Source organism: Pseudomonas sp. TE12508 (assembly GCF_056279485.1).
The window spans coordinates 169,393-356,337 of record NZ_JBWCCN010000005.1 but is presented as its reverse complement, the minus strand read 5'-3'; the positions used below and the strand labels follow the sequence as shown (position 1 = coordinate 356,337).

140 protein-coding genes, 3 tRNA genes, 1 other RNA gene and 4 pseudogenes (1 of these 148 only partly in view) are annotated in these 186,945 nt (G+C 58.0%); 87 read left to right on the top strand and 61 right to left on the bottom strand.

From position 1 onward, the window contains the following. Nucleotides 1–203 precede the first annotated feature (203 nt). The 6 genes from recC (at nt 204) to yfiB (ending at nt 11,915) form a co-directional block, all read left to right on the top strand. Nucleotides 204–3,656 carry an exodeoxyribonuclease V subunit gamma gene (recC, locus tag ACZ9IM_RS09465; RefSeq protein WP_476223766.1) on the top strand — a complete coding sequence of 1,151 codons (3,453 nt, stop codon included), beginning with the start codon at nt 204–206 and terminating at the stop codon, nt 3,654–3,656. Then, on the top strand, nt 3,653–7,342 hold the full coding sequence (gene recB, locus ACZ9IM_RS09460; RefSeq protein WP_476223765.1) for an exodeoxyribonuclease V subunit beta: 3,690 nt from the start codon (nt 3,653–3,655) through the stop codon (nt 7,340–7,342). Before recC ends, recB begins: the two co-directional genes overlap by 4 nt. Further along, nucleotides 7,339–9,447, top strand: a complete 2,109-nt coding sequence (recD, locus tag ACZ9IM_RS09455) for an exodeoxyribonuclease V subunit alpha (RefSeq protein WP_476223764.1) — start codon at nt 7,339–7,341, stop codon at nt 9,445–9,447. Before recB ends, recD begins: the two co-directional genes overlap by 4 nt. Before the next feature lie 118 nt (nt 9,448–9,565). Next, a complete protein-coding gene (gene yfiR, locus ACZ9IM_RS09450) occupies nt 9,566–10,141 on the top strand; it encodes a regulatory sequestration protein YfiR (protein WP_476223763.1) in 576 nt (191 codons plus the stop codon). Then, complete coding sequence (gene dgcN / locus ACZ9IM_RS09445; protein WP_476223762.1) at nt 10,138–11,406, top strand: diguanylate cyclase DgcN/YfiN; 1,269 nt, start codon at nt 10,138–10,140, stop codon at nt 11,404–11,406. Before yfiR ends, dgcN begins: the two co-directional genes overlap by 4 nt. 5 nt (nt 11,407–11,411) lie before the next feature. After that, nucleotides 11,412–11,915 (top strand): outer membrane lipoprotein YfiB, encoded by a 504-nt coding sequence (yfiB, locus tag ACZ9IM_RS09440; RefSeq protein WP_476223761.1) that lies wholly within the window; start codon nt 11,412–11,414, stop codon nt 11,913–11,915. Here yfiB and ACZ9IM_RS09435 read toward each other — a convergent pair. After that, nucleotides 11,912–12,859 carry a LysR family transcriptional regulator gene (locus ACZ9IM_RS09435; protein ID WP_007900639.1) on the bottom strand — a complete coding sequence of 316 codons (948 nt, stop codon included), beginning with the start codon at nt 12,857–12,859 and terminating at the stop codon, nt 11,912–11,914. The genes yfiB and ACZ9IM_RS09435 overlap by 4 nt on opposite strands. A gap of 161 nt (nt 12,860–13,020) precedes the next feature. On the opposite strand from ACZ9IM_RS09435, the gene ACZ9IM_RS09430 reads away from it, so the two are divergent. After that, nucleotides 13,021–14,538: a CoA-acylating methylmalonate-semialdehyde dehydrogenase gene (locus tag ACZ9IM_RS09430; protein ID WP_192346847.1), complete on the top strand. Its 1,518-nt coding sequence runs from the start codon at nt 13,021–13,023 to the stop codon at nt 14,536–14,538. 10 nt (nt 14,539–14,548) lie between these two features. After that, the gene (gene mmsB / locus ACZ9IM_RS09425; RefSeq protein WP_192346849.1) at nt 14,549–15,436 is read left to right on the top strand and encodes a 3-hydroxyisobutyrate dehydrogenase; all 888 of its coding nucleotides are present in this window, start codon (nt 14,549–14,551) and stop codon (nt 15,434–15,436) included. Nucleotides 15,437–15,666: 230 nt separating this feature from the next. On the opposite strand, the gene ACZ9IM_RS09420 is transcribed toward mmsB, so the two are convergent. Continuing rightward, nucleotides 15,667–16,011 carry a cupin domain-containing protein gene (locus ACZ9IM_RS09420; RefSeq protein WP_095055543.1) on the bottom strand — a complete coding sequence of 115 codons (345 nt, stop codon included), beginning with the start codon at nt 16,009–16,011 and terminating at the stop codon, nt 15,667–15,669. 561 nt (nt 16,012–16,572) lie between these two features. Between ACZ9IM_RS09420 and ACZ9IM_RS09415 the strand changes: the two genes are divergently transcribed. The 5 genes from ACZ9IM_RS09415 (at nt 16,573) to rfbA (ending at nt 23,127) form a co-directional block, all read left to right on the top strand. Beyond that, nucleotides 16,573–17,544, top strand: a complete 972-nt coding sequence (locus ACZ9IM_RS09415; RefSeq protein ID WP_476223760.1) for an acyltransferase — start codon at nt 16,573–16,575, stop codon at nt 17,542–17,544. Nucleotides 17,545–17,582: 38 nt separating this feature from the next. Further along, on the top strand, nt 17,583–18,791 hold the full coding sequence (locus tag ACZ9IM_RS09410; protein ID WP_427625840.1) for a glycosyltransferase family 28 protein: 1,209 nt from the start codon (nt 17,583–17,585) through the stop codon (nt 18,789–18,791). 22 nt (nt 18,792–18,813) lie between these two features. Then, the gene (locus ACZ9IM_RS09405; RefSeq protein WP_427625839.1) at nt 18,814–20,991 is read left to right on the top strand and encodes a prenyltransferase/squalene oxidase repeat-containing protein; all 2,178 of its coding nucleotides are present in this window, start codon (nt 18,814–18,816) and stop codon (nt 20,989–20,991) included. A 65-nt stretch (nt 20,992–21,056) separates the two neighbouring features. After that, complete coding sequence (gene rfbB, locus ACZ9IM_RS09400) at nt 21,057–22,139, top strand: dTDP-glucose 4,6-dehydratase (protein WP_476223759.1); 1,083 nt, start codon at nt 21,057–21,059, stop codon at nt 22,137–22,139. Between the two features lie 64 nt (nt 22,140–22,203). Beyond that, nucleotides 22,204–23,127 (top strand): glucose-1-phosphate thymidylyltransferase RfbA, encoded by a 924-nt coding sequence (gene rfbA / locus ACZ9IM_RS09395; RefSeq protein ID WP_427625837.1) that lies wholly within the window; start codon nt 22,204–22,206, stop codon nt 23,125–23,127. A gap of 48 nt (nt 23,128–23,175) precedes the next feature. Here rfbA and ACZ9IM_RS09390 read toward each other — a convergent pair whose 3' ends face one another. Further along, on the bottom strand, nt 23,176–24,321 hold the full coding sequence (locus tag ACZ9IM_RS09390; RefSeq protein ID WP_427625836.1) for a CE1758 family FMN-dependent luciferase-like monooxygenase: 1,146 nt from the start codon (nt 24,319–24,321) through the stop codon (nt 23,176–23,178). A 153-nt stretch (nt 24,322–24,474) separates the two neighbouring features. On the opposite strand from ACZ9IM_RS09390, the gene ACZ9IM_RS09385 reads away from it, so the two are divergent. From ACZ9IM_RS09385 to ACZ9IM_RS09355, 7 genes are all read left to right on the top strand, one after another. Further along, nucleotides 24,475–25,350, top strand: coding sequence for an NAD(P)-dependent oxidoreductase (locus tag ACZ9IM_RS09385; protein WP_476223758.1), 876 nt, complete (start codon nt 24,475–24,477; stop codon nt 25,348–25,350). Nucleotides 25,351–25,571: 221 nt separating this feature from the next. Beyond that, nucleotides 25,572–26,729: an acyl-CoA dehydrogenase family protein gene (locus ACZ9IM_RS09380; protein ID WP_476223757.1), complete on the top strand. Its 1,158-nt coding sequence runs from the start codon at nt 25,572–25,574 to the stop codon at nt 26,727–26,729. A 130-nt stretch (nt 26,730–26,859) separates the two neighbouring features. After that, nucleotides 26,860–27,963 (top strand): efflux RND transporter periplasmic adaptor subunit, encoded by a 1,104-nt coding sequence (locus ACZ9IM_RS09375; protein WP_427625833.1) that lies wholly within the window; start codon nt 26,860–26,862, stop codon nt 27,961–27,963. Further along, on the top strand, nt 27,960–31,037 hold the full coding sequence (locus ACZ9IM_RS09370) for a MexW/MexI family multidrug efflux RND transporter permease subunit (RefSeq protein WP_476223756.1): 3,078 nt from the start codon (nt 27,960–27,962) through the stop codon (nt 31,035–31,037). The genes ACZ9IM_RS09375 and ACZ9IM_RS09370 overlap by 4 nt, the downstream gene beginning before the upstream one ends. A 9-nt stretch (nt 31,038–31,046) precedes the next feature. Continuing rightward, the gene (locus tag ACZ9IM_RS09365) at nt 31,047–32,477 is read left to right on the top strand and encodes an efflux transporter outer membrane subunit (RefSeq protein WP_476223755.1); all 1,431 of its coding nucleotides are present in this window, start codon (nt 31,047–31,049) and stop codon (nt 32,475–32,477) included. 149 nt (nt 32,478–32,626) lie between these two features. Continuing rightward, nucleotides 32,627–32,989, top strand: coding sequence for an ArsR/SmtB family transcription factor (locus tag ACZ9IM_RS09360; protein WP_427625830.1), 363 nt, complete (start codon nt 32,627–32,629; stop codon nt 32,987–32,989). 80 nt (nt 32,990–33,069) lie between these two features. Beyond that, the gene (locus ACZ9IM_RS09355) at nt 33,070–33,600 is read left to right on the top strand and encodes a chorismate--pyruvate lyase family protein (protein ID WP_427625829.1); all 531 of its coding nucleotides are present in this window, start codon (nt 33,070–33,072) and stop codon (nt 33,598–33,600) included. Nucleotides 33,601–33,740: 140 nt separating this feature from the next. Here the strand turns inward: ACZ9IM_RS09355 and ACZ9IM_RS09350 are convergent, their stop codons facing one another. The 3 genes from ACZ9IM_RS09350 to ACZ9IM_RS09340 form a co-directional block, all read right to left on the bottom strand. Continuing rightward, a complete protein-coding gene (locus tag ACZ9IM_RS09350) occupies nt 33,741–34,016 on the bottom strand; it encodes a LysR family transcriptional regulator (RefSeq protein WP_476223754.1) in 276 nt (91 codons plus the stop codon). A gap of 85 nt (nt 34,017–34,101) precedes the next feature. Continuing rightward, nucleotides 34,102–34,608, bottom strand: coding sequence for a flavin reductase (locus ACZ9IM_RS09345; protein WP_008067482.1), 507 nt, complete (start codon nt 34,606–34,608; stop codon nt 34,102–34,104). A gap of 263 nt (nt 34,609–34,871) precedes the next feature. Continuing rightward, the gene (locus ACZ9IM_RS09340) at nt 34,872–35,756 is read right to left on the bottom strand and encodes a LysR substrate-binding domain-containing protein (protein WP_476223753.1); all 885 of its coding nucleotides are present in this window, start codon (nt 35,754–35,756) and stop codon (nt 34,872–34,874) included. Nucleotides 35,757–35,919: 163 nt separating this feature from the next. Here ACZ9IM_RS09340 and ACZ9IM_RS09335 point away from each other — a divergent pair, with 163 nt between their 5' ends. After that, a complete protein-coding gene (locus ACZ9IM_RS09335; RefSeq protein ID WP_476223752.1) occupies nt 35,920–36,684 on the top strand; it encodes a sulfite exporter TauE/SafE family protein in 765 nt (254 codons plus the stop codon). Here the strand turns inward: ACZ9IM_RS09335 and ACZ9IM_RS09330 are convergent. Continuing rightward, entirely contained in the window at nt 36,674–36,988 is a 315-nt protein-coding gene (locus ACZ9IM_RS09330) for a putative quinol monooxygenase (protein WP_123498827.1), read from the bottom strand. The two genes, ACZ9IM_RS09335 and ACZ9IM_RS09330, sit on opposite strands and share 11 nt — an antisense overlap. Before the next feature lie 162 nt (nt 36,989–37,150). Here ACZ9IM_RS09330 and mdaB point away from each other — a divergent pair, with 162 nt between their 5' ends. The 4 genes from mdaB to ACZ9IM_RS09310 all read left to right on the top strand — a co-directional run bounded on the left by mdaB (nt 37,151) and on the right by ACZ9IM_RS09310 (nt 41,167). Continuing rightward, nucleotides 37,151–37,741: an NADPH:quinone oxidoreductase MdaB gene (gene mdaB, locus ACZ9IM_RS09325; RefSeq protein WP_008067470.1), complete on the top strand. Its 591-nt coding sequence runs from the start codon at nt 37,151–37,153 to the stop codon at nt 37,739–37,741. A 244-nt stretch (nt 37,742–37,985) separates the two neighbouring features. Then, entirely contained in the window at nt 37,986–38,897 is a 912-nt protein-coding gene (locus tag ACZ9IM_RS09320) for a LysR substrate-binding domain-containing protein (protein ID WP_427625824.1), read from the top strand. Nucleotides 38,898–39,101: 204 nt separating this feature from the next. Further along, nucleotides 39,102–40,547 carry a SulP family inorganic anion transporter gene (locus ACZ9IM_RS09315; RefSeq protein ID WP_476223751.1) on the top strand — a complete coding sequence of 482 codons (1,446 nt, stop codon included), beginning with the start codon at nt 39,102–39,104 and terminating at the stop codon, nt 40,545–40,547. A gap of 251 nt (nt 40,548–40,798) precedes the next feature. After that, nucleotides 40,799–41,167, top strand: coding sequence for a glyoxalase superfamily protein (locus ACZ9IM_RS09310; protein WP_429580261.1), 369 nt, complete (start codon nt 40,799–40,801; stop codon nt 41,165–41,167). Nucleotides 41,168–41,208: 41 nt separating this feature from the next. Here ACZ9IM_RS09310 and ACZ9IM_RS09305 read toward each other — a convergent pair whose 3' ends face one another. The 7 genes and pseudogenes from ACZ9IM_RS09305 to ACZ9IM_RS09275 form a co-directional block, all read right to left on the bottom strand. Next, nucleotides 41,209–43,977, bottom strand: coding sequence for an RHS repeat-associated core domain-containing protein (locus tag ACZ9IM_RS09305; RefSeq protein WP_476223750.1), 2,769 nt, complete (start codon nt 43,975–43,977; stop codon nt 41,209–41,211). Further along, nucleotides 43,974–48,476, bottom strand: a complete 4,503-nt coding sequence (locus ACZ9IM_RS09300) for a SpvB/TcaC N-terminal domain-containing protein (RefSeq protein WP_476223749.1) — start codon at nt 48,474–48,476, stop codon at nt 43,974–43,976. The genes ACZ9IM_RS09305 and ACZ9IM_RS09300 overlap by 4 nt, the downstream gene beginning before the upstream one ends. Continuing rightward, nucleotides 48,473–52,342 (bottom strand): Tc toxin subunit A-related protein, encoded by a 3,870-nt coding sequence (locus tag ACZ9IM_RS09295; RefSeq protein WP_476223748.1) that lies wholly within the window; start codon nt 52,340–52,342, stop codon nt 48,473–48,475. Before ACZ9IM_RS09295 ends, ACZ9IM_RS09300 begins: the two co-directional genes overlap by 4 nt. A gap of 26 nt (nt 52,343–52,368) precedes the next feature. Next, entirely contained in the window at nt 52,369–55,686 is a 3,318-nt protein-coding gene (locus ACZ9IM_RS09290) for a Tc toxin subunit A (protein WP_476223747.1), read from the bottom strand. Between the two features lie 205 nt (nt 55,687–55,891). Next, on the bottom strand, nt 55,892–56,596 hold the full coding sequence (locus ACZ9IM_RS09285) for a methyl-accepting chemotaxis protein (protein WP_429388987.1): 705 nt from the start codon (nt 56,594–56,596) through the stop codon (nt 55,892–55,894). Nucleotides 56,597–56,797: 201 nt separating this feature from the next. Continuing rightward, nucleotides 56,798–57,676: pseudogene (locus ACZ9IM_RS09280) on the bottom strand (methyl-accepting chemotaxis protein); the annotation flags it as partial. A 127-nt stretch (nt 57,677–57,803) separates the two neighbouring features. After that, the gene (locus ACZ9IM_RS09275) at nt 57,804–57,965 is read right to left on the bottom strand and encodes a hypothetical protein (protein WP_427625818.1); all 162 of its coding nucleotides are present in this window, start codon (nt 57,963–57,965) and stop codon (nt 57,804–57,806) included. Between the two features lie 84 nt (nt 57,966–58,049). Between ACZ9IM_RS09275 and pmrG the strand changes: the two genes are divergently transcribed. From pmrG to ACZ9IM_RS09255, 4 genes are all read left to right on the top strand, one after another. After that, on the top strand, nt 58,050–58,721 hold the full coding sequence (pmrG, locus tag ACZ9IM_RS09270; RefSeq protein ID WP_427625817.1) for a lipopolysaccharide core heptose(II)-phosphate phosphatase PmrG: 672 nt from the start codon (nt 58,050–58,052) through the stop codon (nt 58,719–58,721). Nucleotides 58,722–58,755: 34 nt separating this feature from the next. After that, a complete protein-coding gene (locus tag ACZ9IM_RS09265) occupies nt 58,756–59,601 on the top strand; it encodes a phosphatase PAP2 family protein (RefSeq protein ID WP_427625816.1) in 846 nt (281 codons plus the stop codon). An 89-nt stretch (nt 59,602–59,690) separates the two neighbouring features. Beyond that, nucleotides 59,691–60,257: a GNAT family N-acetyltransferase gene (locus ACZ9IM_RS09260; protein WP_476223746.1), complete on the top strand. Its 567-nt coding sequence runs from the start codon at nt 59,691–59,693 to the stop codon at nt 60,255–60,257. 125 nt (nt 60,258–60,382) lie between these two features. Continuing rightward, nucleotides 60,383–60,586 carry a helix-turn-helix domain-containing protein gene (locus ACZ9IM_RS09255; RefSeq protein ID WP_427625814.1) on the top strand — a complete coding sequence of 68 codons (204 nt, stop codon included), beginning with the start codon at nt 60,383–60,385 and terminating at the stop codon, nt 60,584–60,586. A 95-nt stretch (nt 60,587–60,681) separates the two neighbouring features. Here ACZ9IM_RS09255 and ACZ9IM_RS09250 read toward each other — a convergent pair whose 3' ends face one another. The 6 genes from ACZ9IM_RS09250 to ACZ9IM_RS09225 all read right to left on the bottom strand — a co-directional run bounded on the left by ACZ9IM_RS09250 (nt 60,682) and on the right by ACZ9IM_RS09225 (nt 66,788). Next, a complete protein-coding gene (locus ACZ9IM_RS09250) occupies nt 60,682–61,047 on the bottom strand; it encodes a DUF6124 family protein (RefSeq protein ID WP_427625813.1) in 366 nt (121 codons plus the stop codon). Between the two features lie 348 nt (nt 61,048–61,395). Then, nucleotides 61,396–61,653, bottom strand: coding sequence for a hypothetical protein (locus ACZ9IM_RS09245; protein WP_476223745.1), 258 nt, complete (start codon nt 61,651–61,653; stop codon nt 61,396–61,398). Between the two features lie 35 nt (nt 61,654–61,688). Then, on the bottom strand, nt 61,689–62,063 hold the full coding sequence (locus ACZ9IM_RS09240) for a DUF6124 family protein (protein WP_476223744.1): 375 nt from the start codon (nt 62,061–62,063) through the stop codon (nt 61,689–61,691). Nucleotides 62,064–62,791: 728 nt separating this feature from the next. Continuing rightward, a complete protein-coding gene (locus ACZ9IM_RS09235) occupies nt 62,792–65,218 on the bottom strand; it encodes a TonB-dependent siderophore receptor (protein ID WP_476223743.1) in 2,427 nt (808 codons plus the stop codon). A 98-nt stretch (nt 65,219–65,316) separates the two neighbouring features. Then, nucleotides 65,317–66,285 (bottom strand): FecR domain-containing protein, encoded by a 969-nt coding sequence (locus ACZ9IM_RS09230; protein WP_476223742.1) that lies wholly within the window; start codon nt 66,283–66,285, stop codon nt 65,317–65,319. Continuing rightward, nucleotides 66,282–66,788, bottom strand: coding sequence for a sigma-70 family RNA polymerase sigma factor (locus tag ACZ9IM_RS09225; RefSeq protein WP_476223741.1), 507 nt, complete (start codon nt 66,786–66,788; stop codon nt 66,282–66,284). The genes ACZ9IM_RS09230 and ACZ9IM_RS09225 overlap by 4 nt, the downstream gene beginning before the upstream one ends. Before the next feature lie 124 nt (nt 66,789–66,912). On the opposite strand from ACZ9IM_RS09225, the gene ACZ9IM_RS09220 reads away from it, so the two are divergent. Next, nucleotides 66,913–67,083 (top strand): hypothetical protein, encoded by a 171-nt coding sequence (locus tag ACZ9IM_RS09220; RefSeq protein ID WP_427625807.1) that lies wholly within the window; start codon nt 66,913–66,915, stop codon nt 67,081–67,083. Nucleotides 67,084–67,343: 260 nt separating this feature from the next. Here the strand turns inward: ACZ9IM_RS09220 and ACZ9IM_RS09215 are convergent, their stop codons facing one another. Further along, complete coding sequence (locus ACZ9IM_RS09215) at nt 67,344–67,538, bottom strand: hypothetical protein (RefSeq protein ID WP_476223740.1); 195 nt, start codon at nt 67,536–67,538, stop codon at nt 67,344–67,346. Here ACZ9IM_RS09215 and ACZ9IM_RS09210 point away from each other — a divergent pair. Then, nucleotides 67,530–67,715 (top strand): annotated as a pseudogene (locus tag ACZ9IM_RS09210) (hypothetical protein); the annotation flags it as partial. The gene ACZ9IM_RS09215 and the pseudogene ACZ9IM_RS09210 sit on opposite strands and share 9 nt — an antisense overlap. Before the next feature lie 87 nt (nt 67,716–67,802). Here ACZ9IM_RS09210 and ACZ9IM_RS09205 read toward each other — a convergent pair. Further along, a complete protein-coding gene (locus ACZ9IM_RS09205; RefSeq protein ID WP_476223739.1) occupies nt 67,803–69,578 on the bottom strand; it encodes a DEAD/DEAH box helicase in 1,776 nt (591 codons plus the stop codon). Then, nucleotides 69,559–74,340, bottom strand: coding sequence for a protein NO VEIN domain-containing protein (locus ACZ9IM_RS09200; protein WP_476223738.1), 4,782 nt, complete (start codon nt 74,338–74,340; stop codon nt 69,559–69,561). Before ACZ9IM_RS09200 ends, ACZ9IM_RS09205 begins: the two co-directional genes overlap by 20 nt. A gap of 175 nt (nt 74,341–74,515) precedes the next feature. Between ACZ9IM_RS09200 and mads1 the strand changes: the two genes are divergently transcribed. The 5 genes from mads1 to ACZ9IM_RS09175 are packed head-to-tail and all read left to right on the top strand — an operon-like array spanning nt 74,516 to nt 82,554. Further along, nucleotides 74,516–74,746: a methylation-associated defense system helix-turn-helix domain-containing protein MAD1 gene (gene mads1, locus ACZ9IM_RS09195; RefSeq protein WP_476223737.1), complete on the top strand. Its 231-nt coding sequence runs from the start codon at nt 74,516–74,518 to the stop codon at nt 74,744–74,746. A 7-nt stretch (nt 74,747–74,753) separates the two neighbouring features. Next, nucleotides 74,754–77,456 (top strand): type I restriction-modification system subunit M, encoded by a 2,703-nt coding sequence (locus ACZ9IM_RS09190; protein WP_476223736.1) that lies wholly within the window; start codon nt 74,754–74,756, stop codon nt 77,454–77,456. After that, nucleotides 77,453–78,712, top strand: coding sequence for a restriction endonuclease subunit S (locus ACZ9IM_RS09185; RefSeq protein ID WP_476223735.1), 1,260 nt, complete (start codon nt 77,453–77,455; stop codon nt 78,710–78,712). Before ACZ9IM_RS09190 ends, ACZ9IM_RS09185 begins: the two co-directional genes overlap by 4 nt. A 13-nt stretch (nt 78,713–78,725) precedes the next feature. Then, on the top strand, nt 78,726–81,878 hold the full coding sequence (locus tag ACZ9IM_RS09180; protein WP_476223734.1) for a type I restriction endonuclease subunit R: 3,153 nt from the start codon (nt 78,726–78,728) through the stop codon (nt 81,876–81,878). A gap of 1 nt (nt 81,879) precedes the next feature. Further along, on the top strand, nt 81,880–82,554 hold the full coding sequence (locus ACZ9IM_RS09175) for a M48 family metallopeptidase (protein WP_237260881.1): 675 nt from the start codon (nt 81,880–81,882) through the stop codon (nt 82,552–82,554). A 106-nt stretch (nt 82,555–82,660) separates the two neighbouring features. Here the strand turns inward: ACZ9IM_RS09175 and ACZ9IM_RS09170 are convergent, their stop codons facing one another. The 4 genes from ACZ9IM_RS09170 to ACZ9IM_RS09155 are packed head-to-tail and all read right to left on the bottom strand — an operon-like array spanning nt 82,661 to nt 85,634. Continuing rightward, a complete protein-coding gene (locus ACZ9IM_RS09170; protein ID WP_476223733.1) occupies nt 82,661–82,936 on the bottom strand; it encodes a hypothetical protein in 276 nt (91 codons plus the stop codon). Continuing rightward, nucleotides 82,933–83,913, bottom strand: coding sequence for an integrase domain-containing protein (locus ACZ9IM_RS09165; protein WP_476223732.1), 981 nt, complete (start codon nt 83,911–83,913; stop codon nt 82,933–82,935). Before ACZ9IM_RS09165 ends, ACZ9IM_RS09170 begins: the two co-directional genes overlap by 4 nt. Then, the gene (locus ACZ9IM_RS09160) at nt 83,891–84,250 is read right to left on the bottom strand and encodes a hypothetical protein (protein WP_476223731.1); all 360 of its coding nucleotides are present in this window, start codon (nt 84,248–84,250) and stop codon (nt 83,891–83,893) included. The genes ACZ9IM_RS09165 and ACZ9IM_RS09160 overlap by 23 nt, the downstream gene beginning before the upstream one ends. After that, nucleotides 84,234–85,634, bottom strand: a complete 1,401-nt coding sequence (locus tag ACZ9IM_RS09155; protein ID WP_476223730.1) for a YfjI family protein — start codon at nt 85,632–85,634, stop codon at nt 84,234–84,236. The genes ACZ9IM_RS09160 and ACZ9IM_RS09155 overlap by 17 nt, the downstream gene beginning before the upstream one ends. 999 nt (nt 85,635–86,633) lie before the next feature. Between ACZ9IM_RS09155 and ACZ9IM_RS09150 the strand changes: the two genes are divergently transcribed. Further along, entirely contained in the window at nt 86,634–87,647 is a 1,014-nt protein-coding gene (locus ACZ9IM_RS09150; protein ID WP_476223729.1) for an EcsC family protein, read from the top strand. A 172-nt stretch (nt 87,648–87,819) separates the two neighbouring features. Here ACZ9IM_RS09150 and ACZ9IM_RS09145 read toward each other — a convergent pair. Next, nucleotides 87,820–87,999 (bottom strand): annotated as a pseudogene (locus ACZ9IM_RS09145) (transposase); the annotation flags it as partial. Between the two features lie 12 nt (nt 88,000–88,011). On the opposite strand from ACZ9IM_RS09145, the gene ACZ9IM_RS09140 reads away from it, so the two are divergent. Continuing rightward, nucleotides 88,012–88,746 (top strand): HNH endonuclease, encoded by a 735-nt coding sequence (locus ACZ9IM_RS09140; protein ID WP_192346364.1) that lies wholly within the window; start codon nt 88,012–88,014, stop codon nt 88,744–88,746. 247 nt (nt 88,747–88,993) lie between these two features. Continuing rightward, nucleotides 88,994–89,797, top strand: a complete 804-nt coding sequence (locus ACZ9IM_RS09135; RefSeq protein ID WP_476223728.1) for an endonuclease NucS domain-containing protein — start codon at nt 88,994–88,996, stop codon at nt 89,795–89,797. A gap of 649 nt (nt 89,798–90,446) precedes the next feature. Here the strand turns inward: ACZ9IM_RS09135 and ACZ9IM_RS09130 are convergent. From ACZ9IM_RS09130 to ACZ9IM_RS09095, 8 genes are all read right to left on the bottom strand, one after another. After that, nucleotides 90,447–91,703, bottom strand: a complete 1,257-nt coding sequence (locus ACZ9IM_RS09130) for an integrase domain-containing protein (RefSeq protein ID WP_476223727.1) — start codon at nt 91,701–91,703, stop codon at nt 90,447–90,449. Nucleotides 91,704–91,890: 187 nt separating this feature from the next. Then, nucleotides 91,891–92,284, bottom strand: a transfer-messenger RNA (tmRNA) gene (gene ssrA / locus ACZ9IM_RS09125). 116 nt (nt 92,285–92,400) lie between these two features. Next, nucleotides 92,401–92,676, bottom strand: a complete 276-nt coding sequence (locus tag ACZ9IM_RS09120; protein WP_427625793.1) for a hypothetical protein — start codon at nt 92,674–92,676, stop codon at nt 92,401–92,403. A gap of 314 nt (nt 92,677–92,990) precedes the next feature. Then, nucleotides 92,991–95,801 (bottom strand): FAD-binding and (Fe-S)-binding domain-containing protein, encoded by a 2,811-nt coding sequence (locus ACZ9IM_RS09115; protein WP_476223726.1) that lies wholly within the window; start codon nt 95,799–95,801, stop codon nt 92,991–92,993. Next, nucleotides 95,798–96,469, bottom strand: coding sequence for a LutC/YkgG family protein (locus ACZ9IM_RS09110; protein WP_476223725.1), 672 nt, complete (start codon nt 96,467–96,469; stop codon nt 95,798–95,800). The genes ACZ9IM_RS09115 and ACZ9IM_RS09110 overlap by 4 nt, the downstream gene beginning before the upstream one ends. Further along, nucleotides 96,469–97,923, bottom strand: a complete 1,455-nt coding sequence (locus tag ACZ9IM_RS09105) for a LutB/LldF family L-lactate oxidation iron-sulfur protein (protein ID WP_476223724.1) — start codon at nt 97,921–97,923, stop codon at nt 96,469–96,471. Before ACZ9IM_RS09105 ends, ACZ9IM_RS09110 begins: the two co-directional genes overlap by 1 nt. After that, nucleotides 97,920–98,744: a (Fe-S)-binding protein gene (locus tag ACZ9IM_RS09100; RefSeq protein ID WP_476223723.1), complete on the bottom strand. Its 825-nt coding sequence runs from the start codon at nt 98,742–98,744 to the stop codon at nt 97,920–97,922. The genes ACZ9IM_RS09105 and ACZ9IM_RS09100 overlap by 4 nt, the downstream gene beginning before the upstream one ends. Before the next feature lie 151 nt (nt 98,745–98,895). Next, complete coding sequence (locus ACZ9IM_RS09095) at nt 98,896–100,587, bottom strand: lactate permease LctP family transporter (protein ID WP_427625788.1); 1,692 nt, start codon at nt 100,585–100,587, stop codon at nt 98,896–98,898. 262 nt (nt 100,588–100,849) lie between these two features. Here ACZ9IM_RS09095 and ACZ9IM_RS09090 point away from each other — a divergent pair, with 262 nt between their 5' ends. Then, nucleotides 100,850–101,617 carry an FCD domain-containing protein gene (locus ACZ9IM_RS09090; protein ID WP_427625787.1) on the top strand — a complete coding sequence of 256 codons (768 nt, stop codon included), beginning with the start codon at nt 100,850–100,852 and terminating at the stop codon, nt 101,615–101,617. A gap of 147 nt (nt 101,618–101,764) precedes the next feature. On the opposite strand, the gene smpB is transcribed toward ACZ9IM_RS09090, so the two are convergent. Continuing rightward, complete coding sequence (smpB, locus tag ACZ9IM_RS09085; RefSeq protein WP_109627898.1) at nt 101,765–102,247, bottom strand: SsrA-binding protein SmpB; 483 nt, start codon at nt 102,245–102,247, stop codon at nt 101,765–101,767. A 118-nt stretch (nt 102,248–102,365) separates the two neighbouring features. On the opposite strand from smpB, the gene ACZ9IM_RS09080 reads away from it, so the two are divergent. From ACZ9IM_RS09080 to ACZ9IM_RS09070, 3 genes are read left to right on the top strand one after another with little or no spacing between them, the layout of a single operon-like run. After that, nucleotides 102,366–103,769, top strand: coding sequence for a sodium-dependent transporter (locus tag ACZ9IM_RS09080; RefSeq protein ID WP_008067189.1), 1,404 nt, complete (start codon nt 102,366–102,368; stop codon nt 103,767–103,769). A 7-nt stretch (nt 103,770–103,776) separates the two neighbouring features. Next, entirely contained in the window at nt 103,777–104,211 is a 435-nt protein-coding gene (locus tag ACZ9IM_RS09075) for a type II toxin-antitoxin system RatA family toxin (RefSeq protein ID WP_030128093.1), read from the top strand. Further along, on the top strand, nt 104,204–104,518 hold the full coding sequence (locus tag ACZ9IM_RS09070; protein WP_427625786.1) for an RnfH family protein: 315 nt from the start codon (nt 104,204–104,206) through the stop codon (nt 104,516–104,518). Before ACZ9IM_RS09075 ends, ACZ9IM_RS09070 begins: the two co-directional genes overlap by 8 nt. A gap of 62 nt (nt 104,519–104,580) precedes the next feature. On the opposite strand, the gene ACZ9IM_RS09065 is transcribed toward ACZ9IM_RS09070, so the two are convergent. After that, a complete protein-coding gene (locus ACZ9IM_RS09065; protein WP_007900538.1) occupies nt 104,581–105,108 on the bottom strand; it encodes an outer membrane protein assembly factor BamE in 528 nt (175 codons plus the stop codon). Nucleotides 105,109–105,205: 97 nt separating this feature from the next. Here ACZ9IM_RS09065 and fur point away from each other — a divergent pair, with 97 nt between their 5' ends. Beyond that, a complete protein-coding gene (fur, locus tag ACZ9IM_RS09060) occupies nt 105,206–105,610 on the top strand; it encodes a ferric iron uptake transcriptional regulator (protein ID WP_003197684.1) in 405 nt (134 codons plus the stop codon). Nucleotides 105,611–105,685: 75 nt separating this feature from the next. Here fur and recN read toward each other — a convergent pair whose 3' ends face one another. Then, a complete protein-coding gene (gene recN / locus ACZ9IM_RS09055) occupies nt 105,686–107,359 on the bottom strand; it encodes a DNA repair protein RecN (RefSeq protein ID WP_427625785.1) in 1,674 nt (557 codons plus the stop codon). A 241-nt stretch (nt 107,360–107,600) separates the two neighbouring features. Here recN and grpE point away from each other — a divergent pair, with 241 nt between their 5' ends. The 8 genes from grpE to ACZ9IM_RS09015 all read left to right on the top strand — a co-directional run bounded on the left by grpE (nt 107,601) and on the right by ACZ9IM_RS09015 (nt 118,066). After that, nucleotides 107,601–108,167, top strand: a complete 567-nt coding sequence (gene grpE / locus ACZ9IM_RS09050) for a nucleotide exchange factor GrpE (protein WP_007900531.1) — start codon at nt 107,601–107,603, stop codon at nt 108,165–108,167. A gap of 102 nt (nt 108,168–108,269) precedes the next feature. Next, complete coding sequence (gene dnaK / locus ACZ9IM_RS09045; protein ID WP_007900530.1) at nt 108,270–110,186, top strand: molecular chaperone DnaK; 1,917 nt, start codon at nt 108,270–108,272, stop codon at nt 110,184–110,186. A 298-nt stretch (nt 110,187–110,484) separates the two neighbouring features. Further along, nucleotides 110,485–111,609 carry a molecular chaperone DnaJ gene (gene dnaJ / locus ACZ9IM_RS09040; RefSeq protein ID WP_007900528.1) on the top strand — a complete coding sequence of 375 codons (1,125 nt, stop codon included), beginning with the start codon at nt 110,485–110,487 and terminating at the stop codon, nt 111,607–111,609. Between the two features lie 9 nt (nt 111,610–111,618). Beyond that, nucleotides 111,619–112,425 (top strand): 4-hydroxy-tetrahydrodipicolinate reductase, encoded by an 807-nt coding sequence (gene dapB, locus ACZ9IM_RS09035; protein WP_008067200.1) that lies wholly within the window; start codon nt 111,619–111,621, stop codon nt 112,423–112,425. A gap of 259 nt (nt 112,426–112,684) precedes the next feature. Then, on the top strand, nt 112,685–113,821 hold the full coding sequence (gene carA / locus ACZ9IM_RS09030; protein WP_192346341.1) for a glutamine-hydrolyzing carbamoyl-phosphate synthase small subunit: 1,137 nt from the start codon (nt 112,685–112,687) through the stop codon (nt 113,819–113,821). 117 nt (nt 113,822–113,938) lie between these two features. After that, nucleotides 113,939–117,160, top strand: a complete 3,222-nt coding sequence (gene carB / locus ACZ9IM_RS09025) for a carbamoyl-phosphate synthase large subunit (RefSeq protein WP_427628131.1) — start codon at nt 113,939–113,941, stop codon at nt 117,158–117,160. Further along, entirely contained in the window at nt 117,157–117,633 is a 477-nt protein-coding gene (greA, locus tag ACZ9IM_RS09020) for a transcription elongation factor GreA (protein WP_007942892.1), read from the top strand. Before carB ends, greA begins: the two co-directional genes overlap by 4 nt. 28 nt (nt 117,634–117,661) lie before the next feature. Further along, nucleotides 117,662–118,066, top strand: coding sequence for a hypothetical protein (locus ACZ9IM_RS09015; RefSeq protein ID WP_008067206.1), 405 nt, complete (start codon nt 117,662–117,664; stop codon nt 118,064–118,066). A 9-nt stretch (nt 118,067–118,075) separates the two neighbouring features. Here the strand turns inward: ACZ9IM_RS09015 and ACZ9IM_RS09010 are convergent, their stop codons facing one another. After that, nucleotides 118,076–118,384, bottom strand: coding sequence for a YhbY family RNA-binding protein (locus tag ACZ9IM_RS09010; RefSeq protein ID WP_007900503.1), 309 nt, complete (start codon nt 118,382–118,384; stop codon nt 118,076–118,078). A 101-nt stretch (nt 118,385–118,485) separates the two neighbouring features. On the opposite strand from ACZ9IM_RS09010, the gene rlmE reads away from it, so the two are divergent. From rlmE to ACZ9IM_RS08930, 16 genes are all read left to right on the top strand, one after another. Beyond that, nucleotides 118,486–119,115 carry a 23S rRNA (uridine(2552)-2'-O)-methyltransferase RlmE gene (rlmE, locus tag ACZ9IM_RS09005; protein WP_007900501.1) on the top strand — a complete coding sequence of 210 codons (630 nt, stop codon included), beginning with the start codon at nt 118,486–118,488 and terminating at the stop codon, nt 119,113–119,115. A gap of 202 nt (nt 119,116–119,317) precedes the next feature. Next, nucleotides 119,318–121,228, top strand: coding sequence for an ATP-dependent zinc metalloprotease FtsH (gene ftsH, locus ACZ9IM_RS09000; RefSeq protein ID WP_030128083.1), 1,911 nt, complete (start codon nt 119,318–119,320; stop codon nt 121,226–121,228). Between the two features lie 8 nt (nt 121,229–121,236). Then, nucleotides 121,237–122,088 (top strand): dihydropteroate synthase, encoded by an 852-nt coding sequence (gene folP / locus ACZ9IM_RS08995; protein ID WP_476223722.1) that lies wholly within the window; start codon nt 121,237–121,239, stop codon nt 122,086–122,088. Nucleotides 122,089–122,104: 16 nt separating this feature from the next. Continuing rightward, nucleotides 122,105–123,442, top strand: a complete 1,338-nt coding sequence (gene glmM / locus ACZ9IM_RS08990) for a phosphoglucosamine mutase (protein WP_427628127.1) — start codon at nt 122,105–122,107, stop codon at nt 123,440–123,442. Nucleotides 123,443–123,508: 66 nt separating this feature from the next. Next, nucleotides 123,509–124,264: a triose-phosphate isomerase gene (tpiA, locus tag ACZ9IM_RS08985; RefSeq protein WP_427628125.1), complete on the top strand. Its 756-nt coding sequence runs from the start codon at nt 123,509–123,511 to the stop codon at nt 124,262–124,264. Nucleotides 124,265–124,268: 4 nt separating this feature from the next. Continuing rightward, a complete protein-coding gene (gene secG, locus ACZ9IM_RS08980; RefSeq protein WP_030128079.1) occupies nt 124,269–124,652 on the top strand; it encodes a preprotein translocase subunit SecG in 384 nt (127 codons plus the stop codon). 22 nt (nt 124,653–124,674) lie between these two features. Beyond that, nucleotides 124,675–124,760, top strand: a tRNA-Leu gene (locus ACZ9IM_RS08975). A 96-nt stretch (nt 124,761–124,856) separates the two neighbouring features. Further along, nucleotides 124,857–124,933: transfer RNA gene (locus ACZ9IM_RS08970), tRNA-Met, on the top strand. A gap of 138 nt (nt 124,934–125,071) precedes the next feature. Beyond that, nucleotides 125,072–125,530: a ribosome maturation factor RimP gene (gene rimP / locus ACZ9IM_RS08965; protein ID WP_010463487.1), complete on the top strand. Its 459-nt coding sequence runs from the start codon at nt 125,072–125,074 to the stop codon at nt 125,528–125,530. Nucleotides 125,531–125,577: 47 nt separating this feature from the next. Beyond that, nucleotides 125,578–127,059, top strand: a complete 1,482-nt coding sequence (nusA, locus tag ACZ9IM_RS08960) for a transcription termination factor NusA (RefSeq protein ID WP_007900474.1) — start codon at nt 125,578–125,580, stop codon at nt 127,057–127,059. Between the two features lie 27 nt (nt 127,060–127,086). Next, entirely contained in the window at nt 127,087–129,612 is a 2,526-nt protein-coding gene (infB, locus tag ACZ9IM_RS08955) for a translation initiation factor IF-2 (RefSeq protein WP_008067212.1), read from the top strand. A gap of 159 nt (nt 129,613–129,771) precedes the next feature. Continuing rightward, on the top strand, nt 129,772–130,173 hold the full coding sequence (gene rbfA / locus ACZ9IM_RS08950) for a 30S ribosome-binding factor RbfA (protein ID WP_007900467.1): 402 nt from the start codon (nt 129,772–129,774) through the stop codon (nt 130,171–130,173). Nucleotides 130,174–130,176: 3 nt separating this feature from the next. Continuing rightward, a complete protein-coding gene (truB, locus tag ACZ9IM_RS08945) occupies nt 130,177–131,094 on the top strand; it encodes a tRNA pseudouridine(55) synthase TruB (protein ID WP_008067213.1) in 918 nt (305 codons plus the stop codon). 142 nt (nt 131,095–131,236) lie between these two features. Beyond that, nucleotides 131,237–131,506 (top strand): 30S ribosomal protein S15, encoded by a 270-nt coding sequence (gene rpsO, locus ACZ9IM_RS08940; RefSeq protein ID WP_003176135.1) that lies wholly within the window; start codon nt 131,237–131,239, stop codon nt 131,504–131,506. A gap of 195 nt (nt 131,507–131,701) precedes the next feature. Then, nucleotides 131,702–133,807, top strand: coding sequence for a polyribonucleotide nucleotidyltransferase (pnp, locus tag ACZ9IM_RS08935; RefSeq protein WP_052965657.1), 2,106 nt, complete (start codon nt 131,702–131,704; stop codon nt 133,805–133,807). Nucleotides 133,808–134,046: 239 nt separating this feature from the next. Further along, nucleotides 134,047–134,122 (top strand) — tRNA-Thr (locus tag ACZ9IM_RS08930). An 8-nt stretch (nt 134,123–134,130) separates the two neighbouring features. On the opposite strand, the gene ACZ9IM_RS08925 is transcribed toward ACZ9IM_RS08930, so the two are convergent. Beyond that, the gene (locus ACZ9IM_RS08925) at nt 134,131–134,676 is read right to left on the bottom strand and encodes a hypothetical protein (RefSeq protein ID WP_427623416.1); all 546 of its coding nucleotides are present in this window, start codon (nt 134,674–134,676) and stop codon (nt 134,131–134,133) included. A gap of 302 nt (nt 134,677–134,978) precedes the next feature. Between ACZ9IM_RS08925 and ACZ9IM_RS08920 the strand changes: the two genes are divergently transcribed. Further along, complete coding sequence (locus ACZ9IM_RS08920) at nt 134,979–135,284, top strand: DUF6388 family protein (protein WP_008009657.1); 306 nt, start codon at nt 134,979–134,981, stop codon at nt 135,282–135,284. A 50-nt stretch (nt 135,285–135,334) separates the two neighbouring features. On the opposite strand, the gene nadC is transcribed toward ACZ9IM_RS08920, so the two are convergent. After that, nucleotides 135,335–136,183, bottom strand: a complete 849-nt coding sequence (nadC, locus tag ACZ9IM_RS08915) for a carboxylating nicotinate-nucleotide diphosphorylase (RefSeq protein WP_476223721.1) — start codon at nt 136,181–136,183, stop codon at nt 135,335–135,337. 363 nt (nt 136,184–136,546) lie between these two features. Here nadC and ACZ9IM_RS08910 point away from each other — a divergent pair, with 363 nt between their 5' ends. From ACZ9IM_RS08910 to ACZ9IM_RS08890, 5 genes and pseudogenes are all read left to right on the top strand, one after another. After that, the gene (locus ACZ9IM_RS08910) at nt 136,547–138,754 is read left to right on the top strand and encodes a DUF1631 domain-containing protein (protein ID WP_476223720.1); all 2,208 of its coding nucleotides are present in this window, start codon (nt 136,547–136,549) and stop codon (nt 138,752–138,754) included. A gap of 64 nt (nt 138,755–138,818) precedes the next feature. Beyond that, complete coding sequence (gene ampD / locus ACZ9IM_RS08905; protein WP_427623410.1) at nt 138,819–139,388, top strand: 1,6-anhydro-N-acetylmuramyl-L-alanine amidase AmpD; 570 nt, start codon at nt 138,819–138,821, stop codon at nt 139,386–139,388. 2 nt (nt 139,389–139,390) lie between these two features. Then, a complete protein-coding gene (gene ampE, locus ACZ9IM_RS08900) occupies nt 139,391–140,227 on the top strand; it encodes a regulatory signaling modulator protein AmpE (RefSeq protein ID WP_476223719.1) in 837 nt (278 codons plus the stop codon). Between the two features lie 375 nt (nt 140,228–140,602). Then, a pseudogene (locus tag ACZ9IM_RS08895) lies at nt 140,603–141,742 on the top strand (HAMP domain-containing protein); the annotation flags it as partial. A gap of 144 nt (nt 141,743–141,886) precedes the next feature. After that, nucleotides 141,887–142,600, top strand: coding sequence for a methyl-accepting chemotaxis protein (locus ACZ9IM_RS08890; RefSeq protein ID WP_370694719.1), 714 nt, complete (start codon nt 141,887–141,889; stop codon nt 142,598–142,600). Between the two features lie 188 nt (nt 142,601–142,788). Here ACZ9IM_RS08890 and ACZ9IM_RS08885 read toward each other — a convergent pair whose 3' ends face one another. Next, nucleotides 142,789–143,565, bottom strand: a complete 777-nt coding sequence (locus tag ACZ9IM_RS08885; protein WP_476223718.1) for a TatD family hydrolase — start codon at nt 143,563–143,565, stop codon at nt 142,789–142,791. A gap of 3 nt (nt 143,566–143,568) precedes the next feature. Beyond that, nucleotides 143,569–144,564: a catabolite repressor/activator gene (gene cra / locus ACZ9IM_RS08880; protein WP_007900424.1), complete on the bottom strand. Its 996-nt coding sequence runs from the start codon at nt 144,562–144,564 to the stop codon at nt 143,569–143,571. Between the two features lie 301 nt (nt 144,565–144,865). Between cra and ptsP the strand changes: the two genes are divergently transcribed. The 4 genes from ptsP (at nt 144,866) to ACZ9IM_RS08860 (ending at nt 152,153) form a co-directional block, all read left to right on the top strand. Then, nucleotides 144,866–147,727 (top strand): phosphoenolpyruvate--protein phosphotransferase, encoded by a 2,862-nt coding sequence (gene ptsP, locus ACZ9IM_RS08875; RefSeq protein ID WP_192346309.1) that lies wholly within the window; start codon nt 144,866–144,868, stop codon nt 147,725–147,727. Then, the gene (gene pfkB, locus ACZ9IM_RS08870) at nt 147,727–148,668 is read left to right on the top strand and encodes a 1-phosphofructokinase (RefSeq protein WP_427623405.1); all 942 of its coding nucleotides are present in this window, start codon (nt 147,727–147,729) and stop codon (nt 148,666–148,668) included. Before ptsP ends, pfkB begins: the two co-directional genes overlap by 1 nt. An 11-nt stretch (nt 148,669–148,679) precedes the next feature. Continuing rightward, on the top strand, nt 148,680–150,419 hold the full coding sequence (locus ACZ9IM_RS08865; protein ID WP_476223717.1) for a PTS fructose-like transporter subunit IIB: 1,740 nt from the start codon (nt 148,680–148,682) through the stop codon (nt 150,417–150,419). 192 nt (nt 150,420–150,611) lie between these two features. Continuing rightward, nucleotides 150,612–152,153, top strand: a complete 1,542-nt coding sequence (locus ACZ9IM_RS08860) for an alkaline phosphatase D family protein (protein WP_476223716.1) — start codon at nt 150,612–150,614, stop codon at nt 152,151–152,153. A gap of 179 nt (nt 152,154–152,332) precedes the next feature. Here the strand turns inward: ACZ9IM_RS08860 and ACZ9IM_RS08855 are convergent, their stop codons facing one another. Both ACZ9IM_RS08855 and ACZ9IM_RS08850 read right to left on the bottom strand, forming a co-directional pair. Further along, nucleotides 152,333–154,861, bottom strand: a complete 2,529-nt coding sequence (locus ACZ9IM_RS08855; protein WP_427623400.1) for a PepSY domain-containing protein — start codon at nt 154,859–154,861, stop codon at nt 152,333–152,335. A gap of 307 nt (nt 154,862–155,168) precedes the next feature. After that, nucleotides 155,169–157,427 (bottom strand): TonB-dependent receptor, encoded by a 2,259-nt coding sequence (locus tag ACZ9IM_RS08850; RefSeq protein WP_476223715.1) that lies wholly within the window; start codon nt 157,425–157,427, stop codon nt 155,169–155,171. Nucleotides 157,428–157,633: 206 nt separating this feature from the next. Here ACZ9IM_RS08850 and ACZ9IM_RS08845 point away from each other — a divergent pair, with 206 nt between their 5' ends. The 4 genes from ACZ9IM_RS08845 to ACZ9IM_RS08830 all read left to right on the top strand — a co-directional run bounded on the left by ACZ9IM_RS08845 (nt 157,634) and on the right by ACZ9IM_RS08830 (nt 162,504). Further along, nucleotides 157,634–158,314: a Fe2+-dependent dioxygenase gene (locus ACZ9IM_RS08845; RefSeq protein ID WP_476223714.1), complete on the top strand. Its 681-nt coding sequence runs from the start codon at nt 157,634–157,636 to the stop codon at nt 158,312–158,314. Between the two features lie 57 nt (nt 158,315–158,371). Further along, entirely contained in the window at nt 158,372–159,073 is a 702-nt protein-coding gene (locus ACZ9IM_RS08840) for a tetratricopeptide repeat protein (protein ID WP_476223768.1), read from the top strand. A gap of 286 nt (nt 159,074–159,359) precedes the next feature. Beyond that, nucleotides 159,360–161,576 carry an alpha-xenorhabdolysin family binary toxin subunit A gene (locus tag ACZ9IM_RS08835; protein ID WP_476223713.1) on the top strand — a complete coding sequence of 739 codons (2,217 nt, stop codon included), beginning with the start codon at nt 159,360–159,362 and terminating at the stop codon, nt 161,574–161,576. Nucleotides 161,577–161,625: 49 nt separating this feature from the next. After that, entirely contained in the window at nt 161,626–162,504 is an 879-nt protein-coding gene (locus tag ACZ9IM_RS08830; RefSeq protein ID WP_427623395.1) for a hypothetical protein, read from the top strand. Nucleotides 162,505–162,548: 44 nt separating this feature from the next. On the opposite strand, the gene ACZ9IM_RS08825 is transcribed toward ACZ9IM_RS08830, so the two are convergent. From ACZ9IM_RS08825 to ACZ9IM_RS08805, 5 genes are all read right to left on the bottom strand, one after another. Continuing rightward, nucleotides 162,549–163,712, bottom strand: coding sequence for a type III PLP-dependent enzyme (locus ACZ9IM_RS08825; RefSeq protein WP_008067252.1), 1,164 nt, complete (start codon nt 163,710–163,712; stop codon nt 162,549–162,551). Nucleotides 163,713–164,186: 474 nt separating this feature from the next. Further along, nucleotides 164,187–165,344 carry an osmoprotectant ABC transporter ATP-binding protein OsmV gene (locus ACZ9IM_RS08820; RefSeq protein ID WP_427623394.1) on the bottom strand — a complete coding sequence of 386 codons (1,158 nt, stop codon included), beginning with the start codon at nt 165,342–165,344 and terminating at the stop codon, nt 164,187–164,189. Further along, the gene (locus tag ACZ9IM_RS08815) at nt 165,341–165,994 is read right to left on the bottom strand and encodes an ABC transporter permease (protein ID WP_063341568.1); all 654 of its coding nucleotides are present in this window, start codon (nt 165,992–165,994) and stop codon (nt 165,341–165,343) included. The genes ACZ9IM_RS08820 and ACZ9IM_RS08815 overlap by 4 nt, the downstream gene beginning before the upstream one ends. A gap of 12 nt (nt 165,995–166,006) precedes the next feature. After that, nucleotides 166,007–166,900, bottom strand: a complete 894-nt coding sequence (locus ACZ9IM_RS08810) for a glycine betaine ABC transporter substrate-binding protein (protein ID WP_427623392.1) — start codon at nt 166,898–166,900, stop codon at nt 166,007–166,009. 20 nt (nt 166,901–166,920) lie between these two features. After that, on the bottom strand, nt 166,921–167,637 hold the full coding sequence (locus ACZ9IM_RS08805; RefSeq protein WP_007900385.1) for an ABC transporter permease: 717 nt from the start codon (nt 167,635–167,637) through the stop codon (nt 166,921–166,923). Nucleotides 167,638–168,080: 443 nt separating this feature from the next. On the opposite strand from ACZ9IM_RS08805, the gene ACZ9IM_RS08800 reads away from it, so the two are divergent. Both ACZ9IM_RS08800 and ACZ9IM_RS08795 read left to right on the top strand, forming a co-directional pair. Next, nucleotides 168,081–169,664: a peptide chain release factor 3 gene (locus ACZ9IM_RS08800; RefSeq protein ID WP_007900384.1), complete on the top strand. Its 1,584-nt coding sequence runs from the start codon at nt 168,081–168,083 to the stop codon at nt 169,662–169,664. 351 nt (nt 169,665–170,015) lie between these two features. After that, complete coding sequence (locus tag ACZ9IM_RS08795; protein ID WP_123498924.1) at nt 170,016–170,231, top strand: hypothetical protein; 216 nt, start codon at nt 170,016–170,018, stop codon at nt 170,229–170,231. A gap of 178 nt (nt 170,232–170,409) precedes the next feature. On the opposite strand, the gene ACZ9IM_RS08790 is transcribed toward ACZ9IM_RS08795, so the two are convergent. From ACZ9IM_RS08790 to ACZ9IM_RS08750, 9 genes are all read right to left on the bottom strand, one after another. Next, nucleotides 170,410–171,390: a peptide ABC transporter ATP-binding protein gene (locus tag ACZ9IM_RS08790; RefSeq protein ID WP_192346289.1), complete on the bottom strand. Its 981-nt coding sequence runs from the start codon at nt 171,388–171,390 to the stop codon at nt 170,410–170,412. Continuing rightward, nucleotides 171,390–172,358 (bottom strand): ABC transporter ATP-binding protein, encoded by a 969-nt coding sequence (locus tag ACZ9IM_RS08785; RefSeq protein ID WP_218398663.1) that lies wholly within the window; start codon nt 172,356–172,358, stop codon nt 171,390–171,392. Before ACZ9IM_RS08785 ends, ACZ9IM_RS08790 begins: the two co-directional genes overlap by 1 nt. A 10-nt stretch (nt 172,359–172,368) precedes the next feature. Then, nucleotides 172,369–173,280: an ABC transporter permease subunit gene (locus ACZ9IM_RS08780; RefSeq protein ID WP_427623388.1), complete on the bottom strand. Its 912-nt coding sequence runs from the start codon at nt 173,278–173,280 to the stop codon at nt 172,369–172,371. Nucleotides 173,281–173,290: 10 nt separating this feature from the next. Next, complete coding sequence (locus ACZ9IM_RS08775) at nt 173,291–174,301, bottom strand: ABC transporter permease subunit (protein ID WP_007900379.1); 1,011 nt, start codon at nt 174,299–174,301, stop codon at nt 173,291–173,293. A gap of 73 nt (nt 174,302–174,374) precedes the next feature. After that, the gene (locus ACZ9IM_RS08770) at nt 174,375–175,970 is read right to left on the bottom strand and encodes an ABC transporter substrate-binding protein (protein WP_476223712.1); all 1,596 of its coding nucleotides are present in this window, start codon (nt 175,968–175,970) and stop codon (nt 174,375–174,377) included. A gap of 75 nt (nt 175,971–176,045) precedes the next feature. After that, nucleotides 176,046–177,479, bottom strand: coding sequence for an OprD family porin (locus ACZ9IM_RS08765; protein WP_218398665.1), 1,434 nt, complete (start codon nt 177,477–177,479; stop codon nt 176,046–176,048). 170 nt (nt 177,480–177,649) lie between these two features. Then, nucleotides 177,650–179,251, bottom strand: coding sequence for an ABC transporter substrate-binding protein (locus ACZ9IM_RS08760; protein WP_476223711.1), 1,602 nt, complete (start codon nt 179,249–179,251; stop codon nt 177,650–177,652). 295 nt (nt 179,252–179,546) lie between these two features. Then, entirely contained in the window at nt 179,547–181,172 is a 1,626-nt protein-coding gene (locus tag ACZ9IM_RS08755; RefSeq protein WP_008067278.1) for an ABC transporter substrate-binding protein, read from the bottom strand. 258 nt (nt 181,173–181,430) lie between these two features. Continuing rightward, nucleotides 181,431–183,041 (bottom strand): ABC transporter substrate-binding protein, encoded by a 1,611-nt coding sequence (locus ACZ9IM_RS08750; RefSeq protein WP_476223710.1) that lies wholly within the window; start codon nt 183,039–183,041, stop codon nt 181,431–181,433. Between the two features lie 479 nt (nt 183,042–183,520). Between ACZ9IM_RS08750 and ACZ9IM_RS08745 the strand changes: the two genes are divergently transcribed. Next, the gene (locus ACZ9IM_RS08745; protein ID WP_476223709.1) at nt 183,521–183,886 is read left to right on the top strand and encodes a DUF6124 family protein; all 366 of its coding nucleotides are present in this window, start codon (nt 183,521–183,523) and stop codon (nt 183,884–183,886) included. A gap of 207 nt (nt 183,887–184,093) precedes the next feature. Here ACZ9IM_RS08745 and ACZ9IM_RS08740 read toward each other — a convergent pair whose 3' ends face one another. Further along, the gene (locus ACZ9IM_RS08740) at nt 184,094–184,813 is read right to left on the bottom strand and encodes an SIMPL domain-containing protein (protein WP_427623379.1); all 720 of its coding nucleotides are present in this window, start codon (nt 184,811–184,813) and stop codon (nt 184,094–184,096) included. 387 nt (nt 184,814–185,200) lie between these two features. On the opposite strand from ACZ9IM_RS08740, the gene ACZ9IM_RS08735 reads away from it, so the two are divergent. Next, nucleotides 185,201–186,463 carry an ATP-binding protein gene (locus ACZ9IM_RS08735; protein WP_007901384.1) on the top strand — a complete coding sequence of 421 codons (1,263 nt, stop codon included), beginning with the start codon at nt 185,201–185,203 and terminating at the stop codon, nt 186,461–186,463. Continuing rightward, nucleotides 186,456–186,945, top strand: the 5' portion of a protein-coding gene (locus ACZ9IM_RS08730; RefSeq protein WP_007901386.1) for a response regulator transcription factor. Its footprint extends 71 nt past the window's final position; the window shows 490 of its 561 coding nt (coding positions 1–490); the start codon lies at nt 186,456–186,458; the stop codon falls past the right edge of the window. The genes ACZ9IM_RS08735 and ACZ9IM_RS08730 overlap by 8 nt, the downstream gene beginning before the upstream one ends.

Below are 186,945 nucleotides of genomic sequence, written 5' to 3'. Positions count from 1 at the left end.
GATGGTAGTGTGGGGTTTCCCCATGTGAGAGTAGGTCATCGTCAAGATTAAATTCCGAAACCCCTATCTGCGTATGCAGGTAGGGGTTTTGTTTTGCCCGCAGGAAAGTTCGTACAGCATTATCGGACCGCTCCCGGCTGTCACAGTCTGATGACAGTGCTAAGGTTCGGCCCTAGCTTTTGTATTTTCCCAAGGAAGCCTTTATGCCGGACGCTACGTCTCTCAGTGCTGGTTTTATGGTGGTTCACGGCAACCGTCTGGACGAGTTGCGCAGCCTGGTGGTCAGCTGGATGCGGCGCTACCCGCTGGCTCCCTTGGAAAATGAAGTCGCCCTGGTACAGAGCAACGGCATCGCCCAATGGCTGAAGCTGGCACTGGCCGAAGACCCCGAAGATGACGACATGGGCGGCTGCGGAATCGCCGCTGCCATCGATGTGCAGTTACCGGGCAGCTTCATGTGGCAGCTTTATCGCATGGTACTGGGACGTGACGAGATCCCGGTCAAATCCCTTCTCGATAAAGCCCCGCTGACCTGGCGTCTGATGCGTCTGTTGCCACAGTTAATCAACCAGCCGCACTTCGAACCTCTGCAGCGCTTTCTTACCCATGACACCGACTTACGTAAACGCTATCAACTGGCGGAGCGACTGGCGGATCTGTTCGACCAATATCAGGTCTACCGTGCCGATTGGCTAGAAGACTGGGCAGAAGGTCGTCATCAGTTACGAAATGGTAGGGGCGAGGCCAAAGCCCTGACCCCGGCCAACTGTTGGCAGGCGGAGCTGTGGCGTGCGCTGTTGCTGGATGTCGGTGAACAAGGCATGGCGCAAAGCCGCGCAGGCGTCCACCAACGCTTTATCGAGCGCATCAATAGCCTCGACGTAGCGCCGAGTGGATTGCCTTCGCGGGTGATCGTTTTCGGGATTTCTTCACTGCCTGCTCAGGCCCTGGAAGCGCTTGCCGGGCTTGCTCGATTCAGCCAGGTCTTACTGTGCGTACACAACCCATGTCGTCACCATTGGGCGGACATCGTCGCTGATAAAGATCTGTTGCGACATCAGTACAAGCGCCAGGCTCGCAAGAGCGGCATGCCGGTCGTGCTCGACGCGCAAACGCTCCATCAGCATGCCCATCCGCTACTGGCCGCGTGGGGCAAGCAGGGGCGGGACTACATTAATCTGCTCGACAGCTACGACGATCCCAATAGCTATCGCTCGGCATTTCGCGACGGGCGCATCGATCTTTTCAGCGAAAGCCAGCCACGGAACATGCTCAATCAATTGCAGGACGATATCCTGGAATTGCGTCCCTTGAACGAGACTTGCGAGCGTTGGGCTGCTGTCGATCTGAAAAAAGACGAATCGATCCGTTTTCACATCGCCCATAGCGCTCAACGCGAAGTGGAAATACTCCACGATCAGTTGCTCGCACGATTCAGTGCTGACACAGACCTCAGGCCTCGCGACGTAATCGTGATGGTCCCGGACATCGACAGTTATGCCCCGCATATCCGTGCTGTTTTTGGTCAGATCGATCGCTTTGATCCGCGCTTCATTCCTTTCACACTTGCGGATCAAGGCCAGCGCGGCCGGGATCCGCTACTGATTGCTGTCGAACACCTGCTCAAACTTCCCGACAGTCGTTTCCCTGTCAGCGAGATCCTAGATCTGCTCGACGTTCCCGCATTACGCGCCCGGTTTGGCGTAGAGGAACGAGATCTGCCGACCTTGCATCGCTGGATCGAAGGCGCAGGCATTCGCTGGGGGATGAACGCCGAGCAGCGTGCGGGCCTGGGGCTGCCTGAAGAACTGGAGCAAAACAGCTGGCGTTTCGGTCTGCGACGGATGTTGCTGGGTTATGCCGTGGGCAGCGCCAGTGCCTGCGAGGGGATTGAACCCTACGACGAAATTGGTGGTCTGGATGCCGCGCTCATAGGCCCTTTGGTGGCGTTGTTGGATACATTGGAAGTTGCTCACCAGGAACTCACTCAACCTGCAGCGCCCAAACAATGGGGCTCGCGGTTGCAAGCTTTGGTGCAGTTATTCTTCCTGGCCAGCAACGAGCATGACGACTATTTGTTGGCCCAACTCGAAGAGCTGCGTGAGACCTGGCTTGAGACCTGCGAGTCCGTAGGTTTGCACGACGAATTACCGTTGACCGTAGTCCGTGAAGCCTGGCTGGCGGGTCTCGACCAAGGTCGCCTGTCTCAGCGCTTCCTTGCCGGGGCCGTTAACTTCTGTACCTTGATGCCCATGCGAGCAATTCCCTTCAAACTGGTCTGTCTGCTTGGCATGAATGACGGCGATTACCCTCGCGCGCAACCGCCGCTGGATTTCGACCTGATGGGCAGTGACTACCGCCCCGGTGATCGCTCCCGACGTGAAGATGATCGCTATCTGTTGCTGGAAGCATTGTTGTCGGCACGCGACCAACTCTATATCAGTTGGGTCGGCCGCAGTATTCGGGACAACAGCGAGCGCCCTGCTTCGGTGTTGATAGGGCAGTTGCGTGATCATCTCGGCAGCGGCTGGCGACTGCACGATGATAATGATGACCTGCTTGAGTCCATGACTCAGGAACACCCTCTGCAACCTTTCAGCGCTCGCTACTTTCATGAAGGCGATGATCTATTCAGCTACGCCAGCGAGTGGCAGGTTCTACATCAAGCCAGTGATCTGGCGACTGATATCGAAGTGCTTGAACCCTACGTCCAGGACGAGCCGCTGAGCCTGGGTCAGCTGCAGGATTTTCTGCGCAACCCTGTACGACATTTCTTCAGTCACCGGCTCAAAGTGTTCTTCGAGGCTGCAGAAGTGCCTTTGGCTGATGAAGAGCCATTTGTACTCGACGCGCTGCAACGCTATAGCCTCAGCGACAGCTTGCTTGAAGCGGCACTGGGGCAACCGGACCAAACCGATCAGGTACTGGAGGCGCAGGCAAAACGCCTGCAAAACAGCGGGCTCTTGCCCATGGCCGGTTTTGGCGAATGTCTTCAGCGAGAGTTGATCGAGCCACTGCCGGATCTGCTGCTGCGTTATCAGCAGCTTCTGGCGTTATGGCCGACCCCGCTCACCAGCGCGTTGCCGGTGAGTGTGGAACTACAAGGATTGCGTCTGGAAGGCTGGCTCAGTGGCCTGCATCAACGCGCAGATGGCGGGTTGTTGTCGGTGACTACGATTCCCAACAGCATCGGTTCGGTCAAGGCCCGCAAATGGCATCGCCTGACGCGACCTTGGGTCAATCACCTGGTTGCCTGTGCCAGCGGCATGCCGATGACCACTGCGTTGGTGGCCAGCGACGACAGTTTGTTGCTCGGTCCGCTGGAGGAGGCCGCAGCATCCCGGGTTCTGGGTGACCTGTTGTTGGCTTGGCAAACGGGCATGCGCCAGCCGCTGCCGATTGCAGTAAAAACAGCGTTCGCCTGGCTCGCTCAAACCGACCCGGCCAAAGCTGACGCCGCTGCCCGCAAGACCTATGAAGGCGACGGCCAGACCACTGACGGCGAGCGCCGCGAAAGCCCGGCACTCGCTCGGCAATTCGCCGACTACGATGCTCTGATTGCCGATGAAACCTTCCCCGATTGGTGCGACGCTTTGTATCGGCCTCTGCTTGAAGCCCCTTGGCGTTCATTGACCAGCGAGGAGGCGCGCGCATGACCACGAAAACACCGCTGGCCCTGGCATTCCCCCTGCGTGGTAGCCAACTGATCGAAGCCAGCGCCGGGACCGGCAAGACCTTCACTATTTCTGCGCTGTACTTGCGTCTGGTCCTTGGCCACGGCGGCGAATCGAGTGGTTTTGGCCGTGAATTGCTGCCGCCGCAAATCCTGGTGGTGACCTTCACCGATGCCGCGACCAAAGAGCTGCGCGAACGTATTCGTACCCGGCTGGCTGAAGCCGCACGGTTTTTCCGCGATGAGACACCGGCACCGGATGGCCTCATTGCTGAATTGCGCGAGCAGTACTTCCCCGAGCAGTGGTCCGGCTGTGCAAACCGCCTGGACATCGCCGCCCAGTGGATGGATGAAGCGGCGGTATCGACCATCCACAGTTGGTGCCAGCGCATGTTGCGCGAACATGCGTTCGACAGTGGAAGTCTGTTCACCCAGACCCTGGAAACCGATCATAGTGATTTGCTCGGCGAAGTCCTGCGCGACTACTGGCGACTGTTCTGTTATCCAATGCAAGGTGATGCACTGAACTGGGTTCGCGGCAATTGGGGCGGCCCTGCGGCGTTGCTACCACGAGTGCGTGGGTTGTTCGCCAGCGAGCGTGACAGTGTTGAAGGTAAAGAGCCTGCCGAGTTGATTGCCGAGTGCCTGCAGGAACGACGGGCCGCTTTGCTCGATCTCAAGATGCCCTGGCGCCAATGGGCGGATGAGTTGCTTGCCATCTGTCACCAGGGTGTCGCAAGCAAGAGCGTCGATGGCCGCAAGATGCAGCCGCGCTACTTCGAACCCTGGTTCGAAAAGCTCCGGGCCTGGGCCGAGGATGAGTCTCTCGAGCAACTGGACATTGGCACCGGCTTCACTCGTCTGACTCCCGATGGCATGACTGAAGCCTGGAAGGGGGAAGCCCCCCGTCATCCCGGTCTCGATGCGATGGCCGGTCTCAAGACCAGTCTCGATGGTTTGCCGACTCCCGATGCCGCTGTGTTGCAACACGCCGCTCACTGGGTCGGTGCGCGGTTCGAGGAAGAAAAGCGTCGCCGCGCGGAAATGGGCTTCGATGACATGTTGCTGCGTCTCGATGCGGCTTTGCAGTCCGAAGGCGGTGAGCGCCTGGCAACGCTGATCCGCGAGCAGTTCCCGGTCGCGTTGATCGACGAGTTCCAGGACACCGACCCGGTGCAGTACCGAATCTTCGAGAGCATTTATCGCATCGAAGATAACAATCCTGAAACCGGTCTGTTTCTGATCGGCGACCCGAAGCAGGCGATCTATGCCTTCCGCGGAGCCGACATCTATACCTACCTGCGCGCTCGCCAGGCCACCACTGGCCGCCTGCATACCCTGGGCACCAACTTCCGTTCCAGTCATGGCATGGTCAGTGCGGTAAACCATGTGTTCGAGCGCGCCGAATCTCGTGAGCAGGGGCGCGGAGCATTCCTGTTTCGTGAGAAAAATGGAGAGAACCCGGTACCGTTCCTGCCCGTCGAATCCCAGGGACGCAAAGAAGTCCTGCAGATTGATGGTCAGGCTGTACCGGCCCTGAACATCTGGCACCTGTCCGCCGATCAGCCACTGTCTGGCGCGGTGTATCGGCAACAATTGGCCGCCGCCTGCGCCAGTGAAATCACCGCGCTGCTCAATGGCGGTCAGCAAGGCTGTGCTGGCTTCATCCAGGACGGTAAGGACTTCAAAGGTCTACTGCCATCGGATATTGCAATTCTGGTGCGCGACGGCAAAGAGGCCCAGGCCGTGCGTGGCGAACTTTCGGCCCGCGGCGTGCGCAGTGTTTACCTGTCAGACAAGGACTCCGTGTTTGCCGCGCAGGAAGCCCATGACCTGCTGACCTGGCTCAAGGCCTGTGCCGAACCGGATGTCGAGCGTCCCCTCCGCGCCGCGCTGGCCTGCATCACGCTGAACCTTTCGCTGGCTGAGCTGGAGCGGCTGAATCAGGACGAACTGGCGTGGGAAGCGCGGGTCATGCAGTTCCGCGGTTATCGCGAGCTCTGGCGCAAACAGGGCGTGCTGCCAATGCTGCGACGTTTGCTGCACGACTTCCAACTGCCCCAGGCGTTGATCGCGCGCAACGATGGCGAGCGGGTGCTGACCAACCTGCTGCACCTGTCCGAGTTGCTACAGCAGGCCGCCGCCGAGCTTGATGGCGAGCAAGCCTTGATCCGTCACTTGTCCGAGCATCTGGCATTGTCCGGTCAGGCTGGCGAAGAACAGATCCTGCGCCTGGAAAGCGACGAGCAACTGGTCAAGGTTGTGACCATCCATAAATCCAAAGGGCTTGAATATCCGTTGGTGTTTCTGCCATTCATCTGCTCGGCAAAACCGGTGGATGGCAGCCGTTTGCCGTTGTATTACCACGACGCGACGGGCAAGGCTCAGGTGAGCTTGAAGCCGACGCCGAAGTTGATCGCCCAAGCCGATGATGAGCGCTTGGCCGAGGATCTTCGGCTGCTCTATGTCGCCCTGACCCGGGCACAACATGCTTGCTGGCTCGGAGTGACGGACCTCAAGCGCGGCAGTAACAACGGCTCGACGCTGCACCTTTCAGCGTTGGGTTATCTGCTGGGCGGTGGTGCACCATTGGCCGAGTCGGCCGGGTTGCGGCGATGGCTGGAGGATTTGCAGCAGAACTGCCCGGCGCTGAACTACGGTGAAATGCCTGAAGCGAGCGCCGAGCATTACCATCCGCCGCGCAATGAAGCGACCTTGCTTGCGCCGCTGATACCCAAGCGCAAGGCCAGCGAAAACTGGTGGATCGCTTCCTACAGCGCCTTGCGTATTGGCGACAGTCTGAGCGTGGGCAGTGACGAAGCCCCGGAGAGCCCGCAAGCCCAAAAGCTTTTTGACGACGAACGTCTCGATCCGCAAGCGCCGCGAGAAGTGATTGCTGGCGGCGCGGATATCCATCGATTCCCTCGCGGGCCGAACCCCGGCACATTTCTCCATGGATTACTCGAGTGGGCCGGTGACGAAGGTTTTGCCACTGCACCACAAACTGTGGAAGACGCCATCGCCCGCCGCTGCAATCGCCGTGGCTGGGAAGGCTGGATCACGACATTGAGTGACTGGCTACAGCACTTGCTCAAATCCCCGCTGCACGTCGGCGGCGGGCAGGCACCGGTGGTGTTCGAGCAACTGACCCAGTACCGGGTCGAGATGGAGTTCTGGTTCGCCAGTCACAAAGTCGATGTGCTCAAGCTCGATGAACTGGTGCGCCAATACACCCACAACGGCGTGGCCAGGGTGGCCGCCGAACCGGTGCTGCTCAATGGCATGTTCAAAGGCTTCATCGACCTGACGTTCGAGCACGACGGTCGTTATTACGTCGCCGACTACAAATCCAATTGGCTGGGCGTCGATGACGCGGCCTATACCGAGCAGGCCATGGAGCAGTCGATTCTGGACAACCGTTACGACCTGCAATATGTGTTGTACCTGCTCGCCTTGCATCGCCAGCTCAAGGCGCGGCTGGTCGATTACGATTACGATCGGCATATCGGTGGGGCGTTGTACCTGTTCCTTCGCGGTACTCGCGCGACCAGCCAGGGCGTGTACTTCGCCCGTCCGCCACGGGAGCTGATCGAGCGTCTGGACCGGTTGTTCCAGGGCAAGCCAGAGCCCAAGGCCGAACCCGCCTGGGAACAGGGAGTACTGCTATGAGTCGCACCTTCGCCGATTTGCTGCCCACGCCATTGGCGGCCGAAAGTCTGGCGGATCTGGCCCCCCTGAGTCGCGCAGATGACTTGTTGCTGCTGCTCACGCGCTGGGTCGAACGCGGTTGGCTGCGTGCGCTGGACAAGGCCTTCGTGGCCTTTCTCCACGAAATCGCCCCCGACGATGATCCGCTGGTGCTGCTGGCCGCCGCGTTGACCAGTCACCAGTTGGGCCACGGCCATGTTTGCCTGGATCTGTTCGAAACGCTGAAAGAGCCGGACTTCGCTTTGTCGCTGCCGCCGGAAGGTGATCTGCAAAGTGGCGCGATGTTGCTGCCGTCGCAATTGCTTGAGGCGCTGGAGGGTGCTCATTGGTGCAAGGTCCTGGCGTCGAGCCGTCTGGTGGCTCTGGCCGTCGATGGGCGTGAGGCCGCGCAGCATCGGCCGTTGGTGCTGTCGGGAAAACGCCTGTACCTGCGCCGCTACTGGGCTTACGAACGGCGCATCGATAACGCCCTGCGTCAGCGCCTGGCTGCACACGAAACGACACCGAGTGATTTGCCCCAACGCCTGACCGGCCTGTTCGGCCCTGCCAGGCCTGATGAAGTGATCGACTGGCAGAAGCTCGCTTGCGCCCTGGCTACCCGTAGCGCATTCAGCATCGTCACCGGCGGCCCGGGGACCGGCAAGACCACTACGGTCGTACGCTTGCTCGCATTGCTACAAGCGCCCGCGGTGGAAGCCGGCAAACCGCTGCGCATTCGTCTCGCGGCACCCACTGGCAAAGCTGCCGCACGATTGACCGAGTCCATCAGCCAACAGGTTCAAACCCTGGAAGTTGCTGAAACGGTGCGGGAGAAGATCCCGTCGGATGTGACCACCGTGCACCGTTTGCTCGGCAGTCGTCCCGGTACCCGGCATTTCCGGCACCACGCCGGCAATCGTTTGCCGCTGGATGTATTAGTGGTGGACGAAGCCTCGATGATCGACCTGGAAATGATGGCCAATCTGCTCGACGCATTGCCGGCCCATGCCCGTCTGGTACTGCTCGGTGACAAGGATCAACTGGCGTCGGTAGAGGCCGGTGCCGTCCTGGGCGATCTGTGCCGCGATGCCGAAGCCGGTTGGTACAGCCCGCAGACATGCCAGTGGCTGGAGTCAGTCAGCGGGGAAAACCTTGGTGGCAGCGATTTGCACGAAGACATCAACGGAGCGCATCCCTTGGCTCAGCAAGTGGTGATGCTGCGTCACTCACGGCGCTTCGGCGAGGGCAGCGGCATTGGCCAGTTGGCCCGTTGGGTCAACCGGCAGCAACCCGAGGAAGCCCGCAAGTTACTGGCGGCTGGAAGCCATGGCGACGTATTTTCCCTGCCCCTCAAGGGTGAGCAGGACCGGGCGCTGGAGCGTTTACTGCTCGAAGGCCATGGCGAGGGGCCGCAAGGTTATCGGCATTACCTGAGTCTTTTGCGCAGTCAGCGGCCACCGCTCGACAGCCCGCTCGACGATCCAGGCTGGACCCATTGGGCTCGTGTGGTCCTGCAAGCTTTCGACGCCTTCCAGCTATTGTGCGCGGTACGCAAAGGGCCTTGGGGTGTGGAAGGCTTGAATCAGCGAGTGACCGACGCGCTGCTCAAGGCTCGGCTGATCGACAGCGACCACCAATGGTACGAAGGTCGGCCCGTGCTGATGACCCGCAACGACTATGGCCTGGGTTTGATGAACGGCGATATCGGCATTGCCCTCGAGCTGCCGGAGCGTGAGGGGGCCGAGGCGGGACGGCAAGTGCTGCGTGTGGCCTTCCCGCGCAACGATGGCCAGGGTGGTGTGCGCTTCGTTCTGCCAAGTCGGCTGAACGATGTCGACACCGTGTACGCCATGACCGTACACAAATCCCAGGGCTCGGAATTTGCCCATACGGCGCTGATTCTGCCGGATGCCCTGAACCCTGTGCTCACCAAGGAACTGATCTATACCGGCATAACCCGGGCCAAACACTGGTTCACCCTGATTGAGCCTCGTGCCGGCGTATTCGAAGAGGCCGTGCGGCGCAAGGTCAAGCGCTTGAGCGGGCTGATGCTGGAGCTGGAAGAGGGTATCGAGCCGAGTCACTGAGCGGGCGGCGCCAGACGACGGAATCTGTACGAAGTGCCGTGGTACGTGGCCTCGCTGGTGTTTCGGTGCTGTGCTATCGTTGCGGCATCATTTCGTTGCGATCGAAGAGAATCCCTGCATGAAGGTGGCTGTCTGGACGACAGAGCGCGTTATTGGTTGCAAGAGAGCGCTGCTTGCCGGCTTTCTCTGTTTGTTGACGGGCGTTGCCTTCGCTCAGCCGGAAACCGCCGTAAGCAAGGCCGACCAGCGCGCCAGATCAGTCACTCAGGTGGTGCTCGGGATCCTCAGTTATGCCCGGTGGCCTGTTGAGCCTCAACAGTTGCGTCTGTGCGTGGTCGGCCCTACCGAGTACACCGACGATCTGGTCAAGGGCACTACCCAGGCCACTGGTCGGCCTGTCACCGTGCGACGGCTTTTGGCCGACAACCCGGCCATTGCCGGCGAATGCGACGCGGTGTACATCGGCAAGCTGACCAGCGACGAACGCAGTCGATTATTCGCCTCGCTGACAGGGCGCCCGGTGGTGAGCATCAGCGAAGGCGGCGATCAATGCACCGTCGGCAGTCTGTTCTGCCTGCGGGTCGGCGATGAACAAGTATCCTTCGAGGTCAACCTCGACTCGGTCGCCCGCAGCGGTGTGCGCATCCATCCCAGTGTGCTGCAACTGTCGCGTCGCAAGCCGGCGGCACCATGAGTCTATTCAAATCCCGTATACGTCCGACCCTGGGGGCGGTTATAGGTCGTGGACATTTGATCGTCGCCCTGGTGGGCGTGGCCATGGCCAGTGTTTCGTTGACCCTGCTGGGGGTTCTGGCCTTGCGGGTTTATGCCGATCACAACCTGCATCTGATCGCCCGTTCGATCAACTACACCGTGGAAGCCGCGGTGGTGTTCAACGATAAGGTCGCCGCCACCGAAGCGCTGGCATTGATCGCGTCTACCGAAGAAGTGGCCGATGCACAGGTGATGGACGAGAAAGGTGAGTTACTCGCACGTTGGCAACGGCCGGAAACGGGATTGTTGTCCGATCTTGAAGTGCAGATCGCCCGGGTGATTCTGGAAAAACCCATCAGCATGCCGATCGTCCATCAAGGTCAGGAAATCGGCAGCATTCTGCTCATCGGCCACGGCGGCAGTCTCATGCGCTTTTTGCTCAGCGGCCTGATGGGGATCGTCTTGTGTACCGCTGTCAGTGCCTGGGTTGCGCTCTATCTGGCGCGGCGGCAATTGCGGGGGATCACCGGCCCGTTGCGCAGCTTGGCTGCCGTGGCTCACGCCGCTCGCAGCGAGCGAGCCTTCGACCAGCGCGTACCGCCCGCCGACATTGCCGAACTCGACAACCTGGGCAACGACTTCAATGCCTTGCTCGATGAGCTCGAGTCCTGGCAGACCCACCTGCAAAGCGAAAACGAAACCCTGGCCCACCAAGCCAGCCATGACAGCCTGACCGGACTGCCGAATCGAGCATTTTTCGAAGGCCGCCTGATGCGTGCCTTGCGCAATGCCGGCAAGCTCGATGAACGAGTGGCCGTGCTGTTCCTGGACAGCGACCGGTTCAAGGAGATCAACGATAACTTTGGCCATGCTGCCGGCGATGCGGTGCTGGTCGCCGTGGCAACCCGGGTTCGTTCGCAACTGCGTGAAGAGGACTTGGTCGCGCGTCTGGGCGGCGACGAGTTTGCAATCCTGCTCACACCGCTGCACAAGGCCGAAGACGCCGAACGGATTGCTGACAAAATCATCGCCAGCATGGAAATACCCATCCAGTTGCCGGGCAGTACCCAGGTGTTGACTTCACTCAGTATTGGCATCGCCGTGTACCCCGATCATGGGGTCACACCGGGCGAGTTGCTCGATGCTGCCGACGCCGCGATGTACCAGGCCAAACGCCTTTCCCGAGGCGCGCAGCAAACGGCAGGGGCGGAGCTCCCTGTCGCCCATGTTCAAACCAGGAGCTAATGTCTGTGTTCACCTTCAATCAGCGTTCTCTGCGATTTTTCACGATCACCCTGTTCCTGGCCTTGCTGGCATTGACCGGTTGCCAGACGGTACCGCAAAAGGGCCTGACCCCGGCGCAGATCGCTGTGCTCAAGCAGCAAGGTTTCGAAATGACGGATGATGGCTGGGCCTATGGCCTGTCAGGTAAAGTTTTGTTCGGCAGCGATGTCGAGAGCCTCAATCCTGCCAGTACCGAGATCGTGGAGCGCATTGGCAAGGCGTTGTTGAGTGTGGAAATCGAACGGGTGAGGATCGACGGCCACACCGATGCGTCAGGCAAGGAATCCTATAACGAACAACTTTCTCTGCGTCGCGCAAAAAGCGTCGGCAAGGTGTTGACCACCGTCGGCATAAAAGAAGAAAACATCCAACTGCGCGGCCTGGGCAGCAGTAAGCCCGTCGCTTCCAACGACACCGCGGTCGGACGCACCGAGAACCGTCGGGTGTCGATCGTGGTGAGCGCGGATTAATCGGCGAACAACATCTCCCGACTTTCCCCCATCAACAGCGCTTGATTCTGCTCGGTGACCCCACGGATGTAGTCCCACAACAAGGTAATCCGCTTGAGTTTGCGCAGGTCTTCCCGGCAGTACATCCAGAACTGCCGGGTAATGGTGATCTCTTGCGGCAACACCGGCAGCAATCGCGGGTCCTGAGCTGCCAGGAAGCACGGCAGAATCGCCAGTGATCGTCCTTGCTGCGCCGCCACGAACTGCGCGATCACGCTGGTGCTGCGCAGATTGGCACTGGCACCGGGCAACACATTCGCCAGGTACAGCAGCTCCGAGCTGAACGCCAGATCGTCCACATAACTGATGAATTGATGCTTGCCCAAGTCTGCCGGGCGGCGGATCGGTGGGTGCTTGTCCAGATAATCCTGGGTCGCATACAGCTGCAGTCGGTAGTCGCAGAGTTTGCAGCAGACATACGGGCCATGTTCCGGTCGCTCCAATGCGATGACGATGTCTGCCTCGCGCTTGGACAGGCTGATGAAGTGCGGCAGCGGCAGGATGTCCACCGAGATCGCCGGGTAGGCGTCGACGAAGTGGCTAAGCTGCGGAGTGATGAAAAAACTGCCGAACCCTTCGGTGCAGCCCATGCGTACATGCCCGGACAACGCCACGCCGGAGCCCGAAACCTGTTCGCAGGCCATGTGCAGAGTGCTTTCGATCGACTCGGCGTAACCCAGCAGCCGCTGGCCTTCGGCAGTCAGGACGAAACCGCTGGTGCGGGACTTTTCGAACAGCAACGTGCCCAGCGAGGTTTCCAGCGAACTGATGCGTCGCGACACGGTGGTGTAGTCCACCGCCAGGCGCTTGGCTGCGGTACTGGCCTTGCGAGTGCGGGCAACCTCGAGGAAGAACTTGAGGTCATCCCAGTTCAACGAGCCTAAAGACGTGATGTTTTTTTGCATGATGGACCGGCTTTTATGTGCGTTCTTATTAGAAGTTTGCACATCTATACTCCAAAAACAGTCCGATAACCAATTCGTGACACACGCCTCATCTCAAGGCGACTTTCTCGCCTTGGCTCCAAAGATCGCTCTCTAAATAAGAACAACGTCCGGAGACCAATATGAACGCATCGCTAGAAACCACCGTGCAAAAGGTCAAGCTGTTGATCGATGGCGAGTGGGTCGAATCCCAGACCACCGAATGGCACGACATCGTCAACCCGGCGACCCAACAAGTGTTGGCCAAAGTCCCATTCGCGACGGCTGCCGAAGTCGATGCTGCCATCAGCGCCGCCCATCGCGCCTTCCAGACCTGGAGGCTGACGCCGATCGGCGCGCGGATGCGCATCATGCTCAAGCTTCAGGCGTTGATTCGTGAACACTCCAAGCGTATTGCCGTGGTACTCAGCAATGAGCAGGGCAAAACCATCGCCGATGCTGAAGGCGATATCTTCCGCGGCCTGGAAGTGGTCGAGCACGCCTGCTCCATTGGCAGCCTGCAAATGGGCGAGTTCGCCGAGAACGTCGCTGGCGGTGTCGATACCTACACCCTGCGCCAACCGATCGGCGTCTGCGCCGGCATTACCCCATTCAACTTCCCGGCGATGATTCCGCTGTGGATGTTCCCGATGGCCATCGCCTGCGGCAACACCTTCGTGCTCAAGCCGTCCGAACAGGACCCGATGTCGACCATGCTGTTGGTGGAGCTGGCCATCGAGGCCGGCATTCCGCCGGGTGTGCTGAACGTCGTTCATGGCGGCAAGGATGTGGTGGATGCTCTTTGCACTCACAAGGACATCAAGGCTGTTTCGTTCGTCGGTTCGACTGCGGTCGGCACGCACGTCTATGACCTGGCCGGCAAACACGGCAAGCGCGTGCAATCGATGATGGGCGCCAAGAACCATGCGGTCGTGCTGCCCGATGCCAATCGTGAGCAAGCCCTCAATGCTCTGGTCGGCGCCGGTTTCGGTGCGGCCGGGCAACGCTGCATGGCCACATCCGTCGTGGTGCTGGTGGGCGCGGCCAAGCAATGGCTGCCAGACCTGAAAGCACTGGCGCAGAAACTCAAGGTCAATGCCGGCAGCGAGCCGGGCACTGATGTTGGCCCGGTGATTTCCAAGCGAGCCAAGGCGCGGATTCTCGATCTGATCGAAAGCGGCATCAAGGAGGGCGCCAAGCTCGAACTGGACGGTCGCGACATCAGCGTTCCGGGCTACGAGAAAGGTAACTTTGTCGGTCCGACCCTGTTCTCTGGTGTCACTCCCGAGATGCAGATCTATACCCAGGAAATCTTCGGTCCGGTGCTGGTGGTATTGGAAGTCGATACCCTCGATCAGGCCATCGCTCTGGTCAACGCCAACCCATTCGGCAACGGCACGGGGTTGTTCACCCAGAGCGGTGCGGCGGCGCGTAAATTCCAGACGGAAATCGACGTCGGCCAGGTCGGCATCAACATCCCGATTCCTGTGCCGGTGCCGTTCTTCAGCTTCACCGGTTCCCGTGGTTCGAAGCTCGGCGACCTCGGTCCGTATGGCAAGCAAGTGGTGCAGTTCTACACTCAAACCAAGACCGTCACCGCGCGCTGGTTCGACGACGACAGCGTCAACGACGGTGTGAATACCACCATCCACTTGCGTTAAGGAGCCGGACATGAAAATCGCTTTTATCGGTCTCGGCAACATGGGCGCGCCGATGGCGCGCAACCTGATCAAGGCCGGCCATTCACTGCGCCTGGTCGACCTGAACAAAGCTGTGCTGGCAGAGCTCGAGCAACTGGGCGGCAGCATCAGCGCTTCGGCGCGTGAAGCCGCTCAAGATGCAGAACTGGTGATCACCATGCTGCCAGCCGCTGTGCATGTACGCAGCGTCTGGCTGGGTGAAGACGGCGTGTTGGCGGGAATCGCCAAGGGCGTGCCCGCAGTGGATTGCAGCACCATCGATCCGCAGACGGCGCGCGACGTCGCCGCAGCGGCTGCCAAACAAGGCGTGGTCATGGCCGATGCCCCGGTCTCTGGCGGTACCGGCGGTGCTGCGGCCGGGACACTGACTTTCATGGTCGGCGCTACGCCTGAACTGTTCGCCACCCTGCAACCGGTGCTGGCGCAGATGGGCCGCAACATCGTCCACTGTGGCGAAGTCGGCACCGGGCAAATCGCCAAGATCTGCAACAACCTGCTGCTGGGGATTTCCATGGTCGGCGTCAGCGAAGCCATGGCCTTGGGCGATGCGCTGGGGATCGACACGACGGTGCTGGCGGGGATCATCAACAGTTCCACCGGGCGCTGCTGGAGTTCGGAGATGTACAACCCGTGGCCGGGTATCGTCGAAACGGCGCCGGCCTCGCGCGGGTATACCGGCGGTTTCGGTGCTGAACTGATGCTCAAGGATCTGGGCCTGGCCACTGAGGCGGCACGTCAGGCGCACCAACCGGTGGTGCTTGGCGCGGTGGCGCAGCAGTTGTATCAGGCGATGAGTCAGCGTGGGGAAGGCGGCAAGGACTTCTCGGCGATCATCAACAGCTATCGCAAACCCCAATAAGGATTTTTCGGGATGGTGATGGGAGGCTTGCCTGTGGCGAGGGAGCTTGCTCCCGTCCGGCTGCGGAGCAGTCGTAAGTCCTGAGCATGCGGTGTATCTGAAACACCGCATCAGCTTGTTGGGTTCGCTTCGCGAACCAGCGGGAGCAAGCTCCCTCGCCACAAGGGATGCGGATTCCTATCAGTTTTTTTGCCGAGAGACCACGTCGGGTGGTCTCTCGGTTTTTTGCATCAGGCAAACACGAAATACTTGCGCACGGTCTCAACCACTTCCCATGTGCCCTTCATCCCTGGCTCGATGACGAAAATGTCACCGGCACGCAGGTGGATCGGCGCCATGCCTTCCGGAGTGATGACGCAGTAGCCTTCCTGGAAATGGCAGTATTCCCACTTCACGTATTCCACGTACCACTTGCCTGGCGTGCAAATCCAGGTGCCCATGATCTTGCTACCGTCTTCGCTGGTGTAGGCGTTTAGGTTGACGGTGTGCGGGTCGCCTTCGAGTTTTTCCCATTTGCAGGCGTCGAGCACGGGCAATGGGTGGGTATCGCGTAGGACGGTGATAGGTGCGGGCATGTCAGCTCCAGGCTAGCGGCAGGATTGAATGACCAGCCTATCGCCGAGAGGGGGGCACCCGGATGTCTGGGGTCGACATCCAGTTACCTGTAAACGCTGATAGCCTATGCGAAGCTGTTTCGCACCATTGCCGTGCATGTGTGAAGGTTTCGCTACAGCAACGAACCATAAAAGTTCAATAATTTTTTAGACGCAAACGAAATAACCCACCGGACACCTATTGCAAAACAAAATCGTCTGTACTATAACATTCGTACTAGCGGACTTTTCCGCCAATGGAGCTACATTCTAGTCACGGACAGACTTTATTCAGCTTTCTCTATCATTAATTGCTGACTTGGCCATCGGGCCAAGTGTTGCTGTCTACCTGTTGTTATCCAAATAACAACGTGGCGGCGGAGTAACAGTTATTAAAGTTGCGCGGACGCAATGTTATGCGTGCTTTGAGATGGCAGAAAAAATAAACAGTTAGTTATTGCTTATGCACAAGCGGATAGGTCCGCAGGTTTCTGTGTGCATTAAATCATCATGCATCCCGTATCAATGGAATGAGGCTTTACTGTGGATGACACTAATGTAGTCGAAGTTTTAACGACGATCGATTCTGGCAGTGAACTCGGTCGGCATGTATGGATTCGCGCCGCCAGTCGTCTGCAAAATGTTCAATTGGGTGATGACTGTTTCGTCGGGTTCAAGTCCGACTTGAGGTTTGTCGCCATCGGCAAGGCAAGCATGCTGGCCACCGGTGTGCAGTGCCTGGGGACGGCTCAATCCCCGATCCAGATCGGCGCAAACGCCTGGCTGGGTGCGAAGGTTACGGTGAAAGCAGGTGTCTCCATCGGGGCTGGTGCAGTGGTTGCTGCGGGGGCTCTGGTGGTCTCGGATGTTCCGCCCGATGCTGTCGCAGTAGGGCGCCCTGCCCGAATCTTCGCCTATCGCAGTGTTGTAGAGGACGGCGCACCGAGCCCCGAAGGCGTACTGGCGAAGGTGCGGGAGCGGGCTCGTCAGGGCATGCCTTCATTGCTCGACCGGACTTCGTTATCCGTGGCCCGACTCAAGGAACTGAACCCGGATACTCAAACCTGGGACATCAGTGAAGACACGCTTATCGATGCCGAATTGCGCGGTGGTGCCTCGGTGGAAATCGCTCGGGACTGCATTCTGATCGGGCGCAGTGTGCGTCAGGGCGGGATGTCGCAACTGGGTGGTATCGATATTGGAACCGGGACTTCGTTGGATGAAGGCATCGTTATCGAGGCCGCGGGCGGCGTCACGATTGGTGCCTTCAGTGAGTTGGGCGCGCGGGTCACTGTCGTTACTTCATCACATGATCATTCGTTTCGTTCACTGCCTTGGGAGGAGGCCCCTGTACGCATTGGAAGTCGCTGCGTTATTGGTGAGGGAGCAATCATAGTTGGTCCACTGAGTATCGGTGATGGTGCCGTTATAAAACCCTACTCAGTGGTTATAAGGGATGTATTGGAAAACACTGTGGTCAATGGCGTTGTTCAACTAATGGAGATACAGGAATGATTTTATTTGCCCCCAACCCTACTGGTTCCGGACATAACATGCGGGCTCTTTCCATCGCTCAGGCGATAAAGAAACAACGTCCGGATATGGCGCTGACCGTGGCGCTGGCTTCCTTGCAACCGACCTTTACGCCATTGTTCGAAAAGGCCGGGGTCGAGGTAGTGGACATCGCCGGGCGACTGGTCGATTACTCGAAAAAGAGCAACTTGTCGAAAGAGCTGGACTGGGCCAATTACATTGGTGGTTATATCGCCAATACCTTTTTGTCCGGCGAGCGAATCCTGTCTTACCTGGCGTTGATCGCGGAATACAAGCCGGCGGTGCTGGTGTCGGACTACAACATGGCGGCCTGCCTGGCGGCGATTTTCAGCGGTACGCCGCTGGTGTTCGTGACCGAGCGTTATGACTTCACCCTCTGCCAACTGGAAGACAGCGACCTGGCCGACGGCGGATTCGAAGTCAACGCCCTTGAGATGGCCAGAGCCCGCACGGCCCTGCACAGCCAGTTCTCCTGGATGATCAATCAGAGCCAACTGGTCCTGACCGACAAACCCTATGTCGCTTCCCTCGATCAAGGCACTCCGGTCGCCGAGGCCTTGAGTACCGGCAAAGCACACTTCGTCGGGCCGATGATCCGTGACATCACGGTGCAAAGCGGCTTGAACGTGCGCGCCGAACTGAACCTTGGCGACTCGCCGTTCATTGTCGCCTCCATCAGTGGCACTACGATGTTCTCGCAAAACAAGGAAGCACTGCTGGCGGCTTACCTGGAGAGTTTCAAAACCCTGCGCGAACAAAATCCCGAGCTGAAGATGGTGCTGCTGGGACGTCAGGATATCCAGGCCCAGGAAGGTGTTATCTGCGTGCCGTACTACCCCGACTGGATGGGCTTGTTGCGTGAAGCCAGTCTGCTGATTTCGGCACCAGGCTGGATCACCGTGACGGAAATTTCGGCGCTGAACATCCCTACATTGTTCGTCCTGCCTTCGAAGTCGGAATACCACGAACTCGAGGCCTTGCGTCGCCTGGAGCTTCTGGGTTTCCCGACCCATTTGGGTCACGACCAGCACCGGATCGTTGAATTGGTGGCGGGCGAGCTCGAAAAAAATACCAACGCGACCGGTTACTTCGCCCCTCATCAACAAGTGGCCGCCCCGGACGGCGAAGGCGCTGCCCGCGCTGCCATGCGGATTATCGAGTTGTGCCAGGGCGCCGTTGTCCCGTTGACCGAAAGCAAAGCCGCCTAACCTCAAGGAAGAGGGATACACCATGTCGCTTCATCCACAGTTCCTTTTTGATCAAGGCCTCAAAGACGCCGAGTACGGTGGTTATTTTGCAATCACTGATGCCAGCGGGCAGGTCGCGATTTCCAGTGACAAGCAGTTGCAGGATCAGGTTGAGGTGACGCTCTACCAGGCTGCTCATGGCAGCGAAGCGCAATTGCGTTTCGCCCATGAGGGCCTCATGCGTTTGTATGATGGCCAGCACGCGGGGTTTCACGAACTCGCCGATCGGTTCTGGACGCCCCACGGTTCGGGCCGTTGCCGGACGCTGGCGCTGCAACTGGACGCCTTGGCGGCATTGATTGCCTACCAGCGCAAAGTGCCGCAAGACATTGCAAACCTGGCCAACATCAAGGCAATGCTGGAGAAAATCGAAACTGTTTATAGCCGCTCGGTGGTGGCGGGGATGTACAGCAGTGACTGGTCCGAACCGCTGGAACTGGCCACCTCGATCGAGCTGGACATCAGCGCCGTCAACTTGCTCGCGCTGATCGGCACCGATCCGCTGGGAGCCGGCCTTGTCGGGCATCTTGAAGCGCATGCCGAAAACCTGATCGCTCGCGTCGCCGGCAGTGACAGCGAGCAGGGCGTCGATGTGGCGTTGAGCCGCTGTGCCGTGCGGGCGCAAACCAGCCTCGCACTGGTCGGCTTGGCGAGCGTTCGCGATGACAATGCGCTGTCGAATCTGGCGTGTTCGTTTCTCAAGCAGACGTTGGCATTGTTCCGCGATCCCGCCTATGGCGGGTACTGGGATCGGGTGTGTATCAGCGGCAAAGTGCGGGTCGATTGGCACACGTCTTATAAGAAACACGAGTCGCCATTTCCGATCAAAACGGCCTATGACGCAGCGCTGCTGTTGCAGGCGATCCAGGCGTTCCCGGCGGATGCGCATGACCTGGATCGGGCCGGCGTAACGGCTGCCTTGCTGGATTTTCACGACAGCCGCAACGGTGGGCTGTTCATGGGCAAAGGTTATTTCTGGTCGACCCCCGATGACCCGACCGTGCCCTTCATTCGACAGTTCTGGGCGACGCCGCGCCAGCCAGGCGTGTTCACCATCGGCAACCTGACATACCTGCCGTTGCATTTGAAAAGCCTGAAAACCCAGCTCGCCGCCGCGCAGGCACTGCAGGCGGTCCAGCCAGCCACGGCGGTGCATCATCACGATGACGCAGCGTTGGTGGCGCAGGGGCTGGAGAGCATCGATGGCAGTGGCGATGTGCAAGACATTCATCCAGCGGCCGTGCCGGCGATCAATGTGGACTTGAAACGTTATCTGGCGTGGCTGTCCCAAGCTCGGGCCTCCAGCGACACACCTTACGGGCTGACCGCTGAAACCGCTCCGCTGGGGTTTCGGGCAGACAAGACGTGGCAGGTGTTTTCCGGCTTGCATGTGATCTCGGATTTGCATGCCTTGGGCATCGAGATTGAAAACAAGGAGAGCCTGATCGACTGCATCAAGTCATCGCAAAACGCGGACGGCGGCTTCGCCGAACAGCCGGGTCATCTCAGCGATGTGTTCGCCAGTTATTGCGCGGTGCTGTCACTGCGGGTGCTGGGGGCGCTACCGAATGATGTCGAAGGTTGCGTGCGTTACTTGCAGGCGTGCCAGAACCCGGATGGTGGTTTCGGCGACGTCGCGGGTTATGTCTCCGATATCTGGCACACCAACCTGGCGGTTTTGTCGCTGCATGCGCTCGGCGCTCGGGCGCCAGACGAACAGGCCGTGCAGGCTTTTGCGCTGCGATGCCGAACCGCCGATGGCGGGTTTGCCAACAAACCGGGTTATCCGCCGGATGCGTTCTCGGTGTACCGCGTGGTTTCCACGCTGTTCATTCTCAATAAACGCATCGTCGACGCGCAGCAGACCGTGGCGTGGCTGCAAAAACTGCAACAACCCAATGGCTCGTTCCATTACCGGCCTGGCAAGGCTGTCAGTCTGGTGGGTACGTACATGGCCATCGCCGCGATGTATTTGCTCGATGCCCAGCCGCACTACTTGCAAGCGTCGAAGGACTGGATCGCTGCCCATCAAAAACAGGATGGCGGTTTCGGGCCGCTCAATTCGACGTCGGCCACCACCGATGAAAGCTTTGTCTGCATTCAGACCTTGCTGATTCTGGAGAAAGGCTTGAGCCAGTACTGGGTGGCCTTGCTCAACTGACCGATGGCTCGATGGCAGACGCCATCGATGGACTGTGAATCATCAATTGGCCAAGGGAGGCGCTGATGAAAATTTTAGTGACAGGGGGCGCGGGCTTTATCGGCTCGGCAGTCGTGCGGTATCTGATCAACGAAACCGAGTGCGAAGTCATCAACGTAGACAAGTTGACCTACGCCGGTAACCTCGAGTCATTGGCCGATGTGGCCGACTCGCCGCGGTATCGTTTCTATCAAGTGGACATCTGCGACAGGAACGCGCTGGACGAGATCTTTGCGCGTCTTCAACCCGATGCCGTCATGCATCTGGCGGCCGAGTCCCACGTGGATCGCTCGATTGACGGGCCCCAGGCCTTCATCGAGACCAATATCGTCGGCACCTATACTTTGCTCGAAACGGCGCGTGGCTACTGGAACCGATTGGATGCGCCACGTCAGGCGGCGTTTCGTTTCCATCATGTGTCCACGGATGAAGTGTACGGCGACCTGGAGCCCGCGGATCCGGCGTTCACCGAAACCACCGCTTATGCACCCAGTTCGCCGTACTCGGCGACCAAGGCCAGCTCCGATCACCTGGTTCGCGCCTGGCACCGGACGTTCGGTTTGCCGGTGGTGCTGAGCAACTGTTCGAACAATTACGGGCCGTTCCATTTCCCGGAAAAGCTGATCCCTCACATCATTCTCAATGCGCTGTACGGCAAACCGTTACCGGTGTACGGCGACGGAGGGCAGATCCGTGACTGGTTGTTCGTCGAAGATCATGCCCGGGCGTTGTATGCGGTGGTCAGTCGCGGTGAGGTAGGTCAGACCTACAACATCGGCGGCCACAACGAGAAAACCAACCTGCAAGTGGTGCACACCTTGTGCGACTTGCTGGAGACGCGCGGCGCACTCAAACCGGCGGGCGTGGAGCGCTTTCGGGACCTGATCACATTCGTCAAGGATCGCCCCGGCCATGACAAGCGCTACGCCGTCGATGCCGGAAAAATCCAGCAGGACCTGGGCTGGACGCCGCAGGAAACCTTCGAGAGCGGCCTGCGCAAAACGGTCGACTGGTACCTCGACAATCGTTCCTGGTGGACGCGGGTACTGTCGGGCGACTACGCCCTGGAACGCATCGGCGAACACCAAAACGAAGCCGTCGAGGCCTGAACCCAACCCACTTCACAGACGCCATTGCGGGCGTCTGTCACACAACTGCTTCAAGGAGAAAAGCATGGCCAGGTACAAAGGAATCTTATTGGCGGGTGGCGCGGGTTCACGGTTGCATCCTGTGACCCTGGGCGTTTCCAAACAGTCGCTGCCGGTGTACGACAAACCGATGATTTATTACCCGCTGTCGGTATTGATGCTGGCAGAGATTCGCGAAATCCTGATCATCTCCACCCCAGAGGATTTACCGGGTTTCCAGCGTATGCTCGGCGACGGCAGTCAGTTGGGCTTGAGCTTGAGTTACGCGGTACAACCGAGCCCGGACGGTTTGGCCCAAGCCTTCATCATCGGTCGCGAGTTTGTCGGCGAAGACAACGTATGCCTGGTGCTGGGCGATAACATTTTCTATGGCGCCGGTTTCGGTGACACCCTGCTGGAAGCGGCCAGCCGCGAGGAGGGTGCCACTGTGTTTGGCTATTACGTGGCCGACCCGGAGCGCTTCGGCGTCGTCGAGTTCGATGATACCGGCAAGGCTCTGAGCATCTGCGAAAAACCGACTCATCCGAAATCCAATTACGCGGTCACCGGGTTGTACTTCTACGACAACGACGTGCTGCAGATCGCCGCGGATATCAAGCCATCGCCACGGGGTGAGCTTGAAATCACCGACGTCAACAATGTCTACCTGGAACGCGGCAAGTTGAACGTTTCGGTGATGGGGCGCGGGTTGGCCTGGCTGGATACCGGGACTCACGACTCCTTGCTGGAAGCAGGAAATTTCGTGCATGCCATCGAGAAACGCCAGGGCCTGAAGATCGCTTGCCTGGAAGAGATTGCCTACAACAAAGGCTGGATCGACGATGCGCAACTGTTGGAGCAGGCAGGGAGCATGAGCAAGACCGGCTACGGTCAATACCTCGCCCGCCTGATCAACGATGGCGTGCTGTCGGTCATGGATGCGCGGCAACCGCTCAAAGGCGCGGCCTGACACCGTTCAGTGGCCCACGGGATGATAGTGGGCCATTGAAAGGGCGATTTATCGTCCGGTGACCCTGTCGTGTTGCGGGGTTTTGAAGCCAGGTCGCGGTTCAATTGGCGGCGTTTGCGTCGAACGCAAACGTGCCAGGCGACTGGCGTGGGTCGGAGGCTCGGCCGCTAACGGTGAACGACGCTTGCGGGTCTCTTCGCGCAATACCGGCAGTACTTCCTTGCCGAACATGTCGAGTTGTTCCAGCACGGTTTTTAAAGGAATACCGCCATGGTCGAAGAGAAACAGCTGTCGCTGGTAGTCGCCGAAGTGCTCGCGGAACGTCAGGGTCTTGTCGATGATTTCCTGGGGGCTGCCCACGGACAACGGGGTCATCTCCATGAACTCTTCAAGGGAAGGGCCATGACCGTAGACCGGGGCGTTGTCGAAGTAAGGGCGGAATTCCCGTCGTGCGTCCTGGGAGTTGCGGCGCATGAAAATATGCCCGCCCAGGCCGACGATGGCTTGTTCTGGCGTGCCATGCCCGTAGTGCGCAAATCGCTCACGGTAAAACTCCACCAGGGCAATGAAATGCTCGCGGGGCCAGAGGATATGGCTGGCAAAAAAACCATCGCCGTAATACGCCGCTTGCTCGGCGATTTCCGGGGTACGAATCGAGCCATGCCAGACAAAGGGCGGCACGTCGTCCAGCGGTCTGGGAATGGAAGTGAAGTTCTTCAAAGGGGTACGAAAGCGACCGCTCCAGTTGATGTCTTCTTCGCGCCAGAGCCTGTGCAGCAATCGATAATTTTCCATCGCCAGCGGCAGGCCGTCGACGATGCTTTTGCCGAACCAGGGATAGACCGGTGCGGTATTTCCCCGGCCAAGCATCAAGTCCATGCGGCCGCCTGCCAGGTGTTGCAGCAACGAGTATTCCTCGGCCAGCCGCACCGGGTCATTGGTGGTAATGAGGGTGGTAGACGTCGACAAAATGATGCGCTGGGTTTTCGCTGCGATGTACGCCAGCAACGTGGTGGGGGAGGACGTGATGAACGGCGGATTGTGGTGCTCGCCCGTGGCGAACACATCCAGGCCGATGTCTTCGGCTTTTTGCGCGATTTGCAGGGTGGCCTGAATGCGCTGAGATTCACTTGGGGTACTGGCGTTGGTCGGGTCTTGTGTGACGTCGCCAACGGTGTAGATCCCGAATTGCATAAAGCCTCCTTGCCTTGCGTGTAGGTGTGTTTGAAGCCGCTGCCTCGAGGTTAAATAAACGAGGCACTTGAAATGTACGCCTGTACACGTACAATCGCAATTGTGGTGCGACGTCCAACGGACATTTCGAACTGACAAGGACGGGAGCAGAGCATGGAGCTGGGATTTATTGGTTTGGGCACGATGGGCGTGCCGATGGTGCTGAACCTGTTAAAGGCCGGTCATCGGGTCAAGGTGTGGAATCGATCGTCGGCACCGCTGGATGAATTGGCGCGTGCCGGTGCTCAGCCCGTCGGTAGTCCGGCACTCGCCGCACAGGCCGAGGTGTTGATCTCGATGTTGGGCGATGACGTCGCCATGCGCTCGGTGTTCATTGACGGCAAAGGGCTGGAGGGCCTCACGGCGGGGAGTGTTCACGTGAATATGTCCACGGTGTCGGTCGCGCTGGCCAAGGAGTTTGCGGCGCTGCATGCCGAGCGCGGTGTGGCGTATGTCTCTGCTCCGGTGCTGGGACGGGTGGACGTGGCCGCGGCAGGCAATCTGAATATTCTCGCGTCTGGTCCCGCGCAGGCACTGGCCCGTGTTCAGCCGCTATTCGATGTGTTGGGACGCAAGACCTGGCCATTCGGGGAATGCGCGGAGCTGGCGTGCGTGGCCAAACTGTCGGCCAATATGATGATTGCGGCGGCGATCGAGTCCATGGCGCAAGCGTCCACTCTGGCCAGCAGCTATGGCATCAGCCGCGCGACGTTCATTGAAATGATCACCTCGACGCTGTTTCCCGTACCGGTTTATCAAGGCTACGGGCAACTGATGATCGATAAACATTTTGAGCCGGCGGGCTTCAAGCTGTCCCTGGGGCTGAAGGATATTCGCTTGGCCCTTGAGGCAGGCGAAGCGGCGCAGGTGCCATTGCCGTTTGCCAGTGTTTTGAAAGACAACTTGCTGGACGCAATGGCCCATGGTCAGGGCGATCAGGACTGGGCATCGTTGTCAGAGGTGAGTGCACGACGCGCCGGCTCACGCTAATACCCGAAAGTTAAAGAAAGCGTAACTTCTATGGGAGTTCGGTAGTGTCTTTTCGTCTGGAGTTTTTCATTAAGCTGGACGGAGTTTTTTCTAAAAGAAAACCTAACTAACGCTTGCCAATGTACGACTGTAGACGTACATTTTTGTCGGCTTCAAAAATAATAAAGATTCATCTGTTCTTCGTCTGCTGATCATTAAATAAATAATAGCTAGGAGCCGTTATGAAAAATCTTATGCAATGGAACAATCTTCCCACTGAGTCCAACGAATGGCTTGAGAAGGTGCGTGCGCTGAACCCGTTGATCATCAGGCACAGGGATTACAGCGAACAGACGAATGCGACTCACAAGGATGTGATGTCTGAGCTCTTCAAGGAAGGTTTCGGCAGAACGTCGGTGTCCAAGGCGTTTGGTGGTTCGCAAGTGGATATCCAGACGACCTCCGCCATGCTGCTCGAATTTGCCCGTCATGATGCCTCGGTGTCCTGGCAATTGGCGGTGCAAGTGGCAATGGGTCGGCTCTCCGACTACTTGCCGGAGCAGACCTCCGAAGCGATCTACAGCACTTGCACGGGTTTTGTGATTGGTGCGATTCACTCTGGCGGTGAGGCCGTGCCGGACGGCGACGATTACCTGCTGAGCGGCAAGTGGGCCTTCGCCAGCGGTTCGGCCTATGCCGACTGGCTGGTGTGTACCGCCACGGTGAAAGGCCCGGCCGACGGTTCGGCCCCTGAAGTGCGGATGTTTTTTGTTCCGGCGTCTCAATGCAAGATCAACCACACCTGGGACACGCTGGGCATGCGCGGCACGGGCAGCCACCATTTCGAGTGTGAGCAAGTGCTGGTCAACAAGGCGTTCTCCCTGGATGTCGAGACGTTGAAGAAGTCTCCGGAAATTCGTAGTTCGCGGGCATACGCCACAGGCTATTACGAATTCGGTACCCTGGCGGCGATGTCCACCGTGCTGGGCGTTGCTCGTGCGGCGGTCGATCATTTCCGTAACGACCGGGCGGTGAACACCGATCCTGGCCTGGAAGGGGTGATTTTCGAGAAAACCGGTCGAGCCATTTCGTCGGTGCACACGGCTCAGTTGCTGCTTGAAGATGCGATCTGCCAGGTCATCAACCGTGGCGAAACGATCGGCGATCCGGTCAGTGCCCGGGTCGGGCTGGCGGCCTCGGTGCTCACTGAAAACTCGGTGAGCGCCGTGAATCAGATTTATGCGTTGGCCGGTTCCAAAGCGGTTTATAAGTCCCACTTCCTGGAACGCTGTTTCCGCGATATTCATACCGGTTCAAAGCACTTCACTTTGTCGCCTTTGAACTTGCACGGTATTGGCAAGTTTTACCTGGATAAGACCAATGCGCTCGCGGCAGCGTAAACGGTTATAAATAAATCCGGCGTGTCATGAGTGATTAATCACAGGGATTAATGACACGCCGGGTTTGTGCCGCCTCTTTTATTAATTCTTGAACTTTTGCGCTCGCAGTTGAGAGTCAAGGGAGTGCCACATGCTTGCTCGAAATAAAGTTAAATCACTGGTGTTTGTTCTGCTGGTTATTGTTATTGGCAGTGCTTTCGGTTGGCGTTTCTGGTGGCCCGACCCAGTCTCGGCCGAACAACGGCTACCCAGTACCAAGGTCGGTTTGGCGCAGGTCAAGAAACAGCCCTACACCTATTACCTGGAAGCTATCGGCAAGCTTGAGGCTCAGCGCCAGGTGCTGGTGTCGGCTGAAGTCAGCGGCAAGGTCGTGGACATCGACTTCGAGTCCGGTGATCAAGTGGCGGCGGGGCAAGTTCTGCTCACGCTTAACGATGCACCGGAGCAAGGTGAACTGGTTCGCCTGAAGGGCGAGTTCGAATCGGCCAAGGCGCAATTCGCCCGGGTGCAGGAACTGGCAAAAACCGGTGCCGAAAGCCGTCGAGCCTTTGACAGTGCCCGCGCTCAATATGACGCGGCCAAAGGCGACATGGAGCGCATGCAGGCGCAAATCGCCCAGCGTCATATTCGTGCGCCGTTCGCTGGCACCCTCGGGATTCGTCAGGCGCATTTGGGTCAGTACCTGGAGGCCGGTGGCGCTGTCGCGACCCTGACCGACCCCGGTGTGCTGCGGGTCAACTTTACCCTGGCCGAGCGCGATGGCTCCCGCGTCCAGCTTGGCCAAACCGTGCAGGCGAAAGTCGATGCCTGGGCGGATGTGAAGTTTCAGGGAAAGATTGTGGCGGTCGATCCACAGATCAATCAGTCCCATACCATCAACGTCCAGGCGGTGATCACTGACACGAAAAAACTGCTGCGCCCAGGCATGTATGCCCGAGTGTCGGTCACGTTGCCGCAGACTTCCGAGCTGGTGATTCCGGAGACGGCCATCACCTACAACGCCTACGGCGAAAGCGTCTTCTCCGTATACACGGATGACCTGGGGGTGCAGAAGGTCAAGCGCGAGAGCATCAAGGTCGGTGAGCGCCGCGATGGCTGGGCGGTTGTCGACAAAGGTTTGAACGAAGGCGTGCAGGTGGTGACTTCCGGTCAGTTGAAACTCCATGACGGAGTGGCCGTGGAAGGTGTGCCGGACACGGTTGGCCTTAACCTCACCACTGGATTGGAAAAATGAAATTCACCGACATCTTTCTCCGCCGCCCCGTGCTCGCAGTGGTGGTCAGTACGCTGATCCTGCTGTTCGGCGTGCGTGCGTTGCTGAACCTGCCGATCCGCCAGTATCCGATGCTGGAAACCTCGACCATCACGGTCACCACCCAATACCCGGGCGCCTCGTCGGAGTTGATGCAGGGCTTTGTGACACAACCGATCAGCCAGGCCGTGGCCTCGGTGGAGGGCATCGATTACCTGTCTTCGGCGTCGACCCAGGGCCGTAGCCAAGTGACGATCCGGATGGCACTCAACAGTGATTCCATCTCCGCGCTGACCGAGGTCATGGCCAAGGTCAATCAGATCAAATACCGCTTGCCCAAGGATGCCTATGACCCGGTGGTGGAACGCACCTCGGGTGGTTTTACCAGTGTGGCGTACGTGGCGTTCGCCAGTTCCAACCTGACCATTCCTCAGATGTCCGATTACATTTCCCGTGTTGTCGAACCGATGTTCGCCGGCATCGAAGGCGTGGCCAAAATCAACATCATGGGCGAGCAGAAACTCTCCATGCGCCTGTGGCTGGATCCGCAACGCCTGGCGGGCTACGGAATGACCGGCCAGGACGTGTCGCAGGCGATCGAAGGCAACAACTTCCAGGCCGCCCCGGGGCAGGTCAAGGGCTTGTATGTGGTCAGCAATTTGCGGATCAACACCGACCTGAACAGTGTTGAAGATTTCCGCGACATGGTGCTGCGCAACGACAATGGCCGCATCATCCGCGTGCGGGATGTCGGGACTGTCGAGCTCAATGCCGCTTCAACCGATACCAGTGGTTCGATGAGTGATGTGCCGGCGCTGTTCCTCGGCCTGGACGCCGCACCGACCGGCAACCCGCTGGTGATCGTCAAACGCGTACGAGAGTTGTTGCCACAGATCCAGGAAACCCTGCCGCCGGGTGTGACGGTACAAATTCCGTTCGAAGTGGCGCACTTCATTCAATCCTCGATTGATGAAGTGTCTTACACGCTACTGGAAGCTTTGGTGATCGTGGTCCTGGTGATTTACCTGTGCCTGGGGACGTTCCGCACCGTGCTGATTCCCCTGGTGACCATTCCGCTGTCGATGCTCGGCGCCGCGATGTTGATGCAGATGTTCGGCTTCAGCCTGAACCTGCTGACGTTGCTGGCGATGGTTCTGGCCATCGGCCTGGTGGTGGACGATGCGATCGTGGTGGTGGAGAACGTGCACCGCCACATCGAGGAAGGCAAATCCCCATTCGATGCGGCGTTGATCGGGGCCCGGGAAGTGGCTGGGCCGGTGGTCGCGATGACGTTCACCCTGGCGGCGGTGTACGCGCCTATCGGTTTGATGGGCGGACTGACCGGCACGCTGTTCAAGGAGTTCGCGCTGACCCTGGCAGGGGCCGTGGTTATCTCCGGCATCGTTGCATTGACGTTGTCGCCGATCATGAGCACCCGTCTGCTGGACGCCAAAAGCAGCGAGGGCTTCATGGCCGTCAAGGCCGACCGTTTCTTCCAGTCTTTGGCCCGCCGCTATGGCGCGTTGCTGGGCGGCTCGCTTGCACGGCGCTGGATCAGCCTCAGCGTGGCCCTGGTGATCTTTTTCAGCCTGCCGTTTCTGTACCGCTCGGCGCAAACCGAACTGGCGCCGCTGGAAGATCAGAACATTTTGCTGACGGCCATCAAGGCACCGCAGCATGCCAACCTCAATTACCTTGAGGCGTACGCCCACAAGCTCTACGAGACGTTCAACCAGATCCCCGAGGGCTATAGCAACTGGGTGGCCAACGGTTCCGATGGGCTGTCCAACAGCGTCGGCGGGATCAACCTGGTGGACTGGGACAAGCGCGGTCGCGACGCCAACACGATCCAGCCCGACTTGCAGGCGCGGGTCAACGAGATCGAAGGCACCAGCATCTTCGTGTTCCAGATGCCGCCCTTGCCGGGTTCCACCGGTGGGTTGCCAGTGCAAATGGTGATCCGCAGCGATCAGGATTACCTGGCGTTGTTCAACGTGATGGATCAGCTCAAGCAGGCAGCCCAGGCCAGCGGTTTGTTTGCCGTGGTCGACAGCGACCTGGACTTCAATAACCCGGTGGTGGAAATCCAGATCGATCGCGCCAAGGCCAACGCCCTGGGCATTCGTATGCAGGATATTGGTGAGACCCTCAACAGTTTGATCGGCGAGAAATACGTCAATCGGTTTTCCTTTCACGGGCGCTCCTACGACGTGATTCCGCAGTCGATTTCCTCGGACCGGCTCACCCCCGAAACCCTCAAGTTGTATTACGTGAAGGATCAGAAGGGCAATCCGGTACCGTTATCGACACTGGCCACGCTCAACATGAAAGTCGAGCCCAATCGCTTGACCCAATTCAACCAGCAGAACTCCGCCACGCTCCAGGCCATTCCGGCACCGGGCGTGACCCTGGGCGATGCCGTGGGGTTCCTGCAAAAGCAATCGGAAGGGTTCCCGGCCGGCTTCAGTTTCGACTGGCAGTCCGATGCCCGGCAGTACGTGCAGGAAGGCAACAGCCTGGCGTTCACCTTCGGTCTGGCGCTGGTGATCATTTACCTGGTGCTGAGCGTGCAATACGAGAGCTTCCGCGATCCGTTCATCATTCTGATCAGCGTACCGTTGTCGATTTGCGGGGCGCTGGTACCGCTGGCGCTGGGGATGACCTCGCTGAACATTTACACGCAAATCGGCCTCATCACCTTGATCGGATTAATCAGTAAGCACGGCATTTTGATGGTTGCGTTCGCCAATGAATTGCAGCGCAAGCAGGGCATGGACCGGGTCCAGGCGATTCAACATGCCGCGCAGGTTCGCCTGCGGCCGATTCTCATGACCACCGCAGCGATGGTGGTGGGGCTTGCTCCCCTGTTGTTCGCCAGCGGTGCCGGCGCCAACAGCCGCTTCGGGCTGGGCCTGGTGATTGTGGTGGGCATGCTGATCGGCACGCTGTTCACGCTGTTTATCCTGCCCTCGGTTTACACCTTGCTGAGCTCGATCAAACAGCCAGCCAGCGCGCCTGAGGCCACTCTGGTCAGTGCGCCGCAACCCATCATGTGAGGATGTTGTATGTATCGGATTACGCGCTTGATGCTGGCGCCGCTGGCTATTTCCATCCTGATGGCGGCAGGCTGTGTGAACTATGCCGGGATCGATCATCAGGGCAGCTTGTTGTCGGTTGACGATCTGCACTCCAAAACGCTGCAAGACACACTGCCGCCCGCCAACTGGCCTCGTGCCGACTGGTGGACGTCGTTGGGTGACCCGCGACTGGGCGCCTTGATCGAAGAGGCCTATGCCAGCAACCCGGACTTGCAGGAAGTGTCGGCACGGGTCGCCAAGGCCAACGCGTTCCTGGATTTGCGCGAGGCCGAGCGCTACCCCGAAGTCAATGCTTCGGCGGGCGTCACCCGTGCCCGGTTGTCCCGGTACGAGGACTACAGCGGAGAGGGCCGGAACTACGTCACTGCCCGATCGCTGGCGGTCAATTTCAACTACACCTTTGATCTGTGGGGTGGACAGCGGGCAGCCTGGGAATCGGCACTCAACGGTGCCATGGCGGCCGAAGTCGACCTGCAATCATCGAGGCTGATTCTGACGGTCAACGTGGTCAAGGCCTACAACCAGCTTGCCTACGCCTGGCAGGTGTCGGAACTCAATCGCCGGGATCTCGCGCGGTTGAGCAAGTTGGTGGAACTCTCGGGTTCACGCTATGACTCGGGGCTGGATAATCTGTCGCAGTTGAAGCAGGTGCAAAGTCTCAAGGCGCGCTCGGAATCGACCTTGATCGGCGCGCTGGATGACATCGAAATCGCCCGGTTGCAGTTGTCGGCATTGGTCGGCAAGGGCGTGGATCGCGCGCAAAGCATCGACCGTCCTTCAAGCCTGCAAGCCAGTGTGGTGGCGCTGCCCGCTCAGTTGCCGGCGCAACTGGTCGGGCGTCGGCCAGATATCGTGGCGGCACGCTGGCGGGTCGAAGCCGAGAACAAGAATGTCGATGCGCTCAAGACTACGTTTTATCCCAACGTTAACCTGGTGGCTTCGGCGGGGACTCACGCGTTGTCCGGGGATGCATTGCTCGCCAGCGTCAGCAAGTTCTGGAACATCGCACCGGCCGTTTCCCTGCCGATTTTCGATGCCGGGCGCTTGCGCTCCGACCTCAAGGCCGGCAATGCCGAACTGGATATTTCGATTGCTCACTACAATCAGGTGCTGACCTCGGCCCTGCATGAAGTGGCGATTTCGGTCACGCAACTGCGCTCTTTCGAACAGCAGATTGCAGTGCAGCAAGATGCCTGTGCCATTGCCCAGTCGTCCTACGATCTTTCTCAGTCCCGGTACAAGGCCGGTGAAGATACGTTCCTGGATGCGTTAAACATTGAGCAACAATTGATTCAGGACGAGATGCGCCTGGCCTTCCTCAACAGCAAGCACATCGACAGTTCGATTTCGTTGATGGCGGCCTTGGGCGGCGGCTTTCAGGAGCGTGAAGTGCAGTAAAAAACCAACGGGGGATTGCAGGGTTCAAGGTGCTGTAGTGCCCGGGGTGGTTATCGCGGGGGGGTACTTTTTGTGTATAGTTTTACTGTTCTCGTATAGACGAATCCTAGTAAGACACCTCCCGCCTATATCATCAAAGGTACCTACCTATGAACGTTGCAAATCACCCTAATCAGGACCAGATCTTATTAGAGAATGTTCTGTCCGCACTGGGTAGCCCGTTGCGCCTGACCGTATTGAAGGTGTTGGCCGATGGCCAGGAACACCCGTGCGGGCGCATTCTCAAGGGTGCGTCGAAATCGACAATGACGCATCACTGGCGGGTCCTGCGTGACAGCGGTCTGATTTGGCAACGGCCATATGGTCGTGAAAACCTGTTGTCTTTGCGCCGCGAGGACATGGACCAGCGTTTTCCAGGGCTGCTCGATTCATTACTCACCGCGGTCAAGTTCGACGAGCAAACCGTCGAAGTGATCAGCAAGCATGAAGTGAACGAAGAGACCGAGGCTTGAGTTTCAGGAGTACACGGCAAGTGAAGGGCAGAGCCCTTCACTGCAACCATTGAGTTCACGATCACCAGGGAGGTGAGAGTATGGGGACAAGTCATTATTGGTCGTCGCGACCGTTGTCGGAATTAACTGATCCCGAACATCACTGGCTGTTTTTGCCGGGCGCGCTGACCCCTCGTTTGAAGGCGATGGGCAGTTACTCCATCGAAGTGGTCGAGCAGTCCCACGGACCCCTCAACCCTGACGAGGCAGAAGCCTTGAACGTATCGGCGGCGTCGACCGGTTGGGTGCGTGAGGTGGTCATGAAGCTCGATGGTGAGCCCTGTGTCACGGCGCGCAGCCTGACCAGCGTACCGGCCCTGAGCGCCGATTGGTCGGAGCTCAACGAATACGGCGGCCGACCATTGGCCGAGATCCTCTACACGTCGGCCCAAACCCTGCGAGAACCTTTCCAGTGCGCTTTGCTGTCCCCCGGTGCGCCATTGGCGGCGCTGTCCTATCGTTTCGCCCCTCATGCCAAACGATTGCTGGCCAGGCGCTCGCGCTTCACGCGCAACGGCTCTGCCTTGCTGGTCAGTGAGTGCTTTCTACCGGCCTTTTGGGCGCGGGTTTAGTCAGGATCAGGCTCGGCAATCGAGCTTGAAGTCACGCATCTTCCGATCCCTCATCTTTTCATATCCTCTCAGCGTTCTACGTTTGAGTCCGGGACAACCCCCTGATCGTTCACCCGAGCAAGGGGTTTTGGCGTTCTTTGTCAGCGGCAAATCACCGCTTCTATCTGACTGATCGCCGGGGTGAGGGCCAGCGCCAGTTTTTCAGCTTTCGAGGTGGGGCGCATGGTATTGGAGGAGCGCAGGAACAACGGGTCATCGAACTTTTTGCGCAAGCGCGATAACGATCCGCTGATCGCTGGTTGTTTGACATGCAGGCGTTCAGCCGTGCGGGTAACACTTCGCTCCCGGAACAACACCAGAAAAATAATGATCAGGTTAAGGTCTATATCCGCGAAGTTTTCTTCATTGAATAACATGTTCTCATCCCTGTGATGACCCGGTATTGGACAGGCCGACGTCCAGGCAACACGGCGGCTGTCATCAATGCCGGGCAGGCAGCGGTTACTGATCGGGCGCCAATCGCAGTTCGTCGTTGAGACGGTAGTAATTGCGATTGAAGTAGACCAGGCCTTCCTTGGCCTCGCTGTGTTTGAGCTTGAGAATTTCACAGTAAAAAATGCTGTGAGTACCCACCTCGTCGATCTTGCTGATGCGACAGTCGAGATTGACCAGCGCTTCATCGATGGCTGGCGAACCGGTCACCAGGGTTTCGCAGTTCACACTGGAAAAGCGTTCCTGCATGGACAGCTGACGATTGGCGAACGCCCCGGATGTTGATTGATGATTTCCCGTCAGCACATTCACACAGAGCACCCCATTGGTTTTGAAATGCTCGTGATTGGACGAGGAGCGGTTCACGCAGACCAGCAGTGTGGGCGGTGAATCCGTCACGCTGCACACCGCCGACGCGGTAAAGCCAAAACGACCCGCGGGGCCATCCGTTGTCACAATGGTGACCGCACTTCCCAGCATCGCCATTGCATTACGAAATTCAGTTGAATCAACCATAGCGTCCCCTCATTCCTTGTAGGTTATTGGAGCTGATCCGTTCTTCCTTGCCCGCCGTCGCCGCAGGGTGGCGGGTACTGAACGACACGTTCGGCTTCGAAGCTATAGTACGTATGTAGTCGTACCATGCAAGCTATTCCTTGTGCTTATTTTTGCTGAAAAGGGGCAAGCATGAGAGAGCGTTCAAGGCCTCGCTAACGGGCGGTTTGCTTGCTCATCGTAACTGTCCCTGAAGCTGAAACCTCAAGGGTAAAGTCTGCCCCTCAGGGGAGAGTCAAGGCATTCAGCAAGGCCTGGGCATAACCGGGCAGTGCGGCGAAGTCCCGGGCACACAGCAACAGTTTGCGGCGGGCCCATGGCTCTTTCAGTTCGATGCTTTTGAACGGTGTTTCAGTCGGCCAGCGTTCGACCGTCGCCAAGGGCACGATCGCCAACCCGGCACCTCGGGCGACCATGCGCATCACGCCATCGAAGCCATCGGCACGGATGCGGATCTGCATCCGTAAACCGCTGTGCAGGGCTTGTTCTTCCAGGTACACGGCCAAGGCGCTGTTGGCGTTCAGGCCGACGTAATCGTGGTGCAGGGTGGCGCTGAAACTTAACGGTCCGGTGTCGGCCAAGGGGTGATCCCATGGCAGTATCAACACCAGTGGGTCGTCACGGAAATAGCGGGTCTGAAGGCCGTCGGCATCCACGGCGTCGGACACAATGCCCAAGTCCGCCGCACCTTGGCGCAAGGCGTGGGTGATGCGCGCGCTGGGCAACTCTTGGAGGTCGATGTCGAGGTTCGGATGGTCACGCAGAAAGTCTGCCAGCAACTCCGGCAGGTACTCGGTGATTGCAGTGGTGTTGCACAACAACCGCACCTGGCCTTTGACCCCTTTGGCGTATTCGGCCAAGTCCTGCTGCATGCGCTCGGCCTGTTGCAACAGGACTCGGGCATGCTGCGCCAGGGCCTTGCCGGCCGGGGTTGGACTGACACCGCGACGACCTCGCTCAAGAAACTCGATGCCGAGTGAAGCCTCCATGGCGCGGATTCGAGCGCTCGCCGCCGCCAGCGACAAATGGCTGCGAGCTGCGCCGGCGGTGATGTTGCCGGTGTCGAGGATGCTCAGGTAGAGGCGCAGGTCGGTGAGGTCGAAGTGCATCGTTACAGCCTCGGGAGGTTTGTTGTCTGGACGGGGCCCCTTCGCGGGCTTGCCCGCGAAGACGTCATCAGCCGCAACGAAAACTTTAGCCTCTACCAAATCAAGAGGCTGCCTCAGTATATGGCAGATTTTCAAGGCAACCATCAGGGCTCACCATAGCCCCATGAATACACTCGCCGCGTTCTACCAACATCTGGGTTTGGCCCTTTACTTATTGGTCGTCGCAACCTTCCTGCTGGCCGGGATGATCAAAGGCGTGATCGGCCTCGGCTTGCCGACCATTGCCATGGGCTTGCTCGGTCTGGCTATGGCACCGTCGCAGGCTGCGGCGTTGCTGATTATTCCCGCTACCCTTACCAACGTCTGGCAACTGGCATTCGGCGGTCATTTGCGCGGGCTGTTGAACCGGTTGTGGCCGATGCTGCTGGCGATTTTCATCGGCACGGGCGTCGGCACGCTCTGGATCGGCATGGCCGGTGGACACTGGGTTGTGCGAGGGCTGGGGGCGGCGTTGCTGATTTACGCCTTGAGCGGGTTGTTCCTACCGACCTTGCGCGTCGGCGGTCGCACCGAGCGTTGGCTCGGTCCGCTGTGCGGTGTGCTGACGGGCGTCATCACTTCGGCCACCGGGGTTTTCGTGATTCCGGCGGTGCCTTATCTGCAAGCACTGGGCTTGAGCAAGGATGAACTGGTGCAGGCGCTGGGCCTGTCGTTCACCGTCTCGACCCTGGCATTGGCCGCCGGGCTGTTATGGCGCGGCGCCCTCGGCGGAGGCGAGTTGAGCGCATCGCTGCTGGCGCTGATTCCGGCGGTGCTCGGCATGCTGTTGGGGCAATGGCTGCGCCAGCGGATCAGCGCCGTGTTGTTCAAGCGCGTGTTCTTCATCGGCCTCGGTATGCTCGGCGGCCACTTGCTGATCAGCGGCTAGCGGACGAAGTGCTGAGCATCTCGATCGGCCGGATATCGAAATCCCGTTCCAGAAACTCCATGCGCTGGTCGAGGAATTGCTTCATGTGTGGCAGGTTCGAGTGCGTATCCAGATGAGCCTGGGATTGCCAGATCTCGTAGAAGATAAACAGTGTCGGGTCCTGTTTGTCGCGCAGCATGTGGTACTCGATGCAACCGGGTTCGGCGCGACTCGGTTCGACATAAGCACGGAACAACGCTTCGAATGCCTCGGCTTTTTCCGGGCGGGTCTTGGCGTGCAGGATGAAGCCTTGCAGTTCGCTCATCAGGTTCTCTTTGAAAGTCAGAATTGGCGCAAGTTTACGGCAACAATCCCCTGTCGATTCGTGCGTATTGGTCAAATGAATTTTGCTGATCCTGGGCTTATTCCGCGCGAGGTCGATCGCTACTCTGCCGCCATCGAATTTCAACCTTGCGAGATTTCTCCCATGAAAAAAGTCCTGTTGCTCAATGGCGGCAAAAAATTTGCCCACTCCGATGGTCGCTACAACACGACGCTGCACGAAGCGGCGCTGAGCGTGCTGGATCGCGGCGGTGTGGATGTAAAAGCCACGTTTATCGACGAGGGGTACGACGTCGCGGAGGAAGTCGCCAAATTCCTCTGGGCCGACGTGATCATTTATCAGATGCCCGGTTGGTGGATGGGCGCACCCTGGACCGTCAAGAAGTACGTCGATGAAGTCTTCACCGAAGGCCACGGCAGCCTTTACGCCAGTGATGGCCGCACGCGTTCCGACGCGTCGCAGAAGTACGGCAGCGGCGGTTTGTTGCACGGTAAAAAATACATGCTGTCGCTGACCTGGAACGCGCCGCAACAAGCCTTCGACGACCCGACCGACTTCTTCGAAGCCAAAGGCGTGGACGCGGTGTACTTCCCGTTCCACAAGGCCAACACCTTCCTTGGCATGACCGGTTTGCCAACCTTCCTGTGCGTCGATGTGATGAAGCGCCCGAATGTCGAAGCCGATGTGGCGCGTTATGAGCAGCATTTGGCCGAGGTGTTTGGCCTTAAGGCATAACGCTCAGCTACTATCGAAAGTCTGAACCTGTGGCGAGTTGGCTTGCCCCAATGCCAGTTAGTCATGCGCAATCCATGTGGGAGCGGGCTTGCTCGCGAAGGCGATTTATCATTCAACATTAATGTCGACTGATACACCGCTTTCGCGAGCAAGCCCGCTCCCACAGGTTCCGCACGTTGGCTGGCATTAGGGTAAGCCCCCTCGCCACAGTAGAACGGCGCAGGACAATCGATAAGGGACACACGTGAAAGCCAGATCCGATGAGTTGCAGATTTTCGTCTGCGTGATTGAGTGCGGGTCGATTTCAGCTGCGGCCGAACAGGTCGGGCAAACGCCGTCGGCGGTCAGCCGCACGCTGTCGCGACTGGAGGCCAAGCTCGACACCACGCTGATCAACCGCACCACGCGACGCATGGACCTGACCGAGGAGGGCAAGTACTTCTTCAAGCACGCCAAGCTGATTCTCGATCAAATGGACGAACTCGAAGAGCGCCTGTCCTCACGCCAGCAAACCCCCTCCGGACGTCTGCGAATCAACGCCGCCTCGCCATTCATGCTGCACGCCATCGTGCCGTACATCGATGAGTTCCGCCGTCTCTACCCGGACATCCAGCTCGAACTCAACAGCAATGACCTGATCATCGACCTGCTCGAACAAAGCACCGACATCGCCATCCGCATCGGTACGCTGGCCGACTCGACCTTGCATGCCCGCTCACTGGGTTGCAGCCCGCTGCACATCGTCGCCAGCCCGGCGTACCTGGAACAACACGGCGTACCAGCCGCCGTTGCAGATCTGGCCGAACATACGCTGCTTGGGTTTACCCAGAACGAAGGCCTCAACCAATGGCCGTTGCGCTATGTCCACGGTGATCGCTGGCCGATCCAGGCGTCGATCAATGCGTCCAGCGGCGAGACGATCCGGCACCTGGCGCTGGCAGGGCAGGGCATCGCCTGCTTGTCGCACTTCATGACCATCGACGACATCCGCGCCGGTCGTTTGCAGGTGCTGCTGGCGGAATTCAACAGCGGATATCGCCAACCGATCAACGCGGTGTACTACCGCAACTCGCAACTTGCCCTACGGATTCAGTGCTTCCTGGACTTCATCCAAGGCAAATTGGCGGCTTATGCGATTGCGGATTTCAAGGGCTGATTCGTAGACCGCGTCATCGTTCATCGCGAGCAGGCTCACTCCCACATTAGTTTTGCGTCGATCCCATTGTTGGGGGCGATACAAGTCCAGTGTGGGAGCGAGCCTGCTCGCGATTGCGTTTCTGACGGCCCATTCACTGGTCGGCCCGCCCTCAATTCCGTAACATCCGCCCTCTCTTCTCCCGCCTGTCTTTTTAGGTAAGCCATGAAACCCAAACGTCTGCGCGCCGATGTCCTGGCCGGACTCACGACCTCTTTCGCACTGATGCCCGAATGCATCGCCTTCGCGCTGGTGGCCCACCTCAATCCATTGATGGGGCTTTACGGCGCATTCATCATCTGCACCCTGACTGCGCTGTTTGGCGGGCGGCCGGGGATGGTGTCCGGTGCCGCCGGATCGATGGCCGTGGTAATCGTCGCGCTGGTGGTGCAGCACGGCGTGCAGTACTTGCTGGCGACTGTGCTGCTGGGTGGATTGATCATGCTGGCGTTCGGTTTGTTGAGGCTGGGAAAACTGGTGCGCATGGTGCCGCACCCGGTGATGCTCGGATTCGTCAACGGCCTGGCGATTGTCATTGCCCTGGCCCAGTTGGAGCACTTCAAGAGCGGTGACGGCTGGTTGAGTGGTGCGCCGCTGTACATGATGGTCGGGCTGGTGGCGCTGACGATGGCCATCGTCTACCTGATGCCGCGCCTGACGCGTGCCGTGCCGCCAGCACTGGTGGCGATTCTGGGTGTCGGGCTGGCGGTTTACCTGCTCGGCCTGCCGACCCGCACACTGGGCGACATGGCGCACATTGCCGGCAGTTTGCCGAGCTTCGCACTGCCAGACATCCCCTGGAGCCTGGAAACCCTGCGCATCATCGCCCCTTACGCGATATTGATGGCGTTGGTCGGTCTGCTGGAAACCCTGCTGACCCTGAACCTGACCGACGAGATCACCGAGAGCCGTGGCTACCCGGACCGCGAGTGCGTGGCATTGGGCGCTGCCAACGTGGTCTCTGGCATGTTCGGCGGCATGGGCGGCTGCGCCATGATCGGGCAAACCGTGATCAACCTCAGCTCCGGCGGTCGTGGTCGGCTGTCTGGTGCGGTAGCCGGGGGGATGATCTTGCTGTTTGTGCTGTTCCTTTCGCCGCTGATCGAGCGCATTCCGCTGGCCGCCCTGGTCGGGGTGATGTTCGTGGTGTCGCAGCAGACGTTCGCCTGGGCTTCGTTACGGGTGCTGAACAAGGTGCCGCTGAACGATGTCTTGGTGATCATCGCGGTCACGGTGATTACGGTGTTCACCGATCTGGCCATCGCCGTGTTGTGCGGGATCATCATTGCGGCGCTCAACTTCGCCTGGCAACAGGCTCGCGAACTGTATGCCGACAGCTATCAGGAAAGCGACGGCAGCAAACTCTACCGCCTGCACGGCACATTGTTTTTCGCCTCTACCACGCCATTCCTCAACCAGTTCGATCCCGCCAACGACCCGCCCCAGGTGACCCTTGATTGTCGCCACCTGAGCTTCGTCGACTACTCGGCCATCGCTGCGCTTAAGACATTGCGCGAGCGCTACGCCAAGGCTGGCAAGCAGCTGCGCGTTCTGCATTTATCCGAACGCTGCAAGAAACTGCTCAAACGCGCCAGCGAGCATCACGACTGAAATCGATCAGTGATCGTTCCTACGCCGAGTGTGGGACGGTCAGCGTCGGGGGATGAAAGTCCCCTGGCCAATTTCCATAACTCGCGACCTGCCATACCTCTGCACGACATCCCATAGCCCTCCACGAAAATTACTTTCATTGATCCATGTCTCGTGGTGGCACATTGCGATTAAAGAAAGCCGTTCCCAAGCCGAAGCGCTGACATCCAGCCCAGCTACACTCTGGGCCTTCTCAATCTGGGAGCAACTCCATGAGCTTGGGCAAAACCACCCCGATCCTGCGGATTTTCGATGAAACCAAGACATTGGAGTTTTACGTCGACTTCCTGGGGTTCAAGATCGACTGGCAGCATCGCTTCGAAAAAAATTTCCCGCTGTACCTGCAAATCTCCCGTGGCGAATGTGTGCTGCACCTGTCCGAGCACCACGGCGACAGCACACCGGGCTCAGCGTTGCGTATTGAGACCGATGAACTGGAGGCGTTCCAGCAGCAATTGTTGGCCAAGGAGTATGCTTTCGCTCGCCCACAGATTCAGGCCATGCCCTGGGGGAGCCAGGACATGACCATCAGTGATCCGTTTGGGAATCGGTTGGTGTTTACCAATGCGATTAGTGTTTGAGAGAAACCGGCATTGATATCGTTTTGTGCAAATGCGGGGGGTCAGTAGGACTTAGTTTTTCGTCCCGTGACGATGTTGATGAAAGGAGGCAGAATTTCACTGCAATTGAAGCAGGCAGGGAAGTCCGAGCCTCGACCACGTTTTTGCATACGTGCCGTGTAAATAAAGGCTTGTGACAGTCGTTGATGGTGATGACTGGTACGCGGACCTCCCTGTAGCCAGACATTGGCCGCGACAACTTCGGCATGTAGACCCGCTATTCCTGCACTTACGGGGATTTTCTGGTGACGTGTCACGTGACGAATGATCCGATTGGTCAGGAACACGTGGAGCCGCATATCGGCGGCAAAATAAGCTTTTTGAATGCCATGCATAAACGCCGGAATACTTGATACTCGGTAAGTGTCTTCCTTGTTCCCTATTGATTCATTCAGGGTGACGCCGGGAAACAGGCTCTTAGGGCTTAAGCTTCCAGGAAGGTTGTGAAATCCGGTGAGTGGATGGTCATGGTGTTCATTCGTGATACCAGAGAGCGCGGTATGTTTATCCAGCGAGGTTGATGTATAGACGGGATTTGAAAATCTCACAGGTTCGGGATACATCCATTCTTTCGATTTCTCCAATGCTCTCAACTGATTGGATGTTTTCTTTTTGTTGGCCTCGACCTCGCTGATTATTCTGGCCGTTTCCATGGTGAAGCTTTTGTATTGCCTCTTGACGGTAGGGGTTCGCCGGAGGGCTACATCAACGAAGTTTTCACGAGACATCCCTTCTGTATATCCCGCTACCTGGTCGAGTTTCAGTTCTGCCAGATCGAGATAGTCCAGACGTTCTGATCTGGTCAGGCCTTGCGCATCAGTAAATCTGACGGGGTTGTTCCCTACCATGCAATACAGGTTCAACCCGTCGACCGTCCCCGCCGGATCAGGGCTGATCCAACGTTGCAACCAGGGTGCGTAATACCGGTGCCCGTAGTAATAAAGCCCACTGGCATCGCGTTCTTTTCCGGAATATCGAATGGTCCGGTAATCGGCTTCCACCTTTGAACGCGACTCTGTCCATGCCGTTCCGCCAAATGGGAAGTAGCTCTCCTGACTGATCAAGTCAGCATTGCCATCAAGTTCCAGTGAGCTGGAACCCAAATGGTCGTCAAGGCTATAGCGCAGTTGATCTGAGGGAATACCTGTGGGCTGGCCTTCGGTCCAGTGCAGGCAACGAACGCTGCCACGTCCGGCTTGCCCCGTTATGACTTCCAGCCGCTCTTTCCCCCGGGTACGGATTTCGATGCCCGGTAAATAACGGACCTCTCGGGTGTGAGTGATCGATGCACCCTGGGTGGTGGTAGTTTTGCGAAGACGCTGACCACTGCCGTCATAGTCGTAACGTTCATGGTCATCAGGACCATCCTCACGCTTGACCAACACCACGCCGGTAAGTTGATTGCGTGCATTCCATTGCAGCAACTGGCCCGATTGCAAGTCCTGCAGATTGCCGTTGTCATCGAAGGTTGTAGCAGTGCCTGGCAATTCAGAGCCCTGGCGCCAGGACACCAGACGATTACTGAGATTTGCCACGTTAAAAGTTCGGGTGTAATTGTTGCGATCCCGCACATGGCGCAGTTCGGTCAGGTTACCGCCAGCGTCGTATGTGTAGTGTTGGGTGAAATTGAACAGTTGCCGGGTATCGATGGGTGTAATGCCGAGCGCAGGAATATAGGGGGCAGTGGTTGTCCCTGCCGCTTCTCGTCCGGTTGCACTGGTCAATTGGTAGAGACTGTCATAGATGAATGTGCTGACGGCTTCGACTCTCTGGTTGCTGCCAAACTGCACGGGCTGAGCTTTGTCCTCGATTTGCGTCACATTACCCACCGCATCATAGCTGTAGTGCAGCGACTGCAAGGTGCGGTCCGATATGGAGGCAGTCATCGAGGTCAATCGACCGCTGGCGGGATCGAACACCGCGCGGCTCATGACGTTGTTGCCTGCGGTCTGTGATTCAACCTGGCCGAAGGCGTTGTAAACGAGATCCTTCACCAGGGTATTTTCGATTTCGGTATCTTTGAGTTTCAGGCTCACGGTTTTGAGTCGGCCTGCAACATCAAAGGAAAAACGCTGCTGGTGTTGACCGGCATCCACCAGCCGGATGAGCTCGCCCGTTGCGTCGTAGTGCCATTGCGTTTTGTAGCCATCACCCGTTTCTCGTAAGAGGTTTCGGCTGTGTTCCTCTGCCGGCCAGTCTAAGGCTTCGGCATTCAACAGAAAGTGGCGTGTCTGACGCGAGGGTTTACCACCAAGGGCGTACTCGTCGATGAGCAGGCTGCCTGCTTCGTCGTCGTGGCGAATCAACAAGCCACATCGATTGAGTGCGGCCGAATCTATCGAGTTGTCGCCATAACTGAAGCGTTCGATGATGCGTGCCGACTGCCCCGGCGATTCTTCCTGGATCGTGATTGGCCGTAGTTGATCATCGAAGGTCGTTCGCCAATGATTGCCTCGCTGGTCCCAGTTGCGAAGTGTCTGCCCAGCGTCCCCCGGCAGGTTCAGTCGCCACCCGGCGTCAACGCTGTCTACCCGCAGTGGTCTGCCGGACAGGCTGTAGAGGGTCGTCAGATTGGCCTTCTGCGTTTCGGCAAACAGTCGCGGATCCCACTGTGCAATTAGGCGTCCGGCAGTATCGTACTGCTGACGGGTAATGCGCGCCTGCGCAGCCTTGGCTGCGTCGCTACGCCAATAAGCGACATGCCGGACCGTCAGGTCTCGGCTGTCGACTACGTTGATCGTCGGTGTCTTGCAGTGAAGGCGTGCGCTCATGCCTCACCCCCGGTTGTCGGGAGTCGTTCGGACATGACCTCTTCCAGCGTATCGTTCTCATCCTCGTCCAGGGTGTACCAGGGGTGGCGGGTTTGCCGCCGCATATAGGAAAGGCCATTTTGTTTTGCCAGACGTGTACGCGTAGGGCGCCCCAACGCATCGTAAAACTGCAGATCGCAATGGCCGAACTGTCGCAAGGACACATCGTTGATGTAGTCATGCTGATCGGCGAAGTAAGGGCGGTAGGTCCGGATCGCCAATCCCTTGTTGTTGTATTCCACCCGTTCGCTGATACGCCAGCGCTTTGCTGCGGTGAGCTCCTTCGGTGTTCCGTCCTCGAGGGTCAGTTCTCCCTTGGCGTTGACGACGTAGGCCGTACCCGATTCGACTTGCTGCTTACTTTGCAGTGTTCGTCCGAAGCCATCGCAGCAGGTGACGGTAATGCGGATTTGTCTCTGGTTGTCATTGGGGTAGCGATCAGCGACCAGGGTGGCGATGTGTATCGGCTCACGGGCCGAGGTTGCGAGTTCGGTTGTCAGTTTCGCTTCATCGGCCAAGAGTGTTTTAAGGCCTGCCAGGCGCCTGCGGACCGAAGCGCAGATGTATCCGGTTGGCAGCACATCACCGTTGGCCACGCAGCGCATCAGCCAGTCGCGGTCCTTCAGAGCTGCGTCCGAGACGCGCCCCATCCAGCTAAATGGCGCGTAGTAGATGGCATTGGCGGCGTCCAGCAAAGCACCCCTTGCATTGTTGATCGCTTCGGTCGGGCTGGTGAACTCCGGACGTTTGTATTGAGCGATAGGTTTGAAACCTATGAGCGTATTGCTCTTGTTGCTGTAAATGCTGGTGGCCAGCACTTGGCCGAAACCATCATAGAGCCCTTCTTGAATGTTCCCGTTCGGGTCAGTGATGCACCGGGGCTGGAGTGAGCGGTAATCGTAGGTAGCCTTGGTGACACAACCATCGGGCAGTTTGAGCGCGGTGATGAGACAGTGATAGTTGTCGTAGCTGACCTCGGTCACACCATGGCTTTTGCTCAACCGCAGGGTCTGTGTCTTGTAAAAACCCTTCAGTGCGGCGTAGGTCGAGAAACCGCTTTTGACAGACCAGAGTTTTCTGGGAGACGTGGCTACGGGAAGGAAATCGTTCATTCGGTGATAGCCACTTCGTTCGAGCAGTCTTCCCTTGGGGCGAGCCGCTTGCGACAACACGTCGAAGGCTTTCAGGGCTGTTTCGTCCAGCTCGGCGGTTTCCAGATGGTCGGCCAGGGCTTCGAAGTGGGCGACGCCGTCCGGCAGGGCTTCTGCGGTTGAGGTGTTTTTGTAGCGTTGCACGGACAGTCCGGTGAGGACGTGTTGGGTCGTCCAGGCGGTTTGTTTGACGAGTTCGATGAGCCTTTCGTAAGTCATATCCTTTGTGGTCAGCCCTCCGGCCTCGGGCGCCTTGGGTCGCTTCAACGCATTGGTACGCTGGCGATAAGGCAGACCCAGCCGCCATCCTTGGGCGCTATCCAGATGAATGAATTCGGCAAGGCTTTCGTTCAGGTAGTAGAACTGTTGTGCCGGATCATGAGCATCGCGCCACCATTTTTGCTGGTCGGCATCGCTGAACGGCGGGATATCGCTGCCGGTTTTACGTCGGGCGTAATGGACGTTCACACTGTGGGTCAGTGTGCCGAACAGGTCGTGCTGCAGATTGAGGGTGTGCCGGCATTGCGGGTCATCGGCGATGCCTTCGTACTGATAACGGATGGACTCTAGCAGCAGTGGCAACATCCGGGCATAGCGTCGATTACCCTCAGGTGTTTGTAGCAAACGTACCCGATAGCGGTTTTCCTGAACCGAATATAGCGTTCTGGTCTTCAGGCGTTTATCGACTCCGAAGATCTCGCTGCGCAGTAAGTGACCGCTCAGGGCGCGGGCCATTTCGAGGGTTGTTGCCGTGTCTGGGGACGTGATGCGTGTGTCGTTCTTCAGCTCTGGCTGGTATTGGCAAAGCAGTGCCTTGCCCAGCGCCCCGGCTTCTTTGTCAGCATGGTGATAATCGGTACGAGGCAGATCCACTGCTTGTCCGGTGTGGAACCAGCTCTTTGTCTGGCATGGCGTGGTGAAACCTTGCGAATCGGCATCATCGGGGTTGGTTTCACTGTCGGTTTGCAGCAACAGGCCGAAGCCGCGAAATTCCCGCTCGATGCCGTCGTAGTAGCCTTGGCGGTAAGAGAAGCTCTTAGTCAGACGATTGCCGGTAATCTCGTCGAGTTGGGTCTGTTTCGATACCAGATGCTGGGCCATTGGCACATGACAGGTGCGGGGCTTGTCGGCTTTGATTTTCTCCGCTTTTTCATCCAGCCATTCCTGCGCCGAGCTGCGGTAGCTGATGCTGCCGGCGGCGCCCATATTGTTGTTGGTCCCCGTGAGTAAATACGGTTTTGCACTGACGAAGTCGTAGCGCCAATGACGGGGTGTCATGTGCGGCACGCTCAGAATCAGGCTGGAACAGCCGAGTCCTTGCAAGTCGGCGATGCTCACCTGGCAGAAACGGTCGTAGCGCACACCTTCCGGCCATGGCAGGGCCACTGAAGGGGCGAAACCATTGCCGCTGCGGTTCATGAAGATCCGCGCCTGATCCGCTTCAAGATAAATCAGGTCGGCGGCGCCAGAGCCGTCCAGGTCCGCCAGACGGATTCGCGAGGCGTCGAATGTTTCGTATGCAAGGCCAGGAGAGCCCAGCACGATGCCTTTACCGAAGCGTCCACGACCCAAGTTTGGCCAGCACTTCACCTCGTTGTGACGAATACGTATCAGGTGCTGTTGACCACTGCCCAGGATATCGCTGAAGGCCACCAGTTCGGAGGACGAAGAGGTGAGTACAGGAAGGGCGTCTTCATCCTCTTTACGAGTCACTTCGCGGGCGGTTGCAAAACCGTTCTGCCGTTGATTGGCGTACAGGCGAACACTACGTGGGCCTATCAGCGTCAGATCGCTGAGCCCTTCGCCCATCAGATCGGCCAACTGCCCTTGCGGATTGAAAAACTCCACGGGGAAGGCATTGAACGTGGCGAAATCCGACCACTCCCGGTCGGGGCCGAGGGAGAAAAAACCACTCAGCCCCGGCTGAGCAATGATCCAGTCCAGCCGACCATCGCCCGTGAGGTCGCTCAGCGACTGGCGCACAGGTTTTGCAGTGTCGGCAACGGGAATGTTGGGTAACGCTCGCCACTGATCGTAAGCCACTTCATTGCTTTTGGCTCTGGCTCGCATGGGTTCGCGGTAATACCAGCCTGCGTTACCTCGATAGAGCACGCCCGGCAGGCCTTCGCCGTACAAGTCCACCAGTTGATAACCTTGGCCGTCGTTGAGCCCCGGCATGTTCTGAAAGCGCTGCCAGGCGTGGGTATCAGGCAGGAGCTTGAACTCGATGTAGCTGAATTCAACGGGGGGACGGTTATCGGCGGTTGTCGAGTTGCCAAACGCCTGGTCATGGGCCGCGCTCAGATGGTGGTAACCCAGAGGCGTCTGTCGGTAATCGAGCAGCAGGCGTCGGACCAGAGCGGGGGCGGTGCCCAACTCATCGGGAAAGCGGTGAAACATCAGAATCTGGCGGCACAGGCGTTCGGTACGTAACTCAAAACCGTAGGCGAAACTGGAAAACGCGTCGCTACGGGTTTGCCACTGTTGGCCTTCATATAGAGGTTTGTGTTCGTATTCGGTACTCCGTTCGCCGTAGTCGAATACCAACTCGAAATGCCATTGCACAGGCTTCAGCCGGTCTGCTTGCCATAAGTAAAGGTTTGCATCGGCCTTGAAGTTGCCGTAGCTCACATGGCTCAAGTAACGCTGGGCCTTGGCGCCATCGCGGTCATCTTCTGCCTTGTACTGGTAAAGGATGTGCTCGCCGTGCGGGTTCAGACTCTCCTCTAGCAACCATTCGCCTACACGGCTCGTGTCCTGGGGGTTGGCACGACGCGATGCCGGATTTTTTCCGTACAGATGAAGGCTGCCATCGGCACCGTGCACCAACCAAAAACCCGGTTTGTCGCTCTCCGAGGACCAATGTTCAATCCGGTCGAAGCTGCTTTCGATTCTCGGGAAGTGGCGCACAACAGTATAGGTTGTACCCAGTTCCTGCCCGTTGTAACGATCGACGCGGGTTGAGGTGATGACGCCCTTTTGATCGCGCTCGGGCAGCCACACAACACCGCTGGGGCCGACAATCTCGTCATCCTCGGCATAGGCTGGTACACCCTTGCTGGTGCGTCGCGCAACAGTGGGCAATGACACCCCCCAGCCGATGCCAAACATACTGTTGCCGACCGAACTGCCGTAGCTGAGTGACAAGGAGGGTGCAAAGCCGCGACCCGGTGAAATCGGCAAGGCAATCTCATAAGAGGCTGCACCGTGGGCGCCGATGGCACCCCATCCTTTGCCAATGCTCTGGATGGCACCGCCACCCTTGGGTAGTGACGGCGCGATAACAGGCAATGCTATTTGTTCGCTCATTGCGAACCTCCGCCTGCTCTGGCCGTGTAGCTCACGTGCACGATGATGTCGGTGAGCGATTCGAGCATGGACTTTTGAGCGGCATGATTGGGAAACGACAGCTTCCACTTCGAAATCGCGCCCGTGTATTCGAAAGGCAGATAACGTTCGTCCTGGAAACTCAGGGTGAACAGGCCGTTATCGTCGATGCCCGTCGAGAGCGCTATTTGCTGATTGGCCCGCAGACTTTTAATGGTGGGCTTGTCGGTACCCGGCATGACGACTTCGCTGCCAGTCTGGGTCAGCGTGGCACGGATGTCTTCATAAGGGCCCAGGACGGCCGGCAGGGAAATGCTGATGCTCTTGATCCGGCGCAGACAGTGGCCGGGGTAGTCGTTGTCGAACAGGGACTGCGTCAGTTCAAACTCGCATGAGCCGGTCTTTACAAGCTCCGACTTGGTCCCGTCGGTTGTCGCCGTGCCGTCTGCTCCGGGCGTGTCTTCCCAGGGTTTATTGATCGATGTCGGGAGCGTGTCCTTACTCTCCTCCTTCGCCTTGAGCTGACGTAACGACACGGTCTTGCGGATTTCCAGCTCGCGTTCGTTGCCCAGAAGATAAGCGTTCTTCATCTTGAGCAAATTCAACTTCATACGCTCGCCAGGGCCGAGCCCACGATAGGTGCTGTTCCAGGTCTGGTGCTGGAAGAACGGTTGTGTGGTGTAGTCGAACATCTCGTAACGCCAACTCAGTTCGGTGAACTGGCACAGTGAAAAGGTCGAGTCATACACCTGGTAGTAGAAGCTTGAGAGTTGATAGGTGAACCACTGGTAAAGCTGCACGTTGGTAAAACGCTTGCTAAGAAAGTCGTAGGAGGCCTGGGCTTGGGTCAGGGACGTTTGAGTCTGTCGTAACAGCAGTCGCGAGGCGGTCTCTCTTTCGGCCTCCAGCGCCAGTTGTGCATCAATCTGTTCGATCTCCAGCTTTGCCTGGTCGCGGGCGAGCGTCCACTCCTGATGGCGACGACGGTATTGCGCGGCCCGTTCGAGGGCCTCACCAGCGCCATGAGCGGCGGCCGCCACGCCTTGAGCCCCGGCCATCATGGCGAAGGGCACCCCCTCCAGACGATGACCGCCGTCTGCCAGGCCAAAAATGTTGGGCGCGACTTTCAGGCCTTGACCGAGTGCCTGGGCCGCGTGGGCGCTTGCTTCTGCGATGCGCCCCGTCAGATGTGAAACGGCAGCTGCCACTTCTTCCGGATTGATAACCTCGTTGACCCGCTGACTGTAGTAATCCTGCCGGCATTCGACGATCGCTTTACTGGCCAGCAAGGCTGCCCGGTTTTTCTCGTCGATCTTCAGGGCCTGGGTCTGCAGGTCTACTGCCATGTTGGCGATGTCCCAGACATGGTGCTGCTGAAGCTCTTGATAACTGGCCTGCTCGCTGCGTTCGATGTACGACAGTAGGGTTGTGCCGAATTGAATCACCGTGTCGACCGCGCTCATGGCATGGGCATACAGGGCACTGAAACGGTACGCCGGAATCTCTGAGCCCAGGTGCTGGGTGATGCCGGGCTCCGCGGCGCGTGGGGGATTGGAGCCGAGCAGGTCGCCGGGTGCCATGGGGGGAGCGAAGAGTGGGAGCGTCAATGGACGGCCGACGATGTCGAGATTGTGCCTGAGGTTATGCAGACGGCTTTCCAGTTTCTCCCAGCGCGCGATCAGTACCGGGTTGAAGGGTAAACGCAAATGGGGTGTATCAATGGCATGGACCGAGGGAGGGGACGCATAAGGACGCACACATATTTGCGGTACTACTGCGGAGGAAGCGGATTGGTTTTTTCTGTCTTTGCCAAGTTGTTGTTCAAACGTTCGCAGTCCTTCGTTGGTCTCGCTACTGAATTTTTCCAGCGTGACAGTAGTCCAGGGATCGGTTTGTTTGAGGTCCGGACGGGGGCCCATCAGGTCCAGGGCGCGGATGTACCATGATTTCGCTTCCGTCAGGCCCTCTGGGGTTAGCGTTCGGAACGCCGTGTCACCGCGGTTGAGCAGGATATCGACATGGAGCAGGTATAACGCTTTGCGAAAGTGCACCGGATGACTGAGGGCAATTTGATGCGGATATTGTGGGCCCTGGATGGCGTAGGTGGTTTGACCGGGGGCTGGAATGGTGGAGCTGATCAACGGCACCGCATTCCAGTAGTCGGGGTTCATGCCAGTGACATTTTTGCGGCCGGGATTGAACAGGTAATGCAGCCAGCGTTCCGCTTCGCTGTATTGGCGCTCAGCCTTGAAGCGGTGCGCTACCAGCCATGGAAGGTACAGGAACAACTCGACAAAGTAGCGACCATAGGCGCCGTAGAAATCCATTGGTTCTGCCGCGTCTCCTTCTTTTAAAGATGGCTCCGGCAAGTGCTGGGAATCCCAGCTCAACAACGTGTCCATGCTCGACTCGGCGCGCTCGATCAAGTGTTTGGCGAACGTGATGTTCATTCGGATGGGCGCACGCTTCCCATCCGAACTGTTTCTGTCGTCACTGAATTCGATTGTTGAGCCTGCAAAGTCGATGAACTCTGCTGTGCCTGAGGCCGTGTCCTTACGTGAGCTGATTTTGGGTGGGGAAAGTGTCTTGTCTGTGGTCGAGTGCTTGAATTGAAGATTCTTTTCCGTGCCGAAAGACCGCCTTCGTACCAATACAACCTGTGATGCCTCCGACTCTCCTGAATTTTTCAAGTCATTGGGTGTGAGGTTAAGCTCCTGCGTGGTTTTCGAGTCTTTATCTATATTGGCTGACATCGAAACCAGGTGAGACAAGCCGGACGTCTCTTGGTTGTGCTTGCCATCAACATAGAGTGCAATGAAAAGTGAGTCCGTAGTCCCCGACTTTTCATGAATGGCAATGGTTCGTGTTTTTTCCCTGAGCTCGCTCGAGGTCAGGTCGTGAAGCAAATTGTGCGAACCGTAACCCTGCAGGCAGGTCTGCGGTGTGCTCCAGCTTTCGTCGTATTTTTTGTAGCAGAGGTTCAAACGGAACAGCGGGTTGATTCTGTCGTTTTGGCTGTGCGCTGGCCTGGTTACAGCTGCCTTGTCCTGGAAGATGCATTCGGCCCAAATCACGTATAGGCGATTGTTGAACACAACCGGGCGAATAGTGTGTTCGATGGCACTTTCGGAGATCGGCAGGTTGGCGCGGTTCCAGTCCGACCAGGCCTGTGGTTCGGGGGCATCGTATTTAGCACTGGAAACACCTGTGACCGAAGGGCGGCACGCCATGTCCAGCGAACGCCAGTAGTAGGTGTTGGCGATGGTGGATTTGGCGATGAAGTAATAGGTGCTGTTGGCAAAATCATCCCCGTCGATATAGCCATTGATCGTGGTCAGATTGGCCACTTCTTCAAGCCTTGCCAGATAGGCCAGTACCGCAGTTTGAACCGACTCGGTTGTCAGTTGGTTCTGGTTGATGTCGTTTTCCAGTTGCTGAAAACTGTCGGTTTTTGTCTTGCGAAGGGTCGGGTCAAGATAGACCGCAGGGAAATAATGCAACCGCTGATTGGTTACCCAGTTCGGATAGCGATGCATGACGGTGCGCCAGGTTTCGACCTGATCGGACGGAATCTGTGCCGTGTGATATCCCGGTTCCATGTTGCTCAGAATGCTGTTGATGTATTGCTGCAGGCTGGCAGTGGCGCAGGCCACCGGGGTGGTGGGCACCTCCTGGGAGACCCGCACGTCAAGCAGCCAGTAGTGATACAGGTCATTGGCCGTTTTGAGGTGCTCTGCGATTTTCAGGGCTTTCAGTGTCTCGTCTTGAGGAACGATGGCTGAAAGATAGAGCCCGAGCTGCGCATCACGCAGGCTTTCGTTCAATTGTTTTTCAATGGTTGCAGACATGTTCATTCCTTGAGCATGCAGTGGCATTAGTGACTGGCCGCCATGACCGCTTCACCGACTGTTTTCCAGGCCGTGGCCGGGCTCTCGTTTTTGAGCGCCGTGGCATTGAGCAGGGCAGTTGCGCTAAGCCCTGTGGCTTTGCAGGTTTTGTGGCAGCGCATGACCCAATCGATGTCCTTCATTGTTCGGGCCTTCGCAAGATCCAGCTGCGCGGTCAGTACGGTGACCTCAGTCGTCGTCCAGTTCAGCAGTTGGGCCAGGCGGTCATTGATGGCGGGTGTTGTGGAAGTGGAGTCGTTGGCGAATTCCAGGTAGCTCAGAAGACTTTCTTCTGTCTGCTGGTAGGTCACCCTGCAATGGTTGAAACGATCGAGCAGGTACAGGTTGCTGAGCGTCAGTGTCAGTGCTGTGTTCGGCTTATCCAGCAAGTGCGGGCGGTGCAGGAACATGCGAAAAGCCCTGTTGCTTAATTGCAGCCGGACAGCAGCCTCGGCGTGGCGCAAAACCGGACGCAGTATTTTGTGAAGGTTGAGTGAATCCTCTGTTTGCAGAGCCGCGACGAGGATTTGGTGTACAGAGGTTTTCGCCCATACCAACACCCCCTTTGCACAATTCATGGGCAGCAGGGTGGTTTCCTGCAAAAACTTCTCGATCAGATGTTGCTGTCGATCATGGGCCAGTAGTAGAAGGCGTTTGAGTTTCTGCTTGCAGTCGGCCTGGAGCTTCAGGTTTTTGCCGGAATTTGCATCCAGCTTTAACGTATCGACTACGTTGTCCAGCTCAGCGGCCAGCTTCTGTGGAACATCGTCATTGATTGCTGATGCGAAATCTTTCACCTGGCCAGTTGCATCGAGCAGGGTTGGAGCCAGCTTTGTGCGCCAGCTAATTTTTTCCGGCAATGACAATGCTGCCAACTCTTGTGGTGTTACTGCGCACTCGAGTGTTTCGGCGCGCAGTTTGGTGAGGTGCTGCTGCAAATCTCCCGAGGCAAGATCGTTGCCGGTCGTCGGTTCAAGAAGTTGTTGCAGTTTGGGGATGTCGTAGACCGATTCCTTGATCCAGCGGGTAATCCAGTCCATTTGCATCAGCATATCGAGCAGGTTGAATGCATCAAGCCCCTGGTGTTCCTCTTCTGTCAGGGTGACAGTCGGGTAGGTAGTCGTTATGTCGTTGTTATTGCGCCGTGTTGTGATCAGCTGAACAAACAGAGATTTTCGGCACAGGAGTTCATCAAGGGTGCCACCGTTGAACTGGATGACAGCCTCTTCCAGAGACGTTTCTTCATTTGCGCTAACGGTCGGGATCTGGCTGATGCTGATAAAGGGAAGATCCCCGGCTTGAGTCGGGGTAATCAGGACGCGGAACTCATTGATTGTGTCTTTGTTGGCGAACCGTGAAGTGTTCAACCGCAAGGTTGACCCGAAAAGCAGGTCAGGATTTTGCGCATCTCCTTGTGTCGACAGATGAAAGCGTACGGTCAGCTCGGCATTTTCAACGTCCTTGCTGGCTTTTATTCGAAGGAGGCGCATACCTGAGTCGCCACTCGCCAGGCATCTGAAAATGGATTCCCCGCCCAGCAAACTTGCCAGCGTCGAACTTTCGGCAATCGAAAGGCCGAACATTCGGGCAATGCGTGCCTGTCGATAAATCGATGAGAGTGTGGGCAAGTCACACCTGAGCGAGCCAAGGAATTTCTCCGTGTTTTTGACGACCCGCAAGAGCGAGTCCTCGGTCAAAGGCAGGCCAAGGCAGGCGCTCAAGTGCTGGAGAATGGTGTGCGAGACAGGATCCGAGTCATCCGCCTTGAAGGCGCGACCATCGAGTATCAATGGTGTATCGAACAGCCGGGCCTGGTTGAACAGTTGATCAAACAGGGCGGTGTGATCGCCGCAGGCATAGGGTGATATCTGGTGCAGCAGCGCCCCGAACTCCTCGGCCCTGAGGGAGTACCGGCGGTTCAGATAGCGATAGACCCCGAGGGCACGCATGACATGGCGATCGAGCTGCATTGATGTATTGAGTGGCCGTTGCGATTCAAAAACGCTGCAGATCAGCGTGTCCAGTTCGGTGAACGGGATATCGAGCCAGCGTTGAAGGCGGATCATTCGATGCAAGCGTTCGAGTCGTTCCTCGGTCGCGTTAGCGATTTTCTCAGGCCTTTCGTCTCTATCCAGAAACATGATGCTGGCGTTGCAAGCGACCGGACCGTTTACGTAACGGGCTCCATAGGGCTGGGAGTAACTCGCCGACAATGAGTAGTGAGGCGATGTGCGTGGTGCATATTTGCCTTGCACCAGCAATGCCTCCATTTGTTCGGCTTTAAGTTCGGTTCGCTCCAGAAAAATGTTTATTTTATTCAGGTCGGAAGTTGACGTGGTGCCGTAGATTTCTTTCCAGTAGTTCTGTTCCTCGGGGGGGAGATTCGCGTTCGCCGTATGTGTCAGCAGTGCCTGCCGTTTTGGGCCAAGCCCGGACATCAGCATTTGAGCTTCAGCAGAGGAGGCGCTCAGCACACTGCCATAGAGCGTATTGGTATTGATGCTCTGGGTGACGGGAAGATTGTCGCTGACGAGGTAGTTCAGCTCTCCCAGGGCCGTTTTTTTTGCGCCAAGGCCCAACAGGCACTGATGGTGGAAAAACTCATATGGAAGGGCGAAGGGGTAGCGCGTTTGCGCCAGCACTTCATAGGTCGATTTGCCTTTGTCGTCGGTGGACTCCAGACCTGCCTGAATGCTTTTGTCCAGGATGTCATTGACAATCTTGAGCATCGGTTGCGCAGTGAAAGTGCTTTGCTGATCAATCGAGAGCTTTGCCAGATCGGGGCGCCGTTTGTTCAACAGGATTCGGTTGTCTTTTTCAGGCGCCGATTCCGAGGCGCTGGATTCCAGTTGCAGGGCAAACAGGTATAGCGCCCTGAGATAGGCGACAGGCGAATCGATGGCGGCGATCGAATCGACCTTGCAGGCGTCGTCCCAGTTCTCCTGGAACAGATTGGTGTAGGTCGGCCCCTGTTTCTCAACAGCACGAATGCCGTGTGGGTGCCACTGGTGCTGAGCTTTTCCGTCTGAAGTCTGCTGCTCCCGATACAGGTGGCTGATCTGGGCTGCGAGGCATTTGACGTTGTCGTAGAGCGTTTTTGTGTCAATGCTGGACGCGTGATCTTTGAGCGCGCTGTTTTGGATTGCAGTACTGAAGCGATCCTTGAATTCGGCTTCGGTGAGGCGAGTGATATCGAACACTGAGGTGAGTTTCAGCGTGTCTTTAAAAAACTGTTCAAGTGCTGCTTTTGTTTGCTCGGTGCCGTGGGCCCCGATCAGTGACTTGAGTAAGGGGTTGTCGTCCATGCCGATGAGCTCCTTTGATAGAGCTGACGACACTACGATGTGGCATGGGGATGCGCTGTCAGCCGCTCCATGGAGCAGGGACCGGAACTTTCGCCGCTTGGCAGGGGAAGAGGGAGGGGACGCTGTAGGATTTTGAAACACGGTATGACCGGACGTCCCCGAGATCCCCGCCAGTACCGGCACTGACGGGGCAGGGGCGCAGGCATTACACCCGGAAGTGACTCACCATCATCTGCAACTGATTACCCAACCGTGCCAGCTCAACACTGGATGCAGCGGTTTCGTCGCTGGCGGCGGCGGTCTGTTCGGACACGTCGCGTACGTTGATGATGCTGCGGCTGATCTCTTCGGCCACGGCGCTTTGTTGCTCCGCAGCGGCAGCGATCTGTTGGTTCATCGACTGGATGTTGGACACCGTTCGGGTGATGTTTTCCAGTGACACGCCGGCCTTGCGGGTCAGCGCCACACTGCTGTCGGTCAGGGCGCGGCTGTTGTTCATCACCACCGACACTTGTTGGGTGCCGTTCTGCAGGCCGGCCACCAGGCCTTCGATTTCCTCGGTGGATTTCTGTGTGCGCTGGGCCAGGCCGCGAACTTCGTCGGCCACCACGGCAAAACCACGACCGGCTTCACCGGCACGAGCTGCTTCGATGGCGGCGTTGAGGGCCAGCAGATTGGTCTGTTCGGCCACGGCCTTGATCACGTCCATGACGCTGCCGATCTTGTCGCTTTCCTGCTGCAGCACGCTCATGGCTTCGGTGGAGCGCGCCACTTCGCTGGCCAGGCGTTCGATCTGGGCGATGGCTTCGTTGACCACTTTATCGCCTTCGCGCGCTTCGCCATCAGCGGCGGCTGCAGCTTGGGACGCTTCTTCAGCGTTGCGCGCGACTTCCTGCACCGTGGCAGTCATCTCGTGCATGGCGGTGGCCACTTGATCGGTCTCGATTTTCTGGCTGTTGACCCCGGCGCTGGTTTGCTCGGTCACGGCTGACAGTTCTTCGGCGGCGCTGGCGATCTGAGTGACGCCATCGCGGATACCGCTGATCAAATCGCGCAGGGTCACGCCCATGCGTGCGATGCCTTGCTGCAGTACGCCGAGTTCGTCGCGGCGGGTCACTTTGACGTCCTGGGACAGATCGCCGCTGGCGATGCGCTCGACCACGGCCAGGGTATCGCGCAACGGGCCGGTGATCTGACGGGTGATGATCACGGCGGCAATGACGCCCACCAGCAAGGCCAGCAAGGTGCTGATCAGTTGCAGCGTGCGGGCCTGGGCGCTTTCGGCGTCGCGGCGGTCGAGCTGGATCTGATACAGGTGGTCACTCAGGGTCACGATGGTGGCGCCCTGGTCAGTCATTTCCTTGCGCGCCTGCACCGCATCGGTGTTGGCGGCTTTATACGCTTGCAAGGCACTGCGGTAGTTGCTTAGCGCGGTTTCCAGCTGGCGCAGCGCGTCTTGCTGGGTCTCGCTGAAATACACGTCGAGCTGTTTCAGGCTGGCGATGGCTGTGTCCAGTTGGGCGACGGCTTTTTGCTCAGTCTCGGCGTTGGTGCTGGCCGTGTAGCCACGCACTTCGTAGCGAGCCAGGATGAACGCTTCCTTGGCCGCGGTGATGGCCTGGAACTGTTCGAAGCGTTGGTCGCTCAGGGGCATTTGCTGCACGCGGGTGCTGATCGCTTCGATCAACGTGTTGGCGGTTTCAGCATTGGTGCCCATGGCGTCGCGGGCGCTGTTACCGGTGCGGTAGGCGCTGCGCATTTTGTTCAGGGATATCTGGTAAGCGCTGATGGTCGCGCTCTGCTCTTTGAGCAACTTGACGTTTTCCGGGCTCTTGAAACTCGACAGCAACGCTTGTTGCTGAGCGATGAAGCCGTCGAGGGTGGTCTGCACATTCTGTGCGGCGGTTTCGTCACCGTTGGTCAGCATGTATTGCAGTCGAACCACACGCAGCTTGGTCAGGCCGGCGTTGAGCTGAGTGATGTCGCTCATCCAGTTGCTGCGGTCAATCAACCCGCCCAGGCTCGTCCAGCCAGTCAGGGCGAGTACGCAGGTCAGTGCCAGGACCAGGCCGAATCCCAGGCCCAGTTTCAGGTTCACGCTGATATTACCGAACCAGCTATTCATCAATATTCCTCCAGGAACGTTGTGCTTCTTGATCGTCGGTTGGCTGGAAGATTGTTGTTTTAAGAGCCAGCAAGGGGGGTAGCAGGTCTGTATCGGCAGCAATCCCGGGAGCTGAAAGGTTTTTGTCAGGCAAAGTTTGTAACAAGGTTTTCACACGGGTTTCACCGGCTGCCGACGCGCGCCTCTTTACCCTCGCGGCAACGAATGACAGTGGTGCATGCCGGCGAGGTGGCTTGATGTGGAATTGAGACTGAGTCTGTTCGGGATAAAACGCTCGATCGATCTGAGCCGTTTGGCCCGTTATCGAAACGCCGCAGTCGTGCTGGCATCTGCCTTGTTGGTTATTCCGCTGACCGTGTGGCTGTTGCGACCCGCCGCCGTCCCTGACCTGGCCCATGGCAATGTGGCGGGTGCCCGGGCGTTGGCGACCGGGTGGGCCAAAGGCGACATGATCGTGCTGGTGCGCCACGTCGAGCGTTGTGATCACTCCACGGCTGCCTGCCTGAGCGGCAATGACGGCATCACCGATCGCTCCCGTAGCGTGGCGGTGAGTGTCGGCGCGCAGTTCGAGCATCTGGGGCTGGATCGGGCCGACATCTACAACAGCCCAGTGATGCGCACGGCGCAAACCGCCGGTTACATGTTCAACAAGGTCGGCGTCGGCGAAGACTGGTTGGTCCACTGCAGAGACAACATGCTGCGCGATGCCTTGGCGCACAAGGTGGCCGGACGCAACCTGATTCTGGTGACCCACAGCGAATGCATGGCGCAACTCGAAAAAGATCTCAAGTTATCGACCGAGACCTTGGGTTATGGCGCTTCTCTGTTTATCTCCGCCAAAAAGTCTCAGCCGCCGCGCATGCTCGGTTTCATTGAAGCCTCCGACTGGCATTCGGTGACCACTGAATGAGCCTCACCATCATCCCTCTGGATCAGGACGTACGATGCTGACTGCTTCCCGTTACCGCTTTTACTGGGTGAACTTCGGTATTCCGCTGGCCTGCGCGGTCGTGGTGTTCCTGTTGTTTGACATGACCAAGATAGACATCGCCTTCAGCGATCTTTTCTATGATCCGGCCACACGGTTGTTTCCGTTACAGCATGTCCATCTGTTCGAAAAAATCACTCATAAATGGGCGCGGATCATCCCGAACTGGACTGGTGAGGTCGCGATGATTGGCGCTTTGCTGTCGTTTCTCTGGCCGCGACTGAAGGCTGAAAAACATTCGAAGATCATCACGCTCCTGGAAAAAATCAAAGTCGCGCCGATACTTCGGTTCGCCAGTAAACACCGTCGGGACTTCCTCTATGTGGTGTTCGCGTTTTCCATCAGCACTGGCGTTATCCACTACCTCAAAGGCCACACCAGTGTGTATTGCCCGGTCGAAACGACCCAGTACGCCGGGAAAATCGAACACAAGGAGTGGTACCAGAATTTCGACCTGCTGAAAGTCGCAGGCGATGGTCGCTGCTGGCCGGGTGGACATGCGTCGGGCGGCTTCACCATGCTCGCGCTGTACTTCGTGGCGCGTCGCTACCGCTGGCGGTATTCCAAAGCGCTGATGTACGGCTCGCTGCTGCTCGGTTTCGTCTACGGCACGACGCGGGTTCTACAGGGTTGGCACTACATGTCCCACACCTTCTGGGCCGGAATCTTTGTATGGCTGGCATGTTTGCTGACGGCGTTGGCGTTTTATGGGCGGGCGCGGCTGGAGCTGCCGGTGCGACAGCAGGCTGAGCGACCTGTCGTTGAGCCGTTTACAAGTTCACCCGCCAACGCGGAGATTTAGGCCGGGGGCCGTTGAATTCCTGAGTAGCAGTGTCCTTCCTGGCACTGCTACTGTTTGACGCTACGGAGTTTGAATTCAAGGAAGATGCAATGGAGCTTTCGCTGACGGTGGGCACTCATACATTGAGATTGAGTGCCCCCGACCCCGAATGGTGTAAAGCGTTGCAACATGCGCTTAACGCCAGTTTTACCACCCATTCCGAATTTCTGTCCTGGGCCAAACCCTACACCACGGAGGACGAGGCCCGATCGTTCCTCGCACGGGCAGTCGATGAATTCAAAAGCGAAACAGGTGAGCGGCGGCTGTTTATCGTCGACGATGCGGCGCACACGATCATCGGCTGCATTGGTTTGAAGCCCCGGCGCCGCAACCGCTACGTCGTCGGCTACTGGGCCAATACCGAGTATTCGGGCAAAGGTTACATGCGCACGGCGCTCGAAGAATTGATCAAAAGCCTGCCCGGTTTCACGTTTTACCTGACCATAGACGTGGCCAATGTGGCGAGCCAACGGCTGGCTGAAGCGACCGGTTTTGGCTTGATCAGGAAGTGTTATCAGGCGCGGTGTTCGCAGCAGCATGGGGAGCAGGATACGTATTTGTATCGATTGAAATGCCGGCAGGAACTGCCGAAGGTTTCCCCTGCGCGGGCTACTTAAACTAACCGCCAACAAAACCGCAGACAAAAAAAAAGCCCGCGGGAGCGCGGGCAAACCTTAGTTTCTTGAATGAGCGAGGGCAATGTACAGGTTGGGGAGAGGCGGTGGGGTGAAGAAAAATTCATGTGGATGGAAGGCCTTCAAATCTGGCCGAACTCGCAGGGCTGACTCGGCAGAAAGTCATCGCTGTAGAGAAGGGCACTCTTTCCGTGAGCCTGAGTGCTTATGCGCGCGTGTTAGGTGCTCTGGATTGCGAATTTGCTGTCATTCCGGCAGCCATGCCGACTCTTGAAGAACTTGGTGCGCTGTTCGAAATGAAAATGATGTAGCAACGACGGCATCAGCCAAAATGGGCGACCTCAATGAGGCCGCCCATTTTGCTTTTCTACGCCGAAATCTGCGTTTGTAGTCGTCGCTCGATCACTCAGTGAAAAACGGGAGGCTTGCCCGCCGGCACCGAAGCGTTCGGATCGAGGTTATCCCGCGCTCGGTTGACCAAAAGCTCGGTCAGCATCGTCAACTGCTGAAGCGCCAGCGCCACATTGCGCTGTGGCCCATCAAGTCGGTTGGCAAAGTCCAGAGTCATGACGTTGAGGGACGCCAGGGTTTCGCTGGCATGAGTGAGCAGGGTGAGCGTGTCGACGTCGGGGCGGACGCTGAAGATGTTCCTGTTCGGGTTGCGCCGGCGGGCGTTGGCGCGCTCGGTGGCTTGGGGGCGTTGGGTTGGGTCGAGGGTTTCAGGCTTTGAAGTGGCCGTATTTTCAACTAAATGCAGGGTGATTTTTTTCATAAGGGCGTTCCATGAGGTTAGGGATCCTTACGCTATTTCGGGCTTGTCAAACCGTCCGCAGGGTTTACAGCGAAGCGTGAAGACTATCTGCCGGAAACGTTGTTCGCCAGTTCATGGAAGTCGCTACAGGTTGCGGGAAATTTCCCAGGATGACGTGGTTCTAATCTGTCAGAGAAATCCTTTTTTTGCACAAGGCCGAAAGCGTGGCGACTCTGCGTCCATTGAGTCGACAGTAAGTTACAGATCATGAAACCTACTGTTGAATCATCTAATACCGCACAATCCAAAAAAGGCACCTGCGAATGTTCGTCAGGTGCCTTTTTGTGTTGGGGTAACATGCTGGGTTCGTTACAACGCCGAAACCTGCATCTGTAACCTTCGCCCAACCACATCCAGCAAATCACAGCCATCGCGCAGCGAAGTCACCAACACCCGCGCCAGCTCGCTGTGAACGCCTTCGTTCACAGCGAAACTCTCCAGCAATTGAGTTGCCGTGCGGATGCGGTAGGTCGCCGTTTCATGCAGCACATCCAGCGGTGCTTCGGTGTCGATCAGCAGCGACGCGATGGTGCAGTCGATGCCGGTGACCGGCATGTATCGATCCATGACAAAACCTCCATTCGATCAACGAGCGCGATCATTCAGTGGCAGACGGGCGTGACCGCCGGCAGGGGCGAATCGAGGTTATCCAGCGCTCGGTTGATCAACATCTCAGCCAGCACGGCCAGTTGCTGAATCGCCAATGCCACGTTGCGATGCGAGCCGTCGAGCTGGTCGGCCAGATCGGTGGTCATGACATTCATGGAGGCCAGGGTTTCGCTGGCGTGACCGAGCAGGGTGGGTGTGTCGACGTCGGGGAGGATGGTGAAAATATGGCTCACGGGATCGGGCTGTTTCGGGTTGCGCAAGCGGGCGCTGACGGCGCGTTGGGTGGCTTTGGAGAGTTGGGTCAGGTCGAGGGTTTCAGATTCCGAAAGGTCTGGGTTTTCAAGGGGATTTGGGTTGTTCTTTTTCATGGAGGAACTCCGAAAGTTAGGGATCCCTACGCTTTTCGGCCTGTCAAAACCGTCCGCCGGGTTGCAGCGAAGACAGAAGGTTATCTTCTCGGATCGTTACTCGCCAGTTCATGGAGTTCGCCACAACTTGAGGGAAATTTCCTAGGACGTGGTTAGTTTGCCTCCAGCAAAAGCTGCAATTAAGACCTAGGTTGGAAAGGAGAGTCGGGAGAGGCGGACGCAGGCGCTATTGAGCTACATCGAAGTGAGTAACGTGCTTTATCGTCCAGCCGTCCAGCCGCAATGAAGATCGCCCTGAAAGGAGATACCGAGCGTATACGGGAAATAAGAAGCCCGGCATCTGGCCAGGCTTCTCTTTGATTCTATGCATGTCTATCAGGCTTGCTTTGCCTCGGCCTGCATCATCACGAGGTTTTGTTGCTTGGTCGCCTCGGTCAAAACTTCACTGTAAACGCGTTTTTTTGCTCTGACTTCGCGTTACGAATAAAGTCGGCAAATGGGGTACACCTGCCGTGGCAACGGACAGCAATCGAAATGGCTTCGTTATGACTAGATGGCGGTTTGAGAAATGCAGGTTGCCGACGAGGAACAGTCCCGACCGCTGCGCACCCCTCGTCAACGTGGTTGCAAAGTGTGCCTGACCAAACGTCAGCTAATGCCCTCTTGCCGGAAACGGATTCCGGCTGGCTTGGAACCGTGAGATCGGGATCGAATTACGTTACTCAGTGTTAGAACGTCGGGGTGTACTTCACGCTGAACATCACGTTGCGCGGATCACCGTAGTTGTTGTTGCCATTGATCTGGTTGTAGGCCGCAGTGAAGTACGTCTTGTCAAACAGGTTGTTGGCGTTCATCGCCAGCTCGATTTCCGACGTGAGCTGGTAGCCGACACGGGCATTCCACACGGTGTAACCCGGTACGTTGACGGAGTGATCGTAACCCAGCGTGTGGGTTTGGGCGGTGAAGCCCAGGCCAGTACTGACACGGTTCCAGTCCCCGCTGAACTGGTAGTTGCCCCAGACGCGCAGCATGTGTTTCGGCGTCCACCAACTGAAGACCTTGCCCTCGTTGTCCGGGTCTTTCAGGTATTTGGTGGTGTTGTACGTATAGCCGGCAAACAGTTGCAAATTGTCGATCACTTCACCGCTGATTTCGGCGTCGAGGCCTTGGCTGCGCACTTTCCCCGATGCCGTCGAGCAATACCAACCGTTGCAGATTTGCTCACCCTGCCTATCGAGAACAGCACGGTTCTCCTGATCGTAACGGAACAGGGCCAGGGATGTATTGATCCGACCATCCATCAACTCGCCCTTGAGACCAATCTCGTAGTTACTACCGATAATCGGTTTAATGACTGAACCCGCTGTATCGCGTTCGGTCTGCGGTGTAAATACGTCGGTGTAACTGGCATAGACCGCCCATTCGCGGCTCAGGTCATAGACGATACCGGCGTAGGGTGTGACTTCCCCGGTTTCGTTGGCGGTGCTCTCAGGATTGACGGTACTGCCAGACAAGGTTTCGGTAGACGATTTGTAGCTGTAGTCGTACCAGCTGACCCGGGAGCCGAGCACCAGGGTCAGCCGCTCGTTCGGCTTGACCCGCCAACTGCCGTACAGGCCTTTCTGGCGGATGTCGTATTGGCTGGGAACTCCACGGCCACCGGAATCGATCAAACCCTCGTAGCTGATGTCGGGACGGTCGTGATCAATGTCGAAGATATTGTCGGTGCTGTTGTTGAAGGTTCGGGCGTATTTGTCGTCCGAGGTATATTTGGAATAGTTGCCGCCAACCATGATTTCCTGCGGCATGGACAAGGCTTCGAACTTGCCGGTGAGGTTCATGTCCAGAGCGACTTTGGTGGAGTCCAGGTCCGTCACGAAGTCCGCGTATTGCACACCGCTGCCATCGGGATTGATGCCACTGCCGCTGGTTTGCACCCGCTGGCTCTTCGCCTTGTTGGTTTCAGTCATGCGCACGGCGCCGACCTTGAAGGCCCAGTCGTCGTTGAAACGGTGTTCCAGATCGGTGTAGAGCGTGGTGACATCAATCTCCGAATGGTTCCACTTCGCCCCGGTGTAGGTGCTGCGCGACAGGTCGATGGGTTTACCGTCGGAGTAACGCGGGAAGCCGCGGACATTCGAGCGCGATTCTCCGTCGGACTGGCTGACCGCCACGCCCAAGGTAGTGGCTTCGCTCAGATCAAAGTCCAGCGCGCCGTACAGTGAGGTGGTTTTGTACCATTCGGAATCGACAAACGAGTGGGTGTCGTCCTGGTCGGCAACGAAACGTCCACGGATGGTGCCACTCTGGTTCAACGGCCCGCCGGCGTCCAGTTGCAGAGCGTAGTGATCCCAGGAGCCAGCCTTGCCGGTAAGGGTAACTTTCGGTACGGCCTGACCGCGCTTGCGCACCAGATTGACCGCGCCACCCGGGCTGCCGGTACCTTGCAGTAAGCCCGATGCACCGCGCAGCACTTCCATGCGATCGAAGAAAATCAAGTCCTGCGTGGCCCAGTTGCCCAGCGCGTAAGTGTTGCGCGGGATCGGCACACCGTCGTACTGCCAGTCATCGATCTGGAAACCGCGCGAAGAGAGGATCAAACCTCTGCCGACGCCTTGGGCGCCGACCAGTCCGGTGGTCTTGTTGGCCGCATCCTTGAGATCGACGATATCCTGATCGTCCATTTGCTTGCGGGTCATCACAGTGACCGACTGCGGAATTTCCTTGAGGGTGTGGGTGCCTTTGCCGATGGTCACTGCCCGCGCGGCATAGGAACCCGAGCCTTCGGTAGTGGGGTCGGTGCTGCGTTCAACGATGTTGGTGACACCCAATTGCAGTGCCGCGCTGTTCTCCGGGGCTGGTTCAATGCTGAAGTTGCCTTGATCCGTCACGCGTAACTGCAAGTCGCTGCCCGACAGTGCCCTCTGCATCGCTTGCTCGGCCGGCATCTGGCCGATCACCGATGGCGCCTGTTTGCCCTGCACCAGCGATGGCTCCAGCGAGATGATTTGCCCGCTCTGGCCGGCGATCGCATTAAGCGTGTTGGCGAGTGGACCGGCCGGCAGATTGAAGGTCAAGTTTTGCGCCAGGGCAGGGCTCGCCAGGGTTGCCAGGGCAACGGCGACGGAAAGGGCGTGGGGCCATGTGTTAAACACAACATTCTCCTGTTTGTATGGAAGTGTCAGGAGATAGGTGGGATGAGAAAGGAGAACCGGACACAAATAAGATCTGTTTTCAAAAAAAATTCACCGCTTTACTTCGAGCCAATCAGCGTCAGCCAAGGGCTGTAGCGATGCACCCGTATAGGCAGGGTTTCTGCCAGAGCACTGAACGCCCGGTTGGGATCGTCAAGCGGGAACACACCCTGGACGCGCAAGCCTCGAACCTCGGGAGCCACGCGCACAAAACCGCGACTGTAAGGGCGTAGGGCGTCGACCACTTGCTCAAGGGATTCGTCCAGCACATTCAGCCTCCCGCTCAACCAGTCGGCCCGCTGGCGCTGATCGCCGCTAACGAGGGCAATTTGCCGGGCGTGCAGCAGAGCCGACTGACCTTCTTGCACAACTTGCACTGTGCCGTCGAACAACCGTGCTTCGACCGAATGCTGTAACACCACCAGTCGGCTGGCATCTTGCTCCTGGGCAACGAGAAACCGGGTACCCAGCGCGCGCACTTCACCTTCAGCGGTGCGCACGCGCAACGGACGGCGGGGATCGGGCGCCACCTCAATAACCAGTTCACCGTGACGCAGGATCACCAGCCGTTGCTTGTCATCGAAGCACAGATCCACCGCGCTGTTGGCGTTTAAGCTCAGGCTACTGCCGTCGACCAGATTAAAGTTTTGACGCTCGCCGCGCCCGGTGTGCAGATCAGCCAGCAGCGCGTCACCCAGCTGGCTCCTGGCGCCTAGCCACACACCGCCTCCGAGCAGGCCCAGGCCGGCGATCACGCGCAGGGCGTCGCGGCGCGAACCATGAGGCTGCAAGAGCACTTGGCGGGCTTCGCTGGCCTGACCGGGCAAGCGTCGATCCAGCGCGCGAACCGTGTTGAACGAACCGCCGAGACGGTCCTGCAATTTTGTCCAGGCCTGGCTGTGCGCACGATCCATCGCCAGCCACGCGTTGAAACGTTCCTGCAGTGCAGCATCGGGCGTACCGGCGCGAAGCTTTACCATCCAGTCGATGGCCTGCTCACTGATGGGGTCCCGGCGCGGCTTACTCATGGCGATATTTCGCATAGATAGCACTGACGCAATGCCTGTTTCATGTAACGACTGACAGTGCGCTCCGACAGCCCCAGCTTCTGCGCAATCGCGACATAGCTCAGACCATCCAGTTGGCTATAGAGGAAAGTAGCCTTGACGACCATCGGCAAGCCGTCGATAGCCCGGTCGATGGCCACCAGGGCTTCGATCAACTGCTGCTGCTCTTCGGGGGAGGGGGCCAGCGCTTCGGGCAGAACGGACAAGCGCTCAAGGTAGGCCAGCTCCAACTTGCGCCGGCGATGACGGTCAAAGATCAGCCGGCGAGCAATGGTCGAAAGGTAAGCACGAGGTTGTTCGATGCTGTCGGGATCGACACGAGCCACCAGCATCTGGCAAAAAGTATCGGCGGCGGTGTCCTCTGCGTCCGCGTGATTGCGCAGGTGCCGATGAATATGCTGCAGCAGCCAACGATGATGATCGCTGAAAAAGAATCCCAGCTTACTGGACGGAGGAGATTGCACTGGTCGGCTTTCCAGATGTTAGTGTGAATCGTTCTCAATACTACCTGTGTGATGAGCGACAGTGCAATCCTGTCTGAAACGGATCAGCGTTTGGCTGAAGGCAAGAGCCAAAGGCGCTGCATATTTGGAAACGAGCGACGGCTATTGGCTGTGGGGGGATCAGACCCGCAGTACGCCGCAGGTCCAGATTGACGCTGACGCTGGCAAGCTCACCCTGTTCAACTTGCTGGCGCAGATGTATCGGGTGGTCCAGCGAGGTCTGTCGATCAATCTGCCGCGCATCATTGAACCGTAGTGCTGAATCCCCCCGTATTACTGGATTTCAGGCACAAAAAAAGACGTCCGTGGACGTCTTTAGATGATGAAGTGGTGGGCCGGGGTAATCTGAAATGATTCCGTAACCTATTGAAATAAAAAACAAAATATTGGTTATGTTTTTCCGTGGAATACCATTTGGAATACCGCTTGACCGGATTTGAACTCGGGATGCTTCAAGGTCATTTTTTGAGGCTGCCCTAGCAGTGTCTTGCTGACGCAGTAACCCTGTCTGCTGTCTCAACTGTCGGCTAGGTACACGCCGGTTTCGGCTTCCATTCTCAAACGGGTTTCAATTACTGTGCCCGTTTGAGATCGTACCGCATTGGCCAATGCATCGAGCTTGACGATCACGTCGTTTGACAGCATCACATTGACCTGCTTCTTCTTCTCAGTATTTCGCTCATCGAACTGCTGGCGGCTCCGTTGGTGCATATTCCAGACAATGCGGAGTACCGAATAGACCGGAATGTCTGCCCTGGTGATCGGGATCAGCTACCTGAACTGTTCTGTCGTGCCAGCTACTTGTGCAAGACAGCTACGAAGTCTTACGGAGGCCGGGTTCGATTCCAGCAGGGGATAACGTCGGCGCTGGCTCGTGCTCTACAGTAATTCTCTCTTTTCGCTGTGTGCCCCTTGCTTGGATATGTTGTGTAATTTAGGCGGGGCACCTCATCAAGCTCCGACCGCTTGCATCCATCAAAGGTCCGGGGGCGCACCTCTGGAGGCTGCACATCGCAGAGAATGGACGCGAGCCGGGAGCTCGCCTTGGAAAGTCGCGCAGGTTGCGGCTGTTCCGACAACGACGAGAAGAGACTTTGCCCTGCTCATGCCGACATAGAGCAACTCCTCGCTGCGTACTAAATCGATGGTATCTAGGCCCCACAGAATCACAATCGGAGACTCGAGTCCCTTGAAGCGCTGAATTGTATCGATCAGGACCGTATTGCTACTGCGAACGCTTTCCTCGAGCCAACTTGCTGGCTTCGGCAGGGGAAGTCGCCTCAACGCCGCGTAGTAATCGGCTTTACGCCGCGCGTCCGCAATCAAGACAGTGATGTCGCCAGCAGAAACGCCCTGGCGAGCGACAAGGTCAACGATACGGGCGTTAATCTTTGCAGCCTGGGCATCGCGCCCCGGCGAGGCTTCGAACTGCACATCGTCGCCTTCGATATCGGGAGGGCTGACAGGCACTCCCTTGTAGTGCTTGTACGCAGCCACATGAATCGGAGCGGTGTTCCTGCAATTTGTTGTTAGCGTGAACGGTTCTTCGCGTATCGGAAAGGTGCCAGCGCGCGCGTAAATGTTCTGGTTGTCATCGTAGAAGACGTATAGCGGTGCGCGTTCGTAGTCCGACAGCAAAAGTTCGAGCGGGACCCAGAACTCCTCACGGAAGTCTTGGCCCTCGTCGCACACGATCGCGTCATAGCGATCGGGAAGAATCTCTAGAGAGTACGCAAAAGCATTGGGCAGTTGTACGTCGTAGAGATCCTTTCCTGGGTACGTCACTTTGGCCTCTGCAACGAGATCCCGGCCCGACACGTGATTGGCCCTTTCGACCTGTCGATAGCAAAGCTGGTGGAAGCTCATTACCTCCAGGTTGCTCGTGCCGGCGCACGTGCTCGACAAGTGATCCGCCAACTGCCTGTTGTAACAAGTCAGGAGAGTCTTGAAGCCTTCCGATGCGAGTCGGCGTGCCTTCTCAAGTGCCAGAACAGTCTTGCCCGTACCGGCACCGCCGCTTACGGCGACCCTCCGATGCGAGCGCAGGAAATCAAGGACGCGTATTTGGTCCTTTGTGAGTACCAGTCTGCGTGCCTCTTGATCGGCAAGCCGCGATGCGACAAGCGGAGCGACGACAAAGGATCTCGCAAATACTTCGCGGACCACGTCAATGCCACGACGACCTATAGGCGTGAAGTCTCCAGCGTCGTTGCCCCAGTAGGCAAAGGCCCCATCGATCCACGACTTGGGATCTTGAAGAGACCTGGCTGCGCCAATCAGTACAGCTGGCATATCCGGACGGCTTAATGCATTTGCGTTACCAACGTCTGGGAAGGAGACCGTGTGACCACGGAGCACATTTCCAAGGCCAAGGTCACGCCACTGTGGGTGTTCGTTCAGTTTCGAGCGAATTGAGTACTTGGCTCTTAGCGCCTGACTGATTGGGTTGTTGATGGGGTGCTTGTGTTGGTGGCGGTCTACCGAAAACCATTCACCAGTATTCGCATCAAATCCGATGCCGCCGCCTTTCACCTCAATGCAGAGATAGCCGTGGTTGGGATGGCATACCAGAAAATCTGTTTCACCATCCTTCGCTTGCCCTTCTTCCCGGCGCAAGATCCATCCGACCTGAAAGAAGACGACGTAATCCTGCGGGAGCTTGTCTCTCAAAGCCCGGTAGACCTTCGCTTCGGCTTGCGATGGAAGGTCATTGAGTTGCGCTTCAGAAAGCTCAGGAATCATTGTCGTCATCGGAGTCTTCCATAATACGCATGCGGTGCAAGTTCAAGATCACGTTGGGGGTCGCCTGCGACTTTCCGTCAAACAGCACCGTCAGTAGCTTAGTGTTTCCACGGGTAACGACATCCCGAATTTCTCCACATCCCACGTCCTGGTGCTGTATCCGGGCTCCAGGAATGAAAAGTGCGGAAGGCTCGGCTCGCTCCTCCTTTACCGCGTCCCGCCAGTTGCCGTCAAACATGAAAGCGGTAACTTGGGCTGCCGGACTTCGGATGGGGTGTACTCGTATGTGCTCTGGATCAGAAACGAACTCAACGACATACAGCCAGTAGCGGTCCCCGTAGTCTTGAGCATTGCTAAATTGGAGGCGTGATAGACCGACGCCGGTTTGGTTCCACTCTCCGTTTACACCCTTTACTTCGACGAACCGGTCTTCGCCGGTCATTGGGTTGCGGCTGATGATGTCGTATCCAGGATGCGTTTGAGCCATCTGCTCCGGCACACGGCCGCGCTCCCTTTCGTAGGCGCATACCGCCTCACGCGCAACGATCTCGACAGCCAAATTGTGCTCTGACGGCCCCTCCTGATCGCCAGCTTTTGAGGAATCCTCTTGTTTTTTTCGAACGTAGGAAAGCAGGCGTCGATCCCACTGTTCCTTGTGCTTCGGGCGTGATTTCTTCGCGAGCTGCTCGCCTTGCACAGACCGGGTGCTGCCACCTTCGCGGGTTGTAGAACCATTTCGTTCGCTAGCGTCCTGGCCTGAGCTCTCAGAGCCTTCTCCTCGGCCGGATCGCTCTGACGTCTCTGCTCTGCCCTGGTATCCGGAATCCCCGGCCCATGGTTTCCGCTCTTTGCCGGGGGGGTGGGTTTCGTGCTTGTCAGAACTCTCATCTGGCGCAGGCGGCGTATCGCTTTCCTTGCGGCTGGACGGCTCCGTGGCGCCGCTCATCTCATCAAGGTCGGGTGAAGTCAAATCCCCAACACTGCTGGCTTCCGCATCCAAATACGGAATGCCGGCATCACTTAACTCACGATGGGCTTCCTCAACCGTCATCCCCATCAAAGGGCGAATGCTGAGCGTCAGCTTAGAGATTTCGCTCCCTGACTCTTCAGGCATTAGTTGATGGAATAACGCGTTGAGAATATGAGCCCAACTGCGATCGCTAACAGGGCGAGCGAGTATCAGGCGCCCGTTCTCAGGGTCGTAAAACGCCTGTGCCGAGGTAGGAGGAGCGATTGCCTGATCTCCCCCAACATGAACGGAGGCCTGGATGCGGACCACGTTGTGGCTGACTGCCTTCAGGCCCGAGAGAGCAACTCGGATCTTTTTTTGAACAGTTGTCGGCTTGTCGTGAAGCAATCGGGCGAGGATGTCCATCCGGTCCATCAGTTTTTCAGCGAGCGCGGATTCGTTGGTTTCCGGTCCATCCACGAACTCAAGTGCAACCTGAGCGCTTTCACTCAACCGCCTGACGCCGACCATTTCGATGAATGGCCAAAGCTCCGGTGCCGGCTTGCACAGGGCTTGGTCGAGTTCACCGACGAAGAATCCCGCGTGCCACTCGCTATCTTGAAGCAGCACCTCGTCCGGATGAGTAAGTCGACCTTGCAAGTTCAAGATGGTTGGCGCTTCCTGCAAACGCCGCAGGTCGGATGGCATCAACTCCTCGTGCTCATGGGCGGCAGACACACTGGTCAGGCAGATGTCATAGACTGCCCGATCTGGACCTATCACAGACTTGGATTGTTCGAAATACTCACCAACGATGTCGAGCAGGATGTCGATGAAATCCCGGCCTGCCGGAGCATTCTTTACCCCGATTGCATCAAAGAGCGGCTTGAATGACTCGTAATTGCCCGGAATGGTGTAGGCGTAGCGCCCGAGTTGTTGCGCTACCCAGTACAGCTGGTTGGGGCGAACGAACGTCTTTTGGCTTTCGACGTAAATACACCGCGAGCCAGCGAGAGTAGCAAGGAGCGGATCTGATCGTTGCGCGCGCTCGTTTAACACCTGATACGTCGAGACGTGGGGTTGCACCCCCATTGTGATGCAGTGCTGTAGGTGGTTGATGACCCGCTGGGTTTCGGGGTTAATGGCAACATTCAGTTTTTCCAGCAAGTCTGTTTTCAGACGTACCGTATTCCTGAAATCGAGGATATTGGCTTGAGAACGGAAAGCGTCAGCCCGGTAAGGGGCGTACAGGGAGTTGGCTATGTGCCACTCTTCCGTGTCCCCATCTGCAGGGAAACACGCCGCCTGTTGAAGATCATCAAGGGCATCCTGAAAGGCCTTTTTTTCTTTCCAATTTTCGTAGTTGTCGCACAGGACGTAAAAGGCCTCACTGCTGGCACGCTTGGCATTTTCGGTTGGTAAGTATTTCTCAGCAATGGACAGCATTCGATCGACCAGGTGTCTGGCGATCGGTGATCGCCGGATTCCCAGGCTGTCGATAAAGGTGTGCACCGATCGCGTATTGGGCACACGGCTGGCGTCGAGCCACAGATGGATCGCGTCACCAAGTACTTTCACAAGATCGTCAGTGCGGCGATAGGTATTGACCGGCCGCGACCAACCCCCATCTTGCGTAGGAACGATCGGAAGCGACCCCAGCAAGCGACGGATGTCATCGTCGTTCACCAGGGTTGGGTGATTGGCGAGCTCGCTGATGAGCTGGCTGAACTTGGTTGAGTCCAGCGGACCGTCGTCGCCGAAAAATGTCGGTAGCACGGTCTGCACAAACGCCTCGATCGTCTGCGTCTGTACTCCCAGTTTTGTCGATAGGAAGTCCCTGGCTGATTCGGTCAGGACAGATACGTCTAGCAAATCCGCCTGGCCGGTCGGGTCTGTGAAGTTTCCCGGCAGAAGCGCTTGGTTGGCTTTCACCAGCCCGCGACTTGATTGCCATATGGGCAGACCGCGTAGTTTTTGATAAACAGTCTTCTCAACGGTGGCTTGATGGTCCAGGTCAGCAAATAGCGAATAGATATCGCGTAGGTCCTTCGGGTGGACGCCGATGACTTTTTCGACCGGTTCGGTTTCGCACATCAGTTCGATGTGCGAAACCACCGCGTTGAGATCGAGCAGCTTTATCAGCCGAGTAATCTTCGGGAGCTCTGTGAGAACTCGGGAGGCAATGGCGAGCCTGGGTAGCAACGCCGCAATACGCTCCGCATCCAGTGCGGCGGAAGCGACGTACGACTGGTTGATGGTCACCGCGAAAAGATCCTCGGTGACAACAAGCGGCAATGCCTGCAAGCGTTGCACTGATGGATTCGCACTCGGGTTGGCCGTTCCCGACTCAGGAAGAAGGTCGTTGATGATGCTCCAGAGAGGGCGATAGAAATGCTCCAGCCTCTCTTGGTTCACTTGCGTCGCTCCCGCCACTTGTTGCGCCGTCGCGGATTCCAGCAGCACAACCAGACGTTCGAGCGTCAGAATCGGTGCGCCCAGCTGGTTCATCGCTGTTAGGAACGGCCGCAGCTCTTCAGCGACGAGTCTGCCTCCCGCCTCCAGCAGTGCCTTTGCTTGGTACTCGTTCAAAGGGCTGCGTGGCAGGAACACTCCGTTGGGCCGCTGGAGGCTGCCGTCCTGTGCCTCAGCAATATGTGCTTGTGTCGCGGTGGCCTTTAGGCGCTCCCAAAACCGCTTGAAGCAAGGTGGATGCCCTGACGGTTTGGAGGAAAGGTCGTATGCCCGCCCAAGGATCTGCCACAACTGCACGGGGCCAAGCATTTGCAGCAGGCCTTCGGGATCTCGAGCCAGTTCAACCGCTGCGGCGTCGATGAGCATCTCGTTCCACGCCTGCTCGTGTTGGTGTCCGGCGAAGATCAAAGCTTTGCGATCAGATTCAGGGAAGAAATCGGCGTTGATGTGCAGGGGGAGCCCTGTGGACTGTTCGGTGGGTAAGAACGCGTAGAGCAGGCCCTCAGCCAGTGGCTCAGGATCAATTCGCAGACCGATGCTTATCTTGGTGCTTCGATGAAGTGTCTCGAGCCGAGGGTGCGTCACGTACAAGCGCTGGGCCATATCCGCTGCATCGGCACGGAGGATTTGCCAATGCTCAACGGTATCGCTGGGGCTGAAACTGACAATGAGGTCCGAACCATCACTCCTATCTAGATCGCAGGCCAGCAGGAGCTGCCCATTTCGCCGCACCTCAGCTTTCTGGACATGGCGAAGAAACAACAGGCTTTTGCGTAGAACGGTTTGGAAGTCATCAGCAATCTGATCGATATGCGCGGGGCTGACATGGGAAACCCCAAGGGCGAGCCGCGCCTCAGTATTGGGATCGTCTGCCCAGGGCAGAAAGAATGAGGTGCCGTTTGGTTCTTCGAAAGCCTCAATGAACCATTGCCCGCGCTCAGGGTAAAGCGCCAGCTTGATGCCTGACGATCGGATTTCGGGATGGTCCGTCACCTGATAGGTCGATACGAATCCAATGCCAAAGCGGCCGATATTTTCTCCACGTGACAGCTTTCCGCCGCTACCTACATCCGTTATGCGGTGGTAGTCGCACTTGTAGTTTTCCTCGGGAAGAAACGCGCATGGCTTATTCAGGTCGCCACAGTAGGTGAACTGGCCGCTGTTTCGCACCAGCAAGCCGCTGTCCGTGATATCGAATAGGATTTCCTCAGCTTTCGCGTCATCCGCATTCTGGATGAGCTCCAACGCCATCACGTCGTAGCCTTGCAGCCCGGCCAAATGGCTCCGGATGTTGCCGAGGAGGTTGGCGGTGTACGAGCCGCTTGCCTTGGGTTGGGTTGCCTGATCCATTTGTGCTCCCTGAGTTCTTAAGGGCGGGCTTTCGGGTGTCAGTCGACACCTCGCTCAGTACGACGCTGGATCCCACGCTCTACCAACTATTTGTACATAGACGCTCAAGTTAGCCGTATCCTTGCCAAAATTACCATCACAACGGGTGCGGGCCGCCACAGCGGCTTAGGACACGATGAAAGACGAGACTGGCGAAATACTCACCCTCGACGACGTGGCTGCTTACCTGAAGGTAGGTAAGCGAACGGTCTATCGCTTGGCAGCAGCCAAGAAGATCCCGGCCTTTAAGGTCGGAGGGACATGGCGCTTCTCGCGCACTGACATCGATATGTGGATCAAACAGCAGTCGATGGAAGGTTTGAACGCCAGCCGGGCAGACAACACGGCAAAGAATCCAGGAAAGTGAATTGTTCATGAAACAAGAAAAAATAACCCTCTCCCAGCTCGAAGGTTTCCTCTTCAAAGCCGCCGACATCCTGCGCGGCAAGATGGACGCCAGTGAGTTCAAGGAGTTCATCTTTGGCATGCTGTTCATCAAACGCCTGTCCGACGAGTTCGACCGCAAGCGCGCGGTGCTGCGTAATACCACCTACGCCCACCTAAAGGACCGGCCTGAGCTGCTGGAGGAACTGCTCAATGACAAGACCTCCTACGGCGACACCTTCTTTGTGCCGCCCCGCGCCCGCTGGCACGAGAGCTGGATGGATGAGAAGGGCAACGAGGTGCCGGCGCTAAAGCACCTCAAGCACGATATAGGCAGCATGCTTAACAAAGCGATTGCTGCCATCGAGGATGAGAACGACGCCCTGGCCGGGGTACTGAAGAACAACATCGAATTCAACACCGTCAAGGGTAAGACCAAGATCCCTGATCAGAAGTGGAAAGACCTGCTCGATCACTTCAACCAGCCCCAGTTCGTGCTGGTCAATGACAACTTCGAGTTCCCCGACCTGCTTGGTGCCGCCTACGAATACCTGATTAAGTATTTCGCCGACAGCGCCGGTAAGAAAGGCGGTGAGTTCTATACCCCCGCCGAAGTGGTGCGCCTGCTGGTGCAGCTTACCAAGCCCCAGGCCGGCAATACCGTCTACGACCCCACCGCCGGCTCCGGTGGCTTTCTCATTCAGGCGCACCAGTATGTGGAAGAGCAGGGCCAGGACCCGAATGACCTCGCTCTCTACGGCCAGGACTCCAACGGTACGGTCTGGTCCATCTGCAACATGAACATGATTCTCCACAACATCACCCGCTTCACCATCGAACACGGGGATACTCTGGAAGATCCGCAGATTCTTGAAAATAGCCAGCCGCGCAAGTTCGACTGTGTGCTCGCTAACCCACCGTTCTCGCAGAACTACAGCCGCGCCACTATGAGCTTCACCAACCGCTTCCGCGAGTTCTGTCCGGAAACAGGCAAGAAGGCCGACCTCATGTTCGTGCAGCACATGATCGCCAGCCTCAAGCCGGACGGCCACATGGCTACCGTCATGCCCCACGGTGTGCTGTTCCGCGGAGGCAAAGAAAAACTCATCCGCGAGCTGCTCATCGAGGACGATTATCTAGAGGCCATCATCAGCTTGCCGCCCGGCCTGTTCTACGGCACCGGCATCCCCGCCTGTGTGCTGGTGGTCAACAAAAGCAAGCCCGACGAGCTGCGCAATCAAGTGTTGTTCATCAACGCCGATCGCGAATACGCCGAGGGCAAAAACCAGAACAATCTACGCCCCGAAGACATCGAGAAGATCGACCACGTCTTCACCCACAAGCTGACCATCGATAAATACAGCCGCCTGGTGGATAAGGAGGTGATCGTCAAACAGCACGACTACAACCTCAACATCCGCCGCTACGTGGACAACACCCCCGCCCCTGAACCGGAAGACGTGCAGGCTCACCTTATAGGCGGCATTCCCGAGAGCGAGGTCGCCGCCAAACAGTCCGAGTTCGACAAGTTTGGCGTGCAACCCGACACCCTGTTTGAGCCTCTGCGCCCGGGCTACCTGGCCTTCGGTCCCGCATTGGACACCAAGCCTGCTATCAAGGCGATACTGGAGTCGGACCAGAACCTTCATACCAGGGTCGCTGGGCATCACGCCGCACTCGAGCAATGGTGGCAGGTGGCTCGAGACGACTTCGCCCAACTGAGGGAAGGACGTAAGCTGCCCGACGTGCGCAGCGAACTGCTCTCCACGCTCAAGCACAAGCTCCAGCCTCTAGGTGTGCTGGATGAATTCAAGAGCGCGGGCGTGTTCGTCAACTGGTGGCAGGCCATCCGCTATGACCTGAAAACCGTCGTCTCCACCGGTTGGCACCACACGCTGATCCCGGACAGCTACCTCATCGCCGAATACTTTCAGAAGGAGGCTGAAGAGATCGAGGCGCTGGAGTGCAAGATCAACGAAGCCCAGGGCGATCTGGCTGAGGCTGTCGAGGCCGCCACCGAAGCTGCCAACTACGAGCCGGAAGATGCTGAAGGCGACGAAGGCGAGGTCAAACTCACTGCCGCCGTCATCAAGAAATACCTGAAGACCCTGATCGACGACCTGGCTGATGCCAGAACCGACTCCGCCAGAAAGGAGCGCAAGCAGTACGTCAACCTGCGCGACGGTATTAGCGCTATCGAAAAGCGCATCAAGGACTTCAAGGACCGACTCAAGATCAAGCAGGGCGAGCTGGAGCAGAAGCTGCAACTAAAACGTATTGGTGGAGAAGAAGTAAAGGCTGAGGCCAGGACGATTATCGCCCATGCCAAGGGCGTTATTCAGACTCTGGATGCTACAGTAAAGGACCAGAAGAAAAAGCTCACCGGCCTGCAAAAGGACGTGGTTGTGCTGGAGAATCGAGTCGCCCGTATCGACGATCTGCTCATCGCCATTGGTGGCCAGTTGGGGGTACAGGATGCGAAGCGCCTGATCCTGAAAAAACTGCACGACAACGCTAACAAGGCGCTACTGAGCTATCTAGATGCTGAGAAACGCGCGCTGTTCGCCATTGTCGAGAACTTGTGGGACAAGTATGCGGTGTCGAGTCAGACGCTGGAAAAAGAGCGAGAAAACACGTTGTTGGCGCTCAAAAAATGCCTCTCTGGTCTGGGCTATTTGGGGCTTGTGCAATGACGGTACCGATGCTGAAGCTTGGTGATCGCATCACATTGACCAAAGGCAAGCCTCCTTCGGAGATGCCGTACTTTGGAAAAGGCGCAGAACTGTACCTCAGCCCAGAATTTTTGCGCGGTAAAGGAGTTGCTGAGTCGGCTAAGTCGGCAGCAAATGGAGTACGGGTAAACGACGACGAAACCATTCTATTGTGGGACGGCTCAAACGCTGGCGAGGTTTTCCGAGCGCGTGGTGGTCTGCTTTCTTCGACCATGACGCTAATCAAACACAGCGATGAGTTCGAGCCAGAATACTTTTTTTATGCAGTTAAGCGGTGGGAGTCGTATCTCAAAGGTCAGACTTCCGGTTCCGGCATCCCGCACGTGGACAAAGAGGTGCTGGGTAAGCTTGAAATACTGAAACTACCGCCGGATGAGCAGAAACTTGTCGCAAATATTCTTAATAATCTTGACCGTGCCATCAAGCAAACCGAGGCGTTGATCGCCAAGCAGCAGCTTATCAGGACTGGGTTGATGCAGGACTTGCTCACCAAGGGGATCGACAAGCACGGCAACCTCCGCTCTGAAGCCACCCACGTCTTCAAGGATTCCCCGCTGGGGAGGATTCCGGTGGAATGGGATGTTAAGGAGTTAAAGTCGCTGCTCGCCGATGTAGACCCAGCGATGCGTAGTGGCCCATTTGGAAGCGCGCTATTGAAGGAGGAACTGGCAGAGGCCGGGATTCCGTTGCTCGGTATCGATAATGTCCTTCCTGAAGAGTTTGTTTCCGATTACAAGAGATTCGTTCCACCCAAGAAGGCAGAGCAATTAAGAAGATACCTTGTTCGGCCTCGTGATTTAATGATAACGATTATGGGAACGGTTGGACGCTGTTGCGTGGTTCCCGACGATATCGGGGAGGCTCTGTCATCGAAACATGTATGGACTATATCAATAGATCAAGCTAAGTATTCCCCCTACGTTGCTTGCTTCCAGATAAATTATTCTCCTTGGGTTCTTGAGCATTTCGCGAAAGATGAGCAGGGGGGAATAATGGCATCGATACGTGCAGAGACTTTGCGTACCACAAAATTACCCGTGCCACCGCGGAATGAGCTTGAGCAGATCGAATGTGTACTTCGATCAATTTCGGCTGATCTTGTCGAAAAGGAACTGCTCTCCGAAAAGCTTTGCTCTCTCAAAGTTGGGCTAATGCACGACCTACTCACCGGCGAACGACGCGTTACCTCGCTTCTCACACAAGCCGCTACACAATAACAAGGACAGTCGCATGGCCTATCAGGACAATACGCCCGCCCACATCCGCATCGACGAACGCAACCACGTCGAGAAGCCGCTGCTCGATCAGTTGCAGGAACTGGGCTGGCAGGTCATGGATCTGGAGATGAAGCAGGAGCCAGGCCAGAGCTTTCGCGAGAGCTTCAACGAGGTGGTGTTGGGGCCGGTGCTGCGCGAGCAGTTGAAGGTGATCAATCCCTGGCTGGAGGACGACCAGGTGGAGGAAGTTGCCAGGCGCCTCACTGCTGGCTTCCCCGGCAACAACCTGCTGGAAAACAATCGCCATGTGCTCAGCCTGCTGCTGGAAAACACAAGCGTGGCGGAGAACCGCCAGACTGGCGAAAAAAGACCGACTGTGCGCTACATCGACTTTGCGACCCTGTCCAACAACCGCTTTATTGCCATCTGCCAGTTTAAGGTGCGCATCCTCGGTACCGAGCACCATATTGTGCCGGACATAGTGCTGTTCCTGAACGGTTTGCCGGTGGTGGTGATCGAGTGCAAGTCCCCAAAGGTGAAGGAGCCGATTCCTGAAGCCATCGACCAGATGCTGCGTTATAGCGAACAGCGCGGAGCAAAGGGTGAGGGCAGCGCGCCACTGTTCTACTTCAATCAGTTTGTGGTGGCTACCTGCCGCAACCAGGCTAAGTTCGGCACCATCACCACCCACATCGAAAAGCACTTCTACCGCTGGTCCGACCCCTGGCCGCGCACGGTGGAAGACCTCGCCCACGGCGGTAGCAGCCCCAACGACCAGCAGCGCCTAGTGGTGGGGATGCTAGACCGGCAGAACTTACTGGACATCATCCGCACCTTCACCATTTTCTCGGAGTCGGACAAGGGCGAGCTAATCAAGGTTGTCGGGCGTTACCAGCAGTTCCGCGCCGTGAAGCTGGCGGTGCAGCGTCTGTTGAGTGGCAAGACCCCGAGGGCTCGCAGCGGCATCGTCTGGCACACCCAGGGCTCCGGTAAGTCGCTGACCATGATGTTTATGGTGCGCGAGATGTACCGCCACGCCCAGCTCTCAAAGTGGAAGGTAGTGTTCGTTACCGATCGCACGCAACTGGAGCAGCAGCTCGGAGATACAGGCGGCAGTATCGGCTTTACCGTAAAGGTGGCGGACAGCATCGCCAAACTGAAGGACCTGTTGCGCAGTGACTCCTCCGACCTGGTGATGGCGATGATCCACAAGTTCCGCGAGGCGGACTTGTCGGAAACCTTCCCGGAGTTGAACAGCAGCGCGAACATCCTAGTGATGACCGATGAGGCGCACCGCTCGCAATACTCTTTACTCGGCGCGAATCTGGACAGGGCTATCCCCAACTCAGCGCGCATTGGCTACACCGGCACACCCATCGACAAGACCGAAACGGTGTTCGGTGACTATATCGACAAGTACACCATGCGCCAGGCCATTGAGGACGGCGTAACGCTGGAGATCGTCTACGAAGGCCGCACCCACAACGCTGAGTTGGCGGACCAGGCTAGCATGGACAGCGTATTCGCCGACGTGTTCAGTGAATACAACCTGGAGCAGCGGCTGGAGATCCTTGGTTACGGCTCCCGCGACGCCTATCTGGAAGCCAAATCCACCATCGTGGCCAAGGCCACGGATATGGTGGAGCACTATCTGGAACACGTGTTTCCCAACGGATTCAAGGCCCAGGTGGTGGCCACCTCGCGTGAGGCTGCGGTGCGCTACAAGGACGCGCTGGATGCGGCTTTGGCGGCGGCCATCGAGAAGTTGGAGCAGGCCAATCCGCTTAACCTCGACCTAGAGCGGTTGAAAAAGCTCAAGACTGACGTGGTGATCTCCGGTAGCCACAACGACCTGCCCCACATCAAGGCCTACACCGACAGTTCCCGACACCAGCGCACCATCAAGAGCTTCAAGTTGCCCTTCGACGGCAGCGATGAGGGTGTGACTGGTGATATCGGTATCGTGATCGTCAATAACATGTTGCTGACTGGCTTCGATGCGCCCATCGAGCAGGTGATGTATCTGGACAAGGTGATTGTTGCCCATAACCTGCTGCAGGCTATCGCCCGAGTGAATCGGGTAGGCGGAGCAGCCAAGGAGAAGGGCTTTATCGTCGATTATGTGGGCATCGGCCATCACCTCAAGAAGGCCATCGACAACTATGACGAACGCGAGCAGAAGGAAGTGCTCGACTGTCTGAGCTTCCCCGAGGACGAACTACGCGCCTTGCAGGCCGACTACAAAGCCATCATGGATCTGCTGGAAAAGTACGGTCTGACCGACTTCAACGACCACGATGCCTTCTTTGACCTGTTCTACGACGAGGATGTGCGCTTTGAATTCATGCTGGCCTACAAGAAACTGACCCGCAGTCTCGACTTGGTTTTCCCTGCCAAGGAGGCGCTGGGGTACCTGAGAGCTTACAACGCGCTTACCGAGATCAATGTGCTGGCCGGCCGCCACCTGAACGACCAGCGTCTGAGTATGAAGGGCATTCCGCCCAAGTTGCGGGCTATCACAGATGAATATCTGGCCTCGAAAGGCATTGATCAGAAGGTAAAGCCGATTTCGATCCTCGACGAGGACTTCGAGAGCCAGGTTGGCAAACGTAAGCGCACCAAAACCAAGGCCGCCGAGGTGGAGCACGCCATCCGCCACCATCTGGATATAGAGCTGGACGACGACCCGGAGCTGCAGGCTTCTTTTTCCGCCGCGCTCGCGGAGATCCTGCAAGAATTCGCCAACAATTGGCAGAAGATTTACGAAGAGCTTGAGAAACTGCGCAAACGAATAATCGAAGCTGCCAACGAGCCGACCTACGGCCTGCACAAGAAAAAGCAGATGCCGTTCTTTCGCATGCTTCAGGCCGAGCTGGGTAATGCCATGGACCAACACCCAGGCTACGCAGGAAAACCGGATGAGAGTATCGCCGTGCTAATTGATCTGACCCAACAGATCTACTTAGTGATTGAACGTGAGTTGAAACTGGCAAGCTTCTGGGAAAGTGTGCCGGCGCGTAGCAAGCTGAAGGCGGAGATTCAGCAGATTCTGCTGTCGGAGTCTTTTGCTTCCTTGCCAGGGGTAGTCACCCTTCGTCACCAGATCATCTCGCGTGTGATGGAAATTGCCGAGAAGAACAACGACCGGATTCTCTACGCGAGTTGATATGGAACTGGCCTATAAAGTTGTCTACTCGAAGCGCAAGAGCCTAACCATCTCGGTCGAGCGTGACCGCTCTATCGTGGTAAAGGCGCCGGAAGGTACAACGCTAGAAAAGATTCATCGGGTCGTGGAATCGCGCAAGTTGTGGCTTTACGAAAAGACCCGCCATGCGCAGAAATACAGCCCGCCGCCAGATCCGCCGGGTAAGGAGCTGGTGTCCGGAGAATCCCTGCCCTATCTGGGGCGGCAATACCGAATTGAGCTGGTGGCAGGCGCTGGTGGCATTCGCTTCGAGCAGAGATTTTTGGTGCCGGAAGCGCTGGTGGGAAAATCTGCGGCATTCCGAAACTGGTTCGTGGCGCGCGCCGAGGAAAAAATACTGCCGCGCGTGAAGATATATGCCAACAATCTAGGTGTCACCTACAAGGAAGCCAAAATCGGGGACGGCAAGTACCGTTGGGGCTCATGTACACCGAACGACAACGTGATCTTCAACTGGCGCTTGATCAAAGCTCCTATGTTCGTGATCGACTATATAGTTGTACACGAGCTGGCCCACCTTATCGAAACTAACCACACGCCCCGTTTTTGGAACATCGTAAACGCTCAGGCGCCAACAATGGAGAAGGCCAAGGCATGGCTACTGAAACATGGCGCACTGCTGGAGCAGGATATTTGACTGTGCAGCGGCGGTCGGGAGAGTGGGTGCTGCTGAACGATCCGGGTCTTAAAGGTTTTTAGATAAGTACTTTGCTGACATATTTTGGCGTTCCCAAAAGGGTTCTTCAGACCAGTCGCTTGCAATTTTTTCTTACTCGCTTCCAGATCAATGCGGCGGTGAGCTGATAGTAATACCGGGTGGCGTCGGAATGGTCCTTGAGGTGGTGGGCTAGAAACCAGCGCACATGTTTGAGCTGCCAGGTCCAGGGATTATCGCGTTGCCATCGCTGTTGAATGGCCGCTTGCATGATTCGGGCTTGGCGTAGGTGGCGTTGCTGAGTGGCCTTCGAGCCGGTCAGTACGCCGCTCAGGAACAGCTCCATATCAAAGATCTTGGTCACGTTCGACCTCCAATGTAGGCCGAAACCACATCGATCCGGTTATGCCCGAGTTCAGCGCTGATCTGTAGCCGCGCCTGTCGATCAAGGTTGCAGTCAACGCGATAGCAGTGACCACCATTGACCGGTGTGGCGTGACCAGTGAGCTGCTCGTAACGCTCGCAGGCGTAGGCCGCGCGCAGTTCATGAAAACCCTTCAGCCCGTGTTCATGCAGCGTTTCGCGAGCAGGGAGCACGGTCTGTTGCAGGAACTCGGCATAGCTTTCGTCTCGGGCCAGCAAGTTGCGGCTATGGGGCGGCGACGCATGACGAGCCACCTGCAGCGCCGCCTTCACCTCGTCATTAGCCACAACCCATCGCGGCGCGGAAGCGCCTGAGCGGCCGCCTTTGGTGCCGTCCTGGATGTTGATGTGGCCTAAGTGTTCGGCTTCGCGGTGCAAGCGTGGCAGATCAGCCAGGATCGCCTCGCGCAGGCGCATGCCGGTTGCTCGGGCCAGACGGACAATCGCGGCCACCCTCTCGTGGTGCTGTTCGCCAAGTACCTCAAGCACTCGCTGCACCTGTTGGCGGTCTTGGCCATCTGGCGCGCGGGTGCGTACGCTCGAGCGCTTCTGTCCTAACGCCTGACTCGGGCTGGTGATCCTCACGTCCTGATCACCGCGCAGCGCGGCGAGGGTACGGTTGACGCTGCTCAGGCGGTTCTGCGCGGTGGCGATGCAGAGTTCACCTTGCTGGATCTGCTGGCGCAGATATGCGACGTAGTCTTGCAGCGTCTGTCGATCGATCTGGCGCGCATCGTTGTAACCGGGGCCGTCCTCGGACCGACACCAACGCACGAACGCTTGCCAGCGATCACTATGCGCTTTGACCGTGGCGAAGTGGCCACCGGCAAACAGATCCTTGAGCGCTTGCGGGCCGGCGTAGCTCAGCTGGCGGCCATAGCCAAAGTTGCGACCCTCACGTCGACCGACCAGAGCCATTGTCTTCACCGTTTTCGTTTGTTTGCAGAAAGAGCAGCAAGGCTTTCCAGTGAGGGCTGAGCGTGTCCACCTGCTGCCAGTGTGTCGGGCGGATCAGGAGGGCGTTCTCGTGGTGTTGCAGCAGTGCCCCTTCTTCACGCAGTTGTTCGATCAGCAGGGCGATGTTGGCAGGGGTAAGGGGTGGTGTGGCGACAGCGGCGACAGTGGGGACAACCCGCGTCGTGTCTGGCCTAGCGCGTGGCGACAGGCTGGCGACAGAAGCGGCGACACGCCGCGATTCTGACTGCGTTTGATGTTGCGCCTGGTAGCGGCGCACCGCGTCATTGAGGCGGAACATGGCGGACCTCGAAGGTTCTTCCATCGCGGCTGTTCAGCCAGCGATGCGTGATCAGCTCGACCAATAAAGAAGCAGTATGGTCAGCGCTCTTGCGGGCAAAACGAGGGCCGTTGCGATTGACGTCGCGAATGGTGAAGTGAGTCCAGCCTTTCTGCACCAGCCAGCGCAGCAGCCGGTCCGCTTCCTCGCATCGGCTATTGACCGGCTCCTGTTCGGTCAGGCGCTGGATCTCGGCCAGGTAGTAATCCATCAACGTGGAGGCGCGCTGGATGTGTCCTTCGTCCAACACACTGGCCTCTTCAACCATGGCCAGCACGCCCGCGATGCGCAGTACATTCGCCGCGGCCTTGCCCGCGACAGGCTGGACGCCGGCCAGCTCGCCGAACTCGCCAGACTGGCACTCGATGGTGTCGTGGATATCAATCCAAGCCCGGCGAGCACGGGCAGTCAGCTCCAGCGTGGCGGGATTGAGTGAATTATCCTTGTGAAGCGACCAGGGCTTTTGCAGCAGGGCCGTGATCCGCTGTTGGTAGCGCTGGACTTTGGCATCCTGGCTCAGGTCGATCGCCTTGTAGAGCCGCTGGCCGGCCAGGCGCTCGGGCCAACTGATCAGGCAACGGCCGAGGATGCCTTGGCCATTGATCACCGGGTCTTTGAACAGTTGGTTGGCCAGGTAGGGCTGCAGCATCAGATGCAGGCTGAGACGGCGGTCATAGGCGCGCAGGCTTTCTCCGGCCATGGAGCGCGCCCGATCGATGGGGCTGCCATCCCACAGTGTCGACAAGGTGGTGATCGCCTTGAGCAGATTCTCTTTGCTCATGGTGCTGCTGCCCAAGAACTGGCCACCTTCATCATTGAACAAGCCCATGCTGGGCAAGCCATTGCACAGACTTTTGACCAGGGCCTCAATGGTGGGCTCGGCAATGATCAGTCTCGGCGGTACGGGCTCGGACAGCTCACCGCCTTTCGCCTCTGCACGCTCCGTTGAGGTTTTGGGTTTGGCCATGATGCTGGTAGCGGCGCGATAGGCTTTGAGCTTTTCCGCATACAGAGTCCACTGCTGTCGTTCCCAGTCGCGCGACGCCTTCAGTGCCAGATGATCCACCGCGCTTTTGCGATCACCCGAGGACGCCACCGTCAGTAGGTACAGGGACAATGGATAGGTTCGGCCATCGAGTTCGACATTGGCATGGCCCTGGCTCACCAGGGCAGCGCTGGCCAGCACCGATTGTGCAGCCATGGCGCAGGGCACGCCGATCACCTCGGCCAGTCGTTCGACCGCAGGGCCCAACAGATCCCCGAGTGCTTCGACCGGGTAGGGCAGTGGCGCCTGCTGGTATTCCAGCAATGGTTGTGGTGGCTCGAACGTTTCGCACAGTTGCATCGCACTTCTCCTGAGATTATCGACTTCGTCCTCACTCATCCCGCCACGGTTGTTGAGTGTTATCAGGGATCAAGGCCCCTGCGACCTGTGAGGGTTGTCCACTAACGCGGGACTGGCGGCTCCTTACGACCGGGAGCTTGGGCATCTCATGATCTGGCCTCCTGAACACCGATAGCGGTGGGCGGGTGGAGGCTGCACTGGCTGACGAGACCGGTGCCGCGAGATCCTGAGTCAGGTGAAGGCAGCGAGGTGATGATCGGGGCATGCCTGACTGTCAGTCAGGGGCAGTCCATTTCATGGGCTGCGGCACCGTCATCGGCATCGCTGTGGCGAGTGAGCATTCGGTGTTTGTCACGCCGATTGTCACGAGGAGGAAAGCCGTAATGGCCCGTGCGAGCAGGGCTGCAGCAGTGTGATATGCGCCCGTCTCTTTAGGGGGCAAAGAGACGGGCAAAAGGTTGGCGCAAGAAATAGCCAAGCGGATAAGTTGTTGGAGAGCAGCCAGGAGGAGGCATGAGTTGCCGCAGTGGGCATTCTGGAAGAAGTGGCATCCATCACATCGCTGTGACCGTGCGAGCCGCCGGACGCTAATCGCACTTGGGGAAAACCACCACGATGTGGCGTAGCCTCAAAGGTTCTGGCTACCTGGGTGCTGTCGAGGACAGCGCTGGTACAGTTCTGGTTTAGCGCTCGTTCTGCTCGAGGTCAACCGTATTTTGGGGGCGGCTGTTGCGCCAATCGATAGCACTGGAAGACCTTGGAGGCCGGTGGCTTTCCATGGCCGGGTGGTCGTTTGTCGGTTTTTAATGTGAGCCTGCGTAATTGCATGGACTTGACCACCCATTTGCATCGTCACTGACCAGTCAATTGCATTCGTGCTGATCAACCGTTTGCATTCGACGTGACCAGCAAACGCCGTAGTGACGACCGGCGGAGAACGGCCGATTGTGTTGAAAAAGTCGGCTTCCGTTTTCGGGTCAGAAAAGAACGCGTCTGAGATTGAAATCCGCACTACTCGTAGAAGGATCAGGACTCGGATTTTGCATAGCAGCGTACAAAAATGACGTTTTCACCGCTCAATGCATTGCCCATTTGGCCGGGTCGACTTTTTCAACAGAATCGGCCAATAGCGGTCAGTCTACTGATCAGGTGGAGACGGCTAACTGGGGTCAGAACCTCAAGAATCCCCGCACGTTGGCGAACCACAATCCGCAGGTATGCAGTCGCGGATGTGGGCAATTATTTAGTAAATGGGGTGCTGCCGTCGGCGCAGGCGGATGGATGTGGCGAAGGAAAATTGTTCAAAGCAAGGTAATGCGGATAAAGGAACATGTATGGCATCATAAAGCCATCAATCATGCACCGAGACTGAAGATGGAACTGATAAGTCAAGAAAAGATAATGCAAGTCCTCGACTGGGCCTACGAGAGATCTGTGAATGGATTCTCCGGTCTTGATTCCGCCGAGGAGCTCGCAGCCAGCTACGCCAAGGAAGAAAGCCCTGCCTACGATCAAGCTAATTCCCTGATTCGCTGGCAGAACACCAAATCGGCCACCTCAGGCTTCATTACCGGCCTCGGTGGATTGATCACACTGCCCGTCGCGTTGCCCGCCAACATCACGAGTGTGCTTTTCGTACAAATTCGCATGATCGCCGCCATCGCCCACTTGGGTGGCTACGACGTCAAGGATGACAAGGTAAAGACCCTGGTTTTCGCCTGCCTCACAGCCAACTCCGCCAAGGAAGTGCTGAAAGACATCGGCATTGCCGTCGGCAACAAGCTGGCGATGAACGCAGTGAAGTCGATTTCCGGTAAGACGCTGATAGAGATAAACAAAAAGGTAGGCTTCAAGTTGTTCACCAAATTTGGTGAAAAAGGCGTGATCAATCTCGGTAAAGCCGTGCCCCTGCTGGGTGGCTTGATTGGTGGAAGTTTCGATGCCTACACGACCAACACCATCGGTAACGTAGCGCGCGATACATTTACACCAAAAGAAGTCGCGACGGCATAACGACCCGCCTTAGTGATAGCCGGATTTCCCTGTGGCCAGGGCGTCAGCTCCCCTGCCACAGGTTAAGTTTGCTGGGGGTAATTGGGGTAAATAAATCTGTCCCTTAACCTAGCACCACACACCGTGAATCGGCCCATTTGTGGATGCTGACTGGCTGCTTTTGGCTGTGGATTCAACCGGTCGATGCAACAGATTGGCTAAATCGTTCAGCGGGCGTTTCGTAGTTTAGTGTTTTCCGAGGGCGGCTATTTAGCTGCCTTGCCACCTCATTGAGCGTGGCTTGCGAGTGATCAGCAAGGTCAGTCCCTTTCGGGAAGTACTGTCTTAACAGCCCATTGGTGTTCTCATTCGAAAAGGGATTGGCATGGCCAAGCTCATCAAACTATCGGATACATCCTGGCAACAGCCATTCCGCGACCGTAAAAAGGAACACATTCTTTGGGGCTCCCACACCGAGGTTCGTGAAAACTGCAATTTCGTAGACGGCACACGCCGCCTCCTACAAATCTCATTCGAGCCACGATTCGAACTGGATATCGTCGATTACTTTCAGATCACTAGCGGACGCGAGATCAAGTTCCCGAAAGCGCTCGTTGATATGATCAGCCCCATCGTGCTGGAAAATTCCGAATCCAGCTTCATCGTTACCGTGCTCGATGCCGTTGAACATGAAGATGGCCAGGTCGGGAGTACAAAAGATTTGGCTAACCTGATTACCGCTCGGGCAACGACAATCATGGCCCGCGTCGGCCAGCAGAAGTTCAGGAAGCAATTGATGGGGTTTTGGGGTGATGCTTGCGCACTCTCCGGAGTAAAGGAGCCCAAGCTGCTGGTCGCATCGCACATTGTTCCCTGGAGCCAGTCAGAAGCAGATTCCAAGCTCGATCCATTTAACGGCTTGCTACTGGCGCCACACTACGATCGCCTGTTTGACCAAGGTCTGATCTCATTCAAAGATGATGGCTCTATTCTGCTGTCCAGCATTGCCGAAAAGCTGCCTCCAGAGTTTGGTCTGTCGAAATCCATGAAGCTACGCAAGCTCAATCCAAAGCATTTGCCCTACCTTGCTGCCCATAGGGATACGTTCGGCTTCGCGTAGTACACACCCACCAATATCAAAGCTGCCGGGAAGTAGGTCGCACACAACGGCATGGGCTGAACCGTACCAGATTTAATCGACGCTCATGAAAGGCCGAAACTGACCGATTACGCCCTCTCTTGAAAGGCGGCTTACTATCCAAAGCTCGCCGTAAGGGCTAACGAATTGCTACCACGATTAAGTGAACCCTATACGCTCACGGCGTGGTTCATTACTCGAAAACAGAACACAAACGAGGAGTACAACAGTGAGCAATGGCAACCGCCCGCCGGTATGGCAGATGGTTCGGGAAGCGGCGCAGCAGATGAACGGGGAATGCACATACCCTGCGATTAAAGCAAAGGTAAGGTCGATGTATGGTCATGACGTCAACGACAGTTCGATGACATGCAGCATCATCTCGGGGGCGGTGAATCACCCATCACGTATTCACTACAACGAGAACAAGAAACCACGGCTCACCGACACGGCCTACGATTACCTGTATAGCACTGGGCGCGGCCAGGTCGTTTGGTACCAACCAGAGAAGCACGGCGTGTGGGAGATCGCACAATCTGGCGATGGCGCACTGATCGTCCGCCTCGCTGACGGGGTGGGTGAGAATCCGCTGCCGATCGTCGAAGCTGTTGAGGCATCCGATGAGGCGTACAGCATGTTCGCTCTGGAGGCACACCTGCGCGATTACCTCGCTAAAAAACTTCCAAGGTTACCTGGCCACGATGCGCCACTCACGCTATACCGCACGGACGATCGCGACGGCGTGGAGTTCCAAACTGACGTCGGCCCGATCGACATCCTGGCGACGGGAAACGGCGACTTCTACGTCCTCGAACTGAAAGTAGGCCGTGGGCCGGACGCGGCAATGGGACAAATCCTTCGTTACATGGGCTGGGTGAAAGAGCACCTCGCGGGCGAGAGGAGCGTGTATGGCGTCATCGTCGCTTCTGACATCGGCCAAAAACTACGGTACGCGGCATCACAGGTACCAAACGTACGCCTGATGGAATATGACCTTGCTGTGTCGCTTCGATCGGTGGCCCTGCATAGTTGACCGGACGCCACCCCTCCTAGCAAGGCCGTGACCAGCCGACATCTTCCCGTGAATAGAGCGTTGACCCGGCAGAGTCACGGTCTCTTTTTGGCCGATTGTGTTGAAAAAGTCGGCTTCGGTTTCCACGGCAGAAAAGTGCGCGTCTGAGATTGAAATCTGTGTTTAGCGCAGAAGGTTCAGGACTCAGATTTGACGTAGCGGCGTGCAAAAAAGGCGCTTTCACCGCTCAATGCATGGGTCACCAGGCCGGGTCGACTTTTTCAACACAATCGGCCGGTTGCAGTCCTTCAGTGCTTGGCTGACGCTCTCGCGGCTGAGTGGCATCCGCTGACATCCATCAACTGCAAACGGCTGGTCAGCGCGAATGCGAATGACTGGTCAGTGGCAATGCAATTAGGTGGTCAAGTGAGATGCCATAACGCAGAGCCCATGCGAGTGGGAATGCGGAGCCTTCCCGCTCGCATGGACTTAGTCAAAAGGCTCCAAGAACAAGGCTTGCAGTGGTGACAGTCGCCACTTTAGTCGCCATGCTGCAGGCCAGGTATTACGCGGGTTGTCGCCGCTGTCGCCGCTGTCGCCGCTGTCGCCAAATCAACCAACACTCCATCTGGGGAGTCATTCTCGGTTCCTGGCGGCGTCCGGTGAGCGCTCACCGTATTGGCACGACGTTGTGGTCCCTGGTTTGATTGATCGCAGATGCCGACAGGTTGCCGGTGGCCGCTTTCTGAATGTGCTCACTCCACCAAGCCATCATCGGTCTCCGGCGTTCGATGTAGTCCGCTCGGTTGTAAGCGCTTCGGACTTCGTCCTTGTCGACATGCGCCAGCGCGACTTCGATCAGCTCCGGATCCCACCCATGCTCGTTCAGGATGGTGCTGGCCATGGAGCGCATGCCGTGGCTGACCAAGCGGTCCTGGAAGCCCATGCGTTTCAACGCCATGTTGGCGGTCTGGCTGTTGGCGTGGGTGCGCGGATTTCTATCTGCCGGGAACACGTATTCCCTGTGGCCGCTGTGGGGCTTGAGCGTCTCCAGTAACGCGAGTACTTGTTCGGTCAGCGGGATGGTGTGCGGACGACGCTTCTTCATGCGCTCTGGTGGGATGGTCCAGATGCGTTTGTCAAAGTCGATGTCTACCCATCGGGCGGTAGCCGCTTCGGCAGGACGGGTCATGGTGTGCAGTTGCCATTCGATCAGGCAGCGGGTGATCCGCTTGATGCTGGCGTTCGCGATTTCGATCATGAGCTCAGAAAGCTCATCGGGTCGTAGCGCGGCCATGTTCTGTTTCTTGGGTTTCTTGAATACCGCCCGAATGCCACTGAGGGGATTAGCGAAAATCAACCCGGAGTTCACCCCGTAGGTCATGATCTCGTTGAGCCGTTGGCTCAGTCGCTTCACTGTCTCGAGGCTGCCCTTGGCTTCGATTGGGCGAAGCAGTTCGATGACCATCGGTGCGGTAATTTTCGAGAGCGGCGTTGTTTTCAGGTCTGGAAACACATGCAGCGTGAGCGATCGCCAAATGTCTTCGGCGTACGCCGGCGTGACGGAGTCCTTCTTCAGCTCGAACCAGGCGGTGGCCACGTTCTCGAACGTGTGTTCCGTCTCCGCTCGTTTGGCTTCGTCCTGTGCATTGCGGTGCACCTTGGGATCAATGCCTTGTGCAAGCAGCTCGCGCGCTTCCACCACTTTTTTCCTGGCGCTGGCTAGTGAGAGCTCTGGGTACGTGCCCAGCCCCATATTGATACGGTTTTTAGTTACCGGCTCGCGGTAGTTGAAGTTCCACAGCATCGAGCCGTTGCTCCTGACTCGGAGCTGAAGGCCGTCACCATCGCTGAGGACGTAATCCTTGTCTTTTGCCTTGACTGCCTTGAGCTGGCGGTCGGAAAGGCGGAGGGCTAGAGCAGGCATGAGAGCTTCCTCTGACACCGTTTTGGTATTCCAAAAAATAGCACTGGATGGCCTGGAATACCATTTGGAATACCCAAACGGCTGGAACTCTGAAAACCTCAGCGGAGCCCAGTAGCGCCTAAATCCTTGATCTTGCTGGATTTCAGGCACAAAAAAAGACGTCCGTGGACGTCTTTAGATGATCAAGTGGTGGAGCCGGGGGGATTTGAACCCCCGTCCGCCAGTACTCCGCTGTCGGTACTACATGCGTAGCCGTGTCTATTAAGTTAACCCTCAGCGACCCGACGGGCAGGGTGCTTTGGGCGAGTTGTGTAAGTTTTAGCCGCTTCGTCCACAACGTACTGCACGGCGATTCTGTTCTATATGACAATCACTTTGGGTTTACAGACATCCCCTGATGATTGCTGGACCCGAAGGTACCAGGAGGGAAGGGCTAAGGCTGCTTACGCAGCGAGAGCGTATTCCCCGTAGGTTTCGTCATTGGCAACTATAGAAAGTTGCAACAGTGGATTTACGAGTTCTGTTACCAACTCGGCATGCACCTAAAGTTTCGCAACCGGCGTCGAATCCTAAACGGCCCCGAACCTGCTGTGTGTAACCAGCAGGCAAGCGCAGTGTACGCCAATGCGCGCGGCGAGTCGACCTTCTGTCCGTGCTTGCGTGTCAGGGCCAACGCTGGATTGGCTCTGGTCAGGCCCTACTGACCGTGCGCGTGGCTTTGAATGTCCTGAAGCGCCTGCTGCGTCAGGGAAACACACTCTTTGTCATTGTTGGCGGCGTGGGCGGCCTTGGCTTGTTCGGCTTTGGTGATCACGACACCTTTGGTGGCAGCGTCCAGCGTGGTAGTGCTGGACAGCTTGCTGTTGACTTCCTGGAGCTTCATTACGCATTGATCGCTATCGTTTGAGGCGTATGCGGAGGAGGCCAGCATTGTTGCAGTGATGAGCAGTCCAGCCAGGGCGGAACGCTTCATGGGTATCTCCTGGAACGGGGGTGGGGATGGGCCACGCTGATTGGGGCTTAACAAATGGACTGTGATGGCGTGCAAGGGTTCTATTTTCGCTTGCGATGGGTGAAAGATTTTTCCGGGGGACGGGTACGAAAAAGGGACAAAAAACGCCTGATACCAGTCAGTTAAGACGCGGAACCTGTGGGAGCGGGCTTGCCCGCGAAAGCGGTGTGCCAGGCGACATCAATGTTGAATGTGTCGCCGTCTTCGCGAGCAAGCCCGCTCCCACAGGGATTGTGCATTAGGCGTTATTGCCCCCTTCTTTTGGTGCCTCGGTGTCAGACCACTCTGGCCTGGGTGACCCGATCCACCAGATAAACCAGCCCGTGATAATCAATTCCGCCGTGTTGCGTCAGACCAATCTCACAGGTGCGGCTGGTGGAAATCCCTTCGCTGCATTGCTGTACCGCGTCCTTGAGCGTGCGTAACGAATGGGCATTCAGTTCCGGGGTGGTGAAGCCCTTGTCGCCGGCAAAACCGCAGCAGTGAATGCCTTCCGGGATGACCACGTTTTTACTGCACTTGCGCGCAAGATCGATCAACGCCTGGCTCTCGCCGAGATGCTGAGTGCTGCACGTGACATGCACCGCGATCGGCGCTTCCTGGGGGGTGAAATCGAGACGATCCATCAAGTGAGTGCGGATGAAGCGCACGGGGTCGTACAAGTCCAGTCGCACGTCGCCCAGGTCCTGAACCAGCCGCAAGGTGCAGGGGCTGGTGTCGCAGTAGATTGGATCGAGCCCGCCACGACTGGCGTGCAGCAGTGCGCCGATCAGTTCCTGGCGTTTGTGTTCGGCCTGTTCGGCGTAGCCCTTGGAGGCGAATGGCTGGCCGCAGCAGAGGTTGTCCTGATTGTCCGGAAAAACTACCTGGTAACCGGCCTTTTCCAACAAGCCACGGGTCTTTTCGTACAACGACATTTGCTCTTTATCACCCGCCGCAGGGCCCATGACCCGCGACACGCAGGCTGCCAGGTACACCACTCGAGGCCGCTCGTCCGACACCGTCGGGCTGAAGCGAATGGCCTTTTCCGGCTGCGGCATGGCGTTGGTCCATTGCGGAACCTGACCCTTTGACAACCGCGTCAGCGATGCCGAAAGCTTCGCCAGGCGTGGCGCCCCCAGCAGCATCCGCGCACCGTTGGCGACGTGCAGGGTGAAGCGCGCGCCTTGCAACGCGGTGGCGAAATTTCCTTCAATCCAGTTAGCGGTTTTCGTATGGGTTGCCTTACGGCCACGGAGCTTTTTCACCAGCTCACCGGTGTTGATTCCTACAGGGCAACGTTGCGCACACAGGCCAGTGGCGGCGCAGGTGTCGATGCCTTGGTATTCGTAAGCGGCTTCGAGTTCGGTGGTGTCGACGCCTGCGCGCTTCTTGGCCTGGATATCTCGCCAGATCACGATGCGCTGGCGTGGGCTCAACGTCAGGCCTTTCGACGGGCAGACCGGTTCGCAGAAGCCGCACTCGATGCACTTATCCACAATCTCATCGGCGGCCGGCAACGGTTTCAGGTGCTTGAGGTGGATCTGTGGATCGTCGCTGAGCACCACGTCCGGGTTGAGAATGCCGTTAGGGTCGAGCAGGCGTTTGAGCTGCCACATCAACTGATAAGCATCGCTGCCCCATTCCAGTTCGACGAAGGGCGCCATGTTACGACCGGTGCCGTGTTCAGCCTTCAGCGAACCACCGAATTCAACGGCCACCAATTGCGCCACGTCGTCCATGAACGCCTGGTAGCGTGCGACTTCTTCCGCACTGTTGAAGCCTTGGGTGAAGACGAAGTGCAGATTGCCTTCCAGGGCGTGTCCGAAAAGGATCGCTTCGTCGTAGTGATGTTTGTCGAACAGCTCGATCAGGCGGTTGACGCCGATGGCCAGTTGTTCCACCGGGAAGGTGACGTCTTCGATGATCACCGTGGTGCCGGTTTTGCGCACCGCGCCGACGGCAGGGAAGGTGTCCTTGCGGATCGCCCAGAGCCGGGCGTTTTCCACCGGGTCTTCGGTGAAGTCGACTTGCTTCTCCACCGGGAAGCCGGTCAGCGACGCCATGATTTGCGTCAGCTGTTCCTGAAGCAAAGAGGACGAAGCGGCACGGGATTCGATCAGCAGGGCGCAGGCATTGGTCGACAGTTGCTGTACGAAAGCCGGCATGCCGGGTTTGTCTTGCACCGAACGCAGGCTGCGGCGATCCAGCAATTCCACCGCCGACACCGGTTGGCTTTTCAGCACGGTTACCGCGTTGCAGCAGGTTTCTACATCCGGGAACACGATCAGCGCCGACGCCTTGTTCGGGTGGTCGATCACCGTGTCGTAGGTCACTGCGCTGATGAATCCGAGCGTGCCTTCGGAGCCCACCAGCAAGTGGCTCAAGATATCCACAGGCTCGTCGAAATCCACCAGCGCATTGAGTGACAGCCCGGTAGTATTTTTCAGACGGTATTTGTGGCGGATTTTCGCAGCCAGTTCAGCATTTGCGCGGGTCTCGCGACCCAAAGTCGCCAGTTGTTCGAGCAACTCGGCGTGGCTCTCTCGGAAGGCCGCCACACTGGCGGCATCTTCGGTATCGAGACGGCTGCCGTCAGCCAGCACCAGGCGAATCCCGGCCAATGTGTGATAGGTGTTCTGCGCCGTGCCGCAGCACATGCCACTGGCGTTGTTGGCGACGATGCCGCCGATTTTGCAGGCGTTGATCGATGCCGGATCCGGGCCGATCTTACGTCCGAACGGTGCCAGCCATGCGTTGGCCTGGGCGCCAATCACGCCCGGTTGCAGGCGGATCTGTGTTCCTTGCCCACGAATCTCGCGACCGTTCCAGTTATCTCCCAGCACGATCAGCACCGAATCGCTGATGGCCTGGCCAGACAGGCTGGTGCCGGCGGCGCGGAAAGTTACCGGGACTTTATCCCGTTGCGCCAGTTTGAGCAGCGCCACCACTTCATCTTCGGACTCGACGCGGATCACCAGTTTCGGAATCAGCCGGTAGAAACTGGCGTCGGTGCCGAAGGCCAAGGTCGAAAGCGGATCGTCGAAACGTCGTGCCTGAGGAATCAGTTGCTGCGCATCTCGCAGGAAAGCTGCCGGTAGACTCATTGGTCCTCCAGGATCAGAACGACCAGGTCTTTCGGGCCGTGGGCACCGTAAGCCAATACTTGCTCGATGTCGGCAGTCTTCGATGGGCCGGACACCAGCAAGGCGTTGGTCGGCATGCCTTGGGCCCATTCGAACTCCTGCTGCACCTGATAGAAGTTGTCGCGGATTTCACTGGCCTTGAGCAGGGCGAAATGCACCGGTGGCACCAGGCTCATCAGACGCGGTTCTTCCCGTGTCGGCCAGAGAATCAGACTACCTGTCGCGGCGATTGCGCCGAGGGTGGTGGTCAGGCTGGCCGGGGTGTCGTTGAACAACTCGGCTTTCCACTCCTCGACCGGACGGTCGTAGGCTTTGAGCGCGGGCAGGCCAGGATTTTTCGCCCAATGCTGAGTGATGCGTTGACCGTGAGGTGTCGTCGGCGCAATCAACAGGCTGGGCAACTGGCGGTCCTGCAGCAGTTGCGCCAGCAATTCGGGCCAGCCATCTCTGGACGTCAGATGAATTTCGGTGTGCACCGCTTCCATCAGTTTGCGCAGTTGCGGGATGCGTTGTTCTGGCGTGTAGGTGTAGGGCTCGGTCACCAGTTCGACATCGAAGTTGTCAGGCACCGGCGTGGTGCCTGTCAGACTGTTGCGCAATTTGGCGAGGATATTTTGCTTGGCGCTCATCAGCGGTCTCCCTGTTTGGCCAGATGCTCGCGGGCCATGTCATGCAGTGAGCGGGCCGCGGGTTTCGGTGCGCTGTGGTTCTGGGTCCACGGGCCGACGTTGCTCGGCGTCAGCGCGCGCAGGCGAGTGGCGAAGAAACCGAACAAGCGATAGAGCGTTGGTGAGCTGTTGAGCTTCGCCCAGGCGTTCCAGATCAACCGTTCCTTGCGCGAGTACTTGCTGCCCTGGCCACGCATGACTTGATTGGGGCTGTCCGGAGCCTTGACGTTCTCTTCCCGTAGGCGACGCAGCAATGCGGGGATCGGAATTTTTACCGGGCAGACTTCACCGCAAGCGCCGCATAACGACGAGGCACTCGGGTGGTCGGGGACTTTCGCCAGGCCGACCATGTGCGGGGTGATGATTTTTCCGATAGGTCCAGGGTAAACCTCCCCATAGGCATGGCCGCCGATTCGGGTATAGACCGGGCAATGATTCATACAGGCGCCGCAGCGGATGCAGTTCAGGGTCTGGCGCAATTCGCTGTCGGCAAACGCCTGGCTGCGACCGTTGTCGAGCAATACCAGGTGCACTTCCTGCGGGCCGTCGAGTTCATGTTCCTTGCGCGGCCCGGAGATCATGTTGACGTAGGTGGTGATCGGCTGGCCGAGAGCGGAGCGGGTTAACAGTGACAACAGAGGTACAACGTCCCGCAGGTTTTCGACGACTTTCTCGATGCCGGTGACGGCAATGTGTACGGGCGGCACGGTGGTGGTCATGCGCCCGTTGCCTTCGTTTTCCACCAGCAACAGGGTGCCGGTTTCGGCCACGGCGAAGTTGACGCCGGAGACGCCGATGTCTGCTTCGAAGAATTTCTGCCGCAAGACCTTGCGACCGATCTGAATGAGTTGGTCAACGTCCTTGGTGTATTCCACGCCAAGTTTGTCGTGGAACAAGGACGCGACCTGACCGGCATTCTTGTGGATCGCCGGCATAATAATGTGTGAAGGCTTCTCGTGGTCGAGCTGGACGATGTACTCGCCCATGTCCGATTCCAGGCATTCAATGCCCTGTTCAGCGAGGAAGTGATTCATTTCCATCTCTTCGCTGACCATCGATTTGCCCTTGATCACTTGCCGCGCCTCGTGAGCGCGGATGATCGATAAGACGATGCCATTGGCCTCGTCCACCGTTTCCGCCCAGTGCACTGTCACACCGTTGCGGGTCAGGTTCTGTTCAAGCTGCTCGAGCAAATCGGGCAACTTGGATAAAGCACGGGCGCGGACAGCATTGCCCAGCGCTCGCAAATGTTCTCGCTCAAAGGCATCGCTGAAGGACGCTGCCCGTTTGCTCATCAGTGAATCCATCGCGCTGCGAAAGTTGTTTCGCAGTTGCGTGTCAGCCAAAGCCTTGTGAGCCCGGGCACGAAAATCTTCTTCTACGGCAACCGTAGGAATAATCGTGGAAGTGCTCATTGGGAACCTCCGGTACGCTGCCACAGGAAACTGGCCAGATGCTGACCGCGCAACGCTTCCTGCTGTTTCTCCAGCGAGCCATTGATGTTCATCAGGCAACCGCAGTCGGCACTGAGTACCTTTTGCGCACCGGATTCCTTCAACGACCGGGTCTTGTCAGCCACCATCGCGCCGGAAATATCTGGCATACGGACGCTGAAAGTCCCACCAAAGCCACAGCATTCACTTTCGTGACTGTGGTCGACTCGCTCCACGTTGCTTAGCTGCGCCAACAACTCACGGCCGTGTAGGTGGGTGTTCATTTCACGGCGTGCCGAGCACGACGTGTGCAACGCCACTTTGACCGGTTCGCCGCTGTCCTTGAGCTGCACCTTGCAGACAAAGAGCAGAAATTCGGTCAGTTCATAAGTCCGGGCGGCCAGGGCCTGGACCTGCTTCAGCGTTTGCGGCTCGTCCTTGAACAAGTCGGCGTAGTGTTCGCGCAACATGCCCGCGCAAGACCCCGATGGCACCACCACCGGATAATCCCCGGCAAACAGCGCCAGTTGCGAGCGCGCCACGGTCCGGGCCTGTTCGGTGTAACCCGAGGTGTAGGCCGGTTGCCCGCAGCAGCTTTGCCCTTGCGGGTAGTCGACACGAATGCCTTCGCGTTCCAGCAGGTGGATCGCGTCCATCCCGGCTTCCGGGTAGAACAGATCCACCACGCAAGTCCCGAACAGGTAGACCCGTGACGGTTTTTCGCTGGGGTATTGCCGAGGCTCGGGCAGTGGCGGGGCGACGCGGGTCGCATTCGGCACAGCGTTGTAAAAAAGCTCGCTCATCAGGCGTGTCTCCGGGTGGTCCCGGTTATCCGTCCGCTGAGGCTGCTGAATATAGTGAGGGAAGCTTTCAGCAGCCTTGCAGACCCGGTTGTGAATAGCTGACGCCGGGGGCGTAACCTGGCGTCGGTTTTTTCCGTGTCGCGTGTAGTTCTTAGTGCACCAGCATGCCGGTGAACCAGTAGGCCTGAGCCAACGTGATCAGGCCGACGATCGTTGCAAAGAATAGGCTGTGCTTGAGGGTGAAGCGGAACAGATCCGATTCCTTGCCCACCAACCCGGTCGCGGCACAGGCCACGGCGATCGATTGCGGCGAAATCATCTTGCCGGTCACGCCGCCGCTGGTATTCGCCGCCACCAGCAAGGTGTCGTTGACGCCGATCTGGTGCGCGGTGGTTGCTTGCAGTGAACTGAACAGTGCATTGGACGAAGTATCGGAACCGGTCAGGAACACGCCGAGCCAGCCGAGGAATGGCGAGAAGAACGGGAATGCCGCACCTGTGCCTGCCAGTACCAGAGCCATGGTCGATGACATGCCCGAATAGTTGGTGACGAAGGCGAAGGCCAGCACCATACCGATGGACAAAATCGGCCAGCGCAGTTCGTAGACGGTCTCTTTGAAAGTGGTAAGACCAATTTTGAGATTGATCTTCAGCACCAGCATCGAGATCAGCGCAGAGAAGAAAATCGCCGTGCCAGTTGCGGAAATCGGATCGAGTTTGAACACCGCCGGAATCGCCGTCGGGGCGGTTACGATCGGTGCGACTTTGATCACCATTTGATCCAGATGCGGAATCGCGAAGTTGAACACCCAGCTATACATCGAGCCACCCGCAGCGAACATCGCCTTGAACGGTTTCAGCGTCCAGATGGTGACCAGTACGGTGAGGATCAGGAACGGCGACCAGGCTTTGAAAATTTCCCCCAGGCTGTAAGGCGAAGCCACGGTGGTGCGCGGTTGGCCGAAACCACCGGCGCTGGCCACCACGGAAGCCGAGACGGCGCCGACGATGTGTTGGCCGGCGGCGCGTTTCGGCTGCCAGATTTTCAGGAATAACGTCAGGGAAATCAGACTGGCCAGCGCCGAGGTGATGTCCGGCAGCTCCGGGCCGATGAAGTTCGAGGTGAAGTATTGGGTGATGGCAAAGCTTAAACCAGCTACCAGCGCCGCCGGCCAGGTTTCCCGAACGCCGCGCAGGCCATCCATCATGAACACCAGCCAGAACGGCACGAACAGTGACAGCAATGGCAGCTGGCGACCGGTCATGGCGCCAATCTTGAACGCGTCGATGCCGGTGACTTGCCCGGCGACGATGATCGGAATCCCCAAGGCACCGAAGGCTACCGGCGCGGTGTTGGCGATCAGGCACAGCCCCGCGGCGTACAGCGGGTTGAAGCCCAGTCCCACCAGCAGCGCGGCGGTAATCGCTACCGGTGCGCCGAAACCGGCGGCACCTTCCAGGAAGGCGCCGAAGCAGAAGCCGATCAGCAGCACTTGCAGGCGCTGGTCGTCAGTGATCGACAGCACCGAGCTACGGATTACTTCGAACTGACCACTCTTGACCGTCAGTTTGTACAGGAACACCGCTGCCACGATGATCCACGCAATCGGCCACAAGCCGTAGGCGAAGCCATATCCGGCAGCCGCGAAGGCCATATCGACCGGCATCTGGAACGCGAAGATTGCCACCGCAATCGACAGCGCCAGGGTAATGCTGCCGGCCACGTGGCCTTTGAGGCGGAATACGGCCAAAGCCAGGAAGAAAAATACGATGGGGATGACGGCCGCGAGTGCGGACACGCCGAGACTGCCGAGCGGGCTGTAGAGCTGTTGCCAGGTTTGCATATGGGGTGGCCCCTAATTGTTGTTGGTCAGGCACTGGTCAGCGTTCTTGGTTAATTGGTAATACCAATTTACAATCGCTGTTGGCTAGGGTAAAAGCCTTGTATGCGGTGTGTCAATTTGCCGCCCTAAAACTTTTGTCGAATGAGCGGTGCAGAACGCATCTGATCTGTTCGATCAAACGTCGTCTGGTAGGTGCTGGCGCAGCGCCAATAGGCCAGAATAGAGAGCCCGGCGAGCCGCCGGGATCGTGGAGAATTGAGTGATGGGGTTTGATCAGATTCGGCAGCGCCGTTTGTCTGACGATATTGTCGAGCAACTCGAGGGGATGATCCTCGAGGGCACATTGAAGGCTGGCGAACGCTTGCCGGCAGAGCGCACGCTGGCCGAGCAGTTCGGCGTATCACGTCCTTCGTTGCGCGAAGCGATTCAGAAACTGACAGCCAAAGGGCTGCTGGTCAGTCGTCAGGGCGGCGGCAACTATGTGGTGGAATCCCTGGGCTCGACGTTCAGTGACCCGCTGTTGCACCTGCTGGAAAGCAACCCCGAGGCCCAGCGCGATTTGCTGGAGTTTCGTCATACGCTGGAGGCCTCCTGTGCTTACTACGCGGCATTGCGCGCGACTGATGTGGATCGCGAGCGGCTGACGGCGGCATTCGACGAGTTGCAGGACTGCTATTCGCGTCATGACGAAGTGAGTCGGCTAGAAGAGGGCGCGGCGGACGCAAAATTTCACTTGGCAATCGCCGAAGCCAGCCATAACGCGGTGTTGCTGCACACCATTCGTGGGCTGTTCGACCTTCTCAAGCGCAACGTGGTGACCAACATTGGCGGCATGTACAAACAGCGTTCAGAAACCCGCGACATGCTGATCGCGCAGCACAGAGAATTGTATCTGGCGATTATCGAAGGACGGGCAGAGCAGGCGCGGGAGGTTTCCAGTCGGCACATTTTGTATGTGCAGGAAGTGCTGGAAGAGGTGCGTCAGGAAGTGCAACGCGTGGCTCGGGCGGAGCGGCGCAAGGGGATGTAGTCAGCTTCTCTGTGGCGAGGGAGCTTGCTCCCGCTGGGGCGCGAAGCGGCCCCCAGGCCAGCACCGTTAAGCAGATCGTTTACGACTGCTTCGCAGCCGAACGGGAGCAAGCTCCCTCGCCACAAAAGCCGCGATCAGGCAGGGAAATTACTCTTCCTTGCCCTTGTTTCGCACCGCACGCTGCAATTCACGACCGGCGTCGCGTTCGCGTTCGGTATCACGCTTGTCGTATTCCTTCTTGCCCTTGCCTAAAGCGATCTCGCACTTGACCATGTGCTTGCTCCAGTACCAGGACAGGCATACGCAGGCGTAACCTTTTTGCTGCACGGCAGCGGCCAGCTTTTCCAGCTCCCGCCGGTTGAGCAGCAATTTTCGGGTGCGGGTCGGATCTGCGATGACGTGGGTGCTGGCAGTCATCAGCGGCGTAATGTGGCTGCCGAGCAACCAGGCTTCGCCATCTTTGAGCAGCACGTAACTGTCAACCAGTTGTAGCTTGCTTGCCCGCAAACTTTTTACTTCCCAGCCGGCCAGGACCAGACCAGCCTCGAACTTATGCTCGATGAAGTAATCGTGTCGCGCCTTTTTGTTCTGCGCGATGGTCCCTGTTGGGTGTTTCTTCTGTTTAGCCATAGGGGCGGCATTATAGGGAGTTGCAAGCGAGTCGGCTACGGTGACGCTACGTGCTTGAGCAGGTTGATTGAATCCCGGACAATGCGGCCTCTTTTTTGAACGCTTGGGCGTGATAACGATGTCGACAGACAAGGTTTCTGTCCACGGCAGTTGGGCTAGCCGCTGGGTCTTCATACTCGCCGCGACCGGTTCGGCCGTGGGTTTGGGTAGTATCTGGAAATTCCCTTACATGGTCGGCGTCTACGGTGGCGGAGCCTTCGTGCTGATGTTCCTGGCCTGTATCGCGCTGATCGGTGTGCCCGTGATGCTGGCCGAAACCCTGATCGGCCGGCGCGCACGGCAGAGCCCGGCCAATGCCTTGAAGGTCCTGGCGCTGGAAGCGGGGCATTCGGCGAAGTGGTCCTGGGGGGCGTTCGCCGGGATGATCACGGCACTGCTGATTCTGTCTTTCTATAGTGTGGTCGGCGGCTGGTCGCTGGATTACATCATCGACATGGGGCGTGGCGACTTCCAGGGCGCGACACCTGATCAGGTCGGCGCCTACTTCGGCAATGTGATCGCCGACCCATGGCGCCTGACACTTTGGCACACGATTTTCATGCTCCTCTCCGCCGTGGTGATCGCCAAAGGCGTGGTCGCCGGGCTGGAGCGCAGCCTGCGGATCATGATGCCGCTGCTGTTCGTGATGGTGATTGTCCTGCTGGGCTACAGCATGACCACCGGCCACTTCATGGAGGGCGTGCATTTCATGTTCGACTTCCACCCGGAAAAAGTGCTCGACGGCTTGCTGCCGGCCATGGGGCACGCGTTCTTCTCCCTGAGCGTGGGCGTCGGTTCGATCATGATCTACGGTGCTTATATGCCGAAGAGCTCGTCGATTTCCGGCACCATTGTCGGTGTGGCGCTGCTCGATACTTTCGTTTCCCTGGTGGCCGGTCTGGCATTGTTTCCGATTGTGTTCGCTGCCGGCCTGAACCCGAGCGAAGGCCCTGGCCTGATGTTCGTCAGCCTGCCATTTGCCTTTGGCAACGTAGCGTTCGGCCAATTGATGGGCGTAGTGTTCTTCGTGCTGGTAGCGATTGCGGCCTGGAGTTCGGCGATTTCCCTGCTCGAGCCAATGGTGGCTTACCTGGTTGAGCGCACGAAGATCAGTCGTGCCTGGGTTACCTTCTGGTTGGCATTCATCTGCTGGTTCGTCGGTCTGGGCACGGTGTTTTCCTTCAATATCTGGAAGCAAGCCAAGTTTTTCGTGAACGAAGGCGGGATGTTCCACCTCTATCAATGGGGAGCAGCCGGTGGTCTGGATTTCTTCGGTGTGATCGATTTCTTCACCTCGCGGATCATGTTGCCACTCGGTGGTTTGTGTTTCGTGGTGTTTGCGGGCTGGGTGATGGGGCGTGAAGCGGTGCGCGACGAATTGTCGATCCGCCGTCCGGTGCTGTTCGCCCTGTCCCTGTTCTTGATGCGCTATGTGGCGCCCATCGGCATTCTTGTAGTGTTTGCCGCCCAGCTGTGGAAGTAACGCTGACATGACGACACACATTCAACGTTCGGCCCTGCTGCCGTATCCGGCACAAGCGCTGTATGACCTGGTCAACGATGTGGCCCGCTATCCGGAATTCCTGCCGTGGTGCTCGTCGGCCGAAGTTCTGGAAAGTACTCCTGAGCTCATGCGCGCCAGCGTCGGCGTGGCCAAGGGGGGGCTGAGTCAGCATTTCGTGACGCGTAATACCCTGGTGCCCGGGCGTTCGATCGAGATGAACCTCGAGGAAGGCCCGTTCAGCCAGTTGCACGGCGTATGGGTGTTCAAGCCGTTGGGCGAGAAGGCCTGCAAGATCAGTCTGGACTTGTCGTTCGACTACTCGGGACCGCTGGTACGTGCGACGTTGGGGCCTTTGTTCAATCAGGCGGCGAATACGCTGATGGACGCGTTTTGCCAGCGTGCGAAACAGATGCATGGTTGAGGCCGTGATCAAGGTTGAAGTGGTGTATGCCGCTGTTGATCGTCAGGTATTGCTGATCGTAACGGTGCCGGTGGGCGCAACGGTGCGAGATGCGTTGCTCAAATCCGGCCTGAACAGCGAATTCCCTGAGCTGGATCTGGCCAGTTGTCCGGTTGGGATCTTTGGCAAAGTGATCGCTGAGCCGGCCAATCGTCCGGTTCAGGCAGGGGATCGCCTCGAGATTTACCGGCCGTTGCTTGCTGATCCGAAAGAAGTTCGCCGGTTGCGCGCCGCCAAGGCGGCGGAGGCCAAAGCCCGGAATCAGTGATTCCGGTCAAACGCCAGACGATAAAAAACCCGGACATGCCGGGTTTTTTATTGCGTCGCAAATTATTGCGGCGAGGTTTCCAGCGGTTCTGGCGTCGGGACTGGAACGGTTTCCACGTTGTCCACGTCCTTCTGGATCTGATCCAGCAACGACCCAGGCTTGACCGGTTTTTCTGGCTTCGGCTTCTCGGCGTTTTCGGCAGGCGCGGTCACGGTAGTGTCGCTGTCCTTGCCGAGAATGGCTTCGTCGCGGCTCACGCCCGGCATGAAATCGCCAGAGAGGCTGACAAGTTGATCATTTGGGTTGAAGATAACGCTAATGCGTTCCTGTTGGCGTTCACCGCCACCCGGTTGCAGGCTGTAGAGATAATCCCAGCGATCGGCATGGAACGTGTCGGTCAGCAGAGGGTTACCCATGATAAACCGTACTTGCCGGCGGGTCATTCCCGGGCGTAACTGGTCTATCATGTCCTGCGTGACGACATTGCCCTGCTGGATGTCGATTTTGTAAACCCCGGGGAATGAACAACCGGCGAGTGCGAGCAGTCCCACAAAGGTGAAACTGGTTAGCAAGAGCTTGGTGTTTTGCATCGGTGGGCGACTTCCACTATCTTGGCTGGGACAACGTAAACGCCGATCATACCCGCATTAAGAGAAGCTGCGAAGCAGCATCGCGAGAAAGCTGACCATGGTTGAAAATAGCGAACTACGCAAAGCCGGCCTCAAAGTGACCCTTCCACGGGTCAAAATTCTGCAAATGCTCGATTCCGCCGAGCAACGCCACATGAGTGCCGAGGATGTCTACAAGGCGCTGATGGAGGCTGGTGAGGACGTCGGTCTGGCCACGGTTTACCGTGTTCTGACCCAGTTCGAGGCAGCTGGCCTTGTGGTGCGGCACAACTTCGACGGAGGCCATGCGGTCTTCGAGCTGGACGACGGCAAGCATCACGACCATATGGTCAACGTCGAGACCAGTGAAGTGATCGAATTCTTCGACGAAGAAATCGAGCGGCTGCAGAAAGCAATCGTCGACAAGTATGGCTTCGAGATGGTTGATCACAATCTTGTGCTGTACGTACGCAAGAAAAAGTAAGCATGTCGCGCGAACTTCAGGTTCGCGAAACGAACGAAGGCGACCCCAGGGTCGCCTTCGTGCTTTCTGCTGTTCTCAAATTCTCGCTGTAACGACCATTTTTTTCGCGTGAGCCAGTGATTCCTTGGTGAGGTCGATGCCGCCCAGCATCCGTGCCACTTCTTCAACGCGATCGGTCTTGCTCAGTTTTGAGACGGCCGTATGTGTGGCGTCTTCACCGCGGACCTTGTGTACAAATAGATGTTGATGCCCCTGCGCCGCCACTTGCGGCAAGTGAGTCACGGTCAGAACCTGCCCACGCTCCCCGAGGCGTCGCAGCAACTGGCCGACAATCTCGGCGGTCGGGCCGCCGATACCCACGTCCACTTCATCGAACACCAGGGTCGGTACGCGGGAGGTCTGTGCAGTGATCACCTGAATCGCCAGGCTGATACGCGACAGTTCGCCGCCCGACGCCACTTTTGCCAGGGCTTTCAATGGTTGCCCCGGGTTGGCGCTTACCAGCAGTTCTACTTGTTCGAGTCCATTGGGCATCAGTTCGTCGCTGCTGTTGGGGCGCAGCTCGATGGTGAAGCGGCCGCCGGGCATGCCCAGGCGCTGGATTTCCTGTTCTACGGCACTGGCCAGGCTGCTTGAGGCTTGATGCCGCAGATCGCTCAGCTCCCGCGCCTTCTCCTGATAATGGCGGGCGTAGGAGGCCAGCTCATCGCTCAGTCGTTCGATGGATTCGTCGTTGGCATTCAGGGTTTCGATTTCATCGAGTAGCTTCTGCTGCATCTCAGCGACCTCGGTCGGCTGGATGCGGTGTTTGCGCGCCAGGGTGTAGATGGCATCGAGGCGCTCTTCCAGGTATTGAAGGCGGGCCGGGTCGGCGTCGAAGTTGTCGAGGAAACGGTTCAGCTCGCCTACAGCTTCTTCAACCTGAATCTGCGCGCTGGTCAGCAGGCTGCTGGCTTCGCCCAAGGCGCCGATCGAATTGTTCACGCTCGATAGGCGATTAAGGCTGGCGGTGAGCGCGTTCAGTACGTTGCCGGAATCACTTTCGCTGCATTGTTCGACCACTTGCCGGCAAATGCCCAGCAGGGTTTCGGCGTTGGTCAGGTTCTTGTGCTCCTGTTCCAGCTGCTCCAGCTCGGTTTCGCCGAGGCCTAGGTTTTCCAGTTCTTCGAGTTGATAGCTGAGCAATTGATGGCGTGCGCGCTGTTCGTCGCCGGAGTTGGAAAGGCGTTCCAGTTCCTGGCGGGTCTGGCGCCAGCGTTGGGCGGCCAGTTGCACCTGGCGGGCCAGGTCTGTGGCGCCGGCGTATTCGTCGAGCAGACGGCGATGGGTATCGGTTTTGAGCAGGGATTGGTGTTCGTGCTGGCTGTGGATATCGATCAGCAACTCGCCCAGGGCCTTCAGGTCACCGAGGGGGCAGGGAGTGCCGTTGATGTAGCCGCGGGATCGCCCTTCAGCGGTGATCACTCGACGCAGAATGCACGGGCCGTCGTTCTCGAGGTCGCGCTCGGCCAGCCAGGCGCTGGCTTCCGGGATGTCGATCAGGTCGAAGGTGGCCAGGATATCGGCCTTGTCGGCGCCCGGGCGGACCACGCCGCTGTCGGCGCGATCGCCCAGGGTCAGGCCCAGGGCGTCGAGCATGATCGACTTGCCGGCGCCGGTTTCCCCTGTGATCACGCTCATCCCGCGATCGAGTTCGAGATCGAGATGTTCAACGATGGCGTAGTTATGTACGGACAGGTGCACCAGCATAAAGGCCGCTCCCAGGCTTTAGGTCTGGTTATTTATACAGTGTTTTGTTTCAGGCTGACAATGCCCTCTCTTAGGTCGATTTGCTTGATTTGCGAAAATCCTTAGCGCAATGAGGAATGACAATGCAGCTGTTTTTTGTAGGGGTAATCATCAAACAGCCCTTGAAGCTGAATTTTGCGGCCCCATATACCGGGGCAGAAGCGCGAGTTGAGCTCGCGGACGATATTGGAAGGAGAAATCTATGGCTGACGAACAGACAGTGGATACGCAAAATCTAGACGCCAACCAGGGCCCCGAGGCTTCGGGTGAAGACCTGGCGGCTCGTGTACAAGTGCTCGAAGAGCAATTGGCTGGTGCGCAGGATCAGGCTTTGCGTGTAGCCGCCGATCTGCAGAACGTCCGCCGCCGTGCCGAGCAGGACGTTGAAAAGGCTCACAAATTCGCCCTGGAAAAGTTCGCTGGCGACCTGCTGCCGATCATCGACAGCCTGGAGCGCGGCCTGGAGCTGTCCAACCCTGACGACGAAAACATTCGTCCGATGCGCGAAGGGATCGAGCTGACCCTGAAAATGTTCCAGGACACCCTGAAGCGCTATCACCTGGAAGCGATCGATCCTGAAGGCGAACCCTTCAATGCTTCGCATCATCAGGCGATGGCCATGCAGGAAAGCGCCGACGTCGAGCCAAACAGCGTGCTCAAGGTGTTTCAGAAGGGCTACCAGCTTCACGGTCGCTTGCTGCGCCCGGCCATGGTCGTGGTCAGCAAGGCACCTGCACCGGTTTCGCCTTCGATTGACGAGCAGGCTTGAAATTAGCCGCAAGGCCCCCATTTAGAAGTCAAGCGTTTAAGTGCTACCGCAGTCAGCCACCACTACTGCGGCATCCAAATCCAAAGTTTCGGGAGAGTGAACATGGGCAAAATTATCGGTATCGACCTGGGGACTACCAACTCCTGCGTCTCCGTGCTGGAAAACGGCAAAGCCAAAGTTATTGAAAACGCTGAAGGCGCGCGTACCACGCCGTCGATCATCGCTTATGCCAACGACGGTGAAATCCTGGTTGGCCAGTCGGCCAAGCGTCAGGCAGTGACCAATCCGCATAACACCCTGTACGCGGTGAAGCGTCTGATCGGTCGTCGTTTCGACGAAGAAGTCGTACAGAAAGACATCCAGATGGTCCCTTACAAGATCGTCAAGGCTGACAACAATGACGCCTGGGTTGAAGTGAATGGCCAGAAAATGGCGCCGCCACAAATCTCGGCTGAAATTCTGAAGAAGATGAAGAAGACCGCCGAAGACTACCTCGGCGAGCCAGTGACCGAAGCGGTGATCACCGTTCCGGCCTACTTCAACGACAGCCAGCGTCAAGCCACCAAAGACGCTGGCCGCATCGCAGGTCTGGACGTTAAACGTATCATCAACGAACCAACCGCAGCCGCACTGGCCTACGGTATGGACAAGGCCAAAGGCGATCACACCGTGATCGTTTACGACTTGGGCGGCGGTACTTTCGACGTTTCCGTGATCGAAATCGCTGAAGTCGATGGCGAGCACCAGTTCGAAGTGTTGGCCACCAACGGTGACACTTTCCTGGGCGGTGAAGACTTTGACATTCGTCTGATCGACTACCTCGTTGACGAGTTCAAGAAAGAAAGCGGCATGAACCTCAAGGGTGACCCGCTGGCCATGCAGCGCCTGAAAGAAGCCGCTGAGAAAGCCAAGATCGAACTGTCCTCGAGCCAGTCGACCGACGTGAACCTGCCATACATCACTGCAGACGCTACCGGTCCTAAGCACTTGAACGTGAAAATCTCCCGCGCCAAGCTCGAAGCGCTGGTTGAAGACCTGGTTCAGCGCACCATCGAACCTTGCCGCATCGCGATGAAAGACGCCGGTATCGATGTTGGTTCGATCAACGACGTGATCCTGGTCGGCGGTCAGACCCGTATGCCACTGGTTCAGAAACTGGTAACCGATTTCTTCGGTAAAGAAGCACGTAAAGACGTCAACCCTGACGAAGCTGTTGCCATGGGTGCTGCTATCCAGGGCGCAGTATTGGCCGGTGACGTGAAAGACGTTCTGCTGCTCGACGTCAGCCCGCTGACCCTGGGTATCGAAACCATGGGCGGCGTGATGACCGCGCTGATCGAGAAAAACACCACGATTCCTACCAAGAAATCGCAAGTGTTCTCGACTGCCGACGACAATCAGGGCGCAGTGACCATTCACGTACTGCAAGGTGAGCGTAAGCAAGCCGCACAGAACAAGTCCCTGGGCAAGTTCGACCTGGCCGAGATTCCACCAGCACCACGTGGCGTGCCACAAATCGAAGTGACCTTCGACATCGACGCCAACGGCATTCTGCACGTCGGCGCGAAAGACAAGGCTACCGGCAAGACTCAGTCGATCGTGATCAAGGCCAACTCCGGTCTGTCCGAGGAAGAAATTCAGCAGATGGTTCGCGATGCTGAAGTTAACGCTGAAGAAGACCGCAAGTTCGAAGAGCTGGCCAGCGCCCGTAACCAAGGCGATGCCCTGGTTCACTCGACGCGCAAAATGGTCGCTGATGCTGGCGATAAAGTGAGCGCTGAAGAGAAGACTGCAATCGAAGCCGCTGTAGTTGCCCTGGAAACCGCCATCAAAGGCGACGACAAGGCCGCTATCGAAGCCAAGGTTGAAGAGCTGTCCAAGGTCTCCGCGCCAGTGGCTCAGAAAATGTACGCCGACCAGGCTCAGCCAGCTGAAGGCGCGGCACCGCACGACGAAAAAGCTGAAAAAGCTGACGACGTTGTCGATGCCGAGTTCGAAGAAGTCAAAGACCACAAGTAAGTTGTTGGTCGCCCGGTTGACTGCCTTCAGGCGGTGACTGGTAGGATGTCGCCGCGCGGGAGCTTGCTCCCGCGTTGGCGTGTCTGGAGTTAGCGAATTTTTACAGCATGCGACAACCGTTCGGGTGCTGATGGTATGGCCGGAAATGCTCCTGCTTTTCGAGTCGAAAGTACCGCATCGAATCAAAGACCAGGATCGTTGAATTGACGTGAGTTGGGTCCGGGCCTGTATTGGGGCTCAACGAGTTTGGCGAGGCTCAGGAGAGGTTTGCCGAACGTCCTTAAGAGTGCAAAGACTTATGGCAAAGCGTGACTATTACGAAGTATTGGGTGTTGAGCGTGGTTCAAGCGAAGCGGACCTGAAAAAGGCCTACCGTCGCCTGGCGATGAAGCACCACCCAGACCGTAATCCCGATGACAAAGCGTCGGAAGATATGTTCAAGGAGGCCAACGAGGCCTACGAAGTGCTGTCCGATTCCAGCAAGCGCGCGGCCTATGACCAGTACGGTCATGCCGGTGTCGACCCGAGCATGGGTGGCGGCGGTGCCGGTTTTGGCGGTCAGAATTTCTCCGACATCTTTGGCGATGTCTTCAGTGACTTCTTCGGTGGCGGTCGCGGCGGTGCTCGTGGCGGCGCTCAGCGCGGCAGCGATCTGCGTTACACCCTGGAGCTGAACCTGGAAGAAGCGGTGCGCGGCACGACCGTGAATATCCGCGTTCCGACATTGGTCAACTGCAAGCCGTGCGATGGCTCGGGCGCCAAGAAAGGCTCCTCGCCGATCACGTGCCCGACGTGCGGCGGTATCGGTCAGGTACGCATGCAGCAGGGCTTCTTCTCGGTGCAGCAGACCTGCCCGCGCTGCCATGGCCAAGGCAAGATCATTTCCGATCCGTGCGATTCCTGCCACGGCGAAGGTCGTGTCGAAGAGTACAAGACCCTGTCGGTGAAAGTGCCGGCCGGTGTCGATACCGGCGACCGTATTCGCTTGTCTGGCGAAGGCGAGGCGGGTGCACAGGGTGGCCCGACCGGCGACTTGTACGTGGTAATCAACGTGCGCGAGCACGCGATCTTCCAGCGTGACGGCAAGCACCTGTTCTGCGAAGTGCCAATCAGCTTCGTCGATGCAGCGCTGGGTGGCGAACTGGAGATTCCGACCCTTGATGGTCGGGTCAAGCTGAAGATTCCGGAAGGGACTCAGACCGGTAAGCAGTTCCGTGTTCGCGGCAAAGGCGTCGCGCCGGTTCGTGGTGGCGGTGCGGGTGACCTGATGTGCCGCGTGGCGGTCGAAACCCCGGTCAACCTGGGTCGTCGCCAGCGCGAATTGCTGGAGGAGTTGCGCAGCTCCCTGGCGGGTGACAACAGTCATTCGCCGAAAACCACCGGTTGGTTCGAAGGCGTGAAGCGCTTCTTCGGCGATTTGTAAGGAGTCGGCATGCGACGTATAGCTGTGATGGGCGCTGCCGGGCGTATGGGCAAGATTCTGGTCGAGGCGGTGCAGCAGCGTGCGCCGCTTACCGGCCTGACGGCAGCCATAGTGCGCCCTGGCAGCACACTGATTGGCGTGGATGCTGGTGAGCTGGCATCACTGGGGCGAATCGGTGTGCCGCTGTCCGGTAAGCTGGATGCGGTGGCTGATGAGTTCGATGTGTTGATCGACTTCACGCTCCCGGAAGTGATGCTGAAAAACCTGGAGTTCTGCCGTAAGGCGGGCAAGTCCATGGTGATCGGCACCACGGGGCTGGACGCGGCGCAGAAGCAGTTGCTGGCCGAGGCGAGCAAGGATATTGCGATTGTGTTCGCGGCCAATTTCAGTGTTGGTGTAAACCTGTCGCTGAAGCTGCTCGATATGGCGGCTCGTGTGCTGGGTGATGAGGCTGACATCGAAATCATCGAGGCTCATCATCGGCACAAGATCGATGCGCCTTCAGGTACGGCTCTGCGCATGGGCGAGGTGATCGCCAGCGCGCTGGATCGTGACCTGCAGAAGGTTGCGGTCTATGGTCGTGAAGGTCACACCGGTGTGCGTGAGCGTGAAACGATCGGCTTCGCGACTGTTCGCGGTGGGGATGTGGTCGGTGATCATACGGTGCTGTTCGCCTGTGAAGGCGAGCGACTGGAAATCACTCACAAAGCATCCAGTCGCATGACCTTCGCCAAGGGTGCGGTACGTGCAGCTTTGTGGCTGGATGGTCGTGAGCCAGGCCTTTACGACATGCAAGACGTGCTCGACCTGCGGTAAGATGTGCCCGAAATCGGGTTCAAACTCAGCGTTTGGGCCCGGTTTTGTTCCGCCAAGCGACGTCCTGTCGCATTCTCCGGCCTTTAGGGCTCATTGGCGGTAGACCAAAAATGCCTTTTTCTGTAAGCTACAGCTTTAGTGTGTCCACTAAAAGCGCGCAGAATAATTCGGTGAAGAAGCGGGGTGACGTGTCCATACGTCACTCCGCTTTTTTACAACCTGCGATCGCCCTTTCAGGCTTTATTTACGGGAGGTCTTCTTGACTAAGCCAGCCATACTCGCCCTTGCTGATGGCAGCATTTTTCGCGGCGAAGCCATTGGAGCCGACGGTCAAACCGTTGGTGAGGTGGTGTTCAACACCGCAATGACCGGCTATCAGGAAATCCTTACCGATCCTTCCTACGCCCAACAAATCGTTACCCTGACTTACCCGCACATCGGCAATACCGGCACCACGCCGGAAGACGCCGAGTCCGACCGCGTCTGGTCCGCTGGTCTGGTCATCCGTGACCTGCCACTGGTTGCGAGCAACTGGCGCAACACGATGTCACTGTCCGACTACCTGAAAGCCAACAATGTGGTGGCTATCGCCGGTATCGACACTCGACGCCTCACACGCATCCTGCGTGAGAAAGGCGCGCAGAACGGCTGCATCATGGCCGGTGACAACATTTCCGAAGAAGCCGCCATCGCCGCCGCTCAGGGTTTCCCTGGCCTTAAAGGCATGGACCTGGCAAAAGTCGTCAGCACCAAAGAGAAGTACGAGTGGCGCTCGACTGTCTGGGATCTGAAAACCGACAGCCACGCGACTATCGACGCTTCCGATCTGCCGTACCACGTGGTGGCCTACGACTACGGCGTCAAGGTCAACATCCTGCGCATGCTGGTCGAGCGCGGTTGCCGCGTGACCGTGGTGCCTGCACAGACTCCGGCCGCCGAAGCGCTGGCACTGAAGCCTGACGGTGTGTTCCTGTCCAACGGCCCGGGCGACCCTGAGCCATGCGACTACGCGATCCAGGCAATCAAGGACGTGCTGGAAACCGAGATTCCGGTGTTCGGCATCTGCCTCGGTCACCAACTGCTGGCTCTGGCCTCCGGCGCCAAGACCCTGAAAATGGGCCATGGCCACCACGGTGCCAACCACCCGGTCCAGGATCTGGACAGCGGTGTGGTGATGATCACCAGCCAGAACCACGGTTTTGCGGTAGACGAAGCGACCCTGCCAGGCAACGTTCGGGCGATCCACAAATCGCTGTTCGACGGCACCCTGCAAGGCATCGAGCGTACCGACAAGAGCGCCTTCAGCTTCCAGGGTCACCCTGAAGCCAGCCCTGGCCCGAACGACGTAGCGCCACTGTTTGATCGCTTCATCAACGAAATGGCCAAGCGACGCTAATCGCTCGCCCTGATGTAGCGAAGCCTGAGGGCGGTCCCGAAACCGGTGGCCCCCTCAAGGCTTCAGAGATTGAACAAGACGGCTTGCCGACTGACCTGCGGATTTGAGTGACAACCCATGCCAAAACGTACAGACATTAAAAGCATCCTGATTCTCGGCGCTGGCCCGATCGTGATCGGCCAGGCCTGCGAATTCGACTACTCCGGCGCCCAGGCCTGTAAAGCCCTGCGCGAGGAGGGTTACCGCGTCATCCTGGTGAACTCCAACCCGGCCACCATCATGACCGACCCGGCCATGGCCGACGCCACCTACATCGAGCCGATCAAGTGGCAGACCGTTGCCAAGATCATCGAGAAAGAGCGTCCGGACGCGCTGCTGCCAACCATGGGTGGCCAAACCGCTCTGAACTGCGCACTGGACTTGGAGCGCGAAGGCGTTCTGGAGAAGTTCGGCGTAGAAATGATCGGCGCCAACGCTGACACCATCGACAAGGCCGAAGACCGTTCGCGCTTCGACAAGGCGATGAAATCCATCGGTCTGGACTGCCCGCGTTCGGGTATCGCCCACAGCATGGAAGAGGCCAACGCGGTTCTCGAGCGTCTCGGCTTCCCGTGCATCATTCGTCCGTCCTTCACCATGGGCGGCACTGGTGGCGGTATCGCTTACAACCGTGAAGAGTTTGAAGAAATCTGCGCTCGCGGTCTGGACCTGTCGCCGACCAAAGAGCTGCTGATCGACGAATCGCTGATCGGCTGGAAAGAGTACGAAATGGAGGTTGTCCGCGATAAGAAGGACAACTGCATCATCGTCTGCTCCATCGAAAACTTCGACCCGATGGGCGTGCACACCGGTGACTCGATCACTGTTGCGCCAGCACAGACCCTGACCGACAAGGAATACCAGATCCTGCGTAACGCCTCCCTGGCGGTACTGCGCGAGATCGGCGTCGAGACTGGCGGTTCCAACGTCCAGTTCGGCATCTGCCCGGACACCGGCCGCATGGTCGTCATCGAGATGAACCCGCGGGTATCCCGTTCCTCGGCCCTGGCCTCGAAAGCCACCGGTTTCCCGATCGCCAAGGTCGCGGCAAAACTGGCCGTCGGTTATACCCTCGACGAGCTGTCGAACGACATCACCGGTGGCAAGACCCCGGCGTCCTTCGAGCCGTCCATCGACTACGTCGTCACCAAGCTGCCACGCTTCGCCTTCGAGAAATTCCCGAAAGCCGACGCACGCCTGACCACTCAAATGAAGTCGGTCGGTGAAGTCATGGCCATCGGCCGGACCTTCCAGGAATCCCTGCAGAAAGCCCTGCGCGGCCTGGAAGTGGGCGTTTGCGGCCTGGACGAGAAGCTCGACCTGAGCAACCCGGAAAGCATGAGCATCCTCAAGCGCGAACTGACCGTGCCGGGCGCCGAGCGTATCTGGTACGTCGCTGACGCGTTCCGCGCCGGCCTGTCGGTCGAAGATATTTTCGGCATGAACATGATCGACCCGTGGTTCCTGGTACAGATCGAAGACCTGATCAAGGAAGAAGAGACGGTCAAGACCCTGGGTCTGGCCAGCATCGACCACGACTTGATGTTCCGCCTCAAGCGCAAAGGTTTCTCCGACATGCGTCTGGCCAAGCTGCTGGGCGTGACCGAGAAGGCTCTGCGTCGCCACCGTCACAAGCTGGAAATCTTCCCGGTCTACAAGCGCGTTGACACCTGCGCGGCCGAGTTCGCTACCGACACTGCTTACCTCTACTCGACGTACGAGGAAGAGTGCGAAGCCGCGCCGTCGGGTCGCGACAAGATCATGATCCTCGGCGGCGGTCCAAACCGTATCGGCCAGGGCATCGAGTTCGACTATTGCTGCGTACACGCGGCACTGGCCCTGCGCGAAGACGGTTACGAGACCATCATGGTCAACTGCAACCCGGAAACCGTTTCCACCGACTACGACACATCCGATCGTCTGTACTTCGAGCCAGTGACCCTGGAAGACGTACTGGAAATCGTCCGCGTCGAGAAGCCGAAAGGCGTGATTGTCCAGTACGGCGGCCAAACCCCGCTGAAACTGGCGCGTGCACTGGAAGAAGCCGGCGTGCCAATCATCGGCACCAGCCCTGACGCCATCGACCGTGCCGAAGACCGTGAGCGCTTCCAGCAAATGGTTGAGCGTCTGAACCTGCGTCAGCCGCCAAACGCCACCGTGCGCAGCGAAGACGAAGCGATTCGTGCCGCGGCCAAGATCGGTTACCCGCTGGTGGTTCGTCCGTCCTACGTACTGGGCGGTCGCGCGATGGAAATCGTCTACGAAGAAGAAGAGCTCAAGCGCTACCTGCGTGATGCGGTGAAAGTGTCCAACGACAGCCCGGTGCTGCTCGATCACTTCCTCAACTGCGCCATCGAAATGGACGTGGATGCGGTCTGCGACGGCACCGACGTGGTGATCGGCGCGATCATGCAGCACATCGAGCAGGCCGGCGTTCACTCCGGTGACTCCGCGTGCTCCCTGCCGCCGTACTCGCTGCCTGCTCACATCCAGGACGAGATGCGCGAACAGGTCAAGAAAATGGCCCTGGAACTGGGCGTTGTCGGCCTGATGAACGTTCAGTTGGCGCTGCAAGGCGAAGACATCTACGTCATCGAAGTCAACCCGCGCGCTTCCCGTACCGTACCGTTTGTGTCCAAGTGCATCGGTGTTTCTCTGGCAATGATCGCGGCTCGCGTCATGGCTGGCAAAACCCTGAAAGAAATCGGCTTCACCAAAGAAATCATTCCTAACTTCTACAGCGTGAAAGAGGCGGTGTTCCCATTCGCCAAATTCCCTGGTGTGGACCCGATCCTGGGCCCAGAGATGAAGTCCACCGGTGAAGTGATGGGCGTGGGTGACACCTTCGGCGAAGCCTTTGCCAAAGCCCAGATGGGTGCCAGCGAAGTGCTGCCGACTGGCGGTACCGCGTTCATCAGCGTGCGTGACGATGACAAGCCGCTGGTTGCGGGCGTGGCCCGTGATCTGATCAACTTGGGCTTTGAAGTGGTCGCCACTGCCGGTACTGCCAAGCTGATCGAAGCCGCAGGCCTGAAAGTGCGTCGTGTGAACAAGGTGACCGAGGGCCGTCCGCATGTGGTCGACATGATCAAGAATGACGAAGTCACCCTGATCATCAACACCACCGAAGGTCGCCAGTCGATCGCCGATTCCTACTCCATTCGTCGCAATGCCTTGCAGCACAAGATCTACTGCACCACTACCATTGCTGCTGGCGAAGCTATCTGCGAAGCGCTGAAGTTCGGTCCCGAGAAGACCGTGCGCCGCTTGCAGGATTTACACGCAGGATTGAAGGCATGATCAAATACCCAATGACCGTCCAGGGCGCGAAAGCCCTGGAAGAAGAACACGCTCACCTGACCAAGGTCGTCCGTCCGAAGCTCAGCCAGGACATCGGTACGGCCCGCGAGTTGGGTGATTTGAAGGAAAACGCCGAGTACCACGCTGCTCGCGAGCAGCAGGGTATGGTCGAGGCGCGGATTCGTGACATTGAAGGTCGGATTCAGAATCAGGTCATCATCGATGTCACGACCATTCCTCATACCGGCAAAGTGATTTTCGGCACCACCGTTGAAATCGCCAACGTCGAGACGGATGAGCGCGTCACTTACCACATCGTGGGTGAGGATGAGGCTGACTTCAAACTCGGCAAGATTTCGGTGGGTTCGCCACTGGCTCGCGCCTTGATCGCCAAGGAAGAGGGTGATGTGGTCGCCGTGAAAACGCCAGGTGGCGTTATCGAGTATGAGATTGTCGAAGTTCGCCACCTCTGAAAGAAGGCGCCCGTTACGTGCGGGCGCCATGCTTTGGCAGCTGACCCAAATGTTGTGGGTTGGCGGCCTGTGGCTGTTGCACATCGGTCTGCTGCCGGTGCTGGGACGAATAGGCCTGGCACCGCTGCTGATCGACGAAATTGCAGGCATGCTGAATACGCTGATGGTGGGATTTGCCGCAGCGTGTGTGATTTTTCAGGTTTTGGTGCTGGTTCAGGCCGAGGGCCTTGCCAGTCTATGGCGCGATATTCGTGGGCAACTGCTGCTGATGGCGCTGTATGGGGGCGCGATGTATTTCGCGGTCCACGTCGGCTGGCCGCAGGCGGCGCATTGGCAGCTGTTCAGCTATCTTGTTCTGGGATTTTCCGGGCTGGTGCTGGTGATGCAACCGGTGCCGGGATGGAGTGTGAGGGTGCGCGAAGCACACCCTTGACCCTTGTCATCACTTGAAGCGATGGACGTTCGACAGCTGCTTGTTGACGCTGAAGTTCTTGCGGTAAATCAGTGCCATCTTGCCGATGACTTGAACCAGATCGGCTTTGCCAGCCTTGCAGAGTTCTGCAATGGCTGCCAGGCGCGATTCGCGATCGAGGATGTTGAGCTTGATTTTGATCAGCTCGTGATCCGCCAAAGCGCGTTCAAGTTCGGCTAACACACCTTCAGTCAAACCGTTGTCAGCCACGATCAAAACTGGTTTCAGATGGTGGCCAATGGATTTGTACTGTTTCTTCTGCTCTTGAGTGAGCGGCATAATCTGACCCTTTAGTCTGGATTCTGTAAAATGGCGGCCATTTTACCCGAGGGTTCGTGGATCCGCCCAATTAATCACGACCCTTATCATCGAGGTGCCCAATGGCGCGTTCCAAGACAAGCCTTGGTTGGCTGAAAAGACATGTCAATGATCCCTATGTGAAGCAGGCGCAGAAGGATGGTTACCGCTCGCGTGCGAGTTACAAGCTTCTGGAGGTCCAGGAGAAATACAAGCTGATCCGTCCGGGTATGAGCGTTGTCGACCTGGGTGCGGCGCCCGGCGGCTGGTCGCAGGTCACTAGTCGGCTGATCGGTGGTCAGGGGCGTCTGATCGCCTCGGACATCCTGGAAATGGACAGCATTCCGGACGTGACTTTCATCCAGGGTGACTTCACCCAGGACGAAGTGCTCGCTCAGATCCTTGAAGCCGTGGGTAATTCGCAGGTGGACCTTGTGATTTCCGATATGGCCCCCAATATGAGTGGTACGCCTGAGGTGGACATGCCAAAAGCCATGTTTCTATGTGAGCTGGCTCTTGATCTGGCGGCTCGGATACTCAAGCCGGGTGGTAATTTCGTGATCAAGGTGTTTCAGGGCGAAGGGTTTGATGCTTACGTGAAGGACGCTCGTCAGAAATTCGACAAGGTCCAGATGATCAAGCCGGACTCTTCCCGTGGCAGTTCCCGCGAGCAATACATGCTGGCTTGGGGCTACCGCGGCCGTAGTGAGTAAATCGAGGTTTTTTTGCGGGTCGATAGGATTTTCGTATTTCGCCCCGTGAGCATTAGCGAATATTGTGTAGAAAGTGTTTCACAAAGGGTTACAGACGGCGCCTGCCAGAGCCGTAGGTAATGTAGTAAGTTAGGCCGGTGAATATCATGCGAAGCACGCGCCATTAGCGGAGCTTGCTTCAGAGGGTAGTTAATTGAACGATATGGCAAAGAATCTGATCCTGTGGTTGATCATCGCGGCTGTCCTGGTGACAGTGATGAACAACTTCTCCAGCCCTAACGAGCCGCAGACCCTCAACTATTCCGACTTCATCCAGCAGGTCAAGGATGGCAAGGTCGAGCGCGTAGCAGTTGATGGCTACGTGATTACCGGCAAGCGCAACGATGGCGACAGCTTCAAGACCATTCGTCCGGCAATCCAGGACAATGGCCTGATCGGCGACCTCGTGGATAACCACGTGGTAGTCGAGGGCAAGCAACCTGAACAGCAAAGCATCTGGACTCAGCTCCTGGTCGCAAGCTTCCCGATCCTGGTGATCATCGCCGTATTCATGTTCTTCATGCGGCAGATGCAGGGCGGCGCCGGTGGAAAGGGCGGGCCAATGAGCTTCGGCAAGAGCAAGGCGCGCCTGCTCTCCGAAGATCAGGTGAAAACCACTTTGGCTGACGTTGCCGGTTGCGACGAAGCCAAGGAAGAAGTTGGCGAGCTGGTCGAGTTCCTGCGTGATCCGGGCAAATTCCAGCGTTTGGGCGGTCGCATTCCTCGTGGCGTGCTGATGGTCGGTCCTCCTGGTACTGGTAAAACCTTGATCGCCAAGGCGATTGCCGGCGAAGCCAAAGTGCCGTTCTTCACTATTTCCGGTTCCGATTTCGTCGAAATGTTCGTCGGTGTCGGTGCCAGTCGTGTTCGTGACATGTTCGAGCAGGCGAAGAAGCACGCGCCATGCATCATCTTCATCGATGAAATCGACGCCGTCGGTCGCCACCGTGGTGCCGGCATGGGCGGCGGTCACGACGAGCGCGAACAGACACTCAACCAGTTGCTGGTGGAGATGGACGGCTTCGAAATGAATGACGGCATCATCGTCATTGCAGCAACCAACCGTCCCGACGTACTGGACCCTGCATTGCTGCGTCCGGGTCGTTTCGACCGTCAGGTCGTGGTCGGTCTGCCGGATATCCGTGGTCGCGAGCAGATTCTCAAAGTCCACATGCGCAAAGTGCCAATGGGTGACGACGTCGCTCCGGCCGTGATCGCGCGTGGTACTCCTGGTTTCTCCGGTGCCGACCTGGCCAACCTGGTGAACGAGGCGTCGTTGTTCGCAGCCCGTGCCGGCAAGCGTATCGTCGAGATGAAAGAGTTCGAACTGGCCAAAGACAAGATCATGATGGGTGCCGAGCGCAAATCCATGGTCATGTCCGAGAAAGAGAAGCAGAACACTGCTTATCACGAAGCTGGTCACGCTATCGTCGGTCGCGTCGTACCTGAGCATGATCCGGTCTACAAAGTGTCTATCATCCCGCGCGGTCGTGCGCTCGGTGTGACCATGTTCCTGCCGGAAGAAGATCGCTACAGCCTGTCCAAGCGTGCGCTGATCAGCCAGATCTGCTCGCTGTACGGCGGTCGTATTGCTGAAGAGATGACCCTTGGCTTCGACGGTGTCACCACCGGTGCATCCAACGACATCATGCGTGCCAGCCAGATCGCACGGAACATGGTGACCAAGTGGGGATTGTCGGAGAAACTCGGTCCGTTGATGTACGCCGAAGAAGAGGGCGAAGTGTTCCTCGGTCGTGGCGGCGGTGGTCAACATGCCAGCTTCTCCGGCGAGACAGCCAAACTGATCGACTCCGAAGTACGCAGCATCATTGACCAGTGCTACGGCACGGCCAAACAGATCCTTACGGATAACCGTGACAAGCTTGACGCCATGGCGGATGCCTTGATGAAGTACGAGACGATCGATGCTGATCAGATCGATGACATCATGGCAGGTCGTGCTCCTCGCGAGCCTCGCGACTGGTCTGGCGGTAGTGATACTTCCGGCACGCCTCCGGCGGTGCAGGATGGGCGTCCGGAAACACCCATCGGTGGCCCGGCTGCTGACGTATAAGGTTTGAAATGACTTCTGTTCAGTCCTCGACCCGGTTGCCTTGCGGTAACCGGGTTCTTGATTTGGCCCAGACGCATGTCATGGGCATTCTCAATGTCACTCCCGACTCCTTTTCCGATGGTGGCCAATACAGTCAGCTCGATGCGGCCCTGCGCCACGCCGAGGCGATGGTGGCGGCTGGTGCGACGCTGATCGACGTTGGTGGCGAATCGACCCGGCCCGGTGCCAGGGCGGTTTCCCCCCTTGAAGAGATGGAGCGTGTAGCGCCTGTCGTCGAGCGTATTCATCGTGAACTCGATGTGATTATCTCGGTCGATACCTCCACGCCGGCAGTCATGCGTGAAACCGCAAGGCTGGGGGCGGGTTTGATCAATGATGTGCGTTCGTTGCGTCGAGATGGCGCTCTGGATGCGGCAGCGGCCACCGGCTTGCCGGTATGTCTGATGCATATGCTCGGTGAGCCGGGCGACATGCAGGACAATCCGCACTACCAGGATGTGACGAAAGAGGTCGGCGAGTTTCTCGCTGAGCGCATGGTTCAGTGCGCGTCGGTGGGCATCCCCGCCGAGCGGATCATTCTCGATCCGGGCTTCGGCTTCGCGAAAACCTTGCAGCACAACCTGAGCCTGTTTAAGCGTATGGAGGCCTTGCATGCCTTGGGGCGGCCTCTGTTGGTCGGGGTTTCGCGAAAGAGCATGATCGGGCAAGCCTTGAATCGGCCGGTGGGGGAGCGCCTGTATGGCGGTTTGGCGCTCGCGGCACTGGCTTCAATCAAGGGGGCGCGTATATTGCGCGTCCATGATGTGGCCGAAACCGTCGATGTGGTGCGGATGATCGCCGCCGTAGAATCAGCCGAATAAGAATGATGGAGTACTTATGAGCAAAAAATACTTTGGCACCGACGGCATTCGTGGTCGAGTCGGTCAATACCCGATTACTCCTGATTTCATGCTCAAGCTTGGCTGGGCGGCAGGCATGGCATTTCGTAGCATGGGTGCCTGCAAGGTGCTCGTGGGCAAGGACACTCGGATCTCCGGTTACATGTTCGAATCTGCGCTTGAGGCCGGACTGACCTCGGCAGGTGCTGATGTGATGCTTCTGGGGCCGATGCCGACGCCGGCCATCGCCTATCTGACGCGGACTTTTCATGCCGAAGCCGGCATCGTGATCAGCGCCTCGCACAACCCTCATGACGACAACGGCATCAAGTTTTTCTCCGGGAAGGGCACCAAGCTTCCGGATGAAGTCGAGTTGATGATTGAAGAGTTGCTCGACACCCCGATGACCGTGGTTGAGTCGAGCAAGATCGGCAAGGTGTCGCGAATCAACGATGCCTCGGGCCGTTATATCGAATTCTGCAAGAGCAGCGTTCCTGCCGGCACCAGTTTTACCGGGCTGAAGATCGTGATCGACTGTGCCCACGGTGCGACCTATAAAGTGGCGCCTAGTGTGTTCCGTGAGCTGGGGGCTGAAGTTGTTGTGCTTTCTGCTCATCCTGACGGCCTGAACATCAATGAAAACTGCGGTTCGACCCATATGGAGCCGCTGCAAGCTGCCGTATTGGCCGAGCACGCCGATTTGGGTATTGCCTTTGATGGTGATGGTGACCGGGTTCAGATGGTTGATCACACTGGCGCTGTCGTCGACGGCGACGAGTTGCTGTTCATCATTGCTCGCGATCTGCAAGAGCGCGGCAAGTTGCAGGGCGGAGTGGTCGGTACGTTGATGAGTAACCTGGGGCTGGAATTGGCCTTGGCGGATCTGGCTATTCCTTTTGTGCGCGCCAACGTTGGCGACCGTTACGTGATCTCCGAGTTGCTGGAGCGCGATTGGCAGGTGGGCGGGGAAAACTCGGGGCACATTGTCTGCTTCAGTCATACCACCACCGGTGATGCCATCATTGCTGCGCTGCAGGTGTTGATGGCGCTGAAGAGGCGCGCTGAAGGCCTGGCTCAGTCCCGTCAGGCGTTGCGCAAGTGTCCTCAGGTGCTGATCAATGTCCGGTTTGGCGGTGGTGCGAATCCACTCGAACATCCGACCGTCAAGGAGGCCAGTGATCGTGTCACTCAGGCGATGGCCGGTCGTGGGCGCGTACTTTTACGCAAGTCCGGGACAGAGCCGCTGGTGCGGGTCATGGTCGAGGGTGAGGACGAAACGCAGGTTCGCGGTTACGCCGAAGAGCTGGCAAAACTGGTAACTGAAGTTTCTGTCTGATTTCGGCTTGCCAGCCATGATTGTGTTGGGTAACATCTGCGCCCACTTTGACCGACGAGGTACAGCATGCGTCGCCCTATGGTAGCTGGTAACTGGAAGATGCACGGTACCCGCGCCAGCGTCGCTGAGCTGATCAATGGCCTTAGTCATCTGGCCTTGCCGAGCGGTGTTGATGTCGCGGTATTCCCGTCTTGCTTGCATATCAATCAAGTGATTGATGGCTTGAAAGGTAAGTCGATTTCGGTCGGCGCGCAGAATTCTGCAGTGGAATCCATGCAAGGTGCATTGACCGGTGAAATTGCGCCAAGTCAATTGGTGGATGCAGGTTGTTCCCTGGTGCTTGTCGGGCACTCCGAACGCCGCCAGATAATGGGCGAGCAGGATGGAATGCTGATTCGCAAGTTCGCAGCGGCGCAGGCATGTGGCTTGATTCCGGTGTTGTGCGTAGGGGAAACCCTCGAAGAGCGTGAAGCTGGAAAAACTCTTGAGGTTGTCGGGCGTCAGCTTGGCAGTATCATTGAGGAGCTGGGTGTAGGTGTCTTTGCAAAGGCAGTAATCGCTTACGAGCCGGTCTGGGCCATTGGCACCGGGCTGACTGCTTCGCCGCAACAGGCGCAGGATGTGCACGCAGCCATTCGCGCTCAGTTGGCGGCAGAGAATTCTGAAGTCGCGCAAGGTGTGCGGCTTCTATACGGCGGCAGCGTGAAGGCGGCCAATGCGGTCGAACTGTTCGGCATGCCGGATATCGATGGGGGGCTCATTGGTGGGGCTTCCCTGAATGCAGATGAGTTCGGTGCGATTTGTCGCGCCGCGGGAAACTGAAAAAATGCTGGAAACAGTCGTAGTCGTTTTTCATCTGCTGGGTGCATTGGGCGTAGTTGCTCTGGTTTTGCTGCAGCAGGGTAAAGGTGCGGATGCTGGCGCGTCTTTCGGAGCAGGTGCTTCAAATACTGTGTTCGGAAGCCAAGGTTCCTCTACCTTTCTTAGTAAGTTTACTGCTATACTTGCCGCCGGTTTCTTCATAACCAGCTTGGGGTTAGGTTACTTTGCTAAAGAGAAGGCTCATGAGCTGACTCAAGTAGGTTTGCCAAATCCAGCAGTGTTGGAAGTTCCAAAGCAACAACCGGCTTCTGATGATGTCCCGGTGCTTCAAGAGCAAAAGTCGGCTACTCCAGCGACTGACGTGCCTCCAGCTCAAGAGCAGAAGTAAGAAGGGTTTCAAACGTAGTATTGCCGAGGTGGTGGAATTGGTAGACACGCAACCTTGAGGTGGTTGTGCCCATAGGGTGTAGGGGTTCGAGTCCCCTTCTCGGTACCAATTATCAGGAGAGCCCGCTGTTGCGGGCTTTCTTGTAGGTGGAAGGTTACATTGACCCTGTCAGGGATCGGTCGTATACTTCCGCCCCAGCTTTGTCGCGGGGTGGAGCAGTCTGGTAGCTCGTCGGGCTCATAACCCGAAGGTCGTCGGTTCAAATCCGGCCCCCGCAACCAGTTTAAGGAGCCCCTTTTCAGGGGCTTTTTGTTAGCTGGACACTTTCAACGCCGCTGTTCAACGGCGTTTCAAGGATGGGCGTTTCGCCCATTTTTTTATTTTGCACAGCATGCACATACATGCACGAGGGGGTTCAGGTGTCGAGCAAGCTAGAAGAGTTGCAGGCCTTGCTGGCCCCGGTGGTCGTGGCCCTAGGCTATGAATGCTGGGGTATTGAGTTTTCGGCTCAAGGTCGCCACTCAATGTTGCGCGTTTATATTGATAAAGAGGGCGGCGTGCTGGTGGACGATTGTGCCATCGTCAGCCGTCAGATCAGCGGTGTACTGGATGTTGAAGATCCGATCGCCGTTGAATACACCCTTGAAGTTTCCTCGCCTGGCATGGAACGCCCACTGTTCACTATTGAGCAGTTTGCAAAATTTGCCGGTGAACAAGTGAAGATCAAGCTGCGCTCGCCTTTTGAAGGTCGGCGCAACTTTCAGGGCCTTCTGCGCGGTGTAGAAGAGCAGGACGTTGTGGTGCAGGTTGAAGACCATGAGTTCCTGTTGCCGATCGATATGATCGACAAGGCCAACATTATTCCCAGTTTTGACTGAGACGCGGATCCCGCGGATCCAATGGCTTGCGAAAGGCGAGGCGTACGATGAGCAAAGAAGTACTGCTGGTTGTTGAGTCGGTATCCAATGAAAAGGGCGTACCGGCAAACGTAATTTTTGAAGCGCTGGAGCTGGCTCTGGCCACTGCTACCAAAAAGCGTTTTGAGGACGAAGTCGATCTGCGTGTGGAAATCAATCGCCACACCGGTGCTTACGAGACATTCCGTCGCTGGACGGTTGTCGAAGAAGCAGATCTGGACGATCCGGCCATCGAAACCTGGCCAAGCAAGGTTGCCGAAACGCATCCTGGCGCCAAGGTCGGCGATGTTGTCGAAGAAAAGATCGAATCCATCGAGTTCGGCCGCATTGCTGCACAGACTGCCAAGCAAGTCATCGTGCAGAAAGTTCGCGAAGCCGAGCGTGCTCAAGTCGTCGACGCCTACCGCGAGCGCCTGGGGGAAATCATCTCCGGCACCGTGAAGAAAGTCACCCGCGACAACGTGATCGTCGACCTGGGCAATAACGCTGAAGCGTTGCTGGCCCGTGAAGACATCATTTCTCGCGAAACCTTCCGGGTTGGCGTGCGTCTGCGTGCGCTGCTCAAGGAAATCCGCACCGAGAACCGCGGCCCTCAGTTGATCCTGTCGCGTACCGCGCCGGAAATGCTGATCGAGTTGTTCCGCATCGAAGTGCCGGAAATCGCTGAAGGCCTGATCGAAGTAATGGCTGCGTCCCGTGACCCGGGTTCGCGCGCCAAGATCGCGGTCCGCTCCAAGGACAAACGCATTGACCCGCAAGGCGCTTGCATCGGTATGCGCGGTTCGCGCGTCCAGGCAGTGTCCGGCGAGTTGGGCGGTGAGCGTGTGGATATCGTCCTGTGGGACGATAACCCGGCGCAGTTCGTGATCAATGCAATGTCGCCGGCTGAAGTGGCGGCAATTATCGTTGACGAAGATGCCCATGCAATGGACATCGCCGTTGGCGCAGACAATCTTGCTCAGGCCATCGGTCGCGGTGGTCAGAACGTGCGTCTGGCTAGCCAGTTGACTGGCTGGACCCTGAACGTGATGACCGAATCGGACATCCAGGCTAAGCAGCAAGCAGAAACCGGCGACATCCTGCGCAACTTCATCGACGAGCTGGAAGTCGACGAAGACCTGGCACAGGTGCTGGTAGATGAAGGCTTTACCAGCCTGGAAGAGATTGCCTACGTACCGTTGGAAGAAATGCTCAACATCGACGGCTTTGACGAAGAAACCGTCAACGAGCTTCGCGCTCGCGCCAAGGATCGTTTGTTGACTAAAGCCATCGCTACTGAGGAAAAGCTGGCAGACGCCCATCCGGCCGAAGACCTGCTCTCGCTTGAGGGTATGGACAAGGATTTGGCGATGGAACTGGCGGTGCGCGGCGTAATTACCCGCGAAGACCTGGCCGAGCAGTCTATTGACGACCTGCTCGACATCGACGGCATTGACGATGATCGTGCCGGCAAGTTGATCATGGCCGCCCGAGCCCATTGGTTCGAGTAATTAGGCGCGGCCTGAGGAGAGAAGTGCATGACGCAAGTCACGGTGAAACAACTGGCCGATGAGGTCAAAACACCGGTAGAGCGCCTGTTGCAGCAGATGCGTGAGGCAGGTCTGCCGCACACCGCCGCCGATGAAGGTGTGAGCGATAGTGAGAAGCAGTCTTTGCTGACTCACTTGAAGAGCAGCCACAAGGCGAAAGTGGAAGAACCGCGCAAGATTACATTGCAGCGCAAAACCACCAGCACCCTGCGTGTTGCTGGTAGCAAGAGCATCAGCGTTGAAGTACGCAAGAAGAAAGTCTTCGTACAACGCAGCCCGGAAGAAATCGAAGCCGAGCGCAAACGCGAACTGGAAGAACGCCGCGCAGTAGAAAATGCTGCACGTCAGAAGGCTGAAGAAGAAGCCAAGCGTCGCGCCGAAGAAGAAGCGCGTCGCCAGCCTGCTGCTGCGCAAACCGCTACTAACGACGCCGTTGCAGCGCCAGCTGCAGTTGCCGAACCAGTACGTGAAAGCGCGCCGGTTGTTGCAGCTGCACCAGCACCTGCGGCCGACACTCGCAAACGCGACGAACAGCGTCGTCCGGACAAACCACGTGCCGACGATACCAATCGTCGTGGCAGTGGCGATGGCGAGCGCAAAAACGCTCCGCATCGTGCTTCGGTCAAGGAAAAAGCGCCTGCTCCACGTGTTGCGCCACGTACTACCGACGAAGAAAGCGATGGCTTCCGTCGTGGTGGTCGCGGCAAGGCCAAGCTGAAGAAACGCAACGCCCACGGTTTCCAGAGCCCAACCGGCCCTGTTGTGCGCGAAGTGAAGATCGGCGAGACCATCACTGTTGGCGATCTCGCCCAGCAGATGTCGGTCAAGGCTGCTGAAATCATCAAGTTCATGTTCAAACTGGGTACTCCAGCGACCATCAACCAGGTACTGGATCAGGAAACTGCCCAACTGGTTGCCGAAGAGCTGGGCCACAAAGTGACCCTGGTCAGCGACACCGCCCTGGAAGATTCCCTGGCCGAGTCCCTGAAGTTTGAAGGTGAAGCGTTCTCCCGTGCACCGGTTGTGACCGTAATGGGCCACGTTGACCATGGTAAGACCTCGCTGCTCGACTACATCCGTCGTGCCAAGGTAGCTGCTGGCGAAGCCGGTGGTATCACCCAGCACATCGGTGCGTACCACGTTGAAACCGAACGCGGCATGGTCACCTTCCTCGACACCCCTGGTCACGCCGCGTTTACCGCCATGCGTGCCCGTGGTGCCAAGGCGACCGACATCGTGATCCTGGTGGTTGCAGCGGACGACGGCGTAATGCCGCAGACCGTTGAAGCCGTTCAGCACGCCAAGGCTGCTGGTGTTCCGCTGGTTGTTGCAGTGAACAAAATCGACAAGCCGGGCGCCGATCTCGATCGCATCCGTAGTGAATTGTCGGTTCACGGCGTGACCTCGGAAGAGTGGGGCGGCGACACCCCGTTCGTATCTGTTTCGGCGAAAGTCGGTACTGGCGTGGACGAGTTGCTCGAAGCTGTTCTGCTGCAAGCTGAAGTTCTCGAACTGAAAGCGACCCCTTCGGCTCCTGGCCGTGGCGTTGTGGTTGAATCGCGTCTCGACAAAGGTCGTGGCCCGGTTGCAACCGTTCTGGTTCAAGACGGTACCCTGCGCCAAGGCGACATGGTGCTGGTCGGTTCGAACTATGGCCGCGTTCGCGCCATGCTCGACGAGAACGGCAAGCCAATCAAGGAAGCCGGTCCTTCCATCCCTGTCGAGATTCTCGGCCTGGACGGTACCCCGGACGCTGGCGACGAGATGAGCGTTGTTGCCGACGAGAAGAAAGCCCGTGAAGTGGCTCTGTTCCGTCAAGGCAAGTTCCGCGAAGTCAAACTGGCCCGTGCTCACGCTGGCAAGCTTGAAAACATCTTCGAGAACATGGGTCAGGAAGAGAAGAAGACGCTCAACATCGTCCTCAAATCCGACGTCCGTGGTTCGCTGGAAGCGTTGAACGGTGCCTTGAATGGCCTGGGTAACGACGAAGTGCAAGTGCGTGTGGTCGGTGGCGGTGTCGGTGGTATCACCGAATCCGACGCCAACCTGGCACTGGCCTCCAACGCTGTACTGTTCGGCTTCAACGTGCGTGCCGATGCTGGCGCTCGCAAGATCGTCGAGCAGGAAGGTCTGGATATGCGTTACTACAACGTGATCTACGACATCATCGAAGACGTCAAGAAAGCCCTCACCGGTATGCTGGGCAGCGATGTTCGCGAGAACATCCTGGGTACCGCTGAAGTGCGTGACGTGTTCCGTTCGCCGAAGTTTGGCGCGATCGCCGGTTGCATGGTTATCGAAGGTGTTGTTCACCGTAACCGTCCAATCCGTGTACTGCGTGAAGACATCGTTATCTTCGAAGGCGAGCTGGAATCCCTGCGCCGCTTCAAGGATGACGCTTCCGAAGTACGTGCCGGCATGGAATGCGGTATCGGCGTGAAGAGCTACAACGACGTCAAGGTCGGCGACAAGATCGAAGTCTTCGAGAAGGTGCAGGTTGCTCGCAGCCTCTAACTCGCGCACTTCAAGGGCCACGATGAGCCGCCGCATGCAGATGCGCGGCGCAACGTCCGGACTCTAAACGCAACGCCCGGTCTGGCTTTTGTCAGGCCGGGCGTTTGCCGCTTTCAGACCCCTCGGGTTTCACCGTGGGGCAGTAACAGGTAACAAGACATGGCAAAAGAATACAGCCGTACCCAACGTATCGGCGATCAGATGCAGCGTGAGCTGGCACAGCTGATCCGTCGTGAAGTCAAAGACCCGCGCGTCGGTCTGGTCACCATTACCGCTGTTGAAGTCAGCCGTGACGTCGGTCACGCCAAGATCTTCATCACCGTGATGGGTCAGGACAGCCGCGACGACATCGCGCAAAGCATCAAGGTGCTCAACTCCGCCGCAGGTTTCCTGCGTATGCAGTTGGCTCGCGAAATGAAGTTGCGCAGCGTTCCGCAGTTGCACTTCCATTACGACGAAAGCGTCGTTCGTGGCGCGCACCTGTCGGCCCTGATCGAGCGTGCGGTGGCTGAAGACAATCAGCACCCGGTAGCGGCTGAACCCGAAGACGCCAAGGAGTAATCGGTGGCTCAGGTCAAACGTATCCGTCGTAACGTCAGCGGCATCATCCTGCTCGACAAGCCGCTGGGGTTCACCTCCAACGCGGCATTGCAGAAGGTTCGCTGGTTGCTCAATGCCGAGAAGGCCGGGCACACAGGCAGTCTCGATCCGCTGGCCACCGGCGTGCTGCCGTTGTGCTTTGGCGAGGCCACCAAGTTCTCGCAATACCTGCTCGATTCCGACAAGGCTTATGAAACCCTGGCGCAACTGGGCAAGACCACCACCACGGCCGATGCCGAAGGTGAAGTTTTGCTGGAACGCCCGGTGACCGTTGGTCGCGCCGATATCGAAGCTGTGCTGCCGAAATTTCGTGGGCAAATCAGTCAGATACCGCCGATGTACTCGGCGCTCAAGCGTGATGGGCAGCCGCTGTACAAGCTGGCCCGTGCAGGCGAAGTAGTGGAGCGCGAACCGCGTTCTGTTACTATTGCGCGCTTGGAATTACTGGCCTTTGAGGGTGATACTGCGCGGCTTGCGGTGGATTGCAGCAAAGGCACCTATATCCGCACCCTGGTGGAGGATATCGGTGAGCAACTCGGTTGTGGCGCTTACGTGGCTGAATTGCGACGTACCCAGGCCGGGCCTTTCACGCTTGCACAGACCGTCACTCTGGAGGAGCTTGAAGCGGTACATGCCGAAGGCGGCAACGAAGCGGTCGACCGCTTCCTGATGCCATCGGACAGCGGCCTGCTGGACTGGCCACTGTTGCATTTCTCGGAGCACAGCGCGTTCTACTGGCTTAACGGCCAACCGGTACGTGCCCCGGATGCACCGAAGTTCGGCATGGTACGGGTACAGGATCACAATGGTCGTTTCATCGGTATCGGTGAAGTGAGCGAAGACGGGCGCATCGCGCCACGTCGACTGATTCGGTCAGAATGACCGAAACCGGCCTGTGTAACAGCAGGTCGGCGAGTGTGGCTGTTAACAGGCACGGTCACTACTCATTTATAGATACAGGGATTTGTCCCTGGCCTGTTGAAGCTGTTTCTTTGAAACAGTTTCCTGATAAAAGGATTGCCTCATGGCTCTCGACGTTCAAGAAAAAGCTCAAATCGTAGCTGACTACCAGCAAGCTGTTGGTGACACTGGTTCGCCAGAAGTGCAAGTTGCACTGCTGACCCACAACATCAACAAGCTGCAAGGTCACTTCAAGGCCAACGGTAAAGATCACCACTCCCGTCGTGGTCTGATCCGCATGGTAAACCAGCGCCGTAAGCTGCTGGACTACCTGAAAGGCAAGGATCTGGGCCGTTACCAGGCTCTGATCGGTCGCCTGGGTCTGCGTCGCTAATAAGCGATTGCGCTAGAGGTTGGTTGTCTGTCGTGCGTCAGTGGGTCTCCCGCTGGCGCATGTCAGGCTCCCAGCCTCAAGTTTTATCTGGATAGTCGTTTTACCCTGGACAGGCGTTGGGCCGATTCCCGACATTGCCCAAGAATTTCGCAAGAAGACAAGTTCCCCAAGAGCCACAAAAGAAGGTAGGACACCGTGAACCCGGTAATCAAAAAATTCCAGTTCGGTCAGTCGACCGTTACCCTCGAGACTGGCCGTATCGCCCGTCAGGCCTCCGGCGCAGTATTGGTCACCGTTGACGATGACGTCAGCGTATTGGTGACTGTAGTCGGTGCCAAACAAGCCGATCCAGGCAAGGGCTTCTTCCCTCTGTCCGTTCACTACCAGGAAAAGACTTACGCTGCCGGTAAGATCCCTGGCGGTTTCTTCAAGCGTGAAGGCCGTCCTTCCGAGAAAGAAACCCTGACTTCCCGACTGATCGACCGTCCGATCCGTCCGCTGTTCCCAGAAGGCTTCATGAACGAAGTGCAGGTTGTCTGCACCGTCGTTTCCACCAGCAAAAAGACCGATCCGGACATCGCTGCGATGATCGGTACCTCGGCTGCGCTGGCCATCTCCGGCATTCCTTTCGATGGCCCGATCGGTGCTGCCCGCGTTGCGTTCCATGAAAGCACCGGTTACCTGCTGAACCCGACTTACGAACAACTGAAAGCTTCGAGCCTGGACATGGTCGTTGCCGGTACTTCGGAAGCCGTGTTGATGGTTGAATCGGAAGCCAAAGAGCTGACCGAAGACCAGATGCTGGGCGCAGTACTGTTTGCTCACGACGAGTTCCAGGTGGTAATCAACGCCGTTAAAGAACTGGCCGCTGAAGCCGCCAAGCCAACCTGGACCTGGGCTCCTCAGCCAGAAGCCACCGCACTGCTGGGCGCTATCCGTGCCGAGTTCGGCGAAGCGATCTCCCAGGCTTACACCATCACCGTCAAAGCCGACCGTTATGCACGTCTGGGCGAGCTGAAAGACCAGGTTGTTGCCAACCTGTCCGGTGAAGAAGGTCAGCCGACCTCCGCTGAAGTCAAAGCGGCTTTCGGTGAAATCGAATACCGCACCGTTCGCGAAAACATCGTTAACGGCAAGCCACGTATCGACGGTCGCGACACCAAGACTGTACGTCCGCTGAACATCGAAGTCGGCGTTCTGCCGAAGACCCACGGTTCGGCACTGTTCACCCGTGGCGAAACCCAGGCCCTGGTAGTCGCGACTCTGGGTACTGCCCGTGACGCACAGCTGCTGGACACCCTGGAAGGCGAGAAAAAAGACCCGTTCATGCTGCACTACAACTTCCCTCCGTTCTCGGTAGGTGAGTGTGGTCGCATGGGTGGCGCTGGTCGTCGCGAAATCGGTCACGGCCGTCTGGCCCGTCGTTCGGTTCAGGCGATGCTGCCTGCTGCCGACGTGTTCCCGTACACCATTCGTGTGGTGTCGGAAATCACCGAGTCCAACGGTTCGAGCTCCATGGCTTCGGTCTGCGGTGCTTCTCTGGCTCTGATGGATGCCGGCGTTCCGATGAAGGCACCGGTTGCCGGTATCGCCATGGGTCTGGTTAAAGAAGGCGAGAAATTCGCCGTCCTGACCGACATCCTGGGCGACGAAGATCACCTCGGCGACATGGACTTCAAAGTAGCCGGTACCGCCAAAGGTGTTACCGCGCTGCAGATGGACATCAAGATCAAGGGCATCACCGAAGAAATCATGGAAATCGCTCTGGGCCAAGCCCTGGAAGCGCGCCTGAATATCCTTGGTCAGATGAACCAGATCATTGGCCAGTCGCGTACCGAGCTGTCGGAAAACGCTCCGACCATGATCGCGATGAAAATCGACACCGACAAAATCCGTGATGTCATCGGTAAAGGCGGCGCGACCATTCGTGCGATCTGTGAAGAAACCAAGGCTTCGATCGACATCGAAGACGACGGTTCGATCAAGATCTTCGGCGAAACCAAAGAAGCTGCAGAAGCTGCACGTCAGCGCGTTCTGGGCATCACCGCAGAAGCCGAGATCGGCAAGATCTACGTCGGTAAGGTTGAGCGCATCGTCGATTTCGGCGCATTCGTCAACATCCTGCCGGGCAAGGACGGTCTGGTTCACATCTCGATGCTGAGCGATGCTCGCGTTGAGAAAGTGACCGACATCCTGAAAGAAGGCCAGGAAGTGGAAGTACTGGTACTGGACGTGGACAACCGCGGCCGTATCAAGCTGTCCATCAAAGACGTAGCAGCAGCCAAGGCTTCGGGTGTTTAATCACTCCCACGCCTGACCGCTTCAACGTTATAAAAAATGCCCCGCCGTGAAAACGGCGGGGCATTTTTTTGTGTGCAGGAAGATCAAAAGATCGCAGCCTGCGGCAGCTCCTACACGAGATTGTGTTCAACCACGATATGGCGGCGTACATCGAATCTGTAGGAGCTGCCGAAGGCTGCGATCTTTTTGCGGTGCGTGAAGTTGCCTGACCCCGAAGCCGGTGCTAGGTTTAGCCCACAGCCCGTGTAGCTCAGCCGGTAGAGCAGCGCACTCGTAACGCGAAGGTCGCAGGTTCGATTCCTGTCTCGGGCACCACTTCTCGCTTATTTCACCTTTCTGCTCAGATCCTCAACGGTGCGTTTGAGCTGATCCATCGCGCGATCCTGATCGCTGATCTCCCGTTTGAGACTGGAGATTTCGCTGTTGTTCGAGCTTGAGCTGGAGCCGCTATTGCGCTTTAGCTCTTCTACTTGCTTGCCAAGGTTGTTCAGATCGCGCTCCTGCTCATTGACCGTGCGCTTGAGATCGTCAATCTCCTTGCTGCTGGAGCTTGAGCTGGAGCCGCTGTTGCGCTTTAGCTCTTCGATCTGACGGGCCTGCTCGCTGAGGGTGCGCTTCTGGCTTTCCAGCTCCATGGCATTGGCCTTCACGGTTTTTTGCAGGTTTTCCAGATCATCGATGCTGACGCTGGTTCTGACGAGTGTGTCCTTGCCGAATGAATTGTGGAGGGCGGAGATTTTGTCGGAGTACAACGCAGGGTCAGAGGTGACTTCGACAGCCGCTTGAGCGGTACTGGCCAATGTCAGGCTGCCAAGCAGCAGGGTAGCGGTGGCAAGCTGGGCAGGCAAAAGCTTCGAAAAACTGCGCATCACTGAGGTTCCTTGTGAAGTGCCGATATGGCACATCGCTATGACTTTGGATCTCGACTTATGTTCCTAAAGCCTCCTGCACCTTATGCGCGTGGCTTTTTATGGGATAGATGCAAAGACCCGTGTAAATCATCGACAAAACGTCCTATATTCGTTGTCTGCATGAGCATCGCCCAGCAGTTTTCAGATGATCCCGAATGGTTCTGAAGGCCAGACAAACCGGGCTTCAAACGGTTTTTTGCGTCAGAGAGATCCTTGATGATCCAGATCCATCTTCCATTCCCCAGATCAGCGAGAACGCCATGACCGTTAAAGAATTGACCCAAGAAGCCAGACACGAAGAAGCCCTGAAAAAGTACGCGCTAGACGCGCACGAGTTGATGGAAGAGATCAAGGACTTGCCCGCCGATGATCAGAAAGACCAGATCCAGTGGGCGTTCGAGGATGAGGCGGAAGCTCAGGGCTTGCAGCCGTGGGAGCTGACGCTCAAGTACACCTCAAGCCCGGAAGAGTACGAGGCGGCGCGCCTGGCGCTGCACAAGGAGGCGGCTGAGGTATTGGGCGTCGAGTGGGAAGAGTACTGCGAGATGAACAATCTGGTGGTCTAAAAAAAATGCCAGCCTTCATCAGGCTGGCATTCTTTATATCAAAGGCGTGATCAGAGACTCAGTCGCATCGACAGGTCCACAGCCTTCACATCCTTGGTCATCGCACCAATCGAAATATAATCCACCCCGGTTTCGGCAATTGGCAGCAGCGTGCTTTCGTTGATCCCGCCGCTAGCCTCCAGTTTTGCCTTGCCGGCGTTCAAGCGCACGGCTTCGCGCATTTCATCCAGGCTCAGTTCATCGAGCATGATGATGTCGGCGCCCGCCGCCAGTGCTTCCTTCAGCTCCGCCAGGTTTTCCACTTCGATCTCCACCGGTTTGCCCGGGGCGATCTTGTGCGCGGCTGCGATAGCCTCAGGAATGCCACCGCAGGCGGCGATATGGTTTTCCTTGATCAGGAAGGCGTCATACAGGCCGATGCGGTGGTTGTGGCAACCGCCGCAGGTCACGGCGTATTTCTGGGCCAGGCGCAGCCCCGGCAGGGTTTTGCGGGTGTCGAGCAACTTCACCTGGGTCTCGGCGACGAAATTGGCCAGGTACTGCGCGCGAGTGGCCACGCCGGACAGCAATTGCAGGAAATTAAGAGCACTGCGCTCACCCGTCAGCAGCGAGCGCGCCGGCCCTTCGAGATGGAATAGCACCTGATTGGGTTTCACCCGTTCGCCGTCGCGCACTTGCCAATGAACGGCAACCCGAGGGTCCAATTGCCGGAAAACCGCATCCACCCACGCGGTGCCAGCAATGACAGCCTCATCGCGGGTGATGATGGTGGCTTTGGCCAGGCGTTCGGCCGGGATCAGTTGCGCGGTGATGTCGCCGCTGCCGATGTCCTCGAGCAACGCACGGCGCACGTTGGCTTCGATTTCGGCGGTCAAATCGGCGAGACGTAGATTCGGCATAACGGGCTCCACAAACAAAGTGGCCCGATTATAGGGCCATGGTGCGAGGCAACCCAAGGCATCAACGTCCATTCCATCGTTCGCCCACCTGCATTTGGTCGATTCGTGCGAGCAATCGGTGTTAAGCAAGGGGCTCTCATAAACGTCTATTTCTTTGGGGCGGGCAGAGTCTGCTGGCACAAGGAGAGTCTTTTGCAGATAATTCGCCTTGCATTTGACGTCATAGCTTTGACGTAGCTTTGGATTCCTTATTATTGAATGACTACGGGTGATGATTGTCCCCGTTGAGTGTCGGCTGTATGGCCGGCGTACTCGATCTTTCTTACGAACCGAACCGAAGAATCACCGTTTCAGGAGGCTTGGATGCACAACGACGGGAATGTAGTGCCTTTGCACAAGGCCGCTACCGACCAGGCGACTCACTCGCCGCTCGCCCGCCTGCCCGTGATTCTGCTTCAGGTTCGCGACAAGGCCGCGCAACAGCTCAAGGAGGGTTTGCAGGCGCTGTTCGATAACGCCGACGACACCCTGTTCGAAATGGCCGACCGCGCCCGCAACGACGTCGAGCAAAACATCTTCTTCGAAGCCATGCGCGATTTGCGCCTCAAGCGCAAAAGCATCGAACGCGGTTTTCTTGAGCAATTCTCCGAGGCTTTCGTCGGCCTCATTCATCACGACACCTCTCAGGCTGCCTTTCCCCCGGCACTGGTTTTCGATGCCGCGGTGCCGTTACCCCATGACGACATGGAACGTAATGTGGCGGTGGAGGGCATGGTCGGCAAAGTGCTGAACCGCGACGGCTTCGCCCTCGACCAACTGACAGCCCGGCTCAGCATGCTGCTGGGCAAGGCGTTGATCGAACGGCAAAACCCCATGGGGCCGACGCTGCTCTGCGAGTATTTCTTGCAGGCCGGGCGCAACCTGGGGATGGAGATCAAGGTCAAGCTGATCATTCTCAAGCTGTTCGAACGCTATGTGCTCAGCAATGCTGATCAGCTCTACGCCGAAGCCAATCAACTGCTGATCGCCACCGGCGTGCTGCCGGACCTCAAGCCCGCCCCGGCGCGGCGTGCCACCGATCGGGCGGCTGCGAGTGTTCATGCTGATCCCGTCGAGACAGGCGTGCGAACTGGCAATACGCAGATTGACGAAGGCGTGCAGGAAGTCTTCGCCGCCTTGCAGGAATTGCTGTTCCACGTGCGTGGCAGCGTCGCGCCGACCCTGGAGGTCAGCGCCCAGGCCCAGCCCATCTCAACCCGCGACCTGCTGCGCCTGCTCTCGCATTTGCAGCAATACGTACCGGAACTGGCGGCTCCAGACGACTTCGATCTGCGTAACCAGCTCGAACAACTGCTGACCCGGGGCAGCGTCAAAAGCGGCAAATCGCGCGTGGTGGGGGTGGCCGACGAAGACGTGATCAACCTGATTGCCATGCTCTTCGAATGCATCCTCGATGACCGTAACCTGCCGGACTCGCTCAAGGCGCTGATCGGCCGTTTGCAGATCCCGATGCTGAAAGTCGCGGTGCTCGACAAGAGTTTTTTCAGCCGCAGCAGCCATCCCGCTCGGCGTTTACTCAACGAAATCGCCGCTGCAGCCATGGGTTGGGGCGAGTGTGACGACCATGAGCGCGACAGCCTGTACCTGCGCATCGAGCAAGTGGTGCAGCGTTTGCTGAACGACTTTGTCGATGACCCGGCAATCTTTTCCGAATTGCTGGCGGATTTTCTCGCCTTCACCAATGACGAGCGCCGTCGCAGCGAATTACTCGAACAACGCACCCGTGACGCCGAAGAAGGCCGCGCCAGGACCGAACTGGCGCGTCAACGCGTCGAGCAAGCGCTGAACCAGGCGTTGGTGGGCAAGGTGCTGCCGCACAGTGTGGTGGCGTTTGTCCAGGAGGCCTGGAGCAAAGTGCTGTTGCTGACCTGCCTCAAGCACGGAGATCAGTCCGCCGAATGGCACGCCGATGTGCAGACCATGGCGCAACTGATCTGGAGCGTGCAGCGCCATGACGAGCCCGACGCGAGTCTGCGCTTGTTGGCGCTGGTACCGGGGTTGCTCAAGTCGTTGCGCGATGGTTTGAACAGCTCGGCATTCGATCCGTTCGCCACCGGCGAGTTTTTCAGCAAGCTGGAAGCTTTGCACGTCCAGCTGTTCGAATGTCCAGGCCAGAAAAGCATGGCCGTTGACGCACCGATGATGGTTCAAGTGCAGCAGCAAATCGTGCTTCGCAGCGCTGACGAAGACCCGGTCGAGACCGCATCGATGCGTTTGCCCCAGGACGATGTCGCTTTGCTTCAAGTCGATCAGTTGCGCCTGGGCTGCTGGGTCGAGTTTCAGGAAGATGAGGAAAACACCCTGCGCTGCAAGCTGGCGGCGATCATTGAAGCTACCGACAAGTACATCTTCGTCAACCGTACCGGGATGAAAGTGCTGGAGCACAGTCGCACCGGTCTGGCCCTGGAGTTCCGGCGTGGCGCGGTGCGAACGCTGGACGACACCTTGCTGTTCGACCGGGCACTGGAATCGGTGTTGGGCAACCTGCGGCGTCTCAATCGCGGCAAGTGATCGCGCGCCGAGGGTCTATCGCGGCATACTGGGCACTAACACAGTCGTCGTTGAAGGAACCTGTATGCAGTTGGACCCCGCGAGCGGTTGGTGTCAGGGCGTGCGCATATGCCCCTCGCCCAACTTCAATGCGCGCCCTGAGGGCGAAATCTCCCTGCTGGTGATCCACAACATCAGTCTGCCGCCAGCGCAGTTTCTGACCGGCAAGGTGCAGGAATTTTTCCAGAATCGTCTGGATGTCACGGAACATCCCTACTTTGCAGGAATCGCCGACCTGCGGGTGTCTGCGCACTTTCTGATTGAACGTGACGGCACCGTCACTCAGTTTGTCTCTTGTCTTGAGCGCGCTTGGCACGCTGGCGTCTCGTGTTTCGAAGGACGGGATACCTGTAACGATTTTTCCGTGGGCATTGAGCTCGAAGGCACGGATGATCTGCCGTTCACCGACGCCCAATATCAAGCGTTGACGGCCCTGACCCGACAGCTGCAAAGCGCCTTCACGGGTATCACCGCACAACGCATCTGCGGGCATAGCGACATCGCACCCGGGCGCAAGACTGATCCGGGACCGGCGTTTGACTGGGCACGCTATCGCGAGTCTCTGGCAAAAGCTGCTCTGGAAAAAAAGGAGTGACAATGAGTTTTCTGGTGCTGCTGTTGGCGGTGTGGATCGAGAAGTTCTCGGCCCTGCGCCATCGGGTTCAACGTGATGGGGGTTGGGTGCGCGAGCTGCACAAGCTTGAAGTCAACCCGCGCATGACAAACCGTCCGTGGCTGATACTGGTGGTGCTGGTGTTGTTGCCGGTGGCGCTGCTGGGTTTGCTGTTGGTGGTGCTGGAGCCGGTAGCCTACGGTTTGCTGGCGTTACCGGTGCACCTGCTGGTGGTCATCTACAGTCTGGGTCGTGGTGATTTGCTGGCCGACCTCGGGCCGTTCCGCGATGCCTGGCGCCGGGAAGACCTGCAAGCCGCCGCCCATGTGGCCAAACGCGACCTGAATATCTGCGCCGACAGCGGCGAGCAACTGCTGGAGCGAGTTGAAGGGCATCTGCTGTGGCAGGCCTATCAGAGCTTTTTCGCGGTGATCTTCTGGTACTTCCTGCTGGGCCCGGTTGCCGCGTTGAGCTATCGACTGCTGGCGCTGGCCGAGGAGCACGGGCAGAACCCGGCCGTGGTCGAGCGAGCGGCACAGCTGCGTCATGCATTCGATTGGGTACCGGTGCGACTGCTAGCGGCGAGTTTTGCGCTGGTCGGCAACTTTGTCGCGGTCGGCCGGGTGATGCTGCACGAGCTGCTGAACTGGAACATTAGCGCCGCCCAACTGATCGAGAAAGTCGGGTTGGTGGCCGGTGAAATTCCGGCGCCGATGGTCGGGCCGGACGGCATCAACAGCCTGGACCGGATCTGGGAACTGCTGCTGCGCGCGGCAGTGCTTTGGTATTCCGGGTTTGCGTTGTGGACTGTTTTGTCCTAAGCCACAACGTGTCTGAAGTGAACTTCATTGTGGCCTGGGGCTTGCCTGTGGTGAAGGGGCTTGCCTGTGGCGAGGGGGCTTGCCCCCGTTGGGTCGCGAAGCGGCCCCCAGCGTCCGTTCAGACAGATCGAGTTGTCCGGATTTACGACTGCTGCGCAGCCGAACGGGGGCAAGCCCCCTCGCCACAGGGGGCTCATCCGCTCCAACAACGGTTCCCCGCCGTTAACCTTAAGTTACAAAACCTTCCTCCGATTTAGGCTATACAGAGATAGCGCCAATAGTGGCTATCTGCTGTCTCTGCGCGCCTGCCATAAAAATAAGAATTCAAAGGGAGACTTCACAGTGAAGAGCTTGCTCTATCCCGCCGTCGCGCTGATGAACCGCCTGAGCTTCGGCATGAAGTTCAGCCTGATCAGCGTGCTGTTCCTCGTGCCGATGCTGGTGACCAACTTCTATCTGGTGCGCGATTCCTATCGCGAATTCCAGGGCACACGGGTCGAGCTGCAGAGCCTCGACCTGCTGGGTAGCGGCCTGAGCCTGCGCCGGGATCTGGAAACCCTGAATAACCTGGTGCAGATCAACGTCACCCTTGGCCAGTCCGGCAAGGCCGGTCATGTCGAGTCGAACATCAGCGCTCTGGAGCAAAGTGTTCTGACCCGTTTGCAAGGGCTGGCGGCGATGACCGCTGACCCGGAACAAATCACCTTTTTCGATGGCAAACGCGATGAAATGATCGCCGCGTTCAAGGCCCAGCAAACGGAAACCTCCCTGCAAAGCAAAAGTGCGCTGATCGGCAAGTTGCTCGGCAACGCGCAGATTTTCAGCCAGATCATTGCCAGTCAGGCCGGCCTGAGCCGCGACAGTCAGAGCGACATGCGTCAGCTGAGCGAGCTCATTACCAGCGTCACGCCAGCCGTCACCCAGACGCTTGGCGAAGGCCGGGCGATGGGCTCTTACTCGTTGGGACAGGGCTTTCTCAATTCGGCGTCAAGCACCCGTTTCGATGAATTGCTGGCGCAGATCGAAAAGCTTCAAGCCGAATACGGTCTGAAATTGCAGGATGCTCTGGGCTCCAGTAAAGCGGCGCACGAAACCCTGGCCACCCAGGCTGAAAGCAGCAAGGCCTCTCTGAAAAAGGCCAGTGAACTGTTCGAAGAACAGGTGGTGATGGCTGACACCCTCGATGCACCGTGGCATGTCTTTTACGATCAGGTCACGGGCCTGATCGACCAGACTTACCAACTCAATGAAGCCACCCTGAAGTTTCTCGGTACCCAGTTGCAGCAGCGGCTGGAGCAGCATCGCACCCATATGATCTTGCAGGTGGTGGCATTGGCGGTGGTGTTTGTGTTGATTTTTTACCTCTATGGCGGTTTCTACGCCTCGACCCGCACCACCCTCAAGCGGCTTGGCGCGGTGATGGATAAAGTGGCGGCCGGCGACATGACCGTGACCTTCAGCGCCAACAGCCGCGATGAACTGGGCGAGTTGGGTGAGGTATTCACCGGCACCGTGAAGAAAATCCATGACCTGATCGAGCGGGTGGGCCAGACCGTTGGTGAGGTCGAGCGTCAGGCCGGCCAGGTCGAAAATGTGTCCGCCCAGAGTAATCAGGCGGTAGCGGGGCAACGCACGCAGATCGAGCAGGTCGCCACCGCGATGAACCAGATGTCAGCCACGTCTCTGGAGGTGGCGCGCAGTGCCGCGGCGGCCGTCAGCAGCGCCCATAGCGTCAACGACGAGACCATCAGCGGGCGCGGGCTGGTGGAGTCCCAGCAGGGCAGCATCGCTGCACTGGCCAGTGAGATCGATCAGTCGGTGCGGGTGATCAATCAACTGGCCAGCGACAGTCAATCCATCAGCCGTGTACTGGAAGTGATCAAAAGCATCGCCGAGCAGACCAACTTGCTGGCGCTCAACGCGGCCATCGAAGCCGCGCGCGCAGGCGAGCAGGGCCGTGGTTTTGCGGTGGTGGCGGATGAGGTCCGTACACTGGCCAAACGCACCCAGCAATCGACCGAAGAAATCGAGCAGATGATCGCCAAACTGCACAGCGGTGTCGGTGCGGCGGTCAAGGCGATGGGCACCAGCCATCAGATGGCTAACGGCACGGTCGGGCAGTCGGAAAAGGTTCAGCAGGCGCTGGAAAACATCCTCGGCGCCGTCGGCATGATCGTCGACCAGAACCAGCAGATTGCCGCCGCCGTTGAGCAACAGACTGCCGTGGCTCACGACATTGACCAGAACATCGTCGAGATCAACCGTGCCGGTGAGCGCACCGCTGACGGCGCGCACCAGACCGAAAATGCCAGCCGAGCGTTGTCGGCGCAGGTGGTGGAACTCAAGCAATTGATCAGCGCGTTCCGGGTTTGATGCCACGGAGTTGATTTACTGTGGGAGCAGGCTTTTGTGGCGAGGGGGCTTGCCCCCGTTGGGTCGCGAAGCGGCCCCCGGCGCCCGTCCAGACAGACCAAGTTGTCCGGATATACGACTGCTTCGCAGCCGAACGGGGGCAAGCCCCCTCGCCACAAAAGCCCACAGGTATTGCGTGAATCAACGGATCACCAGTTGAACAACTCGCAGGCGTTAGCCGTGCTGGCGGACGCCAGTCGTTCGGGGCTGACTGCCATGATGGCGGCCAGTGCCGCGCAGATTGCTGGCAAATGAGCCGGGCTATTACGTTGGCCGGGGAACATGGCGGGGGCCATGTCTGGTGAGTCGGTTTCCAGTACCACCGATTCAACGGGCAAACCGGCGAGCACGCGGTGCATGCGCAGGGCCTGCGGCCAGGTCGCGGCGCCGCCGAGGCCGAGTTTGAAACCCAGCTTGATGTATTCGCGAGCCTCTTCCTGGCTACCGGCGAAGGCGTGAATGATTCCCGCGCGCTTCAAGCGAAACCGTTTGAGCGTGGCAATCACCGCCGCATGGCTGCGTCGCACGTGAATCAGTGCCGGCAGATTGAAGTCCGCCGCCAGTTGCAGTTGAGCGTCGAACAGCGCTTGCTGGCGTTCGCGATCCAGGGTTTCGATGAAGTAGTCCAGACCGATTTCGCCCACCGCGCATAGCTGTCGATGGCCCGCCAGACGCGTCAGCCAATCACCGAGTTCGGTCAAATCCTCAGGGCGATGGTCATCCAGATACACCGGGTGCAAACCGAACGCCGCATGCAAATCGGGATCGCTTTGCACCAGATCCCAGACCCGCTGCCAATTGGCCTGATAAACCCCCAGCACCACCATCCGCCGCACGCCGAGGGCGCGGCTCTCGGCCAGCAGCGCCTGACGATCCACGTCGAAATCCGGGAAATCCAGATGAGTGTGGGTGTCGATCAGTTCCACGGCTCAGTCCTGATGAATTCGCTGCTTGAAGGTCCGAGCGATGGCCTGCACGCCGGGCTGGTAATCAGCTTGTTCAATGGCCGCCAGCGCCAGTTGCAGCGCCTTGTCGGCGATCAGCTGATGCTGCTGGGACATGGCGTTGACCGGCAGCGGCAGGAAGTCCAGCAACTGCGTATCACCGAAGGTGCCCAGGCGTAGCGGGCGGGTTTTCAGCGGGAAGTCATGCAAGGCATCGAACACGCCCTGAAGCAGCACGTAGGAGGTGGTTACCAACGCATCCGGCAAATGGCCCAGGCGCTGAAGCAATTCTTCCATCAATTGTTTGCCGCATTCACGGCTGAACGACTCGCCGTGCTCGATCAGCGCCTCGCCTTTGAAGCCGTTCAGCGCTTCCTTGAAACCTGCGGCCCGCTCCTGGCTGATACTCAATTCAGGACGGGCACCGATCAGCGCTATCTGCTTGGGCAACGGGTCCAGCAGGCTGCGGGTAAGCTGCAGACTGGCTTCGCGGTCGTCACTGATCACCGAGCAAAAGTGCTCAGGCTCCATCACCCGGTCGATGGCGATGATCGGAATGCCTTTGGCCTGCAACTGGCGGTAACTGTCATCGCCGGCCGGCAGGCAACTGGCGACGATCAGTGCATCGCAGCGGCGGGCGCGGAACAGTTGCAGCAATTGCCGTTCGCTGTCTGGCGCATCGTCGGAGCTGGCGATCAGCAGCTGATAGCCGCGAGCCCGGGCGCCTTGTTCCAGCAGTTTGGCGATTCGCGCGTAACTGGGGTTTTCCAGGTCCGGCAGAATGAACCCCAAGGTGCGGGTGTGCCGACTGCGCAGTCCGGCGGCCTGAGGGTTGGGTGTGAAGCCATGTTGTTCGACAACTGCTCGCACGCGCTCGACAGTGGCGCTGCTGATACGTTGCTGTTCGGCCTTGCCGTTGATGACATAACTGGCGGTGGTCACGGAGACGCCGGCCAACTGTGCAATATCACTGAGTTTCAACCCGGTATTTCCTTGTTTATTCGAGCGTGCCCGGCATTTTCGCCAATCCTACCCGATTCGGCAGGCGATCATTGTGGCAGCACATCCGACAATTGGACTTCAAGGATGAGACATTATCGAGTAACGTGCCTAACATTCTAGATTAAACGTTTCAGCAAGCGTATTTTCTACGTTCCAGGTCGCTTTGGTCGGTTCTGCCGCGAAACCGCCAAAACTGCCCCTGAAAAGGCGCTCCCAAAGGGCCTAAGCTGAATCAATCAAAACAATACCTGGCGTCACATGGCGCCAAAAAGGAGAAAGCATGCTCGAGCTCACCATAGAGCAGATATCCATGGGCCAGTCGGCTGTGGATAAAGCCACCGCCCTGCAATTACTCGCTGACCGACTTGTGACCGATGGCCTGGTGGCGGATGGTTACCTTGCGGGCTTGCAGGCCCGGGAAGCCCAGGGCTCGACCTTTCTCGGTCAAGGTATTGCCATCCCCCACGGCACCCCGCAAACCCGTGATCTGGTGTTTTCCACCGGCGTGCGGCTGATGCAGTTTCCTGACGGCGTGGACTGGGGAGATGGCCAGATCGTTTATCTGGCCATCGGTATCGCCGCCAAATCCGATGAACACCTGCGCCTGCTGCAACTGCTGACCCGCGCCCTCGGTGAAACCGATCTGGGCCAGGCCCTGCGTCGCGCCAGCTCCGCCGAAGCCTTGCTGAAACTGCTGCAAGGCGCGCCGCAAGAATTGGCGCTGGACGCACAGATGATCGGCCTCGGAGTATCAGCCGATGACTTCGAAGAACTGGTCTGGCGCGGCGCCCGCTTGCTGCGTCAGGCCGATTGCGTGAGCAACGGTTTTGCCGGCGTCTTGCAGCAGGTCGACGCGCTGCCGCTGGGCGATGGTCTGTGGTGGCTGCACAGCGAACAAACGGTGAAGCGTCCGGGCCTGGCGTTCGTTACCCCGGACAAACCCATGCGCTACCTCGGTCAGCCGTTGAGCGGGCTGTTCTGCCTGGCCAGCCTCGGTGAAGCCCATCAGGCATTGCTCGAACGCCTTTGCGCGTTGCTGATCGAAGGCCGTGGTCATGAGCTGGGCCGTGCCACCAGCAGCCGCGCGGTGCTGGAAGTCCTCGGCGGTGAAGTGCCGGCTGATTGGCCGAGCGCACGCATTGCCTTGGCCAACGCCCACGGTTTGCATGCGCGCCCGGCGAAGATTCTCGCGCAACTGGCGAAAAGTTTTGAAGGCGAAATCCGCGTACGCATCGTCGATGGCCACGACAGTGCGGTGTCGGTGAAGAGTTTGAGCAAGCTGCTCAGCCTCGGCGCCCGTCGCGGTCAGGTGCTGGAATTCATCGCCGAACCAACGATCGCTGCCGACGCCTTGCCCGCCTTGCTGGCGGCCATCGAAGAAGGCCTCGGTGAAGAAGTCGAGCCGCTGCCGGCAGTGAGCCAACATCGCGAAGTGATTGCCGATGTTGCCGAAGTGCTGCTTGCACCGGCCTCCGGCAGTTTGATTCAGGCGATTGCTGCCGCGCCGGGTATCGCCATCGGCCCGGCGCATATTCAAGTGCTGCAAGTTATCGATTACCCGCTGCGCGGTGAGTCCGCCGCCATCGAGCGTGAACGTCTCAAGCAAGCGTTGGCGGATGTGCGTCGCGACATCGAAGGCCTGATCGAGCGCAGCAAGGCCAAAGCGATTCGCGAGATTTTCATCACTCACCAGGAAATGCTCGACGACCCGGAACTGACCGACGAAGTCGACACCCGTCTCAAGCAAGGCGAAAGCGCCGAAGCGGCGTGGATGGCGGTGATTGAAGCCGCTGCCAAACAACAGGAGTCGCTGCAGGACGCTTTGCTCGCCGAACGTGCCGCCGACTTGCGCGACATTGGTCGTCGGGTGCTGGCGCAATTGAGTGGTGTCGAAACCCCGGCCGAGCCGGAGCAGCCGTACATTCTGGTGATGGACGAAGTCGGCCCGTCCGACGTGGCGCGTCTTGATCCGACGCGCGTGGCCGGCATCCTCACCGCTCGCGGTGGCGCCACGGCCCACAGCGCCATCGTCGCTCGTGCCCTGGGTATTCCGGCGTTGGTGGGCGCCGGTGCCGCGGTGTTGCTGTTGAAACCGGGCACACCGCTGTTGATCGATGGCCAACGTGGTCGCCTGCACGTGGACGCCGATGCCGCCACCTTGCAGCGCGCCACCGAAGAGCGCGACACCCGCGAACTGCGCTTGAAAGCCGCCGCCGAACAACGCCATCAACCGGCGCTGACCACCGATGGTCACGCGGTGGAAGTATTCGCCAATATCGGTGAAAGCGCCGGCGTCACCAGTGCGGTGGAGCAGGGCGCCGAAGGGATTGGCCTGCTGCGCACCGAGCTGATTTTCATGGCCCACTCGCAAGCGCCGGACGAGGCGACTCAGGAAGTCGAATACCGTCGTGTGCTCGATGGCTTGGCCGGTCGACCGCTGGTGGTGCGCACCCTCGACGTCGGTGGTGACAAACCGCTGCCGTACTGGCCGATCGCGAAAGAAGAGAACCCGTTCCTCGGCGTGCGTGGCATTCGCCTGACCCTGCAACGTCCGCAGGTCATGGAAGCGCAGTTGCGCGCCTTGCTGCGTGCGGCGGACAACCGTCCATTGCGGATCATGTTCCCGATGGTCGGCAGCGTCGATGAGTGGCGTCAGGCTCGGGACATGACCGAACGTCTGCGCCTGGAAATCCCGGTTGCGGACCTGCAACTGGGGATCATGATCGAAGTGCCGTCGGCTGCTTTGCTGGCGCCGGTGCTGGCCAAGGAAGTGGATTTCTTCAGCGTTGGTACCAACGACCTGACGCAATACACCCTGGCCATCGACCGTGGTCATCCGACCTTGTCGGCCCAGGCTGACGGCTTGCATCCGGCGGTGCTGCAACTGATCGACATCACCGTGCGTGCGGCTCATGCTCATGGCAAATGGGTCGGCGTGTGCGGTGAACTGGCGGCCGATCCGCTGGCGGTACCGGTGCTGGTGGGCCTGGGTGTGGATGAGTTGAGCGTGTCGGGCCGCAGCATTGCCGAGGTCAAGGCGCGCATTCGTGAACTCAGCCTGACCCAGACTCAAACCCTTGCCCAACAGGCCCTGGCCGTGGGCAGCGCGAACGAAGTCCGTGCATTAGTGGAGGCCCTGTAATGGCCAAGATCTTAACCCTGACCCTTAACCCGGCACTGGACCTCACCGTTCAATTGCCGATGCTTACCGCCGGTCAGGTCAATCGCAGCGACGAAATGCACACCCACGCCGCCGGCAAAGGGGTGAACGTGGCGCAGGTGCTGGCCGACCTCGGGCATCAGCTGACCGTCAGCGGTTTTCTCGGGGAAGACAACCTTCAGGCGTTCGAAACCCTGTTTGCCAAACGCGGTTTTACCGACGCGTTTGTCCGTGTCCCCGGCGAGACCCGCAGCAACATCAAACTGGCGGAAAGCGATGGGCGCATCACCGACATCAACGGCCCGGGGCCGAGGGTCAGTGAAGCGGCGCAGCAGGCCTTGCTCGATCGACTCGATCAGATTGCTCCAGGGCATGACGCGGTCGTCGTGGCCGGTAGTTTGCCCCGTGGCGTGAATCCTCAGTGGTTGCGGGAACTGATCCAGCGTTTGAAAAAGCGCGGTTTGAAAGTGGCGCTCGACACCAGCGGTGAAGCCTTGCGCGCAGGTCTGGTGGCCGGCCCCTGGCTGATCAAACCCAACACCGAAGAATTGGCGCAAGCGCTGGGTTGCGAGGTGGTTTCCGTGGGGGCCCAAGCCGAGGCGGCGAGCCGTTTGCATGCACATGGTATCGAGCACGTGGTGATTTCCGACGGTGCCGACGGGGTGAACTGGTTCAGTGTCGGCTCGGCCATGCACGCCACGCCACCCAAGGTCAGCGTGATCAGCACCGTTGGGGCAGGGGATTCGTTGCTGGCGGGCATGCTGCACGGTTTGCTCAGTGCCGATACGCCCGAACAAACCTTGCGCACCGCCACCGCGATTGCCGCCATGGCCGTGACCCAGATCGGTTTTGGTATCGGCGACACCGCGCAACTGGCGCACCTCGAACAGGGCGTGCGCCTGCGCCCCCTGACAGAACAATAAGAGGGTTTGCAATGAAGTTAGCCATTGTTACGGCCTGCCCGAACGGCATGGTCACCAGTGTGCTGTGCGCTCGTCTGCTCGATGCAGCGGCCCAGCGTCAGGGCTGGAGCACCAGTGTCGAAGTCGTTGATGCGGCCCATCCGGAACGTCAACTGTCGGCTGCGACCATCGAAGCCGCCGAGTGGGTGTTGCTGGTCACCAGCGCGCCGGTGGATATGTCGCGATTCGTCGGCAAACGTGTATTCCAGAGCACCCCGGCCCAGGCCCTGCAAGATGTCGAAGCGGTGCTGCGTCGTGGGGTGGAGGAGGCTGAGGTTTACGTCGCGCCCGAAGCCGCCGCCGAGCCTGCCGCCGCCGTTAAAAGCGCGCCGCGCCTGGTAGCTGTCACCGCGTGCCCGACCGGCGTCGCCCACACCTTCATGGCCGCCGAAGCCTTGCAGCAAGCGGCCAAGCGTCTGGGCTACGATCTGCAAGTGGAAACCCAAGGCTCAGTCGGCGCGCGTAATCCACTCAGCGCAGAGGCGATTGCCGATGCTGACGTGGTGCTGTTGGCGGCAGATATTGACGTTGCCACCGAGCGTTTCGCTGGCAAGAAAATCTACCGTTGCGGCACCGGCATTGCGCTGAAACAGGCCGAAGCAACGCTGAACAAAGCCTTGGCCGAAGGCAAGCAGGAAAGCGCTTCGACCGGCGCCAAAGGCCCGGCCAAGCAAGAGAAGACCGGCATCTACAAACACCTGCTGACCGGTGTCTCGTACATGTTGCCGATGGTGGTGGCGGGCGGTCTGATGATCGCCTTGTCCTTCGTGTTCGGTATCACCGCGTTCAAGGAGGAAGGCACGCTCGCGGCGGCGCTGATGCAGATCGGCGGCGACACCGCGTTCAAACTGATGGTGCCGTTGCTGGCAGGCTATATCGCCTACTCGATCGCCGACCGCCCGGGCCTGGCGCCGGGGATGATCGGTGGTTTGCTGGCGAGCACCCTGGGTGCCGGTTTCATCGGCGGGATCATTGCCGGTTTCATCGCCGGTTATGCAGCCCAGGCGATCAACCGTTATGCGCGTTTGCCGCAAAGTCTTGAGGCGCTGAAACCGATCCTGATCATTCCGTTGCTGGCGAGCCTGTTCACCGGTTTGGTGATGATCTATGTGGTCGGCAAACCGGTGGCCGGGATGCTTGCAGGGCTCACGCACTTCCTCGACAGCATGGGCACCACCAACGCCATTCTGCTGGGTGTGCTGCTGGGCGGCATGATGTGCGTCGACCTCGGCGGGCCGATCAACAAAGCCGCTTACGCGTTTTCGGTGGGGCTGCTGGCGTCGCAAAGTTATGCACCGATGGCCGCGACCATGGCAGCTGGTATGGTGCCGCCGATTGGCCTGGGCATCGCCACGTTCATTGCCCGGCGCAAGTTCGCCCAGACTGAACGCGAGGCCGGTAAAGCGGCGCTGGTGTTGGGGCTGTGCTTTATCTCCGAAGGGGCGATTCCGTTTGCGGCGAAAGACCCGCTGCGGGTTATTCCGGCAAGCATCGCCGGCGGTGCGCTGACCGGCGCGTTGTCGATGTATTTCGGCTGCAAACTCATGGCGCCGCACGGTGGATTGTTCGTGATGCTGATTCCGAATGCGATCAACCATGCGCTGTTGTATCTGCTGGCGATCGTGGCCGGGAGTCTGCTGACGGCGGTGACGTATGCGCTGCTCAAGCGGCCGGAAGCGGTGGAGCTGGCGCTGGAACCGGCCAACGCTTAAAAGCAAAAGACGCCAAACCCTGTGGGAGCGAGCCTGCTCGCGATGAGGTCAGCACATTCAACATTCATGTTGGCTGTCAGACCGCATCGCGAGCAGGCTCGCTCCCACAAGGATTTGTGGTGTTGCCTGATTGTTGTGTCATACCTGATTCATGCGGCCATGTTTTAGTTTTCCTTTTTCAGGGAAAACACCATGAGCGAATTCGACCTCGGCCGTCGTCGCGTCATGCAAGCCGTTGGCGCCGGGCTGTTGCTGCCCGGCCTGGCCCCGGCGGTGATTGCTTCGGTCAAGGATCGGCCGCAACTCACCGATGGCGTGCAGTCCGGCGACCTGTTGGGCGACCGGGCGATGATCTGGAGCCGTAGTGACCGCGCGGCGCGGATGGTGGTGGAATGGGACACCCGCAGCCTGTTCAATAACCCTCGTCGATTCGTCTCGCCATTGGCCGATGCCGGCACCGATTTCACCGCCCGGGTCGAACTCACGGGCCTGCCGGCCGATCAGGCGATTTTCTACCGCGTGACGTTTGAAGACGCCCAAAGCGGTGTCGCCAGTGAACCCTGGTTCGGTCATCTGCGCAGTGTGCCCACCGCTCGGCGGAATATTCGGTTTGTCTGGAGCGGCGACACGGTTGGTCAGGGCTTTGGCATCAACCCGGACATCGGCGGTATGCGCATCTACGAAGCCATGCGTCTGCGCCTGCCGGATTTTTTTATCCACAGCGGCGACACCATCTACGCCGACGGCCCAGTGCCGGCGCAACTGACCACCGAGAGTGGCCGGGTGTGGCGCAATATCACCAGCGAAGCCAAGAGCAAAGTCGCCGAAACCCTCGACGACTATCGCGGCAATTACCGCTACAACCTGATGGATGAAAACATCCGCCGCTTCAATGCCGAGGTCCCGCAAATCTGGCAGTGGGACGACCACGAAGTGGTGAACAACTGGTCGCCGGGCAAGCAACTGGATGAGCGTTACAAAAGCAAAAATATCCACAGCCTGGTGGGCCGCGCGCGCCAGGCCTGGCTGGAATACGCGCCGATGCGCTTGCAGAGTGCCGATGACGGCGGGCGGATTTATCGCAAGCTGAGTTATGGGCCGATGCTGGATGTGTTCGTGCTTGACATGCGCAGTTATCGCGAAGCCAATGACGACAACCTCGGTGCCGCCAAACCGTTTCTCGGTCGAGAACAATTGGACTGGCTCAAACGCGAATTGAAAGGCTCCCTGGCCCAATGGAAAGTCATTGCCGCCGACATGCCCATCGGCCTCGGCGTACCCGACGGTGAAGTCAGCCCCGGTGTGGCGCGATGGGAAGCGGTGGCCAATGGTGACCCTGGCCCGGCGCAGGGCCGTGAAGTGGAAATCGCTGAATTGCTCGGTTTTCTGCGGGCGCAGCGGGTGCGTAATTTCGTATTCCTCACGGCGGATGTGCATTACTGCGCAGCGCACCATTACCACCCGGATCGCGCGGCGTTTCAGGACTTCGAACCGTTCTGGGAATTTGTCGCGGGGCCGTTGAATGCGGGGAGCTTCGGGCCGAATGCGCTGGATAAAACCTTCGGCCCCGAAGTGGTGTTCGAGAAAGCACCACCGGCGCAAAACACCTCGCCGTTTGCCGGGTTTCAGTTTTTTGGCGAGGTGAATATCGACGGGCAGACGGGGGAGATGAGTGTGGTGTTGCGGGATCTGGATGGGGTGGGGGTGTTTGAGCGCACGTTGGCGCCGGTGTGAGAAGAAGTAAGCCGACACTCGATCAATGTGGGAGCGACCTGTGGCGAGGGGGCTTGCCCCCGTTTGAGTGCATAGCACTCACAAAACCTTTGGTACATCAGAGATTTTGGGGCCGCTTCGCAGCCCAACGGGGGCAAGCCCCCTCGCCACAGGTCGCTCCCACATTTAATGGTGCGGTGTCAGTAGACGTCGCGGCGGTAGCGGCCTTGTTCGATCAGGCGGTCGACTTCTTCAATGCCGAGCAATTCGTTGAGCGCGTGATCCACCCCTGAAGCCATCCCCTGCAAACTGCCGCAGATGTAAATCACAGCGCCATCGGCCAGCCATTTTTTCAACTCGTTGGCAGATTCGCGCAAGCGATCCTGCACATAGATCTTCTCTGGCTGATCTCGCGAGAACGCCAGATCCAGTCGCGTCAGATCACCGTTGATCAACCACTCTTCCAGTTCCGCGCGGCACAGGTAGTCGTGCTCGCGATGACGCTCACCGAACAGCAGCCAGTGACGCTGCTGCCCGTCGGCAATCCGCGCCTTGAGCAAACTGCGCAACCCGGCCAGCCCGGTGCCGTTGCCCAGCAGAATCATCGGCACTGGTTCGTTCGGTAGATGGAAACCACTGTTGCGTCGTACCCGCAGGCTGATGCTGCTGCCCACGGGAGCGTGTTCGGTCAACCAGCCGGAACCGACGCCCAGGCTGCCGTCGGCATGCAATTCCTGACGCACGATCAACTCCAGCACACCGTCGGCGGCGATCGAGGCGATGGAGTATTCGCGCATGGCCAACGGCACCAAGGCGTCTGCCAGCGCTTGTGCATGCAGACCGACCAGATGCGCGCGGTTCTCGGGCAGTTGGCGGCTGGCCAGGGCTTGTTCCAGCGTTTGCGACAGGCCATCGAACTCCACCGTGGCCCGACCGTCGATCCCCAGGCCGTCGAGGAAATGCTCGATGGCCCACGGACAATTGCGCGGCAGCACTTCCACCAGATCCCCGGCCAGCCAACTGCTGGTAGTGGGGGCGCTGAGGCCAAGCAAATACACGGGCGAACCGCTGCTGTCCGGGTTCATCAATTCGCGGCGGGTCAGGGTCCAGTTGTCGTAGCTCGGCGCTTGCCAGGTATCCACCGGCGCCTGGCCCGTCAGCAGGCCGAGTTGCTGTTGCCAGTGACGCAGGGCGTAGGGGTCGCCGCTGTCGACCTCCACCGGGGCGAACAAGGTCTTGCCGCCGTGCTCACCCAGCCAGGTGTGCAAGCGGCGGGCGAAGCCGCAGAAGTGTTGATACTGGCGGTCACCGAGACCGAGCACGGCATAGTTAAGGCTGTCGAAGCTCAACGCCCGACCCAGCACTTTGCGTTCGAATCCTCGGGCGCTGTCCGGCGCTTCACCGTCGCCGAAGGTGCTGACCACAAACAGCGCGTTGCTGGAATCCTGCAGGTCCTGTTCGCTGACATTGGCCAACGGTTGAACCTTCACCGGCAACCCGGCGGCCTGCAATTGTCCGGCGGTCTGCCAGGCGAGCTGTTCGGCAAACCCGCTCTGACTGGCGAAGCCGATCAGCCATGCCGGTGCATCACCGCCCGGTTGTGCGAGGCCTTTGCGGGCGTCCTTGATCTGGCGTTTCTTGCGTCGACGGTCCAGGTACAGCAACCAGCCAGTGATGAAAAACAGCGGCATGGTCAGCGCGGCGATGGTCAGGATAATCCGCCCGATCATCCCGAAATAACTGCCAACGTGCAGCGCATAGATACTGGTCAGCAGCTGCGCCTTGAGGCTCTTGTCGCTGTAGCGGTCATGACGGCTGACGATGCCGGTCGCCGGATCGAGAGTGAGCTGGTTCCGTGCCTGGTCGTGGGGGGAGTTCCTCAGCAGGTAGAACACCGTTGCCGGTTGCCCGGCCACGGGCGGCATACGCACGTTGTAGGACGCAAGCCCAGGGCCGGCGGCGCTGTAGATGCTGCTCCATATCGCAGCGTAATCGGCAGTCGGGGCCGGGCCGCTTGGCGCAGGACCGCGACCACTGCGCACCCGCTCGTTCTGCGGCGAATCGGAAAGCAGCCGGGTCAGGCCTTTGTTGTACCACTCGTACGACCAGGATAGCCCGGTCAGCGCTGCCAAAAGATAGAACACCAGGCACCAGGTGCCGGCCACTGAGTGCAAATCCCAGTTGAAGCTGCGACCCTTTTTATTCCAGTCCAGGGTCAGCCAGGCGCGCCAGCTTTTCCACTGACGTGGCCAACGCAAGTACAGGCCGGACAGGCAGAAGAACACCAGAATCAGGGTACAGGCGCCGGTGATCTGCCGGCCGATATCGCCCATGGCCAGGACCCGGTGCAGTTGCAGCATCAGGCCAAAGAAATCCTGGCCGGTGACGTCGCCCATGAACTCGCCGGTGTACGGGTCGAAGTAACGCATCGGCCCGCGACGTTCACCGGGTGGCGCCGTGAAGATCACCCGCGCGGCGTTGCCGCTGTCGGTCTCGACCCAGAGCATCGAGACTTTCTTGCCCGAAGCGCCTTCGATTTTTTCTACCAGCTCGGCAGGTGGCAGTACACCGGCAATCTGCTTTTCGACGTGCAGCACAGAGGGGTTCAACGCCCGCAGGATTTCATCCTGGAACGATACCGCCGCCCCGGTGATGCCCATCAGGGCCAGGACCAGTCCGGCGCTGATGCCGAAAAACCAGTGCAACTGGAACAGGGATTTCTTCAACACGTCGCTCGCCTTGTTCGTTCAAAAGTCATCATCACGGCGCGCATTATGCCGTGAGTTGTCGAGAAGCATTCTTTTTTACACACAAAAGCCCCGTTCACTTCGATGAACGGGGCTTTGGCCTAATGCCAGTCAGTTACGCCGCGGAACTTGTGGGAGCGGCGGTGCGGCGATCCGACTTGCCCGCGAAGACGGCGGTACAGTCACCTTTGATGTCGCTCCATACACTGCTTTCGCGGGCAAGCCCGCTCCCACAGGGATTCTCGTTTAACTGACTGGCATTGGGCTTTTGGCCTTCATGTTTCTGTTATCAGAAGTGGAAGTTGGCACTCAGCAGGGCGGTACGGCCCGCCGCCACATGGGCGTAGTGGTTCTGGAGTATCTGATCGAAGTAACGCTCGTCGGTCAGGTTCTGCACGTTGAGTTGCAGGTCGACGTTCTTGGTCAGGCGGTAGCTGGCCATCGCGTCGTAACGCCAGTAAGACGGGATCTCCACCGAGTTGGCGACGTTGCCGAACTGGGAATCGACGTAGGTCGCACCGGCACCGACGGTCAACTTGTCCGGCACCAGGTCGTAGGTCGACCAGAACGTGAAGTTGTTCTGTGGCGTGCTTGGCATGTGGTTGCCTTCATCGGCGGCGAGGGTGGTTTTGACCACTTCGCTGTCCATGTAGGTGTAGCCGCCGAAGACTCTCCAGTTACGGGTCAGCTTGCCGGCGTAGCTCAGTTCCAGGCCATTGACCTGCTGTTCGCCGTCCAGTACTTGCGTGGTGCCGCCGTCCGGATCGTTGATCCGCGCGTTGGTTTTCTCGGTGCGGAACAGCGCGGCGGTCAGCGACAGATCGTCACCGAAGAAGTCCCACTTGGTGCCGATTTCGTAGTTGCGGTTCTTTTCCGGGTCCAGACGGCTGTTGTTCGCGGCCAGTTCAAGGCCACCGTTGCCGCTGGTTTCGCCGGCCGGGTTGCTGGAGGTCGAGTAGGCCGCGTAGATGCTGCCGTTAGGCAACGGGTTGTAGACCACGCCGATCTGGTAGTTCACCAGGTCGCTGGTGTTCTCACGGGAGAAACTGCCCGCTGGCGCTGTGCTGCTGGCGTTGGCGAAGCCACTGGATTCGACCTGGTAGTTGTCATAACGCAGGCCCAGGTTCAGGGACCATTGCTCGTTGAACTTCAGGGTGTCGAACACGTAGGCCGCGGCGGTCTTGACGTTGGTATCGGTGAAGGCTTTGCTGTCGGTGATCCTGCCGTTCCAGTTATCCCCTGGCGTCGGGTTGTACAGGCTGGTGCAGTCGCCGGAAGTGAACAGGGCGCTGTTGCATCGCGTGCCGCTGGCGCTGGAGGTCAGGAGGTACGGACGGTTGTGGGTGTCCTGGTGGGAAAACTCCAGACCGGTCACCAGACTGTGCTCGATGGCGCCGGTGTTGAACCTGGCGCTCAGGTCGGTCTGGTTGATCCAGCCGCTGGACGTCGAGTTACGGCTCTTCGCACCCCGGTACACGTTGCCATTGACCACGTTGCCCTTGCTGTCGTCCGGGTTGGTGACGATGTAGTCCAGGGTCGAACGGGACATGCGGAAGCTGTTCGATACGGTCAGGTCTTCATTCAGATCGTGTTCGATCTTGAGGGTGCCGCTGTCATTGGTGGTCTGGCGAAAGTCGCGACCGGTGAGGCCGTAGAAGTTGTCGCGGTCAACGTTGGCCGGCTTGTCGACGTTGTGCTTGCTGCGGTTGGGGCTCAACGTCAACGGGATGCCGTAGTCGGGCATGTCGTCGGTCTCGACGTGGTAGTAGCCGACGGTCAAGCGGGTATCGGTGCCCAGGCCGAAGGCGAAGGACGGCGCCACACCCCAGCGACTGACATCCACGGTATCACGGCCGGCGACGTTAGCTTCGTGCTTCATCAGGTTCAAGCGTAAGGCCGAGGTGTCGGTCATCTGCTGGTTCAGATCAAGGGTGGTGCGCTGGGTTTGATCCGAGCCCCAAGTGAAGCCGCCGTTGTAGGAATTGCCCAGCTTGGGGGTCTTGCTCACCAGGTTCAGGCTGCCACCGGTGGAGCCGGCGCCGGTGAAGGCTGAACCCGGGCCCTTGCTGACTTCGATCGATTCAACGTTGAAGATTTCGCGGCTCTGGGACGCAGGGTCGCGCATGCCGTCGACGAACGTGTCGCTTTCGGCGTTGAAGCCGCGAATGATCGGACGATCGCCGGCCGGGTTGCCGCCTTCGCCGGCACCAAAGGTGATCCCCGGGGTGGTGCGCAGGGCGTCGACCAGACTGGTAGCGCCGGTGTCGCGAATCACTTGTTGCGGAATCACGGTGACGCTTTTCGGCGTCTCGCGCAGTGGCGCGGTGTACTTCTTGGAGGCCGAAGTATCGGTCTTGTAGGAGGTGTCGTTCTGCTCGCCCACAACGCTGGTCGCGTCCAGGGAAATCGCATTGTTCGGTGCTTTTTCGTCGGTCTTCTCGGCCGCGAAAACCATGTGACCCGCAGAGCCGGCGGTGATCGCCACGCCAATTGCAGACGCGAGCAAGCGTGGTGAACTGACCGTTGATTGTGGTTGTTGGCGTGACATGTGAATTCCCCTCCCCAAGGATTTGAGGCCGCGGAATGTAGAGTAAATACGTATTTGTATCAATTGCGAAACGTTGCTATTCGCGACAAATTTACATTCTTTACAATTTACCTTTACGGTTTTTGCGGTTTCATTCGTCACACGGGTTTTACACGGGCAATAAGAATCAATACCATTAGCGCCCCTTTGCCTTCAGGTGTCTTTCCATGTTGCTGCACATTCCCGGCGTGTTCGCGAAAGAAGAAGTGCAGCGTATTCGCGAGGCCCTGACGCAGGCGGATTGGGCCGATGGCAAAATCACCGCCGGTTACCAGTCGGCCAAGGCCAAGCACAATCTGCAACTGCCGGAAGGGCATCCGTTGACCAAGGAAATCGGTGCGGCGATGCTCGAGCGGTTGTGGAAAAATCCGCAGTTCATGTCGGCGGCATTACCGCACAAGGTCTTCCCACCGTTACTGAACTGCTACACGGCCGGTGGCAGTTTCGACTTCCACATCGACAACGCCGTGCGTCAGCCCAAGGGCAGCATCGAGCGTGTGCGCACCGACCTGTCGGCGACGCTGTTTTTCAGTGAACCGGAGGAGTACGACGGCGGCGAGCTGGAAATCCAGGACACCTTCGGTACTCAGCGCGTGAAATTGCCGGCGGGCGACATGGTCCTGTATCCCGGCACCAGCCTGCACAAGGTCAACGCCGTTACTCGCGGCAACCGTTACGCCTCGTTTTTCTGGACGCAAAGCCTGGTACGTGAAGACAGCCAGCGCGCCTTGCTGTTCGAGATGGATGGGGCGATTCAACAGTTGACCCAGGACATGCCCGACCATCCTTCATTGATCCGCCTGACCGGCACCTACCACAACCTGTTGCGTCGCTGGGTCGAGGTGTAAGTGACGGACTTTCGGTTGCACCGCGAGGAAATCCTCGACGGCGACCGCCTCAAGTCGATGCTCGAAGAAAGCCCGGCGCGAGCGGCTCAGGCGATCCTGATCGCCGCCCGTGAAGGCGTGCTCGATGCTCAGGCGTTGCTCGGGCAGATCCTGCTCGACGGCCGTGGCATCGCTCAGGATCAGCCGCTGGCGCTGCGCTGGTTCGAGATCGCCGCCCAAGGCGGACACTTGATGGCGCGCAACATGCTCGGCCGTTGTCATGAACATGGCTGGGGTTGCACCGCCGATGCTTCGATAGCTGCGGGGCATTATCGTGTTGCCGCAAAAGCCGGACTGGATTGGGCGATGTACAACTACGCCAATCTGCTGGCTACTGGTCGTGGAGTGATCGAGGATCAGGTGCAAGCGCTGAATCTGTATCGGCGGGCAGCTGAGTTGGGCCACGCGAAGTCGATGAACCTGCTGGGGCGTTATCTGGAAGAAGGCCGGGTTTGCCCGGCAGATCCGCAAGCAGCCCGTGACTGGTATCGACGCTCGGCGGTCGGCGGGGATTTTCGTGGGCAATTCAGTTATGCAGCGGTGTTGGCGGATGAAGGCAAGATCGACGAGGCGCTGGGTTGGCTGCACAAGGCACTGGCCGGAGGAAACGTAAATTTTTTGTGGGTGAGCGTTGAAGCATTGTCAAGCGCAAATCATCCACAGATTCGTGGGATGGCTGAAGTTTATCAACAGCGATTATCTCAATTGGTCGCATTGTAACGGGTTCAATATTCCTGTCAGCGATCACCTAATAGTAAAATTTCCATATTAAAAATGTCGTACTGTAAAAGTGGGTGTGCGTGATATTTGTTGGGTCTGAACTCTGCTCTGACTAATAGGTTTTAATATCTGCTGTCTTGAATTTTAATATTTAAAGACTTGTTGATCTGTGTCGTATCGCCTTAAGGTTGTTGTCGCAATATTAGTAAGTGTCGCCGGAAGCGGCTATTCAGTATTGTTGTTGAATTAATTTTTCTTAAGATTCGAAGAAGACAAGGAGTCTCTGATGGAATTGAAGGTGGATAACAAGGTGGTCGAAGCCGCCGCAAAAGCACCCCGGGTATTTGTGAGTGCATCGCTGGGTGAGGGTGAAGAATATAATCGCGGAACGGGGATACAGTTAACCAAGGATCAGATTATCAGTCTGAAGAAATATGAAACTTTGGGGCTGTCTCTTCCTGTTCGGCTACAAGATGTAATTGCATACTTGAATTACGGCTCGGGTGATCAGGGCGGCGTGGGGCTGACCGCCGGTGACTTTCTACGTACATTCACCATGACCTATGATCATGCCAAGCGCTGGTCACCATTGCGCGAGCAAATAATGCTGACAGGCACCGACCTGAAGATTTTTGCCGGCAGCATTATCAGGACAGGTAACGGAATTGTAGATGTGTATGAGGACCTCAAGGCATCGAAATACCTGGAAGAGCACAATATCAATACGCCGGAAGAATATCTGAAACTGAAACTACAGATTCCAGGTCTTCCCGATCTTGAGCTGTCTCCGGAAGATGTTCCGGATATCAAAGCCTATCTCAATGACCTGCTGTCCAAGGTCAAGCAATGTCATCAGAAAGCCGAGCGGGTGCGAGCCGAGCTGGACAGTTTTGGCACTGATATGCGTGCGCAAGTGCTACCGGAAATTAAGTTGCGGCTGGAGTTTGTTTCGAGGAATACATATCAGGCAGATATTAAGGTTCTTCAAGGTGAAATTGACCAGCGTTCGAAAGAGATTGATGACCTTAATAAACAATATGATCAGCTGGTTCAGGAAGCGATCAAAGCTGCAGCAACCCTTAATATTGGCGGGTTAATTCTCGGCATCTATCAGGGTGTCAAAGCTGAACAGATACGCAGTCAGCGTAATAAGCTTAAAGAGTTACAAAAAGCCGCCAATCATTTGATGGCCAGCAAAAGCCAGACACTGAGTTCCTTGAACAAAGTGCGTGATGATCTCCAAAACCTGAGTTACGTAGCGATTGAAGCTGAAGTAGCGACTCAAAATCTTATGCTGGTATGGAATGCTTTGAGTACCTACATTGAGGGTTCTATAAAAGACGTCGATATGCTGGAGGAAGCAACCTCCTTGAGACGATTCAAAAATCAGATGCTCAGTATCGTGGAACCTTGGGAGCAGATAAAAGTAAGTTCGGATCAGTTGCTCAGCGTGTTTGCAGAGGCTGAGAAAGATTATGAGAGCAATCGTTTGGTTTTTTGGGGTGGGATGGCTATGCGTTCGTTAAATTATAATTTGGATTTTCCAACTTTTAATGTGGCAAATCTGCGCGGCCATAATGCTGCGGTACAAGGATCGAATACCTCTGCGCAAATGCTTTTCGAACAATTTGATTACTTGCCGGGCACCGTTGGTGCAATGAATAATCTGGCGCTCGCTATCAACAAGGCAACATTTGATCTGCGCATTCAGGCTCAGTCACTCACTCTTTATCTGGAGCGTGCCGAGAAAAAGCTGAAAGGCTACCAGGCAGAACTGGTTTATCCAGACGATGCGGACGAGGTTCGTGAGGACATGGAGGTGGAGCTCAAGAATCTGTCCAATAAAGTCTCCGCACATACTGAAGATTTAAAAAGTATGCATAAGGGTGTTAGTGCCCCATATGACAGGGGGGCTTCGGAAGAATGGATTGTTACTCTCACGCAGGATCGCACATTCGCGGAAGACCTCAAGAGTAAAACCGATGAAAAGCTGACCGAACTGAGCGAGCAGATGAAGTCGGTGTCCGAAGCGATCGACTTGATCGCAAAAGCTGGAGTCGAAAAAATCGGCGAAGAGGCTCAGTTGTCGCTTGAAAGTTTGAAAACGCTAGGCTTGGCGCCACCGCAGGTTGAAGTCGCGTTATTGGCTATTGATATGCTTAAAAAAATGATCTCGGGTATTGGTGAGGCTATTTCTTTTCTCAATATGTTGGCCGCATATAACCGACTCAAGGAGAAGGCAGGTGATTTGCGAGTACAGTCGCAAAAGTACGCTAAGGATATTGTCTGCATTGATGGGAAAATTAATCTGGTCAAGGCATTAAATGAGTTGGATGACGGTCGTTCGAAATACGTGAATGAGTTTTCGAATCTGATTGGTGACATTGAAAAGTTTTCTCGTGAGTTTAGGCAAGATGCTTCGCTGTCCGTTGAGGTGCGAGCGGATAATGCGATTGCCAAAATCGTAGATGTTATTAAATACTTGAAACCTATTTATCAATAATTAGGGGTTGAGGGGGCTGGTCACATGCCCGCCCCCTCAAATATAAAGTATGAATTCACTTGCCTATGAGTTTACGTCAGCGCAACGGCGCGTTTTAGATCGATACGTCACTTTTCTCGGCTCGTTACATCCGACATTCAACGGAATACCGCTTGTGTTTGAGCGCCGTAGAAAAAACGGACATCAACTTGCGGTTCTGTCCAGGGACTCGCGCCTGGAAAATGCCAGATTCAATGAGCGATATCTACAAGAGTTTTGGGGGCGTACTGGAGAAGCCCTGCTTCTATGCGGAGCCTATTTTGAAGATCTCGAAACGTTCACTGGGGAGTCTTTGGAAATAACCGGGAAAACCTCCAGGAACGAACCCATTGGTCAGGTGGATTTCAGGCAGTACAGTCTATCCAGATCCCCGATCTGGAAGTTATTTCCGCCAACGAATGTACCGGATTTGATTCATGAGTTGGCGCTTCGATTCTATGAGCTAAGAGCCGTGGTACGACAATTGAAATATACGGTCGTAGAAGTGTATGAGGAGTCGTTTGGGCTGAAGTCGGTATTCCGCAGTGCCATGGATCATCGGTCCTGTAATTGCCATATAGAGCCAACGGTTGCACAGGAGTTGTTCGGCGAGCCTGCGACTACTCCGGTCTGGGACTTCAATTACTCTTCGAGGGACCCTTCAGTCAAGGCTGCAGAATATAAGGCGGATATCGCAGCGCTATTCAGTGGGTTCGCTGCCGTGAACTCGCAGATGGGGTTGTTCATTGAGGAGCTTTATCAACGTATCGATGGTGTGTGCAACGAACTCCTCCAGGCAAAGGGGGCGTCTAGACTCGGGGAGTTAAACTTCAAGCTGGCCGCCACCCTGGAGGGCGCTAGTGAGTGTGTGGCGCTGATGAACCACTTTGAGGTATGGCTTCGTAAATAAAAAAAGCCCATGTTTTCATGGGCCTTTTTTTGATTGGATGCTTATTACACGTAAAATGACTTCAGCGGCGGGAAGCCATTGAACTCAACAGCGCTGTAGCTGGTGGTGTACGCACCGGTCGACAACCAGTACAAACGGTCACCGATCGCCAGGTTCAGCGGCAGGCCGTACTTGTAGTTTTCGTACATGATGTCGGCGCTGTCGCAGGTTGGACCGGCGATGACCACTTCTTCCATCTCGCCTTTCTTCTCGGTCCAGATCGGGAACTTGATGGCTTCGTCCATGGTTTCGATCAGGCCAGAGAATTTGCCCACATCCGTGTACACCCAGCGCTCGACGGCGGTACGGGATTTACGCGCCACCAGCACTACTTCACTGACCAGAATGCCGGCGTTGGCGATCAGCGAACGGCCCGGCTCCAGGATGATTTCAGGCAACTCGTCGCCGAAGTCTTCCTTGAGGAAGCGGATGATTTCTTCAGCGTAGGTTTCAAGGCTGTTGGTGCGGGTGATGTAGTTGGCCGGGAAACCGCCGCCCATGTTGATCAGCTTCAGGTGGATACCGTCTTCTTCTTTCAGGCGTTCGAAGATCACTTTGACCTTGGCGATCGCCGCGTCCCAGACGCTGATGTCGCGCTGCTGCGAACCGACGTGGAACGAGATGCCGTACGGCACCAGGCCCAGGTCACGAGCGAGGATCAGCAGGTCCATGGCCATGTCGGTCTGGCAGCCGAATTTACGCGACAGTGGCCAGTCAGCGGTGGTCGAGCCTTCAGTCAGGATGCGCACGTAGACTTTCGAGCCTGGAGCTGCCTTGGCGATGTTGCGCAGGTCAGCTTCGGAGTCGGTGGCGTACAGACGCACGCCCTTGTCGTAGAAGTAGCGAATGTCTTTGGATTTCTTGATGGTGTTGCCGTAGCTGATGCGATCCGGGCCGACGCCCTGGTTCATCACTTTGTCGAGCTCGTAGATCGAGGCGATGTCGAAGTTCGAGCCTTTCTCTTTGAGCAGGTCGATGATTTCAACGGCCGGGTTGGCCTTGACTGCGTAGTAGACCTTGGCGAATTCGAAACCGGCGCGCAGGTCGTCGTAGGCCTGGCTGATCATCGCGGTGTCGATCACCACGAACGGGGTTTCTTGTTTGTCGGCGAAGGCCTTCATTTTCTGGAAGGTATCGCGCGCGAAATAGTCTTCGACGTTGATCGACATGCTGGGAACTCCTACTGGCAAACTGAAATTATCAATGGGTGCAAATGAACGCCCTCCGTATCCCCACTTTGGTTCGCCTACTTCCCAAGGCATGTCGCCGAAAGCAAAAAGGCCATGGGAGGCGGTGCTTTCCCTTGGCCTTGCTGTCTCGTCGTCAGTACTTGAGCCGGATGGATCGTTTCCAGCATGGACGTTCGGCGCGAACTTTAGGGCGTGAGGAGCTTGAGATCAACAAAAAATGTCGCGTTTTTGCACGCTTCCGTCGTGCGGTCCCGGACAGCTACTGATGTAACCGACCTGCATGACAGTGTGATGTTCCCCGAATGAGGGATTTTGGAGGGATTTGCATTGCCTGATCGTTCCCACGCTCCGCGTGGGAATGCCGCCCGGGACGCTCTGCGTCCAGCCGTTGAGACGCAGAGCGTCTCTGGATGCATTCCCACGCGGAGCGTGGGAACGATCAGTAGAAAGGGATCAGGCCAACGCAGCTTCCGCTGGCGAAACAATACTGGTCTTACCCCCACGAGACTTACCGGAGCTCAGATACTCGGCAATCGATTCCTGAGTCACTTCCCCCAGGAACACCCGCTCGGCATCCATCACCGGCAGCCACGAGCGGTTGAACTCGTACATGCGCGATAGCAGGATGCGCAAATGCTCGTCGTACGCCGCGGTGGCGTTGAACTCGCGCAGGTATTGCGCGCAGGTGCCGGTCTGACGGTGCAGGTCGCGACGGCGCACGTAGCCCAAGGCCTTGTTCTCGGCACAGGTGACCACCACGTAGCGACGGTCCAGTTCGTCCATCAACTCCAGCGCTTCGGCCACTGGCGTTTCCGGGCTCACCGATGGCGCGTTGTCGGCCGCGTCTTCGGCTTTCACCAGCAGCAGACGCTTGAGGGTGCTGTCCTGGCCGACGAAGTTGCTGACAAAGTCATCCGCCGGGTGCGCGAGCAGTGTATCCGGATGGTCGATCTGCAGCAGTTTGCCCGCGCGGAAAATCGCGATCTTGTCGCCGAGCTTGATGGCTTCATCGATGTCGTGGCTGACCATGATCACGGTCTTGTTCAAAGCCCGTTGCATCTCGAAGAACTCGTTCTGAATCATCTCGCGGTTGATCGGGTCGACCGCGCCGAATGGTTCGTCCATCAACAACAGCGGCGCATCCGCTGCCAGCGCGCGAATCACGCCGATCCGCTGCTGCTGGCCACCGGACAACTCACGCGGGTAGCGAGTCAGATACTGCTTGGGTTCGAGCTTGATCATGCTCATCAACTCGCGGGCGCGGTCGTGGCATTTCTGTTTGTCCCAGCCCAGCAGGCGCGGAACGATGGTGATGTTTTCCTCGATGGTCATGTTCGGGAACAGACCGATCTGCTGGATCACATAACCGATGTTGCGACGCAGGGTGACGGCGTCGAGGTCGGTGGTGTCTTCGCCGTTGATCAGGATCTTGCCCGAGGTTGGCTTGATCAGGCGGTTGATCATCTTCAGCGTGGTGCTTTTACCGCAACCCGATGGCCCGAGGAACACACAGATTTCGCCTTCATTGACGGTCAGGCTCACCGAGTCCACGGCTTTCACATCTTTGCCGTTGCTTTGGAAGGTCTTGCTGAGGTTTTGAAGTTCGATCATTTCAGGAGTCCTTTTGGAGTCAGCGTGCGTTGCAGCCATTGCAGAAGCAGGTCGGCGAAGATGGCCAGGAGACTGACCAGCACGGCGCCGACGATCAGCATCGACATGTCGCTGCGGCTGATGGAAGCGAGAATGAGTACACCGAGGCCACCGGCGCCGATGGTCGCGGCGATGGTCATCACACCGATGTTCATCACCACGGCGGTGCGCACGCCGGCGAGGATCACCGGCACGGCAATCGGCAGTTCGACCATGCGCAGGCGCTGGCCGAAGGTCATGCCAATACCGCGCGCTGCTTCGCGAATGCCAGGCTCCACGCCGGTCAGGGCCAAATAGGTGTTACGCATGATCGGCAGCAGGGAGTACAGAAACACTGCGGTGATCGCCGGCATCGGGCCGAGGCCCTGGCCGAATTTGGAATAGAACGGCAGCAGCAGGCCGAACAGCGCAATCGATGGCACGGTCAGCAACACCGTAGCGCTGGCTTGCAACGGGCCGGCCAGTGTCGGGAAGCGGGTCATCAGGATGCCCAATGGCACGCCGACCACAATCGCCAGGGTCACGGCGATGCCAACCAGGGTGATGTGCTGCCAGGTCAGGTGTAAAACCTGCGGCCAATCGAGATGGGAAAAGGCGTTGAGAAATTCCATGTCTTTTCCTCCTTAGTTCAATGGATGTTGGCGCAGGAAATCGGCGGCAACGGATGAAGGGCTTTCGTGATCGACATCGACCCGCGCGTTGAGCTGACGCATGGTGGCGTCGTCGAACAGTTCGGCCAGCGGCTTGAGCTCTTCGGCGAGTTTCGGGTGGGCGTCGAGGTAAACCTGACGCACCACCGGCGCGGCGGTGTAGTCCGGGAAGTAGTGCTTGTCGTCTTCCAGCAGCTTCAGCTTGAAGGCGTTCAAACGACCGTCGGTGGTGTAGACCAGACCGGCGAACACCTGACCATTGCGCAGGGCGGTGTAGACCAAACCAGCATCCATCTGCCGGATGTTTTTGCGGGTCAGGTTCATGCCGTAGAGGTCGACCATGCCGTCCAGACCGTCGGAACGGTTGGCGAACTCGGTGTCCAGGGCGACGAGGTGATTGGTCTTCACCTCAGCCTGCAGCACTGTGTTCAGCTCGCTGATGGTGTTGATCTGCGGATACGCTTTTGCGGTGTTTTCCGGCAGTGCCAGGGCGTAGGTATTGCTGAATTTCGACGGGGTGAGCCAGACCAGGCCTTTTTTCGCGTCGAGTTCTTTCACCCGGGCGTAGGACTGAGCGCTGTCGAGCTTGTCGGTGACGTGGTTGTAAGCCACCAGCGACACGCCGGTGTATTCCCACATCAAATCCAGCTGGCCACTTTCGTGGGCGCTGCGAGCCAGGTTGCTGCCCAGACCGCCGGTCACCTGGGTATCGTAACCCTTGGCGCGCAGGTATTGGGAAGTGATTTCCGCCAGCAGGGTTTGTTCGGTGAACACCCGGGCGCCGATGCGGATAACGGGTTTTTCAGCGGCTTGGGCAAATCCTGCGAACAGCAGGGCGCAGCCTAGTATTAAGCTTATTTTTTTCATGTTGATTCCTTTGCCGAGGCTTAAGACGGGCGCAAGCCGCGTTCGAGCCAGAGGCGGCTGGCGAGTGTCACCAGTCCGTCGAGCAGCAAGGCCAGCAGGGCGGTGCAGGCCGCGCCTAGCAGCAGTTGCGGCTGATTGTTCAGGGCGATGCCGGGGAAAATCAGGCTGCCCAGGCTGTTGGCGCCAATCAGGAACGCCAGCGGTGCCGTACCGACGTTGATCGCCAGTGCCACGCGCACACCACCGATGATGATCGGCACGGCGTTCGGCAGTTCGACCCGCCATAGCACCTGAGTCGGTGTCATGCCGATGCCGACGGCCGCTTCCTTGAGTGATCCCTGAACGTTTTTCAGGCCTTCATAGGTGTTGCGCACAATCGGCAACAGTGAGGCGAGGAACAAGGCGAAGATCGCCGGGCCACTGCCGATGCCGAGAATCCCCAGGGCGATGGCCAGTACGGCGAGTGGCGGCACGGTGTTGCCGATGTTGAAGATCTGCATGAAGCGTTCGGCGCGGCCAACCATGGTCGGGCGGCTGAGGAAGATACCGGCGGGTATGCCCACTACAAGGGCGGCCAGCATGGAAACGAGGACGAGAATCAGATGAGCTTGCAGGTAAAACAACAAATCGTCGCGGTACTGTTCGATCGTGTTGATGCCAATCCAGTGGACCAGCAGGGCCAGAAGGGCGACGACAACCGCACCTCCTATCAGCCCTTTGCCATAGCGAATAGCCACAGGCGGACTCCTTTTTTCTTTGTCGGCAAACGCAGTCCCGTGTGGCAATGCCATTCCTGGCTGCCGGGAAAACAACGTTCGCGAGAAGCAGCTCTATCAGTGCCGGTAAACGGCATGAAATCGAGCCATAAGCGCAGCCTCGTCAGACTAACTTGCTGATTTTTCAGCCCCTGACGACGGGTCGTAACAGGGGAGTGGACGCCTCCACCTTTTAAAAGGTTCCATAATTAACAGCATTTAGCCACCGCGTAGGAGCTGCCGAAGGCTGCGATCTTTTGATCTTGATCTTCGGTGGTCTTGAAAAAACAAGATCAAAAGATCGCAGCCTTCGGCAGCTCCTACAGGGATGCGGTGTTCGGGAAGCCCTACGGACGGTGGTCCGTAGATGTCGTTTTGAGCTATACTCGCCGCCCTTTTTTGAATCACCTGCCAGGCGATTTCCCATGACCAAACAGGCCGCCGAAGTCGCGAAACGCCGCACTTTCGCCATTATTTCCCACCCCGATGCCGGTAAAACCACCATCACCGAGAAGCTCTTGCTGATGGGCAAGGCGATTGCGATTGCGGGCACGGTGAAATCTCGAAAATCCGACCGCCATGCCACCTCCGACTGGATGGAAATGGAAAAACAACGGGGTATTTCCATTACCACGTCGGTCATGCAGTTCCCGTATCGCGATCACATGATCAACCTGCTCGACACCCCGGGCCACGAAGACTTCTCCGAAGATACCTACCGCACCCTGACAGCGGTGGACTCGGCATTGATGGTTCTCGACGGCGGTAAGGGTGTAGAGCCTCGGACCATCGCGCTGATGGACGTCTGCCGTCTGCGTGACACGCCGATCGTCAGCTTCATCAACAAACTCGACCGTGACATTCGCGACCCGATTGAACTGCTCGACGAAATCGAAGCGGTCCTGAAGATCAAGGCGGCGCCGATCACCTGGCCGATCGGCTGCTACCGCGACTTCAAGGGCGTGTATCACCTCGCCGACGACTACATCATCGTTTACACCGCTGGCCACGGCCACGAACGCACCGATGTGAAAATCATCGAGAAGCTCGACTCCGATGAAGCCCGTGCGCACTTGGGCGACGAATACGATCGCTTCGTCGATCAGCTGGAACTGGTGCAGGGCGCCTGTCACGAATTCAATCAACAGGAATTCCTCGACGGCCAACTGACGCCGGTATTCTTCGGTACTGCATTGGGCAACTTCGGTGTCGATCACGTGCTCGACGCCGTGGTCAACTGGGCGCCGAAACCGCTGGCCCGTGTCGCCAATGAGCGCACCGTGGAGCCGGTTGAAGAGAAGTTCGCCGGCTTCGTGTTCAAGATCCAGGCGAACATGGACCCGAAACACCGCGACCGCATCGCCTTCATGCGTATCTGCTCTGGCAAGTACGAAAAAGGCATGAAAATGCGCCACGTGCGTACCGGCAAAGACGTACGGATCGGCGATGCGCTGACCTTCTTCTCCTCCGAGCGTGAGCAACTGGAAGAAGCGTTTGCCGGCGACATCATCGGCTTGCACAACCACGGCACCATCCAGATCGGCGACACCTTCACCGAAGGCGAAGTCCTGGGCTTCACCGGCATCCCGCACTTCGCCCCGGAACTGTTCCGTCGCGTGCGTCTGCGTGATCCGCTGAAATCCAAGCAACTGCGTCAGGGCCTGCAGCAACTGGCCGAAGAAGGCGCCACTCAGGTGTTCTTCCCCGAGCGCAGCAACGACATCATCCTGGGTGCCGTCGGTGTGCTGCAGTTCGACGTGGTCGCCAGCCGTTTGAAAGAGGAATACAAGGTCGAGTGCTCGTATGAGCCGATCACTGTTTATTCCGCGCGCTGGATTGATTGCGACGATAAGAAGAAGTTCGAGGAGTTCCGGGTCAAGGCCGTGGAAAACCTTGCGGTCGACGGCGGTGGTCACCTGACCTACCTGGCTCCGACGCGGGTTAACTTGGCTCTGATGGAAGAGCGTTGGCCGGATGTGAAATTCCGTGCGACGCGTGAGCATCATTAAGCGCTGAGTCGTAACACCAAAGCCCCGATGCGTAAGCCTCGGGGCTTTTTTGTGTCGCCTCGGTCAACTGTGGGAGCGGCGGTGCGGCGATCCGACTTGCTCGCGAAAGCGTCGGGTCAGTCGACATCAATGTTGAATGAAAGGGCCCTTTCGCGAGCAAGCCCGCTCCCACATTGGACCATTGTTGTTAGTGGGTTTGGATATAACCCCTATTCCAAACAAATCTCCCCGCCAGCGGCATTTTCTGCTACCCGGTAGCGTCCTCTCTGGAGAACCCGGTCAATCGGAACTAAATTTCATTCATTACCTGTCAGGCATCCGTGCTTCACCCCACAAAGGATGGAATCGACTATGAGTATTTATCAACGCATTGTGTTGTTGCTTAAGGTTTTGGTGCTGCTGTCCCTTGGCACATCGGCGGTGGCGTGGGCGGAATGTGAGAACCACGAAACACAGGCCTTGAACGGGCAAGGCGTGCACAGCGAGCAGATGATCGCTGCGACCGAATCAGGCGATGATGATCCAGACGCCGATGAGGAAGAGGATGAGGAAGACACGCAAACGTAAATGACGGACAAAAGAAAACCCCTCGCCGGACTGATACGCAATCTGGCGGAAGGGGTCTGGTCAACTCGGTCCCTGTGGGAGCGGGCTTGCTCGCGAAAGCAATCTGTCAGTCGACAGAGATGGTGACTGAAACACCGACTTCGCGAGCAAGCTCGCTCTCATTTTTTTCAGGCCGTTTTTACGCCGCGCCGTCGAGGAATTGCTCGGCGTAGTGGCAAGCCACCTGACGGGTGTCGACCAGGCGCAGGAGCGGTTCTTCTGTGGTGCAGCGCTCGGTCGCGTACGGGCAGCGCTTGTGGAAGGCGCAGCCGGACGGCGGGTTCAGCGGGTTTGGCAGTTCGCCGACGATCTTGATTTTCGGCTTGTTCGGGTCCGGGTGGATGGTCGGAGTGGCCGACAACAGCGCCTGGGTGTAGGGGTGCAGAGGGCGAGTGTAGATGTCCTCTTTCGGGCCCATTTCCACCGGACGGCCGAGGTACATCACCATCACGTGATCGGCGACGTGGCGCACCACTGCCAGGTTGTGGGAGATGAACACGTAGGCGGTGTTGAATTCTTGCTGCAAATCCATGAACAGGTTCAGCACTTGCGCCTGGATCGACACGTCCAGCGCCGAGGTCGGTTCATCCGCCACCAGCACTTTCGGTTGCAGCATCATCGCGCGGGCCAGGGCAATCCGCTGGCGCTGACCGCCGGAGAACATGTGCGGGTAGCGCTGGTAATGCTCAGGCCGCAAGCCCACCTGTTTCATCATCGCCTGGACTTTCTCGCGACGTTCCGAGGCGCTCAGGTTGGTGTTGATCAGCAGCGGTTCGGCGAGCTGATCACCGACTTTCTGTCGTGGGTTCAGCGACGCGTACGGGCTCTGGAACACCATCTGCACATCTTTGCGCAGTTGCTTGCGCTGAGCCTTGTCGGCACCCGCGACTTCCTGCCCGGCGATTTTCAAGGAGCCGGAGGACGGTTCTTCAATCAGCGTCAGGGCCCGGGCCAAGGTGGATTTGCCACAACCCGATTCGCCCACAACGGCGAGGGTCTTGCCGGCTTCCAGTTCGAACGACACACCGTTGAGGGCGCGCACGGTCGCATGACCCTTGAACAGGCCACGGGACACTTCGTAGTGACGGGTCAGGTTGCGGGCGGTTAGTACGACGGCCATTACGCCACCTCCTGATTCAGCGGGTAGAAGCAGCGGGCGAGGCTGTTGCTTTTCTGGTCAAGGGCCGGACGCTGGGTGCGGCAGTTGTCTTGCACGTACGGGCAGCGTGGCGACAGCAGGCAGCCTTGCGGGCGGTCGTAACGACCGGGAACGATGCCCGGCAATGTCGACAGGCGCGCGGCGCCCAGGCTGTGTTCCGGAATCGCCTTGAGCAGTGCTTCGCTGTACGGGTGCGCCGGAATGTCGAACAGTTGTGGCACCTGACCGACTTCAACCGCTTGGCCGGCGTACATCACGCACACGCGCTGGGCGGTTTCGGCCACGACCGCGAGGTCGTGGGTGATCAGCACCAGGCCCATGTTCTGCTCTTTCTGCAGGGCCAGCAGCAGGTCCATGATCTGCGCCTGAATCGTCACGTCGAGTGCTGTGGTCGGTTCGTCGGCGATCAGCAGTTTCGGTTCGCCGGCAATCGCCATGGCGATTGCAACACGCTGGCTCATGCCGCCGGAGAGTTGATGCGGATAGGCGTCCATACGGCTGGCGGCGCCCGGGATTTCCACTTTTTCCAGCAGTTCGATGGCACGCTTGCGGGCGTCCTTGCGGGACATTTTCAGGTGCAGGCGCAGCACTTCTTCGATCTGGAAACCGACGGTGTAGCTCGGGTTCAGCGCGGTCATCGGGTCCTGGAAAACCATGGCCAGGTCTTTGCCGACGATTTGCCGACGCTGACGGTTACTGAGCTTGAGCATGTTCTTGCCGTCGAAATTCAGAGCATCGGCGGTGACGATCCCCGGATGCTCGATCAGGCCCATCAGCGCCATCATGGTCACGGACTTGCCGGAACCCGATTCGCCAACGATAGCCAGCACTTCGCCCTTGTCCACGGTAATGTCGAGACCGTCGACCACCGGAACGGCGTTGGCGTCGCCGAAGCGAACGTTGAGATTCTTGATTTCTAACAGTGACATTTGAATCTCCTCAGGCGGCGTTCTTGAGTTTCGGGTCCAGCGCATCGCGCAGGCCGTCGCCCATCAAGTTGATTGCCAGCACGCTGAGCAAAATGGTCAAACCAGGCAAGCTCACCACCCACCAGGCACGTTCGATGTAGTCACGAGCCGAAGCCAGCATGGTGCCCCACTCAGGCGTTGGCGGTTGTACGCCAAGGCCGAGGAAGCCCAGTGCCGCGGCATCGAGAATTGCCGAGGAGAAACTCAAGGTGGCCTGCACGATCAGCGGCGCCATGCAGTTGGGCAGCACGGTCACGAACATCAGGCGTGGCAGACCGGCACCGGCCAGGCGTGCGGCGGTCACGTAGTCGCGGTTCAATTCGCCCATCACCGCGGCGCGGGTCAGACGAACATAGGACGGCAACGAAACCACGGCGATGGCAATAATGGTGTTGATCAGGCCAGGGCCGAGGATGGCGACAATCGCCACGGCCAGCAGCAGGGACGGCAGGGCCAGCATGATGTCCATCAGACGCATGATGGTCGGGCCGAGCACGCGCGGGAAGAACCCGGCGAACAGACCCAACAGGATGCCCGGAATCAGCGACATCACCACCGACGACAAGCCGATCAGCAAGGACAGGCGCGAACCGTTGATCAGCCGCGACAGCAGGTCGCGACCCAGTTCATCTGTGCCGAGCAGGAACTGGATTTGCCCGCCTTCCAGCCAGGACGGCGGGGTCAGCAGGAAGTCGCGGTACTGCTCGCTTGGGTTATGCGGTGCGACCCATGGGGCGAAGATCGCGCAGAAAATCACCAGCAGCATGAACATCAGGCCGGCGACGGCACCTTTGTTTTTCGAGAATGCTTGCCAGAATTCTTTATACGGGGACGGATACAGCAGGCTTTGATCGACTGCTACCGGTGTAGTGAGAGTGGTCATGGTCTTGATCTCAGCGCTGATGACGGATGCGTGGGTTGGCAAAGCCGTAGAGGATGTCCACCACGAAGTTGACCAGGATCACCAGGCAGGCGATTAACAGGATGCCGTTCTGCACCACGGGATAGTCCCGTGCGCCAATGGCTTCGATCAGCCATTTGCCGATGCCGGGCCAGGAGAAAATGGTTTCGGTCAGGACCGCACCGGCCAACAGAGTGCCGACTTGCAGGCCGACCACGGTCAGTACCGGAATCAGTGCGTTACGCAAGCCGTGAACGAACACCACGCGCGATGGCGACAGGCCTTTGGCGCGGGCGGTACGGATGTAGTCTTCACGCAGCACTTCGAGCATCGACGAACGGGTCATCCGCGCGATCACCGCCAGCGGGATAGTACCGAGCACGATGGCCGGCAGGATCAGGTGATGCAGGGCATCGAAGAACGCCCCGACGTCGTCGGCCAGCAGCGTATCGATCAGCATGAAGCCGGTGCGCGGCTCGATGTCGTAGAGCAGGTCGATCCGCCCGGACACCGGGGTCCAGCCCAGGCTCACCGAGAAGAACATGATCAGGATCAGGCCCCACCAGAAGATCGGCATCGAGTATCCCGCCAGGGAGATGCCCATCACCCCGTGGTCGAACAGGGATCCTCGCTTGAGTGCCGCAATCACCCCGGCCAGAAGGCCCAGGATGCCGGCGAATAACAGGGCGGCCATGGACAGTTCCAGGGTCGCGGGGAATAGAGAGCTGAACTCGGTCCAGACGCTTTCACGGGTACGCAGGGATTCGCCGAGATCGCCGTGGGCCAACTTGCCGATGTAATCCAGGTATTGGGCATACAGGGGTTTGTTCAGACCTAGGCGTTCCATTGCCTGAGCATGCATTTCGGGGTCGACTCTACGTTCGCCCATCATTACTTCCACGGGGTCGCCTGGAATCATGCGAATCAACGCGAAAGTCAGCAAGGTGATGCCGAAGAACGTGGGGATCAATAACCCCAATCGGCGGGCAATAAAACTAAACATCGTGTGGTGTACCTCATCAGCCGGTTAGGCGTGCCCGGCAGCGCTGGGGTCAGCGATGCCGGGCGTTTCTTATCTACTTCACCTGGGTGGTGGCGAAGTTATTAGTGGTGAGGGGGCTAATGTGATAGCCCTCTACGTTGGTGCGCATTGCAGTGAACATACGGGTGTGCGCCATGCTGATCCACGGCTGGTCCTGATTGAAAATGGCCTGGGCCTGTTCGTAGAGCGCCGTGCGTTCGTCCGGGTTCACTTTGGCCCGTGCTTCGTCGATCAGCGCCTGGAACTTTTCATTGCACCAGCGAGCGTAGTTTTCGCCGTTCTTGGCCGCTTCGCAACTGAGCATAGGCGTCAGGAAGTTATCCGGGTCACCGTTGTCGCCCGCCCAGCCGGCAGACACCATGTCGTGCTCGCCGTTTTTCGCGCGCTTGAGCATTTCGCCCCATTCCATGACTCGAATATCGACCTTGATCCCGACTTTGGCCAGATCGGCCTGCATCATCTGCGCGCCGAGCATCGGGTTCGGGTTGGTCGGGCCGCCGCCGTTACGGGTGAACAGGGTAAACGTGGTGCCTTCCGGTACGCCGGCTTCCTTGAGCAAGGCGCGAGCCTTGTCCAGATCACGTGGCGGGTTGGTCAGTTTGTGGTTGTAGCCCAGCAGGGTGTCCGGGTACGGGTTGACCGCCACGGTCGCATTGCCCTTGCCGAACAACGCGTTGACGTACGCAGCCTTGTCGAAGGCGATGTCGATGGCTTTACGCACGCGCACGTCGCTGATGTACGGGCGGGCGGTGTTCATGGCGACATAGGACACGGTCATCGCGTTCAGCTCATCAACCTTCAGGTTGGCGTCTTTCTTGATGCTCGGGATGTCATCCGGTTTCGGATACAGCGCGATCTGGCACTCGTTGGCCTTGAGCTTTTGCAGGCGCACGTTGTTGTCGGTGGCAATCGCCAGGACCAGCGCTTCAGCCGGTGGCTTGCCACGGAAGTAGTCCGGATTGGCCTTGAAGCGAACCTGAGCATCCTTGGCGTAACGCTGGAAGACGAACGGTCCGGTGCCGATCGGCTTGTTGTTCAGGTCGCCGGCCTTGTTGGCCTTGAGCAACTGATCGGCGTACTCGGCGGAGTAGATCGAGGAGAAGGCCATGGCGATGTCGGCCAGGAACGGCGCTTCACGGCGGGTCAGGGTGAATTTGACTGTGTTGTCGTCGACCTTCTCGACGCTTTTGAGCAGCTCTTTGAAGCCCATGCTTTCAAAGTACGGGAAGCCCACGCTCGACAGTTTGTGCCATGGGTGTTTCGGGTCCAGCTGACGCTGGAAGCTCCAGACCACGTCGTCGGCATTCATGTCGCGGGTCGGCTTGAAGTAATCGGTGGTGTGAAACTTGACGCCTTTGCGAAGGTGGAACGTGTAGGTCAGACCGTCGTCGCTGATGTCCCACGACTCGGCCAGTGCCGGGATCACTTCAGTGGTGCCGGGCTTGAAGTCCGCCAGACGATTGAAGATGGTTTCGGCCACCGCATCGGCTGTGACTGCAGTCGTGTACTGGACCATATCGAAGCCTTCCGGGCTGGCTTCGGTACAGACCACCAAGGGTTTGGCCGAGACGCCGACGGCGACACTCAGCAACGCGGCAGCGATGGCCGCTCGTAGGGGAAGCATTTTCATCTAGAGCCCTCTGCAATCGGTTGAACAGAAAAGCCAGACGGCCGACTCATCATGAGTCAGCCGCCGGCATGGGTTTTACAAAATGTTGAACGGGATGGTGGTCACGAGACGGAACTCGTTGATGCTGCCATCCACCTGGTTTTCGCTGGCGCGATGAGCGGTGTAGGTCGCGCGGATAGCGGTGGCCTTGAGTGGACCGCTCTGCACGGCGTACGAAGCACCGATGCCGTATTCATAGTGGTGTTCGCCATCCTGGTTCTGGATACCGTCGTAACCCTTGTCCGCCACGCCGCCGTTGCCGGTGTAGTGAGTGCCGTCGATGCCCCAGCCGCGAGCCTGATAGATGTTGAACTTCAGGCCCGGTACGCCGTATTCGGCCATGTTCAGACCGTAGGCAATCTGGAAGGACTTCTCGTTCGGGCCGTTGAAGTCCGACAGCAGGGAGTTGGCCAGGTAGATGCCGTTGGTTTCGTGCAGGTAGTCGAAGTACTCGTTACCGTTAATTTCCTGGTAAGAGAAGGTAAGGCTGTGAGCCTGGTGGGTCAGGCCGAACGACAGGGAGTAGGTGTCGTTATCGATCTTGCCGATAAGGGCTTTACCTTCTTCCTGGGTTTTGTAGTAGTTCAGGCCAGTGGTCAGGCTCAGGATCGAGCTGTCGCCCAGCACATGGCTGGCGCCGAAGTAGTACTGGTTCCACAGGTCTTCAGCCTGGGTACCCCACAGACTGGTGGTCAGGCTGGCAAATGGCGTGTAAGTGATACCGGCCGTGTGGACGTGATCGGTTTCAACGATGCCGTTGGCGTATTCGGTGCGGAACTTGCGCTGGCTTTGTTCGGTTCGTGGCGAGTTGCGATCGAACGTGCCGACGTCGAAGCTCAGGTTTTCCAGCTCTTCGCTGTGCAGGCTCACACCCTGGAAGCTCGAAGGCAACGCACGGTTACCGATGACATCGACCATCGGGCTGCTGAAGTTCTGGCGGCCGGCAGTGAGGGTGGTGTTGGACACGCGGGCCTTGACGTTGGCCAGGCCCAGCTTGCTCCATTGGCCGACGGCGTCGCCACCTTCCTCGGTCAGTGTGCGGTTGTTGCCCGCGCCAGAACGGGTACCCGGTGCGCCACCATTATTGGACGCCAGATCCTTGCGATCACGATCCAGAGCAATAGCGTTGTAGGCCGCCACTTCGGTGCTGAAACCTACGGTGCCTTCGGTGAAGCCGGAGTTGTACTTGAGGATAGTGCCCTGAACCCAGTTGATGCGACGATCAGTCGGGGTCGATACACCATTCTTCTTGTAGCTGAACGTGGCGCCGCGCTTCAGTTGCTCATTGGCATACCAGTTACGCGTGCTGCCGGTGATCGATTGGCCTTCGACAAAGCCTGTGGCTTCACTCTGGGCACTTTTCTCTTTAACGGTAACCGGCGTGAACGCCTGGCTCTGGGATTCTGCGTACGCCGTGGCGGTCACGCTGCTGATGGCCAAGGCCAATAACGCGGTGCTGCTCAGTTTCATGGGTGAAGCTCCTTACTTTCTTTTTTTTTAATGCCGGTCTTTTTCGGTGATCCGGCTATTTGGTGTGAACTCATGCAGGCATCGCAAACGTTTGCTATAGGCCGGATCGGCGAATTACGGCAATACGCTTGCGTGAGGGCGAATCCGCCCCCAGCGTTCTGACTAATCGGTTATTGGTCGATACTGACGCCCGAGAACACGTTACGACCGAAAGGACTCACCTTGAATCCTTCGACTTTGGCGCTCAACGGCTGGTTGACCGTCGAATGGGCGACCGGCGTGATGGGCACCTGCTGCTTGAGGTACTGCTGCGCCTGTTTGTAGAGCACCGTGCGCTGGTCACGGTCAGTGACGACTTTGGCCTGCTTGATCAGCTTGTCGTAAGCCGGATCACACCACATGGAGTAGTTGTTGCCGCCAATGGCATCGCAGCTGTACAGCGTGCCAAGCCAATTGTCCGGGTCGCCATTGTCACCGGTCCAGCCGATCAGGCTGATGTCGTGCTCGCCGTTCTTGGTGCGCTTGATGTACTCGCCCCATTCGTAGCTGACGATCTTGACCTTGAGGCCGATCTTCGCCCAATCCGCCTGGAGCATTTCGGCCATCAACTTGGCATTGGGGTTGTACGGACGCTGAACCGGCATGGCCCAGAGGGTGATTTCGGTGCCTTCCTTGACGCCGGCGGCCTTGAGCAATTCCTTGGCCTTTTCCGGGTTGTAGGCGGCGTCTTTAATCGTCTCGTCGTAGGACCATTGAGTCGGTGGCATGGCGTTCATTGCCAGTTGACCGGCGCCTTGATAGACGGCGTTGAGAATGCCTTGCTTGTTCACCGCCATGTCCAGCGCCTGGCGCACTTCGAGTTGATCGAACGGTTTGTGCCGCACGTTATAGGCGATGTAACCAAGGTTGAACCCGGGCTTTTCGATCAGTTGCAGTTTCGGATCATTTTTCAGCGCGGTCACGTCGGCGGGGCGTGGGTGCAGGGTGATCTGGCATTCGTTGGCCTTGAGCTTCTGCACGCGCACCGAGGCGTCGGTGTTGATGGCGAAAATCAGGTTGTCGAGCTTGACCCGGCTCGGGTCCCAGTACTGCTTGTTGCCGCTGTAACGGATGTTGGAATCTTTCTGGTAGCTCTTGAACACGAACGGGCCAGTGCCGATCGGCTTCTGGTTGATGTCGCTCGGCTTGCCGGAGGCCAGCAGCTGATCGGCGTATTCGGCGGACAGGATCGCGGCGAAGCTCATGGCGATGTTCTGGATGAACGCGGCGTCGACACTGTTGAGCGTCATCACCACGGTCAGCGGCCCGGTCTTCTCGACCTTGGCGATGTTCTTGTTCAGGCTCATCCCGTTGAAATACGGGAATTCGGTTGGATAAGCCTTACGGAAGGGTTGCTGCGGATCGAGCATGCGATTAAAGGTAAACAGCACGTCATCGGCGTTGAAATCGCGGGTCGGTGTGAAGTATTTGGTGGTGTGAAATTTCACCCCTTCGCGCAGATGAAAGGAGTACTTGAGGCCGTCCTCGGAAATATCCCAGCTCGTTGCCAGGCCCGGTACGACGTTGGTGGCGCCTTTTTCAAACTCTGCCAATCGGTTGTACAGCGGCTCGGCGGCGTCGTTATCGGTCGCCGTGGTGTATTGCGCGGTGTCGAAGCCCGCCGGGCTGCCTTCGGAGCAGAACACCAGGCTGTTATTGGCGGCCTGGCTAACGGAAGTGACGGCCAGCAGGCCGGTGCCCAGCAATGCGGATAAAACCAAGGTATGGCGCATGACGCTCCCTCTTTTTGTAGTGTTTATTCAATGCGCCGCGACCCCGAGTGGGGGGCTGCATTGAGCTCAAACCAATACGGGCAGCAAACCGATAGCCACGCAATCGCTGGTCAGATCCCGACGGTAGGTGCCGTGGGTCTGGCAGTAAATGCGCTGAGTCCTAAAGACTCGTAGGAAAAGGCAACGCGTCCTAACCCCTGGCTGCGTCAGACAGCGGATTAGGATGTAGGCAAATTCCTATCTTCTCGGCAGAAAAAAGCAGCGGCGTCGCTGAAAACGTCGCCGCTGCCTTTTCTTATTTGCTGACGCTAACGCCGTAGAAGGAGTTCAAGCCAAACGGGCTGATCTTGAAGTCCTGCACGTTGTCGCGCATGGGTTGGAACACCGTCGAGTGAGCGATAGGTGTCATTGGAACAGCATCTTTGAGGACGTGTTGCGCCTGTTTGTACAGTTCGGTGCGCTTGGCTTGATCGGTGGTGCGCTTGGCTTCTTTGACGATGCCGTCGAACTTCTTGTCGCACCACTTGGAGAAGTTGTTGCCTTGCAGCGAATCGCAGCCGAACAGCACGTTCAGCCAGTTGTCCGGGTCACCGTTGTCGCCGCTCCAGCCAATCAGCATCGCGCCGTTTTCGCCGCCCTTGGAGCGCTTGATGTACTCGCCCCATTCGTAGGTGACGATCTTGGCCTTGATACCGATCTTGGCCCAGTCGGACTGGAGCATTTCGGCCATCAGCTTGGCGTTGGGGTTATAGGGACGTTGCACCGGCATCGCCCACAGGTTGATCTCGGTGCCTTCCTTGATGCCGGCTTCCTTGAGCAGCTCTTTGGCTTTCTCAGGGTTGTATGGCGCGTCCTTGATGGTGGTGTCATAAGACCATTGGGTCGGAGGCATGGCGTTGACGGCCAGTTGGCCGGCGCCCTGGTAAACCGAATCGATGATCTGCTGCTTGTTGACGGCCATGTCCAATGCCTGACGCACTTTCAACTGAGCCATCGGGTTTGGCTGATCGCTGCCCTTGATCTTGTCCATCACGTTGTAGGCGATATAACCCAGGTTGAAACCGGCCTGGTCAGGCACCTTCAGGGTTTTGTCTTCCTTCAACGCTTTCAGATCGGCCGGACGAGGGAACAGGGTGATCTGACACTCGTTCTTTTTCAGCTTCTGGATGCGTACAGACGGGTCGGTGGTGATGGCGAAGATCAGGTTATCGATCTTCACGTCGTCAGGCTTCCAGTAGTCCTTGTTCCCGGTGTAGCGGATGTTGGAGTCTTTCTGGTAGCTCTTGAACACGAACGGGCCAGTACCGACCGGCTTCTGGTTGATGTCGGCGGCTTTGCCTTCCTTGAGCAGCTGGGCAGCGTACTCGGCGGACTGGACCGAGGCGAAACTCATGGCCATGTTCTGAATGAACGCGGCATCCACTTCTTTGAGCGTGAACTTGACGGTGTGGTCGTCGACTTTATCGATCTTGGTGATGTTGGTGTCCATCCCCATGTCGGTGAAGTACGGGAATTCAGTCGGGTACGCCTTACGGAACGGATCATCCTTGTTAATCATGCGATTAAAGGTGAACAGCACGTCGTCGGCGTTGAACTCACGAGTTGGCTTGAAGTACGGGGTGGTGTGGAACTTGACGCCTTCGCGCAGGTGGAAGGTGTAAGTCAGGCCGTCATCGGAAATGTCCCACTTGGTCGCCAGGCCAGGAATAACGGCGGTGCCGCCGCGCTCGAACTGGGTCAGGCGGTTGAACATGGTTTCTGCAGAGGCGTCGAAGTCGGTTCCGGTGGTGTACTGACCAGGATCGAAACCGGCCGGGCTCCCTTCGGAGCAAAACACCAGGTTAGTCGCCGCTTGGGCGAAAGGTGCGCTGGCTAATAAGCTTGCGCCGACTAAAAACGGAATGACCGCGTGTTTAAGCATGGTGGCCTCATGATTTGTTGTCATTTTTGGAATTAGAGGACGACCTCGTGAGTCGACCTGCGGATACTTATGCAGGGGCCATACCCAATGCAAGATCCTGAATGGCTCCAAACCTTAAACAGTGGCACGAACGTACCTTAATGTCGCATATGTATAAATTCCCGCACATTTGACCGTTTGCGCAGGTTTTTTACGGTGCAAAACGCGCACCGACAAGGGGCAACCGGGGCGTCTGGTGCACCCGGTTGGCGCCTGGTGTTACTTATTTATACTCACGCCATAGAAGGGTGTAAGGCCGAAAGGGCTGATCTTGAAGTCGGTGACTTCCTTGCGCAGTGGCTGGAACACGGTCGAGTTGGCAACAGGTGTGATAGGTACTTGTTGCTTAAGGATTTGCTGTGCCTGTTGGTACAGTTTGACCCGCTGCTGTTTGTCCGTGGACACCTTCGCTTGCTGCACCAGCTTGTCGTAGGCCGGGTCGCACCATTTGGCGTAATTGCTACCTTTCACCGCAGCGCAGCTGTAGAGCACGCCGAGCCAGTTGTCCGGGTCACCGTTATCGCCGGTCCAGCCGTAGATCATCGCGTCGTGCTCGCCGTTCTTGGCGCGCTTGATGTACTCGCCCCACTCATAGCTGACGATGTTGGCCTTGATCCCGACTTTCTCCCAATCCTGCTGGATCATCTGCGCCGACATCCGCGCATTCGGGTTGGAGGCACGCTGCACCGTCATGGCCCACAAATTAATAGTCGTACCGGGCGCAACCCCTGCTTCTTTTAGTAGCGAGCGGGCTTTGATCGGGTCGTGCGGTGCATCCTTGATGGTCGGGTCATAGGACCATTGCGCCGGGGGCAGGGCGTTCTGCGCCAGCTGCCCGGCACTCTGGTAGACCGCTTTGATGATCGCCGGTTTATCGATAGCCATGTCCAGCGCCTGACGGACCTTGAGCTGGTCCAGCGGCGGATGGGTTACGTTGTAGGCGAGGAAGCCGAGGTTGAAACCGGCCTGTTTGAGCACGGTCAGGTTCGGGTCTTTCTCCATGACTTCGATGTCTGCCGGGCGCGGGTAGCCGCTGACCTGACACTCGCCGGCCTTGAGCTTCTGCAAGCGCACGGCGGCGTCCGGGGTGATTGAGAAAATCAGGTTATCGAGTTTCACGTCCTCGGGTTTCCAGTAGGCCTTGTTGGCGGCGTAGCGGATCTGCGAGTCCTTTTGATAGCGCTTGAACACGAACGGGCCGGTGCCGACCGGTTTCTGGTTGAGGTCGGCGGCTTTGCCTTCCTTTAACAGTTGGGCGGCGTATTCGGCGGACTGCACCGAGGCGAAGCTCATGGCGAGGTTCTGCACGAATGCGGCGTCGATGTTGTTCAGGCTGAAGCGCACGGTGTGGTCGTCGATCTTGTCGATGCTTTTGATCGTGGTGTTCAGGCCCATGTCGGTGAAGTACGGCGACTCGGCGGGGTAGGCTTTACGGAAGGCATTCTGCGGGTCGAGCAGGCGCTGGAAGGTGAACAGGACGTCATCGGCGTTGAAGTCGCGGGTCGGGGTGAAGTAGTCGGTGGTGTGGAATTTCACGCCGTCGCGCAGGTGGAAGGTGTAGCTGAGGCCGTCCTGGGAGACATCCCAGCTTGTGGCCAGGCCGGGTTCGACTTCGGTGCCACCGCGTTTGAATTGGGTGAGGCGGTTGAAGACGGTTTCGGCTGAGGCGTCGAAGTCGGTGCCGCTGGTGTATTGGCTGGGGTCGAAGCCGGCGGGGCTGGCTTCGGAGCAGTAGACCAGGGTGGTGGCGGCTTGGGCGGTTTGTGCGAGTGATGCGGTTGTAGCGAGGGCGAGAGCAAGCAGAAGTGGTTTGACGGTGGTTCTTTCCATGGAGTCCCCGTGGGTTTGGCGGCGGTGTTTTCCTGAGGGTAGCGTTGTTGGTGAGATTGGCGGAAATATCCGTTTGTAAGGGGAACCCCTCTATCTCGGCATATTCAAGCGGGTTGTTGGCTTGGCGGCCTGCTCTGCATTCCATTTTTTTGTTGAACGATGTGTAAGAAACACAGAGCTTTCCCACGCATTTTTCAGGTTGTCGGGTAGGAAGCAGTGCCTCTAATCTTTGGCTGTCGCTGCGATTTCAGCGGCCAGGCGTGGAAACCTGGAACTCTTAGTAGCCGCATAGCTGGACCATCGTAATCATTGCCGACGTCTTCTTTCGTCTGCAAACTGCGTCATGGCAGCTGTGCGTGGGCAGACTTCGGTCTGGCCGGGTGCCTACTTACCGGTTTTCCACCCTGCGTACAGCTGCCACTTTTTGTCGTGTGGAAACGATAAATGGATGGCTCCCACTCGCAAGTAGGAGTTTTTATATGGATAAGTTAATCCCGGACCCACCCTTCAACACCACCCCCAACGCCGAAGCCTTGCGCACCGAAGAATTACTCAAAGACCGCGAAGCCATAAAACGCGCCCTCGATTACTACCTCGATCCACCCGCCCCATACGCCCCGACACCCCGTCGTCCCAGCACGATGTATATGATCGCCCCCAACATGGATACCGAAAGCCTGTTGGCACAAGCCTGCGAGTCATTGGCCTCGGCCAGTGTCCTGGCCAGTGATTTCGCCACCCACCTGATCGGCCCGCAGCGCAATACAGTGTTGGCGATTCAACAGATCATCATGCTGGCGGAGCTGGCGGTGAACCGGGCGTTGGATAACGTCGATCCGGCGTAGACCGCGTTATCGTTCATCGCGAGCAGGCTCGCTCCCACAGGGATTGAGGGTGTACATGGATTTTATGTACGACACAGATCAAATGTGGGAGCGAGCCTGCTCGCGATGGCGGCAGATTGTTCGCCAAAAAAGCCGACTGGCCCACGACGGGCAATAAAAAACGGCGATCACTTCGGTGGTCGCCGTTTTTTTGTACGTGTTATCGAATCAAGGCATCAACACTTCAATCGCCCCATCCGCCGTCATGCTGACCTGGCTGGTCCCGGCTTCAACTTCTGGCGTCACCGGTGCCGAATCCATGCCGGCCGCGGCTTTCATCATCATCGGCCCACGCATGTACGGTTGTGGATAACCGTTGCTGTTGAGGTTCAGGTTGACGATTTTGTAGCTCTTGCCGCCCAGGGCGTCGGTGGCCAGTTGGGCGCGGGACTTGAAGGCGGTCACGGCTTCCTTGAGCAGGGCATCTTCGCTGGCTTTGCGGGTCGGGGTGGCGATGGCGAAGTCCATGCCGCCCATTTTCAGGTCGGTGAGCAGTTCACCGGTGAGTTTGGAGAGGGCGGCGAAATCCGAGCTTTCCAGGCGCAGTTCGGCGCGTTCACGCCAACCGATGATTTTCTGGCCTTTGGTGTCGTAGATCGGGTAGCTGTTGCGGCTGCCCTGGCGCAGGGTGATGTCTTTGACTTCTTTAGCCTGTGCCAGCGCCTTGTTCATGGTGGTGCTGACGTCGGCGGCGAGTTTGGCCGGGTCGCTGTTTTGCTCTTCGGTGTAGAGGGTCACGATCATCAGGTCGCGGGCCACTTCCTGGCTGACTTCGGCGCGCAGGGAGATCTGGTTGTAATGCAGTTCGTCGACGGCCAGGGCCGGAAGGCTGGCGACGGTGCCAACGCTTAAGGCAAGAAGGGCGGCGCTGCGGCGCAATGTGTGCATGAAAAGCTCCTTGGACGATGCGCAGGGGTTAAGGTCCGAACCTGCGTGAAACCATCAGACTCTAGCTTCAATGGTCCGGTTCGCACAGTTACAACTTCTATACAGATGGAATGCTGGTGAGTTGCTGAAGGGCTTTTGTGGCGAGGGAGCTTGCTCCCGCTCGGCTGCGCAGCAGTCGTAAAACCTGAGTGCACCGTTTGCCGGATGCCCCGGCTGACTGGTTTGGGCCTGCTTCGCAGTCCAGCGGGAGCAAGCTCCCTCGCCACAGGGGGATTCGTCGCAGATAGATCGCTGGTCACTGTGGTCGTTTGCCGCACTTTTGCCTCTCAGGCCCGCGGCTTGGTTATACTCCGTGCGATCCGCCTGGAGCGCTCATCAGGAGAGCTCATGCTCGCCCCCGTTCAAATTACTTCCGCCACTCGTCAGAACCTCTGGCGGCTTACGTTCATCCGTACGTTGGTGCTGGCCGCTCAGGCCGGTTCCGTAGGCCTGGCTTACTGGTTCGACCTGCTGCCGTTGCCCTGGCTGCAATTGGCGATCACCCTCGGTTTTTCCATGGTGCTCTGCGCACTGACCGCGATTCGTCTGCGCACGTCGTGGCCGGTGACCGAGCTCGAATACGCCGTGCAACTGGCCTGTGACCTGTTTATCCACAGTGCCTTGCTGTACTTCTCCGGTGGTTCGACCAACCCGTTCGTCTCTTATTACCTGGTGCCATTGACCATCGCTGCCGTGACCTTGCCGTGGCGCTATTCGGTAATTCTGTCGGGCATCGCCCTGGCGCTTTATACGTTGCTGCTGGCACGGTTCTACCCGCTGGAAACGTTCCCGATCGCCCGAGAGAACCTGCAGATCTACGGCATGTGGCTGAGCTTTGCCCTGGCGGCGGCGGTCATTACGTTCTTCGCCGCCCGCATGGCCGAAGAGCTGCGTCGTCAGGAAGAATTGCGCGCCATTCGTCGCGAAGAAGGCCTGCGCGATCAGCAATTACTGGCCGTCGCGACCCAGGCGGCGGGTGCTGCACATGAGCTGGGCACACCGCTGGCGACCATGAGCGTGCTGCTCAAGGAAATGCGCCAAGACCATCCAGACCCGCTGTTGCAGGACGATTTGAGCGTGCTGCAGGATCAGGTCAAACTCTGCAAAGAGACCTTGCAGCAGTTGGTCCGGGCGGCGGAAGCCAATCGTCGCTTGGCGGTGGAGATGCAAGACGTCACCGACTGGCTCGACGAAGCCCTGAACCGTTGGCACCTGATGCGCCCGGAAGCCAGTTATCGCTTCCAGCGCCTGGGCCAGGGGACCGTGCCGCGCATGGCGCCGCCGCCGGATTTGACTCAGGCGCTGCTGAATTTGCTGAACAACGCCGCCGATGCGTGCCCCGAAGGCTTGCAAGTGACGCTGGACTGGAATGCCGAGGACTTGACCATCAGCATTCGCGACCATGGCGCCGGTGTGCCATTGGCTATTGCCGAGCAGATTGGCAAACCGTTTTTTACCACCAAGGGCAAAGGTTTCGGCCTGGGCCTGTTTTTGAGCAAGGCCAGCGTGACACGCGCCGGCGGCTCAGTGAAACTCTACAGTCATGAGGAAGGTGGCACGCTCACCGAGCTGCGCCTGCCCCGTGTCGCCCGAGGAGACGAACATGAGTGACGAGATCCAAGTCGAAGGCGAAGAACTGCCGCATTTGCTGCTGGTAGACGACGACGCAACCTTCACCCGTGTGATGGCCCGCGCCATGGCCCGCCGCGGTTTTCGCGTCAGCACGGCAGGTTCCGCAGAAGAGGGCCTGACCATCGCCCAGGCCGACATCCCGGATTACGCCGCCCTGGATCTGAAAATGGACGGCGATTCGGGCTTGGTGTTGTTGCCCAAACTGCTGGAACTCGACCCGGAAATGCGCGTTGTGATCCTCACCGGTTACTCGAGCATTGCCACCGCCGTCGAGGCGATCAAGCGTGGCGCCTGCAATTACCTGTGCAAACCGGCGGACGCCGATGACGTGCTGGCCGCGTTGCTCTCCGAGCACGCCGACCTCGACACCCTGGTGCCGGAAAACCCGATGTCTGTGGATCGCCTCCAGTGGGAGCACATCCAGCGCGTATTGACCGAGCACGAAGGCAACATCTCCGCTA

Bases quoted from the DNA above. Each gene is read 5' to 3' on its own strand.
- recC (WP_476223766.1), top strand. From the start codon at position 204: ATGCCGGACGCTACGTCTCTCAGTGCTGGTTTTATGGTGGTTCACGGC.
- recB (WP_476223765.1), top strand. From the start codon at position 3,653: ATGACCACGAAAACACCGCTGGCCCTGGCATTCCCCCTGCGTGGTAGC.
- recD (WP_476223764.1), top strand. From the start codon at position 7,339: ATGAGTCGCACCTTCGCCGATTTGCTGCCCACGCCATTGGCGGCCGAA.
- yfiR (WP_476223763.1), top strand. From the start codon at position 9,566: ATGAAGGTGGCTGTCTGGACGACAGAGCGCGTTATTGGTTGCAAGAGA.
- dgcN (WP_476223762.1), top strand. From the start codon at position 10,138: ATGAGTCTATTCAAATCCCGTATACGTCCGACCCTGGGGGCGGTTATA.
- ACZ9IM_RS09435 (WP_007900639.1), bottom strand. From the start codon at position 12,859: ATGCAAAAAAACATCACGTCTTTAGGCTCGTTGAACTGGGATGACCTC.
- ACZ9IM_RS09430 (WP_192346847.1), top strand. From the start codon at position 13,021: ATGAACGCATCGCTAGAAACCACCGTGCAAAAGGTCAAGCTGTTGATC.
- mmsB (WP_192346849.1), top strand. From the start codon at position 14,549: ATGAAAATCGCTTTTATCGGTCTCGGCAACATGGGCGCGCCGATGGCG.
- ACZ9IM_RS09420 (WP_095055543.1), bottom strand. From the start codon at position 16,011: ATGCCCGCACCTATCACCGTCCTACGCGATACCCACCCATTGCCCGTG.
- ACZ9IM_RS09410 (WP_427625840.1), top strand. From the start codon at position 17,583: ATGCGGGCTCTTTCCATCGCTCAGGCGATAAAGAAACAACGTCCGGAT.
- ACZ9IM_RS09405 (WP_427625839.1), top strand. From the start codon at position 18,814: ATGTCGCTTCATCCACAGTTCCTTTTTGATCAAGGCCTCAAAGACGCC.
- rfbB (WP_476223759.1), top strand. From the start codon at position 21,057: ATGAAAATTTTAGTGACAGGGGGCGCGGGCTTTATCGGCTCGGCAGTC.
- rfbA (WP_427625837.1), top strand. From the start codon at position 22,204: ATGGCCAGGTACAAAGGAATCTTATTGGCGGGTGGCGCGGGTTCACGG.
- ACZ9IM_RS09390 (WP_427625836.1), bottom strand. From the start codon at position 24,321: ATGCAATTCGGGATCTACACCGTTGGCGACGTCACACAAGACCCGACC.
- ACZ9IM_RS09385 (WP_476223758.1), top strand. From the start codon at position 24,475: ATGGAGCTGGGATTTATTGGTTTGGGCACGATGGGCGTGCCGATGGTG.
- ACZ9IM_RS09380 (WP_476223757.1), top strand. From the start codon at position 25,572: ATGAAAAATCTTATGCAATGGAACAATCTTCCCACTGAGTCCAACGAA.
- ACZ9IM_RS09375 (WP_427625833.1), top strand. From the start codon at position 26,860: ATGCTTGCTCGAAATAAAGTTAAATCACTGGTGTTTGTTCTGCTGGTT.
- ACZ9IM_RS09370 (WP_476223756.1), top strand. From the start codon at position 27,960: ATGAAATTCACCGACATCTTTCTCCGCCGCCCCGTGCTCGCAGTGGTG.
- ACZ9IM_RS09365 (WP_476223755.1), top strand. From the start codon at position 31,047: ATGTATCGGATTACGCGCTTGATGCTGGCGCCGCTGGCTATTTCCATC.
- ACZ9IM_RS09360 (WP_427625830.1), top strand. From the start codon at position 32,627: ATGAACGTTGCAAATCACCCTAATCAGGACCAGATCTTATTAGAGAAT.
- ACZ9IM_RS09355 (WP_427625829.1), top strand. From the start codon at position 33,070: ATGGGGACAAGTCATTATTGGTCGTCGCGACCGTTGTCGGAATTAACT.
- ACZ9IM_RS09350 (WP_476223754.1), bottom strand. From the start codon at position 34,016: ATGTTATTCAATGAAGAAAACTTCGCGGATATAGACCTTAACCTGATC.
- ACZ9IM_RS09345 (WP_008067482.1), bottom strand. From the start codon at position 34,608: ATGGTTGATTCAACTGAATTTCGTAATGCAATGGCGATGCTGGGAAGT.
- ACZ9IM_RS09340 (WP_476223753.1), bottom strand. From the start codon at position 35,756: ATGCACTTCGACCTCACCGACCTGCGCCTCTACCTGAGCATCCTCGAC.
- ACZ9IM_RS09335 (WP_476223752.1), top strand. From the start codon at position 35,920: ATGAATACACTCGCCGCGTTCTACCAACATCTGGGTTTGGCCCTTTAC.
- ACZ9IM_RS09330 (WP_123498827.1), bottom strand. From the start codon at position 36,988: ATGAGCGAACTGCAAGGCTTCATCCTGCACGCCAAGACCCGCCCGGAA.
- mdaB (WP_008067470.1), top strand. From the start codon at position 37,151: ATGAAAAAAGTCCTGTTGCTCAATGGCGGCAAAAAATTTGCCCACTCC.
- ACZ9IM_RS09315 (WP_476223751.1), top strand. From the start codon at position 39,102: ATGAAACCCAAACGTCTGCGCGCCGATGTCCTGGCCGGACTCACGACC.
- ACZ9IM_RS09310 (WP_429580261.1), top strand. From the start codon at position 40,799: ATGAGCTTGGGCAAAACCACCCCGATCCTGCGGATTTTCGATGAAACC.
- ACZ9IM_RS09305 (WP_476223750.1), bottom strand. From the start codon at position 43,977: ATGAGCGCACGCCTTCACTGCAAGACACCGACGATCAACGTAGTCGAC.
- ACZ9IM_RS09300 (WP_476223749.1), bottom strand. From the start codon at position 48,476: ATGAGCGAACAAATAGCATTGCCTGTTATCGCGCCGTCACTACCCAAG.
- ACZ9IM_RS09295 (WP_476223748.1), bottom strand. From the start codon at position 52,342: ATGTCTGCAACCATTGAAAAACAATTGAACGAAAGCCTGCGTGATGCG.
- ACZ9IM_RS09290 (WP_476223747.1), bottom strand. From the start codon at position 55,686: ATGGACGACAACCCCTTACTCAAGTCACTGATCGGGGCCCACGGCACC.
- ACZ9IM_RS09285 (WP_429388987.1), bottom strand. From the start codon at position 56,596: ATGACTGCCACGGTGCAGGAAGTCGCGCGCAACGCTGAAGAAGCGTCC.
- ACZ9IM_RS09265 (WP_427625816.1), top strand. From the start codon at position 58,756: ATGCTGACTGCTTCCCGTTACCGCTTTTACTGGGTGAACTTCGGTATT.
- ACZ9IM_RS09260 (WP_476223746.1), top strand. From the start codon at position 59,691: ATGGAGCTTTCGCTGACGGTGGGCACTCATACATTGAGATTGAGTGCC.
- ACZ9IM_RS09250 (WP_427625813.1), bottom strand. From the start codon at position 61,047: ATGAAAAAAATCACCCTGCATTTAGTTGAAAATACGGCCACTTCAAAG.
- ACZ9IM_RS09245 (WP_476223745.1), bottom strand. From the start codon at position 61,653: ATGGATCGATACATGCCGGTCACCGGCATCGACTGCACCATCGCGTCG.
- ACZ9IM_RS09240 (WP_476223744.1), bottom strand. From the start codon at position 62,063: ATGAAAAAGAACAACCCAAATCCCCTTGAAAACCCAGACCTTTCGGAA.
- ACZ9IM_RS09230 (WP_476223742.1), bottom strand. From the start codon at position 66,285: ATGAGTAAGCCGCGCCGGGACCCCATCAGTGAGCAGGCCATCGACTGG.
- ACZ9IM_RS09215 (WP_476223740.1), bottom strand. From the start codon at position 67,538: ATGCACCAACGGAGCCGCCAGCAGTTCGATGAGCGAAATACTGAGAAG.
- ACZ9IM_RS09205 (WP_476223739.1), bottom strand. From the start codon at position 69,578: ATGACGACAATGATTCCTGAGCTTTCTGAAGCGCAACTCAATGACCTT.
- ACZ9IM_RS09200 (WP_476223738.1), bottom strand. From the start codon at position 74,340: ATGGATCAGGCAACCCAACCCAAGGCAAGCGGCTCGTACACCGCCAAC.
- mads1 (WP_476223737.1), top strand. From the start codon at position 74,516: ATGAAAGACGAGACTGGCGAAATACTCACCCTCGACGACGTGGCTGCT.
- ACZ9IM_RS09190 (WP_476223736.1), top strand. From the start codon at position 74,754: ATGAAACAAGAAAAAATAACCCTCTCCCAGCTCGAAGGTTTCCTCTTC.
- ACZ9IM_RS09185 (WP_476223735.1), top strand. From the start codon at position 77,453: ATGACGGTACCGATGCTGAAGCTTGGTGATCGCATCACATTGACCAAA.
- ACZ9IM_RS09180 (WP_476223734.1), top strand. From the start codon at position 78,726: ATGGCCTATCAGGACAATACGCCCGCCCACATCCGCATCGACGAACGC.
- ACZ9IM_RS09175 (WP_237260881.1), top strand. From the start codon at position 81,880: ATGGAACTGGCCTATAAAGTTGTCTACTCGAAGCGCAAGAGCCTAACC.
- ACZ9IM_RS09165 (WP_476223732.1), bottom strand. From the start codon at position 83,913: ATGGCTCTGGTCGGTCGACGTGAGGGTCGCAACTTTGGCTATGGCCGC.
- ACZ9IM_RS09160 (WP_476223731.1), bottom strand. From the start codon at position 84,250: ATGTTCCGCCTCAATGACGCGGTGCGCCGCTACCAGGCGCAACATCAA.
- ACZ9IM_RS09155 (WP_476223730.1), bottom strand. From the start codon at position 85,634: ATGCAACTGTGCGAAACGTTCGAGCCACCACAACCATTGCTGGAATAC.
- ACZ9IM_RS09140 (WP_192346364.1), top strand. From the start codon at position 88,012: ATGGCCAAGCTCATCAAACTATCGGATACATCCTGGCAACAGCCATTC.
- ACZ9IM_RS09130 (WP_476223727.1), bottom strand. From the start codon at position 91,703: ATGCCTGCTCTAGCCCTCCGCCTTTCCGACCGCCAGCTCAAGGCAGTC.
- ACZ9IM_RS09120 (WP_427625793.1), bottom strand. From the start codon at position 92,676: ATGAAGCGTTCCGCCCTGGCTGGACTGCTCATCACTGCAACAATGCTG.
- ACZ9IM_RS09115 (WP_476223726.1), bottom strand. From the start codon at position 95,801: ATGAGTCTACCGGCAGCTTTCCTGCGAGATGCGCAGCAACTGATTCCT.
- ACZ9IM_RS09110 (WP_476223725.1), bottom strand. From the start codon at position 96,469: ATGAGCGCCAAGCAAAATATCCTCGCCAAATTGCGCAACAGTCTGACA.
- ACZ9IM_RS09105 (WP_476223724.1), bottom strand. From the start codon at position 97,923: ATGAGCACTTCCACGATTATTCCTACGGTTGCCGTAGAAGAAGATTTT.
- ACZ9IM_RS09100 (WP_476223723.1), bottom strand. From the start codon at position 98,744: ATGAGCGAGCTTTTTTACAACGCTGTGCCGAATGCGACCCGCGTCGCC.
- ACZ9IM_RS09095 (WP_427625788.1), bottom strand. From the start codon at position 100,587: ATGCAAACCTGGCAACAGCTCTACAGCCCGCTCGGCAGTCTCGGCGTG.
- ACZ9IM_RS09090 (WP_427625787.1), top strand. From the start codon at position 100,850: ATGGGGTTTGATCAGATTCGGCAGCGCCGTTTGTCTGACGATATTGTC.
- smpB (WP_109627898.1), bottom strand. From the start codon at position 102,247: ATGGCTAAACAGAAGAAACACCCAACAGGGACCATCGCGCAGAACAAA.
- ACZ9IM_RS09080 (WP_008067189.1), top strand. From the start codon at position 102,366: ATGTCGACAGACAAGGTTTCTGTCCACGGCAGTTGGGCTAGCCGCTGG.
- ACZ9IM_RS09075 (WP_030128093.1), top strand. From the start codon at position 103,777: ATGACGACACACATTCAACGTTCGGCCCTGCTGCCGTATCCGGCACAA.
- ACZ9IM_RS09070 (WP_427625786.1), top strand. From the start codon at position 104,204: ATGGTTGAGGCCGTGATCAAGGTTGAAGTGGTGTATGCCGCTGTTGAT.
- ACZ9IM_RS09065 (WP_007900538.1), bottom strand. From the start codon at position 105,108: ATGCAAAACACCAAGCTCTTGCTAACCAGTTTCACCTTTGTGGGACTG.
- fur (WP_003197684.1), top strand. From the start codon at position 105,206: ATGGTTGAAAATAGCGAACTACGCAAAGCCGGCCTCAAAGTGACCCTT.
- recN (WP_427625785.1), bottom strand. From the start codon at position 107,359: ATGCTGGTGCACCTGTCCGTACATAACTACGCCATCGTTGAACATCTC.
- grpE (WP_007900531.1), top strand. From the start codon at position 107,601: ATGGCTGACGAACAGACAGTGGATACGCAAAATCTAGACGCCAACCAG.
- dnaK (WP_007900530.1), top strand. From the start codon at position 108,270: ATGGGCAAAATTATCGGTATCGACCTGGGGACTACCAACTCCTGCGTC.
- dnaJ (WP_007900528.1), top strand. From the start codon at position 110,485: ATGGCAAAGCGTGACTATTACGAAGTATTGGGTGTTGAGCGTGGTTCA.
- dapB (WP_008067200.1), top strand. From the start codon at position 111,619: ATGCGACGTATAGCTGTGATGGGCGCTGCCGGGCGTATGGGCAAGATT.
- carB (WP_427628131.1), top strand. From the start codon at position 113,939: ATGCCAAAACGTACAGACATTAAAAGCATCCTGATTCTCGGCGCTGGC.
- greA (WP_007942892.1), top strand. From the start codon at position 117,157: ATGATCAAATACCCAATGACCGTCCAGGGCGCGAAAGCCCTGGAAGAA.
- ACZ9IM_RS09015 (WP_008067206.1), top strand. From the start codon at position 117,662: ATGCTTTGGCAGCTGACCCAAATGTTGTGGGTTGGCGGCCTGTGGCTG.
- ACZ9IM_RS09010 (WP_007900503.1), bottom strand. From the start codon at position 118,384: ATGCCGCTCACTCAAGAGCAGAAGAAACAGTACAAATCCATTGGCCAC.
- rlmE (WP_007900501.1), top strand. From the start codon at position 118,486: ATGGCGCGTTCCAAGACAAGCCTTGGTTGGCTGAAAAGACATGTCAAT.
- ftsH (WP_030128083.1), top strand. From the start codon at position 119,318: ATGGCAAAGAATCTGATCCTGTGGTTGATCATCGCGGCTGTCCTGGTG.
- folP (WP_476223722.1), top strand. From the start codon at position 121,237: ATGACTTCTGTTCAGTCCTCGACCCGGTTGCCTTGCGGTAACCGGGTT.
- glmM (WP_427628127.1), top strand. From the start codon at position 122,105: ATGAGCAAAAAATACTTTGGCACCGACGGCATTCGTGGTCGAGTCGGT.
- tpiA (WP_427628125.1), top strand. From the start codon at position 123,509: ATGCGTCGCCCTATGGTAGCTGGTAACTGGAAGATGCACGGTACCCGC.
- secG (WP_030128079.1), top strand. From the start codon at position 124,269: ATGCTGGAAACAGTCGTAGTCGTTTTTCATCTGCTGGGTGCATTGGGC.
- nusA (WP_007900474.1), top strand. From the start codon at position 125,578: ATGAGCAAAGAAGTACTGCTGGTTGTTGAGTCGGTATCCAATGAAAAG.
- infB (WP_008067212.1), top strand. From the start codon at position 127,087: ATGACGCAAGTCACGGTGAAACAACTGGCCGATGAGGTCAAAACACCG.
- rbfA (WP_007900467.1), top strand. From the start codon at position 129,772: ATGGCAAAAGAATACAGCCGTACCCAACGTATCGGCGATCAGATGCAG.
- rpsO (WP_003176135.1), top strand. From the start codon at position 131,237: ATGGCTCTCGACGTTCAAGAAAAAGCTCAAATCGTAGCTGACTACCAG.
- ACZ9IM_RS08925 (WP_427623416.1), bottom strand. From the start codon at position 134,676: ATGCGCAGTTTTTCGAAGCTTTTGCCTGCCCAGCTTGCCACCGCTACC.
- ACZ9IM_RS08920 (WP_008009657.1), top strand. From the start codon at position 134,979: ATGACCGTTAAAGAATTGACCCAAGAAGCCAGACACGAAGAAGCCCTG.
- nadC (WP_476223721.1), bottom strand. From the start codon at position 136,183: ATGCCGAATCTACGTCTCGCCGATTTGACCGCCGAAATCGAAGCCAAC.
- ACZ9IM_RS08910 (WP_476223720.1), top strand. From the start codon at position 136,547: ATGCACAACGACGGGAATGTAGTGCCTTTGCACAAGGCCGCTACCGAC.
- ampD (WP_427623410.1), top strand. From the start codon at position 138,819: ATGCAGTTGGACCCCGCGAGCGGTTGGTGTCAGGGCGTGCGCATATGC.
- ampE (WP_476223719.1), top strand. From the start codon at position 139,391: ATGAGTTTTCTGGTGCTGCTGTTGGCGGTGTGGATCGAGAAGTTCTCG.
- ACZ9IM_RS08890 (WP_370694719.1), top strand. From the start codon at position 141,887: ATGAACCAGATGTCAGCCACGTCTCTGGAGGTGGCGCGCAGTGCCGCG.
- ptsP (WP_192346309.1), top strand. From the start codon at position 144,866: ATGCTCGAGCTCACCATAGAGCAGATATCCATGGGCCAGTCGGCTGTG.
- pfkB (WP_427623405.1), top strand. From the start codon at position 147,727: ATGGCCAAGATCTTAACCCTGACCCTTAACCCGGCACTGGACCTCACC.
- ACZ9IM_RS08865 (WP_476223717.1), top strand. From the start codon at position 148,680: ATGAAGTTAGCCATTGTTACGGCCTGCCCGAACGGCATGGTCACCAGT.
- ACZ9IM_RS08860 (WP_476223716.1), top strand. From the start codon at position 150,612: ATGAGCGAATTCGACCTCGGCCGTCGTCGCGTCATGCAAGCCGTTGGC.
- ACZ9IM_RS08850 (WP_476223715.1), bottom strand. From the start codon at position 157,427: ATGTCACGCCAACAACCACAATCAACGGTCAGTTCACCACGCTTGCTC.
- ACZ9IM_RS08845 (WP_476223714.1), top strand. From the start codon at position 157,634: ATGTTGCTGCACATTCCCGGCGTGTTCGCGAAAGAAGAAGTGCAGCGT.
- ACZ9IM_RS08840 (WP_476223768.1), top strand. From the start codon at position 158,372: ATGCTCGAAGAAAGCCCGGCGCGAGCGGCTCAGGCGATCCTGATCGCC.
- ACZ9IM_RS08835 (WP_476223713.1), top strand. From the start codon at position 159,360: ATGGAATTGAAGGTGGATAACAAGGTGGTCGAAGCCGCCGCAAAAGCA.
- ACZ9IM_RS08830 (WP_427623395.1), top strand. From the start codon at position 161,626: ATGAATTCACTTGCCTATGAGTTTACGTCAGCGCAACGGCGCGTTTTA.
- ACZ9IM_RS08825 (WP_008067252.1), bottom strand. From the start codon at position 163,712: ATGTCGATCAACGTCGAAGACTATTTCGCGCGCGATACCTTCCAGAAA.
- ACZ9IM_RS08820 (WP_427623394.1), bottom strand. From the start codon at position 165,344: ATGATCGAACTTCAAAACCTCAGCAAGACCTTCCAAAGCAACGGCAAA.
- ACZ9IM_RS08815 (WP_063341568.1), bottom strand. From the start codon at position 165,994: ATGGAATTTCTCAACGCCTTTTCCCATCTCGATTGGCCGCAGGTTTTA.
- ACZ9IM_RS08810 (WP_427623392.1), bottom strand. From the start codon at position 166,900: ATGAAAAAAATAAGCTTAATACTAGGCTGCGCCCTGCTGTTCGCAGGA.
- ACZ9IM_RS08800 (WP_007900384.1), top strand. From the start codon at position 168,081: ATGACCAAACAGGCCGCCGAAGTCGCGAAACGCCGCACTTTCGCCATT.
- ACZ9IM_RS08795 (WP_123498924.1), top strand. From the start codon at position 170,016: ATGAGTATTTATCAACGCATTGTGTTGTTGCTTAAGGTTTTGGTGCTG.
- ACZ9IM_RS08790 (WP_192346289.1), bottom strand. From the start codon at position 171,390: ATGGCCGTCGTACTAACCGCCCGCAACCTGACCCGTCACTACGAAGTG.
- ACZ9IM_RS08785 (WP_218398663.1), bottom strand. From the start codon at position 172,358: ATGTCACTGTTAGAAATCAAGAATCTCAACGTTCGCTTCGGCGACGCC.
- ACZ9IM_RS08780 (WP_427623388.1), bottom strand. From the start codon at position 173,280: ATGACCACTCTCACTACACCGGTAGCAGTCGATCAAAGCCTGCTGTAT.
- ACZ9IM_RS08775 (WP_007900379.1), bottom strand. From the start codon at position 174,301: ATGTTTAGTTTTATTGCCCGCCGATTGGGGTTATTGATCCCCACGTTC.
- ACZ9IM_RS08770 (WP_476223712.1), bottom strand. From the start codon at position 175,970: ATGAAAATGCTTCCCCTACGAGCGGCCATCGCTGCCGCGTTGCTGAGT.
- ACZ9IM_RS08765 (WP_218398665.1), bottom strand. From the start codon at position 177,479: ATGAAACTGAGCAGCACCGCGTTATTGGCCTTGGCCATCAGCAGCGTG.
- ACZ9IM_RS08760 (WP_476223711.1), bottom strand. From the start codon at position 179,251: ATGCGCCATACCTTGGTTTTATCCGCATTGCTGGGCACCGGCCTGCTG.
- ACZ9IM_RS08755 (WP_008067278.1), bottom strand. From the start codon at position 181,172: ATGCTTAAACACGCGGTCATTCCGTTTTTAGTCGGCGCAAGCTTATTA.
- ACZ9IM_RS08750 (WP_476223710.1), bottom strand. From the start codon at position 183,041: ATGGAAAGAACCACCGTCAAACCACTTCTGCTTGCTCTCGCCCTCGCT.
- ACZ9IM_RS08745 (WP_476223709.1), top strand. From the start codon at position 183,521: ATGGATAAGTTAATCCCGGACCCACCCTTCAACACCACCCCCAACGCC.
- ACZ9IM_RS08740 (WP_427623379.1), bottom strand. From the start codon at position 184,813: ATGCACACATTGCGCCGCAGCGCCGCCCTTCTTGCCTTAAGCGTTGGC.
- ACZ9IM_RS08735 (WP_007901384.1), top strand. From the start codon at position 185,201: ATGCTCGCCCCCGTTCAAATTACTTCCGCCACTCGTCAGAACCTCTGG.